The organism is Atopobium sp. oral taxon 199 str. F0494, assembly GCF_000411555.1.
Classification (GTDB): Bacteria; Actinomycetota; Coriobacteriia; order Coriobacteriales; family Atopobiaceae; genus Lancefieldella.
Genome location: NZ_KE150486.1, coordinates 922,744 through 1,153,429, shown reverse-complemented (window position 1 = coordinate 1,153,429; position 230,686 = coordinate 922,744). Strand labels below are relative to the sequence as shown.

At 51.9% G+C, this 230,686-nt stretch carries 192 protein-coding genes, 10 tRNA genes, 1 other RNA gene and 1 pseudogene (2 of these 204 running past the window's edge); 151 read left to right on the top strand and 53 right to left on the bottom strand.

Going from position 1 to position 230,686, the window contains the following annotated elements; all coding sequences use genetic code 11:
• Positions 1-1,179 carry the 3' portion of a hypothetical protein gene (locus tag HMPREF1527_RS05175; RefSeq protein WP_016477648.1) on the top strand. The gene continues 786 nt to the left of window position 1, outside the view, so 1,179 of the gene's 1,965 nt are visible here — the last part of the coding sequence; its start codon lies off the left edge, out of view; the stop codon is at positions 1,177-1,179.
• Positions 1,180-1,259: 80 nt separating this feature from the next.
• Here the strand turns inward: HMPREF1527_RS05175 and HMPREF1527_RS05170 are convergent, their stop codons facing one another.
• Positions 1,260-3,527: a SpaA isopeptide-forming pilin-related protein gene (locus HMPREF1527_RS05170; protein ID WP_016477647.1), complete on the bottom strand. Its 2,268-nt coding sequence runs from the start codon at positions 3,525-3,527 to the stop codon at positions 1,260-1,262.
• Positions 3,528-3,848: 321 nt separating this feature from the next.
• On the opposite strand from HMPREF1527_RS05170, the gene HMPREF1527_RS05165 reads away from it, so the two are divergent.
• From HMPREF1527_RS05165 to HMPREF1527_RS05110, 11 genes are all read left to right on the top strand, one after another.
• Positions 3,849-3,923: transfer RNA gene (locus HMPREF1527_RS05165), tRNA-Gly, on the top strand.
• Between the two features lie 52 nt (positions 3,924-3,975).
• Positions 3,976-5,256 (top strand): aminopeptidase, encoded by a 1,281-nt coding sequence (locus HMPREF1527_RS05160; protein ID WP_035433712.1) that lies wholly within the window; start codon positions 3,976-3,978, stop codon positions 5,254-5,256.
• Positions 5,257-5,304: 48 nt separating this feature from the next.
• A tRNA-Lys gene (locus HMPREF1527_RS05155) sits at positions 5,305-5,380 on the top strand.
• A 71-nt stretch (positions 5,381-5,451) separates the two neighbouring features.
• On the top strand, positions 5,452-6,798 hold the full coding sequence (purB, locus tag HMPREF1527_RS05150) for an adenylosuccinate lyase (RefSeq protein ID WP_016477646.1): 1,347 nt from the start codon (positions 5,452-5,454) through the stop codon (positions 6,796-6,798).
• A 12-nt stretch (positions 6,799-6,810) separates the two neighbouring features.
• On the top strand, positions 6,811-8,142 hold the full coding sequence (locus HMPREF1527_RS05145; RefSeq protein WP_016477645.1) for a hypothetical protein: 1,332 nt from the start codon (positions 6,811-6,813) through the stop codon (positions 8,140-8,142).
• A 127-nt stretch (positions 8,143-8,269) separates the two neighbouring features.
• Entirely contained in the window at positions 8,270-8,995 is a 726-nt protein-coding gene (locus HMPREF1527_RS05140) for a response regulator transcription factor (RefSeq protein WP_016477644.1), read from the top strand.
• A gap of 6 nt (positions 8,996-9,001) precedes the next feature.
• Positions 9,002-10,147, top strand: a complete 1,146-nt coding sequence (locus HMPREF1527_RS05135; protein WP_016477643.1) for a cell wall metabolism sensor histidine kinase WalK — start codon at positions 9,002-9,004, stop codon at positions 10,145-10,147.
• An 85-nt stretch (positions 10,148-10,232) separates the two neighbouring features.
• Positions 10,233-11,126, top strand: coding sequence for a phosphoribosylaminoimidazolesuccinocarboxamide synthase (locus HMPREF1527_RS05130; RefSeq protein ID WP_016477642.1), 894 nt, complete (start codon positions 10,233-10,235; stop codon positions 11,124-11,126).
• Complete coding sequence (locus HMPREF1527_RS05125) at positions 11,113-11,775, top strand: hypothetical protein (RefSeq protein ID WP_016477641.1); 663 nt, start codon at positions 11,113-11,115, stop codon at positions 11,773-11,775. Before HMPREF1527_RS05130 ends, HMPREF1527_RS05125 begins: the two co-directional genes overlap by 14 nt.
• Positions 11,776-11,838: 63 nt before the next feature.
• Positions 11,839-11,914 (top strand) — tRNA-Arg (locus HMPREF1527_RS05120).
• Between the two features lie 239 nt (positions 11,915-12,153).
• Entirely contained in the window at positions 12,154-12,780 is a 627-nt protein-coding gene (locus tag HMPREF1527_RS05110) for a helix-turn-helix domain-containing protein (protein ID WP_016477640.1), read from the top strand.
• Between the two features lie 115 nt (positions 12,781-12,895).
• On the opposite strand, the gene pknB is transcribed toward HMPREF1527_RS05110, so the two are convergent.
• The 6 genes from pknB to HMPREF1527_RS05080 form a co-directional block, all read right to left on the bottom strand.
• Positions 12,896-14,842 carry a Stk1 family PASTA domain-containing Ser/Thr kinase gene (gene pknB, locus HMPREF1527_RS05105; RefSeq protein ID WP_016477639.1) on the bottom strand — a complete coding sequence of 649 codons (1,947 nt, stop codon included), beginning with the start codon at positions 14,840-14,842 and terminating at the stop codon, positions 12,896-12,898.
• Positions 14,843-14,942: 100 nt separating this feature from the next.
• On the bottom strand, positions 14,943-17,804 hold the full coding sequence (locus HMPREF1527_RS05100; RefSeq protein ID WP_016477638.1) for an FtsW/RodA/SpoVE family cell cycle protein: 2,862 nt from the start codon (positions 17,802-17,804) through the stop codon (positions 14,943-14,945).
• Between the two features lie 2 nt (positions 17,805-17,806).
• Positions 17,807-19,078, bottom strand: coding sequence for a Stp1/IreP family PP2C-type Ser/Thr phosphatase (locus HMPREF1527_RS05095; protein ID WP_016477637.1), 1,272 nt, complete (start codon positions 19,076-19,078; stop codon positions 17,807-17,809).
• Positions 19,079-19,086: 8 nt separating this feature from the next.
• The gene (locus HMPREF1527_RS05090; RefSeq protein ID WP_016477636.1) at positions 19,087-19,500 is read right to left on the bottom strand and encodes an FHA domain-containing protein; all 414 of its coding nucleotides are present in this window, start codon (positions 19,498-19,500) and stop codon (positions 19,087-19,089) included.
• Entirely contained in the window at positions 19,500-20,630 is a 1,131-nt protein-coding gene (locus HMPREF1527_RS05085) for a DUF3662 and FHA domain-containing protein (protein WP_016477635.1), read from the bottom strand. Before HMPREF1527_RS05085 ends, HMPREF1527_RS05090 begins: the two co-directional genes overlap by 1 nt.
• Positions 20,617-22,428 (bottom strand): serine/threonine-protein kinase, encoded by a 1,812-nt coding sequence (locus tag HMPREF1527_RS05080; protein WP_016477634.1) that lies wholly within the window; start codon positions 22,426-22,428, stop codon positions 20,617-20,619. Before HMPREF1527_RS05080 ends, HMPREF1527_RS05085 begins: the two co-directional genes overlap by 14 nt.
• A gap of 131 nt (positions 22,429-22,559) precedes the next feature.
• Between HMPREF1527_RS05080 and HMPREF1527_RS05075 the strand changes: the two genes are divergently transcribed.
• Positions 22,560-22,646, top strand: a tRNA-Leu gene (locus tag HMPREF1527_RS05075).
• Between the two features lie 72 nt (positions 22,647-22,718).
• On the opposite strand, the gene HMPREF1527_RS05070 is transcribed toward HMPREF1527_RS05075, so the two are convergent.
• A complete protein-coding gene (locus HMPREF1527_RS05070) occupies positions 22,719-22,937 on the bottom strand; it encodes a DUF6724 family protein (RefSeq protein ID WP_016477633.1) in 219 nt (72 codons plus the stop codon).
• Positions 22,938-23,079: 142 nt separating this feature from the next.
• Here HMPREF1527_RS05070 and serS point away from each other — a divergent pair, with 142 nt between their 5' ends.
• Positions 23,080-24,363 carry a serine--tRNA ligase gene (gene serS / locus HMPREF1527_RS05065; RefSeq protein WP_016477632.1) on the top strand — a complete coding sequence of 428 codons (1,284 nt, stop codon included), beginning with the start codon at positions 23,080-23,082 and terminating at the stop codon, positions 24,361-24,363.
• Between the two features lie 174 nt (positions 24,364-24,537).
• Positions 24,538-24,891 (top strand): hypothetical protein, encoded by a 354-nt coding sequence (locus HMPREF1527_RS05060; protein WP_016477631.1) that lies wholly within the window; start codon positions 24,538-24,540, stop codon positions 24,889-24,891.
• 111 nt (positions 24,892-25,002) lie between these two features.
• Here the strand turns inward: HMPREF1527_RS05060 and HMPREF1527_RS05055 are convergent.
• From HMPREF1527_RS05055 to HMPREF1527_RS05040, 4 genes are all read right to left on the bottom strand, one after another.
• Positions 25,003-25,079, bottom strand: a tRNA-Arg gene (locus HMPREF1527_RS05055).
• 107 nt (positions 25,080-25,186) lie between these two features.
• Positions 25,187-25,277, bottom strand: a tRNA-Ser gene (locus HMPREF1527_RS05050).
• 59 nt (positions 25,278-25,336) lie between these two features.
• Positions 25,337-26,284, bottom strand: coding sequence for a tRNA glutamyl-Q(34) synthetase GluQRS (gluQRS, locus tag HMPREF1527_RS05045; RefSeq protein WP_016477630.1), 948 nt, complete (start codon positions 26,282-26,284; stop codon positions 25,337-25,339).
• A 3-nt stretch (positions 26,285-26,287) separates the two neighbouring features.
• Entirely contained in the window at positions 26,288-26,929 is a 642-nt protein-coding gene (locus HMPREF1527_RS05040; protein ID WP_016477629.1) for a GNAT family N-acetyltransferase, read from the bottom strand.
• A 186-nt stretch (positions 26,930-27,115) separates the two neighbouring features.
• Here HMPREF1527_RS05040 and purH point away from each other — a divergent pair, with 186 nt between their 5' ends.
• From purH to HMPREF1527_RS04990, 10 genes are all read left to right on the top strand, one after another.
• The gene (gene purH / locus HMPREF1527_RS05035) at positions 27,116-28,714 is read left to right on the top strand and encodes a bifunctional phosphoribosylaminoimidazolecarboxamide formyltransferase/IMP cyclohydrolase (RefSeq protein ID WP_016477628.1); all 1,599 of its coding nucleotides are present in this window, start codon (positions 27,116-27,118) and stop codon (positions 28,712-28,714) included.
• Between the two features lie 54 nt (positions 28,715-28,768).
• Entirely contained in the window at positions 28,769-29,428 is a 660-nt protein-coding gene (locus HMPREF1527_RS05030) for a hypothetical protein (protein WP_016477627.1), read from the top strand.
• Between the two features lie 317 nt (positions 29,429-29,745).
• Entirely contained in the window at positions 29,746-33,306 is a 3,561-nt protein-coding gene (nifJ, locus tag HMPREF1527_RS05025) for a pyruvate:ferredoxin (flavodoxin) oxidoreductase (protein WP_016477626.1), read from the top strand.
• Between the two features lie 299 nt (positions 33,307-33,605).
• Positions 33,606-34,571 carry a carbamate kinase gene (gene arcC / locus HMPREF1527_RS05020; protein WP_016477625.1) on the top strand — a complete coding sequence of 322 codons (966 nt, stop codon included), beginning with the start codon at positions 33,606-33,608 and terminating at the stop codon, positions 34,569-34,571.
• Between the two features lie 200 nt (positions 34,572-34,771).
• A complete protein-coding gene (locus tag HMPREF1527_RS05015; protein WP_016477624.1) occupies positions 34,772-36,187 on the top strand; it encodes a MurT ligase domain-containing protein in 1,416 nt (471 codons plus the stop codon).
• Positions 36,180-36,926, top strand: a complete 747-nt coding sequence (locus HMPREF1527_RS05010) for a hypothetical protein (RefSeq protein WP_016477623.1) — start codon at positions 36,180-36,182, stop codon at positions 36,924-36,926. Before HMPREF1527_RS05015 ends, HMPREF1527_RS05010 begins: the two co-directional genes overlap by 8 nt.
• A gap of 106 nt (positions 36,927-37,032) precedes the next feature.
• The gene (locus HMPREF1527_RS05005) at positions 37,033-37,644 is read left to right on the top strand and encodes a QueT transporter family protein (protein ID WP_255344780.1); all 612 of its coding nucleotides are present in this window, start codon (positions 37,033-37,035) and stop codon (positions 37,642-37,644) included.
• Between the two features lie 8 nt (positions 37,645-37,652).
• A complete protein-coding gene (locus HMPREF1527_RS05000; RefSeq protein WP_016477621.1) occupies positions 37,653-38,987 on the top strand; it encodes a histidine kinase in 1,335 nt (444 codons plus the stop codon).
• A gap of 36 nt (positions 38,988-39,023) precedes the next feature.
• Positions 39,024-39,737: a LytTR family DNA-binding domain-containing protein gene (locus HMPREF1527_RS04995; protein ID WP_016477620.1), complete on the top strand. Its 714-nt coding sequence runs from the start codon at positions 39,024-39,026 to the stop codon at positions 39,735-39,737.
• Between the two features lie 71 nt (positions 39,738-39,808).
• Positions 39,809-40,327 carry a metallophosphoesterase gene (locus HMPREF1527_RS04990; protein ID WP_051113093.1) on the top strand — a complete coding sequence of 173 codons (519 nt, stop codon included), beginning with the start codon at positions 39,809-39,811 and terminating at the stop codon, positions 40,325-40,327.
• A 9-nt stretch (positions 40,328-40,336) separates the two neighbouring features.
• On the opposite strand, the gene HMPREF1527_RS04985 is transcribed toward HMPREF1527_RS04990, so the two are convergent.
• Both HMPREF1527_RS04985 and trxA read right to left on the bottom strand, forming a co-directional pair.
• On the bottom strand, positions 40,337-41,128 hold the full coding sequence (locus tag HMPREF1527_RS04985) for a phosphatase PAP2 family protein (RefSeq protein ID WP_084594835.1): 792 nt from the start codon (positions 41,126-41,128) through the stop codon (positions 40,337-40,339).
• A gap of 136 nt (positions 41,129-41,264) precedes the next feature.
• A complete protein-coding gene (gene trxA / locus HMPREF1527_RS04980) occupies positions 41,265-41,582 on the bottom strand; it encodes a thioredoxin (RefSeq protein WP_016477617.1) in 318 nt (105 codons plus the stop codon).
• Positions 41,583-41,746: 164 nt separating this feature from the next.
• Here trxA and HMPREF1527_RS04975 point away from each other — a divergent pair, with 164 nt between their 5' ends.
• The 19 genes from HMPREF1527_RS04975 to HMPREF1527_RS04890 all read left to right on the top strand — a co-directional run bounded on the left by HMPREF1527_RS04975 (position 41,747) and on the right by HMPREF1527_RS04890 (position 65,365).
• Positions 41,747-42,319, top strand: a complete 573-nt coding sequence (locus HMPREF1527_RS04975) for a hypothetical protein (protein ID WP_016477616.1) — start codon at positions 41,747-41,749, stop codon at positions 42,317-42,319.
• 114 nt (positions 42,320-42,433) lie between these two features.
• Complete coding sequence (gene pgi, locus HMPREF1527_RS04970; RefSeq protein WP_016477615.1) at positions 42,434-44,140, top strand: glucose-6-phosphate isomerase; 1,707 nt, start codon at positions 42,434-42,436, stop codon at positions 44,138-44,140.
• A gap of 62 nt (positions 44,141-44,202) precedes the next feature.
• An RNA gene (ffs, locus tag HMPREF1527_RS07630) (signal recognition particle sRNA small type) lies at positions 44,203-44,298 on the top strand.
• A gap of 83 nt (positions 44,299-44,381) precedes the next feature.
• Complete coding sequence (locus HMPREF1527_RS04965; RefSeq protein WP_016477613.1) at positions 44,382-45,038, top strand: DedA family protein; 657 nt, start codon at positions 44,382-44,384, stop codon at positions 45,036-45,038.
• Positions 45,039-45,215: 177 nt separating this feature from the next.
• Positions 45,216-46,154 carry an ABC transporter ATP-binding protein gene (locus HMPREF1527_RS04960; RefSeq protein ID WP_016477612.1) on the top strand — a complete coding sequence of 313 codons (939 nt, stop codon included), beginning with the start codon at positions 45,216-45,218 and terminating at the stop codon, positions 46,152-46,154.
• Complete coding sequence (locus HMPREF1527_RS04955) at positions 46,154-47,992, top strand: hypothetical protein (protein WP_016477611.1); 1,839 nt, start codon at positions 46,154-46,156, stop codon at positions 47,990-47,992. Before HMPREF1527_RS04960 ends, HMPREF1527_RS04955 begins: the two co-directional genes overlap by 1 nt.
• Before the next feature lie 352 nt (positions 47,993-48,344).
• Positions 48,345-49,571 carry an arginine deiminase gene (locus HMPREF1527_RS04950; protein ID WP_016477610.1) on the top strand — a complete coding sequence of 409 codons (1,227 nt, stop codon included), beginning with the start codon at positions 48,345-48,347 and terminating at the stop codon, positions 49,569-49,571.
• 35 nt (positions 49,572-49,606) lie between these two features.
• The gene (gene argF / locus HMPREF1527_RS04945; RefSeq protein ID WP_016477609.1) at positions 49,607-50,599 is read left to right on the top strand and encodes an ornithine carbamoyltransferase; all 993 of its coding nucleotides are present in this window, start codon (positions 49,607-49,609) and stop codon (positions 50,597-50,599) included.
• A gap of 75 nt (positions 50,600-50,674) precedes the next feature.
• Positions 50,675-52,135, top strand: a complete 1,461-nt coding sequence (locus HMPREF1527_RS04940) for a YfcC family protein (protein WP_016477608.1) — start codon at positions 50,675-50,677, stop codon at positions 52,133-52,135.
• Positions 52,136-52,319: 184 nt separating this feature from the next.
• Positions 52,320-53,039 (top strand): B3/4 domain-containing protein, encoded by a 720-nt coding sequence (locus HMPREF1527_RS04935; protein ID WP_016477607.1) that lies wholly within the window; start codon positions 52,320-52,322, stop codon positions 53,037-53,039.
• A gap of 337 nt (positions 53,040-53,376) precedes the next feature.
• Positions 53,377-55,452 carry a translation factor GTPase family protein gene (locus HMPREF1527_RS04930; protein ID WP_016477606.1) on the top strand — a complete coding sequence of 692 codons (2,076 nt, stop codon included), beginning with the start codon at positions 53,377-53,379 and terminating at the stop codon, positions 55,450-55,452.
• A gap of 184 nt (positions 55,453-55,636) precedes the next feature.
• Positions 55,637-57,013, top strand: coding sequence for an FtsX-like permease family protein (locus HMPREF1527_RS04925; protein ID WP_016477605.1), 1,377 nt, complete (start codon positions 55,637-55,639; stop codon positions 57,011-57,013).
• Positions 57,014-57,201: 188 nt separating this feature from the next.
• Positions 57,202-57,579, top strand: a complete 378-nt coding sequence (locus tag HMPREF1527_RS04920) for an acylphosphatase (RefSeq protein WP_016477603.1) — start codon at positions 57,202-57,204, stop codon at positions 57,577-57,579.
• 92 nt (positions 57,580-57,671) lie between these two features.
• A complete protein-coding gene (locus tag HMPREF1527_RS04915; protein WP_016477602.1) occupies positions 57,672-59,432 on the top strand; it encodes a 1-deoxy-D-xylulose-5-phosphate synthase in 1,761 nt (586 codons plus the stop codon).
• 447 nt (positions 59,433-59,879) lie between these two features.
• The gene (locus HMPREF1527_RS04910) at positions 59,880-61,070 is read left to right on the top strand and encodes an FprA family A-type flavoprotein (protein ID WP_016477601.1); all 1,191 of its coding nucleotides are present in this window, start codon (positions 59,880-59,882) and stop codon (positions 61,068-61,070) included.
• 185 nt (positions 61,071-61,255) lie between these two features.
• A complete protein-coding gene (locus HMPREF1527_RS04905) occupies positions 61,256-62,593 on the top strand; it encodes a hemolysin family protein (protein WP_016477600.1) in 1,338 nt (445 codons plus the stop codon).
• A 191-nt stretch (positions 62,594-62,784) separates the two neighbouring features.
• The gene (locus HMPREF1527_RS04900) at positions 62,785-63,819 is read left to right on the top strand and encodes a hypothetical protein (RefSeq protein WP_016477599.1); all 1,035 of its coding nucleotides are present in this window, start codon (positions 62,785-62,787) and stop codon (positions 63,817-63,819) included.
• Between the two features lie 64 nt (positions 63,820-63,883).
• On the top strand, positions 63,884-64,321 hold the full coding sequence (locus tag HMPREF1527_RS04895) for a YtxH domain-containing protein (RefSeq protein ID WP_016477598.1): 438 nt from the start codon (positions 63,884-63,886) through the stop codon (positions 64,319-64,321).
• A gap of 84 nt (positions 64,322-64,405) precedes the next feature.
• Positions 64,406-65,365 (top strand): hypothetical protein, encoded by a 960-nt coding sequence (locus HMPREF1527_RS04890; RefSeq protein ID WP_016477597.1) that lies wholly within the window; start codon positions 64,406-64,408, stop codon positions 65,363-65,365.
• A 21-nt stretch (positions 65,366-65,386) separates the two neighbouring features.
• Here the strand turns inward: HMPREF1527_RS04890 and HMPREF1527_RS04885 are convergent, their stop codons facing one another.
• The 5 genes from HMPREF1527_RS04885 to HMPREF1527_RS04865 all read right to left on the bottom strand — a co-directional run bounded on the left by HMPREF1527_RS04885 (position 65,387) and on the right by HMPREF1527_RS04865 (position 71,872).
• Positions 65,387-66,583: an Nramp family divalent metal transporter gene (locus HMPREF1527_RS04885; protein WP_156825486.1), complete on the bottom strand. Its 1,197-nt coding sequence runs from the start codon at positions 66,581-66,583 to the stop codon at positions 65,387-65,389.
• Positions 66,584-66,798: 215 nt separating this feature from the next.
• A complete protein-coding gene (locus HMPREF1527_RS04880) occupies positions 66,799-68,679 on the bottom strand; it encodes a magnesium transporter (protein ID WP_016477595.1) in 1,881 nt (626 codons plus the stop codon).
• A 301-nt stretch (positions 68,680-68,980) separates the two neighbouring features.
• Entirely contained in the window at positions 68,981-69,331 is a 351-nt protein-coding gene (locus HMPREF1527_RS04875; RefSeq protein ID WP_016477594.1) for a cupin domain-containing protein, read from the bottom strand.
• Between the two features lie 44 nt (positions 69,332-69,375).
• Positions 69,376-70,938, bottom strand: a complete 1,563-nt coding sequence (gene lsrK / locus HMPREF1527_RS04870) for an autoinducer-2 kinase (protein ID WP_016477593.1) — start codon at positions 70,936-70,938, stop codon at positions 69,376-69,378.
• 13 nt (positions 70,939-70,951) lie between these two features.
• Entirely contained in the window at positions 70,952-71,872 is a 921-nt protein-coding gene (locus tag HMPREF1527_RS04865) for a sugar-binding transcriptional regulator (RefSeq protein WP_016477592.1), read from the bottom strand.
• A 285-nt stretch (positions 71,873-72,157) separates the two neighbouring features.
• Here HMPREF1527_RS04865 and HMPREF1527_RS04860 point away from each other — a divergent pair, with 285 nt between their 5' ends.
• The 12 genes from HMPREF1527_RS04860 (at position 72,158) to HMPREF1527_RS04805 (ending at position 86,810) form a co-directional block, all read left to right on the top strand.
• A complete protein-coding gene (locus HMPREF1527_RS04860) occupies positions 72,158-73,795 on the top strand; it encodes a sugar ABC transporter ATP-binding protein (RefSeq protein WP_016477591.1) in 1,638 nt (545 codons plus the stop codon).
• 11 nt (positions 73,796-73,806) lie between these two features.
• Entirely contained in the window at positions 73,807-74,883 is a 1,077-nt protein-coding gene (locus tag HMPREF1527_RS04855; protein ID WP_016477590.1) for an ABC transporter permease, read from the top strand.
• Positions 74,883-75,920, top strand: a complete 1,038-nt coding sequence (locus HMPREF1527_RS04850; RefSeq protein WP_016477589.1) for an ABC transporter permease — start codon at positions 74,883-74,885, stop codon at positions 75,918-75,920. Before HMPREF1527_RS04855 ends, HMPREF1527_RS04850 begins: the two co-directional genes overlap by 1 nt.
• Positions 75,921-75,976: 56 nt before the next feature.
• Positions 75,977-77,104, top strand: a complete 1,128-nt coding sequence (locus HMPREF1527_RS04845; RefSeq protein WP_016477588.1) for a substrate-binding domain-containing protein — start codon at positions 75,977-75,979, stop codon at positions 77,102-77,104.
• 137 nt (positions 77,105-77,241) lie between these two features.
• Positions 77,242-78,120, top strand: coding sequence for a 3-hydroxy-5-phosphonooxypentane-2,4-dione thiolase (lsrF, locus tag HMPREF1527_RS04840; RefSeq protein WP_016477587.1), 879 nt, complete (start codon positions 77,242-77,244; stop codon positions 78,118-78,120).
• Between the two features lie 205 nt (positions 78,121-78,325).
• Entirely contained in the window at positions 78,326-79,651 is a 1,326-nt protein-coding gene (locus HMPREF1527_RS04835; protein ID WP_016477586.1) for a DNA recombination protein RmuC, read from the top strand.
• A gap of 31 nt (positions 79,652-79,682) precedes the next feature.
• Positions 79,683-80,351, top strand: coding sequence for a transaldolase family protein (locus HMPREF1527_RS04830; RefSeq protein ID WP_016477585.1), 669 nt, complete (start codon positions 79,683-79,685; stop codon positions 80,349-80,351).
• 330 nt (positions 80,352-80,681) lie between these two features.
• Positions 80,682-82,595 (top strand): molecular chaperone DnaK, encoded by a 1,914-nt coding sequence (gene dnaK / locus HMPREF1527_RS04825; protein WP_016477584.1) that lies wholly within the window; start codon positions 80,682-80,684, stop codon positions 82,593-82,595.
• 137 nt (positions 82,596-82,732) lie between these two features.
• Positions 82,733-83,635 carry a nucleotide exchange factor GrpE gene (gene grpE, locus HMPREF1527_RS04820; protein ID WP_016477583.1) on the top strand — a complete coding sequence of 301 codons (903 nt, stop codon included), beginning with the start codon at positions 82,733-82,735 and terminating at the stop codon, positions 83,633-83,635.
• 34 nt (positions 83,636-83,669) lie between these two features.
• The gene (locus tag HMPREF1527_RS04815) at positions 83,670-84,602 is read left to right on the top strand and encodes a DnaJ C-terminal domain-containing protein (protein WP_016477582.1); all 933 of its coding nucleotides are present in this window, start codon (positions 83,670-83,672) and stop codon (positions 84,600-84,602) included.
• A 3-nt stretch (positions 84,603-84,605) separates the two neighbouring features.
• The gene (locus HMPREF1527_RS04810; RefSeq protein WP_016477581.1) at positions 84,606-85,070 is read left to right on the top strand and encodes a heat shock protein transcriptional repressor HspR; all 465 of its coding nucleotides are present in this window, start codon (positions 84,606-84,608) and stop codon (positions 85,068-85,070) included.
• Positions 85,071-85,175: 105 nt separating this feature from the next.
• On the top strand, positions 85,176-86,810 hold the full coding sequence (locus HMPREF1527_RS04805) for an ABC transporter ATP-binding protein (RefSeq protein ID WP_016477580.1): 1,635 nt from the start codon (positions 85,176-85,178) through the stop codon (positions 86,808-86,810).
• On the opposite strand, the gene HMPREF1527_RS08020 is transcribed toward HMPREF1527_RS04805, so the two are convergent.
• Both HMPREF1527_RS08020 and HMPREF1527_RS07790 read right to left on the bottom strand, forming a co-directional pair.
• A complete protein-coding gene (locus tag HMPREF1527_RS08020; protein ID WP_369745300.1) occupies positions 86,732-87,130 on the bottom strand; it encodes an ATP-binding cassette domain-containing protein in 399 nt (132 codons plus the stop codon). The genes HMPREF1527_RS04805 and HMPREF1527_RS08020 overlap by 79 nt on opposite strands.
• An 839-nt stretch (positions 87,131-87,969) precedes the next feature.
• Positions 87,970-88,119 (bottom strand): hypothetical protein, encoded by a 150-nt coding sequence (locus tag HMPREF1527_RS07790; protein ID WP_016477577.1) that lies wholly within the window; start codon positions 88,117-88,119, stop codon positions 87,970-87,972.
• 183 nt (positions 88,120-88,302) lie between these two features.
• Here HMPREF1527_RS07790 and HMPREF1527_RS04790 point away from each other — a divergent pair, with 183 nt between their 5' ends.
• The 4 genes from HMPREF1527_RS04790 to HMPREF1527_RS07785 all read left to right on the top strand — a co-directional run bounded on the left by HMPREF1527_RS04790 (position 88,303) and on the right by HMPREF1527_RS07785 (position 92,174).
• The gene (locus HMPREF1527_RS04790; RefSeq protein WP_016477576.1) at positions 88,303-88,644 is read left to right on the top strand and encodes a hypothetical protein; all 342 of its coding nucleotides are present in this window, start codon (positions 88,303-88,305) and stop codon (positions 88,642-88,644) included.
• On the top strand, positions 88,628-89,074 hold the full coding sequence (locus HMPREF1527_RS04785) for a PIN domain-containing protein (RefSeq protein ID WP_016477575.1): 447 nt from the start codon (positions 88,628-88,630) through the stop codon (positions 89,072-89,074). The genes HMPREF1527_RS04790 and HMPREF1527_RS04785 overlap by 17 nt, the downstream gene beginning before the upstream one ends.
• Positions 89,075-89,188: 114 nt before the next feature.
• On the top strand, positions 89,189-91,774 hold the full coding sequence (gene clpB / locus HMPREF1527_RS04780) for an ATP-dependent chaperone ClpB (RefSeq protein ID WP_016477574.1): 2,586 nt from the start codon (positions 89,189-89,191) through the stop codon (positions 91,772-91,774).
• A 58-nt stretch (positions 91,775-91,832) separates the two neighbouring features.
• Positions 91,833-92,174, top strand: coding sequence for a hypothetical protein (locus HMPREF1527_RS07785; RefSeq protein ID WP_016477573.1), 342 nt, complete (start codon positions 91,833-91,835; stop codon positions 92,172-92,174).
• A 248-nt stretch (positions 92,175-92,422) separates the two neighbouring features.
• Here HMPREF1527_RS07785 and HMPREF1527_RS04770 read toward each other — a convergent pair whose 3' ends face one another.
• Positions 92,423-93,085 (bottom strand): hypothetical protein, encoded by a 663-nt coding sequence (locus tag HMPREF1527_RS04770; RefSeq protein WP_016477572.1) that lies wholly within the window; start codon positions 93,083-93,085, stop codon positions 92,423-92,425.
• Positions 93,086-93,375: 290 nt separating this feature from the next.
• Between HMPREF1527_RS04770 and HMPREF1527_RS04765 the strand changes: the two genes are divergently transcribed.
• Positions 93,376-93,804 (top strand): Hsp20/alpha crystallin family protein, encoded by a 429-nt coding sequence (locus tag HMPREF1527_RS04765; RefSeq protein WP_016477571.1) that lies wholly within the window; start codon positions 93,376-93,378, stop codon positions 93,802-93,804.
• 222 nt (positions 93,805-94,026) lie between these two features.
• On the opposite strand, the gene HMPREF1527_RS04760 is transcribed toward HMPREF1527_RS04765, so the two are convergent.
• Entirely contained in the window at positions 94,027-94,857 is an 831-nt protein-coding gene (locus HMPREF1527_RS04760; RefSeq protein ID WP_016477570.1) for an MBL fold metallo-hydrolase, read from the bottom strand.
• Between the two features lie 94 nt (positions 94,858-94,951).
• Between HMPREF1527_RS04760 and tilS the strand changes: the two genes are divergently transcribed.
• The 4 genes from tilS to HMPREF1527_RS04740 are packed head-to-tail and all read left to right on the top strand — an operon-like array spanning position 94,952 to position 99,145.
• Entirely contained in the window at positions 94,952-96,517 is a 1,566-nt protein-coding gene (tilS, locus tag HMPREF1527_RS04755; RefSeq protein ID WP_016477569.1) for a tRNA lysidine(34) synthetase TilS, read from the top strand.
• Positions 96,518-96,541: 24 nt separating this feature from the next.
• Complete coding sequence (gene hpt, locus HMPREF1527_RS04750) at positions 96,542-97,090, top strand: hypoxanthine phosphoribosyltransferase (RefSeq protein WP_016477568.1); 549 nt, start codon at positions 96,542-96,544, stop codon at positions 97,088-97,090.
• A 24-nt stretch (positions 97,091-97,114) separates the two neighbouring features.
• Positions 97,115-98,308, top strand: coding sequence for a pyridoxal phosphate-dependent aminotransferase (locus HMPREF1527_RS04745; protein ID WP_016477567.1), 1,194 nt, complete (start codon positions 97,115-97,117; stop codon positions 98,306-98,308).
• 33 nt (positions 98,309-98,341) lie between these two features.
• Entirely contained in the window at positions 98,342-99,145 is an 804-nt protein-coding gene (locus HMPREF1527_RS04740) for a PHP domain-containing protein (RefSeq protein WP_035433702.1), read from the top strand.
• A gap of 93 nt (positions 99,146-99,238) precedes the next feature.
• Here the strand turns inward: HMPREF1527_RS04740 and HMPREF1527_RS04735 are convergent, their stop codons facing one another.
• On the bottom strand, positions 99,239-100,108 hold the full coding sequence (locus tag HMPREF1527_RS04735; RefSeq protein WP_016477565.1) for an exodeoxyribonuclease III: 870 nt from the start codon (positions 100,106-100,108) through the stop codon (positions 99,239-99,241).
• A gap of 125 nt (positions 100,109-100,233) precedes the next feature.
• On the opposite strand from HMPREF1527_RS04735, the gene folP reads away from it, so the two are divergent.
• Positions 100,234-101,670 (top strand): dihydropteroate synthase, encoded by a 1,437-nt coding sequence (gene folP / locus HMPREF1527_RS04730; protein WP_016477564.1) that lies wholly within the window; start codon positions 100,234-100,236, stop codon positions 101,668-101,670.
• 6 nt (positions 101,671-101,676) lie between these two features.
• A complete protein-coding gene (locus HMPREF1527_RS04725; RefSeq protein ID WP_016477563.1) occupies positions 101,677-102,402 on the top strand; it encodes a hypothetical protein in 726 nt (241 codons plus the stop codon).
• On the opposite strand, the gene HMPREF1527_RS04720 is transcribed toward HMPREF1527_RS04725, so the two are convergent.
• Positions 102,383-103,150 carry a type III pantothenate kinase gene (locus HMPREF1527_RS04720; RefSeq protein WP_016477562.1) on the bottom strand — a complete coding sequence of 256 codons (768 nt, stop codon included), beginning with the start codon at positions 103,148-103,150 and terminating at the stop codon, positions 102,383-102,385. The genes HMPREF1527_RS04725 and HMPREF1527_RS04720 overlap by 20 nt on opposite strands.
• 124 nt (positions 103,151-103,274) lie before the next feature.
• Here HMPREF1527_RS04720 and rpmE point away from each other — a divergent pair, with 124 nt between their 5' ends.
• From rpmE to rbr, 10 genes are all read left to right on the top strand, one after another.
• Positions 103,275-103,700 carry a 50S ribosomal protein L31 gene (gene rpmE, locus HMPREF1527_RS04715; RefSeq protein ID WP_016477561.1) on the top strand — a complete coding sequence of 142 codons (426 nt, stop codon included), beginning with the start codon at positions 103,275-103,277 and terminating at the stop codon, positions 103,698-103,700.
• A 143-nt stretch (positions 103,701-103,843) separates the two neighbouring features.
• Positions 103,844-106,156: a DNA polymerase III subunit gamma/tau gene (gene dnaX / locus HMPREF1527_RS04710; protein WP_016477560.1), complete on the top strand. Its 2,313-nt coding sequence runs from the start codon at positions 103,844-103,846 to the stop codon at positions 106,154-106,156.
• A complete protein-coding gene (locus HMPREF1527_RS04705; RefSeq protein ID WP_016477559.1) occupies positions 106,156-106,494 on the top strand; it encodes a YbaB/EbfC family nucleoid-associated protein in 339 nt (112 codons plus the stop codon). The genes dnaX and HMPREF1527_RS04705 overlap by 1 nt, the downstream gene beginning before the upstream one ends.
• Entirely contained in the window at positions 106,494-107,105 is a 612-nt protein-coding gene (gene recR / locus HMPREF1527_RS04700; RefSeq protein WP_016477558.1) for a recombination mediator RecR, read from the top strand. Before HMPREF1527_RS04705 ends, recR begins: the two co-directional genes overlap by 1 nt.
• 17 nt (positions 107,106-107,122) lie before the next feature.
• Positions 107,123-107,815, top strand: a complete 693-nt coding sequence (locus HMPREF1527_RS04695; protein WP_016477557.1) for a hypothetical protein — start codon at positions 107,123-107,125, stop codon at positions 107,813-107,815.
• Between the two features lie 155 nt (positions 107,816-107,970).
• Positions 107,971-108,047, top strand: a tRNA-Asp gene (locus HMPREF1527_RS04690).
• Between the two features lie 328 nt (positions 108,048-108,375).
• Positions 108,376-109,035 (top strand): HAD family phosphatase, encoded by a 660-nt coding sequence (locus tag HMPREF1527_RS04685; protein WP_156825453.1) that lies wholly within the window; start codon positions 108,376-108,378, stop codon positions 109,033-109,035.
• A 93-nt stretch (positions 109,036-109,128) separates the two neighbouring features.
• Complete coding sequence (locus tag HMPREF1527_RS04680) at positions 109,129-109,662, top strand: Rrf2 family transcriptional regulator (protein WP_016477555.1); 534 nt, start codon at positions 109,129-109,131, stop codon at positions 109,660-109,662.
• Positions 109,625-110,611 (top strand): A/G-specific adenine glycosylase, encoded by a 987-nt coding sequence (locus tag HMPREF1527_RS04675; RefSeq protein WP_016477554.1) that lies wholly within the window; start codon positions 109,625-109,627, stop codon positions 110,609-110,611. The genes HMPREF1527_RS04680 and HMPREF1527_RS04675 overlap by 38 nt, the downstream gene beginning before the upstream one ends.
• A 57-nt stretch (positions 110,612-110,668) precedes the next feature.
• Entirely contained in the window at positions 110,669-111,214 is a 546-nt protein-coding gene (rbr, locus tag HMPREF1527_RS04670) for a rubrerythrin (RefSeq protein WP_016477553.1), read from the top strand.
• A gap of 140 nt (positions 111,215-111,354) precedes the next feature.
• Here rbr and nth read toward each other — a convergent pair whose 3' ends face one another.
• Positions 111,355-112,062, bottom strand: a complete 708-nt coding sequence (nth, locus tag HMPREF1527_RS04665; RefSeq protein ID WP_016477552.1) for an endonuclease III — start codon at positions 112,060-112,062, stop codon at positions 111,355-111,357.
• A gap of 459 nt (positions 112,063-112,521) precedes the next feature.
• Here nth and glgB point away from each other — a divergent pair, with 459 nt between their 5' ends.
• From glgB to HMPREF1527_RS04565, 20 genes are all read left to right on the top strand, one after another.
• On the top strand, positions 112,522-114,564 hold the full coding sequence (gene glgB / locus HMPREF1527_RS04660; RefSeq protein ID WP_016477551.1) for a 1,4-alpha-glucan branching protein GlgB: 2,043 nt from the start codon (positions 112,522-112,524) through the stop codon (positions 114,562-114,564).
• A 77-nt stretch (positions 114,565-114,641) separates the two neighbouring features.
• The gene (locus HMPREF1527_RS04655) at positions 114,642-117,068 is read left to right on the top strand and encodes a glycogen/starch/alpha-glucan phosphorylase (protein ID WP_016477550.1); all 2,427 of its coding nucleotides are present in this window, start codon (positions 114,642-114,644) and stop codon (positions 117,066-117,068) included.
• Between the two features lie 61 nt (positions 117,069-117,129).
• Positions 117,130-118,275: a glucose-1-phosphate adenylyltransferase gene (locus HMPREF1527_RS04650; RefSeq protein WP_016477549.1), complete on the top strand. Its 1,146-nt coding sequence runs from the start codon at positions 117,130-117,132 to the stop codon at positions 118,273-118,275.
• Between the two features lies 1 nt (position 118,276).
• On the top strand, positions 118,277-119,371 hold the full coding sequence (gene glgD, locus HMPREF1527_RS04645) for a glucose-1-phosphate adenylyltransferase subunit GlgD (protein WP_016477548.1): 1,095 nt from the start codon (positions 118,277-118,279) through the stop codon (positions 119,369-119,371).
• A gap of 173 nt (positions 119,372-119,544) precedes the next feature.
• Positions 119,545-121,044 carry a glycogen synthase GlgA gene (gene glgA, locus HMPREF1527_RS04640; protein WP_016477547.1) on the top strand — a complete coding sequence of 500 codons (1,500 nt, stop codon included), beginning with the start codon at positions 119,545-119,547 and terminating at the stop codon, positions 121,042-121,044.
• A 1-nt stretch (position 121,045) separates the two neighbouring features.
• Entirely contained in the window at positions 121,046-124,516 is a 3,471-nt protein-coding gene (locus tag HMPREF1527_RS04635) for a 4-alpha-glucanotransferase (RefSeq protein WP_016477546.1), read from the top strand.
• 172 nt (positions 124,517-124,688) lie between these two features.
• Positions 124,689-128,240 (top strand): transcription-repair coupling factor, encoded by a 3,552-nt coding sequence (gene mfd / locus HMPREF1527_RS04630; RefSeq protein ID WP_016477545.1) that lies wholly within the window; start codon positions 124,689-124,691, stop codon positions 128,238-128,240.
• Between the two features lie 187 nt (positions 128,241-128,427).
• Positions 128,428-128,643, top strand: a complete 216-nt coding sequence (locus tag HMPREF1527_RS04625; protein WP_016477544.1) for a type II toxin-antitoxin system Y4mF family antitoxin — start codon at positions 128,428-128,430, stop codon at positions 128,641-128,643.
• The gene (locus HMPREF1527_RS04620; protein WP_016477543.1) at positions 128,643-129,935 is read left to right on the top strand and encodes a HipA domain-containing protein; all 1,293 of its coding nucleotides are present in this window, start codon (positions 128,643-128,645) and stop codon (positions 129,933-129,935) included. The genes HMPREF1527_RS04625 and HMPREF1527_RS04620 overlap by 1 nt, the downstream gene beginning before the upstream one ends.
• Positions 129,936-130,108: 173 nt before the next feature.
• Complete coding sequence (gene htpG / locus HMPREF1527_RS04615) at positions 130,109-132,121, top strand: molecular chaperone HtpG (RefSeq protein ID WP_016477542.1); 2,013 nt, start codon at positions 130,109-130,111, stop codon at positions 132,119-132,121.
• 314 nt (positions 132,122-132,435) lie between these two features.
• Entirely contained in the window at positions 132,436-132,732 is a 297-nt protein-coding gene (locus HMPREF1527_RS04610; RefSeq protein WP_016477540.1) for a type II toxin-antitoxin system Phd/YefM family antitoxin, read from the top strand.
• A complete protein-coding gene (locus HMPREF1527_RS04605; protein ID WP_198009240.1) occupies positions 132,695-133,030 on the top strand; it encodes a type II toxin-antitoxin system RelE/ParE family toxin in 336 nt (111 codons plus the stop codon). The genes HMPREF1527_RS04610 and HMPREF1527_RS04605 overlap by 38 nt, the downstream gene beginning before the upstream one ends.
• 127 nt (positions 133,031-133,157) lie before the next feature.
• Positions 133,158-134,168, top strand: coding sequence for a Gfo/Idh/MocA family protein (locus HMPREF1527_RS04600; protein WP_016477538.1), 1,011 nt, complete (start codon positions 133,158-133,160; stop codon positions 134,166-134,168).
• The gene (mazG, locus tag HMPREF1527_RS04595; RefSeq protein ID WP_016477537.1) at positions 134,168-135,043 is read left to right on the top strand and encodes a nucleoside triphosphate pyrophosphohydrolase; all 876 of its coding nucleotides are present in this window, start codon (positions 134,168-134,170) and stop codon (positions 135,041-135,043) included. The genes HMPREF1527_RS04600 and mazG overlap by 1 nt, the downstream gene beginning before the upstream one ends.
• Before the next feature lie 91 nt (positions 135,044-135,134).
• Positions 135,135-135,860, top strand: a complete 726-nt coding sequence (locus HMPREF1527_RS04590) for a septum formation initiator family protein (protein WP_232209529.1) — start codon at positions 135,135-135,137, stop codon at positions 135,858-135,860.
• A 5-nt stretch (positions 135,861-135,865) separates the two neighbouring features.
• Entirely contained in the window at positions 135,866-136,855 is a 990-nt protein-coding gene (locus tag HMPREF1527_RS04585; protein ID WP_016477535.1) for a hypothetical protein, read from the top strand.
• Positions 136,856-136,903: 48 nt separating this feature from the next.
• Positions 136,904-136,988, top strand: a tRNA-Leu gene (locus HMPREF1527_RS04580).
• Between the two features lie 268 nt (positions 136,989-137,256).
• Positions 137,257-137,958 (top strand): GntR family transcriptional regulator, encoded by a 702-nt coding sequence (locus HMPREF1527_RS04575; RefSeq protein ID WP_051113120.1) that lies wholly within the window; start codon positions 137,257-137,259, stop codon positions 137,956-137,958.
• A gap of 95 nt (positions 137,959-138,053) precedes the next feature.
• The gene (locus HMPREF1527_RS04570; protein ID WP_016477533.1) at positions 138,054-138,752 is read left to right on the top strand and encodes a triose-phosphate isomerase; all 699 of its coding nucleotides are present in this window, start codon (positions 138,054-138,056) and stop codon (positions 138,750-138,752) included.
• Between the two features lie 31 nt (positions 138,753-138,783).
• Complete coding sequence (locus HMPREF1527_RS04565; protein ID WP_016477532.1) at positions 138,784-139,305, top strand: YjbQ family protein; 522 nt, start codon at positions 138,784-138,786, stop codon at positions 139,303-139,305.
• A 145-nt stretch (positions 139,306-139,450) separates the two neighbouring features.
• Here HMPREF1527_RS04565 and HMPREF1527_RS04560 read toward each other — a convergent pair whose 3' ends face one another.
• The 7 genes from HMPREF1527_RS04560 to HMPREF1527_RS04530 form a co-directional block, all read right to left on the bottom strand.
• Positions 139,451-140,308 (bottom strand): L-ribulose-5-phosphate 3-epimerase, encoded by an 858-nt coding sequence (locus HMPREF1527_RS04560; RefSeq protein WP_016477531.1) that lies wholly within the window; start codon positions 140,306-140,308, stop codon positions 139,451-139,453.
• 64 nt (positions 140,309-140,372) lie between these two features.
• Entirely contained in the window at positions 140,373-141,074 is a 702-nt protein-coding gene (locus HMPREF1527_RS04555; RefSeq protein ID WP_016477530.1) for an L-ribulose-5-phosphate 4-epimerase, read from the bottom strand.
• Positions 141,075-141,089: 15 nt separating this feature from the next.
• Complete coding sequence (ulaG, locus tag HMPREF1527_RS04550; protein ID WP_016477529.1) at positions 141,090-142,208, bottom strand: L-ascorbate 6-phosphate lactonase; 1,119 nt, start codon at positions 142,206-142,208, stop codon at positions 141,090-141,092.
• A 28-nt stretch (positions 142,209-142,236) separates the two neighbouring features.
• Positions 142,237-143,292, bottom strand: a complete 1,056-nt coding sequence (locus HMPREF1527_RS04545) for a hypothetical protein (RefSeq protein WP_035433697.1) — start codon at positions 143,290-143,292, stop codon at positions 142,237-142,239.
• A gap of 86 nt (positions 143,293-143,378) precedes the next feature.
• Positions 143,379-143,687, bottom strand: a complete 309-nt coding sequence (locus HMPREF1527_RS04540; RefSeq protein ID WP_016477527.1) for a PTS sugar transporter subunit IIB — start codon at positions 143,685-143,687, stop codon at positions 143,379-143,381.
• Between the two features lie 108 nt (positions 143,688-143,795).
• A complete protein-coding gene (locus tag HMPREF1527_RS04535; RefSeq protein WP_016477526.1) occupies positions 143,796-145,325 on the bottom strand; it encodes a PTS ascorbate transporter subunit IIC in 1,530 nt (509 codons plus the stop codon).
• 82 nt (positions 145,326-145,407) lie between these two features.
• Entirely contained in the window at positions 145,408-145,866 is a 459-nt protein-coding gene (locus tag HMPREF1527_RS04530) for a PTS sugar transporter subunit IIA (protein WP_016477525.1), read from the bottom strand.
• On the opposite strand from HMPREF1527_RS04530, the gene HMPREF1527_RS04525 reads away from it, so the two are divergent.
• Complete coding sequence (locus HMPREF1527_RS04525) at positions 145,850-146,935, top strand: DeoR/GlpR family DNA-binding transcription regulator (RefSeq protein WP_232209528.1); 1,086 nt, start codon at positions 145,850-145,852, stop codon at positions 146,933-146,935. The genes HMPREF1527_RS04530 and HMPREF1527_RS04525 overlap by 17 nt on opposite strands.
• A gap of 111 nt (positions 146,936-147,046) precedes the next feature.
• On the opposite strand, the gene HMPREF1527_RS04520 is transcribed toward HMPREF1527_RS04525, so the two are convergent.
• Positions 147,047-147,721, bottom strand: a complete 675-nt coding sequence (locus HMPREF1527_RS04520) for a ribulose-phosphate 3-epimerase (RefSeq protein ID WP_016477523.1) — start codon at positions 147,719-147,721, stop codon at positions 147,047-147,049.
• Positions 147,722-147,820: 99 nt separating this feature from the next.
• On the opposite strand from HMPREF1527_RS04520, the gene HMPREF1527_RS04515 reads away from it, so the two are divergent.
• From HMPREF1527_RS04515 to HMPREF1527_RS04475, 9 genes are all read left to right on the top strand, one after another.
• Positions 147,821-148,267 (top strand): hypothetical protein, encoded by a 447-nt coding sequence (locus tag HMPREF1527_RS04515; protein WP_016477522.1) that lies wholly within the window; start codon positions 147,821-147,823, stop codon positions 148,265-148,267.
• Positions 148,268-148,317: 50 nt separating this feature from the next.
• Entirely contained in the window at positions 148,318-149,058 is a 741-nt protein-coding gene (locus tag HMPREF1527_RS04510) for a GntR family transcriptional regulator (RefSeq protein WP_016477521.1), read from the top strand.
• 308 nt (positions 149,059-149,366) lie between these two features.
• A complete protein-coding gene (locus HMPREF1527_RS04505; protein WP_016477520.1) occupies positions 149,367-149,795 on the top strand; it encodes a PTS sugar transporter subunit IIA in 429 nt (142 codons plus the stop codon).
• 11 nt (positions 149,796-149,806) lie between these two features.
• Positions 149,807-150,301, top strand: coding sequence for a PTS sugar transporter subunit IIB (locus tag HMPREF1527_RS04500; protein WP_016477519.1), 495 nt, complete (start codon positions 149,807-149,809; stop codon positions 150,299-150,301).
• 18 nt (positions 150,302-150,319) lie between these two features.
• Complete coding sequence (locus HMPREF1527_RS04495; RefSeq protein ID WP_016477518.1) at positions 150,320-151,171, top strand: PTS sugar transporter subunit IIC; 852 nt, start codon at positions 150,320-150,322, stop codon at positions 151,169-151,171.
• Between the two features lie 14 nt (positions 151,172-151,185).
• Positions 151,186-152,052 (top strand): PTS system mannose/fructose/sorbose family transporter subunit IID, encoded by an 867-nt coding sequence (locus HMPREF1527_RS04490; protein ID WP_016477517.1) that lies wholly within the window; start codon positions 151,186-151,188, stop codon positions 152,050-152,052.
• 169 nt (positions 152,053-152,221) lie between these two features.
• Positions 152,222-152,506, top strand: coding sequence for a PTS sugar transporter subunit IIB (locus HMPREF1527_RS04485; protein WP_016477516.1), 285 nt, complete (start codon positions 152,222-152,224; stop codon positions 152,504-152,506).
• Positions 152,507-152,609: 103 nt separating this feature from the next.
• Positions 152,610-154,022, top strand: a complete 1,413-nt coding sequence (locus HMPREF1527_RS04480) for a PTS galactitol transporter subunit IIC (RefSeq protein WP_016477515.1) — start codon at positions 152,610-152,612, stop codon at positions 154,020-154,022.
• Positions 154,023-154,112: 90 nt separating this feature from the next.
• Positions 154,113-154,676, top strand: a complete 564-nt coding sequence (locus tag HMPREF1527_RS04475) for a hypothetical protein (protein ID WP_016477514.1) — start codon at positions 154,113-154,115, stop codon at positions 154,674-154,676.
• Positions 154,677-154,746: 70 nt separating this feature from the next.
• Here HMPREF1527_RS04475 and HMPREF1527_RS04470 read toward each other — a convergent pair whose 3' ends face one another.
• Positions 154,747-155,622 carry a class II fructose-bisphosphate aldolase gene (locus HMPREF1527_RS04470; protein ID WP_016477513.1) on the bottom strand — a complete coding sequence of 292 codons (876 nt, stop codon included), beginning with the start codon at positions 155,620-155,622 and terminating at the stop codon, positions 154,747-154,749.
• A 230-nt stretch (positions 155,623-155,852) separates the two neighbouring features.
• Between HMPREF1527_RS04470 and HMPREF1527_RS04465 the strand changes: the two genes are divergently transcribed.
• The 6 genes from HMPREF1527_RS04465 (at position 155,853) to HMPREF1527_RS04440 (ending at position 160,752) form a co-directional block, all read left to right on the top strand.
• Entirely contained in the window at positions 155,853-156,305 is a 453-nt protein-coding gene (locus tag HMPREF1527_RS04465; protein WP_035433695.1) for a PTS sugar transporter subunit IIA, read from the top strand.
• 197 nt (positions 156,306-156,502) lie between these two features.
• Entirely contained in the window at positions 156,503-156,952 is a 450-nt protein-coding gene (locus HMPREF1527_RS04460) for a PTS sugar transporter subunit IIA (RefSeq protein ID WP_016477511.1), read from the top strand.
• Between the two features lie 111 nt (positions 156,953-157,063).
• Positions 157,064-158,536, top strand: a complete 1,473-nt coding sequence (locus HMPREF1527_RS04455; RefSeq protein ID WP_016477510.1) for a PTS ascorbate transporter subunit IIC — start codon at positions 157,064-157,066, stop codon at positions 158,534-158,536.
• 140 nt (positions 158,537-158,676) lie between these two features.
• Positions 158,677-158,961, top strand: coding sequence for a PTS sugar transporter subunit IIB (locus tag HMPREF1527_RS04450; RefSeq protein ID WP_016477509.1), 285 nt, complete (start codon positions 158,677-158,679; stop codon positions 158,959-158,961).
• Positions 158,962-158,983: 22 nt separating this feature from the next.
• Entirely contained in the window at positions 158,984-159,808 is an 825-nt protein-coding gene (locus HMPREF1527_RS04445) for a transketolase (protein ID WP_016477508.1), read from the top strand.
• Between the two features lie 2 nt (positions 159,809-159,810).
• Positions 159,811-160,752, top strand: a complete 942-nt coding sequence (locus tag HMPREF1527_RS04440) for a transketolase family protein (RefSeq protein WP_016477507.1) — start codon at positions 159,811-159,813, stop codon at positions 160,750-160,752.
• A gap of 101 nt (positions 160,753-160,853) precedes the next feature.
• Here the strand turns inward: HMPREF1527_RS04440 and HMPREF1527_RS07975 are convergent, their stop codons facing one another.
• Positions 160,854-160,988, bottom strand: a complete 135-nt coding sequence (locus HMPREF1527_RS07975) for a type II toxin-antitoxin system RelE/ParE family toxin (RefSeq protein ID WP_255344830.1) — start codon at positions 160,986-160,988, stop codon at positions 160,854-160,856.
• 147 nt (positions 160,989-161,135) lie between these two features.
• On the opposite strand from HMPREF1527_RS07975, the gene HMPREF1527_RS04435 reads away from it, so the two are divergent.
• The gene (locus HMPREF1527_RS04435) at positions 161,136-161,816 is read left to right on the top strand and encodes a transaldolase family protein (protein WP_016477506.1); all 681 of its coding nucleotides are present in this window, start codon (positions 161,136-161,138) and stop codon (positions 161,814-161,816) included.
• 144 nt (positions 161,817-161,960) lie between these two features.
• Here HMPREF1527_RS04435 and HMPREF1527_RS04430 read toward each other — a convergent pair whose 3' ends face one another.
• The 4 genes from HMPREF1527_RS04430 to HMPREF1527_RS04415 form a co-directional block, all read right to left on the bottom strand.
• On the bottom strand, positions 161,961-162,233 hold the full coding sequence (locus tag HMPREF1527_RS04430) for a type II toxin-antitoxin system RelB/DinJ family antitoxin (protein ID WP_016477505.1): 273 nt from the start codon (positions 162,231-162,233) through the stop codon (positions 161,961-161,963).
• A gap of 147 nt (positions 162,234-162,380) precedes the next feature.
• Positions 162,381-162,455 (bottom strand) — tRNA-Glu (locus HMPREF1527_RS04425).
• A gap of 54 nt (positions 162,456-162,509) precedes the next feature.
• The gene (locus HMPREF1527_RS04420) at positions 162,510-163,514 is read right to left on the bottom strand and encodes a hypothetical protein (protein ID WP_016477504.1); all 1,005 of its coding nucleotides are present in this window, start codon (positions 163,512-163,514) and stop codon (positions 162,510-162,512) included.
• On the bottom strand, positions 163,511-164,569 hold the full coding sequence (locus HMPREF1527_RS04415; RefSeq protein WP_016477503.1) for a hypothetical protein: 1,059 nt from the start codon (positions 164,567-164,569) through the stop codon (positions 163,511-163,513). The genes HMPREF1527_RS04420 and HMPREF1527_RS04415 overlap by 4 nt, the downstream gene beginning before the upstream one ends.
• Positions 164,570-164,961: 392 nt before the next feature.
• On the opposite strand from HMPREF1527_RS04415, the gene HMPREF1527_RS04410 reads away from it, so the two are divergent.
• Together HMPREF1527_RS04410 and deoC are read left to right on the top strand one after the other, a co-directional pair.
• Entirely contained in the window at positions 164,962-166,176 is a 1,215-nt protein-coding gene (locus tag HMPREF1527_RS04410) for an iron-containing alcohol dehydrogenase (protein ID WP_016477502.1), read from the top strand.
• 256 nt (positions 166,177-166,432) lie between these two features.
• Positions 166,433-167,074, top strand: coding sequence for a deoxyribose-phosphate aldolase (deoC, locus tag HMPREF1527_RS04405; RefSeq protein ID WP_016477501.1), 642 nt, complete (start codon positions 166,433-166,435; stop codon positions 167,072-167,074).
• Between the two features lie 533 nt (positions 167,075-167,607).
• Here deoC and HMPREF1527_RS04400 read toward each other — a convergent pair.
• Positions 167,608-168,537, bottom strand: coding sequence for a pseudouridine-5'-phosphate glycosidase (locus tag HMPREF1527_RS04400; protein WP_016477500.1), 930 nt, complete (start codon positions 168,535-168,537; stop codon positions 167,608-167,610).
• A 103-nt stretch (positions 168,538-168,640) separates the two neighbouring features.
• Positions 168,641-169,732, bottom strand: coding sequence for a PfkB family carbohydrate kinase (locus HMPREF1527_RS04395; protein WP_016477499.1), 1,092 nt, complete (start codon positions 169,730-169,732; stop codon positions 168,641-168,643).
• Positions 169,733-170,052: 320 nt separating this feature from the next.
• Between HMPREF1527_RS04395 and HMPREF1527_RS04390 the strand changes: the two genes are divergently transcribed.
• The 16 genes from HMPREF1527_RS04390 to HMPREF1527_RS04320 all read left to right on the top strand — a co-directional run bounded on the left by HMPREF1527_RS04390 (position 170,053) and on the right by HMPREF1527_RS04320 (position 191,683).
• Positions 170,053-171,243, top strand: a complete 1,191-nt coding sequence (locus tag HMPREF1527_RS04390; RefSeq protein WP_016477498.1) for a phosphopentomutase — start codon at positions 170,053-170,055, stop codon at positions 171,241-171,243.
• Positions 171,244-171,969: a purine-nucleoside phosphorylase gene (gene deoD, locus HMPREF1527_RS04385; protein WP_016477497.1), complete on the top strand. Its 726-nt coding sequence runs from the start codon at positions 171,244-171,246 to the stop codon at positions 171,967-171,969.
• Positions 171,970-172,150: 181 nt separating this feature from the next.
• Complete coding sequence (locus HMPREF1527_RS04380) at positions 172,151-173,242, top strand: BMP family ABC transporter substrate-binding protein (RefSeq protein ID WP_016477496.1); 1,092 nt, start codon at positions 172,151-172,153, stop codon at positions 173,240-173,242.
• 132 nt (positions 173,243-173,374) lie between these two features.
• Entirely contained in the window at positions 173,375-174,904 is a 1,530-nt protein-coding gene (locus HMPREF1527_RS04375) for an ABC transporter ATP-binding protein (RefSeq protein WP_016477495.1), read from the top strand.
• Positions 174,901-176,094: an ABC transporter permease gene (locus HMPREF1527_RS04370; protein WP_016477494.1), complete on the top strand. Its 1,194-nt coding sequence runs from the start codon at positions 174,901-174,903 to the stop codon at positions 176,092-176,094. The genes HMPREF1527_RS04375 and HMPREF1527_RS04370 overlap by 4 nt, the downstream gene beginning before the upstream one ends.
• A 2-nt stretch (positions 176,095-176,096) precedes the next feature.
• The gene (locus tag HMPREF1527_RS04365; protein ID WP_016477493.1) at positions 176,097-177,032 is read left to right on the top strand and encodes an ABC transporter permease; all 936 of its coding nucleotides are present in this window, start codon (positions 176,097-176,099) and stop codon (positions 177,030-177,032) included.
• A 2-nt stretch (positions 177,033-177,034) separates the two neighbouring features.
• Positions 177,035-177,553 (top strand): cytidine deaminase, encoded by a 519-nt coding sequence (locus HMPREF1527_RS04360; protein WP_016477492.1) that lies wholly within the window; start codon positions 177,035-177,037, stop codon positions 177,551-177,553.
• Positions 177,554-177,568: 15 nt separating this feature from the next.
• Complete coding sequence (locus HMPREF1527_RS04355) at positions 177,569-178,894, top strand: pyrimidine-nucleoside phosphorylase (protein WP_016477491.1); 1,326 nt, start codon at positions 177,569-177,571, stop codon at positions 178,892-178,894.
• Positions 178,895-179,186: 292 nt separating this feature from the next.
• Entirely contained in the window at positions 179,187-181,661 is a 2,475-nt protein-coding gene (locus HMPREF1527_RS04350; protein ID WP_016477490.1) for a phosphoketolase, read from the top strand.
• 285 nt (positions 181,662-181,946) lie between these two features.
• Entirely contained in the window at positions 181,947-182,660 is a 714-nt protein-coding gene (locus HMPREF1527_RS04345) for a TetR/AcrR family transcriptional regulator (RefSeq protein ID WP_016477489.1), read from the top strand.
• The gene (locus HMPREF1527_RS04340) at positions 182,653-187,428 is read left to right on the top strand and encodes a 2-hydroxyacyl-CoA dehydratase (RefSeq protein ID WP_016477488.1); all 4,776 of its coding nucleotides are present in this window, start codon (positions 182,653-182,655) and stop codon (positions 187,426-187,428) included. Before HMPREF1527_RS04345 ends, HMPREF1527_RS04340 begins: the two co-directional genes overlap by 8 nt.
• A 152-nt stretch (positions 187,429-187,580) precedes the next feature.
• The gene (locus HMPREF1527_RS07850) at positions 187,581-187,748 is read left to right on the top strand and encodes a CD1871A family CXXC motif-containing protein (protein WP_016477487.1); all 168 of its coding nucleotides are present in this window, start codon (positions 187,581-187,583) and stop codon (positions 187,746-187,748) included.
• A 62-nt stretch (positions 187,749-187,810) separates the two neighbouring features.
• Positions 187,811-188,767, top strand: a complete 957-nt coding sequence (locus HMPREF1527_RS04335; RefSeq protein WP_369745363.1) for a 4Fe-4S binding protein — start codon at positions 187,811-187,813, stop codon at positions 188,765-188,767.
• A 151-nt stretch (positions 188,768-188,918) separates the two neighbouring features.
• Positions 188,919-189,563: a TlpA disulfide reductase family protein gene (locus HMPREF1527_RS04330; protein ID WP_016477485.1), complete on the top strand. Its 645-nt coding sequence runs from the start codon at positions 188,919-188,921 to the stop codon at positions 189,561-189,563.
• A gap of 196 nt (positions 189,564-189,759) precedes the next feature.
• Complete coding sequence (locus tag HMPREF1527_RS04325; protein WP_016477484.1) at positions 189,760-190,446, top strand: response regulator transcription factor; 687 nt, start codon at positions 189,760-189,762, stop codon at positions 190,444-190,446.
• Positions 190,433-191,683, top strand: coding sequence for a cell wall metabolism sensor histidine kinase WalK (locus tag HMPREF1527_RS04320; RefSeq protein ID WP_016477483.1), 1,251 nt, complete (start codon positions 190,433-190,435; stop codon positions 191,681-191,683). Before HMPREF1527_RS04325 ends, HMPREF1527_RS04320 begins: the two co-directional genes overlap by 14 nt.
• Positions 191,684-191,685: 2 nt before the next feature.
• Here the strand turns inward: HMPREF1527_RS04320 and HMPREF1527_RS04315 are convergent, their stop codons facing one another.
• The 5 genes from HMPREF1527_RS04315 to HMPREF1527_RS04295 all read right to left on the bottom strand — a co-directional run bounded on the left by HMPREF1527_RS04315 (position 191,686) and on the right by HMPREF1527_RS04295 (position 199,274).
• The gene (locus HMPREF1527_RS04315) at positions 191,686-193,137 is read right to left on the bottom strand and encodes a glycoside hydrolase family 32 protein (RefSeq protein ID WP_016477482.1); all 1,452 of its coding nucleotides are present in this window, start codon (positions 193,135-193,137) and stop codon (positions 191,686-191,688) included.
• A 153-nt stretch (positions 193,138-193,290) separates the two neighbouring features.
• Positions 193,291-194,808, bottom strand: coding sequence for a glycoside hydrolase family 32 protein (locus HMPREF1527_RS04310; protein ID WP_016477481.1), 1,518 nt, complete (start codon positions 194,806-194,808; stop codon positions 193,291-193,293).
• Between the two features lie 129 nt (positions 194,809-194,937).
• Entirely contained in the window at positions 194,938-195,888 is a 951-nt protein-coding gene (locus tag HMPREF1527_RS04305; RefSeq protein ID WP_016477480.1) for a carbohydrate kinase family protein, read from the bottom strand.
• Positions 195,889-196,018: 130 nt separating this feature from the next.
• A complete protein-coding gene (locus tag HMPREF1527_RS04300) occupies positions 196,019-198,103 on the bottom strand; it encodes a PTS beta-glucoside transporter subunit IIBCA (RefSeq protein ID WP_016477479.1) in 2,085 nt (694 codons plus the stop codon).
• A gap of 172 nt (positions 198,104-198,275) precedes the next feature.
• Entirely contained in the window at positions 198,276-199,274 is a 999-nt protein-coding gene (locus HMPREF1527_RS04295) for a LacI family DNA-binding transcriptional regulator (protein WP_016477478.1), read from the bottom strand.
• Positions 199,275-199,466: 192 nt separating this feature from the next.
• On the opposite strand from HMPREF1527_RS04295, the gene pepT reads away from it, so the two are divergent.
• From pepT to HMPREF1527_RS04220, 13 genes and pseudogenes are all read left to right on the top strand, one after another.
• On the top strand, positions 199,467-200,729 hold the full coding sequence (gene pepT / locus HMPREF1527_RS04290) for a peptidase T (protein ID WP_016477477.1): 1,263 nt from the start codon (positions 199,467-199,469) through the stop codon (positions 200,727-200,729).
• Between the two features lie 224 nt (positions 200,730-200,953).
• The gene (locus HMPREF1527_RS04285; RefSeq protein WP_016477476.1) at positions 200,954-201,496 is read left to right on the top strand and encodes a hypothetical protein; all 543 of its coding nucleotides are present in this window, start codon (positions 200,954-200,956) and stop codon (positions 201,494-201,496) included.
• Between the two features lie 182 nt (positions 201,497-201,678).
• Entirely contained in the window at positions 201,679-202,539 is an 861-nt protein-coding gene (locus HMPREF1527_RS04280; RefSeq protein ID WP_016477475.1) for an HAD family hydrolase, read from the top strand.
• A complete protein-coding gene (locus HMPREF1527_RS04275) occupies positions 202,532-203,329 on the top strand; it encodes an HAD family hydrolase (RefSeq protein ID WP_016477474.1) in 798 nt (265 codons plus the stop codon). Before HMPREF1527_RS04280 ends, HMPREF1527_RS04275 begins: the two co-directional genes overlap by 8 nt.
• A 719-nt stretch (positions 203,330-204,048) precedes the next feature.
• Complete coding sequence (locus HMPREF1527_RS04260; protein WP_016477473.1) at positions 204,049-208,104, top strand: hypothetical protein; 4,056 nt, start codon at positions 204,049-204,051, stop codon at positions 208,102-208,104.
• Positions 208,105-208,184: 80 nt separating this feature from the next.
• Positions 208,185-208,261: transfer RNA gene (locus HMPREF1527_RS04255), tRNA-Met, on the top strand.
• Positions 208,262-208,693: 432 nt separating this feature from the next.
• A complete protein-coding gene (locus tag HMPREF1527_RS04250) occupies positions 208,694-210,775 on the top strand; it encodes a DUF262 domain-containing protein (RefSeq protein ID WP_016477472.1) in 2,082 nt (693 codons plus the stop codon).
• A gap of 291 nt (positions 210,776-211,066) precedes the next feature.
• A pseudogene (locus HMPREF1527_RS08015) lies at positions 211,067-211,318 on the top strand (hypothetical protein); the annotation flags it as partial.
• A 594-nt stretch (positions 211,319-211,912) separates the two neighbouring features.
• Positions 211,913-214,672, top strand: a complete 2,760-nt coding sequence (locus HMPREF1527_RS04240; RefSeq protein ID WP_016477469.1) for a type I restriction-modification system subunit M — start codon at positions 211,913-211,915, stop codon at positions 214,670-214,672.
• 1 nt (position 214,673) lies between these two features.
• A complete protein-coding gene (locus tag HMPREF1527_RS04235) occupies positions 214,674-215,357 on the top strand; it encodes a restriction endonuclease subunit S (RefSeq protein ID WP_051113091.1) in 684 nt (227 codons plus the stop codon).
• A gap of 34 nt (positions 215,358-215,391) precedes the next feature.
• Positions 215,392-215,886 carry a restriction endonuclease subunit S gene (locus tag HMPREF1527_RS04230; protein WP_016477467.1) on the top strand — a complete coding sequence of 165 codons (495 nt, stop codon included), beginning with the start codon at positions 215,392-215,394 and terminating at the stop codon, positions 215,884-215,886.
• Between the two features lie 10 nt (positions 215,887-215,896).
• The gene (locus tag HMPREF1527_RS04225) at positions 215,897-219,106 is read left to right on the top strand and encodes an HsdR family type I site-specific deoxyribonuclease (protein WP_016477466.1); all 3,210 of its coding nucleotides are present in this window, start codon (positions 215,897-215,899) and stop codon (positions 219,104-219,106) included.
• 51 nt (positions 219,107-219,157) lie between these two features.
• Entirely contained in the window at positions 219,158-219,664 is a 507-nt protein-coding gene (locus tag HMPREF1527_RS04220) for a restriction endonuclease subunit S (RefSeq protein ID WP_016477465.1), read from the top strand.
• A 16-nt stretch (positions 219,665-219,680) separates the two neighbouring features.
• Here the strand turns inward: HMPREF1527_RS04220 and HMPREF1527_RS04215 are convergent, their stop codons facing one another.
• Both HMPREF1527_RS04215 and HMPREF1527_RS04210 read right to left on the bottom strand, forming a co-directional pair.
• Entirely contained in the window at positions 219,681-220,613 is a 933-nt protein-coding gene (locus tag HMPREF1527_RS04215; protein WP_016477464.1) for a site-specific integrase, read from the bottom strand.
• A 54-nt stretch (positions 220,614-220,667) separates the two neighbouring features.
• Entirely contained in the window at positions 220,668-221,108 is a 441-nt protein-coding gene (locus HMPREF1527_RS04210) for a type I restriction enzyme, S subunit (protein WP_016477463.1), read from the bottom strand.
• Between the two features lie 178 nt (positions 221,109-221,286).
• Here HMPREF1527_RS04210 and HMPREF1527_RS04205 point away from each other — a divergent pair, with 178 nt between their 5' ends.
• The 3 genes from HMPREF1527_RS04205 (at position 221,287) to HMPREF1527_RS04195 (ending at position 223,489) form a co-directional block, all read left to right on the top strand.
• The gene (locus tag HMPREF1527_RS04205) at positions 221,287-222,387 is read left to right on the top strand and encodes a hypothetical protein (protein ID WP_016477462.1); all 1,101 of its coding nucleotides are present in this window, start codon (positions 221,287-221,289) and stop codon (positions 222,385-222,387) included.
• A 250-nt stretch (positions 222,388-222,637) separates the two neighbouring features.
• Positions 222,638-223,039, top strand: a complete 402-nt coding sequence (locus HMPREF1527_RS04200) for a transcriptional repressor (RefSeq protein WP_035433684.1) — start codon at positions 222,638-222,640, stop codon at positions 223,037-223,039.
• 18 nt (positions 223,040-223,057) lie between these two features.
• A complete protein-coding gene (locus HMPREF1527_RS04195; RefSeq protein ID WP_016477460.1) occupies positions 223,058-223,489 on the top strand; it encodes a DNA starvation/stationary phase protection protein in 432 nt (143 codons plus the stop codon).
• Positions 223,490-223,634: 145 nt separating this feature from the next.
• On the opposite strand, the gene HMPREF1527_RS04190 is transcribed toward HMPREF1527_RS04195, so the two are convergent.
• Positions 223,635-223,937: a helix-turn-helix transcriptional regulator gene (locus HMPREF1527_RS04190; RefSeq protein WP_016477459.1), complete on the bottom strand. Its 303-nt coding sequence runs from the start codon at positions 223,935-223,937 to the stop codon at positions 223,635-223,637.
• 227 nt (positions 223,938-224,164) lie between these two features.
• Between HMPREF1527_RS04190 and HMPREF1527_RS04185 the strand changes: the two genes are divergently transcribed.
• A complete protein-coding gene (locus HMPREF1527_RS04185; RefSeq protein ID WP_016477458.1) occupies positions 224,165-226,054 on the top strand; it encodes a heavy metal translocating P-type ATPase in 1,890 nt (629 codons plus the stop codon).
• 115 nt (positions 226,055-226,169) lie between these two features.
• Here HMPREF1527_RS04185 and HMPREF1527_RS04180 read toward each other — a convergent pair whose 3' ends face one another.
• The 3 genes from HMPREF1527_RS04180 to HMPREF1527_RS04170 are packed head-to-tail and all read right to left on the bottom strand — an operon-like array spanning position 226,170 to position 229,293.
• A complete protein-coding gene (locus HMPREF1527_RS04180) occupies positions 226,170-227,009 on the bottom strand; it encodes a tRNA (guanosine(46)-N(7))-methyltransferase TrmB (RefSeq protein WP_016477457.1) in 840 nt (279 codons plus the stop codon).
• Between the two features lie 7 nt (positions 227,010-227,016).
• A complete protein-coding gene (gene yfbR, locus HMPREF1527_RS04175) occupies positions 227,017-227,619 on the bottom strand; it encodes a 5'-deoxynucleotidase (RefSeq protein ID WP_016477456.1) in 603 nt (200 codons plus the stop codon).
• A 12-nt stretch (positions 227,620-227,631) separates the two neighbouring features.
• The gene (locus HMPREF1527_RS04170; protein WP_016477455.1) at positions 227,632-229,293 is read right to left on the bottom strand and encodes a putative manganese-dependent inorganic diphosphatase; all 1,662 of its coding nucleotides are present in this window, start codon (positions 229,291-229,293) and stop codon (positions 227,632-227,634) included.
• Between the two features lie 189 nt (positions 229,294-229,482).
• Between HMPREF1527_RS04170 and HMPREF1527_RS04165 the strand changes: the two genes are divergently transcribed.
• Together HMPREF1527_RS04165 and HMPREF1527_RS04160 are read left to right on the top strand one after the other, a co-directional pair.
• Positions 229,483-229,995: a hypothetical protein gene (locus HMPREF1527_RS04165; protein ID WP_016477454.1), complete on the top strand. Its 513-nt coding sequence runs from the start codon at positions 229,483-229,485 to the stop codon at positions 229,993-229,995.
• Positions 229,985-230,686: the 5' portion of an acyltransferase family protein gene (locus HMPREF1527_RS04160; RefSeq protein ID WP_016477453.1), read on the top strand. Its footprint extends 1,107 nt past the window's final position; 702 of the gene's 1,809 nt are visible here — the first part of the coding sequence; it begins with the start codon at positions 229,985-229,987; the stop codon falls past the right edge of the window. Before HMPREF1527_RS04165 ends, HMPREF1527_RS04160 begins: the two co-directional genes overlap by 11 nt.

Below are 230,686 nucleotides of genomic sequence, written 5' to 3'. Positions count from 1 at the left end.
CCGCAGGGAAAACGTCGAGGTGAAGAAGTTCTTAGCGCTCTCAATATTCTTCCTGAAGACTGTGAGATTGAGTATGTTGAACGCGATCAGTCTCTTGATGCAAATGAAACAGTCGAGCTTGAAAATGCCGCTGAGTCACTACATGTGGGCCAAGAGCACGACAGTGGTTCAGAAGACACGAACAACGCGGCAGTGACTGTTGAAGATGAAGTTGATGCTACGATGCAACAAGTTCATCAAAGTGTTGAAGGCCTCAATGGCGATGTCAATGATGCGACGGTAGTAGCTCCTCCTGTTGAGGAGGCTGATGCGCAGGCTCGTACACAAAATAGCTTCGCACGTCGTGCCTCACTGTTTGATCTTCCCGATCCTTCTGGAGAAGAAGTCGATCCCTTTATAGATAAGGAAGAGACAGAGCCTGAAAACTACACTTCTGCGCAAGAACCAGATGAAGTGTTAGAGGAAAAGGACAGTCCGTTCGAAACCATCTCGCGTAGCGAAGAAGCTTCAACTCCGACTCCTGAGGCAAAGCGCCGTTCATTCAGACTCTTTAACCGCAAAGATAACAATCCGCTGGATGATTGGAAGGGGGGCGCCGCTACGCGCGAGGGCCTTCGTAACAACAGCGAAGTAAAAGAGGAGACGACTGAATCAGAGGTCGATGTCGCCGACGCAGCAACAGAGCCCACCGAAGAAGAATTGCGTGATGCGATTCTTGCTATGGCTGATGAAAAGCTTGTTTCTCACGATATTTGGTTCGTGGCATTGGGAGCCTCTGACCTTGATCATGCAGGCATGAAGAACTTCCTTTCTAAGCACAGGATGGATATTCGCGGAGCGTTTTTAATCAATCTTGATTGCATCGGCGCCGGCAAACTGAGCATTCTTCAAAATGAAGGCTCGGTAAATACCCGCCGTGCCGATCGACGCATGATTCGCATGATTACAACTGCTGCAAAAGATTTGCATGTAGATATCGAGACAACCGATTACGATTGGGATTCAACGGACAGTACGCAGGCCATGAGAAACTCCGTTCGTTCGGTTACGCTTATGGGCCTTGGCGACAATAAACTTCCCGCCCTTAGTCGCCTTGCCGAGGATGTGTATGAAAATGTCGATGCTGAGCAGTGTGTCGACACGGCGGCTCTTGTAACAGAGCTTATCCGACGCTCATAAGCAAGCGAGAATCTCTATCTACCGAATGACTGTAGAGGCTGTGGCAAGACTGTCTTGCCACAGCCTCCTTGTATAAATACTTAACGAAGGCGTCTTCCTGAGACAAAAGCGAAGAGGAGAAGTCCTGCTCCCGAAAGAGCAAGCACGGGTATCGTAAAGTTTTCAGTTCCCGTATGAGGAAGCGTCTCCTTTTTGCTGGAGCTCTTTCGCTTAACGATATGGACGGTCTGAGATTTTGAATGTTTATCGGTGTGAGAGGCAACTTTTGTTCCGTTATGTGCTATTTCATCATGAGCTGTTACAGCATCGGGAAGGCTATCGTTGGACAGTGTTATGGGTACGTTAACGGTTCCTTCGGCTTTCTCAGGTGTAAAATCAAGGTGCGCGGACGCCACTTTGTTTTCAGGAGAGGGGTCTTGTCCGGCTGGGTACAAGGTGACGTTGGCTCTGTACTCCTGTCCCGGCGTAAGTCCTTCATACGAGATGTGATCTATAAGCTCAATATCCTTTTCGTCTACAGCCTCATGGGAGTTGTCGAGAGTGGCTAGCTCGGTGGACATGCAGAGTCGCGCGTCAACAAGCACAGGAGCTTCTACAACGACTTGATTTTCGGACACGGAAACAGTGGGATTCCAGTCGGTGTTGAGGGCAAATCCATCCGGCGCCTTTACCTCTTTAAGCGTATAAGACCCAAAAGGCAGTCCGTCAATCTGAGCGGAACCAGCATCATTGGTGGTGATTGTTGTGACCGCAGTGTTTGGCTCAATCCATATCCCTTGATACAAAATAGCGTGATTTGATGAGTTGATAACTGCGATTTCAGCTTCGGCAAGAGAAGGCGTCTGAGTGACTTCAGGGGCATGTAAATCAGTGTAAAGAGGGTCGTGCGCTTGTTTGGTTATATGAATGCCGCCGAGTTTAACGGTATCTTTGAACGTGAGCGAGCTGATATCGGAAGCGATGCCGGCGTCACTTAGTTGTTTCCACGTTGGAACTGCAGAGTCAAGGGAAAGCACGCAGACAGCGACAGGGTTGCTTGGAAGCGTATAGCCAGAAGGGGCCTTAGTTTCCTGAATAGTATAGGTGCCCAGAGGGAGCCAGGATGTGCCGTCACGTGTTGGTAGCTCGTCTCCACCTACCTTTGATGCTTCAGAAAATTCCGCCACACCCTTTTCGTCAGTTGAAAAAACCCAAGACGCTTGAGGCTCACCTTCTGTTGTTCCGTTGGTGTTTGCGTAGTATGAAACGGTAAATTCCGCGCCTTTGAGCGAAGCGTTTCCCTGGGAGCCGCTTTGCAGCTCTGCATCTTCTTTCTTGATAGTGAGGCCATGACGACCGTACGGAATATCCTCACAACAGACCTCAGAAACAGCGCCGCTGCTGACAGTAATGGTAGAGACGTTTAGATTCAGTTCATGGCCTGCCGGAGGAGTAATTTCCTTTATGTAATACGTTCCTTCCGGAAGCTCTACCGCATTGGTTTCTCCGGCGCTGTCGGTTAGTATCTCGCAAACCTTGGCGGAGCAGTCTTTATCGGAAAAGATTCCATAGACGGCTTTCTCCAATGAATACAGCTCGTTTTCCTGGAAAAGCGTATGAGGCAGAGAAGAGCGCTTCTTGAGTTTCAGCTGACCCTTGGGGGCATCGGCTTTGGTAGTCATAAAGAGAAGGACTTGCCGGCCAGCTGGAGGAACGAGAAGTTTTGCCGATCCCTCTTCCGGACCACCTCCGCCGGCATCCGCGTATGCGAGAGCGTCTCGACAGAGTCTTTCTGCGGCCACAGACATTCCCGGTTCAGGGAGAACCGTTGTTATGAGATGAGGATCTCCGCGCAAGAGACCCCAGATGGCAAATTGAGTTACTTCACGAGCTCGCCAATCAGCAGGAATGCCATATACGGGAGATTCCGACCTATCACCCCGGGCTCCGTGATACAAAATGTAGTCAAGTGCTTTCAGTTGATACTCGCTATATGAGCCGTTATGTAAACCGTCTGCCGTTCTCAGGTCGTGATAGTCTCGTGGATTCATTACGGTAAGCGTATCTCCATAGTTCGCTCCTCTTTTGTTGAGTTCGTCCCCGCAATATAGAAAGGCTCCATTTGATCCGTTCCACTGAGGAATGCGAAGGCCATCGGGATAATCTTTGCGTTCAGTAACAGTAATAGTTTCAGGTTCCTCCGCAAGAACCAGACGCGGGGTCCAAAGGAGACAGAGCTGTGATACAAGCAGGCCTCCTATAAAAAGAGGAAGAATCCACGACAAAAGAATCGCATATCGGCGCTTACCAGGCTCGCATTGCGGCCGCAAGGGCGCTATGAGGAAAGATGTGAAAGCATGGATGTTCATAACCAGTCTCCTTTCAATAGGTAGAGCAGATGCTAGTGATGCGATCTGACTGCTCTTTGACGGATATCTGACGGGTATCTGACGGTCGAAACAGGAAAATATCGGCAGCCTAAAAGATGCCGAGCACAAAATACCATCCATGATTTGCATGGGAAAATTTTTGATATGAGGCCTCTTATTTGGAAATACGCGCCTCAACGGATTCTTCATATTTGAAAAGAACCGTGAACATAACAGGGATATTTTTCAGCGCGTGTTTCGAGCACATTGCACATATAAACAGGAGAACGGGAGAATGACTGTGGTAGAATCTCTTTGCACGCGGGCATCGCCAAGTGGTAAGGCAATGGCTTCCCAAGCCATCATCCGCGGGTTCGAATCCCGTTGCCCGCTCCATAGATATCTGAGGGCCCTTCGGGGCCTTCTTGATGAGAGCGAGAGGGACAGCATGACTCCGATTCCCATGACCGACCAGGAAGCAAAAATTGCCCTCGATGGACTATCAAAGCAAATCGATTTATATGCGGAATTGCTTGTCAAAAAAGGGTGCGCGCTCAAAGTAGGTCAGCAGCTTGCCGTGATGGCTCCAATTCAGACAGCAGATTTTGCCAGGCGCGTACAGCGTGCGGCATATGCGGCTGGAGCGAAATTCGTAACGGTTATTTGGACGGACACGGAGTCTTCTCGCATTACATTTGACAATGTCAGCGTTGAGGATCTTTCGGTCGTACCGGCGTGGCAAAAGGAGCAGCTTGACGGCTTAGCGAAGGAAGGAGCCGCTTTTCTGTTCTTAGAGGGACAGGATCCCGAGGTGATGAAGGGGGTTGACCCGCAGAAACCCGCCGCGTCTTCTCGTGCCCGCAATACGCAATGCAAAGCGTTCCGGGAAGGCATGGATTTTGGACGCAACGTCTGGTGCATTGCCGGTGTGCCGGTACGCCCATGGGCGCATGAGGTATTTCCCAATCTTTCCGAGGCAGAAGCGCTCTATCGTCTATGGGTCGCTATCCTGGATGTTGCGCGCGCAAGCGGCGAGGATCCGGAAAGCGCCTGGGAGACCCATAACGCTACTTTTGAAAAGACGAAACGATTCCTCAATTCACACCGCTTTGACGCGCTTTGGTACCAGTCTGAAAACGGCACAAATCTGGTTGTTGGCATGAATAAAGCGCACCTCTGGGAGGGAGGCGCCGCCAGAACCGTTGATGGCACCGCGTTTTTCCCCAATATCCCCACAGAAGAAGTCTTTACCAGCCCCGATAGACTTCGTGTTGAAGGAGTGGTATATTCAGCGCTTCCGCTTATACACGCGGGACAGATTGTTAAGAACTTTTGGTTCCGGTTTGAAAAGGGCAAAGTCGTAGAGTATGACGCTGAACAAGGAAAAGACGTACTGAAATCCATCGTAGAAACGGACGAGCACGCTTCGTATCTCGGAGAATGTGCGCTGATTTCAAAAAACACGCCTATCCGTCAGAGCGGCATTCTCTTTTACGATACGCTGTACGATGAGAACGCTAGCTGCCATTTGGCGCTCGGCACAGGTTTTCCCGAGTGCCTTGAAGGAGGGCTAGAGATGGACTCCAAAGCTCTTCTCGCCCACGGCATCAATCAGAGCGCTACACATGTTGATTTCATGATCGGATCTGACGACATGAACATCTGGGGCGTGGATAAAGATGGAAAAGAAACACCAATCTTTGTAAATGGGCAGTGGGCGTGGGAGTAAACTGTTAAAATGACGTAGCCGCGTGGTAAAATTGCCACGCCCGAAAAGGGGCCGTTAGCTCAGTTGGTAGAGCAGGGGACTTTTAATCCCAAGGTCTAGGGTTCGATTCCCTAACGGCCCACCAGGAAATGCGAGGTCGGGCACCGCTTTGGTGCCCGACTTTTTCTTTTCGCAGTGGAGCGGAGGAGATCCAACGTGATTGATCGCTATACCGGCAAAAAAATGGGTCATATTTTTTCGCTTGAAAATAAGTATGCCATTTGGCAGGAGATTGAAGTTCTCGCCTGTGAAGCCCAGGCTGAGTTAGGCAACATTGGTATTACACGCGAAGAAGCCGCGTGGATTCGCTCGCACGCGAACTTCGACCGCGTGGAAGTTGACGAAATCGAAGCGGTCACCAATCACGATGTCATCGCATTTCTCACCAACATGGGCGCCTACATTGACGCTGAAGTTCCTGAGGGCAGTCCAAAGCCCAGCCGGTGGGTTCATTACGGCATGACCTCGACCGATCTTGGTGATACGGCTCTTTGTTATCAGCTTACGCAGGCCTGTGACGTTCTGATTGATCGAGTGCGCCGCTGCGCGGAGATTTGTAAACGTCGCGCCTTTGAGGAGCGAGACACGCTCTGCGTGGGACGTACCCACGGTATTCATGCGGAACCTCTGACGTTCGGCATGAAGTTTGGCAGTTGGGCGTGGGAACTCAAACGAGATCTTGATCGCTTAAAAGACGCACGCAAAAACGTTGCCTATGGCGCTATTTCCGGAGCGGTCGGCACGTATTCTTCGATTGATCCCTTTGTCGAGGAGTACGTATGCAAGCGGCTTGGACTTGCCCACGATCCGCTTTCTACGCAGGTTATTTCCCGTGACCATCACGCGTATGTGGCGGGTGTTCTCGCTACGGTTGCCGCAACATGTGAGCGCATCGCAACCGAAATGCGAGCCTTGCAAAAAACGGATACCCTTGAGGCGGAAGAGCCTTTCCGCAAGGGGCAAAAAGGCTCGTCAGCAATGCCGCATAAGCGAAATCCCATTACTGCCGAGAAAATCTGCGGGTTGTCGCGTGTGGTTAAGGCCAACGCTCAGGTTGCTTTTGATAACGTAGCGCTTTGGCACGAGCGCGACATCTCACACTCGTCAGCTGAGCGTGTCGTGCAGGCAGATAGCTTCATTGCGCTTGACCATATGCTTTCAAAGCTTGAACGCCTGTTGGACGGCATGGTGCTCTATCCCGAGCAGATGAAATTCAATCTTAACAAGACGCGCGGCATGCTTTTCTCGTCTAAGGTTCTTCTCGCGCTTGTGAATACCGGCATGAGCCGCGAAGAGGCTTATGCGGTTGTTCAGTCAAATGCCATGCAGGTGTGGAGTGATATTCAGCAATGCAGAGAAGGAATGACGTTTCGTGAGCGTCTTGAGGTAGACCCAGCGTGTACGCTGAGCGCCGAAGAGCTTGACCGCATTTTTGATCCCCGCTCGTTTTTGACCCGCTCCGACATTCTCTTTAACCGCCTTGAACAGCTTAACCTTGACTAAAGGAGAGATGTTGTGTTGAGTCACAAAAGGGTTGGACACGCCAAAGCTGCTGAAGATACCCAAAGCGCTGTCAAAGACGCTACTAAAAACGCCGCCGCAAACGCTGCCACAAGTCTCTCCGCAAGTTCGGCAAAGGGTTTTGCGACAGGCGCTATAACGCGTCGCGGTCTTTTCCGAACAACCGCTGCAACAGGCATTGCCGCGGCTGTTATGGGCATTGCTTCAGGATGCCACCACAGCGCCAACGAAGGCGCTGGTAAAGCGCTTGAAATCAGTGAAGACGCTGCAACTAAAGTACTGGACGCGTACGCGTCAAAGGACTATACGTCCGAACCGGCGCAGTCATACACGCTTGCGCTTGGAAGCGTTTTGCGTCCGGCAGAAGGGGATTGGATTCCTCTTACTTCTGCCGGTACAACAGCGACGCCTATGGTAGTCGCTTCAGCGTTGTCACTTGCTTCGGGGTCAGTTGTTGAGGTTGTTACACAGACGCAGATGAACGCTACAACCGCGGTCATATACGACGTTGGCTGCTCGGATGCGCTGTACGCCTGGGTTGAGTTGGATACGTCTACCCGCGACTGGACGCTGTATGTTTCCGGGTTTTCAGAGGGAAAACTTACCGACAGCGCGGTGGCCCTCTATCAAGGATCTCACGACTACGATCCGGCATCGTTTGCCGTTTCCGGCAAGACAATCGTGTGGATTGTTGAGCCGGCTCTCAGTGGCTCGAAAACCGCTGAAAAATCCTATTGTTATGTATGGAGTCTGGGAGACAAAGAAAGCGTCAGTGCGGTAGAGTCAAATGGCCGCTTCGCTACAGCTCCTTCTATATCAAACGGCGTCGTGGTACTCACGCCGCGCGTGCAGTCAGGTTCCGCCTTCTTCTACGGAGTTGTCGCGTATCAGCTAAGCGATAATCTTAAGACAAAGCTTGACCAGATTACGATGCCCCAGTCGGTCAAACCATATTTTGCAACACGGATTGGCGACAAGTTCCTCATATCTGTTGAGAAGAGTTATGATTCCGGAGGACTCTTAGGAAAGATGGGCACATATATTCTTCCCTCGAGTGGGGAAGGAGTTCTTTGCATTGACAGGGAACCTCTTGCTGGATTAGCCGGAAAGGAAGGGCTTTATATTGTTAAGAGCCGTGCGTCATATGTGTTGGTAGATACAGTTCAACAGGCATGTAGCTGGCTCTATGCAACAGACAGAAGTTTAGACTACGGTGAGTTCCCGGCTCGTGAGGGAGAATGCTCGTCGTTCGTGACGTTCTCAACAACGAAGAATCCTGATTCCGGATATCCCGCGTCTGTTACGGTCCGACATTTTCCGCTGTAGAAGAACTAATCAATCTGCGTTAAAATAAGTTAGATTAGGGCGTGTCACCCAGAGAAGAGACGAAAGCGTTGGTCTGTGCGTAAGGACTACAACGAAATATACCTGCGGAAGAGCACAAGGGGGAACTATGGCGTCAGATAAAAAGAGAATTTTGGTTGTCGAGGATGAAAAAGTCATTCGTGATGCCGTCTCCGCTTATCTGGAACGTGACAATTATGTTGTTCGCGGTGTCGGCGACGGCCAGAGTGCTGTTGAAGAATTTGAAAAACATGCATTTGACCTTGTAATACTTGACCTCATGTTGCCCAAACTCTCCGGTGAAAGGGTATGCCGTGCCATCCGGGATGTCTCTAATGTACCGATTATTATGCTGACCGCGAAGGGCGAGGTTGAAGACCGCATTATCGGCCTTGAGCTTGGCGCGGATGACTATCTCGTAAAGCCCTTCTCGCCCCGTGAATTGGTTGCTCGTGTACGCGCACTGTTTCGGCGTGCCCATGCGGAGACAGACCCTCAGACTGAAGTACTCGTGTACGGCGGATTGATTATTGATGTATCGGGCCATAAGGTTTTTATCAACGGTGAAGAAGTCGATCTTACCGCCTCTGAGTTTAAGCTGCTGGTGACGCTTGCTCGATATCCCGGACGTGTTTATACGCGCATGGAGCTTGTCGAGAGGGTTTTAGGGTATGACTTTGAAGGCTATGAACGCACTATTGATTCTCACATAAAGAATCTTCGTGCTAAGCTTGATGACGATCCGCGTAACCCCCGGTGGCTGTTTACTGTGCATGGAGTCGGGTATCGCTTTGAGCCTTCGCAAAGCTTCCATGAAGATACGGATGAAAAGTAAAACGATATGAGAGAGTTTGGTCATCCTCGCTCTGAAGGAACAAGGCAGCCATCAACAAAAAATACCTGGAATACCATTAAGCCGGAGCCCCCAAAGCCTCAAGCCTTCTCGACGCGCATTACCTTCTTCTTTGCGGTTACGGCAATCATGACAGCGCTTTTGCTCATAACAATTCTTGCCTACAGCTGGAGTGAAGAGCTCTCTGAAGAATTTTATCGCATGTTCTTTTTGGCGGCCGGTGCCGCGGTTATAACGGCTTGTGCCATCGGCTATTTGGTTTCCCGCTCTCTTACGAGACCCATTAGAAGATTAACCAATACGGCGTTTCAGATCAGAAACGGAGATCTGAAGGCGCGCTCCGGCGTTCGGGGAAATGATGAATTAGGGCGCCTTGGAGAGACCTTTGACGATATGGCCACCGCTTTGGAGAAAGACATTAAGTTGGAGCACCGCCTTACCAGCGATGTCGCCCATGAGCTGAGAACGCCTCTGATGGCTATCTTAGCTACGGTTGAAGCCATGCAAGATGGTGTGCTTCCGGCCGACCAAGAGCGACTTGAAAATGTTGCCTCAGAAGCCAGGCGTCTTTCTCGCCTTGTTGACGCGATGCTGCATCTGTCACGATTGGAGAATGGGTCGGTTCTGATTCGCCCTGCGAAGACTGACGTAATCGCGATGGTGCAGGGCCTTACCCGCGCGCAGGAGCCGCTGTTTCGCGAGCAAAACCTTCGGCTGAAGTTTAGCAACAGAACCGCGCGGGAAGAGTGTTTTGCGGAGATTGACGGCGATATGGTGCGAGAAGCCCTCATTAACCTGCTCAGCAATGCAATCAGATATACCGACACCGGCGGGTTAGTTACCATGGCCGTGAGCGAAGACCGCGAAGATGTGGTGATATCCGTTACCGATACGGGAATAGGCATTGCAAAAGAGGATATTCCGCAGACGTTCTCGCGGTTTTGGCGCTCCGACGCCAGCCGGGAGCGCGCGTCGGGTGGTCTTGGCGTAGGCCTTGCCATTACCAAGGAGATACTTGACCGCCACAACGGCACCATTTCCATCGAATCAGAGCTGGGTGAGGGAACCACCTTCGCCCTGCATTTTCCGCGTAGGCAGAGCGGACAGGCAAATCCTATTGAAAATATTGCATAAACGGGCATATATCGCCTCACCGGATACTTCCGATGGCTTACAATCAAAGTCTACGAATGACTGGCAAGCGAAGAGGGAGGCGGGCGTGTCAAAAGAGTTATGCCCTGATTCACGCGGAAAAGTTCGCGATATATATGATTGCGGCGATGAGCTTCTGATGGTTGCGAGTGACCGCATCAGCGCCTTTGACGTTATTCTTCCGGATGAGATTCCTTATAAGGGAGAGATTCTGACGCGTATCAGCGCCTTTTGGTTCAATCGCTTCCGTGATCTCATTCCTAATCACATGATTTCCGTTTTACCGGACAAGACACCTCAGGCGTTTGAGGAGTATCAGGCGTATCTTGCCGGGCGCGCCATGTTGGTGAGAAAAGCGAACACCGTTCCTATAGAGTGCATTGTGCGTGGGTACCTTACCGGTTCAGGAAAAAAGACCTATGACCAAGATGGCACCGTATGCGGTATCAAACTTCCCGAAGGCCTTACGGAAGCCTCAAAGCTTCCTGAGCCCATCTTTACGCCGTCTACAAAAGCCGAGATAGGCGAACACGACGAAAACATTTCGTTTGAGCGCTGTGCGGAGATTGTCGGGCAAGAAGTTGCGGAACAGCTCCGCGAGACATCGCTTGCTCTATATACGGCGGCTGCCGAATACGCGGCAACCCAGGGAATCATTATCGCGGATACGAAGTTTGAGTTTGGTTTTATTGACGGAGAGTTGACGCTCATTGATGAGTGTCTGACGCCCGATTCAAGTCGCTTCTGGCCGTCTGAGGGCTATGCGGAGGGGCACATCCAGCCAAGTTATGACAAGCAGTATGTGCGCGACTGGCTGAAAGCGCATTGGGATATGCAAGGCGAGCCACCGCATCTTCCCGAAGACATTGTGAAAGGAACGTCTGACCGTTATCGGACGGCGTTTCAGATTATTACCGGTATCGCATTTACATCGATGAAGGAGTCCCATGTCACTGCGTGACACAATCAAAGGTGCAACCGAAGAGGCTCGGGAGACCGTTTCTTCTACCACAGCAAAAAAGTCCTCTGAAAAGGAGAGCGAGAAGAAAGGCGACCAGCCGGTCAAATATGCTGCCCGTAAGTCTGCAGCTTCAGCACGGCCGGCTCGCGAAGCAGCCGCATCAGTGAGAGTTTCTAGCGCTCGTGACGGCGGTTCTCACAAGCGTGCGCCCAAGACAAAAGAAGAAAAGCGTGCCGCTCGCAGACAAGAGCGTGAGCGAGAGGACTTCAGAAACCGCGGCTTTGAGGTGCTGTTGCGAAATGACCCTGAGTATCACAAAGCCGAACGTATCTGGTGGGTTGTCTTAGGTGTTGGATTTATTGCGACTCTTGTGACGCTGGTACTGACGGCGGTCTTTCCCGAAGCGCGCGACCTGGGTTCTGGCATCGGCCTCGTGTCAGCGATCGCTCTTATCGCCGCATACGTCTTCATCTTCGGTTCGGTGATTTTCAGTTTCGTAAAGCTCCGTCCTATTCGCAAGCGTGTGGAGCGGCAGGTTGCCGGTATGACCGACAAGAAGCTTCGCGAACAAGTGGCAGCGCAGCAGGCAGCTAAGGAAGCACGTCTGGCTGCGAAGAAAGCTCGCAAGGCACAGAAAAACAGGGCGTAAGATTTTTCACATCAAGTGTTTTATTGCATAGGGCGCTTGAGGTGAGTAAAATTACTCAAGTAAGCCTTCGTAGCTCAGGGGATAGAGCACCGCTCTCCTAAAGCGGGTGTCGGCCGTTCGAATCGGCCCGAGGGCACCATGAAGGAACCGCAGGCCGGAGAAAATTTCTTCGGCCTGCTTTGTATGATGGGGCACATGATTTTGCATAGCGATGCGCATGGTACGTTTACATGCGGGTTCAACGGGTGGTTGAGAGGCATACAACGGCTGCTACAGGTGTCTCAACTACAGCGTTCTTGTTTGGAGAGTCTGGTGCGGGCGATAGTTGTTGTAGCGGTTCTGCAGAATCGGTTCACAACAACACGGTAAGGAGTCGTCATGACAACATCTCAGGAAACACTTGGCCGTCGTATTGCGCGGCTGCGCCTTGCAAAAGCCGCAACGCAGGAACGTCTGGCGCGCGAGCTTAAGGTAAGTCCTCAGGCAATCAGCAAATGGGAGAACGATAGTAACTATCCCGATATTGCGTTGCTTCCGCAGCTGGCTCAGTTTTTGGGTGTTACGGTCGATGAGCTACTGAGCGGAGCAAAGACAGAGGAGCGAGAAGACCCTCAAAACTTCAATCCTCCGGCAGCGGACAAATCTAGTGAGGCGGAGTTTGAAGAAAAGGAAGAACCCGATAAGCTTCAAGAGACGAGCAGCTCGCATGAAAAGAGTTCAACCGCAGTTCACCTGGGCAAGGGTTCAAAAAAGCACGGGTTGCATATCTACGTTGAGTCGGAGGACGGAGACGTTGTAGATATGTGCGTCCCTATGGCGCTAGCGAAGTTTGCTATGAAGTCGGGTCTTCAGATAGGAGGGGGCTCCATCAATAAAGAGACTCGCGAACAGCTGGAAAATATCGACATCGATGAATTTGTCGCGGCGGCAAAAGACGGAGAATCCGGGACGCTTATCAATGTCGTGTCGGCTGATGGCGACATTGTCAAAATTTGGTTTGACTGATGCCAGTCAACACGGGAGGACATCAAGTACCATACAGAATCAACAAAAGTATCCGCTCTCTTGTCGAGGGCGGATACTTTTGTTGAGATGAACCTAGGAATTTCGAGAGATGCCTTTACGTTCCGGACGGGGAAGAGGGAGTGCCTGGGTCGCGGCCGGAGGAAACCTTGATGGTAACGGTGCCTCCCTTTTCTACGGACTGCGGCGATTGGCTGACAACCTTGCCGCTTGCTACGGTATCGTCATACACCCACATGGTGTTTGGCGAGAAGCCCGCGTCCTGAAGAATCTGCTGCGCGTCGTGATATTCTTTCCCGACAACGTTGGGAACTGCTTCTTTGACGGCGTCTTGCCCAATGACGATGGTGACGGTATCGCCTTTTTGTCCCTCAGTGCCGGCAGGCGGATCCTGCTCCGAGACCTTGGCGCTTGAATCGCCCTTACTCTTATCCTGGGAACGAACCTTAAAGCCCGCGGCCTCAAGGGTTTTGGTCGCTTGGCTTTCCGTCATGCCGACGACGTTAGGAACGCTTATGTCTGACGGACCCTTAGAAAGGTGGTAAGTGATGGTATCTCCAGCTTTAGCTTCGGAGTCGGCCGCCTGGTCTTGCTGGGCAATGTAGCCCACCGGAACCGAATCGTCATTGACGTCGTCGCCCTGTTTGCCTTTGAGACCCACTTGTCCGAGCGCGCGCTGCGCCTCGTCAGGAGTCATTTTCTTCAGATCCGGCACCTTAACCGTTGCGGCCGGTTTTGCTCCCTTGGAAACGACGATGTCGACCTTAGAACCCTCATTGGCCATCTTATCGGCGTCAGGCGTCTGTTCGATTACCTGCCCCTCAGGAGCGTCATCATTGAAGTCCTCTTTGACATTGCCGAGCTTGAAGTGGCTGTCCTTATCGGTAAGGGTATTGATGGCTTCGTCTTTTGTCATTCCTACAAGATTAGGAACGGCGTACTGCTGCGTCTGGTTCGAAAGGGCGGTAGTAATGCCGTAGACAGCGGCGGCAAACACAAGCAGGGCGACAATGATGCTCAGAATAGTAGTGCGGCGGCGCTTACGCTTACGCTCGTCCTCTTCCATCTGCGCCTGTTCTGTGGCTTTGACCGGGTGCATACGATCGGTGCTGCCAGTGCGGCCGGAAACAACGGCGACGGGCATTGACTGCGTTCCGCCAAAACCGCGGCGCTCCATCTTGCTGGTAGGGACGGCTCCCATAAGAGTTGTGGTGCTCACCCTGCTTCCGCGCCCCATGAGATAGTCACGCAAGGCGCAGTACAGCTCATCAGCGGTTTGGTAGCGATTTGCGGGGTCTTTCTCCATACACTTCAAAATAATAGACTCAAGAATAGGATCCATTGAGGGATTCAGGAGCGTAGGCGCTTGAGGCGCTTCGTTGACCTGCTTGAGAGCAACGCTGATGGCGTCGTCACCTTCAAAGGGAACGCGTCCGGTGGACGCTTCATACATGACAATGCCGAGAGAATAGATATCGGTAGTAGGACCGAGCTCTTTGCCCTGTGTCTGCTCAGGGGAAACATAATGCGCCGTTCCAAGAACAGAATTGTCGGTGGTCAAGTGGCTGTTCTTGGCGCGCGCAATGCCAAAGTCCATGACCTTGATGTTACCATCAGGCTGGACCATGATGTTTTGAGGCTTGATGTCGCGGTGAATAATGTCGTGCTTGTGCGCGACAGAAAGCGCTTGCGCGATCTGCGAACCAATCTGAGCGACCTTGCGCGAGTCAAGCGCTCCGTGTTTGCGGATGCCGCTCTTAAGGTCAGTGCCGCGCAGGTATTCCATGACGATATAGTAGGAGTCGCCCTCTTTACCCCAATCATAAACTGAAACGATGTAGGGGCTTGAAAGTGCGGCTGCAGCTTGCGCCTCCTGTTTAAAGCGGGCGGCGAACGAGGGATCATTGGCGTATTGCGGCAGCATCATTTTAATGGCTACCGTGCGCCCCAGCACCTCATCCTGCCCACGGTATACGGTGGCCATGCCTCCGGTACCGATTTTGTCTTGCACCTGGTAACGCCCACCGAGCATTCTACCTGGCATATAACTCTCCCATCAATATGCAGACCCTTCTCGCCTGCCGTCCTTTCCATCAACACCGTTTGGTGTCGAGAAATACGTCCGTTACAATTCCTGAAATCTGTTACGAAGCGGCTCCAAGCGATTGAATCTGAAGACATTTTGCAATAACCTGTCCGCCAACCTTAGCGCCTTCTCCGAGAACATTTTCACCGTTGCCTTCAATAACGACAGAGACAACGAGAGTTGGTTTTTCATACGGGGCAAAGCCGATAAAGAACGAGTTAAAATTACCATTTTCAACATCGGCCGTGCCAGTCTTTCCGGCTACGCGAGTGCCTTGGACACGAGCGCCCATGCCGGTTCCGTGCTCAACTACGCCAAGCATCGCCTCGCGAACCTTCCCAGCGGTTTCGGCGGAAACTACCTGGCCGAGCGTTTGCGGCGAGGTAGTCGAAACCACCGTTCCTTCCGGAGAGAGGATGTGGTCGACGACGTAGGGATTCATGACGGAGCCACCGTTGGCTATCGCGGAGGCCACCACAGCGTTTTGCATGGCAGTTGTCTGCGGACCTGCGGGGCTTGCATGCTGGCCTACTGGAAGGCCGCAGGAGGCCCAGCCAAGTTCCCATGCGGTCATTTCTGACGGGTTGGGCATAAGAGACGGCGTGGTGTAGAAGTCCTGACCCAGCTCTTTGCCGTAGCCGAATCCGTTGGCGTAACTGACAAGATTTTGAGCGCCGAGCTCTGTTCCTACCTGCGCCAGCGCCGTGTTAGAGGAACGGGCGAAGGCCTCGCTGAGCGCGATGTTGCCCATGTCCTCATCGGCATAGTTGTGGATGGTGCCACCGCCAAGCTCCATAACGCCAGGCGCGTCGTACTTGGTGTCCAAGGTGGTGGTATTGGTATCAAGAGCTGCGGACAGTGTGACCGTCTTAAATGAAGAGCCGGGCGAGTAAAGCGACTGAGTAGCGCGATCAACCAGCTCACTCCCGTTGCCGGAGGTTATCGCTTCCGATAGCTCTGACTGCTTGTACGACGGCGAAGACGCCTTCGCGAGAATGGCTCCGGTGGAGGGATCCATAACTACGACAGATCCCGTATGTCCTTCGAGAATCTGTTCGACAGCTGCTTGCATCTGCGAGTTAATCGTAAGGACGACCGAGGAACCGGGTGTGGTGATGCCGGCGGTCGCGTAAAGGGCGCTCTTCCAGTCGGAATGAGAAGAATGACCGGTAAGAGTCTCATTCATCGTCTGTTCAATGCCCGATGTTCCGTACTGCGTGGAAATGTAGCCGACCGTATGAGACGCCATGCCGTCTTGCGGATATGTGCGGACATATGTGCCGTCATCTTGCCGCACGCTTTCGGCAAGGGTAACGCCGTCAGAGGTGATGATTGATCCGCGCTGAACATGGGCGCTCTTGGCGATGGTGTGATTGTTGGTGGGGAGCGCTTGAATGCGGGGAGCGTCGATAACCATACGATAGGTAAGGTTGCCGAGAAGAACCGCGAAGAAGACGGCAAATGCCGTGATAAGCGATGTCAGGCGTTTGCCAAGCGCGACACGTCCCAAAACGCCGGACTCTTCCGTCTGAAGATCAAATCCACCGCGGGCGTGCGCTCCATGAAGCACCGAGCTTGCATGGGCGCCGCCGGATGATATGGAAAGATGCTGCTCATTCTCAGGGCTACTGGACTTGAGTTCGGTCTCATGACCGGTTCCTTCGTCACCAGCTCGAAGCAGGAGCGCGACGATGATAAAGCTGGATAAAAGGGACGAGCCACCCTGGCTCATAAAGGGAAGCGTGACACCGGTGAGAGGCAACAGTTTCGTTACGCCGCCGATGATTAGAAACGCCTGAAAAACAATGACGCTTGTAAGGCCGGCGGCCGCGAAGGCGGAAGCGTCGGATTTTGCGCGCGCTGCGGTCGCAAGGCCACGAATACCCAAGAGGATAAAGAGGATAATGACCGCGCTTGCACCAAAAAGACCCATTTCTTCGCTGATGGCGGAGAAGATGAAGTCGGATTCAACGACCGGAATATAGGTGGGGAGACCTTTACCGATTCCCGTTCCCGAAAGTCCACCATCTGCAATGGAATAGAGAGACTGAACAATCTGGAACCCATCGCCGGAAGGGTCTTTGAAGGGGTTGAGCCAAATATCAACGCGCTGCTGAACATGGCCAAAGAAATGGTAGAGAAGGACTCCTCCAAGCGCCAGCAACAAGAGACTGACGAGTACATAACTGACGCGCCCGGTAGCGACGTAGAGCATAATGACGAAAAAGACGAAGAACAAAAGGGCGCTGCCGAGGTCGCGCTCAAAGATGACAACCAAAAGACTCATGCCCCACATGATAAAAAGTGGAAGGAGCATCTTGAGTCGAGGAAGGTGAAGCGGTCCGATCTTGCGCATGGAGACTGAAAGTGCTTCTCGGTTTATACCGAGGTAAAAGGCAAGGAAGAGAACGAGCGCTATCTTTGCGATTTCTCCAGGTTGGAATGTAAAGGGGCCAAAAGCAATCCACAATTTAGATCCCCAGCGCTCCTGACCAATGACCATGGGAAGCAGCAGCAAGATAACGCCGATAAAGCCAATCGTGTACTTGTAGTGGGCAAGGATATCGAGATCCCGTACGACAATCAGGGTAAGTACCATGGCGGCAACGGAAACAAAGAGCCAGATAATCTGATTTGGTGCTGACGCGGGAGCCAGACGCGTAACAAAGGTGATGCCGACTCCCGAAAGGGCAAATACGATTGGCAGAATCGCAGGGTCTGCCGCGGGGGCGAGAAAGCGATTTGCTATATGAGCTATGGTAAACGCCACAAAAAGAGCGATGGGCGTCGCCATTGAGCTGACGCTGAGCTCTGACTTTGAGGTGACCATATACATCGCGTATAGAAGAAACACCGGCACCGCGGCAAGAGTGAGCAATACCAGCTCGATATTTCGGCGTGAATTAAGCGTTTTTCTCATCCTTATTCACCTCCTGAACTTTGTGAAGAAGAATCGGAAGGAGCGTCTTCGGTCTGACCGGTAGGATTACCTTCGGACTTGGCGTCATTCGCGCGTTCGGCTGCCTTGCTCTCGGCCTCATCAATCTGCGCCCGGTAGTCCTCGATAGTTTTTATCGCCTCATCCTCGTCTTTGACGCGGATTCCGGCGACAAGTTTGTCCTGAATGGGCTGTGGAAGGTTTTTAACCTCAATGGAGGTTCTGTTGATGATGTTTGACAGCGGGATGCCCACGATATGTGAGGGAACCCCTTGGTACACCGCAACGGTTGTGCCATCTATTCCCAGGTAGTATTCGCTTCTGATAAAGAGCGCCCCGATGAGAATCGAAACTGCGAAAAGCGCGGCAAGAGCGATGGACGTTGCTATGACGCCGCGAGTGAATCGATGGCGACTTTTTTCTGCCAGACCGTCGTCTAAGACATCGACGACAATAACGGTGACATTGTCCGCTCCACCGGCCGCAAGAGCTGCAGAAACGAGGCGGTCGGCCGCGTTTTGCGGGGTGATGCTTGATACGGCGATGGATTCGATTTCGTCGTCAAGGATCATGCTTGAAAGACCGTCTGAGCAAAGGATGATACGGTCTCCCTCAGAAATCTCAAGAGTAAAATGATCGGCGTACATCTCGGGGTCCGATCCCAGGCCTCGGGTGACAACGGAACGTGAGGGATGATTTCGAGCCTCATCCGCGGTAATCTGACCTGAATCAACGAGCTCCTCGACGTAGCTATGATCGTGGGTAACGCGCACGAGCGTGCCGTGGTGGAGCAGGTAGATGCGAGAATCTCCCACGTGAGCCACGGCCATCTGATTGCCTTCGATAAAGATAGCGGAGGCGGTGGAGCCCATGCCTGGTTTGCCGATGCCCTTCTCGGGAGCTTCAATAATGGCCAGGTTAGCCGCTTCAATCGAAGCGCCTAAGAGGGTGTCATCTGCGGTATTAGGAGCCTTTTCGCCGATAGTCTGTACGGCGATAGAACTTGCCACTTCGCCGGCGGCGTGTCCGCCCATGCCGTCGCAGACGGCAAACAAGGGCGTGCGCAAAAGGAATGAATCCTCGTTGTGCTCACGGACTAAGCCAACGTCTGAGCGAACTCCCCATGAGATGAAAGAGTTGGAACCATGTACGGATTCCGCGTCTTTACGGCCTTCAAGAGAGAGCTCATGTCTGCCGGGAGCGCTTATCGGCTCACTGACGGGCGTTGTGTCGGATATGTTCTCAGGTATTGACATCTGGTCTCTTAACGACGTCCTACGCGCATAATCGCATCGCCGACCTGCACCTCATCGCTTTCGCGAAGGGTGACGGGCTGCTCGATAATGCGACCGTTGACCATGGTTCCGTTGGTGGAGCCAAGATCCTCAAGAACAAGCGCCGGACCCTGGAGAGTGAAGCGCGCGTGTGATGCGGAGACATAGGGCTCGTCAACGACGATGTCGGATGAAGGAGAACGGCCGATAACAACAGGTCCTAAGATGTCCGCGTGCAGTCCGCGCAGCGAGCGCGTGCCCTTCTCGACATCAACATACCAGATAGCACCATCTTTGCGCTGTCCGCGTACCAGACCGATGCCTGTACGCATAACGGCAAAAAGAAAGATGTACAGAAGGACGACGAGCAATACGCGTCCTGCGAATAAGACAAGGTCAATCATTAATTCTCCCGGAATTCGAGGTTCACGAGGCCGACGGTAATCAAGTCGCCGTCATGCAGAATAATCTCGTCAACATCGATATCGTTTACGAGTGTGCCGTTGGTAGAGCGAAGATCGGCGACGTGCCAGTGACGACCATCATAATGCAGTTCGGCGTGGCGGCGAGAAACGTTGGGGTCACGAAGAACCACATCTGCCTGTGAGCGTTCGCGGCCTATGATAGCCACAGGAGCTTCAACGCGGTACGAACGTCCGCTTTGGCGATCAATCAAAAAGCACGAAGGAATCTCTTGTTCAGAAGCGGGCTCAGCTGTGTTGCGGCCGACTGAGCGCCGGGCGTTTGAAGGCGTTTGCCGGCGCTGGGTAGTGGGAACGGGCGACGCGGTAGGAACGGCAGCGACGGGCGGGATGTCCTGCTGCGCTCCGGAGGCTGCGGTCACAACGGGCAAAGGGGTCGATTCCGCTGCGGAAACAACGGGAATGGCCCCTTCGGCCTCGACAAACTCGACCGGCATGACCGCAAGGCCTGCGTCAGTGCCGGTAAAGCCCGGCGGTGTTTGATGAAGCTCTTCCGCGTCCCGTACTGGGAGAGGCTCGGGTTCAGGATCTGGTGGAGTAGCGACCTGCATTGCCGGGCGGCCCGCCTGTCGAGAAGGACCGTTGACCGTGTGATTTTTATGGGGGAGCACTGCTGCCGCTCCGCCGACACTGGAGTTACCTCCAAGAAAGGCGCGCTCCTCATCGCGAAGGTGGTCGAGGGTGACACCGTCAATGTTTTCCGCGAAGATGGCGAACTTTCCCGACTTCAGCGAAGGATCGACCATGAAGCGCACGAGGGGCGTACCGACAAAGACATACCCTTTGCGCTGCGCTTGAGCCGCTACGAAGGCAGCAATCTCCGCAGTCAGATCGGCATAGAGTGGCCGCATAAGTGAGTCATCGTTTGGCGAAACCAAAACGGTATAGAGGGCAGGTGCGGTGTCTATGCCGTCGATCACATACGTTTCATGCTCCATCTCCTTAGCAGCGCGCTTAGCAAGCTTTTTGAAGGAGAAGGGCTCCGCGTACCCTTGAGGTGCAGAACCAAAGACAGAACTGATATGTTGCTCAAAGTCACTAATAAAGCTCATCTATATCCTCGCCTTCACGGCCGCGGGCATCCGGGCCTGTCAGGACAATTCCTAGGCATACAAGTACACACAAGGTTACCGCAAAAACAATCGATGCCCAGTCCATAGTGGGCCAAAAACTCTTATTTTTCACGTAAACAGCGAGAATGATACTGCTTATGAGTACTATAAGTCCCAGGAGTTGACCAAAAAGCATAAGACCCCTGGTTCTTTTTTTGCTGATATAGGAGGCGATAAGCGCCGAGAAAGCGTTTCCCGCGCACAGAATCCAGAAAGAAGGGAGACTCATAGAGGAGATGAGCTCGTAGGAAAGAGGCGTTGCGACAAAATGGAGCGACAGGGCTTTTGTGAAGGTGACGCCAAACACAAAGCCGAAGAGCCCCGTCAGAAAAGCGGGGAGTGGTCGCAGGGCGGCTCCCGCGAGTGCCGGAGTGGCAACGGATGAAAAGAGTGCCGCCGGAAGGAGCCCCGCCCCCGTAGCAAAGCGGTCAGTACGACCAGCGCCTATCCACCATACGATGGAAAAGAGAACCAACAGCGCGGCAAGAGGAAATGAAACGCTTGTAGGGCTGATGGTCGCAAGGGCATAGACAAAGGTAGAAAGTACGAGAGCTGAACCGAGGGGCGGCCACAGAGCCGCCGCCGCGGCGGAGATAGAAACGGCGACAATTTGGAACGGCAGCGAAGAAGGAACAAGGTCTCGAAGTATAAAAAACATAAGTTCAGCGGTGACACACAGCGCGAGTGCGCGTGAACATGCTGGAATGACCTTGGGATGTCGTACGAAAAACGGTATATGGGTGTTTTCCCAGCTTTCGTCCTCTTCTTCCTCAGACTGCTCAATGAGATTTTTCAGGCTTTGCTCGCCAGCCTGCGCGTTGCCTAGCTCAAGCGATAAGCAGTCGGCAAATTCCGAGATGTCCGCAGGGCGATGTGAAGAGTCAGAGGAAAGCGCGCTCTCAAGGTGGTCAATAGCGGAAAGGGAAAGCGTCTGATCTTCTTTTGCAAGGGAAGCTGACGTTCTTGAGTGAGCGGTTTTGAGAATCTTGTTGAGAGATTCCTTTGCATCTCGTCCAAAAAAGATGTTATGTCCAGTGAGCGCCTGGCGCATAACGACCGCCAAAGAAAAGACGTCCGCGCGCTCATCGACGAGAAACCCTTCAATTTGTTCGGGTGGCATGTAGCCAACGGTGCCGCCGCGCGCGTCGCCATATCCGGTGGCTGAAGCGAGCGTCGCCATACCGAAGTCCGCGAGTTTTACCGTGCCCTGGCGGTCAATCATGATGTTGGTCGGCTTTATGTCTAGGTGCAAAACGCCGTTTTCATGAGCGTATCCAAGCGCCCGGCCCAAAGCGGATACAAGACACGCCGCTTCATCATGGGTAAGCACACCGCCTTCTACGCGAGCGAGCAGCTCAGATAGGTTGAGTCCGTCAATAAACTCCATAACCAGATAAGCGTAGGCTCCATCAGTTTCAAAGTCATGGACAGTAACGATGTTGGGATGCGCGAGCAGACTTGCTGTCCGCGCCTCTGCAAGAGCTTCTTCGGTAGTTGATGTAAGTACGCCCGCGGAGGTTGTCGCGTCAGTGAGTGGCATCCGTTTGATAGCCACACGGCGTTGAAGTCGAGTATCCCAGCAGGTACAGACGGTACCAAAGCCTCCGGTGCCACGTCGTGAGAGGACGCGATAACGGTTAAGGAGTATTTCGCTCTGGCCGGAAACGCCGTCAGCGGCTGTTTGGCCGTCAGAGGCGGGGTGTCTTCGTGCGGTATGAGCGACTCTCAGATCTTCCACGGCGGCTCCTTGTGCGTTTAATGTCCGATTTGGCCGTGACAGCTGTCTTATTTTACCCCGAAATATGCCTTTATGGGCTTGTAAGGAATCTCGTGCAAGAAATGTGGAAATGTAGTATTATTGCCGAGCACGCGGGCGTGGCGGAATTGGCAGACGCGTATGCTTCAGGTGCATATGGGCAACAGCCCGTGGGGGTTCAAGTCCCTTCGCCCGCACCATGTATATGAAAACCCCTGCTTATAGGCAGGGGTTTTGTATTTTGATACGCTAGTATGTACGTTACGAGTAATCTACTTGTTGTCTTCGTCAAAATCCGACCATCCGCTTTCGGCGTCGTCAAACAAGTCCCAATCTCCCTCGCTCTTCTCGTGATTGTAATACCGCTTTTTTGTTCTGCGTTCCAGAACGAGAGAGATGAGAAGAAAGAGGAGGATACCACCGCCGACGAGGCATAATACGCCGGTCTGATCAGTAAAGAGCCATGTGAAAACATCGCCAATCATATTCATGAAGTAACTCCAAAACGTGAACAAACACTACCTATCGGGCAGTACAAGTATATACTTGAAAAATTGCAACTGAAATTGTAACTGCGTAAAATCACGGGCGTGCAGGATTAGGACGCGCTCTGGCTATACAAGGAGATACCGAATGCTTGACATCAGGTTTGTTCGTGAGAATCCCGACGTTGTTGACGCCGCTTGCAAATCCCGTCAAAACGCCCATTGGGATCGCGAGAAATTCTTCAAACTCGACGGGGAGCGACGCGAAGCAATCGTTGAGGTAGAAGGATTGCAGGCCGAGCGCAATGTCGTTTCCAAGCAAATCGGACAGCTTATGCGTGAAGGCAAAGCGCAGGAAGCTGAAGCGGCAAAAAAGCAGGTCGCGGCCAATAAAGAACGCATTGCCGAGCTTGACCGCAAGCGGGATACGGTGGAGGAAGAGCTCAAGGCTCTCGTGGCTGCTATCCCCAATATTCCCGATGAGTCGGTTCCCTACGGTGCGGACGATTCTGAAAACTCCGAGGTTCGTCGCTGGGGAGTGCCCACCGAGTTTGATTTTGAGCCGAAGGCTCACTGGGACCTTGGAACTGACCTCGGCGTTATTGACTTTGACCGCGGCGTCAAGCTTGCCGGCACACGCTTCTATCTTTTGAGCGGTTTGGGCGCCCGCATGGAGCGCGCGCTTATCAACTTCATGATTGATTGCCACAATGAGGCGGGGTTCAAAGAGTTTTGGCCGCCGGTCATTACTAATCACGACTCGCTTTTTGGTACAGGCCAGCTGCCCAAGTTTGAGGACGACCTCTACCATGTGCAGCCTGACTTGTATCTTATTCCTACGGCGGAAGTGCAGCTAACCAATATTCACCGCGATGAAATCCTGGATGGAACCAAGCTGCCCCTTCTCTATACGGCATTTACTCCATGTTTTCGTGAGGAAGCAGGATCGGCGGGCAGAGATACTCGAGGCATCATTCGTGTTCACGAGTTTGACAAAGTTGAGATGGTCAAATTCGCCAGGCCTGAGGATTCTATGAATCAGCTTGAGTCCATGGTAGCGGAAGCCGAGAAGATCCTTCAGCTGCTGAAGCTCCCGTATCATGTGGTGACATTGTGCACCGGCGACCTTGGATTCTCTGCGGCCAAGTGCTATGACATCGAGGTCTGGCTCCCGAGCTATAACAACTATAAAGAGATATCTTCCTGCTCCAACTGCAAAGATTTCCAGGCTCGCCGCGCTAACATCCGTTTCAAGGATTCCGCCGGCAAGAGTACGCAGTTAGTGCATACGCTCAATGGCTCAGGCCTTGCGGTCGGTCGCACCATGGCTGCGATTCTCGAGAATTATCAGAATGCCGATGGATCTGTGACCATTCCTGAAGCTCTCGTTCCTTATATGGGCGGCGTTGAAGCCATCCGCCCTGAAGCCTAGGGTGGAGTTGCGCTGAGAGCAGCAGTTCTTGTGCTATGTGACTCGTGTCCAAGACGATTATGTGCGGATACCGTACATCTTTTGGCACTAACCAATTTCTTTTAATTTCTAGTAGAACTGATGTTCTAAATATGCTAAAATAGGATATGAAAAAAGCAGAGGGAGGAGAGCCAAATGAAGTGCATGAACGCAGACAAAGAAGAACTTACCGTTACCGTTTCTGAGGATGGAAGTCTTACGTTTAGAGAGTATGTATCCGGCAATCCTGCTCAAGTTGGATTTGGAGAAGTTGAACATGCAACGTATCTGCTGCTGGATTCTAAAAATGCGAAGGTATTGCGGAAGGTCTTGAGTACTGAACGGCCTGAGCAACACGTCATCGATAGGTCGTTTTGGCAGACGTTTATACAAGAAGTCGAGTTTCTTTCAGATATTCTCGATATGTGCGATGCGCATAAAATCCGCTATACCTATAAGGCTTTGGGCTCTGAAAGCAGTTATTGTCTCAGAGAGTCTTCTCAAGAGTAGCGTGTTCGCATAGAGTACAGACAGCAGGTACAAACGTGGCTTGCAGTGTGTACGTTGGCGTGGTGCTTGAGATAAAAGAAAAGGGCTCACGAAGAAGCCCTTAAAATTCAATGGTGCGGCGTATAGGATTCGAACCTATGACGCCCTGATTCGTAGTCAGGTCCTCTATCCAGCTGAGGTAACGCCGCGTGCGACAAGTATCATGACAGAATTGCGCATAAAGTGCAAGAGGTTTGAGGAAAATTTTAAAGAAAAACCCTTTGCTCGGGAAAAGACAAAGGGAAATAGCAAAAAATGGCGGAGAGCTGGGGATTCGAACCCCAGATGGGCTTTGGGCCCATACTCGCTTAGCAGGCGAGCACCTTCGGCCTCTCGGTCAGCTCTCCGAAATAGGTGCTTGAGAATGATACTCCGAACTTGCGAATGTTACAACCGGCAGCACGGATTAAAAGGCAAAAGCGTCGCGTATATTCACGTTTGCGCGGTGCTTTCGAAGCGGTTCCCATGCAAAACGTTCGGCAACATTATCGGCAAAGAGCCGCTCGCGCGGATTGGCCAGACCTGCTGCCGCGGCAAGCAATCCGATGATCCTCTCAGCAGGTATCCCACAGGCTCTCAAAGTGCCGAGGTCAAGGTCTTTATCACGTTTTGAAAGGCGTCGTCCATCGGCGCTCACTAGGAGAGGGATATGGGCATATGCCGGTGTAGGATATGCAAGAAGGCGCTGCAGATAAATCTGGCGTGGAGTTGAAAGAAGCAAATCCGCTCCTCGGACTACTTGAGTTACCCCGGTAAGAGCATCGTCAACAACGACGGCAAGTTGATAGGCAATGATATGGTCGCTGCGCTGAACCAAAAAATCACCGCAGTCAATGGAGAGGTTTTCTTGTTGAAAACCATACACAAGATCGGTGAAGCTGATGGTGCCCGATGGATCATGTGCATCGGGAACCTTCAGGCGCATCGCGGGAGCTTTTTCCAGAAGCCTCTGTGCAACTTCATTCTGAGAAAGGTTTCTGCAGGTGCCTTTATAGACATAGGTTCCGTCGGACGCATGGGGAGCAGTTGCGGCGTGGAGATCTGCTCGCGAACAAAAGCACGGATACAGCAGATCCTTTGACTGCAGCTGCGCAAGAGCATCAAGGTAGATCTCCTGGCGCTGGCTTTGAAAAATCGGACCTTCGTCCCAATCAAGACCGAGCCAGTGGAGGTCATCCATAAGAAGTGATGCGTTATGGGGGTCTTGCGCGCGCGGGTCAAGATCCTCAATGCGAAGTATGATTTTTCCATCCGCCGATCGTGCGGCTGCCCAGGCCATAAGGGCGGAAAAAGCGTTGCCAAGGTGCATGCGTCCCGAGGGGCTGGGCGCAAATCTTCCGATTACAGTATCCATGCGTTAGAGATCTAAAGCATAGAGATAGGCTGTTTCCGAGTAGTCCTCCGCGGGGAAAACCTCAGCAGACGAGACGCGCTCAAGCCCTTTATAGTCGTAGAAAGAAAAGTCACAGCCATCGTCAGTTGCAAGAAAAAAGCCCCTGGCGTTTTGAGATATGAAGAAGTCGATAACTTTTGAAAAGAGAAGCCCACCTATGCCGTGCCCCTGCTCTTGGGGATCGATGCAAAATAGAGTAATCTCCCAAGCGGCACGCGGGTCATTGGAGCAGCGAAATGCTTTAATGAGCTTTGATTCGGTTTTGATGTATTGATAATTGAGCTCATAGTATCGGGAGCCCTCGAGGGCTTCTGCAAGATGTTGCGCAGACACTTTAATGAGGCGCCATGGTTTAGTCGTAGGGTTGTTCTCGCCGTTTCCGGCAAAAATAAGACCGACAATTTTGTGGTTCTTCTCAGCAACGCAGAGGTATTGCGAGACGGAAAGGTAGTAGGAGGCGTCACTTCGTGAGGACAGGAATGCCTCTTCAGAGGAGCCTTCTGTATGCCAAACTTTGGCGATGAGGTCGCATACCGCGTCAAAGTCCGATGGTTCAAAAGGACGGCAGATAAGGTCATTTGTTTTTGGCGCGCGGGTACGCGGCATGGTATCCTCCGGGCATTGTGGTCTAGGGCGCAAGCGATTTCTCATAAGCAAGCGCTTGTACGTTATGAGGTTGTTTCAAGATAGCACATGCCTGCTGCATAAAGGTACGCGATGCGCTACGCTTTGTGAGAAGGCGGCTGTGTCCGCCAAATAGAGTGCCGGTAACGCTCATACAAAGGAGAAGCTATGGCGGATGGCGAGATCAAACGCGCGTTGATTTCGGTTACGGACAAAACGGGAATCGTTGAGTTTGCTCGGGCGTTGGAGTCGGAATTTGGCGTTGAAGTGATATCGACAGGAGGTACCGCTCGTGCGTTGGAAGAAGCCGGCGTGAAAGTGATACCCATCGAAACATATACGGGCTTTCCCGAGATGATGGATGGCCGGATCAAAACACTTCACCCGCGCGTACATGGAGGCTTACTGTGTCGACGTGATAACTACAAGCACAAAGAGGACGCGGCGGCTCATGGCATCAACATGATTGATTTGGTTTGCGTGAACCTGTATGAGTTTGAAAAAACAGTGGCAAAACCAGGCGTGACACGCGCTGAGGCTATCGAACACATTGATATCGGCGGACCCTCGATGCTTCGTTCGGCCGCTAAAAACAATGATTTTGTGACCGTTGTGAGCGATCCGGCCGATTACGAGGCCATTCTTGCGGAGATGCGCCAGCATGGCGGAGCGACAACGCTTAAAACTCGTCAATGGCTTGCGCTCAAGGTCTTTGCAACTACTGCATCGTATGACTGCGCAATCGCAGACTATCTATCCGGCGTGGTCAGCGAGAAAGATAGCGCGGCACCTGACTTCCCGGATACGCTTGTGGTGAAAGCGTTTAAGGCGCAAGAGCTTCGGTATGGCGAGAATCCCCAGCAGGCCGCAGCGTTTTATCGAACGGCAGATGCCCCCAAGCACTCGCTTGCGCGCGCAAGACAGCTGCAGGGAAAACCACTTTCTTACAACAATCTGCTGGACAGCGATGCCGCGTGGACTGCTGTCAGAGAATTCGAGGAGCCGGCGGTTATTATCCTCAAGCACCAAAATCCCTGCGGTTCCGCAACGGCGGAAAACGTTGTTGAAGCGTATGACCGCGCATTTTCCTGCGATCCCGTTTCGGCGTTCGGAGGTATTATCGCCGCCAACCGAGAAGTCCCTCTTGAGCTCGTAGAGCACATCGCTGACGTGAACAAGCAGTTTGTTGAAGTGCTTATCGCGCCGGGATATACCGCGGACGCGCTTAAGCGGCTTGCGAAGAGAAAAAATTTGCGAGTATTGGAAACCGGCGGCATCGACCGCAGCTGCGGGCTTGAAATGAGAACCATTGACGGCGGCATGTTGGTGCAAGATCTCGACCATGTGGATGAAAGTGTCAACTCTTTTACGGTTCCGACAAAGCGGCAGCCGACGCAAGAAGAGATGGACGATTTGATATTCGCGTGGAAAGTGGGAAAGACCGTCAAATCCAATGCGATTCTCGTCGCGAAAAACCGGGCGGGACTGGGCATGGGTCCCGGACAGCCCAACCGAGTCGACGCGGCGCTTTTGGCATGCGAGCGAGCCGAGAAAGCATGCGAGCGCATGGGAATTCCGGCTGCCGGTCTTGTCGCCGCGTCCGACGCGTTTTTCCCATTCCGTGATACGGTTGATGTTTTAGCCGCTCATGGGGTTTCGGCTATCATTCAACCGGGAGGTTCAGTCAGGGACGAGGAGTCCATTGAGGCCTGCGATGAGCACGGTATCGCCATGGTATTCACGGGAGTGCGTCACTTCAGGCATTAGGGGTATGAGGCGGCGGCCAAGAAGCACAACGAGAAGGTCAGGCGGTAGTACAGCATGGATACAGAGGAAGCACAGGCAGCAGAGAACTACAGGCCGGAAACACCGGTGGTGATTTGTCGCTGGCGGCTTGCTGGTAAGACCCTTCCCCTTGAAAATCGTCATTTGCGTGCGCTTGGCAAGAGGCGCATTGACGGCAAGGCGATCTCTCCGCATCTTATCGCTTGGGCAAAACAGCACATAGAAGGCACTCTTCAAGAAGGTTCGGCTGAAAATCCCGATGGCGTTTTGCTGCTGGTTATTGATGAACAAGGAAGGGCAGCCATGGCTGTCGGTCCCTATGAACCGCTCGAAGACAGCTCACTTTTGGCTCTTGCTACCCGCGCGTGCGCGGCTCAGCGAGAAGCAGCAAAGACAGGATGCGCTCCTGAGGTACTCTGGGTCGCAGACAAGGGAATTCTCATCATAGGCAAGGACGTGTCCGCTGCTTCGGCGGGGGCGCTGTCGCTTGCGTGTGACATCGCGTCAACGCTTGGCTATCGGATGGACTTTCAGGAGAATCTGGCCGCAGAAGTTCTGGCGGGCGCAACGGGCTTTGATGAAGTTTTTCTCGTCTCTGACGAGCATGGCGTTGTACAGGCTGCTGACGCGAAGGGAAAGATTGGCGCGGAGCTTGCGGCTGATTTGGAAAAACTGTATGAAAGCAAGCGGCGCTGACATATCAAATCTGTAAAGGATTTTATTGAAGAAGCGCATAGTATCAGGCTGGTGTACTGCGGTCTGGTAGATGTTTGCTGGTAGTAATTCCTACCAAAAAATAGGGATTACCATCAGCGGAATTTTGATATATTTTGATACTTATTTGAGTAATAATAAGAAGAAGTATGCGACCCTTATCGGCCATGCCAAACCCACGCTGACGTTTCGTGGAGAAGCGCGACGTTTCGGCTACCCAGGGTCAGTTTGTAGAGGATCGTGTCGCATCGTACGTCGCCTGCAGCTTAGTATGGCTGCAGATAAGGCAAGGAGAGGATATGGCAAGAAAGTTTAAGTCCATGGACGGTAACAACGCAGCGGCTTATGTGTCGTATGCGTTTACCGAGGTAGCGGGAATCTATCCCATTACCCCGTCCAGCCCGATGGCCGATTATGTCGACCAATGGTCTGCTCAAGGTGTCAAGAACATCTTCGGTTCTACCGTCAAAGTCGTTGAGATGCAGTCTGAGGCCGGCGCGGCCGGCGCTGTCCACGGTTCTCTTGGAGCGGGCGCCCTCACGACAACATATACGGCCTCACAGGGCCTGCTACTTATGCTGCCCAACATGTACAAGATAGCCGGCGAGCAGCTGCCGGGCGTTTTCCACGTCTCGGCGCGTACTGTCGCCACCCACGCGTTGAACATTTTTGGTGATCACTCGGATGTTATGGCCTGCCGCCAGACGGGCTTCGCCATGCTTGCTGAGGGTAATGTCCAGGAAGTTATGGATCTTGCTCCCGTTGCTCACCTTGCGGCGATTGAGGGCAAAGTTCCGTTCCTGAACTTCTTTGACGGCTTCCGCACCTCGCATGAGATTCAAAAGGTTGCCGTTTGGGACTACGATGACCTTGCAGACATGTGCGATATGGATGCCGTTCAGGCCTTCCGTGACCACTCTCTGAACCCCGAGCATCCGCACGCCCGCGGCTCACATGAGAACGGTGATATCTTCTTCCAGCACCGTGAGGCGTGCAACGCCGTCTATGATGAGCTTCCGGCAGTCGTTGAGAACTACATGGACAAGATCAACGCTAAGCTCGGCACCGATTACGGTCTCTTCAACTACTACGGCGCTCCTGACGCAGACCGCGTCGTTATTTGCATGGGCTCTTTCTGCGACACTCTGGAAGAGGTTATCGATTACCTCAATGCTCATGGCGAGAAGGTCGGTCTGGTAAAGGTTCGCCTGTACCGTCCGTTCTCGGTAAAGCACTTTGTTGACGCTCTCCCTGAGACCGTCAAGAAGGTTGCCGTTATGGATCGTACTAAAGAACCCGGATCTGTCGGCGAGCCTCTGTACGAAGACGTCGTCTCCGCACTGTATGAGGCTGGCAAGGGCAACCTCACTGTCGTTGGCGGCCGTTACGGTCTTGGCTCCAAGGACACGCCTCCTTCGTCAGCCTTCGCGATTTTTGAGGAGCTCAAGAAGGATCAGCCTCGCCACGAGTTTACAGTTGGCATTGTGGACGATGTCACCAATCTTTCTCTGCCCGAGGATGCTGACGCTCCTAATACTGCGGCCGAAGGTACCATCGAATGCAAGTTCTGGGGTATCGGCGGCGACGGCACCGTTGGTGCCAACAAGAACTCCATCAAGATCATCGGCGATCACACTGATAAGTATGTCCAGGCCTACTTCCAGTATGACTCCAAGAAGACCGGCGGGATTACCATCAGCCACCTGCGTTTTGGAGACCACAGAATTCGCTCTCCGTACTACGTTACCAAGGCGGACTTTGTCGCATGCCATAATCCCGCCTACATCACCAAGGGCCTCAAGATGGTGCGCGATGTCAAGCCGGGTGGAACCTTCCTAGTCAACTGCCAGTGGGACGCCGAGGAATTCTCGCATCACTTCCCGGCAGAGGCCAAGCGCTATGTTGTCAAGAACAACATCAGCGTGTATCTCATCAACGCCATTGACCTTGCTAAAGAGATTGGTATGGGCAAGCGCACCAACACCATTCTTCAGTCCGCTTTCTTCGCGCTTGCAAAGGTGCTCCCCGAGGCCGACGCGCTGCAGTATATGAAAGACGCTGCGACTCATTCCTATCTGAAGAAGGGCCAGAACATTGTCGATATGAACCACAAGGCTATCGACGCTGGCGCAACTGCATTCAAAAAGATCGAGATTCCTGCCGATTGGGCAAATGCTGAGGACGCTCCTAACCCCATCTCTCTTGAGGGACGTGCGGCTCTCCTCAAGCAGGTGCAGGAGATTATGAATCCTGTGTCTCGCATGGAAGGCGATTCTCTGCCTGTATCCGTGTTCAAGGAGCATGCGGACGGCCAGTTTGAGCTGGGTGCGGCCGCGTATGAGAAGCGCGGTATCGCCGTTATGGTGCCTCGTTGGAATGACGCCAAGTGCATTCAGTGCAACCAGTGCGCCTACGTTTGCCCGCACGCGGCTATTCGTCCCTTCGTTCTTACCGATGAAGAGGTCGCTGCGGCTCCCGCGTCCGCTGTCTTTAAGGACGCCGTTGGGCCCAAGGCCAAGGGTATGAAGTTCGAGATTGCTGTTTCGCAATTTGACTGCACCGGCTGCTCCAATTGCGTGTACATTTGCCCGGCTGACGCCCTTACTATGGTTGCCGCTGAAGAAGAGCAGCCTAAGCAGGAGATTTTTGACTACTCCGTGGCTCATGTTGCCGAGAAGCCCGAGCTGGTTGCAAACAACGTCAAGGGTTCGCAGTTCAAAAAACCGCTCCTTGAGTTCTCCGGCTCCTGCGCAGGTTGCGCGGAAACCAGCTATGGCCGTCTGGTGACGCAGCTGTTCGGTGACCGCATGTATATCTCCAATGCAACCGGTTGCTCTTCCATTTGGGGTAATCCCGCGTCCTGCTCGCCCTTTACCACCGATGCGAACGGTCATGGTCCTGCATGGAATAACTCCCTGTTTGAGGACAACGCTGAGCACGGTATGGGTCTTATGCTGGGTCATCAGGCGGAGCAGAAGCACCTGCTGGATGTTGCCCAGAAGCTTTCCGAGTCTTCCGAGGCAAGTCAGGAGCTCAAGGATGCGGCCAAGGCGTGGATCGATTCCGTTTCCGATGCCGCGTTGAGCAAGCAAGCCGCTGAGGCTCTCGTAGCTGAGCTTGGCTCGTCCAACACTCCTGAGGCTGCGGAACTTCTCGCCAATAAGAGCTATCTCACCAAGAAGTCCTTCTGGATCTTCGGCGGCGATGGTTGGGCGTACGACATCGGCTTTGGTGGCCTTGATCACGTTCTCGCTTCCGGCGAAGACATCAATGTGTTCGTCTTTGACACCGAGGTGTACTCCAACACGGGCGGCCAGGCTTCCAAGGCGTCCCGTCTTGGTCAGGTCGCGCAATTTGCGGCGGCGGGCAAGGATGTCAAGCAGAAGAACCTCGCTGAAATTGCTATGACGTACGGCTACGTTTACGTGGCGCAGGTTTCTATGGGCGCTAACCTTGCTCAAACCCTGAAGGCAATCGCTGAGGCTGAGGCCTATCCCGGACCTTCGCTCATCATTGGCTACTCGCCGTGTGAGATGCACTCCATCAAGGGCGGCATGGCTCACGCTCAGGAAGAGATGAAGAAGGCCGTGGAGACGGGGTACTGGAACCTTTACCGCTTCAATCCTTCCGCGCCAGTTGGCAAAAAGTTCACGCTTGATTCCAAGGCGCCTGCTGGCGGCTATCAGGAATTCCTTATGAACGAGGCGCGCTACAGCCGTCTGACTCGCGAGTTCCCCGAGAATGCTGACAAGCTGTTCAAGGAGAACGAGGCCGCGGCAATGGCTCGCTATGATCACCTTGTTCGCCTCAAGGCGCTCTATGCTTCTGAGACTGACAGCGAAGAAGAGAAGAAGAACTAGGCGCACGTTTGGTTCTTCTGCGGCGCTCAACGCTTGATTTGAGGTATGTTGCGCCGCTTGGCCGGGCCAGGAAGAGATTTCCTGGCCCGGCGTTTCTTTGAAAAGAGGAGCTGTGGCTCATATGAGGTTGCCGTTTCAGGCCTCATCTTCCGGGTTCTTCTCGCGTTCCAATAGTGCGGAAAGTCCGCACGCGAGAGGTGTGCGGCGTAAAAAGACCGTTGACCCTGTATGTTCTAGGCAGTTGGAGTGCTCTGAAGTATAGTAGCCACGGAGGTTCATACTAACTAACGGAGGGTACTATGCAAGATTCGTCTTACAAGACAAGCCGCGTTGTCATTGCTCTTGGTGGAAACGCTTTGGGAGATACTCCCGAGGAGCAGATCAAGCGGGTACGGGAGGCCGCGCCCACGCTTCTTAAGGTCATCGAACAAGGCAATGAAATCATCATTACCCACGGCAATGGCCCGCAGGTAGGCATGATTCAAAAGGCGTTTGCCCTCGCGCATGACGAGGACACTTCCATTCCGAAGATTGACCTTCCGGAATGCGGCGCCATGTCCCAGGGCTACATCGGATACCACCTTCAGCAGGCAATCGGCGCGTCCATGCATAAGGCCTACAAGAGGTGGCACGTTGCCTCTGTCGTGACGCAGATTGAGGTAGACCCCGAAGATTCCGCCTTTGAGCATCCCTCCAAGCCTATCGGACAGTTCATGTCTAAAGAGCAGATGGAAGAAGAGAAGAAGCTGCATCCTGAGATGAGCTTTATGGAGGATTCGGGCAGAGGGTATCGTCGCGTTGTCGCATCGCCGGAACCGAAGAAGATTGTTGAGTACGAGAGCATTCTGAATCTTTTGGACAACGAGTTCATCGTCATCGCTTGCGGCGGCGGTGGAATTCCTGTTGTGAGGGATTATACCGACAAGGGAGCGTATAAGGGCATTGCCGCCGTCATCGACAAGGATATGGGCGGCGAGCTGCTGGCGGAAGATTGCCAGGCCGATACTCTGGTTCTTCTCACTGCTGTCGATCATGTAGCCATCAATTTTGGTAAGCCGGATCAAAAAGACCTTGAGACCCTGACGTGCGAAGATGCTGAGGCCTATCTTGCCGAGGGTCAGTTTGGCAAGGGCTCCATGGAGCCAAAGATTCGCGCAGCCATCAAGTTTGCGAAGTCCCGTCCGGGCCGCGTATGCATTATCGGTTCGCTTGAAAAGGCAGCCGAGGCGATGGCGGGCCTTTCAGGTACGCGTATCAGCATGTAAACAGCGGGTACCGGCGTGGCCGATAGTGCTTCAAGTACCTCGTGCAACGCCGCAACTCTATTGTGACTCTTACGTCCCTTACGAAACAGGTAAGGGACGTTTTTGTGACAGAGGTGGCGAGAAACCCCATGGAGTCCAAAGCTCCGTCCATTACATGCTAAAATGTGTATTTCTGTGAACAGTATGGAGAGAGAGTAATCGTGACCAACATACGAAGTAGATTCTTTCCACTTGCCTTCCTTGCAGCGAAAGCGACCATTGGGGCGCTCGATCTTACGGGACATGCGGGAGGAACCTTGCCCGGCGCCATTGCCGAGGCTATCGACCCGGCATTTTTAGGTGACATCGCGAAGCCGGATCAGATTGTGTTCATCTCGGGCACCAACGGAAAAACCACCACCAACAATCTGCTCAATGACCTGTTGGCTGACAACGGCTACCATACGGTGACCAATCGCGTGGGAGGAAACATCTCAAGCGGTTTTGCAAGCTCCTTTGCGCGCAATACCACCTTTGGAGGCAAGGTTAAGAACAAGCTGGCGGTGATGGAGTTTGATGAGCTCTCCGGTCCTCGCATCTTTCCTTTCTTCCAGCCCGATATTCTCGCGGTTACCAACCTCTTTCGTGATACGTTTTCACGCAGCGCCACTCCCGACTTCGTTTTTGACGTGATGAGCAAGGGTATTCCCGCCGATACGCATCTCATTCTCAACGCCGACGATATGATTTCCTGCCGTCTGGCGCCTCAGTGTGAACACCGTACGTACTTCTCGATTGCGCATCTGGACGAAGACACGCCGGAGCCTATGGGAATCGTCAGCGACTTGACGGCATGTCCCATCTGCGGCGGAAAGCTGCGGTGGGACTACGCTCACCTTCGCCACCTTGGTAAAGCGACCTGTGAGGAATGCGGTTTTACGAACCCGCATCCTGATTATGAGGTTGTCTCGGTCAACAAGACCGACCATACCTTTGTCGTGCGCGAGAACAACGCTCCTGGAGCGCCGGCCTATACCTACAGGCTCAACAGCTACTCCATCGTGAATCTCTACAACATGCTGACCTGCGTCGTGACGGCCCGTGAAATGGGTCTGACGCCCGAGCAGATTGCCCGCTCGCTTGAGAGCGACATCAACATCGCGGAATCACGCTACAACGAGATTGACTACAACGGTCATCGTCTTATCAGCATGGCATCTAAGGGCGAGAATGACACCGCTACTTCGGTTACGCTGGATATCCTGCGCCGTCAACCGGGCGACAAAGCTATCGTCATCATGATTGCTGACGCCTATATGGCAAAGGCGAAAGACCAGACGGAATATATCGGCTGGTATTATCAGACTGACTTTGAGGTGCTCAATGACCCCAGTGTCAAACAGGTAGTTCTGTATGGCGACACCTCGCTTGACCTTTTGGTTCGGCTGCGTTTTGCGGGCATCGATCCCAAGAAAACCTTTGTGGCGTCTACGCCTGAAGAAACTGCCGATTGTATTGATTTGGCCGCCGTGCAGCATGTGTTTTACGCGCATGGGCTCTACAACGGTGGCATTGCTGATGTCAGCCGCCAGCGAATTCTTGAACGCTTAAAGGACATGGAGGCCGCCCATGAGTAAGCCTGAAACAAAAGTCGAAATTCTGTACCCGGAGTATGGAAACCAGGGCGGCGACAATGGCAACTACCTCTACGCAGAAGCCTGCCTTCCCAAGGAGAACATCGTTCACACCATGCATGGCGACAAGCCTTACTTTGTTGACCATATTCCTTCCGGCATCTTGTTGGGTGGCATGACCGAGGCTCAGCAGGAATTTGTGCTTGAACGCCTCATGCCGTACAAAGATCGCCTGGCAGAGCTTGCTGACGCGGGTGTTCCCATGATCTTCTCGGGAAACGCGGCGGATCTTTTAGGGCAAGCCATTATCAATCCGGACGGGTCGCGTATCGAAGGCCTGGGTCTTTTCGCGTATACGACCACGCGCTATATGCCGCGCCGTTTTCATGACGTGCAGGTTGGCTCTTTTAGTCCGGGCAATGGCGAGAAGGACTTTGACGTTGTAGGTTTTAAGATGCAGTTCACGCTTACTGAAGGCGACAACTCCTCCTCGTACTTCATTAAGAATTCAACCGGATTTGGTATCAACAAGAAAAGCAAGCTCGAAGGATTTCGCCGGGGCAACTGCATTGCAACGTGGATTATTGGTCCTCTGCTTCCGCTGAATCCCTATCTCATGCGATGGTTTCTGGACGCTATGGGGGAGCAGGAAACGCCGCTGGCTTTTGAAGAGGAAGCCGTTGCAGCTTATGAGAAACATCGCCGCGAGATGGTATATCCTGGGATGCACCTTCACTACTAAACTGTTGATATAAAAGTATTGCGTTTGCCGTCGATGCGTTTAGCGGTTACTATAGATATTGTTTCAATAAACACCTGCATGCCAGCATAGGTTAAGGGGCTGCATTTTGTCATATAGTGCACTTCAGCCATCGCAAGATGGTATCGAAAGAACACGTCGTATCGCGCGCATTGGTATGATTGCCGCCGTATACGCCGCGCTCACGTTAGTTACAATTCTTTTTTTAGGCAGCCTTGCCTGGGGTCCGATTCAGTTCCGCGTTTCCGAGGCGCTCTGTGTATTGGCGCTCTTTACATCCGAAGCCGTTCCAGGGCTGGTTTTGGGCTGTGTGATTGCCAACCTCGCTAACATGGCGCTTTCGGGTGCCGGAGCGCTGGGTCTTCTGGATGTTGTTTTCGGTTCTTTGGCAACGGGCGTGGGCGCGTATCTTACCTGGAAATTGAGGAAGACGCCGGCCTTGGCGGTCTTGGGACCGGTGCTTGCAAACGCACTCATTGTTCCCGCGTATTTGCCCTTGCTTCTGCAAGGTATGGGCTTTTATACCATTCCCTTTACAGACATCGCCCTCGACGGATCATATCCGTATATGTACCTTTTTGGTCTGGTAACAACAGGCCTTGGTGAGGCGGTAGTGCTGTACGTCCTTGGCTTGCCGCTGGCTCAAGCGCTCAAAAAGACGCCTCTGCCGGCATCTCTTGCAGATTCACAGAGTCTTTGAGCAGCAGTATGAAGACTTTTGCTACCTACAACAAACGTACGAAAAATCTCATCTTCCTTCTGGTCTGCTTGGCCTTTTTGGTTCTTCTCGCCATAGGGGTTGTATCAAATAACCTGATAGCCGCCATTGCTGCCGGTGGAGGCTTCGCTATGCTTGTTATTGTGAGCGGCACTATTATGCCGTCACCGGAGGCGAACCGTTCTCAGGCGACTGAGAGAACCCTTGAGGTTGCATCACAGACGCTCAAAAATCTGCGCGGCGGCCTGACTGCAGAAAGCGCACCGACTATCTGCTCGTTATTGCTTCCCCAAACATCCGCGGCCGCTATCGGCCTTACCGACCGTGAACGGGTGCTTGGTTTTGAGGGAGACATTCCTACAACGCACCTTCCCGGAGCGAAGGTGGCCGGCCCCACGCTTGAAGTGCTTGAAAGTCGTCGCATGGAAACCTTTGTATCGGTCGATAGCCGACAGCAGGTTCTGAAGCGCAAAAGTGCTTCTCGCGGCAGCACGTTTGGCATCATTGTGCCGCTTTTGGTGCAGGATCAGGCTGTGGGCACTATCAAGCTTTATTACCGCCGGGGCATTGAGATTGACCGAACCCAGCTTGCCATTGCGGAAGGTCTGGGACAGCTGCTTTCTACGCAACTTTCCTCATACGAGCTTGACCGTCAGGCTGAGCTGACAGCCCGCGCGGAAGTTAAGGCGCTGCAGGCTCAAATCAACCCTCACTTCCTCTTTAATACGCTCAATACCATTGCGTCTTTGACGCGAACCGACCCCGATAAAGCTCGCAAGTTGCTCCGCGAATTTTCAGCGCTGTATCGCCGCACTCTGGAGAGCACCGCTGATGCTCTTATTTCTCTGTCGCAGGAACTGACGCAGATCCGCAGCTATCTGACGATTGAGAAGGCCCGCTTTGGCGAGGACCGCATTCTTGAAAGCGAGCATGTAGAGGCCGGATGCGAGGAAATTTTTGTTCCGTCCTTTTTGGTGCAGCCCATTGTTGAGAATGCCGTTCGGCATGCTATGCGCGATGAGGGGCCTCTCCATATTGACGTACACGTCGCGCGAGACGGGAATGATATTCTTATAGCCGTAGCCGATGATGGTTTGGGTATGGAAGAAAAGCAAGTTCAAAATCTGCTTGCAGTTGATGATGCCGACCATGTTCCGGAAGAATCAAAAGGAACTGGCATCGCGCTCAAAAACGTTTCGGAACGGGTCGAGCGTTTCTACGGCGCGGGATCCGGTGTGGAAATTCTCTCCAAACCGGGAAAAGGTACCTGCGTGACGCTTAAGCTTGCTGACGCCGCACGGCAGAGCGGGCTGTTTGCACAGTAAGACGCCGCGTCTTTCACGCGGCGATAGGGGGTTTATATGCGTGCGATGATTGTTGATGACGAAGCTCCGGCCCGGTCAGAGCTTAGGTTTTTACTCGAGGAGTCTGGCTCTATTGACATGATAGTCGAGGCGACAAGTGCACGGGAGGCTGTCGAGAAGCTCATGGAAACCCGTGTTGATGTCATGTTCCTGGACATCTCTATGCCCAAGACCAACGGCATGCAACTTGCCGAAGCTCTTCACAAACTGAAAAATCCTCCGCAGATTGTATTTGTTACGGCGTATAGCGAATACGCCCTAGACGCTTTTGGCGTCAACGCGGTCGACTATCTTATGAAGCCGGTTGAGACGGATCGGCTGAGTCAGGCGTTGGAAAAGGTTGCTGAACGCCTTAAACCGCAGGTTCCGCCACCAAGCGTTGAGCGCATTCCCGTCATTAAGAGCGGCAGTAAGGTCCTCGTGCCCATTGACCAGATACGCTTTATTGAGGCAAAGGACGACTACTCCTGCATTTATACGGAAAACGACCGGTTCCTTTCGACGATTTCGCTCCAAAAACTGGAGGACAGACTTGCGGCGCACGGATTTTTCCGCATTCATCGTAGTTATATTGTGAATTTAGAGTATGTTGAAGATGTGGAAGTCATCTCAGCTGGTATTCTTCAGCTCACGATTCAGGGGTTTGAGGACAAACACATTTCGGTTTCGCGCCGTCGTGTGGTAGCTCTCAAACGCGCGCTTGGCCTTTAAGCGCGAGGAAAGCTCTTTGCACAATAGGCTGCAACCGCTACACTATGCCAGAACTGGCAGAAAGAATATATATGGCGTTCGTACGATATGATGTTATTTCCGATACGCATGGGTATTTATCGCCTGAGCTGCTTGACGAGCTCCAGGGTGCTGATTACATTGTGCACGCCGGCGACATGACGTCGCTGGAAGATTATAAGAAGCTTCAGGAGATTGCGCCTGTGCGCATGTGCTTGGGCAATAATGATTTCGCCTATGACTATGGCCCCATGGTGCGCAAGAAGGTGTTTTTCCTCGAGAGCGGCCTCAAATGGGAAATCTGCCACTATCGAGAGCGTCTTGATTTGACCAAGTGTGACATTGCTGTTTGCGGCCACACGCATCGGCCATTTATCGAGAAGGACGAGTGGACCCATGCGCTTGTCATGAATCCCGGGAGCCCTTCATTTCCGCGTGGCGGAGGCGGTCCGACGATGGGGCGCGTTATTGTTGACGATACCGCCAAAAAAGTCGTGCAGGCGGAAATCATTCAGCTGAACAATCAATCAGGATTTGGGGAACTTGCCTCGCGTTTATTTGGCCGTCACTAACGTCGCCTGTCACTGAAGTCGTTGAGGCGTGGCGTCTTTGTCGTGCGGTTTTCGTATGAGCGCGGGGACCATGAGCTTTGTGAAGAGCACCAGCCATACCAGTGCAAGGGAATAGCCGCCGAGGACGTCGGAGGCGTAGTGCACGCCGAGATAGATACGGCTGACGCCAATCATGATAATGATGAAGGCAAAAGAAAGACAGAAGAGCCACCTTTGCAGATTGTCCTTCTCGTAGTGCCATACCAGCCAGATAAGAAAGCCGTAGAACGCCATAGAAAACATGGAATGGCCCGAAGGAAAGCTATATCCTGTTTCAGCGACCAGGCGAAAGCCGTCCGGGCGCGGGCGCTGCACGATAGCTTTGAATATCAGGTCTACGGCAAGCGCGCTTACAAGGTTGATACAGGCGAGACGACCAACGTTAGGTCCCGGAGCAAACGCCGCGACGACAATGAGCATAACGACAACGGTCACGGGACTTGCAAGGCCCGAAAATCCTTCCATGATGCCCGTGAGCCACGTAGTACGCAGATGGATGACGAAGAGACGGTAGGCAAAACGATCAAGACCAATAACGTCTCCGGCAGTTACATCGATGAGCAGAAAGACAAAGATTGCAGCGGCGGCTACGAGAATACCTACCGAAATGCTTGCCCGGAGTTTGGCCATAACTATGCGGCAGCGAACGCCTTTCAGCTGTCCGGTCTTCTCGGCATCTGAAATGACGAGCTCAGAAGTGCTGTCTGGAAGGCTATCGTCTTCAAAAACCTCTGTTTGTCTGATCGAGCGCTTGTCTTTCATGTCTGCCACGGGTACTCCTCGCTAAAAAGTGGCGACACGCCGCAATGACGTGCCGCCGCGGTAACTCCATTTTACCAACTGCCGGACGCGGAAGCACACAGGCATCGGGAACTGGCAAAAGACTTACAGTAATAGCTTATAGATTTGCGTTAAGCTCAGAAACCAAGTCGGATTTAGGAAGGTTTCCAATCATCGTGTGAATGGGCTCGCCGTTCTTGAACAGGATGAGTGTTGGGATGGAAACGATGCGGAAACGGGTGGCAAGATCCGGCTCATCGTCAACATTGACCTTATAGACGGAAAGCTTGTCGGACATCTCTTCGCCAACCTGCTCGACGATGGGGCCGAGCGCGCGGCAGGGACCGCACCATGACGCCCAAAAATCCACAAGGACAGGCTTGTCGGCGGACGCAAGGACAGAGTCAAACTCTGCGGCGGTGAGTTGCTGTGCCATGATATAACCTCCTATTGAGCGTGGCGTTCAAGCCTCGCATAGTGTCGTTAGTGGCTTTATCCCCAAAATGAGCAGCGTCATACATGGGAGTTGCTCGAAATGCAAAAAGCGTGCATAGTAGGGAAATCAAAGGGATAGATTTCACGCTCGTAGAAGGAGGGTTCGTGCCGACAAAGAGAGCTGCGCGCAAAGAAGTGTATCTGGCTAAGACGACAGCTGAGCTGTCGGCTCTCTCCGATGCTGGTGTACTGATGGCCGGTAACGCGTTCTCGTCCGTTACGCTCGTCAAAGGCGTATTTGACACGGAAGATGTGGCTGCCGGCGCTGGCAATATGGCCACCGCCGCTTTTTCATACGAAGACGGGCGTGCACTTCATGCGTCGCTTGAACACCTTGGTTACGCTCCGGAAGATTGGTCGGCGCTGCTTACGGTTGGTGCGGACGGAACTCCGCTGGCTCTCGCGCTTCTGAGAGAAGCCCTGACCGCGCTTGACCCGGCAACGGTGTTGATTTGCGATAATGAGGCCCTTGACGCTATCCGTAACGCCTATGCGCTTGAGCTTTCGAAACAGGCAACGGCGCAAGCCGCCTTTCTAGAAGCAGGCATTGTGGTAGAGGTTGCCGGCATGAGGTTTTTAAATCTTGACAACTTTGCCGGCGCGCTGGGGGACAGTCATCAAAAGCAGCTTCGCTGGGCTTATCTGAAACAGCTCCCTCCGCTTGGAGAACCATACTGAGTTTTGGCATTGCGCACACGGTGCCCCGCGAATTTTATCAATCAAGCTGATTGTGCTAGCTTCAGACGTCCATGCGGTCTATCCTTAAACTGTACGCAAATGATAGGAGACCTCATGACTGCACCGACAGCTCCTGCAAACAAACCTGTTGACCCAACTAAGACTGAAGCGTGGGCTGCTCTCCAGGCACGCTATACCAAGCTCACTGAGGCTGGCATAGACTTGCGCTCATGGTTTGCCCAAGACTCCGATCGCACTTCTCGCCTGACGTTTATGCTGGATGAATTTCAGATTGACCTTTCCAAGAACCTTATTGACGAGAAGACCCTTGAGCTCCTGTGTAATCTCGCGCGTGAAGTGAAGCTTGAAGAGCGCCGCGCGGATATGTACAGCGGCAGTCATATCAATACAACAGAGGATCGCGCGGTACTGCACACCGCACTGCGTCGGCCGGCTTCGCAGATTGGCACCTTTGTGGTGGATGGCCAGGATACGGTTGCTGACGTTCGCAGCACACTCGACAAGATGTACGCTTTCTGCAATCGCGTACGCTCCGGAGCGTGGAAGGGCGTGAGCGGCAAAGCAATCAAAACTATCGTCAGCATCGGTATCGGTGGCTCTGACCTTGGTCCGGTGATGGTGTATGAGGCGCTTAGGCCATATGCGGACGCCGGTTTGACAGTGCGCTTTGTATCCAACATTGATCCTTCTGATTTGGCCGAGAAGACGCGTTCTCTTGATCCGGAAACCACGCTCTTTATTGTGGTTTCCAAGACGTTTACCACACTTGAAACGCTGACTAACGCTCGCGGCGCGCGTTCCTGGCTTTTGGGCGCTCTGCGCGATGCAGGCGTCATCGATGGCTCAAAACAGCAGGATGCTGAAGCTATTCGCAAGCATTTTGTGGCCGTCTCAACGGCTTTGGATAAAGTCCAGGATTTTGGAATCGATCCTGAAAATACGTTTGGCTTTTGGAATTGGGTCGGCGGTCGTTATTCGGTCGATTCCGCGGTCGGATTAACGATTGCTCTGGCGTATGGCCCTGAGCGCTTTGAAGAGTTCCTGGGTGGTTTCCACTTTGTGGATAACTACTTTAAGAATACACCGCTTGAGCAAAACATTGTGGCGCTGATGGGCCTGCTCAATGTCTGGTATGTCAATTTCTTCGGCGCAGCTTCACACGCGGTGCTTCCATACGACCAATATTTGCACCGGTTCCCTGCCTATCTTCAGCAGCTGACAATGGAGTCTAACGGTAAATCTACACGCTGGGATGGCTCGCCTGTTACAACCAAGACCGGTGAGATTTTCTGGGGCGAGGCGGGCACCAACGGACAACACGCCTTCTATCAGCTGATTCATCAGGGCACCCGTCTTATCCCCTGTGATTTCATCGCGTTTGCCAATACGCATAATCCTACGAAAGACGGCGCTCAGGATGTTCACGAGCTTTTCCTCGGCAACTTCCTTGCGCAGACCAAGGCGCTCGCGTTTGGCAAGACGGCCGATGAAGTCCGCGCGGAAGGCACGCCGGAATGGATGGTTGCGGCGCGCGTGTTTGCGGGTAACCGTCCTACCACGTCAATCTTTGGCGATCAGCTGACACCGCGCTCTCTCGGCGAGCTTATCGCCCTCTATGAACACATTACCTTTGTTGAGGGCGTCGTGTGGGGTATCAATTCCTTTGATCAGTGGGGCGTTGAGCTTGGTAAGCAGTTGGCAAAGCAAATCACCCCGGCATTCTACGATGATGGCGCTCTTGAGGCGCAGGACGCGTCCACCAAGGCGCTTATTGCATACTACCGGGCGCACCGCCGCTGATAGTAACTTTGCAGTTTGCCATGCACAAGCTTGCTGAATAGGGTAGAGTATCTACAGCGCGTTTAGCGGGTACGGGTGACGTAACACCTCGAACCTGGTCAGGGCCGGGAGGCAGCAGCCATAAGGGGTCCCTTACGGGCATCCGTGCCTGCTAAGCGCGCTTTTTGCATTGAAAGCCTGCGTACGCGGGGCCTTCTCGCTATCCGTAAGGCGTGCGGTATACCTGCAACGATTGGATGACATGGGATTTATTGACGCGATTATCTCACTACTTCGGGATCCGCGCTCTGCTATCGCTACGGCTATCGCTGCGGGACCTTTTACCGCGTATGGCTTTGTGTTTCTCATCATTTTCATCGAGACAGGCGTGGTATTCTTTCCCTTTTTGCCGGGAGACTCACTACTCTTTGCTTCGGGATTCTTTGCGCATAACGGCGGGTTTTCAATCTTTGTTCTGATAGGCATTACCTGGACCGCCGCGATTCTGGGCGATCAGTGCAACTTCATGATTGGTCATTTTTTTGGCCGGCGCATTGTGGCATCGGGTCGGGTGAAGGCAATGACTCCTGAGCGCATGGAGAAGAGCGAAGCCTTTTTGGATAAATGGGGACATCTGGCCATTTTTTTGGGACGTTTCTTTCCGTTTATCCGCACCTTTATCCCGTTTATTGCCGGCATGGGCGGCATGCACTGGCGCAATTTCGTCATCTTCAATATTCTCGGCGGAATTACGTGGTCAACGTTGTTTGTCTTGCTTGGGTACTTTTTTGGTGGCATTCCTGTCGTACAGCAACATTTTGAGCTACTGATTATCGGGATTGTGCTGGTGTCCGTGATCCCAACAGTTGCGGGACTTATTCGAGGTAACCTCAACAAAAATAATGAGAAACGCCAGTAGAACTGACCTGTATCAAAAATTCTTTTCTTGACGTATGTGCGCGTAACCATCAAAATTTTTATGCAAGCAGATGTTTCTCTTCTGAATGAATGTCATGTTCCTCAGTGGGTTTCGCTGAGGACGCGCTTTCGGATGACGCATTTCTGCGTGTAATGGAAGACTAACGAGAGGTTAATTATGACAGGCATTGCTCCGGAAACCGCAGGTGCTGCAGCTCCTGTTTTGAATGTTCAGCGCTTTACCAAAAAATATGGAAGCAAAGTAGCGGTTGATGATTTGACGCTTGATGTGCTTCGGGGCGATATCTATGGCTTTATCGGTCATAACGGTGCGGGCAAAACCACACTTATCAAGTGCATCGTGGGCGCGCAGCCGTTTGAGGGTGGCGCAATTTACGTTGATGGCAAGAGTGTTGTGAGCGATCCGATTGCAACCAAGAGACTCATCGCGTACGTGCCCGATAATCCTGATATCTATGAGTTTATGTCCGGTATCAAATACCTTAATTACGTCGCTGACATCTTTGGCGTTCCCGCACAGGATCGCGTCGAGCGCATCACGGTGCTCGCTAATCGTCTGGGCATTACCGATTCTCTTGCCAACCCGATTTCAAGTTTTTCCCACGGTATGAAGCAGAAACTCGTGCTGGTGAGCGCGCTCTTGCATGAGCCTAAGCTGCTTGTTCTGGACGAGCCTTTTGTAGGACTTGACCCCGCCGCCAGCTTTGAGCTTAAAAAAATCTTGCACGAGCTGGCTGCGCGCGGATCTGCGGTGTTCTTCTCCAGTCATGTTCTTGAAGTCGTTGAGAAGCTCTGCAATAAAATCGCCATCATTCGTGAAGGCAAGCTGCTGGCCGCCGGAGAAACCGAGGCTATCCGCGGTAATTCCTCACTTGAGGAAGTTTTCCTTGGCATGGAAGTCGGCGCGCCTGGCGTGACAGATGAGCTGGCTGCGGATATGGCGGCTGACGAAAAGAATGTCAAGCCAGCGGCGCCTTCCGCATCAGCAACACCCTCCGCATCCGTAGCGCCTTCTGCACCTGCAACACCTGTTGTACCTGCGGCGCCGACAACGCCTTCTCCAGAGGCACCTGCCAATCAGGATGGTGATCAGTAATGGCCGATTCCAGACCTCCCGTACCGGGCGAGGAAGTCGATGAGCTTCCTCAAGACGAATTTATTCCCGCACAGGTAACGGCAGCAGATCTTGCACCTGCGGATTCCGCCACTTTCAAGCTTCCTTCGGATGTGAAAGTTTTGTGGCTTCTTTTGAAAGTGCAGATGCTCGCAGTGTGGACAAGCCAGAGGCTGGGACGTCGCCGCAATGGTAAGCGCGGCGCTAACGGGCTTACGGTGACACTCATTATTGCCAGCGGCATCGGTATCCTTGTGCTCGGTGGCTACCTGTATGCCTTTGGCATGGGTCTTGCCGCGTTTGGCTTTGACAAATTGGTGCCGCTCATCGCCGTGCTTATTGCCTCACTTTCAGGTGTAGTCTTTACGTTTGCGAAGTCAAATGGCCTGTTGTTTGGCTACAAAGACTATGACTTCATTATGTCGCTGCCGGTTAAAAAAACTGTAGTTATTGCTTCACGCGTTGGCGCTATGTATTCGATGGAGATATTCTGGGCACTCATTACTATGTTACCTCTGTATCTTGGGTATTTCTCGACAGCGGAGATAACACCACTTCGCTTGTTGATGGTGCCGATTTCCATTTTGCTCGCGCCTAATTTAGCCACATCAGTGACAATTTTGCTCGCATGGGCGCTTACAGCTCTCGGTGCAAAACTGCATTTCAAAAACTTTAATACTGTTATTGGCGGTATTGTCGGCATGGCGATTGCCATGCTCTATATCGTAGGTGTGACATGGTTTTCAGGCACGATGAGCCACGATGGAGAAAGTGTTGAATACCTTGCTACTCACTATAATGAAATCATCTATGGCATGGCAAACACCGTTGGCACCGTGTATGTGCCTTCGCTGCTGGTAGCTAATGTTTTTGCCCAGGGAAATGTGCTGAGTCTCTTCATTTTTATCGTACTTTCTGTGGGATCTCCCGCGCTGATTATCGCGCTTCTCGCTAAATTTAACGATCGCGTCAATGCGTCTGTAGTGACTCAAACTGCCAACAAAAAATTTGCAACCAGTCAGATTTCAACAAAGAAAAATGGCATATTCCGTGCAATGGTGCTTAAAGAGTTTCGTACGCTCTTTGGGTATCCGACATACTTTTTCCAGCTGGGCTTCGGTGTAATTATTTGCGTAATTCTTGCCCTTGTAGTGGCGTTTTTCGGGGTCGACGGTTTTATCGCGTCGGTTGTCGAGGATGATATAAACGCCGCGCGTATGATTAGGCCGGTTGCACATATGATTTTCGGGCTTATGTCTACCTATTTTATATGCATGTTTGTGGCAGCTAGCTGTTCGTCAGCGGTGGCCTTTTCCATAGAGGGTCATTCCAATTGGCTGATGGCGACGATGCCGGTGACGGCTCGGCAGGTCTTTGGCTCAAAGGTTGTGGCAAATATGCTGTATGTACTAGTCGGCTTGCTGCTGACAAATGGCATTTTGCTCATCTCGGGAAACATCGCTCTTGGTACGGCGGCAAGAAATTTCATTGTGCCGTTGTGTTTCTGTTTTTTCGCAACAAATCTGGGCATGGCCATTGATGTGCGTCGACCCAATTTTGACTGGACTAACATTACTGAGATAACAAAGCGCAGCATAGCAGCTATGGTGTCTTCACTGGTGGGCGTTTTTGGCTCCATGCTTATCCTGGGTGTGAGCTTTGCGCTGTTCGCTCTTCCATCGTTTGTCAGTATGGTTGACGGGGGACCGATGATGAGCGAAACCCCTCTCAATATCTCCATGATAGGCGTGGCTCTTATCTTCGGTGCCATCGGATATGTTATCTTCACAGATACCGTTCGCCGAGGAGTCAAGATTTGATTTTGTAGCCCCTCGCTTTTCTCGCTTCGTAAACTACATGCTTTACCAGCATTAATGTGGCGAGAAGTATCACAAGCTTTACATGAGTAAGCACCCGCATCTCTCGTTCGTCGATATGTGGGTGCTTCTTATATAACAATGCTCTACGGTAGGGACGCTAGATGTTTTCTTGTTTGGCGTTCCGAAAAACTGCGTACAGACGCGTTCTTTCCGGTTTCGCCGCGATTGAAGGAGGTGCCATGACGTAATTACCGTGCAGAGCGCATGGCCTGTCTTGGGGCACAAAAGGCTTTGATAGCGCTTCTTTTTTGTATAAAGGCGTGCCCATACAACCCTAAAACGGAGGAAAACCATGAAAGGAATTAGTGTGCGGAGTGAAGTCGCACCGCTTAAAAAGGTGTTGCTTCACCGCCCTGGTAGGGAACTTCTCAATCTTACCCCGGCGTCAATGGAAAGGCTGCTCTTTGATGATATTCCGTTCCTGAAGGTTGCACAGGAAGAGCACGATGCATTTGCTCAGCTTCTTCGTGACAACGGCGTTGAGGTCGTCTATCTCGAGGACCTTATGACGGAAGTCCTTACGCTTCACCCAGAACTGAAGGAACAGTTCTTGATGCAGTGGCTTGAAGAGGGCGGCATCCACACAGAGAAGTGGCAAAAGAAACTATTTGAGTATCTGACTGAGAATTTTGAAGGCAAAGAACTTGTCCTTAAGACCATGGAAGGAATCAATCTTAAGGAATGCTACGACGTTGAGCGCAACCATTCACTCGTTGACATGGCTTCCTTTGAGCAGAAGCTGATTGTTGACCCGATGCCTAATCTGTACTTTACACGCGATCCGTTCGGCTCTATCGGATCAGGCATCTCACTGAACAAGATGCGCTTCCCAACCCGTAACCGCGAGACGATTTATGCGGATTACATCTTCAAGTATCACCCTGATTACACAGGCACTCCGCTTTATACCAAGCGTACTGCGTTCTTTAACATTGAGGGTGGCGACATTCTTAACCTCAATGATAAGGTTTTGGCCGTGGGCGTTTCACAGCGCACGAGCCCCGAGGCTCTTGAAGCTCTCTCGATTAATCTTTTTGCGGATCCGGATTGCACGATTCGCACAGTTCTTGCATTCGCTATTCCTTCTTCCAGGGCATTTATGCACCTGGATACCGTCTTCACCGCAATCGACTATGACAAGTACACGGTTCACCCAGAGATCGTGGGACCGCTGCAGGTCTTCGAGATTACTCCGGGCACCAACGGTCATCGTCTGAACGTGCGTGAAGTCGATGCCACTTTGCACGATGTGCTCTGCAAATATACCGAGAAGGACGATGTCGACCTGATTACCTGCGGTGGCGACGATATGATTGCCGCTCAGCGCGAGCAGTGGAATGACGGCTCCAATACCCTGGCTATTGCTCCTGGTACAGTAGTCGTGTACGAGCGCAACGATGTCACCAACCGCATCCTTGAGGAGCATGACGTTCATGTCCTCAGCATTCCGAGCGCCGAGCTGTCCCGCGGCCGTGGCGGCCCTCGCTGCATGTCGATGCCGTTGATCCGCGCCGAGTAATCTGGCACTGCAGATCACGTTAAAAGGAGAGCACTATGGGAGTTAATGTTCGCGGCAGGAGTTTTTTGACGCTGCTTGACTATACGCCGAATGAGATCCGCTACCTTTTGGACCTGTCCGTTGAGTTTAAGAATATGAAACGCAACGGTGTGGATCACAGCTGGCTGAAGGGGCGTCAGGTCGTCCTGCTGTTCGAGAAGACTTCGACTCGCACGCGCTGCGCTTTTGAGGTAGGCGCCAGGGATTTGGGCATGGGAGTAACCTTCCTTGATTCCGGTTCCTCCCAGATGGGCAAGAAGGAGTCTTTGGAAGATACGGCAAAGGTACTGGGCCGTATGTTTGACGGTATTGAGTATCGAGGCTTTGACCAGGATGTTGTCCAAGATTTGGCAAAGTACTCCGGCGTTCCGGTCTGGAACGGCTTGACCGATGATTTCCACCCGACGCAGATGCTTGCCGATATCATGACAGTTCAGGAAGAGTTCGGCGATGTTCGCGGTCGCAAGCTGACATTCTTCGGCGACGCCCGCAATAACGTCGCAAACTCGCTCATGGTTGTTTGCGCCAAGCTGGGCATGCACTTCTGCGCATGCGGACCAAAAGAGCTTATGCCAAAGCAGGAGCTTATCGACAAGTGCGAAGCCATTGCCAAAGAGACTCATGCCGTTCTTGAGTTTACGGACGACGTTCAGGTTGGCGCTAAGGATGCTGACGTTCTGTATACGGATATCTGGCTGTCCATGGGAGAGCCGGAAGAGCTTTGGGCTCAGCGCATCGAGCTGCTTCGTCCCTATCAGGTCAACAAGGACGTTATGGCAGACGCTAAGCCGACGGCCATTTTCCTTCACTGCCTGCCGAGCTTCCATGATCGTCATACAACCATTGGCGAGAACATCTACCAGAAGTATGGTCTTGAGGCCATGGAAGTTACCGACGATGTGTTCTTGGGTCACCAGGCTCGTGAGTTCGAAGAGGCTGAAAACCGTATGCACACCATCAAGGCCGTGATGTACGCGACCTTGAAGTAACAACAGAACTACTGTAGTCGCGCTTGGGAGAAGAGCCTCCGGCAAATCTCCCGAGCAGCGGCTTGAGGGAGATATGTGATTCATATGTCTGTACAACAGAAAACGAGGAAGCGCCTTGGTACCTATGGCATTCTTCTTCTTGTACTGCTCTTTGTCGCGATTTGCACCTGGCTCACAAATGGTCAGCCGTATATAACGGACGAGGGTGAGCAGGCCGCGGTCATGGGAGCTACATTCCAGCAAATTATCATGGCCCCCATTGCCGGCTTCCATGACGCGAGCGAAGTTATTGGCTTCGTATTCTGTCTGGGAGGCTTCCTTGCTCTGGTTAACGCGACCGGAGCTCTGGAAACGGGAATCCATGTCCTTGTCAAGAAGCTCAAGGGCAAGGAAATGATTCTTGTGTGGGTCCTGATGTTCTTGTTCTCGGTAGGCGGCACAACCTACGGCATGGGCGAAGAGACCGTTGGCTTCTATATTCTGCTTGCGGCTACGATGACGGCTGCCGGCATGGATCCTATTGTTGGCGCAGCTACCGTATTGCTGGGCGCCGGCTCGGGCGTTCTCGGCTCAACTATTAACCCCTTCGCTACCGGCGCCGCCGTTGACGCGGCGCGTTCGGCGGGTGTCGAGGTTAATATGGGCATCCTCTATCTGGAAGGCGTCATTCTTTGGCTCGGCACATACCTGATTTCCGCATTTGGAGTTACCAGATACGCCAAGCACGTCATTGAAACAAAGGGTTCCATTTTGACAGCCGATCAGCTGGACGTATGCAACAAAGCATATGGCAATATGGAAATCAGCGATGAGGAAAAACTGACTGGCAGACAGAAAGCCTGCATGATAATCTTTGCGTTGACGTTTGTCGTTATGATTCTCGGATTCATTCCTTGGGGAGATCTGAACGAATCTATTGCAGACGGACTTGCTTGGACGTCAATCATTACCGGCAACGCGCTCGGCTCCTGGTGGTTCGATGACGCGGCTACCTGGTTTATGCTTATGGGCATTATCATCGGCGTGATTGGTATGCCCGATCGCTCAAAGATGGCTACTACCATCATTTCCGGCATTGGCGACATGATTTCGGTCAATGTAGTTATTGCGCTCGCTCGCGCAACAGCTGTACTGATGGCACAGACCGGACTTGGCAGCTGGATGGTTCAGGCTTCGGTTACCGCTCTGACGCAGTCCGGCATGCCGGCAGCGCTCTTCGGTTTCCTGGACTATCTGCTTCACATCGGCCTCAGCTTCCTGGTGCCGTCCTCTTCTGGCCTGGCTGCGCTCTCCGCGCCAATCGTTTCGCCGATTGTTTCCGGCCTCAACTGGTCGGTGGAGACTTCCATCATGTGCAACGTTGCCGCCAACGGTCTCGTCAACCTGTTTACGCCGACCTGCGGCTTCATTATGGGTGGTCTTGCGCTGGCTCGTATTCCGTATGAGACATGGCTCAAATGGGCAGCGAAACTGCTCGTTATTATCGCGGTCTTTGTTGCCATCGTACTGACAGTATTCATGCTGGTACTGAGCTAAAAGCACGCATTTACGCTGACGCTCTAAATAATGCGGTCGGTCGAACAATTCGGCCGGCCGCATTGTTGTGCCCGGCCCAGCGTTGCCGTGCCTGGGATGTGCATCACGCTTTGCGATAGGGAAGAGCTCAGTTTCGGTGATACACTAAACAAACTTTCACGACAGAGCAGGCGAAGGAGGCAGGATGCAGAAATTTATATCTGATGAGAGCTTTTGGGAGCTGTTTCCTGAAGCGGCGATTGCGGTTCTTTCTGTACGCGGCTTGAAAGAAAGCGGTTTGACGGACGTCCAGAAGGACGAAATCAAAGACCTTCTCGCTCAAGCAAACAGGCAGGCTGCAAAATATGTCCCTTGTGAGCCCATCTCTGCAAATGAAGTGGTACAAGTCTGGCGTGAAGCGTATCGGAAGTTTCCCACCAAAAAGGGAGCCCGCTGTTCCATTGAGGCGTTGCTGAAGCGCGTGCTGCATGACACGCCGGTAGGCTCGATTGTTCCATCGGTTGACATCACCAACGCCGTTTCGCTGAAATACGCATTTCCTATCGGCGTTGAAAATATCGATGCCTTCGCCGGCGACCTGCATCTTGGCGCCATGAAGGGTGATGAAGCCTTCCTTCCCATTGGCTCTGACCACGAAGAGCCTCCACTGCCGGGAGAAATTGCCTACTATGACAGCGAAGGCGTTGTGTGTCGGTGCTGGAACTGGCGTGACGGACAGCGGACGCAGATGCAAGACTATACGCCGAACGCGTTTGTGGCTATGGAGTGTGTAGAGCCTCATCGTCGAGACGATTTGCAAAAGGCGGCGGACGACCTTGCGGCGCTGCTGACAAAGTATTTGCAGGCTGAAATTGTAACGATTGCGATTGTCACCAAAAAGAATCCGGAAGTCGCTTTACGCTAGAACTAAGAACGGTAAAGACGTTTCAAACACGGCATGCGCACAAGCGTGCCGTGTTTTTTATGCAGATACCGTTCGCCGAGGAGTCGTGATTCTCCGTGCAACGACAGGTTCTTCTCGCCGCATAAAACAGTGCGTGTTACCAGCTAAAACATGGCGATAAGAGTCGACTGACTCAAAAACTTTTGATAAGAAAGCCTGTCACTCATCGATACGTAGGTGCTTCTTGCTCAGCAATGCTTTACGGTAAGGAGGCTAGAGGTTTTCTTGTTCGGTGGTTTGGCCGGCAGGTTCCGCATACGCGCCCTTCTCGGCTGCTGCCGCAGTTGAAGGAGGCATCATGGCCGAAAAGGGTGTTGAGCGCGTTAAGAATGTGGTTTTGGTGGGCCAAGGCGGCGTGGGCAAGACCATGCTTGCAGAAGCGATGCTGCATCTGACGGGAGCGACTACCCGTCTGGGCGGGCACGCAGGCACCAAGCCCACGCTTGATTACGATACCGAAGAATCAGAACGAGGATTTTCCATTTCCACCACTATTGCACCTGTGATATGGAACGATACGCGCATCAACGTCTTGGACGCGCCGTGCTATCCGGACTTTATAGGCGATGCCTACTCCGCTATGAGCGCCGGCGAAACTGCCGTTTTTGTTGTTGACGCTGCAAGCGGTCCCGGTACCATTACTACGCGGCTTTGGTATGCCGCCGAGAACCTGTCTCTTGCGCGCGCTATTTTTATCAACCGTCTTGACCGCCCGGACGCGGATCACGAGACGGCCATGGGTCTTTTGCGCGAGCGCTTTGGCAACAAGCTTGGATCCGTAACGATTCCCATGGGTTCCGGCGAGGCGTTCGGAGGCGTTATCGACGTTGTCCATCAAAAGGCCCGTTACCTTGTCGACGGAAAGCCGGTGGTGGAGGACATACCTGAGGAGTATGCTGCCGCGGCAGCTGATGCGCGCGCCGCTCTGACCGAGCTGGTGGTTGAGGCTGACGACGAACTCATGATGCGTTATCTTGACGGTGGAGAAATCACTCAGGAAGAGCTTGAGGGTTTGCTCAATAAAGCGCTGGTTGACCGCGTGTTTGTACCGGTGTTCGCCGGCTCGTGCGTGCGAGAAGAAGGTGTCGTCGCCTTCCTAGACGCTGTCGAAGGCTGGTTCCCGCAGATGGCTGATTTCGGGCGTATCCCACTGGTAAATGGCGAGCAGCTTGACATCTCTCCGGATGACGAGCGTCCGGTTGCCTTTGCCTTCAAGTCGCTGCAGGATCCTCAGAACGGCCGCTTGACCTTCCTTAAGGTACTGGCGGGAACGTTGGAGCCGGGCGCTGAGCTTACCAATGCGCGTACGCGTAAGACCGAGCGTCTTTCACACCTGTATCGCATGTGTGGCCGTGATACCACCGATGTTGGACGTGCCGCCGCTGGCGATATCGTGGTAGTCCCTAAACTTGAGGTACTGACGGGCGACACGCTTTCCGTAACTGGTAAGGTTGAGGCGGCGGCGTTCCGCTTCCCTAACTCGCTCTATCGTATTGCTATTGAGCCTGATGAGCGCGGGGCGGAAGGAAAACTCTTCGCATTCTTGGAGAAGGCTGCCGCCGCCGACCCCACGCTTCGCATTGAGCGTGATGAAGATACCGGTCAGACGGTCGTTTCCGCTATCGGAGAGGCGCAGGTTGCCGTGCTGCTTGACCGTCTGGAATCTCGTGCCGGCGTTGGCGCCCACAAGGTAGCGCTCCGCATTCCGTATCGCGAGACTATTCGCCGCGTGGCAAGCGCGCAGGGACGCCATAAGAAGCAGACCGGCGGTGCGGGTCAGTATGGCGACTGCTGGCTTCGCGTTGAGCCCAACCCCGACGCGGGCTACGAGTTTGTAGATGAAGTGGTAGGAGGACACATCCCGCGCGGCTTCATTCCCGCTATCGACAAGGGAATCCAGGAGATCATGCGCGAAGGCGTGCTGGCGGGGTATCCCATGATTGACATTAAGGTCGCTGTTTACGAGGGCAGCTATCATCCTGTTGACTCTAACGAGATGGCGTTTAAGACAGCGGCTCGCATCGGTTTCCAGAAGGCAATCGATCAGGCGGAGCCGGTGCTTCTTGAGCCGATGGCGCATCTTAAGATCACTGTTCCCGACAGCTACGCTGGCTCTGTGATGGGCGATGTGTCCGCGTCTCGCGGCCGCGTTGAAGGCATGAACGCCGGTACGGGCACAGCGCTTGGACAGACTACCATTGAAGCGACCGTCCCCTACGCTGAGGTCACCGACTATGCCACGCGCCTGCGTTCTCTCTCGCGTGGCACCGGCGAGTATGAGGTAGAGCTCTCGGGATACGAGCAGGTTCCTCATGACATTCAGGCTAAACTTGCAGCCGACTACGCGGAGCGCCGCGCGGCGGGTGAGCGCTAGAATCTCGCAGATTTGATGGACGACTCGATGGAGCATTCGGCAACGGATGCTCCATTCTTATGAAAACATCACCTTTCCGTAAGCAAGTTCGATGGCACATTCGCCTGCCGCGCTGCATGATGGTTATGATCGACACGCCAGTCTGGCGAGAAGTTCGTGATGGTAGAGAAAAGAGCGTGATGTCATGAGCCTGCTTTCAAAAATCGCGATTGGTAATGTTCGGCGCAATCTGAAGGATTTTGGCGTGTATTTTGCCGCCTTGGCAGCGGGAGCTTGCCTGATATATTCCTATACGGCGTCCGGAGATTATCTCTTTATGCTGGTTGAGGATGAGTTGGTCCGGAAGATTTTTGTGACGGAAGCGCGCTACATCATGGCCTTTGGTATTTTGCCGTTGTTGGTGTTTGTAAACGTCGCTTCGTATGCCAATAAGTTTCTGATTCGTCGCCGGCTGCCGGAGTTTGCCCTCTATGAACTTGCGGGACTCGAGAAACGCAATGTCAACACGGTACTGCGCCTTGAAACCACGCTTGTCGCGGGCAGTGCCTTGGTGACCGGCCTTATAGCGGGAGTGCTTATCTCGCCTTTCGTTGAGCTTATTGTCGCTTGGGCATACCGTTTGCCCGCCCGTTTTATCATGGTTTTCTCGCCATTTGGCATAACGCTCACAGCTATCGTGTTCGTGCTGACGATTGTGATACTGTCTCGCGGAAGCCGCCGCGTTTTGCGCAAATCGACGCTGCTTCGCATGATGGTTGCGAAAAAGGAAAACGACGCGTCAAAACCAATTTTAGGCGGACGAGCGGTTGTAGAGTTGATTTTTGGCGTAGCTTTGGTCGCTGCGGTATACATAATCTGCTTAAACGCGCCTACTACTTTTCTGGTGTGGATGTTCCCGCTGGGCGCTTGCGCTATTTTTGGCTCGTTTTTCATATTCCGCTCAACGTTGGCGCTGCTGCCGCGCTTCATCAAGAAAGTTCCCGGCCTGTGGTACCGAGGGCTGACGGCGTTTACCGTGCGTCAAACCGAAGGGGTAGCGCGCAACGCTGCAAAAGCGATGACCTGCTCGGCAGCGCTTTCTTCGGTTGGCATGTGCATGTTTGTATTTGCTGTCGTCTTGCATGACAAAATTGGGGCGCTAGCGCTTGAAAGGGAAACGCAGTTTGAAGAGGCTTCAGGTTTGATTGGCGCGCTTATTTTTACCTGCGCGTTTTATGCGGTGGTGCTGCTGGTGTTCGCGTCGGTCATCCTTGCGATACAGCAGCTGTCGCTTGCCTCCGATAATCGCGAGCGTTACCGCAAGCTTGTTGAACTAGGCGCTTCGAATAGGATGCTCTCAGAGAGCCTGCTTGCAGGTGTGCTGTTTAACTTTGCTCTTCCGGGTATCTTTACCGCTGTTCATGCCATTTTTGGCTTAAACGTCATTCGTTTCATGAGTATTGGTTTGCTTCAAGCTGATATTGAGCCTGCTATTTGGCCTGTCGCTGCGCTGACGCTTGCCGGATTTGTGGTCTACTTTCTTATCACCTATGCGGGAGCCAGAAGGAATGCGCTGGCCTAGAGGTTATTTGGAAACGTGCAGCCCCCTGGAGAGTGAAAACGGTTTGCCTAAGGGCTGGATGAAAACACCCCCGGGGGACTGGACGGAGGCAACCCAGACGCAGTTTGACTTAAGAGCTCATGCGATTGGTGATATGGTATGCCTATACGGCACCGCAGCCGAACAGACCACGGAGAACGGATGCGCTCATGTCAGGCATATTGGGCTTTGGACAACGCAAAGACAGAGATAAAGGTCCTCATGGCGACGCAGACAAGCAGCTGGGCAACCAGGGGCTCAAACCGGGAACACGCAGGCTCGCGCTGCGCTTTTGCGGAGAAGTCCAGGGCGTCGGTTTTCGCTGGACGGCGCAGATAGTAGCGGATCGCGTGGGCTGCACCGGTTGGGTGAGAAACGAGTTTGACGGCAGCGTATCTATGGAACTACAAGGGACGGACGAGCAGATAGGCCTTTGGTTTAAGGGATTTGCGAAAACCTACGCGCACCGTCCGCTTGCATATCGCATTGACGAGAAGCGCGAACTTGCTCCCATAGCTGATGAACGCCATTTTGAAGTGCGGTTTTGATATTGCTGCAGATACTGCTGAAAGACTTCCGTATAGCGCGTCCATGTGCGGGGTACTAACCTTTAGCATCCCAGCATATAGAAAGGTTTCGCATGTATCTCGAGAAGATCGACGGTCCTGAAGATGTTAAAGCACTTGACGCGGCAGGTCGACAAGGCCTTGTCGATGAGATTCGCTCGGCGCTGTTGACCAGAGCCTCAAAGCATGGTGGTCACTTTGGCCCCAACTTTGGTATGGTGGAAGCTACCGTTGCGCTCCACACCGTATTTGATTCTCCGCGTGATCACATTGTCTATGACGTTTCTCATCAAACGTATCCGCATAAGATGCTGACCGGGCGCAAGGAAGCCTTTGTCGACCAGGCGCACTACGATGACGTGTCTCCCTATACCGATCCTGCGGAAACACCGCACGACCTCTTTAAGATTGGACACACGTCTACATCTATCAGCCTGGCGCTCGGCCTTGCGAAAGCTCGCGATTTGCGCGGTGGTCACGAAAACATCATCGCTGTAATCGGAGATGGCTCGATGTCTGGCGGAGAAGCGCTTGAAGGTCTGAATGTGGCGGGCGAACTTGATTCAAACTTCATAATCGTTTTCAACGACAACCAGCGCTCCATTGCCGAAAATCACGGTGGTATGTACGATCAGTTCAGGGAGCTGCGCGAATCCAATGGCGCTGCGCCCAACAACCTCTTCAAGTCTATGGGGCTCGATTACCTCTATGTCAATGAAGGCAACAACACCGAGGCTCTTATCGCCGCATTTAAGCAGGTCAAAGACAGCAACCACCCGGTAGTGGTGCATATCAACACGCTCAAGGGCAAGGGATATGAGCCTGCGCTCAAAGACGAGGAAGCGTGGCATTGGCATGGTCCGTTTGATATTGCTACAGGTCAGAGCCTGAGCAGTGGTTCCGCTTCTGAGTCGTATGCCAATCTTGCCGGCGAGTACCTGCTTGAGCGCGCTGAGACGGACGAGAACCTTTTGGTTATCGCTTCGGCGGTTCCGGGCGCATTGGGCATGTCGCCTGAACGGCGCAAGCGCCTGGGCCGACACTATCTTGACGTGGGCATTGCGGAAGAAACGGCTGTGGCAATCGCTTCGGGAGCCGCTCATGCCGGGGCTCATGCGGTATGGGGTTCCTCAACCACCTTTCAACAGCGCGTATATGATCAGCTGAGTCAAGATCTTGCGGTCAACAGCAATCCTGCGGTAATCGTAGGCAATTCCGGCTCGGTGTGGGGCATGAGTGATGTGACGCACGCGTCACTTTGTACGATTCCGATGATTGCCCATATTCCAAACATTACCTATCTTGCGCCAACAAATGCAGAAGAGTATCTTTCTATGCTTAATTGGGGTCTTAACCAGGAGAAACGTCCGGTCTTTATCCAGGTTCCGGGAGGCCCTGTCCACCACGCTACAGGTCCCGTTCGTAAGTCTTACGACGACGTGCGCTCTGAGGTAGCGCGCCGCGGTTCCAAGGTAGCGATTTTCGCCTTGGGCAGTTTCTTTGGCATGGGCGAGAAGGTCGCGGACATGCTCCGCGGGTCTCTCGGCTTTGAAGTAACTCTCGTGAATCCTCTTTTTGCATCCGGTCTTGACACAGAACTGCTCGACAACCTGGCCGTCAATCACGACATCTTTGTAACGCTCGAAGACGGTCAGCTGGAAGGCGGTTGGGGCCAGACTCTTTCCTCCTACTTCGGCGGCTCCGATAAACGCGTGCTTAACTACGGCATCAAGAAGGGTTTCTACGATCGCTTCAAAGCGGATGAGCTGCTGCGGGAAAATCGCCTTGAGCCGGAGCTTATTGTCGCTGACGTTCGCGCCGCTTTACAGCGCTAGTGCGTGAAGCCTTGGAAAGGGCGTGGGTTACTCGAGAAGGATGTTGGCTATGCCGGAAGGACGTGGGTTACTCGAGAAGAGCGCGGGCTATGCCGGGAGGACATGGGTTACTCGAGAAGAGCGTGAGTCACTCCAAAAAAGTGTATGAGTTGTGATGAAGTTACTGCACAACTCCTAGAATTTTTAGGAGTATTTATCACAACTGTCACCCTTATTAGGAGATTTCATATCACAACTCATGCCCTTTTTTGGAATCGCCTCCAGATAGTCTCGAAATCGCTCCCTCGTAATTGTCTATCAAATGCTATGCTCATACTAGTAAAAGCGCTTTGGTCAGCTTTGCCCAGCTTGGACCAGTCTGGATTAGCTTCAACCAGCCCGGCCCAGCCGCAACCAAGCCGCAACCAGCTTGACCAGGACCAATCACCTAAAACCACGGAGGATCGTATGTTGAGCGCAGTGCAGATAAAACCAGACGTCTACGCCGTTGGCGCTATTGACTGGAACGCACGAGAGTTCCACGGCTATACCACCGAGCAAGGCATCACATATAACGCGTATCTTATCCTAGACGAGAAGATCACGCTCATCGACACTGTCAAGTACACCATGACAGACGAGCTTATGCAGCGTATCCAAAGCATCATTGACCCGTCAAAGATTGACGTTGTGGTGTGCAACCATATCGAAATGGATCATTCAAGTTCACTGCCGGCCGTTCTTAAAGCCGCGCCGAACGCTGCTGTCTATGCCTCCACGCCTCAGGGTGTCAAGGAGCTCAAGGCCTTTTACGGTAAAGATCTTGAGGTCAACGGTGTAAAGACGGGGGATACTCTGAGCATTGGCAAACGTACCCTCCATTTTGTACAGACGCCAATGGTGCACTGGCCCGACAACATGGTCACCTATTCCGATGCCGACAAGATCCTCTTCTCAAACGATGCGTTTGGCCAGCACTTCGCTTCGTCCACACGCTTTGATGACGAGGGCGACTACTGCGAGGTTATGAAGCAGGCGCGCAAATACTACGCCAATATCGTGCTGCCGTATAGCCGCCAGGCGGACGCTGCGGTGGGTGCGGTAAAGAAGCTGGGGCTGGAAAATATCGACATCATCGCGCCGGCTCATGGCGTTGCCTGGCGCTCTCATATCAAAGACATCATCGACTGCTATGAGGAGTGGACCTCAGGCAAGCTCAAAGAAAAAGCGCTGGTCGTGTACGACTCTATGTGGGGATCTACCGATAAGATGGCGCGTGCTTTGGTAGACGGTTTTCTCGCGCACGGTATTCCTGTACAGCTTTGCGACCTTAAAGAAACGCACATCTCCAACGTCATGTATCACTTCCTTGACGCCAAGTATGTGTGTGTTGGTTCGCCTACGTTGAACTCCAAGTTTTTGCCTACGGTGAGCGGCTTTTTGACCTACATGACGGGTCTCTCGCCTCAAAACGACCACCGCGTCGGCTTTGCCTTCGGATCCTACGGCTGGGCTCCCCTTGGCCCTAAGATGGTCGAGGAAGAGCTGGAAAAAGCCGGGTTTATGATGCCTCATGGCAAGGCGTATACCATCGGTTGGCTGCCTTCTGAAGAGGATCTTGCGGACGTTCGTGCGCAGGTCGAGAAACTCGTAGACTAGGCATGCGCTAGCCGACCGTGCACTTAGCTACCGTGCGTTTAGCTAGCCGGTGTTTAGCGACCGTGCCTTTAGTTGGTTACGCTTTTATAAAGAATGTGTGCGCAGAATGTACACGCAAAAGCTGCGTAGACGTACAATGTCTACGTGGCTTTTTAACTTCGACTAGGCAGGTGCCCATACCTTAGATGGACGTAGCGTTAAGTATTTTAGTGACACTGCTTTTGACCTTGGCAAACGGCTATTTTTCGGCTTCCGAAATGGCGGTTGTGAGCGCGAGAAGAACCTCGCTTGAACCTGAGGCGGAGGAAGGTGACGAGCGTGCTCAGGCAGTGCTTGACCTGACTAATAACTCCGGCTCGTTTCTGGCGACGATTCAGGTAGCCATCACGCTGGTCGGTTTCGCGTCGTCTGCGTTTGCGGCAACAAGCCTTTCCACTCCCTTTGGCAGCTGGCTGACAAGCATAGGCATGCCTGCAAACTTCTCGCACCCTACGGCAGTGGTCATTATCACCTTGGTACTCTCTTATTTCTCAACGGTCATCGGAGAGCTGGTGCCCAAGCAGATTGCCCTTTCCAACGCCGAAAATGTCTCCAAGGCGGTTGTGGGTCCTATCCGCTTTTTCATGATGCTGGCAAAGCCGATTGTCTTTTTGAACTCGGCGTCTGCTAACGGCATCGCAAAACTTTTGGGTGTTGACGTGAACGAGGATCACCAGGACTTCTCCGAGGAAGAGCTTCGCTACATCGTCAAGGATTCCGATGAGCTGACCGAAGAAGAAAAGTCGATGATTCACGAGGTTATCGACATGGGCGATACGGTTGCTCGTGAGGTCATGGTGCCGCGGGTTGACCTGACCACCATGGAAGACACCTCAACGCTGTCGGAAGTTCTGGCGGTTATGCGTAAGACCGGCTATTCGCGCATACCCATCTATCACGATAACGTTGACCGCATTGTGGGCATCGCGCACATCAAAGACATTATTGAGCCCATGCTTGAGGAAAACGCTGGCGAGAAGCGCATCGCGCAGTACGTCCGCGCGGCAGACTATATTCCGGACACTAAAGACATCATCCCGCTTCTTTCCGAGATGCAGTCTTCTCGTGATCAGATGGTCATTGTGGTAGACGAGTACGGCGGCACTGCCGGCGCCATTACCGTCGAGGACATTGTCGAGGAGATTGTCGGTGAGATTGCCGATGAGTTTGATCCCGACAACAAATACCTGACGCAGCTAAGCGACAGAGAGTGGCTGGTAGACGGTCGCTTCTCGCTTGATGATGCTTTGGAACTCGGATGGCCTGTCGAGGATTCCGAGGAGTATGAGACCATTGCGGGCTTTGTGCTTGAGCTTGCGGACCGGTTGCCGCGGCCGGGGGATACCTTTGAGAAAGACGGATGGCAGTTCCGTGTGCAGATGATGCGTCGGCGCAGGCTGTCGCTTTTGCGGGTAACGGCTCCAGAGGTGCCCGAGCAATGCCAAAAAGACGAGAAATCTCATGAAGAGACTGGGGAATCATGACCGCTAGCGGACATTCCAGCAGCGAAGCACTCTTTTTTACTACAATATGATGAGCGCGTGAAGCTAAAGTGTGAGCGTGAAACCAAGGCGTGGGTGTGAAGCGTGAGCGTGAAGCCAAAGCGTGAGCGCGTGAAGCGAGACAAGAACAGTGCGTAAGGAATCCTTTCGCTTGAACAGGAAGAGGACGAAGCATGGCAGGGTTAATTCACATCAAAAAAGTTGTCATTGGACCAAAAGTCCTTGACGCCACCATACAGTTGTCGGATGACGCGCCGCTGATGACCTCTGATGACGCGCTGGGAACCAGGCGTGTTGTCGATCTCATTCCGGGTGTCGAGAAGCACGTCTGTCTTGGAGATGCGGCTCCACAGTTCGGTGATGTTGTTCGTGACACGGAAGTGGCTCATCTGCTTGAGCATGTAACCGTTGAGCTGCTCGCCCTTACCAACCGCGCCGGCGATATTGCTTCCGGCCGCACTACGACACTTGATAACAGTCTCCGCCTGTTTGAGGTGAGCCTGGCATGTCCCGACGACGTGTTGGTAGCGGGAGCTCTTTCCAGCGCGGCGTGGATTTTGGACTGGGCATATGCTGGCGGCGAGGATCCCAAGCCCAACGTTGACGCTATTGTCCAGGGCCTGGTGGCTCTCGTTAAAAGCGTTGACGGCGAGGACGAATTGGAAGATGCTCCAGAGAGCGCTTCAGAAGATACGCTAGAAGACGCGCCAGAAGAAGCAAGCCAGCATGAGGGCGCTTCTGACGGCTCTTATGCCGAGAAGGACGATGTAGCTGAGGTCGCTGAAGAGTTTATCGAGAAGGAGCTGGCAGAAGAGGCCGATTATGAGGCTTCAGGAGCATATGAGTATGAGGCGGATGGGAGTGACGACTCCGTTTCATACCGTGAGGGTCACGACACCTCCGCCGGCGCTTCATTTTATGATGACCAATATGCGCGTGACGCTTCCGAAGATGATGATTACGTGGAAGACGATTGGTACGACGATCAGCAGTCCGATGGAGGAGCGCCTGCCGAAACGCACGAGCCGTATGTCGAAGAAGACGAGGATGCAGGTACGGCTGATGTCGCCGACGCAGCCGCCTCAGATGCGGAAGAGGATAAGGCCTCGGTCGATGAGTCTGACGCGCATGAGCGCAATTCATTTGATGACGATTTGCCAGACGACTGGAGTATGATTAACGTGCCAAGGCCGCGACCGGTTCGATAGGCGCTCCAAGGCATTGTGTTTGGGAGGGAGAGCAGCAATCGCGCTGCCCCGATAGGAGGTTCCTATGAGCAAGAAGTCCGCTGGGTTTTTAGTCGGTGCTATTTTTGGTGCGGCGGCAGGCGCTGCTGCCGGTCTGCTCCTTGCGCCGCGTCCGGGTGACGAGACCCGCGCAATGGCCGCTGACGCTGTCAATGATGCTTGGGATTCCGCACTCGATTCATATGAGCGCACTTCTCGCGTCGTGAGTGACCGCATTGGTGAGGTGCGCCCTGTGGTTGATCAAAAGACCGACGAACTCCGTGCCAAGGTGGACCTTGCTCGGGAGCGTATGGATCAGCTGCGTGAGTCGCTGTCTGACGCCGTGACGTCCGCTTCGGAACAGGTGCAGCATAACGCTGAAGCTGTCGCGGATTCTGTTACGTCCTATACAACTCCCCATCCCTCTGAGGCCGAGGGCGTGACTATTGAGACGGTGACGTCTGAGCACCCTGACGTTCACTAAACGTTCGCTTGGGCTGCCAGGTTATCAGTACGGTATTGAACGGGACGCTCGCAGCGCCCCGTTTTCTATAGGAAAGGTTTTCATGTGAAGTCATCTGAGCTGGTCGGGGTCAAGGTCTATCTCCCTAAAAAACAAAGCAAGAAGGACAGCAAAAAGGGAATTCAGCGCTTTTCAAAGCTCGGCCGCGTTCATGTGGTGGTGTTTGATTCCGACTACCCGCGTGTAGTGGGCGTTATGGTCAAGCGTCCTGATATTGCAGGTATGGTTCACCGTGACGATATGTTCGTTGCCTTTGACGCGCTTTCAACCTTTGAGAAGGGTTTTTTGGTGGCGGACCCCGATGAGGCGCTGGACAAAAAAGCGATTGCGAGACTTGAGCTTGACTGGGATCGCTGCATCATGTGGCATGGCATGCAGGCAGTCACCGAATCGGGAAAGGTTCTCGGTTTTGTGAGCGCCGCGGATTTCGACTCCGCTACCGGTGACGTCAATGCCTTCCTAGTAGACAGCGGGTCTTCCGCGGCGGCTCTTATCGGCTCATTTGTAATTGAGCCCGAGTGGGTGCTGGGGTATCGCGATGACTCAATGATTCTTACGGCCGATGCGGAAAACGCCGGGCTTTCCGGTGGTCTTGCCGGTAAGGCAGGCGAGGGATACGCCGCCGCTGCCGCCAAGGGCTCTGAGCTGGCTGGAAAGGCGGGAAAAGCGGTATCTGCCGCAAGTGTGAAGGGCGGACGCTCGCTTGGACGCATGATTGGTAAAGCCAGGCGGGCTCTTGAAGACGCCTCTGAGTCCGATGATGCTGGTGGGCCACGGCCAGATCCGGTGCCTGTCGATGCTGTCGCGCTTGAAGCTCCTGCTGCCGAGAAGAGCCTTGATGGCGATGTGTCTGAAGAACCTGTTAAGACTTACGCTCCGAAAGCGCACAAGCCGAGTAAGAAAGAAGCTCCCGACGACGTGGCAAAGAGCTTCGGCAAACAGCTGGGCCGTATGGGAAAGATGTTTTCTTCCTTTAAGGATGAGTTTGACGAGGCAAGTAAGTAGTCGTGCGGTTTTTTGGGGTCCTTAAAGCCCCATGGCCTGCAAGACAAACATGACAATCGTTAAGACAATGACCGTCATGATGGTAAACCACGTCAGACCGTTCCAGATGCGACCGTTGGCAAATGCGCCCATGATGTGTTTGTCTGCTGCGATAATAACCATAAAGATGAGCAGGACAGGCAACAGGATTCCATTGATGACCTGGGCGACAAGCATGATGCCAAAAAGGCTGACACCCGGAATTAGAATGACTGCGGCAGAAATAATCAACACTAGCGTGATGATGCCATGATAAAGAGGAGCCTCAGACCAGGTGCGATCAGCGCCGCGCTCCCAACCGAATGCTTCGCAGATAGCGCTTGCGGTAATACCGGGCAAAACGCAGGCGGCAAGAAATGAAGCGCCAACCATGCCCAGAGCAAAGAGCGTTGAGGCGTACTGGCCCGCAAGGGGAACTAGCGCAGATGCCGCTTCCGCGGCGGAGTCCACGCGGATGCCAGCAGGGAAGAGGACCGTTCCGGTGGTCAGCATGATAAACCAGGTGATAATCTCCGCCAGTACAGCTCCGGCAATGTTGTCGGCGCGCTGCGCGGGAATGTCGCTGGTGTCCAGGTTCTTCTCGACAACGTTTGAGGCAACCAGGAACATCATATAAGGGCTGATAGTGGTGCCGATGTTAGCCACCAAAAGCGAAATGTACGAAGGGTCGGTGGACATCTGCGGGATGGTCGTCACGCGGAGCGCTTCAAGCCAGTCGGGTTTCGCGAGGACGCCCGCTACGACATACGTCACAAAAATGCAGCTGATAGCCAAAAGAATCTTTTCGATGCGGCGATAAGAACCTCCGACCGTGAGGATCCAGACGAGCAGGGCGCTGATGGGCACCGATACATACGTTGGGATGCCGAAGAGGTCCATACTTGAAGCGATGCCCGCGAATTCCGAGAAGGTTACGGCGATGTTTGAGATTAAAAGCGCGAACATCGCTACAGTTGAGAGACGGATGCCGAAGCGCTCACGTATGAGAGAAGCCAGACCCTTACCCGTGACACACCCCATGCGAGCAGAAGTTTCCTGTACAACGATAAGCAAAAAACACATGATGGGCACGGTCCAGAGCTGGGTGTAGCCGAAGGAGGCCCCAGCGCTGGAGTATGTTGCGATGCCACCGGCATCGTTACCGGCAAACGCCGCTAAAAGTCCCGGCCCCATTGCCATGAGGATGTACTTCCAGCTGTTCTTGTTGACCTCTGTCTGTCGGTGTTCAGCGGCGCTTGCGTTCTTACCGATGGAAGCAATGGATTTCGTACTGGATTCTGCACCCAGCGCCGTGCCAGGCTTCGCGCCCGGCTCTACGCCAGGTGCTGCACCAGGTCCTACGCCAGGCGCCGCTCCGGCACCTTGTCCTACGCCCGGTTTCATGCCGCCGCTCATTACAGTACCGTTCCCGCAACGGTCTGCAGAACGAAAAGACTGCCTGCAGCCGCCAGATACGTGACCACGGCGATGGCCATTGACGTAAGGGAAAGCGCGAAGCCTGAAGTTTCCTGGTTCTTCTCGTCACGGTGACGAAGAACAGAGAGGTAGACGGGGGTTAGAAGGAACGAGAGCAACGTTGAGATGGTTGCTGCTCCAAAGGCCGAGATGACCACATGGTGAATGGTGACGCCTGCGGGAACGTTGATGAGCCAGTTCATGATGACCGCGTCAAGACCAGCTCCGAGCGCGGCAGTGACGCCTGATACTAGAAGGCCTAAAAGCAGTGAGCGAAAACCAAAGCCCAGGATAGAAGGGGAGTCTTCGCTGCCTGGATCGTCTTCAAGGAAGAAGTTAGTAACGTAGCTGATGGTGTCATCTGCGAGGATAAGCGCGACAGGCATGGCGAGACAGGTAAAGAACACCAGCGTTGGGGCGATGCTTGTATTGAAGAACGCGGCTGCTGCTGCCGATGCTACGCCGGTGGCAATAATCCAGAAAAAAATCCAGACGTTGCGATGGAAGAACCAGATAACGTCGCGGCTGCGCTCGCTGCCCTCACTATCAGAGCTTCCTCCTGCGATTTGCAGGTCTTCAGCGTGCTCTTCTTCAAGGACGTCCAGCGCGTCGTCGACGGTAACGATACCAAGCAGGCGCTGATCGTCCGAAACAACGGGCATGGCAAGCAGATTGTATTTGGCGATATTGCGCGCGACATCCTCCTGGTCGTCTTCGGGTGACGCGGTAACAAGGTTCTTGTTGGCAATCTCATCGAGCTTTTGGCTTTGGTCAGAGACGATAAGCTGATTTAAGGTGACGATGCCCGAAAGGCGGCCGTCTGAATCTGTGAGGTAAAGATAGCGCACCGTCTCAAAGTCCTCGTCAAGGGCGCGCAGCCGCTCAAATGCGTATGCGACCGTCTGATCTTCCGGCAGTGAGAGCGCCTCCGAAGTCATAATACGACCAGCGGTATCCTCACGGTATCCCAACAGCTGGCGGATAGCGCGCTGTTCCTTGACGCCCATCAGGCGCAGGAGCTTCTCGGCACGGTCATAGCTTAGTTCGGATACCAGCTCAGCGGCATCGTCCGGATCCATCTCAGACAGGATGCGGGACGCCTCTTTTTCGTTCATGCCGCCGATGAGCTCAACGGCCATGGCGTCATCGTTGAACTCCGCCATAGCGCCGGCACGTTGCTCGTCGTCAAGTTGCGCGAAGACCTGGCTGCGCAGACGGGAGTCCAGGCGCTCGATAATGTCGGCGACATCGGCGGGGTGCAGCTCATCAAGGGTTTTGTGTGAGACGGACAGTTTGACGTTGGAGAGGTCGCGCTCCACAAGATCCATGTAGCTCCACGCGATGATGCGCTCCGGTATGGGACGACCCATGGCGCGTGCGGCCCGGATGACAATCTTTTCAAGCTTTGGTGACAGGCTGCGCAAAAGTCCCCGCACGCCCACTTCCGCGCCAAGCAAACGAAGCTGTGTTGAACTGGTGTCGGAGAGCTTGAGATCGTTTACGCGGACAACGCGAATGCCGCGCGTGTCTACTATCTGCTTGTTGAGAATGTCGCGGGCGAGAAGTACCTCATTAGGTTGCAGGTACGAGAAACGAATCTCAGTAGAGGGTACCTTCAGCTTAATGGTGTCTTCATCGTAGGATTCCACGTACTTGCGCCAGGAAATCATAAGGGGCGTGCGGCCGGGTCCCATGAATGCGAGGGAAGTGATGCGGGGAAAAACCTCGCCGGTAGCAATGCCAAGATCAGAAACGGTGCCGATCTTCTCGCCAAGTGAATCCATGACAGGATTTCCAAGAAGTTGAGAGAGATAAATCATGTGTGCTCCTTTGTGCGGCTTGCGCGCAGGCAAGCAGCGAACTTGCGATTACACCCCTAACGGTGCAATCAAGCACACCGTGAGGGGTCAGCGACTGTGAGGTCGGGGTTTCATGCTGACCTTTCTCCTTAATCTCTTTTTCTTTATGACAGGTCTCATGGCAGCGTTCTAACAACAGCTGCTCTGTCAATAATCAAGAGCATTGTAACAGCCATAAAAGGCGGCAACGGCGAGAAACTTTTGTGTTGTTTATTTTTACGATGAAGGCGCCGGTGGCCAAATCGACTTCCAGCGGGCGCCTTTAGTATTCGGGGTTATCCACCTCTACCTTGTCAGATTCCTGGAACGGAGCAAGGGTGGATATCATGACCATGGTTTCGTCGTAGGGATTGTTGACATAATGAACTTCACCAGGCTCGATGTGAATGAAGTCCCCAGCGGAAAGCGTGTGAACTTCACCATCGACAACGATATCAACCATACCGCGCAGAATATGGAAGTTCTCTTCCATGACATGATGATAATGCGCCTGGAAATTTTGCCCCGGCTGGAATTGGACGACCGCGTAATTCATACGGGGGCCTTTCATAAGGTATTTTGGTCCCGAGTCGCCAAAACGATACTCAAAATCGCTCTCATGCACGACAAACATAGACATATCCTTTCATGTGTGAGTTTTTGGATAGTAATCTGTCTTTACAGCCCCGGCGCTCTCCAGAGGCCCTTGGTTTTTCCGGCTTCAGACAATGCGAGCTGAGCCTGATACACTTCTTTCCATGTCTCATACAGTTTCTGGTAGACGGCATGATTATCCGCATTGGGCTCAAAGGTTTGTTCCCATCTGACAACACGCTTGGCTCCTTCGGCAATGCTGGGATATATGCCTACTCCGTATCCTGCGAGAATTGCCGCGCCAAGGGCTGTAGCCTCCTTGACTTCAGGGACACGAACGTGCTTGCCGCATACGTCTGCAAGAATATGGGCCCATAAGGGGCTTTTGGAAGCTCCTCCCGCAAAGACCAGTTCGTTTGGTTCGTTGCCGGTGGCGTCTTTGACCAGATCGATATGGCCTTTGACGAGAAACGCTGTGTTCTCAAGAATTGCGCGGTAGAACGTATACTTATTGAAGCGCTTGGCATCAAGCTCGAAATTAGTAAATGTAGGACTCGCGTGAGTCCAGTGAATGTAGTTCATTACATCGCTGAAGCAGCAAAGCATCCCATAGCTTCCTGCGGGGATGCGAGAAGCGCGCTCGTTCATGATGTTGTAGACATCAACGCCGCGCTTCTCGGCTTCTTCCTTTTCTGCTTGACAGAAACCGTCGCGATACCAGCGCATGACAAGTCCGGGCTTAAACGCCAGCGCCTCATATTGCCAGATTTGAGGAATAGCGTGACAGTTGACGCGTACGCGACATTTGGGGTCGACAGCACCATTGGCGGTATTGAATTCATACTGCCAAAAACTTCCGCCAAAAACGCCGGCTTGATCCGGTTTACAGGCGTTAACGCCGATCATGCCGAGCTGGCAATCTCCGCCTCCGACAACGACAGGTGTACCTTCGGCAAGACCGGTTTCGCGAGCGCCGTCGGCAGAAACGGTACCGAGAATCTGGCCACATTCGCGTACATCGCCAAAGAGATCATCACGCAGCCCGCAGCGCCGTGCTATTTCAGGGTCCCATGAGCGTTCCTTGAGATTCATGATTCCCGTGGTGCTGCCGTTGCTGGGTTCGACCGCCAGGACACCGGTCAGCTTGTAAGCCAGCCAGTCGTTGAACATACCCAGGCGTTTTGCCCGCCGATATACATCAGGCATTTTGTTTTTGACCCAAAGAAGCCGAGGCAGAGCTCCCAAGGCAAAGGTCTGGCCGCTTTCTTGGTACAATTTGCTTTCCAAGTTAGGATCCATGGCGATAAGTTCGCCGACTTCGTCAACGCTTCGGGCATCAACATTCGCACAAGCCCAAATTACCTGACCGCATTCGTCATAGAGGAGGATGCCTTCTCGCATGCAGGTGGTTGAGATACCCGCGATGTCGCAGGGATCTATTCCAGTTATCTGAAGGACTTCGCGGATGCAGGAAACCGTGAGTTCCCAGTTATGTACCCAGTCAAAATCCATGCTTCCCGGCCAGCGAGGGTCTTCACGGTGTTGCCATTCGCGTTGGGCGACGCCGATTTGTTCCCCTTCGACAGAAAAGAGCACAGCGCGTACGCTGCCGGTTCCCGCGTCAAGTGCAAGAAGATAGGTGCTCATAGCATCCTCCCAGCTAGTGTTCGATAGAAAGTAATTCTTTCGCCGTCTTGGAATCTGTGACAAGAACATTCAGATAGCCGCCACAAAGGACTGCCTTTATTGCAGCAACTTTTTCAAGCCCTCCCGCAACACCGACAACATTTTTCATACTGCGGAGTTTTTTGATATCCGTACTGATGGTGCGACTTTCTATTTCGGTTGTGATGGGCGTCCCGGTTTTGTCGTAGAAATGATTGAGGATATCACCGACCGCTCCTTGCATTTTAAGAACGGCGAGTTCTGATTCACGGATGATGCCGTTTCTCAAAACCGTTGCTCCTGCAATCGCAGCTCCGATACCGACGACGCTCATATCCGCATATTGGGTCATAGAGGAGATTTCTTGGATACTCTTCTCGCTTAAAAGAGCATCGCGGACTTCAGAAGAAGAGACGATAAGCGGCGATGGAGTGAGAAAAAGCCTCATGGCGTAGGCGGTGGAACTAACCGTGGGGAGGTAGTAGCTGACGCCGCCAGTGAGGCTGACGACATTAATCGAGGATTCAATCTCTCGGGCAAGATAACTCAACATTGAACTGACGGTATCCCCGTAGCCTATGTTGAGGTAGCCATCCGGCCGGAGATGATCTTTGACATAGAGTGCGGCGGCTCGAGCGATAGTGTTGTTTGTGGAAGCATCGTCAAAAGGAGTCGGAACAACAAAGGCGTCATTGAGGTTATACGCTGCTATGAGCTCCCGCTCAAGGCCAATGCGAGTTGTGTCGTCTTTTCTGAAATTGAATTGGATAATGCCATCGGTTCTAGCGTCTTCAAGGAGCCGAATTACCTTTGCGCGAGAAATGCTCATAGCATCTGCAATCTGATGCTGGGTGTAGTTCTCCATGTAGTAGTACCACGCTGCCTTTGCAGCAAGCGTATAGGTTCTTTCGTCCAATCGTATCCTCCTCAAATATTACTTTTGTTTTAAGTATAGACAAAAGTAATAAACTGAATTCAAGCAATAGAATACTCTATTTTCAGTAATTACTGGTAGATATAGCATAATTTATTTTTTACGGGTAGTAGTTTGTGAATACAATAGTTTTATACAAGTACAAAATACCGCTTACCGGCAACTTGTGACCGCTCAGCCCGCAAAGGCTAGGACATATAAAAGATTGTCGATATCTTCAAAGGAAAGAGTTCTGCGTGGCCGCTATCTCTGTAGGTAGGAGAATTGATGGATGATGTTTCAGATATCCATTTGGATGCAAACGATCCGAAATCGCCAATAGGATTATCGGAAAAAGATATGCGCGAGAAGCTTGATGTGCACGCTGTGGGCGAGAAAGCTAGCGCGCATGGTGAGCATGACACGCGCGAGGCTTCTGACGCGGTTGACACGCTCCTCTCTGTAAGGGGAATTCGGAAGTCATTCGGATCAAATGAAGTGCTCAAGGGAATTGATTTGGATTTGAGACCTGGCGAGGTACTGGCGCTTATTGGCGGTAACGGTTCAGGCAAGTCAACGCTTATGAAAATCATCATGGGTATCTATTCCGCAGACGAAGGAGAGATATCAATCGATCGGGTGAAAGTTGATATCTCCAATCCGAAGTCCGCGTTGGCTCACAGCATCTATATGGTTCCGCAAGAGCCAATGCTTTTCCCCAACATGAGTGTGCGCGAGAATATCACCATTGGCTTTGGAGCGCCCCAAGCTGAGCTCAACAAACTGCTTGCTGAAACTATGAAAGATATCGGCTGGGAACTTGACCTAGAGCGCAAAGCATCGACGCTTTCTATTGCAGAGCAAGGGATGGTTGAAATTCTCCGCGGCCTTATGCGTCGTTCAGAGATACTGATTTTGGACGAACCGACCTCAGCCTTAACATTTGATGAGGTCAAAAGTTTGTTCTCAGTCGTGCGAGGATTAAGACGAAAGAACATTGGCATTATCTATATCACACACCGCTTGGCGGAAGTATTCGACATTGCTACAAGTGTCGGTATCCTGCGCGATGGTGTTATGGCAATGCGTGGGGACGTGAAAGATTTTACGCGAGAAGATCTTGTGCGCGGACTGCTTCCTCCGGACGCGGCTGAAATTCGCCGAGAGACCGCCAGGGAAAGCGCGCAGATAGACTATACGGCGGAGCCTGTCTTCGAGCTGTCAGAGTTTTCAGGATACGGCTTTGCTGACGTCAGCTTCTCCATCTATCCCGGTGAAATCGTAGGCCTTGCCGGCATTGTGGGCGCTGGGCGCTCTGAGATGGCAACGACAATCTATGGTATGGACAAGACGCTTGGAGGTACTTGCGTTGTAGGCGGCAAAGATATTACAGGAGCGTCAACGAAGGATGTCATTGCTGCTGGTCTTAGTTATGTGCCAGAGGATCGCTTTAATGACGGCCTCTTCCGCATCCGCGATGTAGCGGAAAATACTACGAGTTCCCTTTTAGGCGGCGCGCTTTTGGGAAACGTGTTTCTCAACAGAAAGAAAGAGCAGGATGTTTCCAGGATGTATGTGGAAAACTTCCGAACCAAAATAACGGGACTCTCCCAAGAAGTCGGCGGCCTTTCCGGCGGCAATCAACAAAAAATCGTTATTGGCCGCGCCTTCTCTGTAAAGCCCAAGGTAGTCATATTAGATGAGCCGACACGCGGTATTGACGCGGCCGCCCGTGCCGATGTGTACTCCGTTATCCAGGAACTGCGCAGACAGGGAGTATCCATTCTCTTAATCTCTTCTGATATGGAAGAAATTATTGAACTTGCAGACCGCGCCTTTACTATGCATCGCGGCCGCATCAATCATGAATTCAAAAAATCCGGCATTACGCAGGACAATCTCATGTCCGCCGCTTTCGGCTTGTAAGGGGGTGCCTGGTGGATCTGATAAAACGCCTCATGAAAGCCCGTGGGCTCAGCAGTCTTGTCTTCTTGCTTGTGCTGTTTATTGTGGTCGGCGCTATTAACCCGGCATTTATGACACCGGCAACCATTGCCGCCTGCTTTAACACATCAGTCGTGTATACGCTCGTGGCGGTTGGCGTCGCGTTTACGCTGTTCGTTGGTGAAATCGATGTCTCCGTCGGCTCTAATCTCGGCCTTGTGGCGGCCGTGGTGGGGACTATGTTGCGTGACGGTCAACCACTTGTTGCTGCGGTAGCCGCAGGAATTGCCATTGGTGCTGTCATTGGTCTTATTAACGCCTGGGGCGTTGCTATCATGAAAGCCCCTTCGCTCATCTTTACCCTTGGTGTGAACGGCGTGCTCCGCGGTATTATCTATGTGTACACAAATGGTGCGTGGGTCGAAAATCTTCCCAAAAGCTTCAAGGATTTTTCCGCCGTAACAGGTATGGGTGACCTTACGATTTACTACTGTACTGTCATCGCCCTTGTCGTCGTTATACATCTGGCGCTCACCAAGACGCGCCGTGGCCGCTGGTTCGCAGCGGTCGGCGATAATGCTAACGGCGCCACGCTTGTAGGCATTCCAACGCTTCGGACCAAGATTTTGGCCTATGTTCTTTGCGGCGTCTTTGCTGCCGTAGGCGGAATCCTTTTCTGCAGTCGCATTGGATTCGTGACGCCTATGTCAGGTAACGGCTATGAGATGAAAGCTATCGCTGCCTGTGTTCTTGGCGGAGTGAGCCTTCTGGGAGGTGTCGGCTCTGTGCTCGGCGCTGCTGTCGGATCCGTCATCATGGCCTCTATCAGCTACCTTTTGGTCTTCATGGGCTTCTCGTCAAATTACGACAATGCTATAACCGGTGTTATTTTGATTGTCATTGTCGTTGTGGACGCGCTGCTTCAGCACAGGGCGGTTATTAAGAACCGACATGCCCGACTGAATGCTCGTGTTGCTCAGAAGCCGGCTTCAGAACAGCTTGCCGAACAGATTGCTGAATTTGGAGCGGAAGCCTTGAGTCCTTCGGGCAAGAGGGGAGGTGATCGCTGATGGGCGAGAAAATCAGGCGTCTCCTGACCCACGGACAGACAAACTGGAACCTTATCCTTATAGCGCTTCTAATAATCGAATTTGCCGTTTTTGGTTCTGCAAACGCGAAGTTTTTGCGCCCGGCGTTACTGTTTACCAGCATTAACGACAACCTTCCCGTCTTTATGATTTCGCTTTTTGTCACACTGGTTATGGTGACAGGAGGTATTGATATTCAGGTAGCGTCTCTTGTGGGTCTTACGTCCATTACCATTGGTGTCGGCTGGCAGGATTTCGGTCTTCCTATTTGGGGAGCGGTAGCGGTCGCCGTTGCTTTGGCCGTTGCCTGTGGAGCTTTGTCAGGCTTTTTCATAGCCTACTGCCGTGTTCAGGCTATGGTGGTTACGCTGGGCGGAAGCTTCTTGTATTCGGGGTTGGCGCTTTTAATCTCTACGCTTTCCAAAACGGAGAGCTATCAGGGCATCGGCGGCTTCCCGGCCGAATTCAAGTTTGTGTCAAACTTCCAGCTTTTTGGCGTTATCCCATTTCAGCTGCTGGTTTATGCGCTCATGCTTTGCATCGCCTTTATATTGCTGCACAAGACTAAGTATGGTCGGCGTATCACACTTGTAGGCGTTAACCAAAGCGCCGCGGAGTTTTCGGGCATCAATAGCCGTCGTGTAATCATGTCTACTTATATGCTGAGCGCATTGTCGGCGGCTATAGCAGGTACGGTGCTGACGGCGTATCTGGGAACCGCAAAGTCCGATCTTGGCGCTGACCTGACAATGGACATTATTACGGCGGTCGTTTTAGGAGGAACGCTCTCTACCGGCGGCAAGGGATCTATCGTGGGAACTGCTCTTGCGTCCTTCGTAATCGCGTTTTTGCGCTTCGGGCTGCCCCTGTGTTTCAAGGTGAGTCCGCAGTACCTCAATATTCCTGTTGGCATTTTGCTTGTTGTCGTCATCGTGTTTCGTTCGGCGGCAAGTGGTATGCATATCGGCACGTTTTTACAATCGCTACTCATGAGGAGTGGCAAATCAGCCGAGGCCTAACGCTTCGGGAGGCTCGTGTCCGGCATATGTCGGACACATGAAAGGGAGGTTCGACTATGCAAGATATGACTCGTCGCGGTTTTATTGGCGCAGCTGGTTTTACGGCAGTGACTGCCGGCCTCGCTCTTACAGGCTGCAATGGCGGTGGTGAAACGAAGAAAGACGATGGCGACAAGAAGCAGTCCGGTGGTGGAGACGTCAAAGGCAAGACCGTAGCGTTCATTCCAAAGGTTACCGGTAACGCTTTCTTTGAGTCCGCTAATAAGGGTGCTCAGGAGAAGTCTAAGGAATGGGGCTTCACCGTTGACTATATCGGTGACGCGACTGCATCTGTTTCTGCTCAGGTATCCGTCATTAACCAGGCAGTCGCTAACGGCGTAGATGCAATCAGCATTTCCACCGTAGATGCAAACGGCGTTTCCGATGCGCTTAAGAAGGCAACGTCTGCGGGTATCGTTGTTACCACCTGGGACTCCGACTCTAATCCCGAGGATCGCACCTTGATGGTTTCCCAAGGAACCCCCGAAATTCTTGGACAAATGCTTGTCGATATGGGCGTCGCAGGCCTTAAGGAACGCGGCAAGGATCCTGCAAAGGATGAGATTACCTACGTCTGGCACTACTCTCAGGCGACAGTTACCGACCAGAACTCTTGGCAGGTCGCTGCACAGAAGATTATCAAAGAAACCTATCCTAACTGGAAGAACGTTCACGAGAACTACTACTCCAATCAGGATGCTGAGCAGGCAATCACCATTGGCGAGGCGATTCTTGACGCCTATCCCACCATTGACCTCATTATCTGCAACGACTCCACTGCTCTTCCGGGTCAGCTCCAGGCCGCCGAGAACAAGGGCTACGACGCTCAGAAGGTAACCATTACCGGCTTTGCATCCCCGCAGTCCATCAAGTCCTACTGTGAGCATGGCACTATTTACAACTGGGGTCTTTGGGATTGCGCTGTTCAAGGCGCTATGGGCTGCTACGTTGCGGCATACCTCGCCGCTGGCAATGAAGTTAAGGTTGGCGATACCATTTCTATCCCGAGTATTGGCGATGTCAAGGTAGAGGCAAATGATTCCATTGCCGAAGGCGCCAAGACTGCCGAGAAGAACAACGGCGTAGTACTTTTGCCTGAGCGCCTGGTATTCACAAAAGAGAACATGAATAATTACGCGTTCTAGTATTCGGTTTAAGCATCCAAGCGCTTCTCGACACTGAGGTTGAGCGCTTAGACAGCTCATTTTGTTGTACCTTTCTGCGTCGCATCGGCTACTGCCTCTGCCGGTGCGTCGCAGATTCGCCTAAAGAAAGGATTCATATGGCTGATCTTGATGGCCTTAAAGTTGCTAAGGATTATCACGTTGATACTCCTTTCGCTAACGACCAAGGGTTTTATGTAAAGGGTGCGAATAATCTTGATTGGGGTATGCAGAAGCATCTTTCCAATATCTTTGACCCTAAGAGCGGCAATACGGTCATGTTCGCTTTTGATCATGGGTATTTCATGGGCTCAACGGCCGGTCTTGAGCGTCTTGACTTGCTGCTTCCGCAGCTTGCTCCCTATGTTGATTGTTTTATGGGCACGCGAGGCGCGCTTCGTAGCTGTGTTCCTCCTCAAATATCCAAAGGTATCGCGCTTCGCGTGACTTCAGGCTCTTCGATGCTCCAGGCCGATCTTTCACATGAGGTCGTTGCTGTGGATATCGAGGACACTATCCGCATGAACGCCGACTGCATGGCTGTTCAAACATTTATCGGAGCTGACGGTCAGCTTTCCAGCATTGACAATCTGAGTCAAGTGGTCAATGCCGGTTTCCATTACAGCATTCCAACACTCGGTGTTTGTGCGGTTGGCAAAGATATGGAGCGTACGGGTCGTTTCTTCAAGCTGGCTACCCGCATCATTGCTGAGATGGGCGTCCAGATTGTGAAGACTTATGACTGCGAAGACTTTGAAGAGGTTGTAGCTGCTTGTCCGGTGCCGATTGTGGTTGCCGGTGGTAAGAAGCTGCCTGAGCGCGAGGCTCTCAACCTTGCTTATGACGTTATCAGGAAGGGTGCTCGTGGTGTTGACATGGGGCGCAATATCTTCCAGAGCACCCACCCCTTACAGATGGCCGAGGCTGTTCGCAAGATTGTGCATGAAGGAGCAACTGACGCTGAGGCGTGGGAGTTCTTTGAGGACGCGACGCACTAAGCAGATTTCAACTCCGCTTCGCTAAGAGTTTTGCTATCTCCCTCTTCTCATAGCGAGAAGCGCTTGGAACCTCAGGCGCTTCTCGCTTTTTGTTTACTAAGAGTGGATCGATAGCGTTGTACCATGATGGCCGCCTTACAATGTAGGGGTATACAGGACGTGGAATTGGAATCGTCAAACAATTTGGATTGAGGCTGGGGTCAATATGCAAACAGATACGCTGATTTTGATTGTTGCTGCTGCGGCTGCTGTTATGGCCGCTATTCTTGCGGGTATGACCTGGAGCCGTACGAGAGATTCCGCGGAGACTTTCGCTTCGCTCTCCACGACTATCAGTGAAAAAATTGATTCAGAGATGAAGCACACACGAGAGCAGTCCCAGGCGTCTATTGACGTGCTTGATCGCAGACTTTCCGAAATGACAGGTAAAGTTAACGATGTGGAACGTGCGATGGGGGATTTCAGAACAAGCACAATTAAAGAACTCGGCGATGCTCGGGCTGCACAAGAGAAGAGCTACGCTGCCATGCAAACCGGCATCAGCGGGACTTTGAAGGGCGTCCAAGACAGTGTTTCTCGCCAGCTTATTGCTATTCGCGAGGACAGCAGCAGGAGCCTTGAGCAGATTCGTGCCACCGTTGACGAGAAACTCCAGAAAACGCTGAATGACCGTATCAGCGAGTCGTTTAAGCTCGTCAACGATCAGCTAGATTCTGTTTCCAAAGGGCTTGGCGAGATGCGCGGAATGGCGCAGAGTGTCGGTGATTTGCGCAAAGTCCTTTCCAACGTTAAGACCAGAGGCATTGTTGGCGAGGTGCAGCTAGGAGCAATCCTTGAGGAGGTTCTTGCTCCAGAGCAGTATGAAACCAATGTGGCGACCGTTCCCGACAGCACCAATAGGGTTGAGTTTGCCGTCAAGATTCCCGGCAAGGACGATGAGTTTGTGTACCTGCCTATTGACGCAAAATTCCCTGGCGAGGCCTACGGACACCTGGAAGATGCGAAAGAAGCCGGCGACGCCGCGGCCATTGACGTCGCTTGGAAAGAACTGGAAACTCGTCTGAAAAGTGAGGCGAAAGACATCCACGAGAAGTATGTTGCCCCGCCGGCGACCACGTCATTCGCGGTTTTGTTTTTGCCCTTTGAGGGGCTGTATGCCGAGGTAGTGAATCGCACAGGTTTGGTCGAGCAGATTCAACGGGAGTGGCATATCAATATTGCCGGTCCGTCCACTATGGCAGCACTGCTCAACGCCCTGCAGATGGGATTTCAGACCGTGGCCATTCAAAAGCGTGCGGATGAGATACAAAAGGTGCTTGCGGCGGTCAAGGCGGAGCTGCCCAAGTATCGGCGTGAGCTTGAGAAGGCGCAGAAGCAGCTGAATACGGCATCGAAGACTATCGACGGGCTTGTTGGCACACGCACGCGGGCCATGGAGAAAACTCTCAAGGGCGTGACCGCCGTTGGTTCTTTGGATGAAGCAGACGGGCTTCTCGGCATTGAAGACCAGATGGATGACGGGGACGAGTAGCTACGACAATGCATGAAAGGGCATAGCAACCATGGAATTTATTCTTGATACCGCTGATTTGGATGCTGTAAAGAAGCTCGATGAGTTACTAACTGTTGCCGGCGTGACTACCAATCCCACAATTATTGCCAAGAGTGGTAAGAGCCCTGAAGATGTTATCCGGCAATTCGCGGAGTATTTGCATCCTGAGCAGAAATTCTTTGTCCAGACAGTTTCAACAGAGTATAAAAAGATGCTGGAAGAGGCCCGTTACATTTGCAGCCTTCGTCCCAAAAACACATATGTCAAGATTCCTGTTACCCACACAGGTTACAAGGCGATAAAAAAGCTGAAATCTGAGGGTCTTGGCGTTCTGGCAACAGCCATCTATTCTGCTGATGAGGCCTTTTTGGCAGCGTTGAATGGAGCTGACTATCTGGCTCCCTATGTCAACCGCATGTGCAATTATGGCGATGGCATCGGGCAGGTCATAGATTTGCTTCAGATGCTTGAGACCCAGGGATTGAACTCGAAGGTCATTGCCGCGTCATTTAAGAATGCCGAGCAGGTTCACACTCTTATCACTGCTGGCATTCAGGCAGTGACTGTTCCACCTGAAATCGCCTATACGATGATCGGTCATCCTGGAACTGAGATTGCCGTTAAGGAGTTTACTAAGAACTGGCAGGCTACTTACGGTCGTGATTCTCTGAGAGGCTAGCAACTTGTCAGAGAACTTGTTGCACTTTCATTTCTTCATACATGAGGCGATGCTATTAGACTCTTGGTTCCGCTTTCCGTAGCTTTCCGTTTTCTCCGACTTTGAAGTTCTTTGCCTCTTCGCACCAATTTTGGCGGAGATAATTTCTCACATAAAAACCTTATACAAAGACACTTAGATTATGTATATAAACTTGACATAGGGGGAATAACCTCAACCGTAAAGCAGAAACACCGCAGGCGTGGTGTGGAGAAAAGTCCTGTTGGAGAGGTAGTTTCATAACAAGGGGCTTCTCGCCAACTGAGCCTGCAAAGGAAAGGAACACTAACTATGGGAAAGATTCTTGGTATCGACCTTGGCACCACCAACTCGGCTATGGCCGTCCTTGAGGGCGGAGAGCCGACTATTATTGTGAATGCTGAGGGAGATCGTACTACTCCGTCGGTCGTGGGCTTCCGCGCTGACGGCGACCGCATTGTTGGTAAAGCGGCAAAGAACCAGGCTGTCACCAATCCGGTGAACACTGTGTTCTCCATTAAGCGCTTCATGGGCCGCAAGTTTGACGAGGTTCAGTCCGAGATGAAGACCGTTCCGTACAAGGTCAAGTCCGGTACTGACGGTCGCGCGGTCGTGGAGATTGAGGGCACCGATTATACGCCTGAGCAAATCAGCGCCATGATTCTCTCAAAGATGAAGGCTGATGCCGAGAAGTACCTCGGTGAGAAAGTGACCGACGCTGTCATCACTGTTCCTGCCTACTTCAATGACTCTCAGCGTCAGGCAACCAAAGACGCCGGCAAGATCGCAGGCCTCAATGTCCAGCGTATCGTTAACGAGCCGACGGCGGCTGCCCTTGCTTACGGTCTTGATAAGAAAGATAAGGATCAGAAAGTCCTCGTCTTCGACCTTGGCGGCGGCACCTTTGACGTCTCGCTTCTTGACCTTGCCGACGGCGTTGTTGAGGTTCTTGCTACCAATGGCGACAACCACCTCGGTGGCGATGACTGGGACCAGCGCGTGATTGACTGGCTCGCCGATAAGTTCAACTCCGACAACGGCATCGATCTTCGCAAGGATCCTATGGCGCTTCAGCGCCTGAAGGAGGCTGCGGAGAACGCCAAGAAGGAGCTCTCAAGTGCTCAGCAAGCACAGATTAACCTGCCATTTATTACCGCTGATGCGACCGGTCCTAAGCACCTTGACTATACGCTGACTCGCGCTGAGTTTGAGCGCATTACGCGTGATCTGCTTGATCGCTGCAAGACTCCAGTAACCAAGGCACTCCAGGACGCCGGTCTCCAGATTTCCAGCGTTGATGAGGTTATTCTTGTCGGTGGCTCCACTCGTATGCCTGCCGTTCAGGATCTTGTAAAGACCATGACCGGCAAGCAGCCCAATATGTCCGTGAACCCGGACGAAGTTGTTGCTGACGGCGCGGCTGTTCAGGGCGGCGTTCTGACCGGTGACGTTTCCGGCATCCTGCTTCTGGATGTTACCCCGCTTTCCCTTGGCGTTGAGACCATGGGCGGCGTGATGACCAAGATGATTGACCGCAACACCACCATTCCGACGTCCAAGACCGAGATTTACTCCACGGCCGCTGATAACCAGACGTCCGTTGAGATTAACGTCCTGCAGGGCGAGCGCGAGATGGCTGCGGACAACAAGTCGCTCGGTAAGTTCAACCTGACCGGCATTCCGGCTGCTCGTCGTGGTACCCCGCAGATTGAGGTTACCTTTGATATCGACGCCAACGGCATCGTGAAGGTCACCGCAAAGGACAAGGCAACGGGCAAGTCCCAGGAGATTACCATCTCCGGCTCCACGGCGCTTTCTGATGACGAAGTCGATCGCATGGTCAAGGACGCCGAGTCCCACGCTGAGGAAGACAAGAAGCGTAAGGACGAGATTGAGATTCGCAACCAGACCGACTCGCTTGCGTACGGCACCGAGCAGACCCTGAAAGATCTGGGCGATAAGGTCCCCGAGGATCAGAAGAAGGCTACCGAGGAGGCCGTCGCTGAAGCACGCAAGGCGCTTGAGGGCACCGATATCGAGGCTATCAAGGCGGCTGGCGAGAAGCTCCAGGAGGTTGGACACAAGCTCGCCGAGGTGGCGTACGCTGACGCCCAGGCTCAGACCGCTGGCTCCGATAACACCTCTGCCGACAACGCCAACGCGGCTGACGGTGATGTTGAAGACGCTGATTACGAGGTTGTTGACGACGACAAGTCTCAGAACTAAGTCGCGGGCGGAAGGGCTTCTCGCCGCTGCCGTACAGCAAACGGGCGGATAGAGAGCGAGCAAAAGCAATGACGTTCGCATCGGGGAGGTGGCCGGCTTTGATTGGCTGCCTCCCTCACATATAGAAGGAGGGTGACGTGAACGTGCCAATCGATGAAGTGGGCAAAGATGCCAAGGGAGGCAATGACGCCGCTTTTGAGAATGAGAACAACGGAAGCGCTCAGACGGGTGCTGCGGGCGTAGATGGCGCTGCGGTGACTGGCGCTGCCGGCGTAGATGGTGACGCAGTAGCTGGCGCTGCCGGCGCGGTCGCTGTTGACAGCCTTGATGAGCAGGCCATGGTTGAAGAAGCTATCCGCCGCGGAGAAGAGCAGGCGGAACGCGAGATTGCGGAAGACGCCAACAAAGCGCGCGCTGAACGAGATGCTTTACAGTCTCAACTTGACTCTATGGCCGATCAGATTGAGGCTGCCAAAAAGGAGGCCTCAGAAGCTACTGACAGGTTCATGCGCTTGCAGGCTGACTGGGATAACTATCGCCGCCGTACGGCTCAGGAGCGCTTGGATGAGCGCGAGCGTGCAACGGAGAAGCTGGTAATCGAACTCCTGCCGGTCATTGATGACTTAGAGCGTGCAATAGAGCATGCCGACAATTTGACAGACTCGCAGTCGGTGCAGTTTGTTGAAGGCGTTTCGGCAGTGAAGAACAAGCTTGTGGACGTGCTCAACAAAGAGGGCGTCAACGTGATTGATCCTGCCGGCGAGGCATTTGATCCGCTGTCACATCAGGCGGTCGGCCAGGTCGAGGACGCTGAAGCCTACGATGAGAGTGTTGCGCAGGTGTATCAGAAGGGTTATCGCATGGGTGGTAAGGTTATCCGTACCGCTATGGTAACGGTAACCCACGGCGGCCCTAAGCGCCCTGAACAGGACGCGGCGGAAGCTTTCGATAGCCACGGCATGACGGGCAGCTCTGACAATGGTGCCAATGCCGACGGTTCCAAAAACGCCGAGTCCAGTGATGACAAGAGCAAGAGGTAAGTAAAGTTTTTATGAGAGGAGGTCGTGCTGAATCATGGCCGGAAAGAAAACATTTTATGACGTTCTGGGGGTGAAGCGCGACGCCTCGAAGAGCGATATTCAAAAAGCCTTTCGCAAGCTTGCTGCTAAGTATCATCCTGATGCAGGTGGCGATGAGAAAAAGTTTAAGGAGATTTCTGAGGCGTACAACACGCTCTCAGATGAGTCTAAGCGCAAGGAATACGACCAAATGCTCATGTTTGGCGGCATTCCCGGCTCGGGCTTTGGCGGTCGCGGCACGCAGGGTGGCTATACCTATACCACCAACGTTGATGGCGCCGATTTTGCCGATATTTTTGGCGGCATGGGTGGCATGGGCGGCTTTGATTTCTCGTCTATCTTCGGCGGCGGTAGAGCTACCGCTAACAGGCCGTCTGCCGGCGGAGATTTGACGATGTCCGTTCAAGTGAGCTTTAACGAAGCTCTCAAAGGTACTTCTCGCAAAGCAACCTATCGCATCCCTTCAACGGGAGAGGAGCAGACGCTTACTATCAAAGTGCCTGCGGGCGCTTATGACGGCATGAAACTCAGGTATAAGAAGCGCGGTGAGTACGGGAGCAACGGCGGACAGCGTGGCAACTTGGTGGTTTCCATTAAAGTTGATGAGCATCCGCTGTTTAAGCGTGACGGCGCGGACGTGCGTATGGAGCTGCCTATCAGCATGTATGAAGCAGCTTTGGGCGCGACGGTTGAGGTGCCTACGCCTGACGGAACAACGGTCCGCCTGAAGGTTCCCGCCGGTACGCAGAACGGCAAGACGTTCAGGTTCCGTGAGCTGGGCGCGCCGCGCGTGAAGAATCCGGAGTCCCGTGGCGCTTTGTACGTGTCGGTCAAGGTAAAAATTCCTACAAGACTGACCAAAAAGGAGCGCGAAGCGTTGGAATCTTTGAAGAATGACGACGCGCGTAGCTACCGAAAGGATGTGTAAGCGATGGCGCGCAAGAGTGACGAGAATCGCAAAAGTCGGGAAAGTCGCAATAAGCCGCTGTATATGATCAGCGTTGCAGCCGAGCTCACCGGCATGCATCCGCAGACGCTGCGCGTGTATGAGCAGAAAGGCCTGGTCAATCCGGGCCGATCTCGCGGCAATACCCGTCTGTACTCGCGTGCGGATATCGACCGGCTCAATCTTGTGGCAAAGCTGACAGACGAGGGCATCAATCTTGCCGGCGTTGTGCGCATCCTTGATATGCGTGAGCGCGCTGTCGAGAAGGACGATGAGATCGATGAGCTCCGCGCTCGCGTTCGTGAGCTTGAAGATGAGCTGCATGAATATAAAATGCGCGAGCGCATCACTTCGCTTGCCCGCTACGAGGAGTCAAGTCCCGAGCAGATCATGCAGCGTCTTTTAGGCATGTCTTCAGATTCTGATCCTGAGGATACGAAAGAGGTATAGTGCCTATAGTCTCGGGAGAAGAAGAGCGAGTTAGGACGCAAAGGCCATAGAGGCGTGCACCATAGGGATGCGCACCGCAGGCTAACTTCGGAGAAGGGGAAGTGCATGCTGAGATATCTCTATCTGAATCAAAAAGGCAAACTCATTCTCTTTGTTGTTTTCTCCCTCCTAAGCAGTTTGTTTGAAATAGCGCTTTCATATGTGATGCTGCAGTCCGTTGACCTTGCCGTGAGCGGTCAGCTTTCGGATGCCTTGAACTACGGGCTTTGGTTTGCCCTGTATATTGCTTGTTACTTCTTTGTGGATCTGCTCTGCAGGCACCTTCGCTGGGCGGTGCTTCGCGGCAGCCAGACAAACTTGCGTGATGATCTTATGCAACAGATCCTCAAGCAGCCTGTTCCTGAATTTCATACGCACAATACTGCTCAGTGGCTTTCCGTACTTACCAATGATCTTGATCTGCTTGACGAGACCTATTTTCGTGTCTTTGTCGATACGCTGGTGGATATTTTCTCCGGCGTCGTCAGCTTGGCGATCCTTCTGTTCATATCACCGTGGCTTGCACTCTTTATTCTCGCTATGATCGCCGTTCAGATGCTGATTCCTAAGTTTATGGCGCCTCGTATTTCCAAAAGGCGAGCAGAGCAGTCTAAGTCGGCAGAGCGTTTTACGGTCACCGCCAACGAGCATCTTGAGGGCTTTGACCTCCTGAGAAGCTTCCATCTTAGTGAGGCTTCGCGAGAGGCAATGAGTGAGGCAAACCGGAGTTGGGAAGAGAGCAGGTTTCAGGCGCGCTATGTGAGTTCGCTGGCACGCCTGCTTTCCTTTACCGTAGGCCAGATCATCTACATCGGCATTTACTTCATCGGAGCCATCCTCACTCTTCAAGGTCTGATGACAGTCGGCATGATGGTGGCGGCTTCTCAGCTTGTGGTCTACATTGCAAGCCCCATCCAAAATGTCAGCGATGCCATCACTGATATGCGTGGCGCCAAGGAGATCATCAGGAAGTTCCGCGCTCTTCTCGATAGGAAGGACTCTGCTGAAGACGGAACAAGAGATATCCCCTCGCAGTTCTCAAGCCTTACTGCAGACCATGTTTTTTACAGTTACGATAAAGAGCGTCCTATCCTATCGGATATCAGCTTCAGCCTTGAGCGCGGCGGCAAGTATCTTCTTGAAGGTGATTCCGGAAGTGGCAAGACCACACTGATCCAGCTGCTGACCGATGTGCTGCAGCCGGATAAAGGACAGATCCTTTTGGACGGACATCCTATCAAAGAGTATAAAAGCGAGAAGTACGCTCGCTTTATCATCCCCTGTTCTCAGCAGACCTTCATTTTCAACGCAAGTATCCGAGACAATATCACTTTATTCCAGAAGACTTTTAGCGACGAAGAGGTAATTGTTGCTCTCAAGCAATCGGGCTTTGAGGAGATCCTCACGCGATATCCGGAGGGCCTAGATCACCTGATCAACCAGTCGGGAAGCAGTCTTTCCGGGGGAGAGAGGCAAAGACTGGCGCTTGCTCGCATCTTCCTCTTCAAGCCTCAGATTGTGATCTATGACGAAAGCTTTGCGCACCTGGACGCCGCATCGGTTCAAAGTTTGATCGATACGGTGATGGCGGATACAGACAGGACCGTTATCATGACGTCCCATCAGGTAACGTCCGAGATCAGAAAGCGTTTCCGGTCTCTTGCTTTGTTGAATGGAAGATCTGGAGCGAAACATACCTGAGGGCAGCACGAGATTGCTTCGGCACGTATGTAATCCAAATTACACTTTTCGATGGGTATATTGTTATACCTTACTTTGCCTTCTGATGTATACAGTCCAAGTATCAAGTACAGTAGCGATGTCTTGCCTTGTCCATTTTCTCCCACTATGCAGTATGTACCGGGACCAGAAAACTCAAAAGAGAAGTCATCTAGAACCTTTTGGACAGATCCGTCTGGAAGAGTAACCGAGAATACTAAATCGGATATCGAAATGCGTTTTATCTCATCAATCTCTACCAAATCGTTCTGTTTCTGTGTCAATCTGGGTTTATCTTCCATCACCGCGGCCATTAAGAGAATAAGGCAGAAAAGATCCCTATTGAAGCTACCAGAAGAGCAAATAGTACGGCGTCCTCTTCGCTGCGGTTGCCGAGAATAAAATCCAAAAGTTTCCCGCTTACATACGGCATGGTATAGGTAAAAGCAATTCCTACCACTGTAATAAAAACAAAGATGAAGGATCCTTTTGTTCTAATAAACTTCGAAATTACATAACGAATCACGAAACCACCAAATCTACCTGCCGTAGAGCATCAATCTCTGATTTTATAACAACACGGCGGAAGCGGAGGCTAATCAAAGGAATCGCTTTCCAAAGTCTTGTCTCTTGGCTAGCTTAGATTCAAATCCTTTTTATAAAGAAGTCAAAGTCGTTTGATCCTCATCCGATATACGTTTAGTAATTGAGCAGTCAGGATACTTCCTCAGCCGCTCGATCGTATCAGTTTATTGGATTGTTACTTATCCAATAAGTATTCGGAACTTTGGTGCAAGTAACATCTTTCATGACCATGGCCGAAATGTAAATACCATGACTGTAGCCAAAGCAACACCTACACCAACAACCATCACAACAGCTGCCAAAACAAAAACAAGCGAAGTCATATTTTCGATTACGAAAGCACAGACACCCATAAGAGTAGCGCCGACACCAATCAGTAGCGCTCCGAAACCGACCAATCTAGCTACAAACGAGAGTCTACTTCTCGGAACTTGAACAATATGATAGCTGTGGATTAGGCTAGGATTACCTGTCTTCACCATTACAGCCCCAATAAGGAGAAAACAAATTCCTACACCTATACCAAGAATGCCTACACTAAACGACTTGGAAATCATTATTCCTGTTGACCATCCTGCTCGCTAAGAGGAAATGCCACCACAAATGTAAGAACAGCAAGTTCGTAGTCAGCCGCTACGGTTACCCCAACCGCAACATTGGCTCCAAACACTGCGTTATACATGCTTAGCCAAGTTTCCGTGTTCACCTAAGTTCCTAGAGGCGAAGCTCCCGTTGGGTTTAGGTTGTCCACTTGAGGTTTCTCATACATTTACTTTAACATTACATAGAGCAAAAGTCACGAGATGCAAATCTCATTCAACACTCCCATTCTTGACATAGTTGTAATACACGAATACACTGTTGTTCATGGGTTTTGTAAGGAGGAGCTATGGATAGCATCGTAACTGCTCGCATTCCCGTTGAGGTAAAAAATCAGGTTTCCGGGATCCTTGAGTCCCTTGGATCAAATACCACAAAGCTCATCAATGCTGCCTTTGATTATGTCCTTGCTACCGGAGAACTTCCCTGTGCCGAGAAGTCCGTTAAGTCCAAACCTTCTTCCAAGACAAAGATTCGTAAATTGAGCAAGGGAGATCAAGAAGACCTTGCGCGGCTTTTTAAGAAGATCTCGATTCCTGCTCCTGCATCGTTTTGGAAGGAAGTAGGAGGCAGCACATACAAAGAGGCAGTTAGCGAGTGGAAGACGAAAGACTATGAGACTCTTGGTTGATACCAACGTGCTTCTAGACATCTTTCTGGCGAGAGAGCCCTTTGTTGCAGATGCAAGAAAGCTGCTTGTCATGGAGCAATTCCGTGATGCGGAGCTGTGGACATCAGCTCAGTCGTATACCGATCTGTTTTATATCGGCTCCAAAGCGCACGGTCCTGAGCACATGCAAGAGATAATAAAAGAAGCCCTTCCCCTATTCAAGATCTGTTCTCTAGATCAAACAGATATTCGCGCTGCGCTTGCCGCAGGCTGGAAAGATTTTGAGGATTGTCTTATCTGGCGTGTCGCAAAGAAGGTGAAAGCGGACTATATCATTACGAGAAATATGCGCGACTTCTCTCATTCAGATATTCCAGCGCTTACTCCTTCCGAGTTCTTCTCGCGCATTGAATCTGAGCTTCACCTTGCCTATGATGGGGTACCAGTCTAACGTCTGGGCTACTACTCTAAAATCTAATACATTGACACTTAGATTTTCTGTATATCTCCCTATAAATCGGGAACAATACGTTCTGATAAACATCGAATACAAGGGGATGATTATATGAGAATTGATAAGTGGGCAGTAACTGCCCAAGAGGCGCTGCAAGGGGCTTTGAGCATCGCAAGTGATGCCGAGGCTTCCGAGATAGCTCCTATACATTTGCTTAAGGCGTTGCTTGACAGCAATGAGCGTAATCTCCGTTCTATTTTGGAGAAGGTCGGCGCTGATCCTGAGGCTATAGAAGCCCAGACGGATGACGCTATCGGCCGTGCGCCTCATGTAAGCGGGGGAACGCAGATCGGTCTTGGGAATGACCTGGTCAAAGTGACCAACGAGGCTGAAAAGCTTGCCACTAAACTGGGAGATTCCTATGTGACGTCTGAACATCTGCTGACAGCGCTGGCTAACGACAAGTCTGAGGCCGGCCGTATCTTACGCGATGCCGGCGTGACTGCTAAGCGCGTGGAAGAGGTCTACAATGAGCTCCGCGGTGATGAACGTGTGACTTCGCAAGATGCGAAGCCTGAGTTTGAAGCGCTGGAACATTACGGCCGCAACGTGACAGATCTCGCTCGTCAGGGCAAACTTGATCCGGTCATCGGTCGTGTGGAAGAGATTCGCCGCACCATCCAGGTGCTGAGTCGCCGCACCAAGAACAACCCCGTGCTTATCGGTGAGCCTGGCGTTGGCAAAACCGCCATCGTTGAAGGACTGGCGGAGCGCATAGTATCCGGAGACGTTCCCTCGACACTGCGCGATAAAGAGTTGGTTGAACTTGACATGTCAGCGCTGGTAGCAGGAGCAAAGTATCGCGGCGAGTTTGAGGACCGCTTGAAGAGCGTGGTGAAAGAGGTCAGCAAGTCCGACGGTCATATCATTCTCTTCATTGACGAGCTCCACACCATTGTGGGTGCGGGCGCTACTGAGGGTTCCATGGATGCCGGCAATATCCTGAAACCGGCGCTTGCCCGCGGTGAGCTGCGCGCTATTGGCGCCACTACGCTTGACGAGTACCGTAAATACATCGAGAAGGACGCGGCCTTGGCACGCCGATTCCAGACCGTGCTGGTCTCCGAACCCTCCGTTGAGGACACTATCTCAATCTTGCGTGGTCTGAAGGAAAAGTACGAGCAGCATCATCGCGTCCGCATTACGGACTCCGCGCTCGTGGCAGCCGCCGATCTCTCGAACCGCTACATTTCTGATCGTTTCATGCCTGATAAGGCTATCGACCTGGTTGATGAGGCAGCAAGCCGCCTGCGCATGGAGCTTGATTCGATGCCTTCCGATATCGATGCTGTGGATCGCCAGCTGACTCAGATGCAGATCGAGGAGCAGGCGCTCATGAAGGAAGAGGACGCCGCATCAAAGGAGCGTCTTGAGGCTCTGCGTGAGGAAATTGCCACAACGCGAGAAAAACTTGATGGCATGAAGGCTAACTGGCAAAACGAGCGCAGCGCTATTGATAAGGTTCAGGAGCTCAAGGCTCAGATGGATGATGCCCGTACGCAAATGGATCGTGCTACCCGTGACGGAGACCTTGCACGTGCCTCCGAGCTTCGTTACAGCACGATCCCCGAGCTTCAGCGTCAATATGATGAAGCCGAGAAGGCGCTTCTCGCCAAGCAGGAAGATGGCGGACTCCTGAAAGAGGAAGTCACCACAGATGAGATCGCTGAGGTGGTGTCATCGTGGACCGGCGTGCCCGTGTCCAAGATGATGCAGGGCGAGATGGACAAGCTCAAAAATCTTGAGAGCCAGCTTCACCTGCGCGTCATTGGTCAGGACGAAGCGGTATCTGCGGTTTCGGCAGCGGTCCGCAGGAGCCGTGCAGGCCTTGCTGATCCTAATCGTCCGCTGGGCAGCTTCTTCTTTTTGGGGCCGACCGGCGTTGGCAAGACCGAGCTGGCAAAGGCGCTGGCAGAGCTACTCTTTGACGATGAGCGTTCGTTGGTTCGTATTGACATGTCCGAGTACATGGAGAAATTCTCGGTGCAGCGTTTGATTGGTGCTCCTCCCGGATATGTGGGATATGACGAGGGCGGCCAGCTTACCGAGGCCGTGCGGCGTCATCCGTACTCCGTGGTGCTCCTGGACGAGATGGAAAAGGCCCATCCAGATGTATTCAATGTGCTTTTGCAGGTGCTTGATGACGGTCGCCTGACGGACGGACAAGGCCGCGTGGTGAGCTTCAAGAATACGATCATCATCATGACCAGCAACGTTGGCTCCCAGTTCATTGCTGGGGCGGGTGCTTCCGGAATGAACGAAGAGACGCGTAAGCAGGTTATGGACGCGCTGCGAGGCGCATTCCGCCCGGAGTTTTTGAACCGTATCGATGACGTGGTTATCTTCCAGCCGCTTGGCTTGAACGATATCGAGAAGATTGTGGACATCCAACTTAAGGACGTCCGTGCACGTCTGGCGCGGGAGCGCATGACACTTAAGCTCTCTGATGCCGCAGTGCAATCCCTGGCGCTCGACGGTTTGGACCCTGTGTACGGCGCGCGTCCTTTGAAGCGGTTGATTCAGCGGCGCGTTGTTGACCAGGTGGCAAACCTCATCATTGCCGGCGAGCTTCATGAGGGCGACACTGTCCTCATTGATACCGACGATGACGGGAACCTTGTGGCACATCGCGCTTAGCGTGAGATTGGCGCATTGTGGCGAGAAGGGCAGTGGAAGTGAAGCGAGGAGGCTGCGCGTGAAGCGTGATTGCGTGAAAGACAACCTGACAAACGTTGACGACGCATCCCAAGAAACTCTTCGTGACACTGTTGTTGTGAACGATGGTAGGAAATCCACGCCCTTCTCGCCAGGGGCATTGGCACAGGGCAAGAATTCCGCGCAAAAGAATTCTGCGAAAAAGAATTCTGCGAAAAAGAATTCTGCGAAAAGGCCAAACGTACATAGGCCTGTCAAAAAGGTACAGGCGCAGCGGTCGGAATATATTCGTGCTGAAAACGAAGACGATGATGGGTATGATCCCTATTCCGACCGTCGCCCTGAGCCCGAGCCGCTGTTTGAGCGGGATCCCTGGATGTAAGGGTTTTGTGCTGTAGGCGTGCTAGTTTTGGCGCACTAACTGTCGTGCGAATAGATACAATTCCTAAATGTTGGCTCTGTCCCATAATTGTGGTACAGAGCCAACATAGCCAAATATCAATTTGATTTCTTTGAGTTGCCGTCAAATGAACAGTTCATCGAATGAGTAGCTTGCTAAGCGGATGTTGTAAGGCTATTGTTGTGAGGCTATATACGATGCGTGCACGCTTCGCTACCTGACCCGCTTCGCTACCTGACAGCAGATCCCCAGTTGGCTGACATCCATGTCCACAGGAAATATGCGACGATGGCAATAATGACAAGCACTACAACAGCCGCAATCAGAGAACCCGCGTGCATACGACGTTCCTTCTTTACGAAGATATCGCGCTGCCCCTTAGGGACTTGCAGGTATTGTCCGTAATGGAGATCTTTTCTGAGCTGCGCGATCTCAGCGTTGGATCGTTTCCAACTTCTGCTGCTGTGGCCATGATGCACCTTGCCAATGGTAAAGCTGGATTCATGAGCGGCAGAGGCTTCATCTTCTTCACCATGGGCAAAGTCGTTGATGGGTTCTACAGTCTTGTGCGCTCGACGCTTACGAACATAATGCGTGCCCTTGTGTGCATCATCGGCGGAGAGCTCGTTATGGCCGTGATCATGAGACGGTGCAATGTCATCCTCAAGAGTTTCTTCAAAGGAAGTCTCTCCGGAAAAAGCCTCAATCGTTTCGTATTCTTCTTCGACTGCCTGCTCAGCGGTATCAGTATGTTCTGCATCGAAATGGTGGCTCGATGGAGCTTCTTGGCCCGATGAAGTCTCTTGGGGAATAGTATGAGTCATTGATTCCTCATCAAGTATCTGGCCCGCGTCAGCAGGGAGCTTTTCATGAGAATTTGTAGTTTGGTCCACGTTAACCTCCGTGGTTGAGCGGTTACCCATTGCACTATTCTAATCCATGGGCGCCCAGCTGTCTTGCGATGAGTTAAAAGAGGGGTTTAGAACTTGAGGATGATCTGAATCCCCAGGTATTCTCGTCAGTAAAATCGCTGGAATATATGAGTTAATAACACTTAGATAACATATGTTATACAGGCTGAGAAATTTTCAAAATCTTGATTAAACTTCCTTGGATTGGGCATATAGAACAATGAACAACGGAGTGCCAGAGATGGCACATTACCAGCAAAGGAGTGGTTTTGATGAATGGTATGGTTCCTTTTGATCGTTACGCGCGCGGGTTAAGTAATTGGCCTTTCGGCGGAAGCCTTGAGAGCTTCTTCGATTCGCCGTTCTCGTCCACAAGCTCTGAAGCATTTCCAATGAACGTTGAAGACGCAGGAGAGAAGTATGTGGTGACCGCAGAGCTCCCCGGTCTTTCTCGTGAGGACATCGACGTTGAGTTGAATGAGGGTCGTCTGTCCATTACTGCTGAGCACAAGGAATCCGACGAGGAAAAGGGTAAGAATTACCTGCATAAGGAATCCTCTGAGTGGCGTGCGACTCGCGGTGTGTATCTGAAGGATGCGGCGACACAGGGTTTGAGCGCAAAACTCGATAACGGCGTGTTGACGATTTCCGTTCCAAAGCAGGACGAGAAAGCAAACGTTACCAAGATTTCTATTGACTAAGGCGGTTTGAATCGAGAGTCTTAACGAGAATCTGAGGAGTTAGAAAGACTTTCGTGCGTTTCTTTCCCAACAGCATCTCAAAGCGGCTTGAAGCAAAACTTCGAGCCGCTTTTTGTTTTCCTGCTTAGTCTCCCGCTTAGTTTTCCGCTTACATAGCCCGCCCAGGAGGCGTGCACTCCCAGAAGATACTTATGAGGCAATCTGTCCGTCAGGCGCCAATCCCTAGAGGATGCTTATGGGGCAATCTTGACTGGCGACAAGAATACGCAGGCCGGTGTCGGTACGGGCTTGTGTGAAGATGTCATTCTCAGGTTTGGCGTCAAGCGCGGCGGCAAGGGTGCGCACGGCAATACTTGGCTGGTTGTTCTCGCGTGAAAGATGCATACCCACGACCGCCTCTGTGCAATCGCTCACGAGCTCCATAACCGCGTGAGCTGCCTGTTCGTTTGAGAGGTGACCGCAAGGCCCTCCCACGCGGCTTTTAAGCATTTGCGGATAGGGTCCTGTGGCAAGCATGTGCTCATCATGGTTTGATTCGAGCGCCAAAATGCGCGCGCCCGCAAGGCGTAGAAGGGCGTCGTCGGTCAGAACGCCCGTGTCTGTGCAATAGCCGATACTATCTGTCTCAAGGTCCTTCTCGTCAAAGAGACTGAAGCGCATGCCGATAGGTTCGGCGACATCGTGCGACGTAGGAAAGGCGTGGACGGCAATCTCACCGATATGGGTAACACTGTCGCGAGCAATCTCGGAAAATGTAATGCCGGTCGTGCCCGCCCGGCCGGAAAGAACCTGCGCGGTGCCTGGCGTGGTAAAAACAGGAACGTCAAAGCAATTTGAAAATACGCGGAGACCGGAAACGTGGTCAGAATGTTCGTGAGTGATGAAAACAGCAGCTACGCGGCGCATATTGACGTGCATTTCATCCGCCCGGCGCAGCAGTTCTCGCTTTGAAAGACCGCAGTCCACAAGGATGCTGGTTCTTGGCCCTTCGACAATGGCGGCGTTTCCACCTGAGCCACTGGCAAGGATGTGCAGATGAATTTGGGGTGCCATAGAGTCCTTCGTGATTTAAACTTGCTTTAAACTGTGAGTAACGCTCAAAGTATATATAGTAGCGACATATACAAATTAGTGTTTGCGAGGTGCCGTGCCAACAGTTTCACGTCGATACGCTCCGTCCGCTTCCGACGCTTTGCCTGAGGGCGCTCCTGTGGTGCTGATGGTTTCAGGTGGCGCGGATTCGACGGCTTTGCTGGTCATGGCAGCGACAGAGGCGCTGGATCTTCAAGACGGTCGCGGACCTGTGAAACTCGCGCTTGACCGCCTGTGCGTTCTTCACATCAATCATCAGCTTCGTGGCGTAGACGCCGAGAAGGACGAGGAGTTTGTACGGTCCCTTTCCGCCCAATACGGCATTGCGTGTGTCGTACGCAGGCTGGATATCGCGCGTATCGCGGCGGACGAGCGACTGAACGTTGAGGATGCCGGTCGCCGCGCGCGCTATGAGGAGGCAAATCGGCTGGCAAATGAGTTGTGTGCCAGCGCCGGCGTGCCGCGATCGGCCGCTCGCATTGTGACCGCGCATAACGCCAATGACCGCGCGGAAACCTTTCTTATGAACGTGACGCGCGGAACGGGCGTCTCGGGACTCGCGTCTATCCCGCGCCGTCGCAATCGCATTGTGCGCCCTCTTTTGAGCCGGACGCACCTTGAGCTGTGCAACTATCTTGTTGAGCGTGGAATTTCGTGGCGAGAAGACCTTACGAATGTCAATACCTACTATCTGCGCTCGTACGTTCGCCATCAGGTAGTGCCGCGTCTTGAGGCGAGAAATCCGCGCGTGCTTTCCGCTATTGCGGGAACGTGCGACATCGTATCTGATGAGGATGCGTACCTGAACGGCGTCGCGACACGCCGTCTGCGGGAGCTGCTGATACATGAGAGCAAAGGTTACCTGATGCTCAACGCGGCGCAGTTGGCAGTAACTGAGGTGGTGATTGCGCGCCGTGTGGTGCGAATTGCGGCAAAACTGCTGACAGATGATCCGCGCTTGGAAGCGCATCACGTTGAAAGCGTTCTTGAAGCGGTGGCTGCGGGCAGAGGCTCGGTCAATCTGCCGCGTGATATTCAAGCTCGCGTTTCATATGGGACGCTTGCGCTTACGCGGACAGATCAGGAAGAGGAGCAAACGCACATTTCAAACGGCGCGCCATCTGCCTGGCTACCTGTTCCCGGGATGGTGCAGCTTTCAGAGGGCCGAACGCTTCGCGCACGGCTCATTCCGGTAGAGCATGGCCTTGATGTCGTTTCATTTGCGCAGGCGCATGGACGCGAATGGCTGGGAGAATCCGTGCTGCTTGACGCGGGTGCCGCGGGAATCGACGGTACGCATGGTGGCCGGCTCTGGGCAGGTCCTCCGCAGCCGGGAGACGTTCTCTGCCCTTTGGGTATGCACGGACAGTCAAAAAAACTTTCTGACCTGCTGAGTGCTTCTCGCCTCCCGCTTATCGAGCGCAATAGGGTGCCCATTGTGCACACATCGCCGAAAGGCCGCATCGTATGGGTTGCGGGAATTCGCGCTGATGAGCGATCAAAATGTACGCAAGATACAAAACTGCTGCTAGAATTAAGTCTTCACGAAGAGCCGTTAGGATTGCCGGACGGAGGTATCGGAGGCGTTGGAAGCACTGAAAATACCGAAAGCGCCGGATAGACACATTGGCTGAGAGGAGCCGTTATGACGGAAACGCATCCCGATATCGAGGAGATCTTGCTGTCAGAGGATGAGATACAAGAGGTTGTCAAACGTGTGGGCGGAGAGATTACTCGTGATTATGCGGATAAGAATCCTCTGGTCATTGCCGTGCTTCGCGGCGCTGTTGTGTTTATGGCTGATGTGATGCGCGCCATTACCTGCCCTATGTCTATCGATTTCATGGCTGTTTCAAGCTATGCCGATGGTGTGAAAAGCTCGGGAGTTGTCCGCATCGTAAAGGATCTTGACACCAAAATTGAGGGACGTGACGTGCTTATCGTCGAAGACATTCTCGACTCAGGGCTTACCCTTTCCTACCTCATGCGTATGCTGCAGTCGCGCAATCCCAAGTCGATTGAAATTGCGGCGTTTTTGGTAAAGGACATCGAGGGCAAGAGTCCGGCGGTGACGCCGCGCTACGTGGGAGCTCATGTTCCCAATGCCTTTGTGGTTGGGTATGGTCTTGACTATGCCGAAAGGTATCGCAACCTTCCATACGTGGGCGTTCTTAAGCCGTCGGTGTACGAGTAAGTCTGGAAGAGCGGAGGAGTTGTCATGGGCATCAATCAAACGAACCTGGGGTACGGACAAGCGAAGTCTGTCATTCGCGATATAGCCGAGTTCGCCGCACGGCGTCGCGAAGAGATTGGCGCCGAAAACGTCTTTGACTTCTCTATCGGCAATCCGTCAGTGCCCGCTCCGCCCGCGGTTCGCGCTTCTATTGAACATGCTGTGACGCTTCCGCCACAGGCAGTTCACTCATATACGGCTTCTATCGGCACGCCTGCCGCTCGTGCAGCGGTGGCTGCCTCGTTGTGCCGTCGCTTTGGCGCTGCTGCCGCAACGGCAGCCGATGTCATCATGACATGTGGAGCCGCCGCTTCGGTTTCAATGGCAATCAATGCTGTGGTTGTGCCCGGTGATGAGGTTATCGTTATCGCACCGTATTTTCCTGAGTATCGCGTTTGGATTGAGCATGCGGGAGCTTCTTGCGTTGAAGTTCTCGCTGACGAGAAAACCTTCCAAATCGACATTGAGAGACTTTCCGCGGCGATTACGCCTCAAACGAAAGCTGTCATAGTAAACTCACCCAACAACCCGGTTGGAGCGGTATATACGCGCCGGAATCTGGATATGCTCGCCGACGCGCTGCATGAGCGTCAGACTGCGTTGGGAACTGACATCTATCTGATTTCGGATGAGCCGTACCGCGAGATTGTGTATGGAGATGTAGACGTTCCTTGGATTCCTGAAGTATATGACCGCACGATTGTGTGCTACTCCTACTCCAAGGCATTATCGCTGCCCGGAGAGCGTATCGGCTGGGTATTCGTTCCACCTACAAATCCCGAGCATGACGAAGTATATGCTGCTTGCGCGGGTGCTGCTCGCGCTTTGGGGTTCGTGTGTGCCCCGTCCCTGTTCCAATTGGTGTTGGTTGATTGCGTCGATGAACCCGCTGATATTGAGGCATACGCGCGGAATCGCGATGTGCTGACGCAGGGACTTTCTGATCTGGGCTACGAATATGTTCAGCCTGACGGAGCTTTCTATCTGTGGGTTAAAGCTCCTGGCGATGACGCGCAGAAATTCTGCGAGCGTGCGCGCGCATACGAATTGCTGCCGGTTCCTTCAGATTCATTCGGTTGCCCCGGTTGGCTCCGCGTCAGTTATTGCGTGCCGTACGACATATGCGTCAATTCTCTTGCGGCATGGAAAAAAGCTGCCGAGGAGTGTGGCGTCCAGTAGATGTTCGCAAGGCGCTTGTAAGGAAGGGTTGCTATGCGCATACTTTGCGATGTACATACACATACGATGTATTCGCGCCACGCGTACTCCACAATGGAGGAGAACGTCCGAATGGCCGCTGAACAGGGTTTTGAGCTGCTGGGCTTGACAGATCACTTCTCGTCAATGCTGTTTGACGAGCAAACACTGAAGAACTTCCAATTCTTTCTGAACCTTACTATCGTTCCTGAGATCTGGCAGGGTATGCGCATTTTGTGCGGCTGCGAAGTGGATATTGTCGATCTTGAAGGGCATTTGTTCGCCTGGGATATTGCTGCTGACACCGCTATAAACGGCGATAAATTCGGCCACGCTCATAGTCTTGGCGAGCTTGTGCTTTCCCGCTGTGATTACGCGGTCGCAAGCATTCACGGAAAAGATTGGGCATGTGGAGCAACGCCCGCTCAAGTGACGCAAATGTATGTGAACGTGCTTGACAATCCGCATGTGCTTATTCTGGGTCACCTGGGCCGGAGCTTCCTTGATTTTGAGATAGATACACTGATTCGCGAGTGTCGCGACCGCGGCAAGCTGATTGAGATGAACGAGGCGACGTATGCGGCGGGTCCTGCTCCGGAGAAACAGGCGAGGTGCCGCCTCATTGCTGAGCGCTGCGCAGAACTTGGCTGCATGGTTTCATTTGGATCGGACGCGCACATTGCGACGCGTATTGCGCATGCGAATCACATATCCAACCTGCTTGATGAGGTTCACTTTCCTGAGGAGCTCATGGCCTGCCGGGACGCTAAGACGTTTTTGAAGGTAAAGCAAGAGGCCGGTGTCGAAACGGATTTCTAAGGATAAATTTGCCGCTGCAAGTGACTTCGTTGCCGAGAGTGTAGACCATCTCAGGCGCGCGTTATCGACAGTATCTGAGGCAGGCTATAATCCCTACAGCTCTATCGTCAGCTCCACTGGGCAGTGATCGCTGCCGTAGACTTCGTTCAAGATGGACGCGCCGGTTATCCGCTCGGCGATGCGGTCGCTTACCAAAAAGTAATCAATGCGCCAGCCGGCGTTGTTTTTGCGGGCGTTGAACCGGTAACTCCACCAACTGTAGGCTCCGGTAACGTCAGGATGACGGTAGCGGAAGGTGTCAGTAAAGCCCGCGTCAAGAAGCTTGGTGAAACTCTCCCGCTCTTCATCGGAAAACCCTGCGTTCTTACGGTTGCTGCTGGGATTTTTCAGATCGATCTCATGGTGGGCAACATTGAAGTCGCCGCAGGTAATGACAGGTTTCTGTTGAGAAAGACCTGCGAGAAAGTCACGGTATCGAGCGTCCCAGACCAATCGCTCATCGAGGCGCGCAAGCTGGTCTTTAGAGTTGGGTGTATAGACGTCGACAAACCAAAACTTCGCAAATTCCAAAGCGCAAATACGCCCCTCATCATCCGCAACGGGAGAATCGATGTGGCGAACTACCTGCAGAGGTTCTTCTCGCGAAAAAACGGCGGTACCTGAATATCCCTTGCGCTCGGCATAATTCCAAGTTTGATAATAACCGGGAATTTCGAGGTCAACCTGACCTTCCTGCAGTTTGGTCTCTTGGATGGCAAAGATATCGGCGTCAATGGTTTCAAGAACTTCGATAAACGATGGATCCTTCTTTAAGACGGCTCGCAGTCCGTTGACGTTCCACGAGGCGAGGGTATATTCGCGGGTCTTTGAGCTATCAGTGACAGGGGCCTCTGCCGCGTTGTGCGTTGATGCGCTGTGTGCCAGGGCGGTTTGCGATTGGTTGCAAGGTGATGGAGCGCTCATGATTTCTCACTTCCGTAGGCGATAACAAAACTATGGTAAATGAGAGAACACGCAAAAACCTCTACAATGGAAATGTTTATGACAAGCGCACCGGAGTCGGGACGCACTCGTGCAAGGAGGCCTTCATGCTGAGGCAAAGCTATACGACATGGCAATGCGGTAACCACACACTTTCCCTTGCCCGCCCGCGAATTATGGGCATTTTGAATGTGACGCCTGACTCGTTTTCTGACGGTGGCGAGAATATCAATGTAAAGACGGCGGTCAAACGTGGTCTCCAGATGCTCGATGAAGGAGCCGACATCATTGACGTTGGCGGCGAGTCTACAAGACCTGGGCATACACCGGTGGATTCAAGGGAAGAGGCTGAGCGTGTTGTTCCTGTGGTTCGCGAGCTTCTTAAAGCAGGGGCTTTAGTATCCGTTGATACGCGCCATGCCGAAGTGGCGCGTATGTGCATTCGCTTAGGCGCACAGATTATCAATGACGTTTCAGGCTTTACCGACCCTGAAATGGTCAACGTCGCCGCAGACTCCAAGTGCGGCTGCATTGTAATGCACTGGAACAAGGAAGGCTTGGGAGCGCATATTGAGCGTAAGCGTGTCGCCCTTGACGACAGCAGGCCGGCTCGGCCTGAAAGCGCCCGTTCTCTGACATCGCAGCGCCGCTTTACGCTGCCCGAAGAGGCGCCCATCATGCGCCAGATTATGGGCTTTTTGGGAGATCAGGCGCGCGTTTTGATGCGCGCAGGCGTTTCTCATGACCGCATCTGCATCGATCCCGGTCCTGGCTTTGATAAGTTCGCCGATGAGGATATCGTTATCCAGCGCGCGACGCGCTCGATGGTGTCTATGGGGTATCCGCTGCTCTGCGCGGTGTCTCGCAAACGGTTTGTGGGCGCGGTATCCGGAGTTGCGGCGGCGGTTGATCGTGATTTCGCGACGCAGGCTATCTGCATTGCCGCCATCACTAATGGCGCGAGAATCCTGCGCGTTCATGACGTGGCTGGAGCCGCTCAAGCCGTTAATTCTTTCTGGGCGATGACTCAAAAAGATCCGCGTCAGGGCTTTGTGGCGCTCGGTTCGAATGTGGGCGATCGAGTGGCGTATTTGGCTCGTGCAACGCAGCTTATCGATGAGATTCCTCTGACCTGCGTGGTTTCTGTAAGCCACGCGTACGAGACGGAGCCCGCATATGGCATTGCAACGCCGGTTGCCAACGCTGTGGCGGAGATTCGTACAGAACTACATCCGCTGGTGCTCTTGGGTGAGCTGCTCAAAGTTGAAGATGCCCTTGATCGTATCCGTAAGCCTGGCGAGGAGGGACACGGTCCGCGTACCATCGACTGTGACCTGCTCTGGGTTGAAGGTGAGGAACATGCGGGCAAGCGTCTGACGCTGCCGCATCCGCGTCTTGGCGAGCGCGATTACGTGCTTGTTCCCATGGAAGATTTGATGCACGATCCCGTTCGCTTCCTGACGCACAGCGGCGTTGAAGTTGTTCACGCGGACCAGCGCGTTGGTCACGTGACCGCCGACCTCGGCGATATTACGTGGGAGTAGCGCGGTATGGGTATGAGCGTTCTTGACGAGGCTGTCGAGCTTGCCAGAAGTGGTGGTCAAGCTGGTGAATTTGTGGCTGGTAAACATGCCGAGAGGCACGCGGAGAAAGCCAACGATGACAGAGACGCCAAAAACGCCGCTCGGGGCGAGAAGAACCTTGAGTTTGCGGTGATTCTTCGTCCCGATATTTCTATGCAGCAGATAACAGGCGTTCCCTATGTCGCGGCATATGGGCTGGTAAAGAACCTCAAAGGCTCCATTTCGAATATCGGCATCGCATGGCCATATGGCATCGTTGTCAAAGATGCGCCTTTTGGAGTTGTGCAGACGCGTGCCGGCTATACGGATGGTATGTTTGTTGTGTGTGGAATCTCATTCGACCTGAGGTGTCTTGATGCAAAGGGGCTTTTCGAGGCGGAGACGCTTCTCGCCGCAAAAGTGCTTGAACCGGCGGCTCTTGCAAAGGCGATTGTGTCTGCCGTGGACGTTTGGGCCAGCGACAGCAGGGCGGGTCGCGCTGCAGCAGGACCCCTCGCACCTATCCTGAGCGATTACTTTGACGTGATACCGCTTCTTGGACACAAGGTTGATGTGGTCTATCCTAACGGTAACGTAGCGTATACGGCGCGTTTTGGCGGCGTGGACGTATGGGGTCGTGCGATTCTTGTAGGCGCTGACGACAAAGAAACCGTTATCACTCCCGAACAAGCGTCTATCCGCGCTTCCAGATGAGATAAATGCCGCGTAGCGTAAGCTCCTGATCCACCACGTCAAACACATCGGTTGCCACGCTGACGGTTTTTGCAAGGCCGCCCGTGGCAATAACCTTTGCGCCGGTGATACCGGGTTCACGCAAAATGCGGGCTACCAGGCCTTCCGCCTGCGCAGCCGCGCCGATGACTAAGCCGGACTGGACAGCGCTTTCGGTGTCGTTGCCCAAAGCTGACGCGGGGGCCTCGATGGGGATGCTGGAAAGTTTTGCGGCGCGCTCAAAAAGCGCGTTTGCGGATAGTATGAGGCCGGGTGAAATGGCGCCGCCGCGATACGCGCCTGAATCGTCTACTACGTCGATATTCGTAGCGGTGCCAAAGTCTACGACCACAACAGGGGATCCGTAGCGTTCGCGGGCGGCGACGGCGTTGGCGATGCGGTCGGCTCCAACGCGTTCGGGATGTGGCATGTGTACGGGGACTCCCGTATTTGAGGCGGCGCTGACAGCAATGAGCGGCCGGTCAAGGAGTGCTTCAAAGCAACGTTTCCACGCGCGGGAGACGGCGGGCACCACGCAGGCGATTCCTCCGGCAGTGATGTCGTTAAGCGAGAAACCATCTTTCATAAAGAATGTAAAGAGACGACCGTGCAGCATATCGGCTGTTTCAGTAGTATCGGTGGACATGCGCCAGCCGTGAAGCATCTGGCCCTTCTCGTCAAAAAGGCCAAGGGTCGTTTGAGTATTGCCTACGTCAATAGCTAAAAACATGTCGCCTCCGTGTAAAGTGGGAAAGAGTTCATTCTATCCTAGCGAAACCGCGGGGACTCTGCTATACTCAGTCGGCTATTCCCTTGCTCTGGTCGGAAACCAGAGCCGATGTAAGGAGTCCTGTATGAAGCAAGGAATTCACCCTGAGTATGTAGAGTGCACGGTTCGCTGCACCTGCGGCAACACGTGGACTACCCGCGCTACCGTTCCTGAAATGCGCGTTGACCTCTGCGATAAGTGCCACCCGTTCTATACCGGTCAGCAGAAGCTCGTTGACACCGGCGGTCGCGTCCAGCGTTTCTCCGACAAGTTCGGCGAGGCCGCTTCCGCTCGTCTTGGCGCGGCAAAGGCTGCCAAGGAGGCAAAGGCCGCAAAGGCTGCCGAGCAAGAGGCCGCTCGTAAGGCTGCTGCTGAGGCGAAGGCCGCGGAGAAAGCAAAGCGCGCTGCGGAGTTTGCGAAGAACGCTCCCGCCGCTCCTGCTGAGGAGCCCGCAGCAGAGCCTGAGACGCCCGTTGAGACTGCTGAGACACCTACAGAGTCCGCGGAGTAATCACATCACGTTTTGTGAACTAAGCAATGCACGTTAAAGGAGCGGCTTCGGCTGCTCCTTTTTTATGAGGTCGTTTCTGGCGAGAAGAACGCGGAGACTGACGGGTATACTTAACACGTTCACTCGAGCGCGTCGGAGGACGTATGGAATCGCTGTATACAAAGTATCGACCGCAAACATTTGAGCAGGTCGTTGGTCAGAAACATGTTGTTGAGACGTTAAAGCGCGCGGTGCTTGAAGGCAAAGTCAGCCACGCCTATTTGTTTTGCGGTCCGCGAGGAACCGGCAAGACGACTATGGCCCGTCTGCTGGCAAAAGCGCTGCTTTGCCGTAAGGCGCCCGGTCAGCTTCCCGACGGTACCTGCGAAGAATGTCGTTTCATTGCGGCCGGCACGCATCCCGATGTAGTAGAGATTGATGCCGCGTCCAATACGGGCGTTGACAACGTTCGCGAGGAAATCATTTCTCGCGCAAATTATGCGCCGGTAAGAGGCAAGGGCAAGGTCTATATCATCGACGAGGTTCATATGCTGACCACGGCCGCGTTCAATGCTTTGCTTAAGACGCTTGAGGAGCCTCCCGCGCACGTAACCTTTGTTTTATGCACAACTGACCCTCAAAAAGTGTTGGGAACTGTTTTATCCCGCGTGCAGCGATTTGACTTTCACGCGATTGGAAATGAGGACATGCTGGAGCACTTGCAGTATGTGTGTGAGGCCGAGGGTTTCCGCTTTGACGTTCGAGCGCTTGAGCTGATTGTCCGCCACGCCCGCGGCGGTATGCGTGATGCGCTGACCTCTCTGGAGCAGCTTTCTGTCTTTGGCGATGGAGAAGTTTCTCTTGCTATTGCTCAGGACTTTTTAGGGGAAGCGTCAGGCTCACTTTTGGCTCATGTGTCCATGGCAATCGCCAAGCGTGATGTTGCGACCCTCTTTGATCAGGTCAATACGCTGGTAAACGCTGGCCGCGATGTGCTGCAGTTTACCCGGGAACTTGCAGCTCATGTGCGTAACGCCTACGTTATGGCGGCCGTTGGTGTTGATGCGGCTGCTCTCACCGTGACTGATGACGAGCGGGCGCAGCTCGCGCAGGAAGTTTCCGCGTATGGTTCTGTAGATAGGCTCGCTCGTGTTCTGACGATACTCGGTGACGCCTCAAGTCAGATGCGTACAGCCTCCAATCAGCGGCTGGTGCTTGAAATCGCGTGCACACGCTTGGCGCGACCTGAAGTTGATTTGACTTTGGAATCGCTTGCAGAGCGCGTAGCTGATGTAGAGCGCAAGCTGGAAAAAGCTGCTGCTTCTGGCTCTGTGCCCGCACCGATGTCTGCACCGGTACCAGCATCCGCTCATACACCGGCACTCACGACCGTGTCTACGCCTAAGTCCGCACCCGTATCAGAGCCTGCATCTATACCGGCACCTGCACCTGCGCCTACCACTGCGTCTACGCCTAAGTCTGCATCAGCACCTACGTCAGTGCCCACTGCTACACCTGCGCCTCAGCCAATCTCGGAGCCAGCTTCTGCCACCCCGCGCCCGTCTGCAAACGATGAAGCGACTCTAACGCGTACGTGGAAAGAGATTATCAAACAGTACATCGCAAAAGCTCCCGCCCACGGTGCCCTACTACAGGGCTCCACGCTCGCGTCAGACGATGGTTCTCATTTGCTTGTTCTTCTCCCTAAAGGTTCTGAGTTCGCAACGGCGATGCTGGAGCGAGAAGAGATTAAAAGGGAGCTTTTAGCGCTTATCGAGCAGACCTTGGGGACGCGGAGCATCGCGTACGGCGAGTCTTCGCTTCAAAATAAGGCGATTGCAGACGCGCAGCGGAACTTTGCTTCTCCACCTTCAGGAGAACTGCCGAGAAGTAGCATGGAGCCGGCAGCACCCGTTCCGTCTCCCGTGCAGGCTTCAGGCTCGTCTCCGCGCGCGGCGTCTAACTCCGTGCAGGAGACTGCACCCAAGGAAGGCGCGTCTGAGTTTCCTTTGCCGTGGGACGAAGTCTCCGCGGCTCCTGCGTCTCAATCCACACCCGCGACAGCACCATCCGTACCTGCAGTAGTGCAATCCGTGTCGATGACGGCGCCACAGTCCGTACCTACGGCAACTCAGGCGCCTGCGACACCAATGACAGAGCCTGCTCCTGCAAAAGAAATAAAACCAACAGCTAAGGCTTCCAATCCAGGCCCTACACCTGTTCAACCTAAAGTTTCCGAAGTCGCCGGTGAACTCACGGTTTCCGAACGCGCTGCTGAAACGGCTTCGTCCTTTGGCTCTTCTGCGGAGACTCCCTCTGGCGACAAGCATATGTCATCGAGTGAAATCGCTGAGCGCTCGGCGCTTCCAAAAGATCTCAGCAGCGTAGCTTCAATGCTTGAAGAGGTGTTTGGGCCTGCTGTTTCCGTTTCATTTGAATCAAACGATGAAGTATCTGCCAATGATAAGGAGAACTAATGGCTAAAGGTGGATTTAACAGGGGCGGCATGAACCGCAACCAGATGATGGCTCAAGCGCGTAAGATGCAGGAGCAATTGCTGGCAGCGCAGGAAAAGGCCGCATTGGCGTTGCATACGGCAAGCGCCGGCGGTGGAGCGGTCAAGGTCACCGTATCGGGTGATTTACGCCTCACGGACCTGCAGATTGATCCCGAAGTTTTGGATCCGGAGGACGTTGAGATGCTTCAGGACATGATTCTTGCTGCCACAAATGACGCTCTCGAAACTGCCGAAAAGGCGGCAAGCCAGGCGATGAGTTCGGTCACGGGTGGATTGAACATTCCGGGGCTCTTTTAATGGCGTTTGATTTGACAAATGACGGACGCTCGCTCCAGCGTCTCTTGGATGAGCTGGGGCGTCTTCCCGGTATTGGTCCTAAGTCCGCGCAGCGTATCGCGTACTATCTGCTTGAGACGGACTCCGAAGAAGCGCGTCGCCTGGCCAATGCGATTCTTGAGGTAAAGCAACAGGTGCATTTTTGTCCTACCTGCTTCAACTATGCAACGCGGGAAGAGTGCGATATTTGCTCGGATGGCTCCCGCGACCGTTCGGCGATTTGCGTGGTGTCTGAGCCGCGTGACGTTTCAGCTATTGAGCGCACGGGCGTGTACCACGGCCTCTACCATGTGCTCGGCGGCGCCATTTCTCCGATGGATAAAATCGGTCCGGAGCAGCTTCATATACGGGAATTGCTTGCCCGCTTGGCAGACGGAACGGTGCAAGAGGTGCTTCTCGCCACAAATCCCGACGTAGAGGGAGAAACTACTGCCACATATCTCGCGCGCATCATCGCGCCTTTGGGAGTAAAGGTGTCGCGTCTGGCGAGCGGTTTGCCCGTTGGCGGTGATTTGGAGTACGCTGATGAGGTAACGCTTGGCCGCGCCATTGAAGCGCGTCGCGAAGTGTAAGCGATAAAGGAGTTTTCATGGCAAACCACATGGCGGGTCGAAACCATATAGAGACTGAAACCGATGACGAGAAGACCCCGCGGGTATCGCCGGTAAAACCGGGAGATATCACTACGATTCATGCGGGCCAGGGCGCCCATATGGCTCGCGAGAAGATCGCGGATGTTGGAGAAGAGCCGGGTTTGAAAAACCGCCGTCGCACGGTTCTGCTCGTAATAGCAACAATCGTGGCCCTCATCGTCCTCTTTTTTGTGGTGCGCTGCGCGGTATCCTCTCCTGAGCCCGCTCCCGCTACGAAGACTCAGCAGAGCGATTCAGCCTATTCAGGTGAAAAGCAGCAGGACAAACAAGACGCGGACGGCACCATTACGTACCAAGGCTCAAAATATGCTATTGAGAAGCAGTCTGACGGTAAGTACGGCATTACACGCGATGGCGGTTCGGGCAATACAACGGTGGTATTTGAGGTCGATGGCACGCCGGTCAACCTCATGCTGTACAACGGAACAATCTTGGTTCCCGAGAATAACAATGGAAAATGGGACGTGGTAGCGTATACGATTGGTGATGGTGCCCTGCCGGTGCTGGTTGCCGACAAGGACGGCAATGTTGTCGGTGGCACGGGCACGATTGAGTCCGCTGAGCTTGACGGAGCGTCTCTGAAGGTGACCGATTCAAACGGCACTACCACTAACGTCGCCCTCGAATAAACGTTGCTCTCGAATAATGTCGCCTTTAAATAGGCTTTACCAGCGGTTGTATAGGTGTTTAAGGGGCGGTTCTGGAAAAAACTTGAATTCACCGGAAATCTTGCTAGACATAAGGGAACTTTCCCTGTAAACTTTCAATTCGCGCAAAGGCGTCCGGGGTATTAGCTCAGCTGGTTAGAGCGCCGGCCTGTCACGTCGGAGGTCGCGGGTTCGAGCCCCGCATATCCCGCCATTGCAACTTCAGCCTCCTTTGGGAGGCTTTTTTCTTAGCGGGCTTCCGCAGGCTGTAGGATCAAAAAATCAGCAGGCGCAGAATTGAGAAGGCCGGCAGGCCGCCCATCGAAGGAGCCCTGCAAAAAGAGCGGAAAACCGAAATCGGAGCTCCGACATAGCTTCGCATGTAAAGGGTGTATTTCGGATACGCATGGGAATATGTGTTATGGCGTGGTATCATTTCTTGCCGACAAAAAGAAGCCGGGACTGCGGGGCAACGTTGGCCGCACGCCGCCGGGCGGGTCTGCGAGAAAGGCGGTGAGGTACGCGTGGAGCATACAAGGAAAGTGGCTGTTTTTGATTTTGATGGTACGGTTATTTCCGGCCAATCAGGTTTTTTGTTCGCGGCGTACCTGTATCGCCAGCATATTTCATCATTAGCGCGAACGCTTCGGTTGGCCTGGTGGGGCATTCGCTATAAGTTCCATTTGCCGCAACGCCAGGAGGAAGCTCGAGAACTTGTTGTCGGAGCTCTGACGGAAATGAGCGCCGCGCAGGCGGATGAAGTCATGTGCTCATTTTATCAAGATGTCATTGCGCCGAGATTTCGTCCTGAAGCGCTTGCCGCCGCTAAGCGGTATCGCAGTGAAGGGTACGTCGTTCTTCTCGTTTCGGCGACATTTGTTCCTATCGCCGAGCTTGCAGCTGCGCATTTAGGCGCCGACGGTTTTATGGCCACGCGAATGCAGATTGCAAATGGTCACTATACCAGCCATGTCTTAGGGTCAGTTATTGAGGGTGCCGAAAAACCGCGTGCAGTTGAACGTTGGTGTGATGAGCATTTGGGCGCCGGGGCATGGAAGATTGTCGTTGCCTACGGAGATCACTATTCCGACGTTCCTCTTCTGGAGCAGGCGCAGGCAGCTCACGCGGTCTGTCCCGGTCCTACGCTGGCAAAAATTGCCCGTCAGCGCGGGTGGGAGGTTCTCAATTGGTCATCGGCGTAAGACGGTGAAGCTGAGCGATTGCTACGCCCGCAAACGGGCATGGTGCCTGTGAGAGGGCAACGCCTCGCATGAGGCTGGGGAGGACAGAACGACATGGAAATTTCAAGAAAAACCGATTACGCTTTGCGTATTTTGAGTGTTTTGATAAAACGGCCGGAAGAGATAGTTTCGGTTCGCGATGCGGCCGAATCATGCGGTGTTCCGTATTCGTTCGCCCGATCTATTCAGCATAGTTTAGTGAACGCGGGGATTATCGCATCCACACGCGGCTCTCGAGGTGGTATGACGCTTGCCATTGATCCCGATGCGACAACCCTGCTTACGGTGGTTGAAGCAGTTCAAGGCCCTGTTCTGATTTCCGACTGCGAATCGGCGGGTCCCGATAATACGCCCTGCCCGCGCAAGCCTTCCTGTTTTTTCAATCCCGTCTGGTGTAATGCCGAAAAGATACTCAGGACCTATTTCGCGTCGATTGCGCTTTCGCAGATTGTGAAGGAAGGTCTGGTGCCTGAACCGAATGGTGGATTTAAGCTGGTGAAAAACGAGACCGCGCTTCGGCTGGAAGAGATACAAGATCAAGTGGAAGACATTGTCGCTTCTTCACGAAACGCGGGTCAAATTGGCTAAAAAGAATTCCGAGGTTCTTGTCGACAAAGTCGGCAGCATGAGTGGCGTGCCGAGCGATGGCGCGCCGAACGCGCATGAGGATGCTGAAAGCCTTGCAGAGTTTCGAGCTCTTGTGCTGGAGTATGGACGAAAGCTGTATCGAGATCTTCCGTGGCGCCGGACGCGTGACCCCTATGCCATTTGGATTTCTGAGGTTATGCTGCAGCAAACGCAGGTGAGTCGTGTAGACGGACGCTGGCAGCGATGGCTTGAGCGATTTCCGTCAGTCGATGCTCTGGCTGCTGCCAGTCCCGCTGACGTCCTTGAGGAGTGGCAGGGTCTTGGATATAACCGCCGAGCACTTTCGCTTCATAAGGCTGCACAGATGCTTTCCAAAACCGGCGGAGCACTGCCTCAGGAAGTAGGGGAGCTCGTCAGACTTCCCGGTATCGGATCTGCTACGGCTGCCGGTATTCGGGCGTTTGCCCTCAATCTGCACGGGATTTATCTGGAGACCAATGTGCGAACGGTTTTTCTGCACGAGTTGTATCCCGAAGTCGAAGGAGTTCCCGACTCAGAGCTTGTTCCGCTGGTAGATGCGACCTGTCCGGCTGACGATCCTCTGGATGAGCACGCGGATGATAATCCAAGAGTCTGGTATTATGCGCTTCTCGATTACGGCGCGTGGCTTAAAAAAACCATTCCCAATCCAAGTAGACGCTCAAAGGCTCATGCACGACAGTCAAAGTTCGAAGGGTCACATCGCCAGAAGCGCGCCGAATTGCTGCGTCTTGTTTTGTCACATCGCGGCGAAGGTGGCGCGACAGCCGAAACCCTGTCGAAAGAGCTTGCCGCCGTTGAGCGAGAGGCCGGCCGAGAGAGCGTGACTATGGGCGTTACCCTGGACTTACTTGAAGAGCTCACAAAAGAAGGTTTTTGTCATCGTCAAGGTGACATTTGGCATTCATAGCGGGTATAATGCGCATGACGCTTTGGCCATTCCGGTCAAAGAAGGAGAGGAGAAAAAATGGCTGTTGATTTTGAGAATTCTCAGACAAAGAAGAACCTTGAGGCCGCGTTTGCCGGCGAGTCCCAGGCGTGCGTCAAGTATGGCTTCTATGCCAAGCAGGCGTCAAAAGATGGGTACCAGCAGATTGCCGATATCTTCAACGAGACGTCCGGCAACGAGAACGTTCACGCTAAGCTCTGGTTTAAGTACCTTCACGACGGCAAGGTTCCCGAGACCGCAGAGGCTCTGAAGGACGCCGCCGCAGGTGAGAACTACGAGTGGACCACGATGTATGCCGATTTCGCCAAGACCGCTGAGGAGGAGGGCTTCAAGGAGATCGCCGCGAAGATGCGTCTTGTCGGCGAGATTGAGAAGACTCACGATGAGCGCTACAACAAGCTTCTTGAGCGTGTCGAGTCCGGCGAAGTCTTTGAGCGCCCCGGTGTTAAGGTGTGGCAGTGCCTCAAGTGCGGTCACCTGCACGTTGGCCCGACTGCGCCAAAGGTGTGCCCTGTGTGCGGTCACCCGCAGGGATATTTCCAAGAGCGCGCGCTTAACTACTAAGCCTTGAGCTCAGTCTTACAAGCTCAGCCTTGCGAGACAGAGTAACAGCTATTCAAAAAGAGGCGTCCTTTTTGGGGCGCCTCTTTTGCTATCATGACCTGCAGTTCTTACTCATTTGCTGTCATGACCTGCAGTTTCACTTATGAAGATGATCTGCGCCTGGAGTTCTTCTCGCCGCCTCCTTTGAACCAGCGATTGGGTTGTTCAAAGGAGGGACAGATGTCTGCAAGCGGGCATGTCTCACAGGAAGGATTTCGGGCGGAGCACGTCTCGCGGCCAAAGTGGATCCATTCTTCATTAACGTCTTTCCAAAGCTTTCGCGGCAAAAGTGCGAGAAGATCCTGCTCAGCCGCAAGAGGAGTAGCGGCGGAGGTAAGTCGCAGGCGAGAAGCGATGCGGTAAACGTGCGTATCAACGGCAATGCCATCGACGGTATCAAACATCTTATTGAGCACAATATTAGCGGTCTTGCGGCCAACGCCCGGAAGCTTGACGAGGTCATTCATGGTGTTTGGAACTTCTCCGCCGTAGTCGGCTACAAGCATTTGAGCCATCTCAACGCAGTGTCTCGCTTTCGCGCGCCAAAATCCGATGGTGCGAATGAGTTCTCCGACTTCGGCCTTGCTTGCTGATGCCATCGCGACAGGATCAGGCCAGCGCTTGAACAGTTCAGGCGTTACCTTGTTGACGGCGGCGTCGGTGGTTTGCGCCGAGAGCATGACCGCTACAAGCAGCGTATAGGCGCTGCGGTAATCGAGCGCGCTTTCAACGTGTGGATATAAAGCGTGCAAACGGCGGCACGTTTCTATGCCGCGCTCGCGCTTCAGTTTCTTAGTTTCTCGGGGCATGACCTCTCCCTTGCGGCGCTCGCGTATGCCTCAGCCTGGCTTCTCACCCTGAGCGTGACAGTTACCTTAAGCTTGACAGCCCACCCTCAGCCTGGCGTCTTGCAAGCGCAAGCGCTTGGACGTTCTCTGACACTCCTTCAATATCATAGCGAAACCAATCGTTTCAAATGGATTGACGCGTGGCAATCATTGGCCAAGACAAAATCGCGAGGCGCGGCTAGTCCGGATAGAAAAAAATTCAGCTTATTTCAGCTCCTGGCGGAATTTCTGTGTCGATACGAAAAATAGAAAATTTTTGTTCTTGTTATCCACCGAGGTTAATCGACCGTTGAGCGCATTTCTGAATCAGATAGTTACACAATTAACTAAGCTTGAATAAACATCTGTGCAACTGTCATAGAATAGGATATGCGTGGCCTTTGGGGGAGCGGCGTTGCCCGGTTTGGGCTGGAGGTTTATATGAAAGTGAAGGATAGCTCGCTGTATGTAACAAAAGATGACATCTATCTCTTTGGGAAAGGTGAGTGGCATCAGAGTTACGAGAAGCTCGGCGCGCATGTGGCGATAGATGATGACGGTGTTGAGGGCTATCACTTTGCTGTTTGGGCGCCCAACGCGCTGTCAGTTTCCGTTGTCGGAGAGTTCAACGACTGGAACGATCAGATCAACCAGATGACGCGTACCCTGACGGGCGGCATTTGGGAAACGTTCATTCCTGAGGTCAGTGAGGGTGCGCTCTATAAGTATGCCGTTGAATCGGCGGGCGGCGAGATGATGCTCAAGGCAGATCCCTACGCCTTTTATGCGGAAATCCCCGCGGGAACAGCGTCACGCACGGCAGATCTTACCAGTCATACATGGAAAGATAAGAAATGGCTTACCGCCCGCAAAAAGCGCGATTTTCTCGCGAGTCCGCTTAACATCTTTGAAGTGCATCTGGGAAGCTGGAAGCGACATGCTGACGGACTTGATGGCAACGGTCCGGGTGGCGACACACCTGAGACTATGGGCGGCAGCTTCCTGACGTATGACGAGCTTTCAGTCGATCTGGTGTCCTACGTTAAGGAGATGGGCTACACCCATATTGAGCTGTTGCCGATTATGGAACACCCCTATGACGGCTCCTGGGGCTATCAGGTAACGGGCTATTTTGCTCCCACCTCGCGATACGGAGCTCCTCAGCAGTTCATGCATTTTATCGATGCCTGCCATGAGGCCGGTATCGGGGTCATTCTTGACTGGGTTCCCGGGGGCTTTTGTCGGGACGCGCACGGACTGGTGCGCTTCGACGGCGAGAAGCTCTTTGAGCGAGAAGAGCATCCTAACTGGGGCACCTACAAATTCGATTATGGACGCGGAGAAGTACGCAGCTTCCTCATTTCCAACCTGCTCTGGTGGCTTGGCGCCTACCATGCCGATGGTATTCGCATGGATGGCGTTACCAGCATGCTGTATCTGAATTTTGGCATTGATGATCCCGCCCGTAAGCGCTTCAACGAAGAGGGCACTGAAGAAGATAAGCAGGCTATCGAATTTGTGCGCCAGTGCAACGTGACGGCGCAAACGGACCATCCCGATGTGCTCATGATTGCCGAGGAGTCAACGGCGTGGCCGCTGGTAACCTATCCTCCCTCTGTCGGAGGCCTTGGCTTCCATCTCAAGTGGGATATGGGTTGGATGAACGATACACTGCACTATTGCCAGACGGACTTTCCGTTCCGTCCCGGCAATCATCGCCTGCTGACGTTCTCAACGATGTACCAGTTCAATGAAAATTTTGTGCTTCCGCTCAGCCATGACGAGGTTGTCCACGGCAAGTGCAGCCTGATTACACGCATGCCTGGCGATTGGTGGCGTCAGTTTGCCGGTATGCGCGCGCTGGCTCTGTATCAGATGACCCATTCGGGCGCTAAGCTCAACTTCATGGGCAACGAAATCGCGCAGTTTATCGAGTGGCGCTACTACGAGGGGATTCAGTACTTCCTTACGGAGGAATACCAGACTCACGCCGGCCAACAGCGCTTCATTGCCGCCCTCAATCATTTCTACGCCAGCCACCCGGCTCTTTGGCAGCACGCCTATGACGAGTTGGGATTTGAATGGATCGACGCCGACAACAACAACCAGTCTATCGTTACATTCATCCGTCGTGGCGAGAAGCCCAAGGATGACCTTGTGGTACTTCTGAACTTTGATGTCGCCGCGCATGAAGATTTTCGTTTGGGTATGCCCCGCGCCGGCCAATGGAGCGAGGTTTTCAACTCTGATATGGAAGAGTATGGCGGCTCGGGCGTTGTCAATACGGGCAAGCTGACTACCGAAGAAGAGGTGTGGAATGGCCGCGATCAGTCGCTGGTCGTCCGGGTACCGCCGCTCGGTGGTATGATTTTGGCGTACGAGGGGCCCTTGCCCAAGAAGACCGATAAAGAAAAGAAGGTGACAAGTACTACTCGCCGAAAAGCTACGAGCGCTTCTCGCCGTAAGCCGAAAAAGAAGAAGTAGAGACTCGTCTACGTGTCTAAGAGTGATACAACAGAAGGCGCGTAACGTGTTGGTTGAGGAGTTATTTTTGGAGAACCATGGCATCGGAAAAGATTTTTAAAGATAAGCAGGATTTTGAAGAGCAGTATCGCGCTCTGTGCGTGTTAGTGCTGGGAAAGGAATTTGACGTCTGCACCAATCAAGAGCGGTATTCCATTTTAGCAAGACTCATTGCTTCCAAATCCCGTGCTATCGCAGCCGAATGCCATCCCGTGAAGGCTAAAAAAGTCTATTACTTCTCGCTTGAGTTTTTGCTTGGACCACTGCTTGACAACTATCTTTTGAACTACGGCCTTCGAGATCTCGTGGCTGACGCCGTCGAGGATATGGGTTCTTCACTTGAGGTACTGATTAAACAAGAGGTTGATCCGGGTCTTGGTAACGGCGGCCTTGGTCGTCTCGCCGCCTGTTTTCTTGATTCTATGGCGCATGAGGGTATGGCCGGCTATGGCAATGGCATGCGTTACCGTTACGGCCTCTTCCGTCAGGAAATCAAGGGCGGGCGCCAGGTTGAGCGTACCGATAACTGGCTGGCAAACGGCTTTCCATGGGAGTCGCGCAAAGATGACTCCAGCGTCGTAGTGCGTTTTGGCGGAGATGTCATTCGCCATCAGGACGAATCCGGTCGTTTTTGGTTTACCCAGGAAGGTGGTGAGCCTGTTCGAGCAGTGCCGTATGATGTCCCCATTGTTGGTTATGGCGGAAAAACGGTGAATAAACTGCGCCTTTGGTCTGCTGAGCCCTACGAGGAGGACTTTGATCTGGACGCCTTCAACGAAGGCGATTACGCGCGCGCCAATGCGTTCCGCTCAGATGTCGAGGCAATCTCAACTATCCTGTACCCAAATGACGCGGGAGAGCACGGGCGTATTCTCCGCCTCAAGCAGGAGTATCTGTTTGTCAGCGCCGGCTTGCAGTCGATTTTGCGCACCTATGTGGCTGAGTTTGGCGAGGATTGGGATGCCTTCGGTGAGCGCGTATGCATCCACACGAATGATACGCACCCTGCTATGTGTGGACCTGAGCTCATGCGTTTGCTCGTTGATGAGCATGGATTGGACTTTGACCGGGCCTTTACGATTGCCTGTTCGGCTATTTCGTATACCAACCATACCGTTATGCCTGAAGCGCTGGAAAAGTGGCCTATAGAAACCTTCCGTCATCTGTTGCCGCGCCTCTATATGATTATCGAAGAGGTCGATCGCCGGTATCGCGAAAAGCTCATGCATGAGGAAGGCAACGCCGACCTTCTCGCATCGACCGCGGTGCTTTGGGACGGCCAGGTGCGCATGGCCCATCTTTCCATTCTGTTTGCGCATTCGGTCAACGGCGTCTCCGACCTACATACCAGCATTCTTGAGCAGAGCGTTTTGCGTGATTTTTATCGCCTTCGCCCGGAGATTTTCAACAACAAGACCAATGGCGTATGCCACCGTCGGTTCCTAGCCGAGGCCAATCCCGCGTATGCGAAGCTCATTACCGACGCCATCGGTACTGGTTGGCTTGATGACGCCAATGAGCTTGAGCGCTTGATTCCCTACGAGCAGGACGCGTCGTTCCTTGACAGTATGGAAGAGGCAAAGCGTGCCGAGAAGGAGCGTCTTGCCGCCTATATCGCTGAGACCGCGGGTATTCAGGTAGACACAAAGACTATCTTTGACGTACAGGTCAAACGATTCCATGCGTACAAGAGGCAGCTCCTGAACGTATTCAAGATTTTGGATCTCTACAACCGTATGTTGGACGATCAGAATTTCAGGCCTGCGCCAACCACCTTTATTTTCTCGGGCAAGGCAGCTCAGAGCTATACGCTTGCCAAGGAGGTCATTCGCCTCATCAATTCGGTTGCCGATGTCATTAACAATGACTCGCGTATCGAAGGCCGCTTGAAGATTGCCTTCGTGCCTAACTTTGCGGTTTCAAATGCTCAACTCATTTACCCTGCAACTGAGATTTCGGAGCAGATTTCCGTGGCCGGCGCCGAAGCTTCAGGTACCTCCAATATGAAGCTTATGATGAACGCCGCCATTACGCTTGGTACCTACGATGGTTCAAATGTTGAGATTTCCCAGCTTGTTGGGGAGAATAACATCAAGATATTCGGGCTCCGCGCGCATGAGGTGGAGGAGCTCTACGCCTCTGGCTCATATTTTGCCTGGGATCAGGTGAATGCGGACCCCGGTCGTTTAGGGCGCATCGTTACCATGCTTACCGATGGTTCGCTTGCGGGTCTTTCCGGTAACTTTGAATCTATCCGCGATTATCTTATGGCTGGAAACGATCACGACTTAGTGCTGAAAGATTTTTATTCGTACGTTGACTCATGGGAAGAGTTGACGGCCTCGTACAAAGACCGTCGCGCTTGGAACGCCGCGGCTCTGCACAATACTGCAAAGGCCGGGTTCTTCTCGAGCGATCGCACCATACGTGAGTATATGCACGATATTTGGAATGTTGGGGAGTAAGTTTGGAGTTGTAACGTAAGTGTCGCTCTCTGTACGTTGGGGGATATGGGAGGAGATTGACATGAGTAAAAGGGAATGTTTGGCAATGCTTTTGGCTGGCGGACAAGGAAGCCGCCTCGGAGCGCTGACCAGTAGTGTCGCAAAGCCGGCCGTTTCGTTTGGAGGCAAATTCCGCATTATTGACTTTGCGCTTTCCAACTGCACAAACTCGGGTATCTCAACGGTGGGCGTATTGACCCAATATCGCCCTTATCTCTTGCACTCCTACATCGGCACCGGTAGCGCATGGGATTTGGATGAGCTTGGCGGAGGCGTTTCCGTTTTGCCGCCGTTCTCAACGCAAAAGGGTGGCGCGTGGTATGAAGGCACGGCTGACGCCGTTACCCAAAATATCGGTTATATCGAGCAGAACAAAAGTGAGTATGTGCTGATTCTTTCGGGCGATCAGCTGTACCGTATGGATTATGGCGAAATGCTTGCCTGCCATAAGGAGCACAACGCGGACCTTACTATTGCCGTCATGCCGGTGCCATGGGAAGAAGCTTCTCGCTTCGGCATTATCACTATCGATGACGATGGCCGCATTACTAAGTTTTCCGAGAAGCCCACGCACCCCGATTCCAACTTGGCGTCAATGGGCATTTATATCTTCTCTACCGATCTTTTGATTGAGGCGCTGAAGGTTGATGCTCTTGACCAGCAGTCAACGCATGACTTTGGCAAAGATGTTATTCCGCGTCTTTTAGACGAGGGGAAGCGTCTGTATACCTATCGCTTTGAAGGTTTCTGGCGTGATGTCGGCACGATTTCCAGCTATCACGAGACCAGCATGGATTTGCTGGGGCCGGAGCCTGCCTTTGACATCTTTACCTCAGATTTTCCCATTCTCTCAAACGCTTCCACCCGCCCGCCCGCGTATGTTGGCCCGTACGGCAGGGTTGAGGACTGTCTTATCGGCAATGGTTGCATCATCAACGGCACTGCTCACCATTCAATCCTTTCCACTGACGCGGTAATTGAAGCGGGAGCTCGTGTTGTCGATTCGGTGCTGTTGCCAGGCGCTCACGTCAAAGCTGGAGCGCAAGTTGTCCGCGCCATCATGGGAGAGAACTCCACTGTTGAAGAAAACGTACAGGTGGGAAGCGTGGACCAGACAAAGGATACTGCCGTTATCGGTAATGACGTTGTGGTAGGAAGGGGTGAGTAGCATGAAAAAAACAATCGGTCTGATTACATGCAACTACTCATCAAAGCATACTGAACTTTCAAATGAAGTACGCCCCATCGCGTCAATGCCGTTCCTCGGCCGCTACCGTTTGGTTGACTTTGCCCTGTCCAATCTGGTCAATTGCGGCATTCGCACGGTCGGTGTCATTATGCCTTTCAATTACCGCTCACTGATTGACCACATCGGATCCGGTAAGGCATGGGGGCTTGACCGTAAAACTGGTGGACTTTTCGTATTGCCTGGTTCAGCCTTTGGAACTTCTCGCACAGGCGCGCGCTTCCTGCTTCGCGATTTGATGACAAACCGCGTCTATCTTGAGCGCTCCACCGCTGATTACGTGGTGTATACAAGCGCTAACTTTGTTTACAACTTCGACCTCAATAAGATGCAGGAACACCACATCGCTTCCGACGCTGACATTACGGTGCTCTGCAATGAGGCTCAAGGTCCCAACGTGGACGCGACGGCGTTTGAAGTTGACGATGAGGGATACGTCGTTGGCATGCATAATTCAGTCAATCACGGTGATGTTCAGTCACTTGACTGCTTCATCATTTCGCGCACAAAACTCATGGAGATGCTTGACTGGTACGCCGCGACGGATTACCTAGATCTCTTTGAGGCGCTCAGGTCGGATTACGGCCGCGTCAAAGTTCAGACGTACTTCTTTAACGGCTATGCGCGCGGAATTTTTGACAAAGACTCACTCTATTATGCCAATATGGATGCCCTGAATCCTGACGTTGCCGCCAAGCTGTTCCCCGATGGCAATATTAAGACGAAGGCTCACGACACCGCTCCCGCAAAGTTTGAGATTGGCTCCAGCGTGACCAATTCAATGATTTCCGCAGGTTGCCGCATTTACGGCACGGTTACCGGCTCCGTTTTGGGTCGTAAGGTTATCGTTGAGCCTGGAGCTGTCATCCGCGATTCCATCGTGATGCAAAGCTGTATCGTCAAGAGCGGCGCCGTCATCGACCGCGCTATTGTTGACCGTGACAATGTCGTTCAAAGTGATACGGAGCTTCATGGTACGCCGGAGCATATCCTTATCCGTAAAAAGTATACGGAGTAGGAAACGCGAGAGACGTTGGCTGTAAGAGCGCATCTAGCATGTTTGCTGAGGTGAATATGGAGCGCAAAAAAACATAACAGCTCGAGAAGTTTTTATCTACCCCGGTTTCGGCCGGGGTAGTGCGGTAAAATGAGTACTTGCAAGTATGACAACAATAGTGAGAGGTACGGTTCATGGCACGCACAACAAGGAGAAGAAAGCTTAAGGTTCTTTTTTCGGCTTCTGAAGTTGTTCCCTTTTCAAAGACCGGCGGTCTTGGCGATGTAGCGGGTTCGCTGCCAAGCGCGTTGAAGCATGTAGGGGCAAAAGTTGCTGTCATCTCACCCCTGTACAAGACCATCGCACCCGAATGGCGCGAAAAGATGACCAAGGTTGCCGAGCTCTATGTGCCACTTGCTTGGAGAGAGGCGTACTGCGGCCTGTATCATCTTGTTCATGAAAATGTCGATTGCTACTTCGTTGACAATGAGTCGTACTTTGGCAGGGACGCCCTCTACGGCTTTTTTGATGATGGCGAGCGATTCGCGTTTTTCTCAAAGGCAATCTGTGAGGTAATCGCGCATGTGCCTGAACTCGCCTGCGATATCCTGCATTGCAACGACTGGCAAACAGCGTTGGCACCTGTCTTTTTGCGCGAGTTTTACAGGGGTATTCCCGTGTGCGATAACGTTCGCACGGTCTTCTCGATACATAACGTAAAGTTCCAGGGTCAGTTTACCGATGAAATGCTTGCGGACCCCTTGGGGCTTGCTGACATCCCTGCCGCGGCGGGGCAGCTCCGTTGCGACGAGCGTTCCATCAACTTTATGCAGGGAGCACTGCTGTACTCGGATTACCTGAGTACAGTCAGCCCCACCTATGCGCTTGAGCTGCAGATGCCGTTTTACGGCGAGGGCATGGACCCCATTTTCCGTCGCCGTCATGAAGCGCTGCGCGGCATCTTGAATGGTATAGACATTGCCGCATGGTCGCCGGCAAACGATCCCTTTACGCCCGCGCGCTTCTCGGCAAAGAAGATGGAAGGCAAGGCGGAGTGCAAGCGTCTTCTGCAAGAGGAGCTTGGGCTTGAAGTCAATCCTGACATCCCCTTGATTGTGATGGTCACGCGCCTGACTGACCAAAAGGGTATGGGCTTGGTGAGCTATGCCATGGACCGCATCATATGCGCCGGTGCCGAGGTGGCAATCTTGGGTACGGGCGATCAGAAATACGAGGACGATCTGCGCTACTTTGACGGACACTACGGCAACCGCATGGCCGCTCGCCTGCAGTTTGACGTGGCGCTTTCGCATCGTATGTATGCCGGCGCCGATATGTTTTTGATGCCTTCGGAGTTTGAGCCGTGCGGGCTCTCTCAAATGATTTCGATGCGCTACGGAACCCTTCCCATTGTGCGTGAAACGGGAGGCCTGGCTGATTCCGTCAGACCCTACAACCAATTTACGGGAGAGGGAACCGGCTTCAGCTTCGCGAACATGAACGCGGACGAAATGGCTGATGTGGTTTGTTTTGCCTGCGATGTGTACTGCAATCATCGCGACGCGTGGGACAAGCTGGTTGAGCAAGCGATGGCCGCTGACTTCAGCTGGCATACGGCCGCCAATGATTATCTCGACATGTATCATTGGCTCCACCCGGAGGTAATCCGTTATACCAGGCGCAGGGATTGGTAATATGCAGGCTTTTCACAGCACTTCGCTGGCAGCGTACCGTCAGCCGTTCGGCGCGGTTCGTCTTGGCGAAAACGTTACGCTTTCTATTGCCGTTTGGGGCGATGACGTGCGGGGCTGTTCTCTCAGGCTCTGGATTGAAGGCAATGGCGAGAAGTGCCTCCCTATGCAGCGGACTGCTCGCTCTGCGGTTGATGATGGCGTAGTCAGCCAAGTTGTTGACGCGCGGCGTGTTGGCTTTGGCGCGGCGTACGCTTCCTGCGTTCCCGCCGACGCCGTACTCTTCTCGGTGTCGTTTGCTCCCGATACTACAGGTATTGTGTGGTATCGCTTTGAGATTGAGGCATCGGACGGCGCTGTGTGGAAGTACGGCGCCCGCGAAGGATGGGTTACCGGTGTAGGCGATTTCGCTTTCGGCGAACCGCCCTCATTTCAGTTGACGGTGTATAGGCCGCGCAAGGTCTGTCCCACCTGGTATGAAAAGGGTATCGCGTACCAGATATTTCCCGACCGCTTCGCGCGCGGCGCTGACTGGCGCAGGCGAACTCGCGCGGCGCTTGATAAACCGCACCGCGGGCCACAGCGTGAGCTGATAGAAGATTGGGACCGCACACCTAGCTATGCGCGGGATGAAAACAGCCGTATCCTCAAATGGGATTTTTACGGCGGTACGCTGGAAGGCATTACGGAAAAGCTGGACTATCTTCAGGCGCTGGGTATCACCATCATCTATCTCAATCCTATCTTTGAAGCGGCCAGCAATCACCGCTATGATACAGCCGATTATCTTGCCATCGATCCTATTTTGGGCGATGAAGCATCGTTCAAGACACTGTGTCGTGAAGCAAAAGCCCGCGGCATTTCCATTATTTTGGACGGCGTCTTCAACCATACGGGAGCGGATTCCCGTTACTTTAATCGTGAACACAACTACTCCGACATAGGCGCTTGTCAGGGCGAGAAGTCGCCCTATGCGGATTGGTTTACGCTTGCGGAAGACGGATCGTACGCAAGTTGGTGGGGTGTTGACGACCTTCCCGACGTCAATGAGACCAGCCGATCATTCCGTGATTTCATCTGCGGAAAGGATGGCGTCGTGCGCCGCTGGATTCGTGCCGGTGCGCGCGGTTGGCGTCTCGATGTGGCAGATGAGCTTTCCGATGAATTTCTCGCCGAGATTCATGAGGCAGCTTTGGCTGAGCGCTCTGACGCGGTAGTAATCGGTGAAGTATGGGAAGACGCCAGCAACAAACGCGCTTACGGCGAACTCAAGCGCTATTTTGCCGACAATGAGCTTGACGGCACCATGAACTATCCCTTGCGCTCTGGGGTGCTTAAGTACCTGCGTAGCGAGATTTCCGCCTATGAGCTGGCTCAACGCCTTGAAGAGCTCCGGGAGAACTATCCGAAGCACGCGTTTTTCTCGTCACTCAATCTTATGGGAAGTCATGATCGCGCGCGCATTATGACTATTTTGAGCGGCGCTCCTTATTCGCGTACGGCTCCCGCGGAGACGCAGGAATTTCCCCTCTCATCCGATGAGCGCGGCCTTGGTAAGAGCCGCTTATGGGCGGCGAGCGTCATTCAGATGACCATGCCAGGTGTGCCGTGCGTGTATTACGGCGATGAGTGGGGCCTCGAAGGAAACCGTGACCCCTACAATCGCGCGACGATGCCCTGGGGTCAGGAGGACGACGGGGTGCGCGGCGCTTCTCGCCATGGCGACAAGGACTGCGCTGCCATCTATCGCAATTCGATTGCTCTGCGCAAGATAGTCCCCGTGCTAACCAGCGGTGAATTTGAACCATTTGCGCCCAATGAGGATGTTTTCGGATTTTGGCGCTACAACGGGACGCGCGAACAACATGCTGATGTACTTCACGATCCGGAGGAACGGGTCTGCGTGCTTATCAACAGGAGCCTCTCCAAGGTTCAAAATATTCGCGTTCCCATTGCGCCTGGCATGCAAGTCAGTGATATCATCACCGGACAGGTGCTTGAGGTTCGTAACGATTCCGTAGAAGTGTTCATGTGGCCGCTTGGCACCACGATTTTGCACATACACCGTCCGCGTCGCCTGCAGCGTCCCATGAAGCGCGGTATGGGCGTTCTCGCGCATATTACCTCACTTCCGGACAAGCTGAATGCTCCGTATGTGTCCCAGGGGGCAACTATTGGTTCTGATGCCCATCGGTTTGTCGACTGGCTGGAAGAGGCTGGTCAGATGTACTGGCAGATTTTGCCCGTAAATCCGACGGATGAGTGCGGCTCTCCGTATGCGGGTCTTTCTGCTTTTGCTGGAAACGCTTCCCTGCTTGACGGAGGAGCCAGTGGCGCCCTTGAGCGCTTTGAGGCCCTTGAGCGCAACACGGTTTTCCGTTATAGCTATCAGGAATTCTGCAAGAAAAACGCCTATTGGCTGGAGCCGTACGCTGTCTTTCGCGCCCTGAAGGATACCTTTGGGGAAGACGTGGCGTGGCAAGACTGGCCAGAAGAATATAGGAGCTATACTCCGGAATTGGCGGCCCGCGCCGGCGTAAGAGAAGGCGCCGAACGCCGGCGCCGTATTCAGTTTATGTTTGAACGCGAATGGCATGAATTGCGTGATTACGCGCATAAGCACGGAGTTCAAATCATTGGCGACATGCCCATGTTTGTTTCGGCGGATTCCGCTGACGTATGGGCGCATCCGGAGATTTTTGATTTGGACATGGAGGGGCGCGTAGCTTCTCAGCCGGGTACCCCGCCCGATTCGTTTGCTCCGGAGGGTCAGCTCTGGGGCAATCCCGCATACCGCTGGGACGTGTTGAAACAGCAGGGGTACGCGTGGTGGATGCAGCGCTTTGAGCGTTCCTTTGACCTGTACGACTATACGCGTCTTGACCATTTTCTGGGATTTATCTCGTATTACGATATTCCGTCCGGACATACGGCCGCAGACGGTTCCGATCTTTTTGGACCCGGACTCGACCTGTTCCAGGAGGCGCATAGACGCTTTGGCGAGCTGCCCTTCATTGCCGAAGACCTTGGCTCCGTGACGCCTGCGGTTCGCGCGCTTTTGGCGGAGACAGGTATTCCTGGCATGTCGGTGGCGGTGTTTGCCGATGGAGACCCCCGCGAGCATTTTGTGGCGCCGCCTGAGACGGTGCTCTACACCTCAACGCACGACACCTCGACACTCGCTGGTCATATCAAGCGCCGTTTCACTTTTCCCGATACAGAGGACGCGGCCGTAAACGGTTTGGCTGACGAGAAGACCCTTGAGCTGTTTAACGCTGTGGTTGAGCACGTGCTGTCGGTTCCGAATGACGTGGCCATACTGCCTTTGCAAGACGTACTGGGGCTGGACGATTCCGCTCGCATGAATGTGCCGGGGACCTGCAAGGACAATTGGGTTTGGAGATGCCCGCCTGAACTCCTGACTCATGATGCCGCTGAAAAACTGAGGGCCTTGGCGCGGCGCGGCGCTCGTTAGAGAAAACTGTGGCCGAAACTGCCGGTCGAGACCGCGGCTGAAACCGCGGTCGAAACTGTGGCCGAAACCGCGGCTGAAACCGCGGTCGAAACCGTTACAATAGCAATCCAATCTAATCAGGTGTAGCCCGCGTGTTTTTACATGTGGGCTTTTGCCGCGTTAAGGAGTCTTTGTGTTTATCAATCGAGTTGCTCAGCGCCTGTTATCCGCTCCCGAACTTGCAGCCTGTATGCGCGTGCTGTCGGAAGGCAAAGACGCTACGTTAGCTGTGGCGCAAGGCGCTCGTACGTTGGTGCTCGCGTCCGTCTGGGCGCACAACCCGCGGCCGACCGTGCTGGTGGTGGCCGGTGAGGAAGCGGCTGATCGTAGTGCTCGCGCTCTCGCGGCGTGGCTCGGCAATGACGTGGTCTTGAGGTATCCTGAACGTCGCGACTACCCTTGGTCGGAAACCGCGCCGGACGACGCTCTTATCGGCATGCGCTGTCATGCGATTGCTCGCCTTGCTGCGGGCGAGAAGTGCGTCGTGGTCGCAAGCGCCCGTGCACTTTTGCGCCGGGTTCCTCCGGTGGGCTCGGGCTACTGTATACCCAGTACGTTTTCTATAGGCGATGTCGTGCCTTTTGAAGAGGTGCCTGCGCTTCTGGTAGGCATGGGGTATGCCGACACCGGCGCGGCGGATGTTCCTGGCTCGTTTCATGTGCATGGCGACACGGTCGATATATTTCCCGCCCAGTTCAGCAGTGCAGTGCGCTTGGAATTTTTCGGTGACGAGATTGATCGCATTCGTCGCATGGTAGCCGCTACCGGCCAGACCATCGGCGAGCTTGAATCGGTGACGGTAGTCCCGTGCCGTGAGTTGGCCCTTACTGCAGAGACTATCCGCAATGCTGAGGCGGCATTGTATAACCGCGCTCAGGAGAATAGCGCGATAGCTGCGGACTTAGAGCTCATTCAGCGCGGAGCTTCCGTTTCGACGCTTGAGCGCTATCTGCCCATCCTATATGGTACAACGGCGAATCCCCTGGAACACATTGCGGCTGAAACCCTCGTGGTTCTCTCCGAACCCCGCTCACTTTTTGACGACTGTCAGCGAGCTATGGATGAGATTGCATCCGCCGCGCAAACGGCGAAGGTTAAACTCGACGGGCTGTACACCATGCCAAGAGAGCTGGATTTCGGAAAGCAGCAGCGCTTTTCTTTCGCTTCGCTTTTGCGTGCGGGCGGTCAGGTTACAGCGGAACTTGCGGTACACAGGCCCTCTATTGCCGGATCGGACGCTAAGCTGCTCAGCTGCGTTCGTCAGCTGGTTCATGACAATGATGTTGTCGTCTTTGCTGTTCCGGATAGAGCTGCCCGTGAGCATATGATGTCTCATTTCAGCGATGAAAGCATACCGTTTGAAGTGTCTTTAGGCACGTCAAAAGAAAATGTCCCAAAACAGGATATTTCGTATACTACTCTGAAACGCGGCAGGGTGACATTTACCGATGCTCCGGTTCCAGCGGGCATCATTGTACCTTCGGCAGACCTTGCCGTATTATCCGTTTCGGATCTTACCGTTCGCTCTGCTCGCAGCCATCGCCGCTCCAGGCGCGTCGATCCTACCAGTGTTACGTTTCCTTTCAAGCCGGGCGACTACGTTGTTCACGCTAAACACGGTATTGCCTACTTCAAGGAGATTGTACGAGAAGAAGCTGCGGGCAGGATGCGCGATTACTTCCTGCTTGAGTATGCTCAGGGCGACAAGCTTTACGTTCCCTTTGAGCAGGTTGACCGGCTGACAAGATATGTAGGACCTGATGGCGCCGCTCCAAGGCTGACTCGCCTGAGTACAGCTGACTGGTCTCGAGCCACGGCAAAAGCGCGCAAATCCGCTAAAAAACTGGCATTTGACCTGGTTGATCTCTATACGCGCCGCGCCTCAGTGCCGGGGTATGCGTTTTCCTTTGATACTCCCGCGCAGGAAGAGATGGAAGCTGCTTTTCCTTATCCAATGACACCCGATCAAGAGAGCGCGATTGCGGATATCAAGCTTGACATGGAAGCGCAAAAGCCTATGGATCGGCTGCTCTGCGGCGATGTGGGATTTGGCAAGACAGAGGTTGCGTTGCGTGCTGCATTCAAGGCATGTCAGGATGGTCGGCAGGTCATGATTTTGTGTCCTACTACCATTTTGGCTCAGCAGCATTTTGAGACGTTCTTCTCGCGCTTTGCCCCCTTTGGCCTGCGTGTGGCGGTACTTTCCCGTTTTGTTACGTCTGCGCGGCAACGGCGGGCGCTGGAGGGCTTTGCGGACGGTTCGGTGAATGTTTTGGTGGGAACTCATCGTTTGCTGTCGGCGGATGTGAACCCTCACGAACTGGGACTTGTCATCGTTGATGAGGAGCAGCGTTTTGGGGTCCAGCATAAAGAGCAGCTTAAAAATATGCGCGAACAGGTTGATGTGCTGACGCTTTCCGCGACACCCATTCCTCGTACCATGCAGATGGCTATGAGTGGTGTGCGCGACATGAGCCTTATCATGACGCCTCCTCCGGGCAGAAAGCCGGTCAAAGTGATGGTAGGGGAGTACGACCCCGACCTTGTGTCCGCTGCTATTAGGGCTGAACTCGCGCGAGAAGGACAGGTGTATTACGTCTCCAACCGCGTTACTACTATCGATGACGCTGTGAGTCGCGTGGCGGAGGCGGCGCCGGAAGCGCGCGTAGGCGTAGCCCACGGCCAAATGAATGCTCGCGAGGTAGAAGACGTGATGCTGCGTTTTCAGGAACATGAGATAGATGTCTTGGTAGCGACAACTATTATTGAATCAGGCATCGATAATCCGCACACCAACACGTTGATCATCGAAGACTCGGAACGTTTGGGCTTAGCCCAGCTCTACCAGCTGAAGGGACGCGTTGGTCGAGGCCGGCAGCAGGCGTACGCGTACTTTATGTTCCCTGCGGAGATGCCGCTTACCGAAGAAGCAACAGCGCGCTTGACCGCCATCAACGAGTATCAAGATCTCGGTAGCGGCATGAGGATTGCCATGCGCGACCTTGAGATTCGCGGTGCGGGTTCGCTTATGGGCGCTGAGCAGCACGGTAATCTCTCCGGAGTGGGCTTTGATCTCTTTACGCAGATGCTTGGCGAGGCTGTTGCCGAAGCGCGCGGGGAGACCCCCGATATCGAACAGGCAGAGGTGACCCTCAATTTGCCCGCCGATTTCTTCTTGGATGAAGAATATCTACCAGAGGTTGACCGGCGCGTGCTGGTGTATCGCCGTTTGGCGGCCGCTTGGGATCTTGCGGATGTGGATGAGATACAGCAGGAGACGGAGGAGCGCTTTGGTGCGTTGCCTCTTGCCGGCAAGAATCTCTTCGACCGCGCGCGGATACGTATCCGCGCAGAACGGCTCGGTTTGGCCTCGATTTCGCTTACCGGAGGACGCCTTGTGTACCAAGGAATCAAGATTCCCCGTGAGCAGGCGCTCAAGTTCAAAGCACGCGGTGCCATCTACTATCCCAAGTCCGAAAAACTTGGCTATCCATTCCGACACAAAGATGAACAGCTTATGCCTGCGGCTTTGGGTGTTCTCGAAGAGCTTGGCGGAGACGATGAGGAGTTCGACAGCGATGAGGCGTCCGGCGGTAATGAGATGTCCAGGGGTGGCGGAACGCTCGGCAGTAATGCTGTGCCTAACGGCGGCAAAGCGCTCGGCGATAACGAGGCGGAAAAGTAACGGCCACATATCTTGTGAAGCTTTCGTAGCGAGAAGACCGTGCGGCCGAAGGAATTGCTGCATACACGCGGTCTTCTCGTATATATGCGAACGAATAAATTCTACCTGTATGTAGTTGACTTTATGCGAACGAATAAATATTATAGTGTGTAAGCGATATATATGCGTTCGTATATATGGGGTGGATATGCAAGGTATTACAAGTCCGGAGGACCTGGGGAAACTTATCCGGAAGGTACGCAAAAGCCAGAATTTGACACAGCTTGACCTTGCTAATGTCGCAGGAGTGGGTAGTACGTTTATCTCTCAGTTGGAACGTGGCAAGACGACGGCCGAGCTCGGACGAACCATCAAAGTTTTAACGGTACTCGGTCTAGATCTCTATGCGGAGGTGCGTTCCTGATGACTGAGCTGGAGGTGTATCGGCTTTCTTTTGATGTTCCCGTTCATGTAGGCACGATTGTGTCACGTGAAGCGGATGGAACGAAATTTTTTGCCTATAGCGAAACATATATACATGACAAAGACGCCATTGCGATTTCCGAGTCACTTCCTTTAGACAAACGGCACTATGCTGAAGCGGAATTCAGGCCTTACTTTGAGGGCTTGCTTCCTGAATATGAAGCTCGCTCAATACTTTGTCAGGAACTTCAGATCAACGAACATGATTACCTTACCTTGCTTGGCGTATGTGGCCATGATTGTATTGGCGATGTTGTGATTCGCGAGGCTGCTGAGTCTTTTGAAAGGGAGGCTTTTTCATATCAAGCGCTGACAGAGCAAGAGTTAAAAAACATCTTTAAGACTGACAGGTCGACCGCTTTCGAGAATATAGTTTCGAGGCTTTCCTTAGCGGGAACGCAGTTAAAAACAGGACTTACCTATACAACCGACACAGATTTATCAAAATCAGGATGGTTGAAGCCAAAGGGACTTGCGGCTGCCAGCCATATCATGAAGATAAGCGACGTGAGAGATATTCCTGAAATAGAGTATGTGTGTATGAAAGCGGCAAAAGCGTGTGGACTGTCGGTGGCAGATGTTTCGCTTGAGAATTTTGGGAGACAAGTCCTCGCGGTCAAGAGGTTTGATCGCCATGTAAGCCAGTCGAATCAAACGGTTAAGGTCATTCGATTTCATCAGGAAGATTTGGCGCAGGCCTTTGGGGTAACGTCCGCATCAAAATACGCGGAACTTCCAGGAGGTAGCGTTGCGGCTATTGCGGAGATGCTCCGGAGATATACCGCGCAGCCGGCAAGAGAAATAACAAAGTTTGTACAAATGCTTTGCTTTACCTACTTGATTGGCGATTGCGATTCGCATCTCAAGAATTACTCGCTGCTTTGGAATAGCGAATCGCGCCGACCGGTGTTTTCTCCGGCATATGACTTGGTATGCACTACGCGCTTTGAGCGGTTTAGTCGTGAGATGGCCTTTGACTTTGGGGGAGAGCGGCTTATAGACAATATTGATGCGCATACCTTCGATCAACTTGCAAAAGATCTTGGCATTACTTCAAGGATGGTTAAACAAATTGCAAAACCATTAGTGGAGGCGGTTCAGCCTGAACTTATGAACGCGGGGCTTGGCAACTACGGCCGAGTGTTTGATTCAACCTATAGTGTCGCTGAAGACATTGTCGATGATTGTCTTCCTCGCGTGCGCGTGTTGGAGACATTCTGTACTTCTCGGTAGAAAAATCTCGTATTGTGCCGGCGACTTCATCCGGTTTTGCTAGAGCCTATCACCTGAATAGGAGTATCCATCCAAGGGTATCCCGATAACTGGTATGAAAAGTGTGTTGAAAGCCTGTTTCTGCAGAACAGGTAAGGCGGCAACTCAAGAACTGAAAGGAAGTCCTGTTACCCATGAAGCAATTTAAGACCGAAAGCAAGAAACTGCTTGATCTTATGATCAACTCCATCTACACCAATCGTGAGATTTTCCTGCGCGAACTCATTTCCAACGCCTCAGACGCGCTCGACAAGCTTTCCTTTGAAAGCCTCATCAAAAAAGACGTTAACGTGACGGATGCTCTGGCAATCAACCTTGCTTTCGATAAAGATGCCCGAACCATCACGGTAAGCGACAACGGCATCGGCATGACAAAAGACGAACTCGACAAGAATCTCGGTACTATCGCGCACTCCGGTTCCGAGCAGTTCAAGGAAGAAAATTCCGACCATCAGGGCGACAATATCGACATCATCGGTCAATTTGGCGTCGGCTTTTACTCCAGCTTCATGATTGCTCAAAAAGTTCGCGTGATGAGCCGCGCGTATGGCAAGAAGTGCGCCTATGTCTGGGAGTCTGACGGTGTGCATGGGTATACCGTTGCAGAAGCAACAGACGCCGACCTTCCCGAATCTTTACGCGCCGACAGCTCGCACGGCACGGTCATAACGCTGTTCCTCCGCCCCTCTACCGAGGCAGAAGATACCGATCAGTTCCTCTCGGAGTGGAAGCTGCGCGAACTCGTGCGCCATTATTCAAACTACGTGCGCTATCCCATTCAGATGATGGTCGAGAAGAGCCGCGAGCTTCCCAAGCCAGAGGACGCCGGCGACGATTATACGCCGCAGTATGAGCAGTATCAGGAGCTTGAAACCATCAACTCGATGACGCCCATTTGGAAAAAGCGTTCGAGTGAGGTCGAACAAAGCGACTATGACGAGTTCTATAAGGCAACCTTCCATGACTGGGAGAATCCCGCGCGTACGGTGTCGTTCCATGCCGAAGGCGCGCTCTCCTATGACGCGCTGCTCTTCATTCCCAGTCGCGTACCGTTTGACCTTTACAGCAAGGATTACGAGAAGGGCCTGGCGCTCTACACCTCCAACGTTTTGATTCAGGAGAAGTGCGCCGATCTTTTGCCCGACTGCTACAACTTTGTCCGCGGCGTCGTCGATTCTCCCGACGTAACCCTCAATATTTCCCGTGAGACCCTGCAGCAAAACTCTCAGCTGAAGGCCATTGCCCGACGCGTTGAGAAGAAAATCACATCCGAGCTTGAAGCCATGAGGGACAGTGATCGTCCCGCCTATGAACAGTTCTTTGAGAACTTCGGCAGGGGACTCAAGTTTGGCATCTACAGCTCTTACGGTGCCAAGGCGGATGAGCTTGCCGACCTCCTGCTGTTCTGGTCCGCTCGAGAAAAGAAGCTGGTAACGCTCAAAGAATACGCCCAGAATCGGAGTGAGGGCCAAGAGAAGATTTACTACGCCGCGGGAACTGACCGCGAGCGTCTCGCCAACATGCCGGTTGTGAAAAACGCTCTTGCCCACGGCTACGACGTGCTTCTTTGTACGCAGGACGTGGATGAGTTCATGTTCCAGGTTATGCGGTCCTATCAGGCGGAGTTGCTTGCGCCTGCCGCTGCCGCTACTGCCGCTGCAAAGGACGCCTCATCCGAGACCTCCGAAGCCTCGCTATGCGACCTTGCGTTTACGAATGTGTCTGCTGCCGATCTGAACCTTGCAAGCGAGAAGGAGCAGGAAGAGGCCAAGACGGCAGGCGAGAAGCACAAGGACCTTCTCGATACGCTGGCCAAAGCGCTTGACGGAAAAGTGACAAGTGTTACAACTTCGGCGTCTTTGGGGGAGGCTCCGGCTCGCGTTGCAACGGAAGGACCAGTCTCGCTTGAGATGGAGCGTGTTATGGAACAGGGTCCTGAAGCGGATCAGATGCCTAAGGCGCAACGCGTACTCGAGGTCAATCCGCAGCATCCGGTGTTTCAAAAGCTTGTCGAGGCGCAGGCTTCAAAGAAGGAGGACAAACTTTCGCTCTATGCAAACCTCCTCTATGACCAGGCTCTGCTTGTCGAGGGGCTTCCTGTAGATGACCCCATCCAGTTCGCCAAGAATGTTACCGAGCTGATGTAGTGTTTCTTGCAGGTGCAGTGTTACCGGGCTGAGGCAGTATTGCCGAGCTGATGCGGTATTGCCTAGTTGATGCAGTATTGCGGGGCCGGTGCAACGGGAGTCCGCTTCCGCGAAAATCGGTTTTGTGGGCATCATTGGATCTGATTCCTTAGTTGTAGGCAATGTACCATAATTGTGGTACATTGCCTACAATGCTAAATGGAAGAAAAATTTCGGCGTATGGGCGCGCAAAATCTATGGCACGTTCATAGCCTTTTATTTCATACTTCCGTTTGTGCAGGGTAAAGCGAGGCAACAGCCTGAAAGGGGTTCTCGTGGCTATTTGCGTTCCTATGAGAGAATTAAAAAACACGTCCGCGTTTGTCAAAAAGGTTGTTGAGTCTTCAGAACCCATCATCGTGACAAAGAACGGTTACAAAGCGTTTATTGCATTGTCGCCTGAACAATTTGATGCGCTTCAGTTTGAGGCATCGCGCGAGAAGCTCCACCAGATTATTGCGGTTTCTGAAGCAGAGCTCAACGCAGGTGAGGCTGCAGATGTTCGCACAGTTCTTTCGGAAGCAAAGAAGCGTTGTGGATACGGCTATCGTGAGCGCGAACATGAAAACTAGTGACGTTGTTTTATCCGCCTCCGCGCGGCGAGAGTTCTTGTTGATCGTAGAATATCTGCACTCAATTAGAAAAAGCGCTGCCGATGAGTTCGGTTTTCTTTCAGAGTTTGCGGTACTGATGTGGTCGCTGCAAACGCCGCATCACATTCATCCGCGGCTTAAGGATAGTGAGCTGAAGAAGCGTGGCTATAGGAAAGTATCTTTTTCGAAGTATGTGCTGATCTATCGATCTCATAGGGATAGGATAGAAATTGTTCATATCTTTTTAGTGGGACAAGAGTATGGACGCTTTGTGTGAGAGCAAGCCTGTAGCGGGCAGGTCTGTAGCGAGCAAGTCCCTAGTGGGCAAGCCCGCAACAGGCAGACTCGTAGTGGCAAGCCCGTAGCGGGCACGCAAGGAGACCATTGCGATATAAGGAGGCGCTGTGTACCAGGAAACGAAGGACTTGTTGTTTACAGCTCCACAGCTGCGGTGGGGTGTTATTGGCTGCGGCGTTATCGCCAACCAGATGGCTGAGGCGCTTGCAGCAGAAGGTCGCCATATTAACAGCGTTGCGAATCGCACCCATGAAAAGGCGGTAGCGTTTGCAGAGAGGCATAGCGTACTGCGGGTTTACGACACCATTGACGAACTTATCGCCGCTCCTGACATTGACGCGCTCTATCTGACGACGCCTCATAACACGCACATTACATACCTGCGAAAAGCTCTTGCAGCGGGTAAGCATGTACTCTGCGAGAAATCTATTACGCTCAACTCCGCTGAACTTGCAGAAGCGCGTGGGCTGGCGGCTGAGCACGGCGTTCAGCTTATGGACGCCTGTACCGTTTTACACATGCCGCTCTACAAGGAGCTGCAGCGACGCATTGATGCGGGCGATTTCGGTCCGGTAAACCTCATTCAGGAGAATTTTGGCAGCTATAAGGAATACGACATGAAGAATCGCTTCTTCAATCCGAAGCTGGCGGGCGGCGCACTTCTCGATATTGGCGTATATTCTCTCACTCTTGCTCGCCTCTTCCTGAAAAGCCAGCCGCATGAGGTGCTTTCAATGATGAATCCCGCTCCCACGGGAACCGATGAAACTGAGGGCATTTTACTGCGCAACGCCGAGGGGCAGATGGTTGTTCTTTCCCTTACTATGCACTCAAAGCAGCCCAAGCGAGCCATGATTTCCGCAGATAAGGCCTATCTTGAAATTATGGAGTATCCGCGGGCTGATCGTGCGTCCATTGTTTGGACAGAGACAGGTGAGCGAGAAGAGCTGCGGGTTGGCAATACGGCGCAGGCGCTGGGCTATGTGTTGGCTGATATGGAGCGCGCTGTTGCGGGAGACGAACGTACTCGCGCACAGATTGGAACCTCAGCTGATGTTATGGAGCTTATGACTAATCTTCGCGCTGACTGGGATTTCAAGTATCCCGAGGAGCTGTAATGGGCGAGAAAAGCGTGGCCGCAACGGATGTCGCAAAACTCGCAAGTCAAATTGATGCACAGACGCAACAACGCGATGGCGCTCCGTCAAAGCACCCTGAATTTGATCGTCTCGTGCGCACAATCTGGCGCCTTCGCCAAAGCGACGGTTGTCCATGGGATAAGGCTCAGACGCACGACTCCATTACTAAAAACATGATTGAAGAGGCCTATGAGGCTGTCGAGGCTGTCAAGGACGGTTCTTCCGAGCACCTTCAGGAAGAGCTTGGGGATGTGCTTGAACAGGTGTTACTTCATTCGCAGATTGAGTCAGACGACGGTGGTTTTGATATTGACGATGTGTGTCGTGCGCTCAATGAGAAGCTGATCCGCCGCCATCCGCACGTATTTGGACCCGAGGCGGGAAACGCTCAAGATGCCGATTCGGCGCTTACGGTATGGGACAGCGTGAAAGCTGCCGAGCGCGCCAATGAAGAAGACCGTGTGCACACCGAAGGACTTCTCGATAGCGTCCCGCACTCGCTGCCGGCACTCATGCAGGCTCAAAAACTCTCCAAGCGCGTGGCAAAGGTAGGGTTTGACTGGGATTCTGTCGAAGATATCTGGCAGAAAGCTGTCGAGGAACGCGCGGAATACGAAGCTGAAACGCCGGGCTCTGAAGCTCGAGCGGAAGAATTCGGTGACCTGCTCTTTGTCATGGTGCAGCTGGCCAGGCGAGACGGAATCGATGCGGAAGAGGCGCTTGCTTCGGCTAATCGAAAGATGCGTCGCCGCTGGTCGCGCATGGAGGAGCTTGCGAGGCAGAAGGGCTTTTCGCTTGAAGACCACCGCGAGCTGCTTGAGGACCTGTGGCAGCAGGCAAAGTCAGAAGAGTAAATGAAGTTTTTGCTGAAAGCCCTTTAAAGGCATGAAGTCTGCCATACTGGAAAAACGCCCTACCCTTAAACGAACCGGAAACGAGCAGGCGATGAGTTTGAGCCCGACTGATAAAAGATCTTCGCAAGAATCGCAGGTGCCCTCGAAGCGCGCGCGGGTTCATCCGACCGCGTCAACTATCGGTTCCGTCTCAAAGCGCGGAACGGGCGATGCGGCCAGGCAGTCGAGAAGTACCATGAACTCCAGCGCCAGAGCGCGCGATGAGCGAGGAAGCGACCGTACTCAAAACACCGGGCACACCGCGGGACGCTCGGCGGGCGGCACTACAGGTCGCACTGCAGGCCACGGCGTTCGCAACCGTGATACTAACCGCGGCACCGGCCACAGGGAAGCGCGAGGCGGTACATCGGCTACGCGCCCACTGGAACGAATCAAAGACGCCTTGCTAGCCCATAAAAAACTTGCTGTCACTATCTTTGTGCTTGTAGTTGTTATCGTGGGCCTTTATGGACCGATTCAAGGCTACTATCATGCAGTCCGGGATGCACAAGAGCTGCAGGTGACGCAGAAGCAGATAGAGGAAGAGAACAAAGATCTCAACAATGACGTGCAGCGTCTGCAAACGCCGGAAGGCATCAAAGACAAGGCTCACGAGCGCGGCTATGTTTCCGATGACGAGAATAGCGTTTCAGTTGAAGGCGTAGGCAATACGACTTCCGATGACAAACCAAAAGAAAAACAGCGACCGGAACATCCCTGGTACATTCAGTTGCTTGACGCTATTTTCGGATACGCTCCAACCGATGCGCAAGAGTAGACGCCATGATTGCCGCAATTGATATCGGTACGGTAACGGTGCGGCTTGCTGTGGCGGAGGTCACCAGCGGACGCGTGCTGCGCATGGCAAAACATACCGAAATTTGTAATCTTGGGATTGGCGTTGACGCAACCGGCCTGCTTGATCAAAAAGCAATCGAGCGGGTATATGTGGTTGCGGCCTCATATGTTGAGGCTGCTAAGAGCGCCGGCGCTGAGGCTATCGTATGTACGCTTACTTCCGCCGCCCGTGACGCTCAAAATGCTCCTGACCTTGGTATGGCTTTAGCGTCCTTGGGCCTTGAACCCATGATTATTCCTGGTGAGATTGAGGCGGCGCTTACGTTTTTGGGTGTGGCGCAGGACTTCAATGACCGCCAGATTCTTGTGGCCGACAGCGGCGGCGGCTCTACGGAGTTGGCGCTTGGAAATGTAGCGGGCGGCGCAATCGATCTGTCGTTTATCCGCTCTATCGACGTCGGTTGCCGACGTATGACCGATCACTTCTTGTTTGAGGATGGAATTCCCGCAGCTCAAGATCTTGAAGCTGCCCATAAATTTGCTCGGAGTCTGTTTTCGGAGGCGCTTGCGAGTTCGGAGTATCAAACGGCGAGAAAACCTGAGGTACTTGTAGCAACTGGAGGTACCGCTACAAGCCTTATCGCGATGAACGCCAAGTTGGAACCATACGATCCCTCATTCGTGCACCTGAGGGGCATTTCATTTGAGGATGTGCAAAAACTTGAAGGGCTTCTCGCCGGCATGACCGTGAAGGAGCGAGCAGAACTTCCGGGACTGCAGGAAAAACGCGCGCCGGTGATACTGGGCGGAACGATTACGCTTTTTGAGCTGATACGGGCGACGGGATTCAACACGATGATTGCCAGCGAAAGCGACTTGCTTTTCGGACTTGTGATTACCGCGGCGGCAGTATATGAAGGGCGAGAGTCTCCGGTGGTGTGGCGACCGATCCTGAAACCGCTTACGAAGAAGTAAATCTTGGATGCATGTTTGCGAACATCGTGCGATAATATCGATGCATTCGGGGGCGTGGCGGAATTGGCAGACGCAGGGGACTTAAAATCCCTAAACTTCGGTTGTGAGGGTTCGAGTCCCTCCGCCCCTACCAGGTATTTTATGCTAGATTACGGTTTCTGCAGCCTTTCGTCTGGCGCATCTCCTCTATCACTTGTATACTACTTGTCTATAGTAATCCCCGGTCTGTTCTATTTTTACGTTAGAAGGTTGCAGTGTGCACAAAGGTTGCAGATGACGATAAAGCCTACCCCCTCTTTCCAACGCCAGAAAAGCTTACTAATCAAGATGAGCCGAAAAAAGCTTTAATTACTAGTGGTACGACGTCGCTACATTCGCAACTGGCTGATCAGATCAGAGAGATGATCTACTCGCGAGAATTAGTTTCAGGCGAAAAGATCCTCTCGGAACATGAACTTATGGATCGCTTCGGTATAAGTCGGGGAACTGTGCGGCATGCAATTGAAACGCTGGTCAACGAGGGTCTTTTGTTTCGTGTACACGGGAAAGGTACCTATGTCGCCGAAGAGGGGTTGTCTCATCCAGCGGGCGTTCGACCTCTTTCGTTTGCCGAATCTCTCAGGAATCAGGGGTTGGACTTTGAAACAAAAGTCCTTGAAAAGAAAGTTCTGCCCGCTCCGGAAAATGTAAAAAATGAGCTGCAGGCATCGCCTTCAGACCTCATTTGTTTTTTGCGCAGGGTCAGATATGTCGATGACGAGCCTATTTTGTGTCAGGAAAGTTGGACGAATTTGTCGGAATGTCCCGGCTATGAAAAAGCAGATTTTCGAGTGGAACCAGCCTTTTCAGCCGCGGAACGATGCAGCGGAAAGAAGATTTCGTACTCAAAGATTCGCTATACGGCGCGCGCGGCGGGAGCGGAGCACGGCCGCTACTTACAGTGCGATGAGAACTCACCAATCCTGGTTCTTGAGCAAACAATCAGATTTGCCGATAAGACCCCCTTTGAGTGGAGTCTTACGTGGCTTACATCAGGGCAGGCAGTAGTGGGGGATGCAATTCAACCCCGAACGCGCGCGCTCACCGATAAAATTCATCTATAAAGACATCTTGTATATAAAATTGTGTACAAGTTGATATATACTGCTTATATTGAACTTGTCGTTTTGTATGCATGCTTTGGATAGAGGGGATCTGTATGGAAAAGCACAAGTTGAGAAGCCCATTTTTTGTAGTTAATCCAAAGTCGTATTTGTACGGAGAGGATCTTCGTAAGCTTGCCGTTAAGGCAGATGAACTTTGCGAGAAATACGATTTTGATTGTCTGTTCACGGCGCAGCTGATTGATTTAGCTTGGGTCGCGGAGCATTGCAAGCACCTTATTCCGTGTGCTCAAAATATGGAAAGCCTCAAGCCTGGTCGTGGCATGGGACATATCTTGCCTGAGGCGCTTGCGGCGGCAGGAGTAAAGGCTACATTTTTGAATCATGCCGAGAATCCCATGACCGTTCATGAGCTGGCTGCAACCATAGCCCGCGCTGATGAAGTTGGAATTCTGACCTGTGTGTGCGCTGATTCCGTTGAAGAGGCGAAGGCTATTGCGGAGCTTCATCCGGATATTATGACCTGCGAACTTACAAGTCTTATTGGAACCGGTCAGATTGCCAGCGAGGATTATATGCGCGCTTCAACGGAGGCTGTCAAGGCTATTTCTCCCGCTACTAAAGTGCTTCAAGCGGCAGGCATCAGCTCCGGCGAAAACGTCTATGACGCTATCAAATATGGTGCCGATGCGACCGGAGGCACCTCGGGCATTGTCGCGGCGGATGACCCATTTGCGACGCTTGACGAAATGTTTGAAGCGCTTGATCGAGCGCGTACTGATTTTGCACAGTAAATACAGCAAGAAAAGATTGGAGAAGAGACGTATGGCTGTCTATCAAGATACGGTTACGGTATCAACCGCGGCGGGTCGTCCCGATTTTATCGATATCAAACAGCAAGTAATTGTCATCATTGCTGCGTCAGGAATCTCAAATGGCATCGTAACGTGTCAAACGACACATACTACCTGTTCAGTCATTTTTGAGGAGTATGTTCACGATACAAATTGGCAGGGCCAGGAGTTTCTTCAGGGAGATCTGATTCGTTTTGTTGACAAGATGATTCCTCGTGAGGTTGAAGAGAATCGTGAATACCGGTATCCAGGACCAAAACACGTTCAATTTCTTGTGGATTACCATGATGAACATCCTGAGTTTCCGGGAGAGGCAAATACCATTTTGAATGGTGACGCGCACCTGAGAGCTTCTCTTTTTGGCAGCAGTCAAACGTTTGTAGTTACTGACGGCATGCCTGCAACCGGGGAATTTGGTCATATTTATCTGGTTGACTGGGATCAGAATAGAGAGCGTAATCGTAAAGTCAAAGTTTGCGTGATTGGCGAGTAGTCTTTAAAAGGACAGACATCTATTAAAAACCACTGAGCCATACTGCCCAGTGGTTTTTTTAGAGGCGTTGTTTGTCTTTGGAGCGTATGTTGCAAAAGTATCCGGTAAGCCAAATAACCTATGATCCTATCAGCAAAAGATATGCTTATTTTGCATAGTGTTCAAATGCTGCGTCGATCTTACTGCGAATATAATTGGAAGCAAAGGCAAGATCTGTTTTCCAGTCCTCATCACCGGTGTACCACATTTCTGCTACATAACGGCGAACGCCTTGGGGCACTAGTTGCGATAGAGCGCCATCGTAATCCGTTGTTCCCGTCGAGAAAGGTATTTCGCGATAAGCGCCTTTTACCGTTTCTTTCATATGAGCAGCAAAAATGTGTCCTTTACCGGTCATGATATCATCCGCAACACTTTTTCCGTATATGAGCGACGCATTGGTGAGATTACCGACATCCGGGTAGATGCCAAGATATGGGCTGTCAATTAAGTCAACGTATTTCAGGGCCTTTTCAACTGTGTCCATAAAAGGCGTTTCCATGGTTTCAAAACCGAGACAGACTCCTGCTATAGACGCCATTTCAACAGCTTTACTTAAGTTTTCGGCGAACCATTTACGAGTATCTTCTGTTCCTTCTTCATAATACACGTCATAACCAGCAAGCTGAATCGTATGAAGACCAAGATCACAGGCAAGCGTAAGGGCCTTGTCCATTATTTCAAGCGAGCGTCTACGGACAGAAGAATCCTGTGATCCAAAAGGATACTTTCGATGGCCTGAGAGGCACATAGAGCCTAGAGGAACTCCTGCATTCTCTATAGCAGTACAGAGGGCTTTACGCTCGCTTTTTGTCCAATCAATACGAGAAAGACGAGCATCAGATTCATCGATAGAAATCTCGACGTAGTCAAAGCCACATTCTGCGGCTGCAACAAGTCGATCTTCCCAAGGAAGTTCTGCAGGTGTTGCTTTCTCGTAAAGTCCAAGTTGGTAGGTATTCATACAGACTCCTTAATAGGTAAGTGAGCGGTCTCCGGCAGGAGACCGCTCACGATGCTCAATGTGGCTAATGTTTACCTTGTCCGTAGTATGCGTTTGGACCGTGTTTACGAAGATAATGACGATCTTGCAGGTACTTCGGAGCTTCCATGACCTTTGGATTATTCAATTCTGTCAAAGTGGCCATCTTGGCAACTTCTTCAATAACCACTGCATGATAGACAGCTGCTGCGGCGTTCTTACCCCAGGCAAAAGGTCCATGATTGCGTACAAGTGTGCCGGGAACGGCAACGGGGTCAAGATCTGCAAAATCTTCAATAATGACGTTGCCTGTTTCAAGTTCATAGGCACCGTCGACTTCCTTCTTTGTTAAACTGCGAACGCATGGAATATCTCCATAGAAGTAGTCTGCGTGTGTCGTGCCGTAACAAGGAATTGAGCGGCCTGCCTGAGCCCAAGAAACTGCATGTGTAGAGTGAGTATGCACAATGCCGCCGATCTTCTCGCCCCATTTACGGTATAAGCAGGCATGAGTCTCCGTGTCGGATGAAGGATTCAGATCACCTTCAATAACCTTGCCTTTAAGATCACAGATAACCAGATTTTCCGGACTGAGTTCAGAATACTCGACCCCGGATGGCTTGATGACAAAAAGGCCGCGTTCACGATCAAGACCAGAAGCATTGCCCCATGTAAACACAACAAGATCGTGTTTGGTCAGATCCATGTTGGCTTTATATACTTCTTCGCGAAGCTCTTTCAGCATCATACGTATGAAGCCTCCTTAAAGGACACTACGGAATGGGACATTTGGTTCATGTTCGAAGCAATCATGAAAACCACGATCGTGATGATAGGCAAGACGATCTTTATCTTGGGGGTATGTGTAATGACCGCCAACTTCCCAGAAGAACGGATGGAATTTGTAGTCAAGACGATCCTTGCGCATATCCCAAAGAACTCTGATCTCCTGAACGTCGGCTTGGAAGTTGGTCCAAACGTCGTGATGAATCGGAACAACGACTTTTGCCTGTAATGCTTCAGCCATGCGGAGCATATCAGTTGCTTCCATCTTGTCTTGGATCCCTATGGGGTTGCAGCCATAGGCTCCGAAACATACGTCAACGCCGCCATATTTCTTAGCAATATCCTTACCGTGCTTGGCAAAGTAGATGGAATAGTGAGAGTCGCCGGAATGGTAAATATTGCCGCCAGGCGTTACAAAGAGGTAATTAACGGCTTTTTCGTCCATGTCCATAGGACATTTCCCCCAAAGATCCGGACGATTCTCAGTCGTGTCAGTAGTAGTAACGATGATAGTGCGGTCAAATGAATCGTAGGCAACTATCTCAATGTCTTTGATCTTGACCTTATCACCGGGCTTAACGACGATGCATTGCTCGCGGGGAACTCCCCAATCGACCCAAATGTCAACAGCTTTTTCGGGTCCAATGAAGGGAACTGGAATTTCCTTGCCGTTTTCATTTGTGGTCGTCATATTGTTGTTGATGACCTGGGCTGCAAGTTCTTTGGACATATGATCTTGATGAATGTGGGTGACGACAACAGCATCAAGATGTTTGATCGCAAACGGATCGATCACAAATGGGACATTACGAAGGTTTGGCTGCATATTACGGACACCGGCCATATTAGCCATCTGGTGACCAACCTTCATAAGACCATTGCCATGCGTGCGCTTTCCGTTACCTGCCCAAAAATCGACGGCAATATCTGCACCGCCGGGGGTCTTGAACCAGATCCCGACACAGCCAAGCCACCACATTTCAACTTGGTTGGGCGCAACAACGGCGTTCTCGATTTCCTCGTTGAGCCATGTTCCCCATTCGGGAAACGTATTCATGATCCAATTTTCGCGGGTGACCTCTTTAAGGTTTGCCATGACCGCTCCTTTCTTGGTGTGATAGAAACTATGCTTTGACCGTGTACAGTGCAAGCTGATCAGTTTCACGATAAGCAGCAATGATCCGGTCGTTAGTGCCGTCGTTATAAGCCCATACATTTGCAGGTCCGAGATCATGGTCGATAACATCAACGTGATACGTACCGTCGGTATAGTGAACCAAAAGAAGATCTCGAGCTTCTTTTCGATGGCCAATTATGGCAACTCTCTTACCTGCTATATCCCCGGCCCATAGTGCATGAAGGAATTCACGCTTTGACGGGTCTGTCCAAACGAGCTCGTAGCGATCTTTTATCTCAGTTTCATGCCAAATGGAAAGTGTATCTCCATGGAATTTAGAGAAGGTAAGAATTTCATTTGCACCATCTCCATCAAGATCGGCGACAACAATATCGCTTGTCGGTTGAATGATAAGGCATGTGATATCCCACTCACCTTCTGGAGAAGCTGGCGGTACATAACGAAATACGCCGGCAGCCGTTGATATAAGGGCGAATGATTTATCGGGAGCGGTCCAAAAACCATGGTTCTGGACTTGACAGCTTGCAATACACGTAAGTTCCAGCTGGTTTTTATCGTCGTATTGTTCGAGCTGACCATTAAGAGGAGCTGCCCATACAGCACCAGGAACACGCCAGTCATCCTTGACACCGGTTTCAGCAGTTCCCTTGATAGTACAGGCAAGGAGCCAAAGCGTTCCGTCAGTCCCCTCAAGCAAGCCAAAACGATGGACGTAAGGAAGGTCACAGAGCGTACGCTCCGTCCAAGCGTCATGCGCCTCATGAGTGTATGAAGCAATGGCGGCATCTGCTCCTCCAAAATTCGGTGAGAAGAATTTTCGAGTTGCAAGAAACTGGTCGTTACGCCTTGGAACCTGTGCAATCGTCATTACCCCACCGGGTCCTTTTGCGACGGTTTCCATGGGAGTGCCATCCAGAGCAAAACGACGGATAGGTCCTTCTTTTTCAACTGCAGCAAGAAAACTTGAGGCGTCACTGCCGTCGAACATACCTACTGCGTAGCACTTAGGCATTTGGGCAATAACTTGCTTTGTGTATTTCATAATCAGAACTCTGTCCCTTCTAAAACACGCGGGGCTAGATACCTGCCGGCGTCCAGCCTCGCCGTGCATAGAATATCCGTGGTCACTTAGGCAGAAAACTTTTCGGCCGCTCCGCACTCAACGAGCTTTTCTTCCATTTCTGCGTCTGAAAGAACATTGCGAAGACCGATAACGGTAACACCCGCCTTTTCTGCATCCTCATACATGTTTACAAAGTTCAGAGGAGCAAAGACGATGTCATATTGACGAGCAGAGCTGACACCCTCGGAGAGTGCGCAGTGATGGATGGTATCTACGTGCATACCAAGCTTAGATGTGACACGTTCAGCTGTCATCTTCATCATGAGAGAAGTGCCTGCGCCATTTGCACATGCGACGAGAATTTTGGCATTCATTGAAAACTCCTTTTAACTGTTTTCCTTACGTGACAGATAGCTTGCCTTGTTACCTTGTGTTGCCTACTCAGGAAGATATATCCCTATCGTTTTGGAGAGAATTGCTGCCTATTTACGAGAAGCCTCTTTTTCAGCAGCTTGCTTTGCACGAATCTCCTTGCATGCCTGGTAGTCCTCAACCTCCATGAAATAGGTATCTTTGTGAGCACGGTACTGAAGCTGTGGAATAGCGATAAGTGCAACTGCAACAATTACAAGTCCCGCATACGACAGGAACTTCATAACACCTGTCATGATCGGCCAAACAACAGCCCAGTCCCACATGCCGAGGTAGCCGCCATATGCCGCCATACCAACCCAGCCGGCAATAAGCGCAGAGCCAAAGACCTGCAGCAAGCCTGAAATAAACGGCATGATAATAACAGCGCGAAGACCACCTTTGTTGTTTGCATAAACGCCAATCGTGGCATTGTCAAAAAACAGTGGTACGAAGCCGGCAATCACGACAACGGGAGACTTCAAAAGAAGAAGCAGCGCAATCGCAAGAAATTGTCCTGCGGCTCCCATAAGAAAACCGAGGGTAACGGCATTAGGGGAGCCAAAACCATAGGTAACTGCACAGTCAACGCCTGGGACAGAACCCTTGAGAAGTTTGTTGGAAATGCCCTGGAAGGAGTTGGTAAGTTCAGTAACGAAGGTACGGACTCCAAGCTGAAGAATGGAGAGATAGACGGCGAATTGGAAGGCGGTTGTCATGATATAGAAAACAAAACTCTGCTTGGACGGATCGAAGAACTTTGTTCCCGCTTTATTTGCTCCCGAAAGGAATTCAGGTCCAAGAATGAGAAGAATGATGCCAAAGAACAAGGTCATTAAGATCGCGGTGGCAACAAGATTCTCATTGAAGATCTTGAGGAAGCCTGGAAGTTCGATATCTTCGATACGCTTAGACTCTTTTTTCGTATGTTTAGCAAGCCATTCAGAAGCTTTTGAGGCGCAATAAACACCAAACATCTGCTGGTGAGCAATGGTCAGACCGGCTCCGTCTGTAAGATCTTGGGTAGGGCCGATGCAGAGGTTTGAGCCAACCGCCCAATACAGTCCGAGAAGAAGCGTCATAACAGCAAGGACTGCAGTGTCATTCAACTGTGGAAAGCAAAACAGAATGAGCCAGAATGCAGTAGCTGCCTGCTGGACTTGGACATGGCCGGTGGTAAAGATTGCGCGCAGTTTGGTCTGCTTCTTAAATGCGACAAGAACGATGTTTAGAATGAATGCAAAAAGCAGCAGGAACATGACAGAAGAAAATGAACGGCCGGCGATGAATGCAGGTCCATTGGGATCCGCCATACCTGACTGAACAGCGTTTTGGCCAAAGTAAGGATCAATGACCATTGCAGAAAGGTTAAAACGCTCCTCCAGTCCAACAAGAACGGGTCGGAAAGAAGAGACAAGACCGCCTGAACCAACAAGAAGGATCTGATAGCCAATGACAGCTTTAACAAAACCAGCAATGACGTCATACCACTTTTTCTTCAGCAAGATATATCCGATGGCTACGATCAAACCAATGAAATATGCAGGCTGCGTTAGGATGTTCTGTGCAAAGAACCTCCAACAAGTCATAAGAATATCCATGTGATTCCTTTCCTAGGGTCAATAAAAAGCTTTGCTGTGTGTGCTTTCCAAGTTCCTTACAGAGTGACTCCGACAGGTTCTATTACTCGGAAAGCAAAGCATCGATCTCCAAAAGTTCTTCAGGAGATTTGATGTTTTTGAGACGTTCAAGAACCTCCTCATTCATAAGAACAGCAACAAGGTTTTGCATATTCTTCAGATGAGCGTCTTGATCGACAGCACTCAAAGTGAAGAAGGTTTTAACCTGTTTTTCCTCATCCCCCTCGGCAAAGCTTACCGGCGTGTCACAGTGCATAAAGCCAATCGCAGTCTTTCCCCCTTGACCAATACGCGCAGTCGAATGCGGCATCGCAACGTGAGGAACAATAACGATATAGGGTCCGAACTTGTGAATGCATTCAATGATGTCGTCTGCGTAATCAGAAGGTACGGTTCCATCGATCTCAAGAGGCTTACAGCATTCACGAATGGAATCTTCCCATGTTAGAGGACCTTTTGTAAAAGCATAGTGACCCGCTTCGTAGATGTCTCGAAGCAACATCGTTTCCACCCCCTCCCATTTAGCTCAATTCCTGTTTGCATTGCCGCTTTCCCCAGAGCGCCAGTGCAAATGTCAATTGTATGAATGTTTTGAATGTTCAAACAATCGAATTGTTAATACCGAGTATAGTATTTTCCCGAAATTAGCAAGAGAAAAATGTCAAAATATCCGCTCTGCGGTCTTTTTTTCGGCGCCAACGGAAAATATCCTGACGAAAGCTGTCCTTGAGACCCGTTTGCTTTATCATATGAACGATTATGTGAATGGTTTTACAAAACAGGATAGGACTCAAATGCCATCAAATAGGTCATTTGTAGCAGAGCGTAGAAATCAGATACTGGATTTATTGGAGCAAAATCAGCAACTCCAGGTAAGTGATATAGCTGAGAGGTTTAATGTCTCTGCTCTCACTATTCGCCGAGATCTTGATGTGCTTCAGGCTGAGGGACGGATTACAAGGAGTTATGGTATGGCCCAGCTCCTTGATCCACTCTCTAACGGTCTTAGTTCAAATCAAGTTACGGCTAAGTATTGTCTTGCCAAAGCTGCTGCTCAATTGGTTACTGACGGAGATACAATCTTTATTAATACGAGCTCTACTGCAATCAGGATTCTCGATTTCATCACTGCAAAGAATGTTACTGTGGTTACAAATAACGGTAGCGTACTATCGATGAATTACCCTCCATCGATGACTGTTCTTATTACCGGCGGGGAGGTTCGAGCAGCAAAGAAATCTCTTACCGGAGACTTTGCGCTTGCATCCATCTCTCAAATTCAAGCGGCAAAATGTATCTTGGGTTGTTCGGGGATTTCTGCGCAGCGCGGGCTTACTACCCTCGTTTCAAATGAGATGAGGGTCAATGCTCTTATGCTTTCTCGTTCAGACAAGCGTATAGTTCTGGCAGATTCGAGTAAGCTTGGCATTGATGCTAGTTTCCAGTATGGCCTGCCATCTGACATTGATATTCTTATGACTGATGACAGGGCGACAGAAGATCAGATTCAGGTCCTTAAAAATGCAGGCATAGGAAGGATTGTGCAGGTAAACATCAAGAGTCCTTTGTAGCAGGGTCTAATGGCTGGGTTTATACGGGAAAACTCTACGACTGTTCTACATATACCAGATTTGTCACAAATCTGCCTATGCAGGACAATGCCGTCATTTTTTACTTGTCTCTTAAGAAGCGGCTTCAAGACGGGTGAATTCCTTATACGTTTCTGAAATTGCTGTTCCTAAATCAGCATTTCTGTCGAAGAGTCCTCGTCCTAGGACTAAAGCATCAGCTCCCGCATCGAAAAGACGTTTGAAATTCGATTGATTACAGCCTCCATCAACAGTGATCATATAGTCGGAGGAGGATTTCTCCCTATAGGATTTTGCGTTGGCAATCTTTTGAAATGTTCCCTGCACAAAATCTTGCCCAGTGAAACCTGGGTCGACAGATAACAGAATGAGCTGATCAAGCACATCCGAGTACTGCTGTATCTCACTTACAGGTTGAGAAGGATTAAGAAATACTCCCACTTTAGCCTTGCGGACGTGTATGAGCTTACTGAAGCGATGTATTGACCGCCCAACGATATCTGAGGGCATCGTGATAATATCCGCACCGCATTGCAGGCAATAATCTATCAAGTCTTCTTCTAAGTTGTCCACATAAAGGTGGGCCTCTATAGGCTTGTCAGTCACCTTTCTAATTTCCTTGATTACCTGGGGAGAAAGACACATATTCTTAACATAGTGCCAATCGATAATATCGACATGATAAAAGTCAGTGTAGGGGTCTAATTGTTTTATATCATCTTTAACGTGGAGCAAGCCCATGTTCATTAGGGAAGGTGCAATTTTCATCTGTGAATTCCCTCCTTTAAGTTGAATACGTTTCTTTGTACAATCATAACCATTGAAGGCATATGTTGTACGAGAAAAATCAATCGAACAGGGAACGGTATGTCCAGGAACACTAAAAAACAAGTTAGAATTGGTACTGCTGCAAAACAGAAACAGAGTCTCGAACCACAGAATGGGTCTGTACAAAACAGCGCGAGGGAAAACATATCTCGTGGTGTGGTATACATTGTCATAACTGCTTTGATTCTTTTTACGCTTCTCTATGTATTTCCTGTCATATTGAAATTTGACATTTCAGCATTTCTTCAAGGTGAGAAGCAGCTCGGAATCATGAGAGTTATTCTTGGTGTCGTACTTCTTGCTGTTTTGGTTATGAGTTTGATCAGAATCGTGAATGCGAATACGCTTGAGGGTGAATCTCATTTTACTGGTTTGAAAAATGCATTGCTCAGTGGGCAGATTTTAAGAAATCTCCTTTCAATCATGATATTAACCATTGGCGGAATAGCTCTTATTGCGTGGGGGATTACGGGTATCATTTCATAAGTATTGAGGAGTCCTTACATAAGTAAGAAAAAGTCTTTTCGGAGGTACCGGTGACACAACAGCTTTATAAAGAAGAATCCAAACCTTTACATATGCAGGTGTCAGACTTTATCCGCGAAAAGATATATTCAAAAGAGTGGGGCGTAAATACAAAGATTCCATCTGAGTACAGCTTAGTAAAGGAACTTGGAGTTAGCAGGGGAACTGTTCAAAAGGGTATTAGAGCTTTAGCTGGAGAGGGACTTCTGGTTCAAATTCGCGGGAAGGGAACTTTTATTACTGAACCAAGTTTATATCATCCTGCAGGGGGCAACCTTCTTTCATTTGCTGAATCTTTAAGAATGCAGGGGATATCTTTCGTCACGAAAGTCGTAAACAAAGAGATCATAGAAGCAGATGAACTTACAAGTGAAAAGCTTCAAATACCTCTTGGATCGTCAACTCTTTTTTTAAGAAGACTCCGTCTGGTTAATGATGAACCAGCGTTGCTTATGGAAAGCAAAATGAGTTTACTAACGTGTCCGAAACTCGATACATATGATTTTACAAAGGCAACTTTGTTTAGCGCAATCGAAGAAACATCAAAGAGAAGAATCGGGTTTGCTAAGCAATGGCATGGAGCGCGTGTTGCGGGAAGTGAAAGAGGAGCGTTACTATGTTGCGATGAAGCCTCTCCTGTGTTGAATATTGATCAGATATGTTATTTAGAGAATAATGTCCCTGCTGAATGGGGGAATATCTGGCTTCCCGCGAATCGATATGTTCTAAGTTCTGTTTTGCAGAGAGCGTAATAGCTGATACAGACTGAGATTATATAAAACAAAATGGGTATTATAAGTTGTACTTCTTTTTATATACAATTGTATCTGCTTTATAAAAAAGTGTAGTATAGGCGAACCCTTAGCTAGATTAAAAATACTAATCAATTAATAATGGAAAAAAATCAGTTCTGCTTTCATTAATTCCTGTTAAAAGTGCTAGTTTTTACTAGTAATACCGTTCACGGTAAAATTTATCCGTTTGCGGAATCTATAAGTTGACTAGATATTTCTATCTATCTTTTTAGATATTATGATGAAAAAGAGAGAGGAGTTGACTTGTGATTGGCATAGTAATAATAGGTCATGCTGATTTTTCGAAGGGAATGAGAAGCGCCATAGAGTTATTGGCGGGAAATTCTCCTCAATTAGAAACACTTGACCTCTATCCAGGAGATAATCCACTGGAATTCAAAAATAAAGCGATTGTGGCAATTGATTCGGTAAACATGGGCGATGGAGTTCTCGTTCTTATTGATTTATTCGGTGGAACACCATGCAATACAGTTGCTCAACTTCTTGAATCGAAGGATATTTATGCCGTTGCTGGTATTAATTTGCCTCTAGCAATACAGGCGGTCTTTGCTAGAGATGAAATGAGCATTGAGGAACTAGCTAGGAACATTTTAGAAACAGGTAGGACCTCACTGATTGATGTTCGAACTCACTATCAAATGATTTCAGAGAATAGCGAAGAAGAGAATTTTTAGGAGGCCGTAGAATGGACGTAAAGGGAATGGAAAGTATCGTCCTTACTCGCGTGGACGACAGACTGGTTCATGGACAGGTGATGACCTCTTGGTCGAAGGCCACCAATGCGAATAAGTTCATGGTTATCGACGATGAAGTTGCTGCAAACGATTTAATGAAAACTGTATTGAAGGGCGTCATTCCTGGCAATATAAAGCTTGGCATCTTTACCATAGCTAAAGCTGCTGACCGTCTTACAAAAGGTTTTAAGCCAGATGACCGGGTTATTATTCTGGTTAAGACGCCAATTACGATTCTCAAGCTACAAAAAATGGGAATTAGCTTCAAGCACTTAAACATAGGTGGTATTGGTACTCGTTCTGATCGTGAGACTCTTTGGAGAAATATTGCTGTTACTGCGGATGAAAAAAATGCAATTAAGGAGTTAATTTCAGAGGGAACTGAAGTGTTTATACAAATTACCGCGGATGACTCAAAAGTTGATGTAGCAAAGCTGATTGTCTAGTTGATTGGAGGAAGAACAATGCAAATTACGTTATTACAGGCTTTTTTGATTGGAGTGATTTATTACTTCGGCTTTGTGGGGACGCCATGGTTCCTTCTTCTAGGCGGAATCTCTATTGTTCAAAAGCCTTTGGTTGCGGGTGTATTGGTGGGGATAATTCTCGGCAATCCAGTTCAGGGAGCTATTGTAGGCGCGGCCGTTCAGATGCCCTTTATTGCATACATTTTTGCAGGAGGTGCGCAACCAAATGATCCTGGACTTGCGGGAACCTTAGGTGTTGCCTTGGCTCTTGCTGCCAATCTTGATCCTGAATCTGCGGTAGCCATTTCTGTTCCAATTGCACTAATCGGAACAATCATCAATGTTGTGAGAATGACCCTTGATGTAACATTCGTTCATATGATTGATGCCGCTGCAGCTCGAGGAAACATGAAACAAGCTGTGTTTTTACACATAGTGCCACCACAGATTCTTTGTTTTGTTCTTTGCGTAGTTCCTGTTACCCTTGGATGTTATTACGGTGTTGGTGCTGTTTCTAATATCATCAATATTATGCAAGGAAGACCTCTATATACATTGCAGGTTATAGGAGGGGTTCTGCCGGCGCTTGGTATCGCTATGAACCTTCGTACTTTAGATCGTCCAGGCACACTTATTTGGTTCATTTTTGGATTCATATTGAGCGCGTATCTTGGATTGGGCGCAATGCCTATTGCAATCATTGGCTTTGTCATTGCATTCTTTTATGTTCAGCTTGAAATGAAGGCAGAGGAAGGTAAGGTTGTTCCTGTGCTTTCATCCTCAGGTAGAGCTGTTTCACCGGCCACATCAGACATTGCTTCCGATGATTCTGATGACGATTTCGAGTAAAGGAAGCGATAGTTATGACTAAAAATGGCGATACAAAAGCTACTGTTACGGTAAATAGAAAGCACTTAACAAAAAAAGACGCGACCCTTGCATGGTTCAAGTGGATTGCCCTGTCGAATTGTAATTATAACTATGAGCGTTTGATGGCTTCTGCTCTGCTGTCTTCTTTTTCGCATATTCCCGAGAAGCTTTATCCCGGTGATAAGCAGAAGAAAATTGAATTTATGCAGAGGCAGATGGAATTTTATAATACTGAACCTCATTTTGGGTGCATTATCAATGGTCTTGCCCTTTCGATGGAAGAGGAAATGGCAGATAATTCGGCTGTTACACCAGAAGCTATTACTGCAGTTAAGACTGGATTGATGGGGCCTTTTGCAGGCATTGGAGATACTCTTTGGCAGGGGACTTTAACACCGATACTCTTGGCAATATGTATGCCACTTGCCAGTTCGGGTAATCCAATGGCTGCACTGCTGTATGCGGTTCTAATGTATGCAGTTATGGTGCCTATATCCCACTTTATGTTCTTTACCGGTTATAACCAAGGTAAAGAAGGCGTTGAAAATATGATGGCTTCGGGATCCATGAAAAGACTCATTGCTACCGCTTCAACCATGGGAGCAATTGTCCTCGGCTGTCTTGCGAATCAATATGTGTCTCTGACTTCCTATCTTTCTATTCCGGTAGGAGAAGGGGCTATTGATTTGCAGGCAACTCTCGACTCAATTCTAAAGGGAGGCGTTCCTTTAGCAATTACTATCTTAAGCTGGTACTTACTCAAAAAGAGAAATGTCAATTCAACCATTGTCCTTTTAATTTTGGTGGCAATTGGCATTCTACTTGGTGCTACCGGCCTGTTTGGTGGAGTTGCTTCGTAAGATTAAATTTGTAGAGTGGATTCTTTTTTCAAGTGGTTCTTTTAAAAGAGGACCACTTTTTCTCAATCAATCTATGAAACAGAGGTGGTTTGCAATACTATGTGAGAAGAGAGAATAACAGCTCGCGTTAACTTGGCATACCTGTTAAACAGCTCGAAAGGAGAACATGATGAAAGAAATCGTAATTGCTTGTGGATCAGGCATCGCAACCTCTACTGCTGTCGCGGCGAAAATTGCTGAGCTCTTAGACTCGAATGGTTTCAATGGTCAATATCACCTACAACAGTGCTCTATCGCAGAGGCTGTCGGTAAGTCAAAAAACGCTGATCTAGTTATCGCGACTACCGCTAAGCCTGATGGAATTGAGTGCCCCTTCATTTCAGGCATCGCCTTTTTGACGGGAATGGGTAAGGCGGCAGTCGAACAGCAAATCATTGATTTCATGAAAGAGTAAGTCAACAGCACATTCTTAAGACGGTACTTTTTCGCGTGGTACTAGTTTTGAAGAAAGTACATGGAAGTTTTTCTCGGCTATTCCTACGAAAGGAGCATACCTCATGGATTTCATTGTTGGATTCTTTGGAGGTCTTTCAAGCCTTGGAGTTTCGGTTGTCATGCCTATTGTGCTGACAATTATTGGTGTTTTATTTGGAGCGGGCTTTGGAAAAAGTCTTAAAGCTGGTCTTACCGTAGGTATTGGCTTTATCGGCCTCAACCTGGTAATTAACCAACTTATGGGTACTGACCTTGCCGGCGCTGTAACGGCGATGGTTACACGTTTTGGTTTAGGGCTTTCTGTCTTGGATGTTGGTTGGCCAGCAGCCTCTGCAATTGCTATGGGATCAATTGTAGGAACAATCATTATCCCGCTTGGGCTTGTGGTTAATATCGTCATGCTTTTGACCAATACCACTCAAACTGCGGACGTGGATATATGGAACTACTGGCACTTTGCTTTTACCGGCGCTCTTGTCGCTATTGTTACTAATAACGTCATGTTGGGTATTTGCGCTGCAATCATCAATGAAGTCATTGTTTTGATTATTGGTGATGTGACTGCTCCGCTCGTAGAGAAGTCACTTGGTCTTCCGGGAGTTTCTATTCCTCACGGGTTCTCTGGAGCTTATGTTCCTATTGCGTTTGCCGTTGATTGGATTTTGGATAAAATCCCCGGAGTCAAAGATATCAATATTGATATCCGCGGCCTGCAGAAAAAGTTCGGCGTTTTTGGTGATCCGGTTCTTCTCGGATCAATTATTGGCTTGATCATAGGCATCCTTGCCGGCTATGGTTTTCTTCCTCAAAAGGGCGTCGACGGGACAACTACTCCCGGGTTTTTAGCGATTGCAGTTTCCATGGGCGCTGTTATGGTGCTGATTCCGCGAATGGCGGCTCTGTTAATGGAAGGCCTTCTCCCTATTTCTGACGCCGCTTCAGCCTTCATACAAAAGCATTTTTCACATCGCGGCAGAATTTATATTGGCCTTGACTCAGCAGTTGGCACGGGCCATCCTGTGACGCTGACGCTCGCTCTTATTTTGGTGCCGGTCGCTGTTTTTCTGGCCGTCATTCTTCCCGGCAATAAGGTCGTGCCACTCGCCGACCTTGCCTGCATCCCCTATATGCTGGTTCTTGTCACCCCAATCGTTCATGAGAATGGCTTCAGGGGTCTCATTGTTGGTATTGTTGTTTTGGCTGTTGGTTTTTACATTGCGACTGATCTTTCACCTCTCATTACAACTGCTGCGGCAAATGTCAGCTTTGATATGAATGGCGCCGCGGCAATTTCATCAATTTGCGATGGCGCGAACCCGCTTAGCTGGCTTATTGTTCGTCTTGGTACTTTTGGCGCATTTGCAGGTATGATTATTCTTGCGGCAGGCGTAGTCGCTTTAGCGATTTGGAACCGTAGTAGGATTCTCAAGCAAGCCGCTGAGCTTCACGAAACATCCGATGCGAAAACAGCATAGGATTTTGGGCCGTTTGGGCTGTATTTGAAGTTAAGACAAATGGGCTCTGCGTAGTGTGATATGCGGAGCCCATTATCTACTGGGAGGCTTATGGCCAGCAAAAGAGAAGTCATAGATAGCCCTGCTACGAAGGCTGCAAAAAACGCTGCCAATCAGCTTGCAGAAGATACTGATGGTAATCGTGAGAATAGCAAGACGTACCTGTATGACCCCGGTCATTTTACGTGGGAAGTTACTGTACAGGGGATTATTTGCATCGTTCTCGCCGTTATGAGCATTGTTCTTATGGTGACTCAGAATTGGCCAGCGGGCTTGATGGTTGTAGTTTGTGTTGTGTCTTTCTATGGAGCTATCAAAACATTTGTCTCTAAGTCCTATCCGAGCGGCGTGACACTTACAAATGAATCAATTAGTTTTTCGTGTTACGGCGCCACGACTACCTATCAGTTGGCAGATGTACATGCTATGCGGGTTCGAGAATATCCAGCGGACTTGCGCATGTATGTTCGAATGGATAACGATACTTTCTTACGAGGCAGGTATTGGATTAGAGGACGTTGGTTCAGTGATGGAGAAGAACTGTTCAAGCGCATATGTGAGTTAGAACTGAAAGTGAACCCTGATAGCCTCAAAGCGCAGGCGCGGCGTGACTAATTTGCGCGTACAAGAAACCCCGATTTCAATTTGGCGTTTGAAATCGGGGTTTGCTTCTATCCTGTTTACGTTATGCTACCGGATTAGCTCCGTTTGCAAACACCTGAATGACATGGGTGAAGTCTGCAAGCATACGCTCGTAGGCGGTTGTGGTCATGTCGTGCCAATAGACAGTTTCACCGTTCTTCTCGCCAATAAGCTTCTCTACGGCCTCACCGGCATATTTCACGCCATAGGTGTAGTAGTTGATTTTGCGGATACCAGCATTGATGGCCTTGGCGTAGTCAGCGTCGGAAACGCCGGAGCCGCCGTGCATGACAAGCGGAGTCTGAGAGAGCTTCCTGATTTTATGGAGCACGTCAAAGTTCAGGTGCGGCTCGCCTTTGTAAATGCCGTGAACCGTTCCGAACGAACAGGCGAGAATATCGAGACCGGTCGACTGGATGAAATCGAGCGCTTGATCAGGATTGGTATAAATCGCACCGGATTCTTCCGCCGTTGCGCCTTCCTCACGTTCGCCAAATTCACGAGCCCCCATTGAGCCGAGCTCACATTCAAGACCGGCATCGAAGCTTGCGCACATGTCGGCGGCTCGCTGGGAGTTCGCTACGTTTTCTCCGTAGGGTTGATAAGAGCCGTCGTACATCACGCCGTTGAAGCCCATTTCAAGAGCTCGGCGCAGGTAAGAGAGATTCTCTCCATGATCGAGATGTACGCAGACCAAGGCGCTGGAGCGCTCCGCAAGGGCGACCATTGCAGGGCCAATCTTATCGAGAGGAGCAAAGGGCTCATGACCTTCTGCATGGGCAATGATGACGGGATAGCCGGTTTTCTCGGCAGCGTCAAGTGCGGCACGCAGCGCTTCTATACTCGGCACATTGAAGGAGGGAATTGCCATGTTATTTTGTTCGGCGATAGCGCAGATGTCGCGAAGATTTACCAGCATGATGAACTCCTTTTCTAGAGGCATCTGATGCAGTTATGATGTAGATATGTCCTACGGGGCCGGCCGTACGTTGATAATTTGCCGACAACCTCGTGACATTTCTTACAAAAACTGCTACAACTTGTACATGTAATTATATACAAGTTTGGAAGTGTGGAAACGAGAAACTAGAAATCATGATTGACTGAGCGTGGGATTTCTGTAGGATTTCGCATATGAAAGGAAACATGATGATTCTGAAGAAAGAACTTATTCGTCTTGCTGTTGAAGTCGCTGATTCTGAGGAAGCCCTGCGCATTGTCGCTCAGGGTTTTGTGGATAGTGGCTATGCGAAAGATACGTATCCCGAGGCCATTGTTGATCGTGAACGCGTATTTGCGACAGGGCTTCCCGCTCCTGCTTTTGATATTGCCATCCCGCATTGTGATAGTGAACATGTGATTAAGCCTGGCGTTGGTATTGCAACGTTAAAAGATCCTGTTGCATTTCACATGATGGGGGATCCTGAAACCATCTTACATCCAAAAGTTCTTTTTATGCTTGCTCTTACCGAGCCTCATGGTCAGCTTGAGATGCTTCAGAAACTTATCGGAGTCATTCAGGATGCCGAGCTTCTTGAGAAGATTGCCGCTTGCAATGATGCTGATGCGCTGTACGGTCTTATGGCTCCCGTGCTGGGATGATAGAGGATAGAGGCGACTGCCAGTGGTTCTTTATCAACTCTGCTTTCGAGTTCTAAACGGTTAAGCAAAGTAATAAAGCCGACCCTGATGCGCTTCTTGGTCGGCTTGCTTCTTTTTTGTATAAATTGTTAACGCTTTAATAAAAAAACTATAGAATGAACCCGTACGTACTTTCAAGTCAACGTGAAAGAAGTGCTATGAGCCAGATTAAGGATATGCTCAAATTGGAAAATGTCCAGGTCGTTGATGCAGCAAAAGACTGGGAAGACGCTGTTCGTATTGCAGTTACCCCTTTGGTAAAAGGGGGATATGTTGAGGAACGCTATATTGACGGTATCATCGCCAATGCTCATGAGCTCGGGCCGTATTTTGTTCTCGTTCCAAATCTTGCATTACTTCATGCCCGTCCCGAACAGGGTGTTATTAAAAAACAGCTTGCTCTTACCATTTTACGCACCGGCACCGTATTCAAAGAGGGTCAGGCGCCTACGAGCGTACTGCTGACGCTTGCCGCTGAAGATTCGAACTCTCATATACAAGTGATGCGTGAGCTTGCCACATTGCTATCAGATCCTAAAAATATCGAAGCTCTTGCTCAAGCGAAAAATGAGCATGAGGCATATCAGCTCATGGTGTCCGAAGCATGAGCAATGTGAATAAGCTCTCGCTTTGTGAGCTGTAGTTCTGTGCATAGAGGTTGTGTGGGCCTTTTGCAATAGATTTTTAGTTCGATTAGATACTTGGAAGGAGTACGTAGTATGCCAGTTATAGATTTTGTCGTTAATGTGCTGTCAACGCCTGCGATTCTTGTTGGTCTTGTGGCTCTTCTCGGCCTGGTGCTTCAAAAGAAACCAATTGAGGAACTCGTAAAGGGTACCTTGAAGACCATAGTTGGTTTCTTGGTTCTTTCTGCTGGAGCAAGTTTCCTTCAGTCCGGTTCACTTCTTGCGTTTGGTGAAATTTTTAATTATGCCTTTAACATGCAGGGCGTTGTTCCCAACAATGAGGCCGTTGTCTCAATGGCGCTTCAGGACTTTGGACAGGCTACCGCAATCATTATGTGTCTTGGCATGGTTCTCAACATCGTCCTCGCGCGCTTTTCCCGCATGCATTACATCTTCCTGACCGGTCATCATACGCTCTATATGGCAGCTATGCTCGCTATCATTTTGCATATCGGTGGTCTGTCCGGCTGGATGCTCTATATTGCCGGAGCTTGCCTTTTAGGCCTCATTATGGTGCTCTCCCCAGCGTATTGCCAGCCGACCATGCGTAAGGTAACCGGCAGCGATTCCGTTGCTCTTGGACACTTTGGCGGCGTTGGCTATTGGCTTGCCGGAATGGTTGGAAAGCTCTTTGCTTCCGATAAAGAGAATAGCACCGAAAATCTCAAGTTCTCCAAGCGTCTTATTTTCTTGCGTGATAACACGGTTTCCATCGGTCTTACCATGATCATCATGTTTCTTGTCATTACTGGTGTTGCTGTGGGCCGTGGTCTTTTAAGCGTTGTTCCTGCTGGTATTTCCGCTGCTGACTTTGCTTCTGACCCCGCCTATGCCGGCTTCCAACACCTTGGCGACTTGCTTAACGTCGGTACAGAAACTACTACAAACTGGGTAGTCTGGGCATTTCTGCGGGGACTTTCCTTTGCAGGTGGCGTTTATATCATTCTCTCTGGCGTCCGTCTCATCATTGGCGAAATTGTTCCTGCGTTTAAGGGCATTGCTGAGAAGCTTGTTCCCGGTGCAAAGCCGGCGCTCGATTGTCCTATCGCGTTCACCTATGCTCCCAACGCCGTTATTATCGGCTTTTTGTCTTCCTTTGTCGGAGGAATTCTTGGCTTGATTTTGCTTGGGGTCATTAATGCCAGTCTTGTTCCCATTGCTCTTATTCTTCCGGGTGTCGTGCCTCACTTCTTCTGCGGCGCGACGGCTGGCGTCTTTGGTAATGCTGAAGGAGGCATGAAAGGTTGCATCGCCGGCGCGTTTGCACACGGCCTGCTCATTACCTTCCTTCCGGCGTTTTGTATGCCGGTCTTTACCAGCATGGGCTTTACTTCTGCGACGTTCTCCGACGCCGACTTCTCGGTCATGGCGCTCATCTTTGGAAACGTTGCTCTTAACGTTCAGGGTGTTGTCTTGACGGGTATTTGCGTTGTGTGTTTCCTTCTTCCAATCATCTTCAACCTTGTCGCTCCTAAGCGCGAGGCATCCGAGAAGGCTACAAAATAGCTGTGTCTTAGGCCTGGTAGGGTTTCAAGCCTGCCAGGCCTGAGCAAGTTTCTAGGTTTGAGAGAGTTTCGGTTCGAACGCTTTCAACCCTGAGTAGGTTTAGGCAAGTATCGTTTTTCGTTTCTAACAAAGGGGATACAATGGCGATTCAAAAAATTCTTTGCTGCTGCGGCAGTGGCCTCGGCTCAAGTCTTATGGTCGAGATGAACGTTCAGGACGTTCTGAGAGAGCTTGGCGTTGATGGCGTTGAGGTTGAGCATTCGACTGTCTCTGACGTCATGCCCGGAGCTGCCGATTTATTTATTGTTGGCCGCGATCTCGGCGATTTTATTGCAAGCATTCCCGATGAGGAAAAAGTCGTTCTCGACAACATCCTTGATAAGGAAGAGCTGAAGGGCAAGCTCAGCGAGAAGTTCAACGCATAGTGCGTTTGAATACGGAGGTATCATGACCAATAAAGAACTGGAACATGTTGCCCGTGAAGTTCGCAAGGATATCCTTGTTGCAACGCATGCTGCAAAGTCAGGTCATCCGGGCGGCTCGCTTTCCGCAGCTGACGTTCTGACCTATCTCTATTTTGAAGAAATGAACGTGGATCCATCGGAGCCTTGTAAGGTCGGGCGGGATCGCTTTGTGCTTTCAAAGGGTCACGTGACCCCTGCATTGTACGGCGTCCTTGCTGAACGCGGGTTTTTTCCCAAGGAAGAGCTGGAGACGTTCCGTCATCTGAATACTCGTCTGCAGGGTCACCCCAACATGAATGACACACCGGGTGTTGATATGAGCACCGGATCTCTCGGACAGGGCGTTTCAACGGCAGTCGGGATGGCGCTTGCCGCAAAGAAATTCGGGGACGCATACCGCACGTATGCGCTTCTCGGTGATGGTGAGATTGAAGAGGGTCAGGTTTGGGAAGCGGCGATGTTTGCCGGCAATCACAAGCTGGACAATCTGACACTTATCATCGACAACAATGGACTTCAGCTTGACGGGACACTTGAACAGATCAACTCGCCGCTTCCTATTGGCGAGAAGTTCCGAGCATTCAAGTTCCACGTTATTGAGGTTGCCGATGGCAGTAACTTTGATCAGTTGCGTGCGGCTTTCGGTGAGGCTCGCGCCACAAAGGGTCAGCCAAGCGTAATCGTTGCTCATACGATCAAGGGCAAAGGCGTTTCGTTTATGGAGGGTCAGGTCGGCTGGCACGGCAAGGCGCCTAACGATGAACAGTTTGCCCAGGCAATGGCTGAACTTGAGAAGGAGGCCAAGTAACCATGGCAGAAGTCAAAAAAATCGCTACGCGTGACGCGTACGGTAAGGCTCTTGTAGAACTTGGTCGTAATCATGACGATTTACTTGTGTTCGATGCAGACCTTGCGGAGGCTACGCGCTCCGGAAAATTTGGCGAAGCATATCCGGAGCGTTTTATTGACTGCGGTATCGCTGAGGCCAACATGATTGGTATGGCCGCAGGTGTTGCTGCTACTGGTCGCACGGTCTTTGCCACATCGTTTGCCATGTTTGCCTCTGGTCGAGCTTTTGAGCAGATTAGAAATTCTGTCGGCTATCCTCACTTGAATGTCAAGATTGGCGCCACGCACGGCGGTCTTTCCGTAGGTGAAGACGGAGCAACGCATCAGTGCAATGAGGATTTTGCTGTTATGAGCGCTATTCCTGGTATGACAGTTATCAGCCCTTCTGATGCTGTTGAAGCTGACGCGGCGGTCCATGCCGCCTATGAAATTGATGGTCCCGTTTACATGCGTTTTGGGCGCCTTCCTGTTCCTGTCATTAACGATTATCCTGAGTATACCTTTGAGATGGGCAAAGGCATCGTGCTTCGCGAGGGAACCGATGTTACCCTTGTCGCAACCGGTCTTATGGTAGGCACTGTTCTTGAAGTTGCTGAGGAACTTGTGCGCGTGGGGATAAGTGCCGAGGTCATCAATATTCACACAATCAAGCCGATTGATGTTGATCTTCTCGTTACGTCCGCACAAAAGACGGGCAGGGTAGTGACGGTTGAGGAGCACTCCGTAATCGGGGGTTTGGGAAGTGCGGTATGTAAGGCGCTTTCCGAGCATGCTCCCGTACCCGTGAAAGTCATCGGCGTTGAGGACACGTTTGGTGAGTCCGGTCCTGCTCTTGAGGTGCTCGCAAAGTACGGCCTTGATAAAGCAAGTGTTTTGACAAAAGTGCAGGAATTCTGCAAGTAACGCTTACAGCGTCCGTGAATCGCAGGTCAGTTCAGGTCAATCAAAAACAGCAAGTGCGCTAGCTACAAGTGCACTTGCTGTTATGCGTTTTGATGCTTGTTCTATTTTTTGTACGCATTTCGCCGGTGCCCGATTGTCAGAGCCAAAATTATGAGTTGAGCGTCCTCAATGTAACAGATAAGGCGATAATCACCTATTTTGTATCGCCACTGACCACTTCTGACCGTTGCGTCAATACGTTGAATACTAGCGTCTCAAGGGCGCGACTTTACGTATTTTTGAGGCGCTTTCCAAGTAGGTCATGTATCATGAGAATACGAGTATGTTCTGCAGTTACCTGCAGATAGACCAAGACAACAGAGGTAAGAAGGAAGGGAGCGAAAATGAAATTTTTTATCGATACGGCCAATCTTGACGAGATTGCCGAAGCGAAGAGCTGGGGATGCCTTGCAGGAGTTACTACGAACCCTACACTTTATGCAAAAACAGGGGGCAAGCTCGAAGATTTTGAACCTCATATGGTAAAAATTGCCAAACTTTGCGAAGGCCTTCCCGTTTCTGCTGAGTCAACAGCGGAAACCGCGGAGGACATGATTGCCGAAGGTCGCCATCTGGCCTCTCTGGCGCCTAACATTGTGGTAAAGCTTCCCATTTGTCCTGAAGCGCTCGCCGCTACTCACACCCTCGCGGCAGAGGGCGTCCGCATAAACATGACGCTTATCTTTTCCGCTCCACAGGCACTTCTCGCCGCAAACGCGGGAGCTCGCTATGTGTCGCCGTTCCTTGGTCGCTTTGACGACATCGGAGAAGACGGTGTCGCACAACTTGCTGACGTGGTTGAGGTTATTCAAAATTACGACTGGTCGGGTAAGAATGTGGATGATCAGGTTGAGATTATTTCCGCCTCTATTCGTACGCCCCATCATGTAACTCAGGCAGCTCGCCTTGGTGCTGATATCGCAACCGTTCCCTTTGCCGCGCTTAAGAAGTGCGTGCAGCATCCGCTCACTGAGAAGGGGCTCGCTAGTTTTAAGGCGGATTGGGAGAAGGTCAAGGCACTGTAGACTAATACGAGAGAAGTATTGGCAAGTGGCATGATATAGCAGGTCCTGGGCTTCCTTGGGGCCTGCTATTACTTTCATCCAGGGATGAGCTTGCGAGTCGCTTATAGCTCTTTTTAAAAGCAGAAGTGAACTTGACCGATATATCTAAGCTTCCAAAGCTCTCTTCAAATCTGTCAGATTGTCATAAGAGGTGACCGCTTCATCACGAGAAATTCGTTTAGCTTCTGCCATAGCTTTCAGGGTCTTCTGACTATAATTGGGATCTTCAACCGCGAAGGGAAGACCACCGCGCAATAGACATTGGCGAAGAAAAATATTGACTGCGCTAGACATGTCCATTCCCAAGTCATTAAATAATAAAGTTGCCTGGGTTTTTACGGTTTCATCAATCCGAATTTGAGTTGGTACAGTTGCCATAAATGCCACCACCTTTCAATAAACAATGTAATGTATATGGTTTACATTGTCAATTATTTGTAGCTGTCTTGTGCATTCAAGTACTGTAGTTTTGTTAAAAATAAAGCCGTCGGGCGCATAGTGAGCCCGGCGGCTTTTTCTGTCATATGGTGCCCCCAGCGAGAATCGAACTCGCATTGCCGCCTTGAAAGGGCGATGTCCTAACCTTTAGACGATGGGGACGCAAGGAAAGAGTATAGCAAACGTTGGCCAAAGTCACGTCGAGGTTTTAGCTATTTATTCGTTCAAATCAAATCCATTTGCTTCAGCGTAGCTATCTGAAGCTGCCGAGAAGTCGGGAATTTGCTCTGCCCACCCCACAAAATCGGGAGAGTCGACGATAATCGGCTCCGCTTCGTGAATGGCGAGAAGGGCCTCTTCAAAGCTCCCTGCTGCTGCCTTCGGCCTGTCGGGAATATACACATCAACGAAAGTAGGATGGAGGAGGGCGAAGGCGCCGCCTTCGGTATTCATCTGGTAACTCTTGAGGGCTCTGCGCGCAGAGCTGAGACGTGAAAGCTTGAAGAGCAAAATGGCGCGCGCGAGCTCAGACCATGCGTTGCTGTGAGGATTGTATGTTTTGTCAAGTCTGTTAAGTGCATCCTCATCTTCAAGGCGAGCATAGACAAGCGCTAAGGTAAGCCGAGCTCCGACCTGGTCGGAAGGGGAGTCTTTGAGAAGTTGTTCACAGGTTGCTTGCGAGAGCCTGAAGCGAGCAGTGTCAAGATACTCTCGTGCAATGGCGGCGTGCAGTCTGAGATAGGGGCGTGCAAAAACATTGCCCCACATATCCGAGGTATCCGGTCGTGACAGCAAGTCGGTGGCACGGATTTCTTCTCGGGCGCCTTGCTGAAGATGCAGCAGGGTCTGGAGCGTATGTTCATGGTCGGACCCATCAAGGAGGGCTTTAATCCGAAGGAGATCCGCGGTTTCGCCGTACTTCTCGCGAATGCTTGCCAAGGAGTCCCAGAGTTTTTTGATGCGCTCGGTGCGGGTGGCCATGAACTCTTCATCGTTGTATGCTTCGTCATTGTTTTGCGCGTCAACATACAGCTGCACCGCTTGAGCGAGGTAATAGAAGGAGAGTTCTCCCGTTTCTTCAGCGTATGTTTTGGGATCGGAACGTACTGCCAACAAAAGTTCACGATAAGCGGCGTCAGACAGAGGACCTATGGAGGCGTTCCGCTTGAGAGCGCAGCGCTGGATCAATTCTTCAGTAAGACTTGTTTCAGTGCGGTTCATGACAGGTTGTCCTCAAGGTCCTGATGTATAAAGTGCAGCAGCTCTTCTTCGAAATCATCGGTGAAATCGGGGTAGCGCTTTTGAATCTCGGTGCCAAGCCAGTGGCCAAAAACGCCGCGACCGGTGAAATCGTTGCCTTCCTGAAGCAGCACGGCCGCTTCGGAAACCGCGAGGATAAGTTCGTCTTCCGAGTAAGGTTCAACGTTAAGACGCGCATACTCGCCTTCGGGGATATTCCGCTGGACAAAGAGGGTAAGCGCACCTGTGGCATACCGTTCGAGCAGCTTGGATACAAGGGCAGAAGCGGAAGCGAGATCATTTTCCTTAAAGGCGAGGGCCATCCGGGAAAGCGTCATCCAGGCATCATCAGAAGGACGCGCCGGCTTGACGGTTATGTATTGGTTTTGGAGCTTTACGAGTCCATGCTGGTCCTCCAGTTTTGCGTAGGCCAGCGCAAGCGTGAAGCGAACGTTTCCAAAATCATAGGGATCAAGCGAGAAGAGCTTCTGTCCGTATGCAATGGCCGCCTTATTACGTCCGGCAATGAGCGCTCGGGAGGCAAGCGCTGCAAGCCAGCGATGATAGGGTCGCATGGCGAGTTCAGTGACGGCTTCCTCGAACTCTTTGGGGGCGTTTTGTGAGGCTGCGGTAGCTTTCTCTGCGCAAACCCGTGAAACTTCCTCCTCAAGTTCTGCAAGATACGAATAGCTTTCCTCCAGCATGTTGCAGCTCATGGATTGCTGGATACGGAGGGCGTCAAAGCAGTTTGGGTCAAGAGAACAAGCGTCTTTCAAAAGGCGTTTTCCATCTTGGATGAGCCTTTCTCCTTCGGAGATGTCGGCGCCCGGGAGTAGGTAGTCGATTTTTTCAACGGCCTGCGACATAAGGTGGAAGGCGCGGTTTTCATCAGAGTCAAGCAGCGTGTCGGCGTGGTTTGAAAAACGCTCGATAAAGACTTCAAAGGCATGCGGCTCAGGAGGCTCGGCAGCGCCCATGTCAATCAAGTGTTGGACAAAAAGGCGATCAAAGTCTTCCTTTTTTGGATCAAATGCCACGCGTTCTCCTCCGAATGAGACTCTCTGTCTCTCTGGTCGTATCTCTATGGTAGACCACTCGTAGTTCAGGGAATAGAAGAACATGTCATACAGCGCGTTTTTCTCGCCACGTTATCGCTACATTCTCGTCGTGTCACGGTATCTCTAGGCTCTCGCTACATTCTCGCCGCGCCCTTGCTGTAGTCTTACTCAGAGAATGTGCTGGTACAAGTGTGCCGATAAATAATTTGATAACCGTAAAAGTGAAAACAGCCCGTATTGTCGATATAGTAACGTTAACATCTGGCGCAAAATGTGCTAGATTACACACTAGTGTCAAATGACGCAAGACGGGGAAGTGGGTCCTCGTTGTACCCACCATGTATGGTGGAAAAATAGAGAGGGGAAATGATATGGGACGTTTTACGAACCCGCGCGACCTGTACTTTGGTGAGGGCGCGCGCCACGAGGTCAAGAACCTTGCAGGCAAGAGGGCAATTATCGTCTCCGGTGGCAGCTCGATGCGTCGTGGCGGCTTCCTGGGTGACGTCGAGAACGACCTGAAGTCCGCAGGCTTTGAGGTTGCTCACATTGAGGGCGTCGAGTCTGACCCGTCCGTTGAGACGGTTATGAAGGGCGCTGCTCAGATGTCTGAGTTCCAGCCTGACTGGATTATTGCCATCGGCGGTGGCTCGCCAATCGATGCCGCGAAGGCAATGTGGATCAAGTATGAGTATCCTGAGACAACCTTTGAGGATATGTGCAAGGTCTTTGGCCTTCCCGAGCTCCGCACCAAGGCTCACTTCTGCGCAATTTCCTCTACTTCCGGCACCGCAACCGAGGTCACGGCCTTCTCGATTATTACCGACTATCAGAAGGGCGTTAAGTACCCAATTGCTGACTTCCAGATTACCCCTGACGTCGCCATTGTTGACCCCGAGCTTACCTATGGCATGCCCGTGAAGCTTGTTGCTCATACCGGTATGGACGCACTGACCCACGCAATTGAGGCATATGTCTCCACTGCAGCTTCTATGTTTACCGATGCAGACGCTCTGCACGCCATTCGCGAGATTGTCGAGTGGCTGCCTCAATCCTACAAGGGCGACAAAGAAGCACGTCAGCACATGCATGAAGCACAGTGTATCGCCGGCATTGCATTCTCCTCAGGCCTTTTGGGCATCGTTCACTCCATGGCTCACAAAACTGGCGCAGCGTTCTCCGGTGGACACATCATCCACGGTTGCGCCAATGCCATGTATCTTGGCAAGGTTATCCAGTTCAATGCTCGCGATGCCCGCGCTAAGACTCGTTATGCTTACATTGCCAAGGAGATTTTGCATCTTGAGGGCGAGACTGAGGACGAGCTCGTAGCTGCGTTGGTCCAGAAGATCCGCGACATCAACGATTCTTTGGACGTTCCACAGGGCATTAAGAATTACGGCGAGGGCGGCACTAAGTCTGATACCTCTATCATTGATGAGAAGGAGTTCTTCGAGAAGGCTCCCGAGGTTGCACGCCTTGCTATCGAGGATGCTTGCACCCTTTCCAACCCGCGTAAGCCTACGCAGGAAGAGATGGAGCAGCTGCTCAAGTGCGTCTACTATGACCTCCCTGTTGAGTTCTAAGATTGCTTCAAAGAGCGTATTTCGCGCATAACGCGTCATGTAAGTGTGAGCCCGACGTCGTTTCGGCGCCGGGTTTTCTCTTGTCGCGAGTTGTTTGGAGTTGCTTGAGGCTGTTTACTGCTGTTTACCGCCACCTCGTGCTCGTTTGCCGAAGAAAGAATGAACGTTTTTATGAGTGGAACTAAACTAGTAAGGTATTGCATATTGCATGTACGTTGTACGTTGGAAGAACCAAGTCCCACAAGCAGGAGGAAACATGGAGCTTAACGGCCTTATCGATCACACAAATCTGAAGCAGAACGCGACAGCCGAGGACATCAAGAAGTTGTGCGCGGAAGCTCGGGAGTACCACTTCAAGACTGTGGCTATTAACAGCTGCTGGACTACGCTTGCTCACAAGGAGCTCGAGGGTTCCAGCGTGGGAATTACTACCTGCATTGGGTTTCCTCTGGGGGCATGCTCGACAGAAGCAAAGGTCGCGGAGGCAAAACAGGCTGTTGCAGACGGAACAACCGAGATCGACATGGTCATCAATGGCGGACACCTCGTTGCCGGCGATGACGACTATGTTATTGCTGATATAAAGGCCGTTGTTGAAGCTGCAGGCACCGTTCCCGTTAAGGTCATTCTTGAGTGCTGCCTTTTGAACGACGAGCAAATCGTTCGCGCTTGTGAGGATTGCCTTAAGGCAGGCGCGGCGTTTGTCAAAACCAGCACGGGCTTTAGCACGGGCGGTGCGACCGTTCACGACGTTGAGCTTATGCGCAAAACCGTGGGCGACAAGTGCCACGTTAAAGCTGCTGGAGGCATTCACACCAAAGACGAGGCGCTTGCGATGGTTGAGGCAGGGGCCGATCGCCTGGGCGTTTCAAGCGGTATCGCAATCGTCAGCGAGTAAGGCGGCCCACGGCTTGTAGTTTACAGGCTGCAGACTACGTGTCACAGACCACAGGTCACAGGCCACGAGCCGCAGGCATAGACTTACCGGCCACGAACTGCAGATAGATTTAACTTTGGGGTGGATTTCTTCAATCTGCCCCAAAGTTTGTTTTGAGCATAATCTGTTTGGGAGCCACTATCTTTTCAGTCTGAAAAGCGAGAAAGTCCTACGAAACGTACTGCCGTAGGAAGTACTGCGAAACGTATCGCGAGAAGTATACGCGAAGCATATTGCGAGAAGCCCACGCAACCCTTCTCGCCCTTTTCCAAAAAAGTGCCACAGTTGTGATAAAAATACTTCACAACTCATGGCATTTTTAGGGGATTTATCACAACTGATGCCTTTTTTAGGAGTTTTCATATCACAACTCATGCACTTTTTTGGAATGAGCCGGCTGGCGGTGGGTCGGTCAACGGACAACCAACCAACACCCAACCAACACCCAACACCCCGCCAACGGACACCCAACACCCGTCCAATGAACAATGAAACTAGCCCTTAAGTTTACAAAGCTGAGCGGCAGTCTTTGCGCCTAGGGCAACGTTGTTAAAGACCAGCTGGATATTGGCCTCAAGCGAATCTCCGCCGGTAATTTCAGAAACTTTGGCAAGCAAGAACGGCGTCGTCTCTTTGCCGTGGATGCCCTGTTGGGCCGCTTCGGCCAAGGCCTGTTCAATGGCAGCGTCAATGACTGCCTTGTCCATTGAATACTCCTCGGGAATGGGATTTCCAACAAGCATGCCGCCCTTAAGGCCCAGTTCACGCTTGACGTGGAAAATTCGAGCAAGCTCTTCTGGTGAATCAACACGACGGTCGACCCCAAATCCACTCTTGCGCGTATAGAACGCAGGGAGCTCATCGGTTTGATAGCCAAGAACGGGAACACCCTTGGTCTCCAGGTACTCAAGCGTTAGTCCAAGATCAAGGATAGACTTTGCGCCTGCGCAGATGACCATGACGGGCGTTTGTGCGAGCTCCTCAAGGTCAGCGGAGATGTCCATGGTTGTTTCAGCGCCACGATGAACGCCGCCCAGCCCGCCGGTTGCGAAAACCTCGATGCCAGCCATATGAGCAATGATCATGGTGGTGGTAACGGTGGTGGCGCCGTCGCCCTTCTCGGCAACGATAACTGGCAAATCGCGACGGCTTACCTTGGCGACCTCTCTTCCCTTTTTACCGAGATAGTCAATCTCGTCGGGAGAAAGGCCGGCGCGCAGACGGCCGTTGATAATGGCAATGGTGGCCGGAATGGCGCCGTTGTCGCGAATGATTTGCTCGACCTTGAGGGCGGTCTCGACGTTTTGCGGATACGGCATCCCGTGGGAGATGATAGTTGACTCAAGCGCGACAACGGGTTTCTGCGCCGCAAGCGCGTCAGCTACCTCAGGTGAGATATCAAGAAAGTCATTCAGTTGAGACATACAAGTTCCTTACGTAATTCTTGAGCGTAATCGTTGCTTCTTTTGCAGTTTCTTACAAGGTGCTTACAGGTCTTACGGAGCGCTTAGAGATTTTACGGGGCGTTTAGAGGTTTGCTCGATCCATCACGTTGCGCAGCGTAAGGTTGGGGTTGATAGTGGAGAAGCTCTCGGAGGCGATGGCGGAAGCAGCCAAGCCCGCGCGTCCGGATTGTACAAGATCCATGTTTTGCGTATAAGCCCAGGTGATTGCTGCGAGCATAGCATCTCCGGCGCCAGTCATGCTGGCGGTATGCGCTTCTATCATTGGCAGCTTGCAGGCTTCGCCACCCCGCTCAGCGCAGTAAAGGCCATCGGTGCCAAGAGAAATGAAGATGCGTTCAAGTCCAGTATCTAAGAGTTCTTTTGCAGCGGCTTCAAGCGAAGCATCGTCGTGGATAGTGATGCCAGAAAGAACTTCCGCTTCGAGCCGGTTGGGCTTGAGCGTGTGGAAACGACCGAGGAGATGACGAACCTTGAGAGCCTTCTTAGTCGAAACAGGGTCGCAGAAAATGGGTGCGTGGAGACTTTCGGCAAGATAGCGAAGGGTCTTGTCGGGAAGGTTAGTGTCAACAACTACTGCCGCGGCATGATCGATGATATCCATGCGCTCTTCCATGCGCTCGGGGGTCAAGTGCTGGTAAATGTCCATGTTTGAAATGGCCAGCTGCATCTCGCCGTGCTCATTCATGATGAAGAGATAGGTGGGAGTTGGCTCGTCGGGAACGATTATCGAGGGATCAAGGTTGACATTGGCGGCACAGCAGGAATCTTTGAGCTCCTGGGCGTTTGTGTCCTGACCAAATGCGGTGAGCAGGCGAACTTCAGAGCCGAGAAGAGCGAGATTGTGTGCAATATTGCGTCCGACTCCGCCGGGAGACAGGCTGACAGTGCCGGGGTTGGAGTCTGCGGGGACGAGCTTTTCATCGGGAACGCCGGCAATGTCTATGTTGGCGCCGCCAATGACTACGACATAAGGCGTCTCGCTGAGAATGTAGCGACGTCCGAGGACTGCTCCCTTGCTGGTAAGATTACTAATATGTACAGAAACTGAGGATCGTGAAATGCCCGCGCGTTCCGCAATTTCCTTTTGTGTAATAGAAGGCTGCTCTTTGAGCCAGTTAAAAATCTGCTGCTCTCGTTCTGTAAGCGTAAGCATCTACTCTACTGCTTTCTAATCGAAATGAACAAAATCTACACGATTCAGTTTACTGTAACGGGCGAGAATTGCACCCGTAAATGTTGAACTTTTTTGAGTAAGGTAGTGTTAATTACTAGTTTCGTTCCTTTTTAGGGAGTTACTCATTTTTTCCTAAGCACTTCTTTATTACCGTTTGCAGAATTCTAGCGCCGCAATCGGTAGGCGCTCTATAAAAATCGCTTGATTGACAAAGAGTGTAATAAAATAAAAAAGTGTAATTTTATGTATAGACGTTTCTTAGTCACAGCACCTGGAAATGCCTGCAGGATGGAGGATTCATGGCAAAACGCGTGTTTGTCGTTGTTCTTGACAGCTTCGGCATCGGTGAAGAACCCGATGCACCAGAATATGGAGATGAAGGCAGCAATACCCTTTGCGCCTGCGGAACCAGCCCTTATTTACATATTCCCAACATGGCCCGCATGGGGCTTCTTAATATTGATGGCGCTCTTGACTCCGTATATAAAACTGATTTAGCTCCTGTTGAACATCTCGAAGGAGCCTTTGCTCGCATGCAGGAACGCTCAGCGGGCAAAGATACTACCGTAGGTCATTGGGAGATGGCCGGCGTTATCTCGCCGCGTCGTTTTCCCACATACCCGGACGGGTTTCCTCAGGAAATTATTGAGGAGTTTGAGCGTCAGACCGGCCGCAAGGTCATCTGTAACAAACCGTATTCCGGAACAGAGGTTATTAAGGACTTCGGTAAAGAAATGGTTGAAACGGGAGCGCTGATTGTCTATACCTCGGCTGATTCCGTTTTCCAAATTGCCGCTCACGAGGACGTTGTTCCCGTTGAGACGCTCTATGACTACTGCCGTATCGCCCGTGCTATTCTTCAGGGAGATCATGGCGTTGCTCGTGTCATCGCCCGTCCTTTTGAGGGGGAGTGGCCGTATACGCGCACGCCTCGCCGCCATGACTTCTCGCTGGAGCCGACAGGTACCACCATGCTGGATCAGCTGAAAGAAAACGGTTTTGACGTGCTTTCAATCGGCAAGATTTACGATATCTTTGCGCATCGTGGAACAACCGATCATGTGTTTACCTCAGGTAATCCCGAGGGTATCGAGCGCACCATCGAAGCAACGCATAAGGATTTCCATGGCCTGTGCTTCACTAATCTGGTTGACACAGACATGATTTACGGGCATCGCAATGACGTGGACGGCTACGCTAAGGCGCTTTCGTACTTTGACGAGAAACTTCCCGAGCTCACCGCGGGTCTCGGCAAAGACGACCTGCTTATGATTACGGCTGACCATGGCTGTGATCCCGTTACACCTTCTACCGACCACTCGCGCGAATACGTACCCTGGCTGATATACGGCCCGCGCGTCAAAGCCGGCACCAATCTTCACACGCTTCCGACATTTGCGGATCTTGCCGAAACAGTCCTCGCGTATCTGGGCGCTCCTCAGCTGGGTGTGGGCACGTCGCACGTTTCCGAAATCCTGAAGGAGGATTAAATGCCTGCAACTCCTACACCGCATAACGCCGCCCTTGAAGGTCAGATTGCAAAGACCGTTCTGATGCCGGGTGATCCGCTTCGAGCCAAGTTGCTTGCCGAGAAGTACCTCGAGAACGTTGAGCAGTTCAATACCGTGCGCAATATGTTTGGCTATACCGGCATCTACCAGGGAAATCCCGTCTCCGTTATGGGTTCTGGTATGGGTATGCCTTCCATCGGCATTTACTCGTATGAGCTTTTCAACTTTTACGACGTCGACAACATTATTCGCATCGGTTCTGCGGGCGGGCTTGCAGATGGCGTCAAGTTGCGCGATATCGTGGTAGGCATGGGTGCCTGCACCGACTCAAACTACGCATCCCAGTTCAACCTGCCGGGAACCTATGCGCCAATCGCCGACTACGGTCTGCTTCGTCGCGCGGTGAACGGCGCTGAAAACCTTGGCTATCCCGTGCGTGTGGGTAACGTCCTTGCCAGCGATACGTTTTATGGAGCCGATGAAACAGCGCTTTCTCGCTGGGCGTCCATGGGCGTGCTTGCTGTCGAGATGGAGTCCGCAGCCCTCTATCTCAATGCCGCGTACGCCAAGAAGCATGCGCTTTGCTTGTTGACCATATCAGACCTTCCTCTGGCGGGAGAGTCTCTTCCGGCGGAAGAACGTCAAACGAGTTTCACGCAGATGATGGAAGTGGCGCTTTCACTGACGCTTCCTGAGTCGCAGTAGGTTTGTTGGCGAGAAGCCCACAGAGTCCCAGGCGTTTGGGAGGATTTGTGCTTCTCGCCTTATGATTTGGAGCCATGCGAAGGATGCTATTCGGGCGACTTCGCAGGTAATAGTGAGGGAAAAATGGTTCCCTCAAGAGACCCCGGCACACGCGGGGGTGGACAAACGTAAGGAGAGTCCGATGAGCAATTCTGTTTCACGTCGTGGCTTTGTCACCGGTGCCGCTGGTGCCGGCGCAATGGCTGTTCTCGCAGGTCTTACGGCTTGCGGCGGCTCAAAGAAAGACGACACTAAGAAGGGCGCAGGCGACGGCGACCAGGCCAAGTCCAAAGCTAAGCTTGAGATGGTCACCGATACCGGTGGTGTCAATGACCAGTCCTTCAACCAGCTTGCCTGGGAGGGCATGCAGCAGCTCCAGAAGGAAGAGGGCTGGGACGTCAGCTATCTTGAGTCAAAGCAGGAGTCTGACTACGCTACCAACCTCGATAAGGCTGTCGACGACAAGTCTCAGCTCGTGTGGGGCGTTGGCTTTGCTATGGCAGACGCTATCGTTGAATCCGCGAAGAAGAATTCTGACGTTCAGTTTGCCATTATTGACAACGGCAATGACGACAGCTCTATCGCTAACCTGACTGGCGTTACCTTCCGTGCCCAAGAGCCTTCATTCCTCGTAGGCTACATTGCGGCTCGTACTACCAAGACGGGTAAGGTTGGCTTTGTCGGCGGCATCACGTCTGCCATCATCGATCAGTTTGAGTATGGCTACAGGGCCGGCGTCCTCTTTGCGAACAAAGAGCAGAGCCTGAACGTTGAGGTTCAGTCCCAGTATGCTGACTCCTTTACTGACGCTGCAAAGGGCAAGTCTATCGCCGCTAAGATGTTCTCTGACGGCTGCGACGTTGTCTTCCACGCCGCTGGCGGCGTTGGCACGGGCGTTATCGAGGCCGCTAAGGACGCCGGCAAGTTTGCCATCGGCGTCGACAAGGACCAGGCGTATCTGGCGCCTGAAAACGTCCTGACTTCCGCGCTCAAGAAAGTCAACGTGGCCGTTGTTGACGTCTCCAAGAAGATCCTGAAAGACGGAGACAAGGGCGGCAAGACCGTTGAGCTGGGCTTCACTGATGACGCTGTCGGTATTCCTGAGGACCACAAGCTCATGGGCGATGAGGTTTACAAGGGCGCTATGGATGCTGCCGACAAGATTAAGGCTGGCTCCATTGTTCCTCCCGCCAACAAGGACGACCTGGAAAAGTACGAGAAGACTCTCGCATAAGAAGAAACGTATACGCGGCGAGAAGGATCTGAGGCTTGAGGTCCTTCTCGCCGTTTAATGAACTGTTTCGACAGCTAAGGGGCCCATCTCGGGTCCCTTGGTGGTGAAACGCGAACGAAAAGGAGGTGGCTCGTGGAAGCTAACTCGGAATATGCCGTTCAGATGCAGGGCATCACGAAAGTGTTCGGTACGTTCAAAGCGCTCGACAGCGTTGATTTGAATGTGCGCAAACAATCCGTTCATGCCATCTTGGGTGAAAACGGCGCAGGTAAGAGTACCTTGATGAATGTGCTCTACGGCCTCTATTCTGCAGATGAGGGAGAAGTCTTCCTCAATGGCAAGCATGTAGACATCTCAAATCCAAATGATGCCATTGCACAGGGTATTGGTATGGTTCACCAGCACTTTATGCTGGTCGACAACTTTACGGTAACTGAAAACATCGTCCTAGGAGACGAGGTTACGTCATTTGCGGGCGTCCTTGATCCAAAGAAGGCGCGCGAGAAGGTCCTTGAAATCGTCAATGAGTACGGTTTCGATGTTGATCCCGATGCGAAGATTGAAGACATTACCGTCGGCATGCAGCAGCGCGTGGAGATTTTGAAAGCGCTGTACCGCGGAGCCGATACCCTGATTCTTGACGAGCCAACCGCAGTGTTGACTCCTCAGGAAATCGAAAAACTCATTCAAATCATGCGCGACCTGGTGAGTAAGGGTAAAACCATCATCATCATCACACACAAGTTGAAAGAAATTATGTCTTCGGCCGATGAGTGCACCATTATCCGCCGCGGCAAATATATGGGTACTGTTGACGTTGCAAAGACCAATGAGACCGAGTTGGCAAACAAGATGGTCGGACGCAATGTTAATCTGCACGTTGACAAGAAGCCCGCGAAGCCGGGAGAGGTACTGCTTTCCATCCGTGATCTTCACGTAAAGGATGAACGTGGTATTGAGCAGGTTAACGGCCTTAATCTGGAAGTTCGTGCTGGCGAGATCGTAGGTCTTGCCGGTATTGACGGCAACGGTCAGCGCGAGCTTGCCGATGCCATTAATTCGCTGGTAAAGCCCGAATCGGGAACCATCGCTATTCGCGGAGAAGAAGTGCAGGCAACGACACCTCACAATGTCATCAGCCATTCGGTAGCAACAATTCCTTCTGATCGTCAGCGTTGGGGTTTGGTGCTGCCCTTCTCGGTAGCGGAAAACATGGTGCTTGAGCGCCACAATGAGGAAATGTTTGGCAAAGGGGTTTCCCTGGATTACGCCAAGGTAAATGAGTTTGCCAAAGGTCTTATCGAAGAGTTTGATATCAGACCCGCAGGTTGTTTTGACCATAACGCGGGAGGCCTTTCCGGAGGCAACCAGCAAAAAGTCATCATTGCGCGCGAGGTTTCGGGTGCGCCTGACGTGCTCATTGCCATCCAGCCGACACGAGGCCTTGACGTGGGTGCCATTGAGTTTGTTCACAAAGCACTCATCCGGGAGCGCGATCGCGGAGCGGCTATTCTTTTGATCTCACTTGAGCTCGATGAGGTTATGGATGTGTCCGATCGCATTGCCGTTATTTATGCCGGAAAGATCGTCGGCACCTTTGATCAGGGCGCCATTACCGAGGAGCAGGCAGGTCTCCTCATGGCGGGAGGTGGTGAGGAGTGACTGCTCTCACCAAAATAATGAGAAAGCCGATTACTTCGGCAATCGTTGCTATCTTGTTTGGTTTTTTTATCGCAACCATCGTGTTGGCTTCTGCGGGCTATGACCCTATTGAGGCGTTTAGCGCTCTCGTTGACGGCATGATTGGCAAGCCGAAATATATTGCAAATGTAATCATCAAGGCTACTCCGCTGCTCTTTACGGGTGTGGCCGTAGCGTTCGCGTTCCGCGTGGGTCTCTTTAATATTGGCGCTGAGGGCCAGTACGTGTTTGGTACGGTCTTTGCCACCATGGTCGGCATTCTGCTTGATTTGCCGCCGGTACTTGAGATTCCTGTGGTGCTTTTGTCGGGCATGCTTGCAGGAGCCGCCGCGGGCGCTCTTATCGGATGGCTGAAGGCCAAATTTGGCATTCATGAGGTTATTACTAGCATCATGTTTAACTGGATCAGCCTCTATTTCAGCAACTTTGTGGTGAATTCTGAGGTCTTTCATAAAACTAATTCCACCAAGTCGCTGCCGATTAACCCTTCAGGTCATACCATGCTTTTTACAGACATGAAGTCTACTCCCGAAGGCCTTGCGGCGCTTAAGGATATCCCTGTGGTCGGAGACGCCATTGCGCGCACCGACGCTAATATCGGCATCATCGTAGCTATTGTCGCAGCTATTTTCATCGGCTGGCTGCTCATGCGCACGAAGGTAGGATATGAGATGCGCGCCGTTGGCTTTAACCGTGACGCTGCCCAATTTACCGGCATCAACGTCAGCCGTAACCTGGTGCTGTGCATGGCTATCTCCGGCGCTCTCTGCGGCATTGCAGGCGCTCTGAACATTACGGGCTTGAATCCGCACAGTATCTCAACGCTCGCTGCGTTTGAAAACTACGGATTTAACGGCCTGTCCGTTGCCTTTATCGCAGGTTGCTCGCCTGTCGGCTGCATTCCTGCGTCCCTGCTCTTTGCCGGCCTTTTGTACGGAGGACAGTCTGTGCAGCAGGTCGTAGGAGCCCCGTCCGAAATCATCAGCATTATCATCGGCACTATCGTCTTCTTTATGGCGCTTGGTGGCGTCATTCCGATGCTGGCTGAGTATCTTGACCGTCGCCGCGCCAAGCAAGCTAAGCTTGCCGAAGGATCTGGTGGAGCTGATGTGGCGACTGACGATAGCACTCACGGAAAGGAGGCGAAGTAGAGATGGATATGAACGCTTTGATTAAAATTCTCGTACTGCTTGTTGGCGGTACGCTGATGTACTCCACTCCGCTGGTATTCGGCGCTCTTGGCGGTGTTCTTTCCGAGCGCTCCGGTGTCGTAAACATCGGTATTGAAGGCATGATGAACGTTGGTGCCTTTGCAGGTGTTGCCGGCAGCTATCTCACTGGTAATCCGTGGATCGGCCTTCTATGCGCGGGTATTGCGGGCGGTTTGGTAGCCCTTTTGCACGCGGTTGCTTCCATTACCTTCAACGCGGACCAAACAGTTTCGGGTGTTGCTATCAACCTTTTGGCTCCCGGTATCGCGCTTTTTGCCTGCGGTCATCTATTTGAAGGTGCAAAGCAAACGCCAGCCGTTACAACGCTGCCAAAGCTCTTTGGAGACGGCGCCTTTAACGACACGCTCTTTGCTGCACTCAACGTGGACATCACGGTTCTTCTCGCCCTTATCGCTTCGGCTGTTGTGTGGTTTGTGCTCTATCGCACCAAATGGGGCCTGCGGATTCGCTCTGTCGGCGAGCACCCCCACGCGTCTGAGACGCTTGGCATTGGCGTTCGCCGGACACGCTACATCTGCGTAGTTATCTCCGGTATTCTCGCCGGTTTCGGCGGCGCGTCCGTGACGCTGGCGATTATTTCTCAGTACACGCAGACGGCCATTTCCGGCCAGGGCTTCATTGCGCTTGCCGCGGTCATTTTTGGTAAGTGGAAACCACAGGGAGCGTACGGCGCGTGCCTGCTCTTTGGCTTTACGCAGGAACTGGCAATCCTTCTGGGCGGCGGTGCGACACCTATTCCGTCCGAGATTATCTCGATGCTGCCGTACTTCATTACCATCATCACGCTCATACTCTTTGTGGGTCGTTCGGTGGCTCCAAAGGCCGATGGCGTTCCGTATGTTAAGGGGAGCCGTTAACGATGGCCGCTGATTATCAGTTTGAAAAGGTCCCGTCTGCTGAGGAGCTGGTCGAGCTTGCCGTTAAAGCTCGCGAGAAGGCCTACGTGCCGTATTCGCATTTCGCAGTTGGAGCGGCTTTGCTCTGTTCCGATGGCGCAGTCTACGGCGGCGCAAATCTTGAGAACGCCGCGTATACGCCTACAAACTGCGCTGAACGCACAGCGTTCTTTCGAGCCGTTTTTGAAGGCAGGCGGAATTTTTCCGCCATTGCGGTGGTCGGCGGGCCTGAAGGACAGCTGGTCAGTGAGTGGTGCACGCCATGCGGTGTATGCCGTCAGGTAATTCGTGAGTGGTGCAATCCCGATACCTTCCGCGTAATTTTGGGTCGCGCGGGCTCAAAGCCGCGTGAATTTTTGCTGCGTGAGATTTTGCCCATGGGCTTTGGCCCTGAGGATCTGGGAGAAAGTGGGCCTTCGGGCATGTCAGGCGGCAACTTCGTTGAGCGCGACGGCGCATCGGACTGTGGATGCGGCCACTAGGAAAGGATATATATCATGCGCATGTATGATGTGATTGAGAAAAAGCGCGATGGCGGTGAACTTACCGACGAAGAGATTGACTTTTTTATTTCTGGTTATGTGTCCGGTGAGATTCCCGACTATCAGGCATCGGCTTTGGCAATGGCGATTTTTTATGAGGGCATGACGCCCCGAGAGACTGCCAAGCTTACCATGGCGATGGCTGAGTCGGGCGATATGATGGACCTCTCGGCTATTCCCGGCATTAAAGTTGATAAACACTCCACCGGCGGTGTTGGCGATAAGACCACGCTAGTGGTAGCCCCAATCGTGGCATCGCTTGGCGTCAGGGTTGCCAAAATGAGTGGTCGCGGTTTGGGTCATACGGGCGGCACGCTGGATAAGCTTGAGTCAATTCCCGGGCTTTCCGTTGAGATTTCCGAGCCCGACTTCTTCGAGCAGGTAAACAAGATTGGCGTTGCGGTAGCTGGACAAACAGGCAATCTAGTGCCGGCCGATAAAAAACTGTATGCGCTGCGAGACGTGACCGCTACGGTTGACAGCGTACCTTTGATAGCGTCATCCATCATGTCGAAAAAGATCGCTTCTGGTTCAAACTGCATCCTTTTGGATGTCAAATGTGGCTCCGGCGCCTTCATGAAGACAGTGGATGCGGCCATTGAGCTGGCTGAGGCTATGGTTTCTATTGGCGAGCATGTGGGTCGTACAACCGCCGCTTTGATTACCGGTATGGATCGACCGCTGGGCAAAAATATCGGTAACGCGCTGGAAGTTTCAGAAGCTGTAGCAACTCTTCGTGGCGAAGGACCCGAGGATCTGACGGCGGTTTGCATTGAGCTTGCTGCCAACATGCTGCACCTTGCTGGCAAGGGAAGCGTCGCAGAATGTCGCGATCTGGCGCAAGGTCAGATTGCCAACGGCGAAGGCCTGGCGAAACTTGCGGAGATGGTTACCGCCCAAGGTGGAGACGTTGCGGTGATTTGGGATACTTCGAAGTTTGATGCAGCGCCGTTCCGTCGTGAGGTGCTGGTGGAAGAGTCCGGCTATATAAGCGCGATGAATGCCGAGCGCGTGGGCATAGCATCCGTAGCGCTTGGCGCCGGCCGCGAGAAAAAAGGCGATCCTATTGATATGGCAGCCGGTATCATCCTTGAGCGTAAGACCGGTGATTATGTCGAGAAGGGCGAGGTGCTTGCAACGCTTCTGACTTCTGACGAGAAGCGCCTGGATGACGGTGAGCGCATCTTCCGTGAAGCGCTGTCGTTCGGACATGAGCAGCCGGTGCTTGAACCGCTCTTCTTTGCCCGCGTTTCTCGCGACGGTGTGGAAAAGCTCGCGTAGGTTCATCTGTACATGGCTTAGCGCCATGAAATTCGCATCTGACATTTTATGACTGACATTGAACGGCATCTCTTCTCGAAGGGATGCCGTTTTGAGCAAATCAAAAACTTGCTGGTAGATGGGTATCTACATGGGAAATGAACCTTTCTGTAGTCAGAGGGTTTGCAAGCCAGCGGAAAATTCTCAAGAAAACTGAAATTCTCGAAATGATAAAACGTTTTACCACTTACACTGAAAGAAACATATAAAAGAAGCGCTGCGTTGTGTGATGCGGCCAAATAAAGGAGGAACAATGGCTCAGCCTGTTATCGGTACGCCTTGGCAAAGGCTCAATCAGCCTGTTTCCGAGGAAGAGCTTGCCGGTGTCGACAAGTATTGGCGAACGGCAAACTATCTTTCTATCGGTCAGATTTACCTGCGCAGCAACCCTCTTATGAAGGAAGGCTTCAACCGGGAAGATGTTAAGCACCGGCTGGTGGGGCACTGGGGAACCACACCCGGCTTGAATTTCTTGTTTGGCCATGTCAACCGCTTTATCCACGATCACAATCAGAACACTATCTTTCTTATGGGCCCCGGTCACGGCGGACCTGCTGGCACTGCTCAGTCGCTGCTTGATGGCACGTATCGCGAGACGTATCCCTTCATTACCGATGACGAAGCTGGTTTGCAAAAGTTCTTCCGTCGCTTCTCGTATCCCGGCGGTATCCCTTCGCACTATGCTCCTGAAACTCCCGGATCCATCCATGAGGGCGGCGAGCTTGGCTATACGCTCTCTCATGCCTACGGCGCGGTGCTTGACAATCCATCGCTTTTGGCCGTTGCCGTTGTGGGTGATGGTGAGTCCGAGACCGGTCCTCTTGCAACCAGCTGGCAGACGAACAAGTTCATGGATCCTCTCACCGATGGTATTGTGCTGCCGGTGCTTCACCTGAACGGTTACAAGATTGCTAACCCGACTATCCTTTCGCGTATTTCTGACGGAGAGCGCGACGAGTTCTTCCGCGGCATGGGATACCACCCCTATACGTTCGTTGCCGGCTTTGACGATGAGGACCACGCGTCCATTCACCGTCGCTTTGCCGCCCTTTTTGAGGCGGTCTTTGACGAAATCTGCTCCATCAAGAGCCGTGCCGCTGCGGGCGATGCGTCCCGCCCATATTATCCGATGATTATTTTCCGTACGCCTAAAGGCTGGACCTGCCCGCCTTACATTGACGGCAAGAAAACCGAAGGTTCATGGCGTGCGCACCAGGTGCCTCTGGCATCTGCTCGCGATACGGAAGCTCACTTCCAGGTGCTTCGCGATTGGCTTGAGTCCTACAGGCCTGAGCAGCTCTTTAATGAGAACGGTTCCATTCGTCCTGAGGTCACGTCATTCATGCCTGCCGGCGAGCTTCGCCTCGGCGCAAATCCGAACACGAACGGCGGTCTGCTTCGCAAGACACTTGACCTGCCTGACGCTCGTGAGTATGAGATTCCTGTGGGCGAGAAGGGCCACGGCTTCGGAGCTACTGAGGCAACTCGCGTTCTTGGTGAGTACACAGCCGATCTTATCAATAAGAATCGCTCTGACTTCCGTATCTTCGGCCCGGATGAGACGGCGTCCAACCGCCTGCAGCCTTCTTTCCAGGTGACGGACAAGCAGTGGTTCGGCGGCTTTAACGATGACTTCGAAAATGACGAGCATATCTCGCCTGTCGGCAACGTTATTGAGCAGCTTTCCGAGCATCAATGCGAAGGCCTGCTCGAGGGCTATGTGTTGACCGGCCGCTACGGCATGTGGTCCAGCTATGAGTCCTTCGTGCATATCGTGGACTCCATGATTAACCAGCATGCGAAATGGCTTGAGGCGACAGTTCGCCACATCCCTTGGCGCAAGCCCATCTCAGCCGTTAACGTATTGCTTTCCAGCCATGTGTGGCGCCAAGATCACAACGGCTTCTCCCACCAGGATCCGGGCTTTGTCGATGTTCTGCTCAATAAGTGCTACAACAACGATCATGTGATGAACATCTACTATCCGGCTGACGCTAACCTCCTGCTTGCCGTGGGCGAGAAAGCATACACCTCCACCAACTGCATCAATGCTATCTTTGCGGGTAAGCAGCCTGCTCCGACATGGGTCACCCTTGACGAGGCTCGAGAAGAACTTGAGCACGGAGCCGTGGAGTGGAAGTGGGCTTCCAACGTGTCTGCAGGCGAAGACTACGATATTGTCCTTGCATCCTGCGGCGATGTGCCTACTATGGAACTTCTCGCAGCCCTTGATATGCTTAGCAAGCTGGGCATCAAAGCTCGCTTTGTCAACGTTTTGGAGCTGCTCAAGATTCAGAACGCGGACGAAAACGATCAGGCGCTCTCGGATGAAGAGTTCACTGAGCTCTTCTCGGCAGATAAACCCGTCCTCTTTGCCTTCCACGCGTATGCGGGTACCATTCATCGTTTGATTTGGAACCGTCCAAACCACGACAACTTCAAGGTTCACGGATATGAAGAGCAAGGCTCTACGACTACGCCGTATGACATGCTTCGTCTGAATCACATGGATCGCTGGGCGCTGGCAGCTGATGCACTGCGCATGATTGACGCCGACAAATGGGCCGAGCAGATTGCTGAGTGGGAGCAGTTCCGTACCGACGCGTTCAATTTTGCGGTCGAGAAGGGCTATGATCATCCGGCGTTTACCGATTGGGCGTGGCCTGACGCGTCAGATGCCGGCGAATCGCTTTCGGCAACCAAGGCGACGGGCGGCGATAACGAGTAGTATCGCAAACCGGCGAAACCGGTAAACCGGCAAGATTGACAAACCGGCGGAATCGGTAAACCGGCAGGCAGAGGCGATGACGTCTCGTGCGGAAGGTGTGATTGAGGTAACGATTTCTCACTGAAGTTTCCGCCGATATACGTGCTTGTGATATGCGCTATAAAGACCGTGTCGAAATAAGGTTTCGGCACGGTCTCTTTTTGCCTTTTTATTGCTCACTCTGTGCAATAGTTCTCAGATTGTGCAATAATACTCACTGTGTGAAATAACTAGTGAAAGGCAGACATGACCCAGCCTCTGGAATTGGAAGTCGTTCGCCCGGCGACGCTCTTGCAGCTTGATCGCCGCTCACTGCGGACGCGCCTGGCACTGAGGCGCGCGCTCGCGGAAGAAATTGATGCGGTCGGAGATCTTTCCCAAGTGACCGTTACGGCCGTTACTGATCGCGCGGGAGTGACACGCCGCACGTTCTACTCTCATTTCAAAGATATTCCCAACTTGGTTGACCGGGTTGAGCAAGACGCTCTTCAAGAGCTGAAGCCCTATCTGTCAGCGCTTGCTGAAGTGAACCTTGCGCAGTTGAAAGACGCGCTTGACTCGTACAAACCCTGTCCCGGCTCCGCTGAACTTCTCGGCGCTATCCGTAAGCGTGGATTCTATCTACGCGCGCTTCTTGGTAATGGCGGAGATCCCGCCTTTGCCGAGCGTCTCAAGCGCATGGTTCATGAGGTCATTGCAAAGCGTGCCCTTCACGATTTGGACCCGCGTGCGGTCGGGCCGTTCTTTGACTACTATCTGACTTTTGCTATTTCCGCTGAGGTCGGCGTTTTGGTGCGCTGGCTTACCGGAGGCATGCGCGAAACTGACGAGCAGATGGCCGGCCTTATGACCGCGCTTATGTTTGTGGCGCCGGGCGACCTTTACGGCAAACCAATCAAATTGGATATTCCTCGTTTTGCTTTGGCAACGTTGGTTCTTGGAGAGAAAAACAATGAGTAACGAGAAGATTGAGCTGATACAAAATGGCGCAGAGCTTGCTCCTGCGCAACCGATTGACCTGGATGCTGCTCATCTTATGCTTGGTATTGATGTCGGCTCCACTACCGTCAAGCTCTCTGTCATTGATGAAAACGCTACGCTGATCTACGCGAACTACGAGCGCCATCATACTGATGTCCGCGCTACGGCTCGCGAGCTCTTTGAAAAGGCTCAGCGCGTCATTGGTTCCGCTCCGCTCTACGCGGCTATTACGGGATCGGGCGGTATGCTGCTTGCTCAATGGCTTGATCTGGAGTTTGTTCAGGAAGTTATTGCATCCAAGCGTGCGGTTGAGACGCTTATTCCCAAAACTGACGTAGCCATTGAGCTTGGCGGTGAAGACGCTAAGATTATTTACTTTGACAACGGCATCGAGCAGCGCATGAATGGAACGTGCGCAGGAGGTACCGGTGCGTTTATTGATCAGATGGCGTCCCTCTTAAAGACCGACGCTACTGGTCTCAACAATCTTGCCAAGGACGCGAAGCAGATTTATCCTATCGCGTCACGCTGCGGCGTCTTTGCAAAGTCCGATGTGCAGCCCCTGTTAAACGAGGGCGCGGCGCCCGCTGATATCGCGGCGTCTATCTTCCAAGCTGTCGCAAACCAGACGGTTTCAGGTCTTGCCTGTGGACACCCCATCCGCGGATACGTTGCCTTCCTTGGTGGCCCTCTGCAGTACCTTTCCGAACTGCGCCGCCGTTTTTATATCACGCTTAACTTGGATGATGAACATATTATTGTGCCCGAGAACGCTCACCTCTTTGTTGCCACGGGAGCGGCTCTTGCCGGAGAGACCGAGCGCTCAACCACGCTTGCTGAGCTCATCGGAGCTCTCGATAATCTTAAGGGAGCTCAGGGATCAGAAGTCGCCCGCCTTGACCCCCTGTTTGCAGTGGAGGCCGACTACCAGGCCTTTAAGGAGCGGCACAACAAAGAAGTCGTTCCCAAAGGAGATCTCTCCGGCTACCATGGCCGTGTGTTTATCGGCATAGATGCCGGATCGACCACCATGAAAGCCGCAGTTGTGGGCGAGAAGGGCGAGCTGCTCTATACCTGGTACGACAATAACAACGGCGATATTCTGGGTACCGCCCGTAAGATCATGGATTCCATCTACGACGCCATGCCCAAGGATTGTATTATCGGCCACGTGACTACGACGGGATATGGCGAGGGCATCTTGATTGAAGCACTCCGCGCGGATTCCGGTGAGATTGAAACGGTGGCTCATCTGCGCGGTGCCAAAGCGTTCGTACCCGACGTTGACTTCATTCTTGACATCGGCGGACAGGATATGAAGTGCCTGCAGGTCAAAGATGGCGTCATTGAGCACATCATGCTGAATGAAGCCTGCTCGGCGGGGTGCGGCTCGTTCATTGCGTCTTTTGCGGATTCCATGAAGATGGATGTTCGAGAATTTGCGCAGGTGGCAACCAAGGCGCACATGCCAGTTGACCTTGGATCACGCTGCACCGTCTTCATGAACTCCCGCGTTAAACAGGCGCAAAAAGAAGGGGCGACCATCGGCGACGTGGCTGCCGGTCTTTCCTACTCCGTCATCAAAAACGCCCTGTTCAAAGTTATCAAACTGCGTGACTTCAACGAAATTGGGGAGCACTGCATTGTGCAGGGTGGCACGTTTATGTCCGACGCAACGCTCAGAGCATTTGAGCTGCTTACCGGACGTGACGTCATTCGCCCCGATATTGCCGGTACGATGGGCGCCTATGGCGCGGCTCTTCTCGCTCGCGACCGTGCGGGAGCCACGGGAGTGTCCACGCTTTTGGATAAAGAAGCAATCGACAGCCTTGAGGTTAAGCTCACCAATACGCACTGCCGCATCTGCCCCAATAGCTGCCTTCTGACGATCAATGATTTTGGTGGCGGGCATCGCTTTATTACCGGTAACCGCTGCGAGAAGGGCGCGGGCAGGAAACGCGGCAAGAAAAACGAGGCCCCCAACCTCTTTGCGTTCAAGAACAAGCTGCTCTTTGATCGTGAATCGCTGCCAAAGGAAATGGCTCCGCGCGGCACCGTTGGCATTCCGCGTGCGCTCAACATGTACGAGAATTATCCGTTTTGGCATACGTTCTTTACTCGGCTGGGCTTCTCGGTCATTTTGTCTGACCAGACGACCGCGAAGACCTATGACAAAGGTATCGAATCCATGCCGTCGGAATCGGCGTGCTATCCGGCCAAGCTTTCCCACGGGCACATCATGAACCTGTTGGAGAAAGACCCTGATTTTATCTGGATGCCCTGTATCCGTTGGGAGCGCAAGGAAGACGAATCCGCGACCAACCACTACAACTGCCCGATTGTCATGAGCTATCCGCAGGCGCTTGGCCTCAATGTAGACGAGCTGTCCGCGCCGACCGTCGAGTACCTGGCACCCTTTATTCCCTACGATAAAAAGTCCGAGCTTAAGCGCCGGTTGTACGAGCTCATTTCTGAACAGCGCGAGAAGGACGCGGCGGCTGGCAAAGGTCGGTTCCGCGGCGATCACATCACGCGCGCCGAAATTGATGCGGCGGTTGACGCGGCGTGGCAGGCTGACATCGAATTCAAGGACGCCATGCACCGCGCCGGTGACGAGGCCCTTGCGTGGATTGAAGCGCATGACGCGCACGGCATCGTGCTCGCGGGCCGTCCATACCATAACGATCCCGAGATAAACCACGCCATTCCCGAACTCGTGCACTCGTTTGGGTTTGCTGTGCTTACCGAGGATTCGGTGGCGCACAAAATGTTGCCGGAGCGGCCAATTCGCGTGGTTGACCAGTGGATGTTCCACTCGCGCCTGTACCGGGCGGCGCGCTTTGTGGCGTCTCGTAACGATCTTGATCTGATTCAGCTTTTCTCCTTTGGGTGTGGCCTTGACGCGCTGACAACCGATCAGGTTCAGGAAATCCTCGAGGCTTCGGGCAAGATTTATACGATGCTCAAAGTTGACCAGGTTTCCAACCTTGGCGCGGCGCGTATTCGCGTCCGTTCGCTCATGGCTGCCTTGAAAGAGCAGCGAGCAGAACTTGAACGTGCCACAGCGGCGGGAGAGATTGAAGAGGTTGCGCCCGTCGGCGTGCGCATGGCTGACGGTTCTCTGGAAAAGTTGCGGGACACAGGTTCTTCTCGCCAGAGCGTCACTACGAGCGCGGCTGCTGGCATTGGTGGTGGCCGTAGCGGTGATGGCAGTCGCAGACGGGTGCCGGTGTACCGTGAGGCTCAGAGCGCCGCGTACGAGAAGGTGCGCTATACCAAGGAAATGCAGGAGGCGGGCTATACCATTTTGGCTCCGCAGATGGCGCCGATTCACTTTGAGCTGGTAGAAGAGCTACTCAGGGGCGCGGGATACAACGTGGTGCTGCTGCCTTCGGTTGATCAGGGTGCTGTTGACACGGGCCTTCGCTACGTCAACAACGACATCTGTTATCCGTCAATCTTGGTTACCGGCCAGATTATGGAAGCGGTGCTTTCGGGCAACTATGACCTGACACGCACGGCCGTGTTGATTTCTCAGACAGGCGGCGGCTGCCGTGCGACTAACTACATTGCCCTTATCCGCAAGGCGCTGAGAGATGCCGGTCATCCGGAAGTTCCTGTCATTTCTGTTTCCGCTGCCTCAGGTCTTGATGAGGACAATCCCGGCTTCAGACTTTTTAAGCCTGAACTTTTGATCCGTGCTGTGTATGGTCTTCTGTACGGAGACCTCATCATGCAGCTTTTGTACCGCGTACGCCCGTATGAAGCCGTGATAGGGTCGGCAAATGAGCTGTATGACCAGCTCATGGCTGACGCACGCTCACGCATCTGCACCATTAACCGTGCGGGCTTCTATAAAATGTGCCAGCATACGGTAGACGCGTTCGACGCACTTCCGGTGGCGCATGATCGACAGAAGCCCCGCGTGGGCGTTGTGGGGGAGATTCTGGTCAAATTCCACCCGACAGCCAACAACGAATTGGTCAAAGTTATCGAGTCAGAAGGCTGCGAAGCCAACGTACCAGGGCTTGTAGACTTCTTCCTCTTCGGCATGACCAACGCCATCAATACGCATAAGGAGCTGGGCACCAAACTCAAGAGCCGCATCTCGCACATGGCTGGCATCAGGTTGGTCCAGGGTCTTCGCACGCCTATCAACAAGATGCTTGAGAAAAGTGAGCGTTTTGAGCCCTACCCTGACATCTTTGATCTGGCCAAAAAAGCCGAGCAGATTCTTTCTCTGTGCAACACCATGGGAGAGGGCTGGCTGCTTACGGCCGAGATGTGCGATCTTATCGACACCGGTACGCCCAATATCGTGTGTGCGCAGCCGTTTGCCTGTCTGCCGAACCATGTGGTGGGCAAGGCTGTTATCAAGCGCTTGCGTCAGATGCACCCGGAGAGCAACATCGTTGCCGTGGACTACGACCCCGGCGCCTCCGAGGTAAACCAGCTCAACCGCATCAAGCTCATGATTTCGGTCGCCAAAGAGAATTACAAAAACGGAATCTCTGCAGGCAGCGCTTCTGGCCCCAACGACTTCAGACTTGAGAATGAGTTTGATCCCGTGACGAACGAGGCGACTATGCCGTATACGGGTCGCGATCGGTATGGTATGGATTCGATTGTGAATGAAGGTGCGGACCGCTCAAGCTGCGGAACCCATCATGGCGCTGGAGCCATTCATCTTTCTGATGAGCAGCTTGCCGCCATCGAGCGCGCTAAAGAAAAAGCAGGGGTAAAGTAGGCGTGCTACCTCGATAAAAAGAGTCGTGTGCTGATGTTGTTTCTGGCGAGAAGGGCTTGGATTTCCGAGCCCTTCTCGTTTGTAGAGATTAGCTTAACAATGATTTAACACCCCTTCTGTTGTACTGGTGAGCACAGGAGAAGGGAGAGCATATGGAATCAAAGCTCGCTTGTGTTCGAAGTTGTCGTTTGCGAATACTGCCAATCGTGTTTTTACTTTTGGGCGGTGTGTTTGTGGTGTATGGAGCCTCTCGGGGAGAAGTTCAGACCGTTTTTGCAAAAGCGGTCCGTATCTGCCTTGAGTGTGTGGGTATCGGGTAGGTGCGCTCGTGAATAAGGTAGTTACCGGAGCGTGTACTCTTGGAAAGCGGGTATGGTCAGTTATCAGCAGGAGAGGAGTTGTGCAGGCATGCGCGGCCTTTCTTACGAATCCCCATATTCCCAATTTCATCAAAGGGACTATTTACACCGGCTCGGCAAAATCGGTCTGTGTACCTGGACTTAATTGCTATTCTTGTCCGGCGGCAACAGGGGCCTGTCCTATCGGAGCGTTTCAGGCAGTAGTCGGCTCCTCCAAGTTCAGTTTTTCCTACTACATTACGGGTATTTTGATCTTGATTGGAACCCTTCTGGGGAGGTTTGTCTGCGGTTTTCTCTGCCCCTTTGGCTGGGTGCAGGATCTGCTCAACAAAATCCCGTTTCCCAAGAAGTTTGGTACTAAAAAGCTCAAATGGCTGCGCTATCTGAAATACGTCATTTTAATCGTGATGGTGTGGGCACTTCCGGCTTTGCTTCAAAACGCCGTAGGAATGGGTGACCCCTATTTTTGCAAGTACATCTGCCCGCAAGGCATACTTGAGGGAGCGATTCCCCTCTCGCTTGCAGATGAGAGCATCAAAGCGGCTCTCGGCACGCTTTTTACGATGAAATTCAGTATCTTGGCGACAATCGTGCTTTTGAGCGTTATGTTTTACCGCCCGTTCTGCAAATGGATCTGTCCTTTGGGGGCCTTCTATTCGCTGTTCAACCGGATTTCTATTTTGCAGTATCGCGTTGATACGGACGCCTGTATCAAGTGTGGAAAATGTGCCCGTACGTGCAAGATGGATGTGGATATCACCAAGAACAACGCCGCGCTTGAATGTATCCGCTGCGGAGAATGCATTAAAGCATGTCCGGTACACGCGATTGATTCAAAACTCATGTTGATGAACCGTGAGATTGCAGCGTCAAAGAAGGTTGCGGCGGCAAAGACCGCGGCAGCAAAGGCAGCAAGGAGCACGAAGACCGTGGTAGCGAAAGCTTCAAAACAAAAGGCCGCTGCAAAAGCGGCACGGTAGTAAAGCAAGAAGCGCTCTTGCGCTCTTATGAGGCGTGCGCCTCTTTGTAAAGGTATGAACCGTCCGACAGGTCGGAAATCATATGCAGGAAGTGTTACGAATACGCAGGATGCGTATTACGTAGAAAGAAAGCGTCAGAAAGGAACCTGGTATGAAAAAGTTCGCAATGAAACCACTGGTGTATGTTTTGGGAGTACTGATGGCATTCGCCCTGGTAGGCTGCAATGCAAATGCGAAAAAGGACACGGGATCAACGCCGTCAGCCTCAACCTCTGAGCAGCAGTCAAGCTCGTCCGATGTGCCGCCCGAGGCAGCTTCTAAGCTTCACCTGAAGGACGGCGATACGTTCCCCACGCTCAAGGCAACCGACATTACTTCGGGAGAGACGTATGACAACGAGATGTTCAAGAAGAATAAGGTTACTGTTTTGTCATTCTGGTTCAACGGCTGCACAGGCTGCATAAAGGAAATGCCTTTGCTCCAGGAGCTCGCCGATAAGTACAAGGATAAGGGCGTCAATGTCTTAGGCGTAAACGCTGAGGCAGCGTATACTGACGACGCAAAGAAGGAAGCTCAAAATATCCTTACGAAGCAGGGTGTGACCTATGGAAACATCGCTCTTGACCCCAAGAGTGACGCCGGTAAGGTCATTGAGGGCCTGACAGCATTCCCCACAACGATGGTTATCGATCAGAACGGCAAACTTGTAGGTGATCCTATTACCGGCGGCGCTGAAAAACTCGACGGCAGCGAGCTCCAAAAGCGCGTTGAGCAGGCGCTCTCTCAGAGCAAGTAAACCGTATGTATATGCCGCAAGCGACTTGGCATGCTCGTCGGCATACTCTGTAATCGGTTAGGCTAGTATGTGAAAAGGCTGTAAGGACCGCGTCCGAGTCAGGTGCCAAAAAGCATGACTCGCGGCGCGGTCTGAGCAGCATCAGCAATGACGACATCAACCGTGTGCAGTGCGGTCAATGTGTGGAGGTTCGGATTTGAAGATCCTTGTGGTAGAAGATGAGCGCGAACTTCTTACGTCTATCGGGGAAGGACTTGAGATTGACGGCTATTACGTTGACCTTCTCGACAACGGAACCGAAGCGCTTGAGATGGCCCAGATTGAGCAGTACGACCTCATTTTGCTCGACCTCAATCTTCCCGGCGTTGACGGCTTGGACCTTCTGCGCACGCTTCGAGAGCAGCATTCTGAAACCAAGGTATTGATTCTTTCCGCCCGCTCATCGGTAAACGACCGTATCATCGGCTTGGATGCGGGGGCCGACGACTATCTGGTAAAGCCGTTTGCCTTTGGCGAGCTTGAGGCTCGTATCCGCAATCTTTTGCGGCGCGAATATACTCACGGAGAAACGTCGCTTGTATCGGGAGAACTTTGTCTTGATACGGCTGCTCGGCAGGTCTTTGTCAAGGGCGTCAAGGTAAACCTCACTAAAAAGGAATTGGCGATACTGGAATATCTTATGCGCCACGCAGGCACTGTAGTAAGCAGCGAAGAACTGCTGTCACATGCTTGGGATAGCAATGTAGATCCGTTCAGCAATTCCGTGCGAGTCCATATTTTTTCTGTAAGAAAAAAATTGCGAGAAGTGCTTGGATATGACCCGATTTTAAACAAAGTGGGAGAGGGCTATTACCTCAAGGAGGAGAGCGATGATACAGATTAGTGAGAAAATCACGAAGCCAATGCGATCGGTGCGTGCACGGCTCACCCTTCTTATGGTGGCTCTTCTCGTGTGTTGCTGCGCTGTGTTGACCTGGCTTGTATACCATTCAACCGCGCAGCTATTGGAAGTTGCCGCGGCAAACTCACTGCGGCGAGGAGACCTCTCCATTGTTTTGGATGTTGCTGGAATCGAACAGACGATTTTATCTGAGGCCTTACTCATTCTGGTGTTTGTGATTATCGTTGGAAGCTGCGCCTCATACGTTTTAGCAGGGCGCTATACCAAGCCTGTCAAACAACTTTCAGCCCACATGCGCGAAATTGCTCCGAACAGCCTTTCTCGCCCCATTGAAGTTGATGGAGGTGGCGAGGAGATCCAGGAGCTTGTGAAGTCGTTTAACCAGATGACAGAGCAGCTCGGTGAGGCGTTTGCCATGCAAAGCCGTTTTTCGGTCAGTGCGGCGCATGAGTTGAGAACCCCGCTTGCGGTACTTCGCACTCGGCTTGACGTGTTCAAGAAAAAGAAGCGCGAACAGAAAGAATACGATGAGCTCGTGGATACGATGGAGACCTACGTAGACCGTCTTTCCTCTCTCATTTCCAGCCTTTTGGAGCTTACGGCCACCGGAGAGCTGTCTGATGTCGAAGACATCTCGCTTGACACAATGATTGAGACTGTTGTCTCTGATCTTGAGCCGATTGCGCAGGAGCATTCCGTTCGGGTCCAGACTCATGTGCAGCCTCTCGCGGTAAAAGGAAACGTCGATCTTTTGTATCGTGCGCTCTACAATCTTGTGGAAAATGCCATTCGATACAATCGCGATGAAGGAACGGTGGATGTTGACCTTACGGCACAGGAGGATACGGCTGTAATCCGCATTGCCGATACGGGAGTAGGCATTGACCCTGAGGCGAGAGACCTCATATTTGAGCCGTTCTATCGGGTAAACAAGTCTCGCTCGCGAGCCTTCGGAGGCGCCGGCATCGGTCTTTCTTTGGTCAAGGCTATTCTCAAGAGACATGACGCTCACATTGCGGTGGATGGGAACGAGCCTCAAGGAACGGTGTTTACGGTTACATTTTCCAAGGACAAAATGGCTGGTGAAGCTGAGGAAGCAGTAGATGAGCTTGCGACAGGCGAGTCTGAGATGACAGCAGATGTTCCCGAGATGACAAATGAAGTTGAGACAGCGGTAACAAATGAGCCAGGTGCGGCAGACGAGCCTTCGTCTGAGTAAACCTAAGCTTCAAGTGGGTAAACTGAAGCGCTCATGACATCAAAGTTTGAACGAATCCGTAGTTTGTTTTCTGATGGGAACCAGCGGGTGGAAAATACCTCAGCGCCATCGTTGGCGTAGACCTCAACACAGCTTGCATCAATAACGATACGGATATTGCGTAGGTCATCAAGGCGGATCCAGCGTTCGCTCCTGCCGGCTGAGGCGTCTCTACCCGCGTCAGTATCGGCAAAATGAATGCCAAAGGTACCACGCTCAAAAGAAATGCTCAATATATCGTTGAGCATGAGACGGCCTGCGGTCGTACGAATTCCCTTCAGTTCGATATCAGCGCAAAGTCCGTCCAGCTCAAGGGTGGTGTCGTTTTTGAGGGACAGTGCGGCGCCGCGACGTTTTTTCAACTCACGCACAGGCACCTGATGCAGGACACCCGCGTCATCCGCGCTGATTTCGCGGGGGAGCGTCATGACATGGCAGCGGTCCATACCTTCAGGAGCGCTTGTGTAACTTTCGTCGAACGTGCCCATCCAGCCAATGGAGATAGTGCGGCCGCTTTCGTCTTCGAAAATCTGTGGCGCGTAAAAATCAAAGCCGTAATCCCATTCAACAAAGCTGTCAACGTTGACGGTTGTGGCATCAGCGACCTTCTCGCCTTGCGGAAGAGGGAAGTACCCCGCCTGCCACATGTTATGCCAGCGGAACGTTTTTGAGGGGAGTCCCTGCGGACATACGGCGAGAAACTCATAGCCGTTCAACCGGCAGAGATTGGGGCACTCCCACATATATCCGAAGGGTCGAGAAGAACCTTTGGTGTCAACGGGGCGAATGACCGTGCGCAGCTTCCAGTTTTCGCCTGAATCGGCGGAGTCATATACCAGCACGCAGCCGAAATCGCCACGCTCATCAACGTTGGGCGTATTGTGTTCGCCGCGCTCACGGGCCCCGAGCAGCATGTGAAGCAAACCGTCTTGCTCCCAAACCTTGGGATCACGGACGTGCAGGGTACAGTTTTGGGGATAGTCAATATTGCGCAGAAGCACGTTTTTCTCGGAGAAATGAATACCATCTTCGCTGGTGACCATAATCTCGTTGGCTTCCCGGCCTTCATCGATATACTCGCCGATAGACGTATCGATGACGTTGCCCGTGTAGAAGACGCGCATGAGATCTCCGCCGTCAGGAGCGGCGCCGCGGTCGACCCATGCTGAACCTGAGAACACGCCGTCGCGGTCCTCGGCAATATCGGGTGAGAGCGCGATGCCCTGATCGGCCCAGCTGAGGAGGTCTTTGCTGACGCAGTGGCCCCAATATTTGAGCTCGTCTTCAGGCCACTTGGGGGCGTATTGATAAAAGGCGTGATACAGGCCTCTGAACTCGCAAAGACCATTGGGATCGTTGAGCCAACCATTTCGAGGCTGAAGGTGCAATTGAGGATTCCAAAATAACTTGGACATCGTGCTCCTTTGGATGGTGACAGCATGTCGAACACAGCATATTAGCGAATGTCGCGACAGATGCAATAAGCAGATGCGTTTTGTGCAAAATCTCTGCACAAACGTGCCACGACTGACGCAGGTCAGACCGTGGCACGCTGAATAAAAAAGCTCTTAGCAATTCTGGAACGTGTAGCCGTCCATCTCATAGCCGCTGTGCTGTGCCGAGAAGGTCGATGTCACATGAAGCGTATCGATATCCATGGGGAACCAGCGGGTAGTAAGCGTTACTTCTCCGCCGTTGACAAACAGCTCGACAACGGAAGTGTCGACCATAAGGCGCATGCTTTCAATCTTGCCCGCAGAAAGCGCGGAAAGCGGGAGCCGACGCAGGGTGCGGAAACGGCCCGCAGGTCCCAAAAAGACAAGCTCGGCGGTATCTCCGCGTACCACGAACTCAAGATCTGCGTTGAGCAGGAGACGCCCTTCGCCCTGGATGTTGTCAATCGAAACGTCGCAGGTGCCTCCAGCGAAGGTAGCGCCAAGAGCGCCGTCCATGACAAACATATCGTAGCTGGATGATCCTACAAAGCCTGAAGCGCCGTGCGCGGCCTCAGGAGTAAAGGATACCGCCTTGCCGCGGAGCGCGTTCATTTCTTCTACCGGCCACTGGCAGACGCGGCCCGCCTCGTTAAGTGAAAGGACGCGCGGCATCGTAACAGTGTGAGCCCATTCACGCGTGGGAACGTCATACTGGAATTCGATGTCAGGTACGCCAACCCAGCCGATAAGCAGAGAACGGCCCGTAGCATCCTCAAAGACTTGAGGAGCGTAAAAGTCAAAGCCGTAGTCAAGTTCAACAAAGCCACGCTCATCGATGCAGCGATAGGGAGCCTTCGCGTTCATGAGGTCCTTGTCGCCAGCCATTAAATCAATGAGCTTGGTATCGAGGGCAAAATAGCCTGAGTTGTGAATATTTTGGAACCGCAGATCTTCCTTCGATTTGCCTTGAGGACAGACAAAAAGGAACTCGCGCCCGTCAAGCGTGACAAGGTTCGGGCATTCCCACATGTAGCCGAACGCCCTGTCCGAAAGCGAGGTGCAGGTGCCCTCCAGCGTCCATGCGCGACCGTCTTCAGAGCGGTACAGCAAAACGCAGCCGCGGTCGTCCATAGTGCGGGCGCCCAGCAGCATATGGAGCGCTCCGTCCTGTTCCCAAACCTTGGGGTCGCGAACGTGGTTGGAGCAATATGCGGGATAGCCATCATTGCCGAGCACCAGCTCTTTTGGACCAAAGTTCAGACCGTCTTCGGTGATAGTCAGCGTTTCGTTGGCGCGCCGACCGGAATAGTCGTAGTCGTGGTCACCTTCTTCCAAGAAGTTGCCTGTGTAGTAGCACCACATCTGGTTATCTTTGATGATGGCGCTTCCCGAATAGGATCCGTTTGCGTCGAGCTCGCAGTCGGGCATGATGGCGCCACCGCAAAAGGTCCATGTGATGAGATCGGGGCTTGTCCAATGGCCCCAGCCGTGACCGCGCTTGGGCCAGCGGGGAACATATTGGTGAAAGACGTGATAGAGACCCTTAAAATAGCAGAGTCCGTTGGGATCAGTTATGTTACCGTTTGGCGCCTGCAGATGATATTTCAGACGCCAGTTATGCTTTGCTTCAAGGTTGATGAGCATTGCCATGCCTGCACTCCTCTTCTTATTTTATATGGCTACGTTTCGATTGTATCGCCGTGCAATCAACCCAAGGAAAACCGTTGTACGCATTGTTTACATGCTGTTTACGCGGAGCGCTCCTACGCTGGGGCGCCCTTACGCGAGGACGCTTTCGACCTCGTCCAGGGTGGGCATCGCGGGAATGCCGCCACGCCTTCTGACGCAGAGGGACGCCACGGCGTTTCCGAACTTCGCGCACGTTTTGACATCTTCAAGCGTAATGTCCGCCAGATCGACTCCGCTGTCCAAAAACGCGCAGAGGAAACCGCCCCAGAATGAATCTCCTGCCCCGGTGGTATCGACCGCCTCAACGGTAAAGGCGGGAACCACCGCAACGCCCTCTTTGGTGGCCACGAGCACTCCTTCTCCACCGAGCGTTACGCAGACCACCTTCACCCCCTTGGCGAGAAGCGCTTCAGCGGCTTGGGCAGGGTCATCATGCCCGGTGAGCAAAGTAGTTTCTTCCTCGTTGATTTTAACGAGGTCCATGTACGCGACGACAGACTGCATATGCGTGCTTGCAGTGACCGGGTCGCTCCAAAGACTTGCGCGATAGTTGGGATCGTACGAAAGAATGCAGCCGGCGTTTTTCGCCACTTTTAGAGCGTCGATGGTAGCGCTGCGCGCCGGCTCATCGGTGAGAGAGAGCGAGCCTACATGAAAAACACGGCTCTTCTCGATAATATCGGTACGAATCTCTTCAGATGTAAGCTGCGTATCCGCTCCCGGTTTGCGGGCAAAAGAAAACGTCCGCTCGCCCTCTTCGGAAAGGGCGACAAAAGCGAGGGTTGTGAAGTAGTTTGGATCGGAGATGAGGCCGTCACAGTTGACATCGGCAGTGACAAGGGTGGCGCGGAGAAAATCTCCATGCATGTCGGTTCCCACTTTGCCGATGAAAGCCGTACTTTTACCAAGGCGCTCAAGCGCTACCAGAACGTTTGCGGGAGCGCCACCGGGATTGCGTTCAAAGAGCTTCTGGCCGGCCGGAGAGATGCCGGTATCGGTAAAGTCAATGAGCAGTTCGCCCAGTGCCGTGACGGAAAACATATATTGGCTCCTTTGTCCGTACTTCGTATACAGGATTATATGGGGCGCACCGCAGTGCGTTTCTGCTTGTGCGCCCCGTGTGATGGCGTTGTGCTTACGTAATCGCTTATCTCATCGTTTACGCAGGCGGTTACTTGACGTTGATAAGCGGGTCTCCGGCTTTGACCTTAGATCCTGTGTGGCCCTCAACGGAAGCGTATTCATCGGTATTGGTGATGACTACCATGGTTGTGGCGGGAAGGTTAGCAGCCTTGATGGCGCCGAGGTCGACGTCCATAAGTAGCGTGCCCTTCTTGACCTTGTCGCCAGCCTTGCATTTGGCAGTGAAAGGAGCTCCCTTGAGCGTAACGGTATCAATGCCGATGTGGATGAGCACTTCCGTGCCGCTGTTGGAAAGCAGGCCGATGGCGTGTCCGGTTTCTGCCACCATGGTGATTGAACCGTCAACAGGTGAGAAGACCTTGCCCTCGGTGGGCTCAATAGCGGCTCCCTTGCCCATAGCCTCGGAAGCGAAGACGGGGTCTGAGACCTCAGTCATTGCAATGGCATCGCCGGACATGGGGGCGACGACGGTATCGGCGCCAGTGGTCGGAACAACGCCCTGGCTGCTTTCGGCAACCGAAGTAGCGACGGCAGCGGTTTGCTTTGCCGTAGCTGCTGTGGTGGCGACGACCTTCTCGATGTTCGGTTTTTGCTCTTCCTTTGGTGTGGTGACATCTTCAGTGTCTTTGTAAATCATCCAAGTGATGACAAAAGCGATGATTGCAGCTGTGAGGATGCAGATGGCATAGGCAACTGAGTGGCTGGTGGTAATAAGGAAGCCAAAGATGCCGGTGATGCCGTAGGCGATGGAGACAACGCCGAGAATAGAAACGAGGGCTCCGCCGACAGCGCCGCCAATCATAGCGGCAATAAACGGCTTCATGCTGGGCAGGTTGACGCCGTAGATGGCGGGCTCAGTGATGCCGAGGAATCCGGAGATACCGGAGGGAAGCGCGAGCTCTTTCTTTTTCATGCTGCGAGTCTTAACGAAGACTGCCAGGCAGGCGGCGCCTTGCGCAACGTTGCAGCAGGAGATGATGGGGTTGAAGTTGTCGATTCCGGTGTTGGCGATGAGGGTAGCCTCAAGCGCGTTGAACATGTGGTGTACGCCGAGAACAACCGTTGTGGGGTAGATAGCTCCGACCAGAGCGCCACCAAGACCAAAGGGAATGGCAAGCAGGAACTGGAAGCCGACCATGACGCCGTTCTCAATCCAGGAGAAGAGCGGTCCGATAACGGTAAGAGTTAGAACGCCGGTTACCAGTACGGTTACCAGGGGAGTTACAAAGAGGTCGAGCATGTCAGGCACATGCTTGTGGAGCCATTTCTCCAGCATGCACATGATGAAAACGGCGATAACTACAGGGATGACGTGTCCTTGATACCCCTGCAGAGTGACGTTATAGAAGCCGAAGAGCTGGACCTGCGGAATGCCACCCGCGGCCATGATTGCGCCGGCTGTAGCGTGAGCCGCATCCACAGCGCTGCCGGTTACTGAGGTAAGCCAGGCGGCGGCGGATTCGGAACCAACGATCTTATAGGCGGCATCGCCGAGCTGCTGTACAGCATTGGGGATGCTCCATGCGTTCATGAGGGCGGTGTGATTCATAATCATGCCAATAACGCCGCCGAGGAACTCATTGCCACCGAAGACGCGGGCGGCGGAGAAGCCAATCAAAATCTGCAGGAACACAAAGGATGCGTTTGAGAACGTATGAACAAGGATGTACCAGCTGTTGGTCTCAAGCGCTCCGCCCATGGCACTGTTGATGCCCTCGGTGAGGCCCATGAGCAGGCCGGACGCGACGATAGCAGGGATGATGGGGACAAAGACGTCGCCCAAAGCTTTGACAGCACGCTGGAATGGGTTGGCCTTTGCCATACCCGCTTCTTTAGCGCTGTCCTTTGACGTGGCTGAGATGTTGCCCTGCTTGATAAACTCGTCAAAGACTTTGTTGACGGTGCCGGTTCCGTAGATGATCTGAAGCTGACCGGCCGCCTGGAAGCTGCCTTTGGCTCCCACGGCGTTATCGACCGCTTCTTTGTCTACTTTGGAGTCGTCTGCGACAACAAGACGAAGACGAGTAGCGCAGTGTGCCGCGGAAACAATGTTGTCCGCGCCGCCTACCGCCTCCAGGATTTGCCGTGCCGCCTCTGCGTGATCTAGTGCCATGCAATCCTCCCTTATCCGAACAATTTATGAAATCGTTCCCATAGAAAGAATATAGCAAATAATGGTAGTGTTGGGTAGTGTTTTCTTAAATCTATGAAATCGTTCCCACACTCAAAAACGACATGCTAAAAGGTTTGATACCGCAATGGAATTAGTGCCTGCAAAAAGGTGGTTACGCCTGTGCGTCTGAACGGGTTGAATTGCGCACAAGAAGTTCATATCCCATGCGAATTTCGCGCACAATGTTGTCTTCGTTATCCATCGCGCCGATGAGCATCTTCGCCGCCTCCATGCCTGACGTTTTGTAGTGATGATGGATGGTGGTAAGCGAAGGGGTGATAACTTTGGAAAGATCGGAATCGCCGACACCGGTGACCTGTACATCTTCCGGTACGTTTCGACCAAATTCCCTCAGGCAGGTCATGGCTCCGAAGGCAATCGCGTCGCTTGCGCAAACAATCGTGTCGACTTCGGGATATACGTCAAGCAGTGTTTCGCAGGCGAGATAGGCTGAATCGACCGAAAAATCGGATTCGATCTGCGCTCGTTCCGGCACCTTAATCTTTTTCGCATCGCAAGCGTGAGTAAAGCCCATATGCCGGCTTTTACCGGCGGCGATATCACGCTCGGTAACGCCGATGTAAGCGGGTCTTGATCCGTACTTCAGCGCATGTGAGGTGATGTCGTACAGGGCATGATAGTCATCGTGGTAGACACAGGAGAATCCGTCAAATTCCTGGCCGAGTACGACCAAAGGAATGCGAAGGTCTTTAAGGACGCGTTCGTGCTCGGGCGTCAGAATGGTTCCGACCAAAATAATGCCGTCAACGCGATCTTTTTCGGTAAAGACGCGCAGATAGTCAATCTCTTCTTTTTCGTGGTTGTCGGTGTTTGCAAGGAGCATTTGATACTGGGAGTCATTGAACACCGAAGACAGACCGGCGACCATGCGTGACACCGATGCCGAGTTAATTTTCGGAATAATGACTCCGATAAGATGGGTCTTGCCCGTGCGCAGAATCTTTGCCTGGCGAGAGGGGATATAGCCCGTTTCCTTGATGACGCGCGCGATAGCTCGGCGCTTCTCGTCAGAGACATATCCATCGTTGAGGTAGCGCGATACCGTAGCGCGAGAAACGCCTGCCAGTTTGGCTACCGTGGTGATGTTCATAGGCTCCTCGCAATCTATACGGTACGACGTGAGCGGTGCGGTTGGCGCGGATGCGCGCATGAAATCGTTCTCATAGCATAGCCTGACCGTATAGTATTGCAAAACCGTTGCGACTCTGAGATCTCTGTCAAATAAAATCGGCGGACGTATTAAGGTAGTAGCGTTACATGACACTCAACGAATGGAGGAACTATGTCCGGTCAGATACCTGATGTCGTAGAGCGCTTTATGCGGTATGTGCAGATTGACTCTCAGTCAGACCCCGAGCATGACGACGTGACGCCTTCAACGCCTCGTCAGCACGAAATGGCTCGTTATTTGGGGGAGGAACTCAAATCGCTCGGCTGTGCGGACGTTACCGTTGATGAGCACGCCTATGTGACCGGCACGCTTCCCGCGTCCAAAGGAGCTGAAGACGCTCCTGCGCTTATGCTCTGCTCGCACCTTGATTCTGTCATTGACGCGCCGGCCGCGGGCATCAAACCGCATATCGTCCACTACGAGGGCGGCAATCTAGTAGCAGGCGTTGTTGGGGGCGAGAAGGTCGAGACTACGCCGGAGCAGGTTCCCGACCTCGAGAAATTCGTGGGCATGGACATCGTTTGCTCTGACGGCACAACGTTGCTTTCGGCCGACGACAAGGCCGGCGTAGCTGAGATATGTGCCCTGCTCAAGCGCCTGTCTGATGACCCTGCGCTCAAGCATCCGACACTCAAGATAGCCTTTGTTCCGGACGAGGAAATCGGCCACGGCGCGGCCCTTCTCGATCTTGAAAAGCTTGGCGCGGCATATGGCTATACGGTAGACGGAGAGGCCCTTGGCGAGTTCAATTACGAGTGCTTTACCGCGTCGCAGGCAGACATTACGATTACGGGTGTGATGGTGCATCCGGGCAGCGCCAAGGACGTTATGGTCAATGCTATTACCGTGGCATCTGAGTTCCAGCAGATGGTACCCGCATTTGAGCGCCCCGAGCACACGGAGGGTCGCGAGGGTTTCTACCATCCCATCAGCATCGAGGGCTCCGCGTCAGAGGTCAGGCTCTCCTATATCATTCGTGACTTTGACGCGGATATTTTTGACAGGCGCGAGCAGACCCTGCGTGATATAGCGGCATTTCTCAACAAACGCTACGGTGAGGATACCGTGCATATTGAGATTCGCCAGCAATACCGCAACATGGCCGAGAAGTTCAAGGGCTACGAGTTCCTCATTGACGACGCGCTTGCGGCAAATCGTGAAGTTGGCATTGAGCCGAATCCCGTGCCTGCCCGCGGTGGCACCGATGGCGCTCAGCTGACATTTCGTGGTCTGCCCTGTCCCAACATTGCGACAGGTGGATATAACGCCCACTCTATCCGTGAATTCATTCCCGTGCCGAGCATGGAGCTCACCGTTGATCTGCTCGTTACACTGGTAGCGAAGTTTGCTGACCGCGCTTCTCGCCAACGGTAGCCTGACCGCGCTTCTCGCCAACGGTAGTAATTGAGCCGTGAGCGTGATACGCGCTATCGCTCACAGCGTATTCGGTACCGCTTACGCTCCCGTTCGCCCTGTTCAGACAGAGTGAAGCGGGAGCGTAGCATAATTCTAGGAAGCGTTTGTTCTTTTTTGTTAACAAATGGGTAGATTAATTCACAAAAGGTAACTGCCCCCGAGAAAAGAAAGGAAGCATTGCCGTGCAGACCATAATTCTTGCGCTCATTATTATTGCAGCACCAATTGTGGCAGCACTTATGGAACGAGTGAGCAATGCGGGCCTTTCGGAGCGGCGGCATAGCCATCATGATACCTATGTCGCCCCCGCTTCCCTTACCAGAGCTCTTGTTGTCGACATGGCGCTTATGGCTGGCATGAGTCTGCTTTTGGGAGTCTTTTGCGCAGGCGGGTTCTTCTCGGCAGATCTGCTGGTGGTGCTTGCTTTCTTCGCGAGCTTTGCGGCGGTGATGTTTGTAGCGTGGTATGTGCTGTCCCGCTACAAGGTTCAACTGTTTGATGAAGAGATGATTGTGACCCCGTTTTTTGGCCCCGACATTACCGTTCAGTATTCCGATATTGAACATATGGAGTGGTCGGGCATACGCAGGGGAGCCGGTTTCAGAAATTTGGTAATTTGGATTGATGGACAGCCGGTGACTACCTTGTCGGGTATCATAGGTTTGGATCAGGTGCTGCTCCGCATCGACCGCTTCGATGTCTTGGCGCACAGATCCACGCTGTAGCCTGCCTTGGCTGTGTGGCCTTGGAGGTGCGCTCTGGGGTGCACCTTGGCAGCGCGCTCTGATCGGGAGCACCTTGGGCTGCACCTTAGCCGCATGTACCCTGGTTGCGCACCCCGCCGTGAGCGCCCTGACCGTGCGCCCTGGGTTGCATGCCCTGACCGGCATTTTGGAGGAGCCGTTCTGTGATTAAGCTTGTACTTTCCGATATGGACAACACGCTCATTCCCTTTGGCGACAGGCATCCGTCCGCGCGTACAAGAAAGGCAATTCACGAGCTTCTCGACACAGGCGTGCTTTTTGGACCGGATACCGGCCGTGATTATGTTGAGCTGATGCGCCTGTTTGCTATGGATGAAGCCTGTTTTCAGACGGGCATTATCTCTACCGGCAAACGTATTCGAGCTCGTGGGACCTATATTTCGCAGACCAGTATTTCTCACGACCTTCTGACCCGCGTGCATCAGGCGCTTCTCCCGGAACCCGACAAGTTCCTGGTGTGCTACCCGCTTGACACCAATCTCTTGAACCCCGCGTACGCCATAGGCGATATCAATCCAGATGATTTGGCGTTTTGCGAGAAGCGCTTCACGTTTAACGGCGCCATTGTGCCCGATGTTCCCGACATTGACTTTGTCGCCGCGACAATTGCCTGCATGGGTGGCGCTCAAGAGATGGATCGCACGAGGCGTATCATCGCGGAGGCGTGCGCTGACGTTGATCTTGTGAGTCCTGTGCCTAATTGGTTTGACGTGCTGCCGAAGGGCATCTCTAAAGCGTCGGGCTTGGATGTGCTTCTCAAGGCAACGGGTATAGATTACGATGAAGTTGTCATTTTTGGCGATGCGGAGAATGACCTCGAGATTCTGCGAAAGGTTCCGTATTCGGTGGCTGTCGCCAACGCGACGCCTGAGGTGCTTCGCACTGCCAACTATGTAGTAGGTGCTTCAAAAGATGATGGAGTGGCGTGTGCACTTGAGGAAATCACCCGTGCTGTCAGGGCGGGGGAGATGCCTCGGTTTCTAATGGAGGGTGAACATGATTAGACTTATTGCATCAGACATGGACGGTACGCTCCTTGACGAGTATGGCAATGTTCCGCCCGAAACGTTCGAGCTCATTCATGCATTGCGCGAGAAGGGCATCTATTTTGTAGCCTCTTCGGGTCGGCGTTATGACACGCTTCGATGGATGTTTGAACCTGTCGCCCATGAGATTGATTATGTCGCATCGCTTGGTACACAGGTGTATGCCGAAGATATGATTCTTGACCGCGAGGTCTTCTCGACAGCCGCCATCAAAAAGCTCTTTGCCTTCTCGCAGGAGTTCGACTGCGTGCATCTGGTGGTATACGATCGCGATCACACCTACCTGCTGGATGACTATTCCGCCTTCGTCCGTGAGCTGGATAAAGACTTGCCTAATGCCGAGCGCGTGTTCGATCCGCCTTCGCCGGACGTCAGTGTCATTAAGGCCGCGGTCTGTTGCGACAATCGCGTCAAATCCATGGATATGGCCATGATTCTTGAGCGTGAGCTGGGAGGACGTTTCTCCTTTATGCCTTCAGGTGATACGTGGATAGACGTTGTGCCGCGCGGCGTCAATAAGGCAACGGGCCTTGAGCAGATTCGGCAGTACTACGGATTCAAGCGAGACGAAATTCTCGCGTTCGGCGATTCAATGAACGACTACGCCATGCTGCGCTATGCGGGAACCGCTTTGGTGATGGAGAACGCTCGCTACGCCCTCAAACAGATTGCTACACGCGTGATTGGTTCCAACACCGAGCGGGCCGTGCAGGCTGAGCTGCGCAAGATGCTGGATGACTTGAAGTAACGTACTTGAGGTGCGCGTTTGTGGTGCGCACATGAGGCGACGCGTGCGTGAGGTGTGTATATGAGGTGCGCGCACAATGAGACGCGCACGCATTAGGTGGTACGTGCATTACGCTTGTTTAACTTGCTCGGTATGCTAAGCATGCCGAGCAAGTTTGCGCTTGAGGTTGCGTTTGTGCAGTTCTTTGAGTTCTTTGGTGGAATCTTGCGCATCGAGCAGGGCTTCTCGGCGAGTCTCTCTATGGAGCAGGAAACGGCCCTCTTCGCAAGTCTCATCCCTTGCAAGTCTCGCCCCTCTGCACGGTTCCAAAAGTCCTCTCCCTATGTGCGATTCCAAAAAAGTACATGAGTTGTGATATGAAAACTCCTAAAAAAGGTATCAGTTGTGATAAATCCCCTAAAAATGTTATGAGTTGTGAAGTATTTTTATCACAACTGTGGCACTTTTTTGGAAATGAGGCGGAGCGCACGTGCTTTTTTTGGAAATGGGGGGCGCACAACATAGCGTATGGGTAGACATAGCGCAGGAAACACGCGCCAATCCCCAAAGGAGCCTCAAAAGAGCCCAAAAGAAAAAACTTGCCATTAATCTCAAAATACAAGCTCATTATATGAGTTTTTCGCTATACTTGACCGTGTATGTTTGGCACTAAACATCAGCTTAAAGAAGCATAAAGAAACAAGAATTGTAGAGAATTGTAAAGAAAAAGGAGCCACACTATGAGAGATGACCATAGGACATCGCGTCTTGTTCTCTCGGGTCTGCTTTCGCTTTCACTCGCTACCGCATCCTTTCCGGCAGTAGCGTTTGGCGAGCAGACCGGCGCAGCAGAAACGCCTGCTGCGGCAGCAAGCACTGAAAGTTCGGCAACAGAGGGCACCCCTGCGCCTTCCACGCCGTCAGCTGCAGGGACTGCCGCATCTACGGCAACCACAACAGAGACCACAACAGAGACCACAACAGAAAACGCAACGGGAACCTCTCCGATTGCGGGTGCAGAATCGACAGATACCCAGGGAGTTTCCGCGGTTTCAGCTGCTCCGACAGCGCTTCCCGTCCGTGCTCCGCTTGCCGTCACCGAACTCTATGTGAACTCCACAACCGGTGCGGATACCAATGACGGCTCTTCTGACGCTCAGGCGTTCAAGACCATTGAGAAGGCCGTTGCCGCAGCAGCAGCTAATTCTGCGGTAACCACGATTCACGTTCAGGGCGACTTTACTCTGTCATCTCGTCAGACGCTTACCAATGTCACGCTGAACTTCTCGGGTGATACGACCGTCAAGCTCAAAAACGGCGCGGGGTTTGATCTTAAGGGTACGTCGAAGGTCAATGCGGCCGGCGCAACCGTTACCCTTGACGCTCCCAATGACGGCTATACCTTCCGTCTCTATGACTCCGCCGAGATTAATGACGGCCACTTTGTCTTTAAGTATGGCAACAACGGCTTCGCCTTCCACATGCCCGCTGGCAGCAACGGAGCTCTCAAAGGCTCTTCTCGCGGCGCTCTTTCCATGGACATTACCAACGGCATGTTCATGAACAACTCGCAGGCCAACCTGATTGAGAACGCCAAGATTGACCAGCGCTATACCGGCGACAAGTGGCAGCTCTACGAATGGAACGGCTTCAAGTTTGTGAACTCCGATGTAACCGCAACCCGTCTTCCGTTCTACTTCAAGTCGCCGTTCTCTATGGATAACTCCACGTTTACCATTGACGCGGGCGGCGTGAGATGGCAGACCGGCCTGGCTATTCCGGAGGACAGTGCCCCCGGAGAGACGCTCATTACCAACAACTCCAAGCTCACGGTCAAGAACTTCAATGCGCACTGGCGCGCAAAGGGCATTACGATTGGCAATGCAGGCGTAACGTTCCGCGTTAACAATGGTTCTGTCGTTGACGCTTCTTCCGACAGAAACGGCGGTCTGAACGTCAATAGCGGAACCGCCATCTTCGAGGACGGTGGCACGTTCCACGGCCAGGATAACTCCGGCGCTCAGGCTGGCGCGCAGGCTGGCGCGCAGCTCATTTTCAAGGGCGACTCACTCTTTGATACGCTTGCCGGAGAAGAGCAAGACAACGGTCTTGCCGATTCTACCGGCGGTTATGTGGTCATGGGCGGCACACATCGCGTGAAGTATGACGACGCCTACCAAAGTGGTAAGGCTATTCCTACCACTGACGCTGCTCACGGCAACGAGAAACTCATGCTCTTCACCCTCGCCGATGCGTCAAAGACTGAACTGACCGCAAAGCCAAAGACGGGCGGCGATTACACCTACAAGGTGAAGTACGCTTCCGCGGACGGCAAGAAGCACGTTTGGATGCCTTTTGCCAAGGTTACCGTGACGCTCAATAACGATAACGCTACCTTTGCCGATGGTTCGCATGCCGATAAGAGCGGCAACAAGATTGGTGATGCGACGCCTGAGAAGTCCGGCTATGACACCATTACTTCAGATACCTTCGCCAGCCCGACCGACCCCAACGGCATATCGTTCCTCGGCTGGTTCTACAAGGATTCAAACGGCGTAGAGAAGCCCTTCTCGTTTGATACGCCTGTTGATGATGACATCACAGTCTATGCCAAGTGGGACGCTCGCAGCATTGTGTACGACAACGGCAACGGCGTAACCTACACTCAGAACGTCAAGGCCACCGAGGCGAGCGGAGCGCTCCAGAGCTACGATGACGTGGTGACCAACAAGCCTGAGTTCAAAGTTCCCGGCAAGACCTTTACCGGCTGGACCGTCACGCATGAGGACGGCTCTGTCTATGACGTTGCCGGCAAGCTTTTCCAGGCCAACGATTCCGTAACCTTTAGCGGCCAGGAGAAGGTCCTCCACGCCAAGGCCAATTACACGCAGGACGAGTACACGGTGCGTTTCTCGGCAAACGGGGGTACGTTTGCGGATGCAAGCGTCTTTAAGCAGCACCCCGAGCTCTTTGATATCTCCACCGACGAGCTGGGTGGCGAAGTTGCCACCGTCAAGCAGAAGGCTCTATATGACCAGAAGCTCTCCGCGCTTCTCGACAAGACCATCCGTGAGCAGCTTTCTCCCGATGGCATCGCAACGCGTATGGGCTTTATCCCCGGCGATCGTCTGATGTGGTATGACACGCCGCTCTTCAACACCGGCGGATACAACTTCAAAGATCATACGAGCTGGTTCTGGACTACGCCTGGTGCCGATCCGGCAATCCAGAAAGACATGACGTTCTACCTCAAGTGGACTGAGGATCCAACGGTCCAGAAGGTTGAAGCAACACTTGATCTTCCTTCCGATCTCTACGGTCCAAGTCAGGCGGATTCGCCCAATCCCTTTATGGTGGATGCCGATGGCTACAAGACCTTCTCGCTGATCGGCCTTATCAATATGAAGTCCGTCCAGGAGAAGATGCAGGAGATTGAGAACCTGTATCCAAACGATGCGGCACACCCTGAGAACATCAAGCTTTCCGGTACACAGTGCACCTTTAAGGCAGAGCTGACGCTTCCTGACGGTGTGACGGTTCCCGAGAACGCGGCTGCAAGCGTTGAGGGCCTTGGCGATAAGTTCGAGGTCAAGGAGACCAAGGTCGAGGGACAGAAAGTAACCGTGACCTTTGCGCTCAAGGGTGGCGACATTCACAACTACGCCGAGCTCAAGGCAGCCGTTGACTCCATGGGCGACGCTAATGGCGACGTCGAGGCAACCGTTGACGGATTCAAGCTTGACCCCGATAAGGTTTCCAACGGCGATGAGCTCACGGCTGTAGGTAAGGTGTCGGGTACCTTTACGTCCTTTGCCCAGAATCCCGCCGGCACTACGAAGTTCTTTAACTTTACATGGAACGGCAAGCAGCGCGACGAGGGTCGCAGCATTCTCTCCACCGACCAGGCCGCCATTGAGCAGACCATTGTTGCCAGAAAGGCCGAGCATAAGGACGTTAAGACCGATATGCTCATTAACGGCGACACCACCTCTGATCATGTGTATGAGGCCAAGAAGGGCGATACGCTGAAGTTTACCGCCCAGCTTGATGCAACGCCGATTCAGGACCAGATGAAGGCCATTGAACAGAAGTACAACATTGATCCAAGTCGCTACGACCAGATCAGCATTCATGATCTTGGACCTCAGTGCACCTTTACCACAACGTTTACCGTTCCCGATGCGATGGCTGGCTACCTGACCGGCAATGTTGCCGATTACAAGCTTACGGGCACGAACGCCTTTGATGTTACGAGCGCGGTGCTTTCCAACGGCGGCAAGACGGTGACGCTAACCATGACGCTTAAGAGCGGGTACACCAACTACGCTGAGCTCCGCAAGGCAATCATCGATGAGACGCAGCCTAAACTTGAGCTTGAACTTCCGGCGTATAAGGTTCCCGAGACTGCTGCAACCGACACTAACTATTCGGTTTCCGGTACGGTTTCAGGTACGTTCCTGGCTCACGTGAACCTTGGTAACCACCAGAAGGACTTTGCCTTCACGTGGTCGGGTGTTCAGGATCCTGCTGGTAAGGACTCCATCCTTGCAGATGGCGACGAGACCATCCAGACAACCTATAAGGTAGCTGCGGATCCAACGACGCCTGAAAATCCGACCAACCCCGATCAGCCCAAGCCGAGCAAGCCCGGAAAGAAGCCTTCCAAGGGCAAGAAATCCGCGGTTCCGTACATGGGTGACGCGGCGGCAATCGGCGGTATTGCAGCACTTGCAGCGAGCGGTCTCGCAGCTCTTTCGGCGGCATTTACATCCAAGCGTCGTCGTCATAACGATTAAGCGAGAAGTTCTTCTCGTTGTGGTTGACTTTGTGTGTATTGCGCGGTATAGTTCTTTCTCGCGCAACACGCGCTTCATAGTGCGGGGTGGAGCAGTCTGGTAGCTCGTCGGGCTCATAACCCGAAGGTCGTTGGTTCAAATCCAGCCCCCGCGACCAAAATTTCATCCCCTGCCCGCGAAAGCGGGTGGGGGATTTTCTTTCCCAACACAGCATCGGCCTTGCTCTAACAACTTACGTTCGTTAGAGCTGCAAGCGGATAATTGGCTTAACGACTTTCTTCACGCAATAATTGTCATTAGGATTTTGACAAAACTGCTAACGGCACGTTTCTGTTCTTAGAGCTGAAAGACCAACTGTAATAACACTTTAAGTTTGTAAAAAGTTATTAAATGTCATAACCTGACTTCTGCAGCTAAAATAGGGAGCAAGTCAATCAGGGAATTTATACGTACGTTTGAGAAGCGGAGCATAAGATTTACCTACAGGAAAAATGGTGATAAGACTTCGTGGAGACACTCTACCTCACTCATTCCTGTTTCGGCTGTAGAATGAGTATTCAAGAAGTAATGTTACGAAGGATAGACGCCCATGGACGGACACAAGCAGTATCTTACGGACCTCATTGAGGGTAAGCTCACACGATTTGTCATCCCTGTATATCAGCGCAATTACGACTGGAAACCCGAGCAGTGCAAGAGGCTTTTCGACGATCTTGTCGAGGTGTCAAAGACGGGGCGCAAAGAGCACTTCTTCGGAAGCATTGTCTCGCAAACGCCGCGCGGGGAGCGTATTGTTATTGATGGACAGCAGCGAATAACCACTGTATTTCTGCTCCTGGCTGCTATTAGAGATCAGTTAACCACGGGCGTTGTGACCTCAGAGGAAGAAGACCTCGCCGAAGATATCGATGATTACTACCTCATAGACAGAAAGCACAAGAAGGAGCAGAAACTCCGGCTCAAGCTGGTCAAAAGCGATAGTGAGGCATTTTCGGCCGTCCTTGACCAGAATGAGGACGCTTATGTTCAGAGTTCGAATGTCACCCAGAACTTCTTCTACTTCCTAGAGCGCATCACGTATATGGATATTAGTATCGATGAGCTTTACGAGGCCATCAAATCTCTGTGCGTTATTGATATCACGCTTGACCCGGGTGATGACGCGCAACTCATCTTCGAAAGCCTGAACTCAACCGGCCTCGATCTCTCCGAGGCAGACAAAATTCGCAACTTCGTGCTCATGAACCTCGACCAAGAGCGCCAGGAGGCCTATTACGAGAACTACTGGAACGCTGTCGAGCGAAATACCGACTACAAAGTAAGTGACTACATTCGCTTCTACCTCGCTGCACGAGAAGCGAAGACGCCGGCGATTAAGAAGGTTTACCCGTCCTTCCGCTCATATGCCGCAAAGCGTTTCCATGACCCTGAAGCTGGGGATCTGGGTATCGACGCCAAGGGTTTGCTCGAAGAGCTCTTGCGTTACTCGAAGTACTATCGTCTCTGTAATCATCCCGATACGGGTGTTAAAGAGATTGATTCAGCGCTTAGGGCGATTCACCTATTCGATGCGAGCGTCACGCATCCCTATCTGCTCAATTTGCTCGACTACAGAGCATCCGGGAACATAGATGATGCGGCAGTGGCAACGGTTCTCTGGTGCATCGACTCGTACCTTTTCCGCAGGTGGGTATGCAGCGTGCCTGCAAACGCCCTGAACAAGATATTCGAGACGCTTCATGGTGATGCTCTCAAGGGCGTTAAAGATGGCGCATCTTATCCGGAAGTCGTGAAGTACCTCTTAACACACAAGGGAGGAACAGGACGATTCCCAGACGACAACGATTTTCTCTACTCATTGGATACCCGCGATTTCTACCGTATTCAGAACCGCAAGTACTATCTGTACGACCGGCTTGAGAACGGCACCAGCGAAGAGCGTATCGAGGTTGTCGCCGGCCTCGAAAGAGGTGACTTCTCAGTCGAGCACGTGATGCCGCAGACCCTCAATGCCGACTGGAAGAAAAGCCTTGGAGACGACTGGGAGCGCATTCATGAGGAATGGTGTCATAAGATGGCAAACCTTACGCTCACGGCCTACAACTCCGACTACAGCAACCGTCCGTTCAAGACAAAACGCGATATGAAGGATGGCTTCAAAGATAGCGGCTTCCGCATGAACCAATGGATAGCCCAACAAACTACTTGGGGTGAAAGCCAGATGAAAGACCGCGGGAAAATGCTTGAAGAGCAGTTCCTCGCAACTTGGCCGTTTCCTACGACGAACTATGAGCCAAAAAAGATGCTTCCTGAGCTAGCAGAGTTGGGTTCCGATACCGAGTTCACGGGTAGGAGGATTGCTGCCTTCAGCTTCATTGGAGACCGTTATGCAACATCGCAGTGGAATGAGATGGAAGTAAAGGTCTTGAAGCTGCTTTGTGAGCTAGAGCCCGCAAAGATTCATTCGCTTGTGAACAGCAACACCTATCCAGGTACTGCTTTTTGCGGCGACGAAGCCCAAGGATTCTCACAGATTACTAGCGGTGTGTATGTGAAGACCAACTCAAGCACGTCGGCCAAGATAGATTTGCTCAAGCGTGTCTTCGAGGTCTGCGATATCTCTGCCAGCGAGCTCGCCTTTGAGATGCCGGTAGGTGCTGAACTTGATTAGCGATTTGCCAATGACGCTCTATAAGAGATTGAGTATATATGCAGCTATAATGTATTGTACGGAAAGTTGGGGTGTAATGGCTGGAGAAGACAAAGGTGGTAAGGTGTAAGCACTGCACCTCACCCCGCTCAATGAAGAAGAGTTGAGTCCGTATCTTGATGAATTTAGCTTTGCATTTAGCGATGCTGAGGTTGCGAATATTGCCATCTCAGGACCTTATGGTGCAGGAAAGCTAACTCATGGGAGCAGCTTGAACTTAAGAAGGCTAGAGCTACTAAAAGGGACGTACAGCCTTGGGTTCACATCTCACCTTCAGTTTTTGTTGGGGAAAATGAAAACGCAGGTTTTATTAGAGAGGATGAAGAGAATGATGAGCCGCAAAAGAAGCATCGGGATATTGAGAGCGAATTAATCAATCAGCTTATATTCAAGCTGAAACCTAGGAATGCGCCGAAGAGTCGCTTTACCGTCACGGAAGGTTCTTTGCCATTTGTGGATATTTTAAGACAATTTTTGTTGCAGTTACTATTAGACTCACGATAGTCCTTATTCTTGGATGGGAAAACAGTAGTCTTTCTTGGACACAAGACATCCCTACTTGTAATAATGCTTGTCGTATGGCTCTTGTGTTGTGGCCATAATTTGCCGGGTTTTTTTAGATTCCGTTCTATAGCTAGAATTTTCAAACGCTTGAAGTTTTTCAAGACGATATGAGAGAAGCATTGAAGCTCCCTAACCTCATGTCGTCTCGCGGGGAATTTGCCAATCGTGTTGTTTCAGGTATGGCATGACTTGTAAAGAAGAGGCGCACTTCATCGAGATTGGCAAGCGGAACGGTGGTGACTGTGTGGTAGTAGTACATGAGCGCGCCTGCTGGGTGTGAGTGATAGGGTGTATGTGCGAAGGGGAACTTTCTAATCAAACTTCTAAAATATCAAAAAGCGGGATTTTCTAAAGACCCCTGAATTGACTGATTGTTGGATACGATTACAGACTTTTACGGGTGTCAGATGTCCGGTATGCTCACAAAAAATGTTACTTATACTAAAATATGGATGATTATTCGGCCTAGTACATCTTTATACGTAGTTAGTAACCATCACTTACACCGATCTCAAGCATATGTAGGAGATATGTATGAATAAGCAACATCTAGCAGCGCGTATCTGGCGCTGTGCTAACAATATGCGCGGCAAGATTAGCGCTGAGAAATACAAAAACTACATTCTTGGTTTTATCTTTTACAAGTATGTTTCCGAGAAAGAGAAAGACCTACTGGTTTCCGATGGCTGGAGAGCTGAGGACATTGAGGCCTTGAGCGAAGCGGATATCAAAGATGCCGACTATATTCGGGAGCGTATCGGATACTTTATCCCCTACAAATACCTCTATTCGACGTGGGTCCGCCCCGATGCGGATTTCAACGTAGGGGACGTTCGTGATGCTTTGCAGTCATTCAACCGAAATGTGTACAAGGATTATCGTGCGGTGTACGACAACGTATTTGCAAGTCTGGTCTCTGAACTTGATGATCTTGGTGATAATCCACAGCATCAACTTGTAGCCATAAAAAAACTGCTCGATATAATCCAGCCAATCCCTATGAATAGTCGTGACTATGACGTCTTGGGTTTCATTTATGAGAACCTCATTGGCAACTTTGCTGCCAATGCTGGTAAGAAGGCCGGAGAGTTCTATACGCCGCGTGAGGTTGCCGTCCTTATGAGTGATATTATCGCCTATAACCTGCAGGACAAAAATCACATTAGCATCTACGACCCAACTTCGGGCTCTGCCTCGCTGCTTCTGACGGTAGGGCAGTCGGTTGCTAAGCATAACGGCAATCCTGACTCGGTCAAGTATTATGCGCAGGAGCTTATTAAAGAAACTTACAATCTCACACGCATGAATCTCATCATGCGTGGCATCAAGCCAGCGAACATCGTGACCAAGAACGCTGACACGCTCATTGATGACTGGCCCTTGCAGGAAAACGAAGTCGATCCATTGCGTGTTGACGCCTGCTGCTCAAATCCACCTTACTCTAAAGAGTGGGTTGTGCCAACTGCGTCTGACCCACGCTTTGACGAGTATGGTCGAGCACCTAAATCAAAAGCAGACTATGCCTTCTTATTGCACAACCTCTACCATCTGAATGCCGGCGGTATCATGACCATTGTATTACCTCACGGCGTACTGTTTCGCGGAGGCGAGGAGAGCAAGATACGTACCAAACTCCTTGAGAATGGCAACATTGAGGCTATTATTGGACTACCTCCCGACATTTTTTATGGTACTCAAATTCCTACGATTGTCATGGTGCTTCGTCGCTCGCGTAGCAAACGTGATGTTCTGTTCATTGATGCATCCAAGTACTTTATCCGAGATGGTACGAAGAACCGCCTACGCGAACAGGATATTCGACGTGTATTTGACGCGTACTGTAGACGCACTGAAATCGATGGGTTCTCGCACGTGGCTACGTGGGAAGAGATTGAGGAGAATGGCTTTAACCTTAATATTCCTCGCTATGTCGACTCGTCGGAGAAGACGAGTGCACCCGATATTTACGCAAGTATGTTTGGTGGTGTGCCGGTAGCTGAAATTGACGAGCTCTCTATCTGGTGGAAGACGATGCCCAGCCTGAGAGGTGAGCTGTTTTCAGAGGAGGGCTCGTATGCAACTCTTAAGGTCAAGGATATCGACAAGACTATAGGTGAAAGTCAAGATGTCGTTGATTTTAAAACTGCGGTTTCAAACGCTGCAGCAAAGTATATAGGTAGCCTATGTGAGGTTTTGTTTGGGAACAATTTAGAGGAACTTGACATTCGCAGCGTTCAGCAAGAGCTCGAAGCTCGACTCTTCTCTGAGTTCTCTGTCCTACCTCTGGTTGATGAGTATGCTGCGTATCAGGAGTTTTCTGATAGCTGGAAGACAATTGCCAACGACCTTGAGACGATAAAGGCTGATGGTTTCGCAACAGCGAGTCAGGCAATCGATCCTAACCTTGTTGTCGAGAAGCAAAAAGACAAAAGGGAAGAAGAGGTTCAGGATAAAAATGAACCTTGGGTAGGACGTGTTCTTCCCTTTGACATTGTCCAGCGGCTATATTTACCCGGTGAGTTTGAAAAGGTGGAGAGACTCGAAGCTACGATTGCCCAACAGGATTGGATATGCTCAGATTTCGTCAATAATTTAACCGAAGAGGAACAGAATCTAGATTTTATCAAGGAAGATGGATCCATTGATGTAAGTAAAAGCAATCGGGTTAATCGGGCCTTTTGGGAGGCTTGTTCCGAGTATGAACCTCAACTCGAAGGTCTTATCTGCTACTGGGACACACTTAAGGATAAGAATAAGGGCATTGTAGATCTCAAGTCCATACCTGCTTATTATCAAGGTACCGATTGGGGTGCAATCAAAGCGAAGCAAGACGGTACCTATACGACAAAGGCTATCGAGACCCGCATCACTAACCTCATTGATTCTCTGGAGTTCAACGAAGAATCTCTAGCTGCACGTCTTAAGGCCGTTATTGAGGCAATTGAGGAATTGAAGTGCGCTAATAAGGAGCTCAAGATTGTGCGACAAGAGCTTATCGACTCAACTCGCACCTATATTGAGAACATTAGTATCGATGAGGCGAAGTCTGTTCTCAAGATTAAGTGGACACAGACTCTCGAAGGTCGTCTTGCGGAGCTTGCGGATGAACGAATAGCCGATCTTAAGACAAAAGTCTGTCAGCTTGCAAAGTGCTATGAGGAGACGCTTAAGGATGTGGATGACGCTATAGAGGTTGCTTCAACTGAGCTTGTTGGGATGCTTGAGCAGCTTGAGGGTAATGACTTCGACATGGCAGGTATTGCCGAATTCCGAAGGCTTCTGGGCGGTGAATAGCATGAGCACGAACGTGCCACAGATTCGTTTCAAAGGTTTTACTGACCCTTGGGAACAGCGTAAGTTGGGTGACTGTGGATTTGCTTATGGCGGGTTATCTGGCAAGACGAAGGAAGACTTTGGCCATGGTGCCGCCAAATTCATTCCGTATACAAACGTATTTGATAACCCGATTACCGATAGCAATCAGCTTGAATTCATCGAGGAAGACCCTAAGCAAAACGAAGTTAGATATGGCGATGCGTTGTTTACTGTATCTTCCGAGACGCCAGAGGAAGTGGGCATGTCTTCCATTTGGCTTTCTGACCAGCCAAATGTTTACCTGAATAGCTTTTGCTTTGGTTACCGACAAGACGGTAGTTTTGATTCGCGATACCTCGCCTATATGCTCAGGTCCCCAGGCGTACGAAGTGATTTGACTTTGCTTGCCCAGGGAATATCGCGATTCAATATCTCGAAGAATAAGGTTTTGGAACTTGAGGTTCCTTATCCAAAAACAAACGAACAGGCTCAACTCGGCTCATTCTTCTCTCACCTCGACAACCTCATCACCCTTCATCAGCGTAAGTATGAAAAGCTTTCTGCTTTGAAAAAGTCTCTACTTGAAAAGATGTTTCCCCGAGAGGGAGAGAACGAACCAGAAGTTCGATTCGCCGGTTTTACTGACCCTTTGGGAACAGCGTAAGGTTGGAGATTGTTTTACTGAGCGTGTCGAAAGTATGCCTGACGGCGAATTAATTTCGGTTACTATCAACGATGGAGTAAAGAAATTTTCCGAGCTTGGCAGACACGATAATTCAAATGAAGATAAGTCAAAATATAAGAAAGTTTGTGTTGGGGATATTGCTTATAACTCAATGAGAATGTGGCAAGGTGCAAGCGGTTATTCACCATATGAAGGCATTGTAAGCCCTGCATATACGGTACTTTCGCCAAATTCAGGTATCAATTCAAAGTGCTTGGCTTATCAATTTAAGTTACCGGAAACGATACACACCTTTCAAGTTAATTCACAAGGGATAACATCTGATAACTGGAATTTGAAATACCCTGCTTTGAGCCAGATAGAAATATTCGTTTCAAAAGATAAGCAAGAGCAAGACAAAATAGCAGAGTATTTTGCTCACCTCGATCACCTCATCACCCTTCATCAGCGTAAGTTGGCACTGCTGAAGAGCATCAAGAAATCACTTCTTGAAAAAATGTTTACGTAAGGACGATACTATGGCTTTTAATCTCGAAAAAGACTTTGAAGAGGCATTGTGTAACCTGCTCGTCGAAAAGAGGGGATGGGTTGATGGTATCCTATTCAACCCCAGTGAGACTGATTTGCTTAAAAATTGGACGAACTTCCTCAATGAGACAAACAATACACGTGATCGGCTCAATGGGTTTCCTCTAACTGATACTGAGGTCGAACAGCTCTTGAGTAAAATTAGGGAATGTGATTCGCCTTTCAAAGCGAATAATCTGCTTTTAGGTGAAAGCTTGTCGCTTATCCGTGATAATCCTGACGACCAAGAACACTTAGATCAGAAGATAACCATTCAGATCTTCAATAAGCGTGCTGTCGGTGGCGGCAAGAACCGCTATCAGATTGCTCGCCAGCCAAGGTTCAAAACTGCCAGCGACATCTATCCCTCCCAGCGAGGTGACCTTACGTTACTGATCAATGGTCTGCCTGTCATTCATATCGAGCTGAAGCGTTCGAATACGCCTTTGTCCCAAGCCTACAACCAAATTAGAAATTATCTCTATAAAGGGGTTTTTACAGGCTTCTTCTCGACAGTTCAGCTCTTTGTTGCAATGACACCTGAGGAGACAAAGTACTTTGCCAATCCAGGTGAGCGTTATGTCCATGATCACGAGGGATTGAACACTAGATTCATGTTCAACTTTGCTGATGAGCATAACGTTGCTATTAACGATTGGGAGAGGGTTGGCTCACGTCTACTCTCCATACCCATGGCGCACAAAATGGTCTCATTCTACACTATTGCCGAGCACACCAATCACAATCTTCTTGTGATGCGTCCTTACCAGATGTACGCTGTAGACAGAATTGAGGCACGTGTTTCAGAGAGGGAACGCGCTGGCTGGAATACGGAGAAACAGCTCGGAGGATATATCTGGCATACCACAGGCTCGGGGAAGACCCTTACGAGCTATAAGGTCTGCACGCATCTTGTCAACATGGGACTTGCAGACCGTACGCTTTTGGTAGTTGATCGACTTGATTTAAACGAGCAGACCAGATTTGAGTATGAGCGTTTTAGCGGTGGAATCGTTGATATCAATGAGGCGTCGAATTCGGAATCTCTCAAAGCTCAGCTTATCGACGTTAAGAACAACAAGAGGCTCTTTATCACTACAATCAATAAGCTCGCAAACGTTGCCAAGAGTGCTAGCGACTACGAGCGTGAGAAGCTGGCCAAGCAGCGCATAGTAGTTATTGTTGATGAGTGTCATCGCTCGCAGTTCGGCGAGATGATGTCGCAGGTGAAAGCGGCTTTGCCTTGCGCTATTTTCTTTGGGTTCACGGGAACTCCCATTAGTTCTTTTAATGCAAAGTGTGAGCTAACAACTAAGGATGTATTTGGAGACTGTATTGCTCAATATACTATTGCAAACGGGATCCACGATGGCAACGTTCTCGAGTTCGACCTACGCCAGCTTGGCTCATTTGACGAAGAGGCGCTTAGGGAGGCTGTAGCTATTGAGAAGGCAAAAGCCACAAACACCTCAGAAGTCTTCATTGATAAGCGCAAGAGGAAGATTTATGAACGGTATATGCACGATGTTGCCATGTGCTATCCCCTTGATGAGGAAACAGGTAACCCTGAGGAGGATGGTATCGAAGACTACGTGCATCCAGTGCAGTTCGATACCGACGAGTACCGACGCGGAGTTGTCGGAGACATAAAGAAATCATGGCTCGAGACTTCGTGCGATTCTAAGTTTCATGCCATTCTCGCCACTTCATCTATCTCCGAGGCTGTAGCTTACTTCCACTTAGTGCGTGAGTTGATTCCAACCCTCAAGGTTACGGCAATCTTCGACCCAGGTGAGGACTATGAGGAGAATGGCCTTAGCAAGATTGATGGTTTGAACGATATCCTGAACTCCTACAACAAGATCTACAGCAAACAGTACAATGTCGGGACCTACGCTGACTTCAAAGTCGATGTGATGAACCGTCTTGCTCACAAGGGAAGTTATAAGAATATTGAGTTCAAGCGTGAGGAATGTCTTGATTTGGTTATTGTTGTTAACCAACTTCTCACGGGATATGACTCTGCTTGGGTACGTACGCTCTATCTGGATAAATACCTGAAGCATGAAGCTATCATCCAAGCATTTAGTCGTACGAACCGTTTGCTCGATGACGATAAACCCTTTGGTATCATTCGCTATTTCCGCAAGCCGTATTCCATGAAACGTAACATCGAGTTTGCTATCAGGAAGTATTCCGGTGGTGAGAAGGTTGACGTAATAGTAGTTCCTCTTGCTGTTCGTATTGCTAAAGTTAATGCTGCGTACGAGGAGATTAAGGCACTGTTTGAGAGTTGTGGGCATGGCGATTTTGCAAGACTTCCCGAAGACAAGGTTATTCGGGCGAAATTCGTTAGGGCTATGAATAAACTTATCCGCAACCTTATAGCAGCTAGAGCTCAGGGATTTAAATTTGAAGATTCAGAGATGACTGCGCTTGACCCTGAGACGGGTGTGGTAGAGGTAACTGAACTTGATAGGGAAACAGGGGAGATTATGTCTGAGACATGTGATTTGACAAGCGATACGCTGAACAAGTTGCTTAACCGCTACATAGAGATTGACCATAACTGCAAAAACGAGGGTGGCTATGTGCCTTACGATATAGACGTACACGTGACGACGCTTTCTACCGAGAAGATAGACGCCGACTACATCGATAAGAAGTTCCACGATTATATCGATGCGGTAAGGGGAAATGCTTCGACAGAGGCGCAGGAAAAAGCTTTGGACGATCTCCATTCCCAGTTTCCCTACCTCAAGGAAGATGATCAGGTGCTTGCCGACCGCCTTATCCAAGACATACAAACCGGCGAGTTCAAAGTAAGGGAAGGATGGCATTTTAGGGATTACCTGAACGAGGCTAAGAACGCCAAGGAGGAAAAAACACTGCTTAAAGTAGCGAGTATCTTAGGGATTGACCCCACTGATGTTCGTAAGTTACGCCAATCGCATCCTACCGAAGTCGAGCTTGATGCTTATGGGCGCTATGATGCCATACTGAAGCTAGTTAATCGCGTTTCTGCTAAGGAAGAGTTGTCTAAAGCGTTGGGTACAGAGATTAAGAGCAAAGATACAATGCGTCTGGCTAATGTTCTGCTGCGTAGATACGTGCTTATAGGTGCGTTCGATGTTGACGAAGTGTTGAGGGGAGAAATATAAGCAAAGGCCAGGAGCTGACAAAGATAGTGGGATTACATTGCTTTTAAGGATATGACTTGGGAACAGCGTAAGTTGGGAGAACTTGGTGAATTCAATCCGAAAGAGCAGATCCCAAATACATTTGAGTATGTTGATCTTGAATCAGTTGTTGGTACCGTGATGATTGGACACCGGAGAGAAAACCGTTCAACAGCTCCTTCTCGTGCACAACGACTAGCAAAATACGGTGACATCTTCTACCAGACAGTCCGCCCGTATCAAAAGAATAATTATCTATATAAATTGCCTGATAGCGACTATGTTTTCTCAACGGGTTACGCTCAGATTCGTCCTGTCGTGGATTCGACATTTCTCTACTGTTTGATGCAGCAGGATAGTTTTGTTTCTGAAGTACTTGGTAGGTGTACCGGCACAAGTTACCCGGCAATCAACGTAAACGATCTTGCAGACATTGAGGTTTCAATGCCGGTAATATGTGATGAGCAAAGGATGATTGGTCGTTCTATATCGAATCTTGACAACCTCATCACCCTTCATCTTCGAGAGCCGTCATTATGACTTACGCTGTATTAACCTAAACGAGGCTTGTAAGCGAGCGCATTACTAGATCAACATCTTTGTTCTCTAGTTCCTGAATGATATGCAAATATGTTTTCTCCGTCGTATTCATGCTTGCATGTCCCAGACGTTTTGCAACGCTTGCAATCGATACTCCTGCAAATAGAAGCAACGAGGCGTGTGTGTGCCGAAGGCCGTGTATGGATATAACCGGAACACCAGCCTGCTTACACAATCTAGCGAGTATGTCATTTGCTGTTGAGTTGTATACACGTTGACCTTCTTTGACAAAGAGTGGCTTATCTTCAGGAAGTTCCTTAACAAGCACAGAAAACTGCACGATGAGTTGCCAGTCTATTTGGACTTTACGGGTCGATGATTTGTTTTTTGTAGGAACGAACCCGCCACCGTTTTTGTAGTCCCACGTTTTATTTACAGAAAGCGTTTGGCGCCCGAAGTCGAAATCGGCCGGAGTGATAGCTATTGCTTCTGAGAATCTGAGTCCGGTTTTCGCAATCAAGAGGATGAGCCAATTCCACCCGATATCTTTACCTAAATCGAGACTTGTTAGCAGCTTGTGCAATTCAAATTGGTTGAGATAGCGGCTCTTTTTTGGCCTCGGAGCTTTTCCCTTGACTATGGCTTTCCTTGTGGGATCCCTTGAAATAAGCCCTTCGTCAACGGCATCAAGTATCGCGCCCTTAAGTAGATGATGAAAATCCATGGTGGTTTGGCGCTCATGGCTTTTTGCATACTGATTCAAAAGATGCTGATAGGCAATTCGATCTATGTTTCCTAACGTAACATCTGGAGCGAGCCTCTCAACCCATGTTAGAGCGAGAAGGTACTTGTTCATAGTTACCTGTCTAACAGCACCTTCCTTGTAAACGGCGATCCATTCTTTGTAATACGTTTTGAAGGCATCGTCTTTTGATAGTTCACTTAACATTTGGCGATCATCTCCCTTGTATTTAGGCGGCTCTCGAAGGGAGACTTAACAATATCAGTATAGATAAAGGTATTGCTGTGCATTACACTGATGAAGGGTGATGAGGTTGTCAAGCTCGGCCAAGCTCTTCGCGATTGCTTTCTGCTCGTCGTGATTGGCGGGCACGGCGAAGAGCGATTGTGAAATCAGATTCCAGTCTGCGCGGGGCATTTTAGAGCCCGAAGATACATTTGCAAGCCTTTGAAAGCTGTCCGTTTGAACCAGCCGATACAAAAATGAACCGTCGCACTCTGTAGCCCTAAGAACCCAAAAATCACCTACAGCTACACCATTGAACTGTGGGTATAGCCAATTCATCAAATAAGGGCGAAGCTTCCCGTACAGAACATCTCCGGCGTAAAATTCAATTCCCGTTTTGCCGCCTTTTTTGTCGCGCAAATCTTTATTCAGCGTACCCTCGCCGGAATTGATGTCCTCGTATTCGACTTGAGGCAAATTGGAATCGCTTGGCTGAATGGAAACCCTGTCGGTCAGATCAGAGAACTTACGCTGTTCCCAAGGATGAGTTTTGGATTGCTATTTTCTCGAATCATGCTGGTAGAATGTCGGAGTTTTCTAGTAAAATGCCATGAAGATACAACGTATTCATACGAACACGAATATAGGAGACCCTATGAGTAAGAAACTGTTTACCCGCCGCTCTTTTACCGGATTAGCTGCAGTAACCACTATGAGCTTTCTTACCGGTTGTAATGGTCCAATTATGCAGGTTCTTAATGGGCCGGCTTCAGATGAGAATCAAGAGAGCTCTCAAACCAAAAATCAAGATCAGGGGAGTGAACAAGAAAGAGTCCTTGCTGCTTGGAATGCAACGCCGTTTGTAGAGAAGCCGGACAATCCAACACTGGATGGAGATATCAACAAAATTATCGTTGGTGTGTGGCAAATTGACACTGCTATCGGAGCCGGAGACAAAGCTGGTAAAACCTACGATCACGCAGGTATGCTTAACCAGGCATACCATGACGGTACCGTTCCTCACTACATTTTTAAGAGCGATGGCACCCATGAGCTGCATCATTTCGACGGCAAAGTAGATCATGGTACATGGACTTCCAAAGGTGATTCAGCCATTTCGTGTGTCTATGAGGAAGATGGAACAACGGATGAGTGGAGTTACGATCGAGAAGCACAACGACTCAAGTTTGAAGGTAAATCTGCTATCTCAAGTTATCAAAAACTAAGCGACAATCCCAAAGATACCTCCCAAATTGCCTATATTGACGGTAACGTTGTCAACTTTGCTGCAACAATACCAGGCGTATGGGAGCTCATAAGTCTCCATCGTATTAATTCGGATGAACCTGATTTAAGTACAGAGGACGTCAAATCTAATATTAAGAAGACCGGAACGAGCTATTTCTTCTCGGTGCATAAAAATGGCTTTTGTGCCCTTTTCTATCCAAGCGGACGAGTCCTGCCAAGCAGAATTGAAGCAGAGAGCTCCTCTGATGATGGTCTGACTTACCCCATGATTGTTGCGGCATCAGATCAGTTTGAAAACGTTGAAGAGGCTTCTCTTCAGGCGCATCCACAGCACCCAACAACTATCTACGTCAAGCTCAAGGATGCAGAACTGCTCTTTCAACATCTCAATCATCGTGAAGATGACTTTGGCGATATTTCCTATGCTCCAAAAGCGTCGTTCCCGTGGCACCTCGATAAGCTTGGCAAGCCATCATCTAAGTCGGATAGTAGCGATTCCAATTCTTAATCTTCGGGCGGTGCAAAAGAAGCATCTTCGGACACAGGGTAGCGTTCGTCTCAGGAAAATTCATCAGAGTACAGATTTTTGTACTTCTCAACAATGGAACAATTTCAAAAAGGTCTTTAAAAAGTCTTGCGCTTGTTCCAACAATGGTATTTAATACTAATAGAAATAGTAATCATTACTATTTAGGTGAGTGATGGGACGAAATACACAGGGAGCCATAGGTGGCCCGGAAAGGTATAGAAAGACAATCATGAGGTACAGCAGGCAGCGAGAGGCTATTCGGTCATATGTGGAAGGTCGTCACGATCATCCGACTGCTGACAGCGTATATGCCGCAGTCCGAGAAGAGCTTCCAAACATTAGTCTTGGCACGGTGTATCGCAATCTCATGCAGCTTGTTGATGCTGGAGAGTTGCAAGTGGTCAATACCGGAGATAGTGTTTCTCGCTTTGATCCGATGACGTGCGAGCACGCGCACTTTCGGTGCCAAAAATGCGGCAAAGTCATGGATGTCAAAGGCCCTGTTCTTGCTGACTTGACAGCTCTTACAAAAGACTCATACGGCAAGATCAACTCATATGCGCTTTGCTTTACCGGTATCTGCAATGATTGCCTTGCTCATCGTTCCAAATCTTGTGGCAGTAATGACTAACCTTTGAAAGGGGTAGCTATGATTAACGAGAAACTCAACCAGCTTTTGTCCGACTATGCGGTGGAGGCGCATAAAACTCACAATTTCCATTGGTATGTGAAGGGTCCGACGTTTTTCCAAGTGCACACTCTTCTCGATGATGTGTACGGCGCGATGTATGATCAGATTGATGAGGTAGCTGAGCTCATTCTTATGAATGATGGTACGCCGCTTGCCTCTATGGCGGAATACATTAAGAATTCTCATCTTGAAGAAGCTGCAGATGGCTATAAGGATCCTGCTGAAATTTTCTCTGCCATTCTCGCCGATTATGAGAAGATTCGCAGCTTTGCCGCGGAGATTAAGAAAGATGCGGATGCAGAGGATAACTATCTAGTTTCTGCTGCAATGGATGAGCATATTGCCGCTCTCTCCAAGACTATCTGGATGATTAAACAGTCCCAGAAGTAATAAGAGATAAAACGCTATCTTTGGGTGTCGTCGGTTTGTCCAGCGGCACCCATTTTGTTTTAGCCACCCTTTGTGGACGAATTGACAAATAGCCGGTTATTAGGAAAAGGCGTTCGAATAAGCTGAGAATACATGTATCGTGGCGTTATGCGATTTCAACAGTGCCGGTAGGAAGACTGGCGATGAGTTTGAGGCTTCCTCCAAGAGCAGCGATGTACTTTCTTAAAGAGTCGATACTCATTGCTCCCATATCGCCATTTTCCATACGAGAAATACGATTCTGAGAAACTCCAATAGATTCAGCAAGTTCCACTTGGGTCATCTCACTTGCTTTTCGAGCTTCACGAAGATTGAATGCTTCTATGACAGAGAAAGTCTGTTGGCGAGCAGCAGCCATTTGATCTTTAGTAATACCGCGCTTTGCTATATAGTCTTGTAAGTTAGCCATTATGCACTTCTATTGTCTTCAGGTGCTCCTGGTAAATCTGTTCTGTATGGGTACTCTGCTAACAGAAACAATCTCTGTCTATTAAGACGTTTTAAATTCAAAGCGGAGGGGAAGACAGTTTTCATTAAACATGAATATATGTGCATACGTTCAGAAAAAGTGCTACACTCAAGTTGCAAAGAAACTCTTGGAACCCTTGTTGCTTTATGGTTTTGAAAGGAAGCGTTATGGAACGAGAAGCTAAAGTCAAACTTGGACGTATCATCGCATCGGCAATCATGCTGGTTATCGCCCACATTATCGCTACGGATACACAGCCTCTTTGGCAGCAGCTTCTCATCTATCTGCCGGCCTATCTGGTCGCCGGTTATGACGTTGTGCTTGAGGCGTTTGAGAGCATTGCGGAAGGCGACGCCTTCAGCGAAGACCTGCTGATGAGCATTGCTACCATCGGCGCGCTCGTTATCGGCTTTGTGCCCAATGGTACCCCGATGTTTCCCGAGGCTGTCTTTGTCATGCTGTTTTTCCAGGTGGGAGAGCTGTTTGAGGACATGGCAGAAGACAACAGCCGTCGATCCATTGCCAAGATGATGGATATTCGGCCTGATACCGCAACGGTCATTCGAGACGGCAAAGAGCTCACAGTTAATCCCGCGGAGCTCGAGCTGGACGAGATTATCGTCATCAAGGCGGGGGACCGGGTACCGGTTGATGCTGAAATTGTTGAAGGATCAACCAGCCTTGATACTGTTGCTCTGACAGGGGAGAGCGTCCCGCGTACCGCAGGCGTTGGCGACGCTGTTATTTCTGGATGCGTCAATCTATCCGGCGTGGTGTGCGCTCGCGTGACGCATCTGCTGAGTGAATCCACGGCAACGCGCATTATCAATCTTGTTGAAAACGCCAACGAGAACAAGTCGAGAAGTGAAAGCTTTATCAGAAAATTTGCTCGTATATACACGCCTATCGTAGTATTTTCCGCCATTGCACTGGCGTTTCTTCCGCCGCTTGTGACTGGTAATTTCTACAATAACTTTGCTACATGGCTGGTGCGTGCGCTGACATTTCTCATTGTTTCGTGCCCCTGCGCGCTGGTGGTGTCTGTTCCTCTGACATTTTTTGGCGGCATCGGCGCAGCCTCCAAGCAGGGCGTGCTCATCAAAGGTTCCAACTATATCGACACGCTTGCCGCGCTTAAGACCGTCACGTTTGACAAAACAGGCACGCTTACTGAAGGTGTCTTTAAGGTCATGGCAGTTCATCCGGATTCTATCGATGAGACGGCTCTTTTGCACCTGGCCGCCCATGTTGAGCGACATTCTACGCATCCTATCGCCGCTGCTCTGCGCGCTGCCTATCCCAATGAAGACGATGATTGCAAAGTCTCTGAAGCCACTGAAATTGCTGGCAGGGGAGTGACGGCGCAGGTCAACGACACAACGGTAGCGGTGGGCAACTGCGCACTCATGCAGGACGTGGGCGCGGTAACGCACGAATGCTCTCATCGCGACATCGGCACCGTCATTCATGTGGCGGTCGATGGTGAATATATGGGTCACATCGTTATTTCCGACCGAGAAAAAGAGGACGCGCGGGCTTCTGTTGCCACTATCAAGCAGGCAGGCGTTTCTCGTGTCGTCATGCTGACGGGCGACAGAGAGGAAGTTGCCGCTGATATGGCGCAGCGCCTTGGTATTGACGAGTATCGCTCTGAGCTTTTGCCGCAGGATAAGGTGGCTGCGGTTGAGACGCTTCTTGCCGAGAAGCCCGCCGGCTCCACGCTGGCGTTTGTCGGTGACGGCATCAATGACGCTCCCGTACTTGCTCGCGCCGACGTGGGTGTCGCCATGGGTGTCTTGGGGTCCGACGCCGCCATAGAGGCTGCTGATGTCGTGCTTATGGACGACTCGCTCGGAAAAGTCGCGACGGCTATTCGGCTTGCGCGAAAGACACTTGCCATTGCCCGCCAAAACATCGTCTTTGCCATTGGCGTGAAAGTGGCGATTCTCGTGCTTGCGGCATTTGGTTTGGCTCCGATGTGGCTGGCGGTTTTTGGCGATACGGGCGTGCTCATCCTCGCGGTACTCAACGCTTCAAGGGCACTTCGCATCAAATAAGCTGTTCCAGTGGCCGCGCATCGGGGCGTATCAGGCAAGTTGCGCGAGGCACAGTAGGCGCGCGGCTTGTGGCCGCTCGAAGTGCGACTAGTTGCACATTCGGTTGCACTGCTAGTTATGGCTCTTGCGGCACGTTTCGCCAGTGATGATGACCCTTTTTATGCTTGCGGTTGATCATATTCTGGATGGTGCTCTCCATGCCGTGCGGCAGGTATGAGAGCGATTCAAGATCTTCCGGCAGATAGTCTACAAGGCTGCCATGTTCGGTGGGCGAGAAATGCTCAGGGGCCTCTCCCGGTGTAATGCAAAATCCCAGCACCTTAGCGCCCTGAGCGCCCAGTCGCCTCTCGTATTCTGAAGGGATATCGTCGGGGAATGCTTCCTGGACATCGCGCGTTTGCCACAAAAACCTGTACCCCGCTGCTTCCACCTGTTCGAGTGAGAAATCGTAGAGCGGCTGACTGTCAGTTTTAAGCCGTACGATGCCGCCTTTTACCAGTACGTTTCTATACTGCATGAGGCGCTCGGAATTGGTAACACGCAGATGCGCCTGACGTTTGCGCGGAAATGGCGTGGGAAAGTTGATGTAGATGGCGTCAACTTCGGCGGGTGCAAAATAGGCGTCCAACTTCATGCCGGTTCCGGGGACCACCACCGCATTTGTAAGTCCTGTCTCGTCTATGTGGCCGGCGGCATATACGACACATATGGGTTCGGTATCGATAGCGACAAAGAGCGCGTCGGGATGAGCCTTGGCCATGGCGCAGGTAAACAGTCCTTTTCCACAGCCTAAGTCAATGCAGACACGGGAGAAGGGCGCCGCGCCTACAGGCGCGCACGCTTCGGCCCAATGACCTCGCAGAGATTCAGGGTTCTTCTCGATAACGTCGGCGTAGCGTTCAAGACGCTCTTCAAGGTCAAAGGTTTTTGGCAGGCGAGCATGTAGTCCGTGCATAGAAATCCTAGAGCAGCTGATCGAGGGTGTTGCCATAGGGCGGCAAGAATTCGGTCAGGAAGTCTTGCACCTCAGGCAGCTCTCGTGCCATGTCCTCAACGATGGTGCGCGTAGAAGCCTCGGCGGTTGCGAATTCAGCGTTGCCCGCCTGTGCCTCATCGATGCACTTGATGAGGGCAGAGAGTTTGTCCGCCGCCTTGATAAGTTTTAGCAGGTAGGCCTCATCGGCGTCTGCGGGCTGTTGTTGGCTGAGGATCTTCTGATACACGGGGCGCAAATCGTCGGGAAGCGTACTCAAAAGCGTTTTTTGCGCGGTATCTTCTACGCGATGATACGCGTCACGAATCTCCGCATTGGCATACTTGACTGGCGTTGGCATATCGCCCGTGATAATTTCGGAGGCGTCATGGTAGAGACCGATAAGTGCCGCGCGGTCCGCATCCAAGTGCCTGCCGTAACGGACATTTCCCAGCGTGGCAAGGCAGTGGGCGATGAGAGCTACGTCAAGCGCATGCTCAGAGAGGTTTTCGGGGCGAGAATTGCGCATGAGCGCCCATCGCTCGATGTAGCGCATGCGAGAGATAATCGCAAAGAAACTCGATGTCTGCACGATTACAAGCCCCTAGTCCTCGTCGGAAATGAACTGCAGCGCCGACATGAGCGAAGGCACGACCTGCTTTTTGCGGCTGACGACGCCCGGTAGAACCGCAATGCCGCCATCGGGCGTTACGTTAAAGGCGCGTTCAAGCACTTCTTCGGCGCCAGCGCCGTAATAGAGCATCTCCGTGACCTGGCTTTTAACATCGGTGAACATGTAAAAAATCATGGGCAGTTCTTCGGCTTCTGCAGCGGTCTTGAGGAAGGGACCAACCAGCGCTTCTGCGGCTTTCCGGCTATTCTCGGTCATGAACGAGCCCTGTCCAACGCCAAACTTGGCGTTGCCGCGGCTGAAGACCTTGTAATCGCTGTGGAAGACTTCCTCCGCGGTGCGACCCGTAAGATCTGCGCCCGCGTCAAACATCTTCTCGGAATAGCTCTCAATGTCCTCACCGCAGATGTCAGCGAGCGCCTTGCCCGCGTTGACATCAATCGGCGTGCAGGTGGGCGAGCGGAACGCCAGCGTGTCGGAAAGAATTGCTGAGAGCATGAGACCGGCGATATTCTTGGGAATCTCAACGCCGTATTCACGGTAGAGTCCATAGAGGATAGTGCAGGTGCAGCCCACAGGGACGTTACGGAATGTGATGGGATTGGTGGTCTCAACCGAACCAATGCGGTGGTGGTCAACAATCTCCATGATTTCGGCCTGGTCAAGTCCGTTGACCGCCTGGGTGCGCTCATTGTGGTCTACCAGAATAACGTGCTTTTTGCGCACTTTCAAAAGACCCGGTGAGCTGATAAGACCAGCGTAGGCGCCGTTTTCATCCAAGACGGGGAAGAAACGGTGGCGAGACTTCGCCATTGCCTTGCGAGCGTCATCGATAGAGGTGTTGACACTGAACTTGAGGATGTCATTAGTGAGCATCTTGGACTTTACCGGTACGGCCATAGTCAGTAGCCGAGCGACTTCAAACGTGTCGCGCGGCGTGGTAATGACGGCGCATCCCGCTTGCTGGGCTGCAGCAATGACGTCATTATCAACCTTACCATCGCACGATACAATCAGACAGGACGCGCCCTGTTTGATTGCAAGAAGTTGGTTTTCGTGATTTCCGGCGACTACAACAATATCGCCTTTTCCGACGATTTCCGTCATGCTGAGCGCACAGGTGCCTATGCGGATGCTGCCTTGTGAAACATAGTTGTCAGGATCTCCTACCAGCATAGACCCGCTCAAGGTAGAGATGATATTTTTGTAGCTGGTATGCGTCTCGGAAAGCATCTTCGATTCCATGAGACCCATATTGGCGTTTGCGATGTCTTTGACAGCAATAAGACCCTCAAGATGGTTGGCATCATCGGTGACAACAAGCGTGTCCAACTTGACATCTTGCATGAGGTTCCATGCGTTATAGAGACTCATATTGCCATCCACCTTGGGCTGCTCCTGGATCTCGGCATCTTTGATCTGCGGAGTTACTGTCGTAATCAGCTGCGGCTCCTCAAAGCCAAAATGCTTGAGGACAAAGGCGGTCTCGCGATTGAGTGTGCCCGCGCGGCGCGCTTCGTAGATAGGACTGTCAATCTGATTCTTGAGATACGCATAAGAAATGGCCGCGCAAATGCTGTCTGTATCGGGGTTCAGGTGACCAATAACATTAACCTTACGGATTGCTTCGGGCATGATCCCTCCTCGGTAAAAGCGTTTTATTTGATATGAGTGTACCCGCTTACCCACGCTCTGTCGCTGATGTATTTAAAAAGGATGAAGTAGCTGTGAACTGATACGATGTATATGTCTTTCTGGAATGTATAGACCAATGCAATTGTCTACAATGAGCCTGTAAGTTCATGCGGTTTTAAGCAGGAGATTTTGAGCAAGTCAAAGCGATTTTCAGCAAGCGAGAGAAACGGTCGCCGCATCAGCCGTGCGGTGCAGACTCATGCTGTCGACCAGCCTGCCTTAGCAGCACCCAAGCGCGCAACAGTGCCCGCTCGGCTGGCGCGCATTGAGACTCGCATTAAAGTTGAGCTTCTTGTGGTAGTACTTCTCGCCATATGCGCGGCCTACGCCCTGACAATCGCGACAAAGCCCAGCTCAGGGGTGCTTAAGCTCAATGACGGAGCCATTACATACGACGGCGGCCTGCTGCACGGTCGGATGGACGGCAACGGCACAATGACGTTTGATAACGGTGATACCTACACAGGAGAATTCAAGGACGGTGCGTTTAACGGATCGGGTACGTTTACCTCCAAAGACGGCTGGAAGTACGAGGGTAATTTCACCAACGGAGAGCCGGATGGAGAAGGCACGCTTACAACCGAAGACAGCGTAGTCTACCAAGGCACCTTCAAGCAGGGGATATATCAAAGTGCGCATTAAATGGTTTTCATTCGTCCGTATAACGGGACTGCTTCTGGTTCTGGTCTATCACTTCTTCAAGCCCGCTTTGCCCGGCGGCTTTGTGGGTGTCGACGTATTCTTTACATTTTCGGGATACCTTATTACCGCTCTGCTTATCGATGAATTCGCTCGCGAGAAGCGCATAAAATTTGTCGCGTTTTTACGCAGACGCTTCTACCGCATTGTGCCGCCGCTGGTGGGTATGGTGCTTGTAACTACGCCATTGGCTCTCTTGGTTCGTGATGACTTCGCGGCGGGTATCGGGCAGCAGGTTGCCGCTGCCGTCGGCTTTGTGACCAACTATTACGAGATTCTTCTGGGCGGCAGCTATGAGACGCAGTTCGCGCCTCACCTGTTCTTGCATACGTGGAGCCTTGCTGTTGAGATGCACTACTATATCCTTTGGGGAGCGGCTGTTTTCTTGCTGTCAAAGGTCACGAATTCCGCTAAGAGCTTGCGCGTTCGTATTTTTGTCGTTTCAGCGGCGCTGTTTATTGCCAGCTATCTTGCGATGGCGATTGGCGCTCAGGATTCTACAAACCTTTCCATTCAGTATTTCTCCACGCAAACGCACATCTTCCCCTTCTTTGTCGGTTCCGCTCTCGCGTGCTTTGCCGGTATCGCTACAACAAGCGCGAGGTTTACCTCCTTTGTTACAAAATACAATCTC

Coding starts and splice junctions, on each gene's coding strand:
- HMPREF1527_RS05170 (WP_016477647.1), bottom strand. CDS start 3,527: ATGAACATCCATGCTTTCACATCTTTCCTCATAGCGCCCTTGCGGCCG.
- HMPREF1527_RS05160 (WP_035433712.1), top strand. CDS start 3,976: ATGACTCCGATTCCCATGACCGACCAGGAAGCAAAAATTGCCCTCGAT.
- HMPREF1527_RS05140 (WP_016477644.1), top strand. CDS start 8,270: ATGGCGTCAGATAAAAAGAGAATTTTGGTTGTCGAGGATGAAAAAGTC.
- HMPREF1527_RS05135 (WP_016477643.1), top strand. CDS start 9,002: ATGAGAGAGTTTGGTCATCCTCGCTCTGAAGGAACAAGGCAGCCATCA.
- HMPREF1527_RS05125 (WP_016477641.1), top strand. CDS start 11,113: ATGTCACTGCGTGACACAATCAAAGGTGCAACCGAAGAGGCTCGGGAG.
- HMPREF1527_RS05110 (WP_016477640.1), top strand. CDS start 12,154: ATGACAACATCTCAGGAAACACTTGGCCGTCGTATTGCGCGGCTGCGC.
- pknB (WP_016477639.1), bottom strand. CDS start 14,842: ATGCCAGGTAGAATGCTCGGTGGGCGTTACCAGGTGCAAGACAAAATC.
- HMPREF1527_RS05100 (WP_016477638.1), bottom strand. CDS start 17,804: ATGAGAAAAACGCTTAATTCACGCCGAAATATCGAGCTGGTATTGCTC.
- HMPREF1527_RS05095 (WP_016477637.1), bottom strand. CDS start 19,078: ATGTCAATACCTGAGAACATATCCGACACAACGCCCGTCAGTGAGCCG.
- HMPREF1527_RS05090 (WP_016477636.1), bottom strand. CDS start 19,500: ATGATTGACCTTGTCTTATTCGCAGGACGCGTATTGCTCGTCGTCCTT.
- HMPREF1527_RS05085 (WP_016477635.1), bottom strand. CDS start 20,630: ATGAGCTTTATTAGTGACTTTGAGCAACATATCAGTTCTGTCTTTGGT.
- HMPREF1527_RS05070 (WP_016477633.1), bottom strand. CDS start 22,937: ATGAATATGATTGGCGATGTTTTCACATGGCTCTTTACTGATCAGACC.
- serS (WP_016477632.1), top strand. CDS start 23,080: ATGCTTGACATCAGGTTTGTTCGTGAGAATCCCGACGTTGTTGACGCC.
- HMPREF1527_RS05060 (WP_016477631.1), top strand. CDS start 24,538: ATGAAGTGCATGAACGCAGACAAAGAAGAACTTACCGTTACCGTTTCT.
- gluQRS (WP_016477630.1), bottom strand. CDS start 26,284: ATGGATACTGTAATCGGAAGATTTGCGCCCAGCCCCTCGGGACGCATG.
- HMPREF1527_RS05040 (WP_016477629.1), bottom strand. CDS start 26,929: ATGCCGCGTACCCGCGCGCCAAAAACAAATGACCTTATCTGCCGTCCT.
- purH (WP_016477628.1), top strand. CDS start 27,116: ATGGCGGATGGCGAGATCAAACGCGCGTTGATTTCGGTTACGGACAAA.
- HMPREF1527_RS05030 (WP_016477627.1), top strand. CDS start 28,769: ATGGATACAGAGGAAGCACAGGCAGCAGAGAACTACAGGCCGGAAACA.
- nifJ (WP_016477626.1), top strand. CDS start 29,746: ATGGCAAGAAAGTTTAAGTCCATGGACGGTAACAACGCAGCGGCTTAT.
- arcC (WP_016477625.1), top strand. CDS start 33,606: ATGCAAGATTCGTCTTACAAGACAAGCCGCGTTGTCATTGCTCTTGGT.
- HMPREF1527_RS05010 (WP_016477623.1), top strand. CDS start 36,180: ATGAGTAAGCCTGAAACAAAAGTCGAAATTCTGTACCCGGAGTATGGA.
- HMPREF1527_RS05000 (WP_016477621.1), top strand. CDS start 37,653: ATGAAGACTTTTGCTACCTACAACAAACGTACGAAAAATCTCATCTTC.
- HMPREF1527_RS04995 (WP_016477620.1), top strand. CDS start 39,024: ATGCGTGCGATGATTGTTGATGACGAAGCTCCGGCCCGGTCAGAGCTT.
- HMPREF1527_RS04990 (WP_051113093.1), top strand. CDS start 39,809: ATGGCGTTCGTACGATATGATGTTATTTCCGATACGCATGGGTATTTA.
- HMPREF1527_RS04985 (WP_084594835.1), bottom strand. CDS start 41,128: ATGAAAGACAAGCGCTCGATCAGACAAACAGAGGTTTTTGAAGACGAT.
- trxA (WP_016477617.1), bottom strand. CDS start 41,582: ATGGCACAGCAACTCACCGCCGCAGAGTTTGACTCTGTCCTTGCGTCC.
- pgi (WP_016477615.1), top strand. CDS start 42,434: ATGACTGCACCGACAGCTCCTGCAAACAAACCTGTTGACCCAACTAAG.
- HMPREF1527_RS04965 (WP_016477613.1), top strand. CDS start 44,382: ATGGGATTTATTGACGCGATTATCTCACTACTTCGGGATCCGCGCTCT.
- HMPREF1527_RS04960 (WP_016477612.1), top strand. CDS start 45,216: ATGACAGGCATTGCTCCGGAAACCGCAGGTGCTGCAGCTCCTGTTTTG.
- HMPREF1527_RS04955 (WP_016477611.1), top strand. CDS start 46,154: ATGGCCGATTCCAGACCTCCCGTACCGGGCGAGGAAGTCGATGAGCTT.
- HMPREF1527_RS04950 (WP_016477610.1), top strand. CDS start 48,345: ATGAAAGGAATTAGTGTGCGGAGTGAAGTCGCACCGCTTAAAAAGGTG.
- argF (WP_016477609.1), top strand. CDS start 49,607: ATGGGAGTTAATGTTCGCGGCAGGAGTTTTTTGACGCTGCTTGACTAT.
- HMPREF1527_RS04935 (WP_016477607.1), top strand. CDS start 52,320: ATGCAGAAATTTATATCTGATGAGAGCTTTTGGGAGCTGTTTCCTGAA.
- HMPREF1527_RS04930 (WP_016477606.1), top strand. CDS start 53,377: ATGGCCGAAAAGGGTGTTGAGCGCGTTAAGAATGTGGTTTTGGTGGGC.
- HMPREF1527_RS04925 (WP_016477605.1), top strand. CDS start 55,637: ATGAGCCTGCTTTCAAAAATCGCGATTGGTAATGTTCGGCGCAATCTG.
- HMPREF1527_RS04920 (WP_016477603.1), top strand. CDS start 57,202: ATGTCAGGCATATTGGGCTTTGGACAACGCAAAGACAGAGATAAAGGT.
- HMPREF1527_RS04915 (WP_016477602.1), top strand. CDS start 57,672: ATGTATCTCGAGAAGATCGACGGTCCTGAAGATGTTAAAGCACTTGAC.
- HMPREF1527_RS04910 (WP_016477601.1), top strand. CDS start 59,880: ATGTTGAGCGCAGTGCAGATAAAACCAGACGTCTACGCCGTTGGCGCT.
- HMPREF1527_RS04905 (WP_016477600.1), top strand. CDS start 61,256: ATGGACGTAGCGTTAAGTATTTTAGTGACACTGCTTTTGACCTTGGCA.
- HMPREF1527_RS04900 (WP_016477599.1), top strand. CDS start 62,785: ATGGCAGGGTTAATTCACATCAAAAAAGTTGTCATTGGACCAAAAGTC.
- HMPREF1527_RS04895 (WP_016477598.1), top strand. CDS start 63,884: ATGAGCAAGAAGTCCGCTGGGTTTTTAGTCGGTGCTATTTTTGGTGCG.
- HMPREF1527_RS04885 (WP_156825486.1), bottom strand. CDS start 66,583: ATGGCAATGGGGCCGGGACTTTTAGCGGCGTTTGCCGGTAACGATGCC.
- HMPREF1527_RS04880 (WP_016477595.1), bottom strand. CDS start 68,679: ATGATTTATCTCTCTCAACTTCTTGGAAATCCTGTCATGGATTCACTT.
- HMPREF1527_RS04875 (WP_016477594.1), bottom strand. CDS start 69,331: ATGTTTGTCGTGCATGAGAGCGATTTTGAGTATCGTTTTGGCGACTCG.
- lsrK (WP_016477593.1), bottom strand. CDS start 70,938: ATGAGCACCTATCTTCTTGCACTTGACGCGGGAACCGGCAGCGTACGC.
- HMPREF1527_RS04860 (WP_016477591.1), top strand. CDS start 72,158: ATGGATGATGTTTCAGATATCCATTTGGATGCAAACGATCCGAAATCG.
- HMPREF1527_RS04850 (WP_016477589.1), top strand. CDS start 74,883: ATGGGCGAGAAAATCAGGCGTCTCCTGACCCACGGACAGACAAACTGG.
- HMPREF1527_RS04845 (WP_016477588.1), top strand. CDS start 75,977: ATGCAAGATATGACTCGTCGCGGTTTTATTGGCGCAGCTGGTTTTACG.
- lsrF (WP_016477587.1), top strand. CDS start 77,242: ATGGCTGATCTTGATGGCCTTAAAGTTGCTAAGGATTATCACGTTGAT.
- HMPREF1527_RS04835 (WP_016477586.1), top strand. CDS start 78,326: ATGCAAACAGATACGCTGATTTTGATTGTTGCTGCTGCGGCTGCTGTT.
- HMPREF1527_RS04830 (WP_016477585.1), top strand. CDS start 79,683: ATGGAATTTATTCTTGATACCGCTGATTTGGATGCTGTAAAGAAGCTC.
- dnaK (WP_016477584.1), top strand. CDS start 80,682: ATGGGAAAGATTCTTGGTATCGACCTTGGCACCACCAACTCGGCTATG.
- HMPREF1527_RS04815 (WP_016477582.1), top strand. CDS start 83,670: ATGGCCGGAAAGAAAACATTTTATGACGTTCTGGGGGTGAAGCGCGAC.
- HMPREF1527_RS04810 (WP_016477581.1), top strand. CDS start 84,606: ATGGCGCGCAAGAGTGACGAGAATCGCAAAAGTCGGGAAAGTCGCAAT.
- HMPREF1527_RS04805 (WP_016477580.1), top strand. CDS start 85,176: ATGCTGAGATATCTCTATCTGAATCAAAAAGGCAAACTCATTCTCTTT.
- HMPREF1527_RS08020 (WP_369745300.1), bottom strand. CDS start 87,130: ATGGAAGATAAACCCAGATTGACACAGAAACAGAACGATTTGGTAGAG.
- HMPREF1527_RS04790 (WP_016477576.1), top strand. CDS start 88,303: ATGGATAGCATCGTAACTGCTCGCATTCCCGTTGAGGTAAAAAATCAG.
- HMPREF1527_RS04785 (WP_016477575.1), top strand. CDS start 88,628: ATGAGACTCTTGGTTGATACCAACGTGCTTCTAGACATCTTTCTGGCG.
- clpB (WP_016477574.1), top strand. CDS start 89,189: ATGAGAATTGATAAGTGGGCAGTAACTGCCCAAGAGGCGCTGCAAGGG.
- HMPREF1527_RS04765 (WP_016477571.1), top strand. CDS start 93,376: ATGAATGGTATGGTTCCTTTTGATCGTTACGCGCGCGGGTTAAGTAAT.
- HMPREF1527_RS04760 (WP_016477570.1), bottom strand. CDS start 94,857: ATGGCACCCCAAATTCATCTGCACATCCTTGCCAGTGGCTCAGGTGGA.
- hpt (WP_016477568.1), top strand. CDS start 96,542: ATGACGGAAACGCATCCCGATATCGAGGAGATCTTGCTGTCAGAGGAT.
- HMPREF1527_RS04745 (WP_016477567.1), top strand. CDS start 97,115: ATGGGCATCAATCAAACGAACCTGGGGTACGGACAAGCGAAGTCTGTC.
- HMPREF1527_RS04740 (WP_035433702.1), top strand. CDS start 98,342: ATGCGCATACTTTGCGATGTACATACACATACGATGTATTCGCGCCAC.
- HMPREF1527_RS04735 (WP_016477565.1), bottom strand. CDS start 100,108: ATGAGCGCTCCATCACCTTGCAACCAATCGCAAACCGCCCTGGCACAC.
- folP (WP_016477564.1), top strand. CDS start 100,234: ATGCTGAGGCAAAGCTATACGACATGGCAATGCGGTAACCACACACTT.
- HMPREF1527_RS04725 (WP_016477563.1), top strand. CDS start 101,677: ATGGGTATGAGCGTTCTTGACGAGGCTGTCGAGCTTGCCAGAAGTGGT.
- HMPREF1527_RS04720 (WP_016477562.1), bottom strand. CDS start 103,150: ATGTTTTTAGCTATTGACGTAGGCAATACTCAAACGACCCTTGGCCTT.
- rpmE (WP_016477561.1), top strand. CDS start 103,275: ATGAAGCAAGGAATTCACCCTGAGTATGTAGAGTGCACGGTTCGCTGC.
- dnaX (WP_016477560.1), top strand. CDS start 103,844: ATGGAATCGCTGTATACAAAGTATCGACCGCAAACATTTGAGCAGGTC.
- HMPREF1527_RS04705 (WP_016477559.1), top strand. CDS start 106,156: ATGGCTAAAGGTGGATTTAACAGGGGCGGCATGAACCGCAACCAGATG.
- recR (WP_016477558.1), top strand. CDS start 106,494: ATGGCGTTTGATTTGACAAATGACGGACGCTCGCTCCAGCGTCTCTTG.
- HMPREF1527_RS04695 (WP_016477557.1), top strand. CDS start 107,123: ATGGCAAACCACATGGCGGGTCGAAACCATATAGAGACTGAAACCGAT.
- HMPREF1527_RS04680 (WP_016477555.1), top strand. CDS start 109,129: ATGGAAATTTCAAGAAAAACCGATTACGCTTTGCGTATTTTGAGTGTT.
- rbr (WP_016477553.1), top strand. CDS start 110,669: ATGGCTGTTGATTTTGAGAATTCTCAGACAAAGAAGAACCTTGAGGCC.
- nth (WP_016477552.1), bottom strand. CDS start 112,062: ATGCCCCGAGAAACTAAGAAACTGAAGCGCGAGCGCGGCATAGAAACG.
- glgB (WP_016477551.1), top strand. CDS start 112,522: ATGAAAGTGAAGGATAGCTCGCTGTATGTAACAAAAGATGACATCTAT.
- HMPREF1527_RS04655 (WP_016477550.1), top strand. CDS start 114,642: ATGGCATCGGAAAAGATTTTTAAAGATAAGCAGGATTTTGAAGAGCAG.
- HMPREF1527_RS04650 (WP_016477549.1), top strand. CDS start 117,130: ATGAGTAAAAGGGAATGTTTGGCAATGCTTTTGGCTGGCGGACAAGGA.
- glgD (WP_016477548.1), top strand. CDS start 118,277: ATGAAAAAAACAATCGGTCTGATTACATGCAACTACTCATCAAAGCAT.
- glgA (WP_016477547.1), top strand. CDS start 119,545: ATGGCACGCACAACAAGGAGAAGAAAGCTTAAGGTTCTTTTTTCGGCT.
- HMPREF1527_RS04635 (WP_016477546.1), top strand. CDS start 121,046: ATGCAGGCTTTTCACAGCACTTCGCTGGCAGCGTACCGTCAGCCGTTC.
- HMPREF1527_RS04625 (WP_016477544.1), top strand. CDS start 128,428: ATGCAAGGTATTACAAGTCCGGAGGACCTGGGGAAACTTATCCGGAAG.
- HMPREF1527_RS04620 (WP_016477543.1), top strand. CDS start 128,643: ATGACTGAGCTGGAGGTGTATCGGCTTTCTTTTGATGTTCCCGTTCAT.
- htpG (WP_016477542.1), top strand. CDS start 130,109: ATGAAGCAATTTAAGACCGAAAGCAAGAAACTGCTTGATCTTATGATC.
- mazG (WP_016477537.1), top strand. CDS start 134,168: ATGGGCGAGAAAAGCGTGGCCGCAACGGATGTCGCAAAACTCGCAAGT.
- HMPREF1527_RS04590 (WP_232209529.1), top strand. CDS start 135,135: ATGAGTTTGAGCCCGACTGATAAAAGATCTTCGCAAGAATCGCAGGTG.
- HMPREF1527_RS04585 (WP_016477535.1), top strand. CDS start 135,866: ATGATTGCCGCAATTGATATCGGTACGGTAACGGTGCGGCTTGCTGTG.
- HMPREF1527_RS04575 (WP_051113120.1), top strand. CDS start 137,257: ATGATCTACTCGCGAGAATTAGTTTCAGGCGAAAAGATCCTCTCGGAA.
- HMPREF1527_RS04570 (WP_016477533.1), top strand. CDS start 138,054: ATGGAAAAGCACAAGTTGAGAAGCCCATTTTTTGTAGTTAATCCAAAG.
- HMPREF1527_RS04565 (WP_016477532.1), top strand. CDS start 138,784: ATGGCTGTCTATCAAGATACGGTTACGGTATCAACCGCGGCGGGTCGT.
- HMPREF1527_RS04560 (WP_016477531.1), bottom strand. CDS start 140,308: ATGAATACCTACCAACTTGGACTTTACGAGAAAGCAACACCTGCAGAA.
- HMPREF1527_RS04555 (WP_016477530.1), bottom strand. CDS start 141,074: ATGATGCTGAAAGAGCTTCGCGAAGAAGTATATAAAGCCAACATGGAT.
- ulaG (WP_016477529.1), bottom strand. CDS start 142,208: ATGGCAAACCTTAAAGAGGTCACCCGCGAAAATTGGATCATGAATACG.
- HMPREF1527_RS04545 (WP_035433697.1), bottom strand. CDS start 143,292: ATGAAATACACAAAGCAAGTTATTGCCCAAATGCCTAAGTGCTACGCA.
- HMPREF1527_RS04540 (WP_016477527.1), bottom strand. CDS start 143,687: ATGAATGCCAAAATTCTCGTCGCATGTGCAAATGGCGCAGGCACTTCT.
- HMPREF1527_RS04535 (WP_016477526.1), bottom strand. CDS start 145,325: ATGGATATTCTTATGACTTGTTGGAGGTTCTTTGCACAGAACATCCTA.
- HMPREF1527_RS04525 (WP_232209528.1), top strand. CDS start 145,850: ATGTCTCGAAGCAACATCGTTTCCACCCCCTCCCATTTAGCTCAATTC.
- HMPREF1527_RS04530 (WP_016477525.1), bottom strand. CDS start 145,866: ATGTTGCTTCGAGACATCTACGAAGCGGGTCACTATGCTTTTACAAAA.
- HMPREF1527_RS04520 (WP_016477523.1), bottom strand. CDS start 147,721: ATGAAAATTGCACCTTCCCTAATGAACATGGGCTTGCTCCACGTTAAA.
- HMPREF1527_RS04515 (WP_016477522.1), top strand. CDS start 147,821: ATGTCCAGGAACACTAAAAAACAAGTTAGAATTGGTACTGCTGCAAAA.
- HMPREF1527_RS04500 (WP_016477519.1), top strand. CDS start 149,807: ATGGACGTAAAGGGAATGGAAAGTATCGTCCTTACTCGCGTGGACGAC.
- HMPREF1527_RS04495 (WP_016477518.1), top strand. CDS start 150,320: ATGCAAATTACGTTATTACAGGCTTTTTTGATTGGAGTGATTTATTAC.
- HMPREF1527_RS04490 (WP_016477517.1), top strand. CDS start 151,186: ATGACTAAAAATGGCGATACAAAAGCTACTGTTACGGTAAATAGAAAG.
- HMPREF1527_RS04485 (WP_016477516.1), top strand. CDS start 152,222: ATGAAAGAAATCGTAATTGCTTGTGGATCAGGCATCGCAACCTCTACT.
- HMPREF1527_RS04480 (WP_016477515.1), top strand. CDS start 152,610: ATGGATTTCATTGTTGGATTCTTTGGAGGTCTTTCAAGCCTTGGAGTT.
- HMPREF1527_RS04475 (WP_016477514.1), top strand. CDS start 154,113: ATGGCCAGCAAAAGAGAAGTCATAGATAGCCCTGCTACGAAGGCTGCA.
- HMPREF1527_RS04470 (WP_016477513.1), bottom strand. CDS start 155,622: ATGCTGGTAAATCTTCGCGACATCTGCGCTATCGCCGAACAAAATAAC.
- HMPREF1527_RS04465 (WP_035433695.1), top strand. CDS start 155,853: ATGATTCTGAAGAAAGAACTTATTCGTCTTGCTGTTGAAGTCGCTGAT.
- HMPREF1527_RS04460 (WP_016477511.1), top strand. CDS start 156,503: ATGAGCCAGATTAAGGATATGCTCAAATTGGAAAATGTCCAGGTCGTT.
- HMPREF1527_RS04455 (WP_016477510.1), top strand. CDS start 157,064: ATGCCAGTTATAGATTTTGTCGTTAATGTGCTGTCAACGCCTGCGATT.
- HMPREF1527_RS04450 (WP_016477509.1), top strand. CDS start 158,677: ATGGCGATTCAAAAAATTCTTTGCTGCTGCGGCAGTGGCCTCGGCTCA.
- HMPREF1527_RS04445 (WP_016477508.1), top strand. CDS start 158,984: ATGACCAATAAAGAACTGGAACATGTTGCCCGTGAAGTTCGCAAGGAT.
- HMPREF1527_RS04440 (WP_016477507.1), top strand. CDS start 159,811: ATGGCAGAAGTCAAAAAAATCGCTACGCGTGACGCGTACGGTAAGGCT.
- HMPREF1527_RS04435 (WP_016477506.1), top strand. CDS start 161,136: ATGAAATTTTTTATCGATACGGCCAATCTTGACGAGATTGCCGAAGCG.
- HMPREF1527_RS04430 (WP_016477505.1), bottom strand. CDS start 162,233: ATGGCAACTGTACCAACTCAAATTCGGATTGATGAAACCGTAAAAACC.
- HMPREF1527_RS04420 (WP_016477504.1), bottom strand. CDS start 163,514: ATGAACCGCACTGAAACAAGTCTTACTGAAGAATTGATCCAGCGCTGC.
- HMPREF1527_RS04410 (WP_016477502.1), top strand. CDS start 164,962: ATGGGACGTTTTACGAACCCGCGCGACCTGTACTTTGGTGAGGGCGCG.
- deoC (WP_016477501.1), top strand. CDS start 166,433: ATGGAGCTTAACGGCCTTATCGATCACACAAATCTGAAGCAGAACGCG.
- HMPREF1527_RS04400 (WP_016477500.1), bottom strand. CDS start 168,537: ATGTCTCAACTGAATGACTTTCTTGATATCTCACCTGAGGTAGCTGAC.
- HMPREF1527_RS04395 (WP_016477499.1), bottom strand. CDS start 169,732: ATGCTTACGCTTACAGAACGAGAGCAGCAGATTTTTAACTGGCTCAAA.
- HMPREF1527_RS04390 (WP_016477498.1), top strand. CDS start 170,053: ATGGCAAAACGCGTGTTTGTCGTTGTTCTTGACAGCTTCGGCATCGGT.
- deoD (WP_016477497.1), top strand. CDS start 171,244: ATGCCTGCAACTCCTACACCGCATAACGCCGCCCTTGAAGGTCAGATT.
- HMPREF1527_RS04380 (WP_016477496.1), top strand. CDS start 172,151: ATGAGCAATTCTGTTTCACGTCGTGGCTTTGTCACCGGTGCCGCTGGT.
- HMPREF1527_RS04365 (WP_016477493.1), top strand. CDS start 176,097: ATGGATATGAACGCTTTGATTAAAATTCTCGTACTGCTTGTTGGCGGT.
- HMPREF1527_RS04360 (WP_016477492.1), top strand. CDS start 177,035: ATGGCCGCTGATTATCAGTTTGAAAAGGTCCCGTCTGCTGAGGAGCTG.
- HMPREF1527_RS04355 (WP_016477491.1), top strand. CDS start 177,569: ATGCGCATGTATGATGTGATTGAGAAAAAGCGCGATGGCGGTGAACTT.
- HMPREF1527_RS04350 (WP_016477490.1), top strand. CDS start 179,187: ATGGCTCAGCCTGTTATCGGTACGCCTTGGCAAAGGCTCAATCAGCCT.
- HMPREF1527_RS04345 (WP_016477489.1), top strand. CDS start 181,947: ATGACCCAGCCTCTGGAATTGGAAGTCGTTCGCCCGGCGACGCTCTTG.
- HMPREF1527_RS04340 (WP_016477488.1), top strand. CDS start 182,653: ATGAGTAACGAGAAGATTGAGCTGATACAAAATGGCGCAGAGCTTGCT.
- HMPREF1527_RS07850 (WP_016477487.1), top strand. CDS start 187,581: ATGGAATCAAAGCTCGCTTGTGTTCGAAGTTGTCGTTTGCGAATACTG.
- HMPREF1527_RS04330 (WP_016477485.1), top strand. CDS start 188,919: ATGAAAAAGTTCGCAATGAAACCACTGGTGTATGTTTTGGGAGTACTG.
- HMPREF1527_RS04320 (WP_016477483.1), top strand. CDS start 190,433: ATGATACAGATTAGTGAGAAAATCACGAAGCCAATGCGATCGGTGCGT.
- HMPREF1527_RS04315 (WP_016477482.1), bottom strand. CDS start 193,137: ATGTCCAAGTTATTTTGGAATCCTCAATTGCACCTTCAGCCTCGAAAT.
- HMPREF1527_RS04310 (WP_016477481.1), bottom strand. CDS start 194,808: ATGGCAATGCTCATCAACCTTGAAGCAAAGCATAACTGGCGTCTGAAA.
- HMPREF1527_RS04305 (WP_016477480.1), bottom strand. CDS start 195,888: ATGTTTTCCGTCACGGCACTGGGCGAACTGCTCATTGACTTTACCGAT.
- HMPREF1527_RS04300 (WP_016477479.1), bottom strand. CDS start 198,103: ATGGCACTAGATCACGCAGAGGCGGCACGGCAAATCCTGGAGGCGGTA.
- HMPREF1527_RS04295 (WP_016477478.1), bottom strand. CDS start 199,274: ATGAACATCACCACGGTAGCCAAACTGGCAGGCGTTTCTCGCGCTACG.
- pepT (WP_016477477.1), top strand. CDS start 199,467: ATGTCCGGTCAGATACCTGATGTCGTAGAGCGCTTTATGCGGTATGTG.
- HMPREF1527_RS04275 (WP_016477474.1), top strand. CDS start 202,532: ATGATTAGACTTATTGCATCAGACATGGACGGTACGCTCCTTGACGAG.
- HMPREF1527_RS04260 (WP_016477473.1), top strand. CDS start 204,049: ATGAGAGATGACCATAGGACATCGCGTCTTGTTCTCTCGGGTCTGCTT.
- HMPREF1527_RS04250 (WP_016477472.1), top strand. CDS start 208,694: ATGGACGGACACAAGCAGTATCTTACGGACCTCATTGAGGGTAAGCTC.
- HMPREF1527_RS04240 (WP_016477469.1), top strand. CDS start 211,913: ATGAATAAGCAACATCTAGCAGCGCGTATCTGGCGCTGTGCTAACAAT.
- HMPREF1527_RS04235 (WP_051113091.1), top strand. CDS start 214,674: ATGAGCACGAACGTGCCACAGATTCGTTTCAAAGGTTTTACTGACCCT.
- HMPREF1527_RS04230 (WP_016477467.1), top strand. CDS start 215,392: ATGCCTGACGGCGAATTAATTTCGGTTACTATCAACGATGGAGTAAAG.
- HMPREF1527_RS04225 (WP_016477466.1), top strand. CDS start 215,897: ATGGCTTTTAATCTCGAAAAAGACTTTGAAGAGGCATTGTGTAACCTG.
- HMPREF1527_RS04220 (WP_016477465.1), top strand. CDS start 219,158: ATGACTTGGGAACAGCGTAAGTTGGGAGAACTTGGTGAATTCAATCCG.
- HMPREF1527_RS04215 (WP_016477464.1), bottom strand. CDS start 220,613: ATGTTAAGTGAACTATCAAAAGACGATGCCTTCAAAACGTATTACAAA.
- HMPREF1527_RS04205 (WP_016477462.1), top strand. CDS start 221,287: ATGAGTAAGAAACTGTTTACCCGCCGCTCTTTTACCGGATTAGCTGCA.
- HMPREF1527_RS04200 (WP_035433684.1), top strand. CDS start 222,638: ATGAGGTACAGCAGGCAGCGAGAGGCTATTCGGTCATATGTGGAAGGT.
- HMPREF1527_RS04195 (WP_016477460.1), top strand. CDS start 223,058: ATGATTAACGAGAAACTCAACCAGCTTTTGTCCGACTATGCGGTGGAG.
- HMPREF1527_RS04190 (WP_016477459.1), bottom strand. CDS start 223,937: ATGGCTAACTTACAAGACTATATAGCAAAGCGCGGTATTACTAAAGAT.
- HMPREF1527_RS04185 (WP_016477458.1), top strand. CDS start 224,165: ATGGAACGAGAAGCTAAAGTCAAACTTGGACGTATCATCGCATCGGCA.
- HMPREF1527_RS04180 (WP_016477457.1), bottom strand. CDS start 227,009: ATGCACGGACTACATGCTCGCCTGCCAAAAACCTTTGACCTTGAAGAG.
- HMPREF1527_RS04170 (WP_016477455.1), bottom strand. CDS start 229,293: ATGCCCGAAGCAATCCGTAAGGTTAATGTTATTGGTCACCTGAACCCC.